This is a genomic window from Erythrobacter sp. LQ02-29 (genome assembly GCF_022576075.2).
Lineage (GTDB): Bacteria > Pseudomonadota > Alphaproteobacteria > Sphingomonadales > Sphingomonadaceae > Alteriqipengyuania.
Map to the genome: position 1 here is coordinate 1966381 of NZ_JANCNT010000001.1, position 226148 is coordinate 2192528.

The window sequence follows — 226148 nt, forward strand, 5'->3', positions numbered from 1 at the left end:
TGACGAATACGCGATGACGAGCGTCGACGAGTACTGGGCGGAAGGGGCTCAGTTCTGGTTCAATTCGAACCGGCTGGCGGTAATGGACGGGCGCAGGGTGCTGAACGCCGATGACCTGAAGGCCTACGATCCGCCGCTTTACGCTGCCCTCGGCAAGGCCTTCGGGGACAACCACCGCCTGCCCGCCGACCCGTTCTGGATGGCCGACGCGCGCGTCCCGCCCGGGCCGATCCCGGAAAATACCGCCGAGGTGTGCTAGATCACACCACGCCCGCGATCAGGCCGCGCTCCAGCGCTTCTTGGCAATCGATATACCAGTTGTCGGGTGCCTTTTCGCACACTTCCTCGAAATCGACCTCGCTGCCCTCGACCATGGCGCGAAAGCCCTCCTGCTCGATATTGATCGAATGCTCGATCTCGTGGAGCACGGCGCGCAGCTGGTCGGTGCAGCTCTGCAGGGGGCCGGAGAGGTTGATCGTGCGGGTGATCTGCCGCTCGTGCACCATCAGCCGCGTGCCCTTCGTCAGATAGCGGCTGGAGATGGGAAAACCGGCCATGAAGGTCGCGCCCGCCGAATAGACCGCGGCCTTACCCAAAAACAGCAATTCGCGCCCGGATTCGCGCAGCAAGCGCACATCGTCCGCCATGCAGCGCGCAATCTCCGGGTTGCCGCCCAGGGTGGTGATCGCGATCACCAGCGGACCTTCCTCGGGCGCGGCGTTCAACTGATCGCGGAATTCGTTGTACATCGCCTCGTTCACCCCGCCGACGAGGCGGAGTTGCGGCGAGGAAAGAAGGCGCGGGTGGTCTTTTACGGACATGATTGCTCCTGAGGTTAAGGCCTAGGAGCGATGCGCGGGTGGTTCCGTTCCGAAACTGACGATCAGCTCATCTGAAAGTACCTGTCGCACTGGCTTTCGTCGCCGCTTTGCATGCCGAGGCGCAGGGCGTCCATTCGCTGGCTGCTGCTGCCATGGGTGAAGCTTTCCGGGTTCACCTGTCGCCCCGCGTTCTGCTGCAAGGTATCGTCACCGATGGCGGCGGCGGCTTTCATGCCTTCCTCGAAATCGCCCGCATCGATCTGGTCGCGATTGAGGCTGGCCCACACGCCAGCATAGCAATCCGCCTGCAGTTCCATGCGCACCTGTAGCGAATTCGCCGCCGAGGGGTCGCGCTGCTGCAGGCTGCGCACCTGCTGGTCGAGCCCGACCAGATGCTGGATATGGTGCCCGTATTCGTGCGCGATCACGTACAGGCGGGCGAAATCCCCGGGCCCGGCGCCGAGCCGGTTGGCGAGTTCGTCGTAGAAACTGGTGTCGAGGTAGATCCCCTCGTCCGCCGGGCAATAGAACGGCCCCATGGCGCTCTGCGCCGCGCCGCAACCGGAGCGACCCGCGCGGGAGTAGAACACCAGCTTGGGCTGCTCGAACGCGATACGCGCCTTCTGGAACACGGGTTGCCAGGTGCGGTCGAGGGAGGCGAGCGCGGCGCAGCTTTCCTGGCTGTACTGGTTGACCGAGCAGCTTTCGGCCGCGGTACGACCGCCTGTATCACCTGCGCCGGTATCCGCCGGTGCGCCCTGCTGTTCGACCTCTTGTAATCCGCCGATCATCTGGCCCGGATCGACGCCGAAGATCACCGCCGCGATCAGCGCGATGACCAGCGTTCCGCAGCCGACCTTGCCCCCGCCGCCGCCGGGGAACCGCATGCCGCGCTGGTCCTCTACGCGAATATCGTTCGGATTGAACGGATTGAGCCGCATGATAACTCCCCTCGATCGGCCCCCCTGGCCGTGTTGTCTGCGCTAGGAACCGCAAACCAAGCCTGCGGGTTCCAGACCGTATATCCCTTCCAATTGGAGCTCCCCCTATGTTTCTGACCGGAAAGCGTGCCCTCGTAACGGGATCGACCTCGGGCATCGGGCTCGCGGTGGCCCGCGCGCTTCACGCCGAGGGGGCCGATATCGTGCTCAACGGCTTCGGAGAGGAGGAAGAGATCGCGGCGTTGAAGGACGAGCTGAATGCCGCTCACTTCGGCACCGACCTGACCGATCCGGACGCTATCGAGGCTATGATGTCCAAGGCGGGCGACATCGACATTCTCGTGAACAATGCAGGAATGCAGCACGTCGCCCCGATCGAGGAATTTCCGGCCGCGAAATGGGACGCGATTATGGCGCTCAACCTGTCGGCGGCGTTCCACACCGCGCGGCTGGCGGTGCCGCATATGAAGGCGAACGGCTGGGGCCGGATAATCAACACCGCCAGCGCGCATTCGAAGGTCGCATCCCCTTACAAGAGCGCGTATGTCGCGGCCAAGCACGGCCTGGCGGGCCTGACCAAGGTGCTGGCGCTGGAGCTGGCGCAGTGCGGGGTGACCGCCAATTGCATCAGCCCCGGCTACGTCTGGACGCCGCTGGTGGAAAACCAGATACCCGACACGATGAAGGCGCGCGGCCTCAGCCGCGACGAGGTGATCAACGATGTGCTGCTGGCGCCGCAGCCGACCAAGCAATTCGTCCAGCCAGAGGATATCGGCGCGCTCGCCGTATTCCTGTGCCGCGACGAGGCGGCGAACGTGAACGGAGCCAATTGGAGCATTGACGGCGGCTGGACCGCCTGAACGAAGGAAACGGGGCGACATTGCAACGGGGCATGGGGCTTTTCTCAGCTAGAGGGTTCGCGGCGCTGCTGGCGTCGGCGCTGTCGCTCGCGCTGGCGGCATGTGCGAGCGTGCCCGAGCAGGGAGGCACCCGATTGGCCCCGATCGAGCAAGCGCTCTCTCGCGACATCGCCTTCCTCGCTTCCGACGAGCTGGAGGGTCGGCAGCCGGGCACCGAAGGCGCGCGCCATGCGCAGGATTACATTGTCGAACAGCTGCGCGCCGCGGGTTATCGCCCCGGCGTACCGGTCGCCGGGGGTGGCGACGGGTGGCGGCAGCGGATCGAACTGGTCCGATTCGACCCTGGGGAGCTGCACGTCACGCTGACTTCCGCGCACGGATCGCTGGCGCTGTCGGATCGGGCGGTCCTCTCCGGTCCGCAAACGACGGTGGGCTCGATCCGCAAGGCGCCGCTCGTCGCCATGCGCTCTACCGGCGAAGTGCTGCCGGAGGGTATTCTGGAGCATCGGGCGCTGTTGCTGGCATGGGACAAGCTCGATGGGCGGCTGGCGGCTGTGCAGACCGCCGCGCCGCAGGCCGTGCTCCTGACTACGCGAACCCCCGAGGAGTTCGATCGCGCTGTGCACTTCCTGCGTGCCGACAAGTGGGCTCTGGCCTCCACAGAAACGGTGCCGGCGTGGATCCTGCTTCCGCCGAAGGACAGCGCGCGGCTGATGTCCTTCGTGGATACGGCCCGACCGGAACGCGGCGGATCGCTGCTCCCCCGGTTGGGAGCGCGGGTCGACATCGATTTCACGCGGACCCGCAAGGCGATGGAGACCGCCAACATCCTGGGTCATCTTCCCGGCACCCGCCCCGGTAGCGGGGCGGTGCTGCTGCTCGCGCATTGGGACCATCTGGGTATGTGTGGAGAGCCCGAAGATGCGCACCGCATTTGCAACGGGGCGGTCGACAACGCCAGCGGTGTCGCGGCGATGCTGGAGACCGCACGCCGCGTTGCTGCCGCCGGGCCGCTGGAGCGCGACCTCTATGTGCTGGCGACGGGCGCGGAGGAATGGGGCCTGCTGGGTGCGCGCGCCTTCACCGACGATCCGCCGGTGCCGCTGCCCACCATCGTTGCCGCTTTCAACATGGACATGCCCGCCATCTCCCCCGCCGGATCGAGCGAGACCGTAATCGGGTGGGGGCGGACCGGCCTCGACGACGGGATCGCGCAGGTGGCGGAGGCGCTGGGGCTGACGCTGGATACGCAGAACATTCGCGAGGACTATCTACGGCGGCAGGACGGCTGGGCGCTGCTCGAACGCGATCTGCCCGCGGTGATGGTGACCAGCGCCTATGGCGACCGGGAGGCGTTCGACCGGTTCATTGCCTCCGGCTATCACACCCCGAACGACCGCTGGTCGCCGGACATGGAGCTGGGCGGCGCAGCGCAGGACGTGTTGTTCCACGTCGCGCTCCTGCGCCACTTCGGAAACACGCAATCCTATCGCGTCGGGCAGGAATGATCCGCCGGGCCTAGCCGAATGGCCGAAAGCGGGTTAGGGGGCGGCGCACGATTCCTCCCGGCAGCAGAGCTGCCTCCCTCGTGCGAAAGGCGCCCCTCGTGGCTACCAAGGACATTCCCCTCGGCCTCACCTTCGATGATGTGCTGCTGCGCCCCGCGGCCAGCGACGTCGTGCCGAGCCTCGCCAATACGCGAACCCGGCTGAGCCGGGAGATCGCGCTTTCCATTCCGGTCATTTCCGCCGCGATGGACACCGTGACCGAAGCCGACATGGCGATCGCCATGGCGCAGATGGGCGGGATCGGGGTGCTCCACCGCAATCTTGAGGTGGACGAACAATGCGCCGCCGTGCGCAGCGTGAAGCGGTTCGAGAGCGGCATGGTCGTGAACCCGATCACGATCCGTCCCGATGCGACGCTGGGAGAGGCCGAGGCGCTGATGGATTCGCATCGCATCAGCGGCATCCCGGTGACGGGGCCGGACGGCAAGCTGGTAGGCATCCTGACCAATCGCGACGTCCGCTTCGCCGAGAACCCGCATCAGCCGGTGCGCGAACTGATGACGACCGAGAATCTCGCGACCGTGCCGCTGGGCACGGGACAGGACGAGGCGCGGCGGATGCTGCATCAGCGCCGGATCGAGAAGCTGCTGGTGGTGGACGACGATTATCGCTGCATCGGGCTGATCACGGTCAAGGATATCGAAAAGGCGGTCACCTATCCCGACGCGACGAAGGATGCCGCGGGCCGCCTGCGCGTCGCCGCCGCGACCACGGTGGGCGACAAGGGCTTCGCCCGCACCGAAGCGCTGATCGATGCGGAGGTGGACGTAATCATCATCGATACCGCGCATGGCCACAATGCCGACGTCGCTCGCGCGGTCGAACGGGCCAAGACGCTGAGCAATTCGGTCCAGATCATCGCCGGCAACGTCGCCACGGCCGAAGCCACCAAATCGCTGATCGATGCGGGCGCGGACGCGGTGAAGGTCGGGATCGGACCGGGGTCCATCTGCACCACGCGCGTGGTGGCGGGGGTCGGCGTGCCGCAGCTCACCGCGATCATGGATTGCGCCGAGGAAGGCGAGAAGGCCGGTATCCCCGTCATCGCCGACGGCGGCCTGCGGACCAGCGGCGACGCGGCCAAGGCGCTTGCCGCCGGTGCCTCCAGCGTGATGATCGGATCGATGCTGGCGGGGACCGCTGAGGCTCCGGGCGAGACGTTCATCTATCAGGGCCGCAGCTACAAGGCCTATCGCGGCATGGGCAGCGTGGGCGCGATGGCGCGCGGCAGCGCCGACCGCTATTTCCAGCAGGACGTTTCGGCGATGAAGCTGGTACCCGAAGGGATCGAGGGACAGGTGCCCTATAAGGGTGCGGCAAAGGACGTCGTCCACCAGCTCGTCGGCGGGATCAAGGCGGCGATGGGCTATACCGGCAGCCGCACGATCGAGGATCTGCGCACCCGTGCGCAGTTCGTGCGGATCACCAATGCCGGGTTGACCGAGAGCCACGTCCACGACGTGTCGATCACCCGGGAGGCACCGAACTATCCGACACGGTAGGAGCCTCCTCTGCCTCGCAGCGCTGCCGGTCGCCGCGGCGATGCTCGCTGCGACGGCGCAGCCGGACGCGGTGGAGGACTGGTCGACCCGCGATCTGAGCTTTATCGGCGGGGGCGAGAAATACGCGCGCACCCGCGCGATCTGTGCCGCCGTGTCCGACGCGCAACCGGCGGCCGGCGACATTCCCTCGGCCGGTGAGCGAAAAGCGCTCGAAGGATGCGATAGCGAAGCGCTCTATTTCGGGTTCGGCGTTCCGATGGACCGGGCGAAAGCGCGCCAATGCGCGATGGCCGAGCGCGGCCATACAGAACACACCCTCGCGCTGCACCATGGCGCGGGATTGCTCGCCATGGCCTATGCCAATGGGGAGGGCGGGCCGGAGAACCTCGACGTCGCGATCCACATGGCTTGCCAGATGGAGGACGCCCCGGCCGCGATGGATGCGCGGATCGAGCATCTGGACGATATCCGGAGCGGCAAGGAGGATGGGGGAAGCTTCGATACCTGCGACGACATCACCAGCGGTGCGAGCGGCGGGGTCTGCGCCCAGTTCGCCGCGAGGCGTAGCCAGCAGGATCGCCAGCCGGAGATCGTCCGACTGAAGCGTGGCTGGACCGATGCGCAGGCGGCGGCGTTCGACAGCACATTCGAGGCGTTCCGCGCTTACGCCGATGCCGAGCACGAGATGGACTGTTTCCGCGGCACGGCTCAGGCCGCATGCAACATATCGGGGCGCGAGTACGAGATCGAACGTTTCTTGGATCGGATTGCCGCGCTCAAGGACGGGGCACCTTTCGCGAAGGACGACGAACAGGAGCTCGGCATACCCAACCCGGCAATCAACCCGACCGCCTGGCGGAAAATGGTCGCCGATATGGATTCCGACACTCGCGCCTTCTACGAGCGCAACCGCGACGAAATACTGGACAAGCGCGCAACGTTCGAGCGCGCTCTGGTGCGGTTCGTCACAAGCACCTTCCCGGCCATGACCGCGCACGAAACGCGCGTGCGCTTTTCCGACCTATGACCCCGAGCGCGCGGATCGCGGCCGCCATCGACATTCTCGACAGCGTCGTCGACGCAGCACGGGGAGAAGGCGCACCCGCCGACCGGATCGTGGCCGAGTGGGCGCGCGCGCATCGTTTCGCCGGGTCGAAGGATCGCCGCGCCATTCGCGAACTCGTTTACGATGCGATTCGCCATTGTGGTCCCATTCCCGCATCCGGCCGCGCGGCGATGCTGGCGCTGGCGGAGCAACGCCCCGAACTCGCGCCGCTCTTCGACGGGTCGCAATACGGCCCGGCGGTACGCGGGGAAGGCGAACCGGTGGCGACTCCCGGCATCGCGCCCGAGTGGCTGATGGCAGAATTGGCGAATTCGGGTGTCGACGATGAAGAGGCCGCCGCCCTGATGGATCGCGCGCCGCTCGATCTGCGGGTCAATACGCTGAAGGCCGATCGCGACACTATCGAATGGCGGGAACGCGGCGAGCCGCTGGCCGCACCGCAGGGCCTGCGCTTCGCATCCGGCACGATGGTGGAGCAATGGCCCGCCTATCGCGACGGGCTGGTCGAGATTCAGGACCATGGCAGCCAGCTCGCCTGCGCCGCCGTCGCCGCACGGCCCGGCGAAACCGTGATCGACCTGTGCGCCGGTGCGGGTGGCAAGACACTCGCGCTCGCCGCGGCGATGGACAATTCGGGCACGCTGCTCGCCTGCGATACCGACAAGCGGCGGCTGGGCAATCTGTCCCCACGCGCCGCGCGGGCCGGGGCGGGGCTGATCGAGACGATGCTGCTCGATCCCGGTCGCGAACTGGAGGCCTTGCGGCCCTGGCACGCTCGGGCGGACGCGGTGCTGATCGACGCGCCCTGCTCGGGTACGGGCACATGGCGGCGCAAGCCGGAAGCGAAGTGGCGTTTGACGCCGCAGCGGCTCGCCCAGTTCGGGAACGTGCAGGATCGCCTGCTCGACATCGCGGCAAGCCTGGTGAGGCCCGGGGGGCGGCTCGTTTTCGTCACCTGCTCGCTGCTCGATGCCGAAGGGTCGGATCGATTCGCGGCGTTCCTCGAACGCAACCCCGCGTGGGTTTGCGAGCGTCCCGATCTCCCGCTCGGACGCAGCCGGGGGGAGGGCATTCGCCTCTCGCCCGCACGCGACTATACGGACGGATTTTTCATCGCACGTGCATTAATGCCGTGTTAGGTTCGTCTCGTATGCTCGATGCGCCCACCCCTGATCGCGCTCGCTGGAAGGACCTGCTCATGCGTTTTACGCCCGTCGCCGCCGCTCTTTCGCTGTTCGTGGCGGTGAGCGCCAGCGTGGTGCATGCCGATAGCGGGGAGCCCGATCCGCGTGCGGAAGTGCTGCTGGATCAGGGCAAGGCGGCGCTCGCGGCCGATCAGCCGCAGCAGGCGGTCGATGCGTTCGAGGCGGCGCTGGCGATCGATCCCGGTTACGAGGGAACCTACCTGGCGCTGGGCGAGGCGGCCCGCGCACAAGGCCTCCAGGGCAAGGCGATCCGCTATTACCGCGAAGTGCTGACCCGCAAGCCCGACGATTACGGCGCGATTTCGGGCGAGGGCATAGCGATGGTCGAGAAGGGCGCGGTCGAGAAGGCGCGGCTCAACCTGTCCCGCCTGGAATCGCTGTGCGGCGACGATTGCAGCGAGACGCAGCGCCTTGCCGCCGCGATCGCGCGCGGGCCGCAGCAACCGGTGCTGACGGCGGAGGCGGTGATGCCGGAAGCCAAGGTGTCGCAGAACAACTGACCCCGTTGCCGTGACGACCGAGGGTCGGGCCTGCCGACTCACACCAGCTCGCGAAACGCCTCAAGCACGGTGCGATAGACCCGCTTCTTGAACGGCACGATCAGTTCGGGAAGCTGCTCGGGATCGACCCATTTCCAGTCGCAGAATTCGGGCGGGTCGTGCGCTTCCAGATTGATGTCGGCATCGGTGCCGGAAAAGCGCGCGAGAAACCAGGTCTGCTCCTGCCCGCGATATTTGCCGCCCCACAGCTTCCCGATCAACTCCTCGGGAAGGTCGTAGCGCACCGGCTCTTCCATGCGCTTCAGCAGCGTAGCGTGCCGATCGGTCACGCCTGTTTCCTCACCGAGTTCGCGGAACGCCGCCGTGTCCAGATCCTCCCCCGGATCTACGCCGCCCTGCGGCATCTGCCACCAGTCGCCTTCCTTGTTGTCGATCCGGCGACCGACGAAGACGCGGCCCTCCGCATTGACCAGCATCACGCCCACGCAGGGGCGGTATCCCAGTGTGTCGTTCATTTCGCGTGTCGCTCCAGCATGGCGGCGATGGCATGGGTGAAGGCGGTCAGATCGCTCTGGCCGCTGGCGATCGCCTTGCGCAGATTGGCGAAGCCGTGGATGATTCCGGGAAATTCCATGTAGGTCACGTCGACGCCCGCCTGGATCAGGTGCGCCGCGTAGTTTCGCCCGCTATCGCGCAAGGGATCGAGGCCCGCAGTGCACAACACCGCCGGGGGCAGGTCGTGCGCCTGGCGCAGGATCGGCCAATTGCGCACATCGCCTTCTTTGGGAGCGTAGCTCCTGGTGAAGAACGACATCGCATCGCGGGTCAGCAGGTAGCCTTCCGAAAAATCCTGGAAGCTCTGATGCCCCGCGATATCGTCCGCCAGCGGGTAGATCGGTGCCTGCACCAGCACCGGGACGTCGGCAGGCTCGTCGGCGAGCGACTGCGCGGTGACGATGGTGAGGTTGCCGCCCGCGCTGTCGCCGCACAGCACCAGACCGGTGGCTTTCCGGTTCAGCTCCGTGGGATTGCTCGCCACCCAGCGCGCCGCTGCCTCCGCATCGTCGGGCGCGGCGGGGAAGGGGTGCTCGGGGGCGAGGTGATAATCGACCGAAACCACCGGGATATCGAGCGAGGCAGCGAGTTCGGTGCAAAGTGCGTCGTGGGTATCGAGGTCGCCGATCACGAACCCGCCGCCGTGGAAGAAGACCATGACCGGCCCAGCCTCGCGGCTTTCGCGCGCGTCGTAGAGGCGCAAGGGGATGTCGCCAGACGGGCCGGGGCAGGACAGGTCGCGCTTCACCGCCATCTCCTTCGCCGGCAGTTCGGCGATGTGCACGCTGGCGTGCATCCCGGCGCGCGCTTCCTCCACCGACAGCTCGCTCATCGGCGGTCTGCCGGCGCTTTCGAGAAAATCGAGAAAGGCCCGTACGTCTGCGCGCACGAAGTGGTCGGTTTGCTCGGACATCGATCCTCCTGGTCCCTCAACCAAACCAAGCCTTCGGCATTTCGATCCACCTTGTCCATGCGACTTTTGCGAGCGGGGAGAAAAACTTGATTGTGATGGCGGGCACGCGCACCTAGGTGACGCCCGCGAAAGAACGACGCCGCGCACGACGCGGCGCGACCGAAGGAATTTACGGATGGCAACAGCCGCCAGGGCCCCGCAGGAACAGGCCCGAGACCCGCAATCCCCCGACGCCGTCGTGGTCCGTTTCGCCGGAGATTCCGGCGACGGCATGCAACTGACCGGCGGGCAGTTCACGCTGTCGACCGCGCTGGCGGGCAACGATCTCGCGACCTTTCCCGACTTTCCGGCGGAGATCCGCGCGCCGCAGGGCACGCTGTTCGGCGTGTCGGCGTTCCAGATCAATTTCGGCTCCCGCGCGATCAACACTGCGGGCGACGCGCCCGACGTGCTGGTGGCGATGAACCCCGCGGCGCTGAAGGTGAACCTTGCCGCGCTCAAGCCCGGCGGGCTGGTGATCGCCGATACGGGCGAGTTCACCAAGCGCAATCTCGACAAGGCGAAATACGACAGCAACCCGATCGAGGACGGCAGCCTCGCGCCTTTCGACGTGCTGGCCTTCGACATCTCGCAGCGCACGATCGAGGCGGTGGAGCCCTTCGGTCTCGGCAAGAAGGACGCGCTGCGCTGCAAGAACATGTGGACGCTGGGCCTGGCGCTGTGGATGTTCGACCGCCCGCGCGAGCCGCTGCATGACTGGCTCAAGCAGAAATTCGCGAAGAAGCCCGAAATCGCGGAGGCGAATATCGCCGCGCTCGACGCGGGCCATGCCTATGGCGAGACCGCCGAGCTGGCGGGGCCGCTGAAGCAGGTCCACATTCCGCCGGTGCCGAGCGAGCCGGGCCTTTACCGGACCATCACCGGCGCGGAGGCGGTCAGCCTCGGCCTCGTCGCGGGGGCGCAGCTGGCCGAGCTGCCGATGTTCTTCGGCGGCTATCCGATCACGCCTGCCAGCGCGATTCTGCACCACCTCGCGCGGCTGAAGGAATACGGCGTCACCACTTTCCAGGCGGAGGACGAGATCGCCGCGATCTGCGCCGCCATCGGGGCGAGCTATGCCGGGCAGCTGGGCGTCACCAGCTCCAGCGGGCCGGGCATCGCGCTGAAGACCGAGGCGATCGGGCTGGGCATCATGGTCGAGTTGCCGCTGGTGATCGTGAATTCGCAGCGGGGCGGCCCGTCCACCGGCCTTCCGACCAAGACCGAGCAGAGCGACCTTTATCAGGCGGTCTATGGCCGCAACGGCGATGCGCCGATGCCGGTGGTGTCTACGCGCAGCCCCTCCGACGCGTTCGAATGCGCGATCGAGGCGTGCCGCATCGCGGTGGAATACATGACCCCGGTGATGCTGCTGACCGATGGCTACATCGCCAATGCCGCCGAACCCTGGAAGGTGCCGGATCCAGAGAAGTATGAACCCTTCCCGGCGAAGTTCATGGACGAGCGCGAGAATGGCGAATTGCTGCCGTACAAGCGGGATGGAAAGGGCGCGCGGCCGTGGATCAAGCCCGGCACGCCGGGCCTGATGCACCGCATCGGCGGGATCGAGAAGGATCAGCTTTCCGGCAACATCTCCTACGATCCGGCCAACCATCAGGCGATGACCGACGCGCGCAAGGGCAAGGTGGAAGGCATCGCGGTGCCAGATCAGGAAGTATCCTCGGGCGAGACGACGGGCACGCTGGCGGTGGTCGGCTGGGGCAGCACCTACGGGCCGATCCGGCAGGCGGTGCGCCGCGCCATCGCGAAGGGGTGCTCTGTCAGCCACATCCATGTGCGCCACATCTGGCCGCTACCCGCCAATATGGGCGAGCTGCTCGCAGGGTTCGACCATGTGCTGGTGCCCGAAATGAACACCGGCCAGTTCAAGACCGTGCTGCGGGACCAGTTCCTGGTCGATTGCGAGAGCCTGACCAAGACCAGCGGCCAGCCGTTCAGCATCGGCGAACTCGAAGAGGCGATCGCGGCCTATTTCGACGATGTCGACGGCAATGAAGGCGGCGCGGTCGAGGTCAACGAAACGCAACTGCCAGGGCGCGAAAGCGGCCACGACGACGGATCATATCCAGACGCACCGTTCCATGGCGCCGGAGCGACTGCTCCGGGCAAGGGTTCGGATGAGGAAGCGGTGAACCAATGAACGCCCCCGTAAAAATCGAAACCACGCTGAAGGACTGGGAAACCGACCAGGAGGTCCGCTGGTGCCCCGGCTGTGGGGACTACGCGATCCTGAAGGCGGTGCAGCGCACGCTGCCGCAGCTTGGCAGCGATCCGGCGAACACCGTATTCATCTCCGGCATCGGCTGCTCCAGCCGCTTTCCCTATTACATGGAAAGCTACGGCTTCCACACCATCCACGGCCGCGCGCCGGCGGTGGCGACGGGGGTGAAGCTCGCCAATCCGGACCTCGACGTGTGGCTGGTGACGGGCGACGGCGACGGATTGTCCATTGGCGGCAATCACTTGATGCATGTTCTTCGCCGCAACGTGAACATGCAGATCATGCTATTCAACAACGAGATCTACGGGCTGACCAAGGGGCAGTATTCGCCCACCAGCCGGGAGGGCACGCGCAGCCCCTCCACCCCGATCGGCAGCGTCGATCACCCGGCCAACCCGTGCGCCTTTGCGCTGGGGGCGGGGGCGCGCTTCGTCGGGCGCGGGATCGACGTGTCCAAGAACCTGCCCGACGTGCTGAAGGCCGCGCATGCGCACCAGGGCGCGGCATTTGTCGAAATTTTCCAGAACTGCATCGTCTACAACAAGGACGTGTTCGACGATTTCGCCGCGCCGAAGGGTGCGGAGGATCGCCAGCTGTGGCTGGAGGACGGCGAACCGATGCTGTTCGGCAGCGAGAAGACCGGCGGCGCGAAGGGCCTCTCCTTCGATGCCGACAGCCTTTCCTTCCGTGTGGTCGAGGTGGCCGACGGCGACTGGCAGGCGGCGGGCGTGCGCGTCCACGATGCGAAGAACCGCACCATGGCGCATATCCTTGCCGAGCTGCCCTTCGGCGAATTCCCGATGCCGCTGGGCGTGCTCTACGACGATCCGCGCGCGACCTTCGAAAGCGGCGTCAGCGCGGAGCGCGAGCGGGCGGTCAGCGGCAAGCAGGCGAACCTTGCCAAGCTGCTCGGGTCGGGGCAGACCTGGACCGTCGACGGCACCGCGCAGGACCCGGTCTGAGCAGGTCCTTCCCAAAAATCTCGGTTTTTCAGAACCTTTCGCGTCGCTGATCCATTGGTGAACTGCAAGCGCGCTTCGGCGCGATACATTCAGCAGATCAACGGGAAGACAGATATGAAACGCGTTCTTTTACTCGCCTCCGCTGCGGCAGCCATCTCACTGGCGGCCTGTTCGGACAATGCCGACGACACGGTCGATGCCACCGATACTGCCGTCCCCACCGCGGATACCGCGATGATGGACGACAACGCGATGCCGATGGGCGGCGATCTGACGACGCAGCAGCAGACGAACTACGACGCGATGGATCGCCAGGCGATCAGCGACGAATACGACACCAATCGCGACACGATGATGGCGCAATCCACGAGCACTCCCGGTGCCACGCCGAGCGGGACAGCCTCCAGCGGAACGAGCGATATGGCTGCCGGAAACGCCTCGTCCGGCGACATGTCTTCGGGCGACAGCATGAGTGGTTCGTCGTCGAGCAATTCGATGATGCCGCGCGGTCAGATGGATTTCGCCTATCTCGATCGCAACAACGACGGGAAGCTGTCGGTCGCCGAGTACGCGATCTGGGCGGTGCCGGCGAACCCGAACAAGCAGACGAGCATGGAAGACGCGACAAAGCCCTACATCTCGACCGAGCAAATCAACGATGCGGGCAAGACGTTCTTCTTCTTCGACAAGGACGGAAACACCTATCTCTCGCCCGACGAGTTCACGATGGCGCGCAACAGCGCGCGCGCACCGGGCGCCAGCGCGACAGGCGCGACGATGTAATTCTCGCAAGACAACACATTACCGAGAGGGGCGGCAGGCGACTGTCGCCCTTTTCCTAGTCGGCCTTTTCGTTTGACCGGGGCGGGGTGGGCGGGACACTGCGCAACCATGGACAATCTCACCCATTCGCTAGTCGGGGCGCTTCTGGGGCAGGCCAGTCTGAAGCGGCGCACCGGGCTCGCCATGCCCGCGCTGATCATCGGGGCGAACCTGCCCGATGTCGACGCGACCTGTGTGATCTACGGTACCGAGAGCCTCGCCATGCGACGCGGGCTGACCCACGGCCCGCTGGCGTTGGTGATGCTGCCGGTGGTGCTGGCCACAGTGCTCTACGCCTTCGACCGATGGCAGGCGCGGGGCGGCACACGACCCGAGGGGCGATTGCCGGTGCGGTTCGGCTGGCTGGTCGCGCTATCCTTCCTCGCCTGCCTGACGCACCCGGCGCTCGACTGGCTGAACGTCTACGGGATCAGGCTGCTCGCGCCGTTCAGCCAACGGTGGTTCCACGGCGACACGCTGTTCATCGTCGACTGGGTGCTGTGGCTGGTCATGGGGTTTGCGACATGGCTGTCGTGGCGGCGCGACCGGCACGGTTTGGCGACTTGGCGCAGGCCGGCGCGTTACGGCCTGGCCTTCCTTGGCATCTACATCGCCCTCAACGGCATACTGACGGGCATGGCCGAGCGGGTAGGGGCGGGGTTGGCCCCGGAACCCACCGTTCTCATCGCCAGCCCGGCACCCGGTCAGCCGTGGAAGCGGGACATAATCTTCGCCGACAGCACGCTACGCTGGTATCGGGTGGGCTGGACGCCGCTGGGCTTGCAGGGCCAGCCGCTGATGATGGAGCCCAATCAGTGCCCGGTCGAGGTGGCCGATCTGCCGCGCTCTCCGGCAATCGACGCATTCCTGTTCTGGTCCCGCGCGCCGCTGTTCGCGCGTGGCGACGATGGCGCGGTGACGCTCTACGACGCGCGCTTCTACGATCCGCGGGCGCGCGGGCGCTTCGCGGTCACCCTGCCCGGACTACAGTGCGAGCGCCCGCCGGCGCCATAAGCGGGATCAGCGCGGCGGCGGCAAAGGCCCAGCCTGCGCCGCCGAGCCAGCCGGCGAAGACGTCGCCCGGATAGTGCACCCCCAGCCACACCCGGCTCATGCCGATGGCGGCACCCAGCGCCAGTGCGCAGAGGAGCAGTGCGATCCGAAAAGGACGACGGGCGATCAGGGGCGCAAACGCCAGCGCGATCGCGACCCAGACGAGGGTCCCGTTGAACGCATGTCCGCTGGGAAAGCTGAACCCGCTCGCGTGCATCATGTGCGGCACGAAGTCCGGCCGGGGCCGCGCGACCACCACTTTGAGCAAGGTTCCAACCGCCCATCCGCTCAATACCGTGACCGCCAGCCACGCCGCCAGCCGCCATTGCCGCAGAGCCACGAGGAACCCGGCTGCGATGAGCGCGAACAGCAGGCGCAGCGGCACACCGCCCAGCGACGTCAGGTCGCGCACCGCCTCCGCTCCGCGCGTTGCCGCCCGATGCGGCACGAGCAGCGCATGGTCGATACCGGTGGCATAGCCTGCCGCGATGGCGATCGCGGTCGCGATGAAGCCCGCCCAGCACAGCAAGGCTCCCATGGCGGCGCGGCGCGGATCGATCCGTTCGTAGATTGCGGGAAGGGGCACAGGTCGGGAACCAGCGCGCGCACCCTCTCGTTCCGCGCCCGATGGCCGATCCCCAGATAGTATGGTTCCGGCGCGATTTGCGCCTGTCCGACCAGCCCGCCCTTGCCGCCGCAGCCGAGGCGGGTCCGATCCTGCCCGTTTTCGTCCTCGACGACGATCGACCCGGGGATCGGAAATATGGCGGGGCGCATCGCTGGTGGCTGCACCACTCCCTCGAAAGCCTGGGCAAGGGGTTCGGTCGCCATAATGGCTCGGTCGTCCTGCGGCAGGGGGACAGCGTCTCGGTATTGGTCAGTCTCGCCGACCAGATGGGGGCGGGGGCGGTCCATGCCAACCGCCATTACGAGCCATGGTGGCGCGAGGCGGAGGAGGAGTTGCGGGACGCCTTGCCGGAAGGGTGCGAACTGGTGCTGCACGACGGCAATTACCTGTTCCCGCCCGGCACCGCGACCACCGGATCGGGCGATCCCTACAAGATCTACACCCCCTTCATGAAGGCGCTGCGCGAGCACTTTCCTCCACGCGACGAAATTCCGGCTCCCGAGCACTTCGCCTTCGCCGATGCGCCGGAAAGCGACGACCTGTCGGACTGGGACCTCCTGCCGACCAAGCCCGACTGGGCGGGCGGAATGCGCGATTTCTGGAAGATTGGCGAGGACGCCGCACGTGAGCGGCTGGACTGGTGGGCGGATCACGTCGCCGATTACGAGGACGACCGGAATCTGCCTTCGATCGATGGCTCCTCCCGGCTGTCTCCGCACCTGCACTGGGGCGAAATCTCGCCGGTGCAGGTGTGGCACCGGCTCAGCGGGCGACGCGGGCAGGGGTGGGAAACTTACGAGAACGAGCTGATCTGGCGCGATTATGCTCAGAACGTGCTCTATCAGTTCCCCCGCTATCCCGAGGAAAGCTATCGCGATTACGACAGCTCGCTGTGGCGCAATCCCAATCGCGGGCATCTGATCCAGGAGGAACTGGAGGCCTGGCAGCAGGGGCGCACCGGCTACCCGATCGTCGATGCCGGGATGCGACAGCTGTGGCAGACCGGGTGGATGCACAACCGGGTGCGGATGATCGCGGCGAGCTTCCTCATCAAACATCTGCTGATCGACTGGCGGCACGGCGATCGCTGGTTCTGGGATACGCTGGTGGACGGCGACTACGCCAGCAACGGCGTCAACTGGCAATGGGTCGCGGGCACCGGGGTCGATTCGAACATGTTCGTGCGGATCATGGCTCCGCTCAGCCAGAGCGAAAAATTCGACGCGGGCGACTACATCCGCGAATATGTGCCCGAGCTGGCCGATCTAGACGACGACCAGATCCACGATCCCGACGACGAGCACCGTCCCGACGACTATCCGGAGAAGCTGATCGGTCACAAGGAAGCGCGCGAGCGGGCGCTGTCGGCCTATCGCGAGATGAAGGGCGACTGACACCCTTGCCGCACCGCCCGCCAGGAGTATGAGCGGGGCTATGGCGACGAAGGGGCACATGCGCGGAAGCAGCCTGCTGCACGGGGCACGACGGTTCGAGATCAGGCCGGGCTGGCTGGCGCGCATCTTCGCGCCCGGTTTTCACAAGGTGCTCGATCGGATCGACGCCGGACTGGCGACGGGCTCCATCACCGGGCGGCTGCCGGACGGCAGCGTGCGCGTGCTTGGCGGTCGCAATCCGGGCTTCGATGCGGATGTGACCGTCAACAGCTGGCGCGCGCTGATCCGGCTCGCCACGACCGGCTCTGTCGGATGGTATCAGGCATGGGAAGCGGGCGAGTGGGAAAGTCCCGATCCTGTGCCGCTGTTCGCGCTGTTCATGGCCAATGCGCAGACGCTGGGCGATGCAGGGCGGGCCAAACATTTCTGGCGCAAGGCGCTGCGTGCGGCCCATGCCATCAACCGCAATACGAAGAGCGGCTCGGCCCGCAATATCGAGGCGCATTACGACCTCGGCAACGATTTCTACAGCGCGTGGCTGGGGCCAACGATGGCCTATTCCAGCGCGCTCTTCTCTGACGGGGCGCGAACGCTCGAGGCGGCGCAGGCGGCGAAGATGGCGGCGATCCTCGACCGGCTCGCTCTTGCGCAGGGCAGGCGGCTACTGGAAATCGGGTGCGGCTGGGGGACGCTGGCGCAAGAGGCGCACCTGCGCGGAGCAAGTGTGGATGCGATCAGCCTGTCGGACGAGCAACTGGCCTGGGCGCGCGAGCATCAGGACGATGCGGTCGAATTCCTCCATCGCGATTACCGCGACGTGGACGGGAGATACGACGCGATCGCCAGCGTCGAAATGGTCGAGGCGCTGGGGCGCGAATACTGGCCGACCTTCCTGGACTGCGTCGCCCGCAACCTGAAGCCGGGCGGCCGCGCGGCGATCCAGTATATCTCGATGCACGAGGCGCTGTTCGAAGGTTATGCCGACAGCGCCGACTTCATTCAGGCCTACATCTTCCCCGGCGGGCTGCTGATCCGCACGAGCGAATTCCGCGCGCTGGCGGAGGAGCGCGGCCTCGTCTGGACCGATCAGACCGATTTCGGGCAGGACTATGCCCAAACGCTGCGCCTGTGGCGCGAAAGGTTCGATAGTGCGGTGAGCGAAGGGCGCCTGCCGGCCGAGTTCGACGAGCGCTTCAGGCGCCTGTGGCGATATTACCTGATGTATTGCGAAGGCGGATTCCGGGGTGGCGGGATCGACGTGCACCAGGTTACGCTGGTGAAGGGAGAGGGATGATGAAGAGACTGTTCGTTTCGCTGGGCGCGCTGGCGCTGGCTTCGTGTGCCACCATGCCGATGGCGCAGGGCCCCGCGACGCAGATGTCGCAGCCGAAATTTCCCGATGCGGCGGATTCGCGCGAGGTGCTGTTCTGGAACGACGAGACGCGCTCGGCCCGCTTCCGCGCGATGGAGGATTACTTCGCCGGGATCGAGGTGGCGGACGCCGACAATGTACGCGAACTGTCCAAGGGCGAGCCGCTCGACGCTGCGACTAGGGGAAAGGTCGACGGCTATCTCGAAGCGATGAACGCCGCCGGGATCATGGTGCTGCAGGACGGCAAGGTGCGGTACGAGGCGTACCGGCTCGGTTTCGGACCGGAGGGGCGCTGGACCAGCTTCTCGGTCGCCAAGAGCTTCACCTCCACGCTGCTGGGCGCAGCGGTGAAGGACGGCGCGATTGCGAGCCTCGATGACCCGGTAACGAAGTACGTGCCCGCGCTGTCGGGCACCGCCTATGACGGCGTAACGGTGAAGCAGGTCGCCACCATGACCTCTGGCGTAGCGTGGAACGAGGACTATACCGACCCCGACAGCGACGTGGCGAAGTTCCTGAACATCGCGCCGGTGCCCGGCGAATCGCAGGTGGTCACCTACGCCCGTACGCTCAAGCGCGAGGCCCCGGCGGGCGAGAAGTGGGTCTACAAGACGCTGGAAACCGGTCTGCTCGGCCTGATCGTGGAGAATGCCACGGGCGAGAAGCTGGCCGAATACGCCAAGCACAAGATCGTCGATCCGGCTGGCTTCGCGGGGGACATGTTCTGGATGACCGACCTGTCGGGCGGCAATATCGGCGGCTGCTGCGTGTCGCTACGCCTGTCGGATTATGCCCGCATGGGGCAGTTCGTGCTGGAAGGGGGGCAACCGTCGGTGCCGCAGGGCTGGTTCGAGGAAGCGGGATCGGCGCAGGTCGAATTCGGCGGCGGCTATGGATACGGGTATCAATGGTGGACCTTCCCCGGCGGCAATTACGGCGCGCAGGGGATCTTCGGGCAATACATCACCGTCGTGCCGGATCGGAACCTGGTGGTGGCGGTCGTCTCCAACTACCCGACCGCGACGGGTGAGGGCCTGACCAAGGCGCGGCGCGAGTTGTGGCAGAGCCTGATCGACGCGACGAAGGACTAAGCTGCAGATACGCTCGTGCTGAGCTTGTCGAAGCATCGCATTTTATCTTTTGCGTTGCGCATTAAGTAAGGACGGCCCTTCGACCGGCTCAGGGCGAGCGGGATTATGTCGGTTAGCTAGTCCACCCGCTCGCGGTGGGCGGTCTTGAAGTCTTCCTGCACCAGCGCGACGATCCGCTTCGCTACCTCTTCCGGCGGCTTGACCGTCTGCGGGTCTTCGCCAGGGAAGGCCCTGGCGCGCATCGCGGTGCGGGTGGCACCGGGGTCGAGGATCGCGACGCGGGTCTTGCTGATCTTCTCGACCTCCTGCGCGTAGCATTCGAGGAGGTTGTCGAACGCCGCCTTGCTCGATCCGTAGGCCGACCAGAAGGCGCGGGGCTTCTCGCCCACGCTGCTGGTCAGGCCGACCACGCGCGCGGCATCGGCGCGCTTCAGCATCGGATCGAAATTCGCCAGCAGCGCCTGCGTCGCCAGCACATTGATGGTCAGCGCCTGGTTGTACTGCTTCTGGTCGATCTGCGTGACGGGCGTCAGCATGGGCAGATAGGCCGCGCTGATGACGAGGTAGTCGAGCGCGTCCCACCGCCCGTGGATGGCAGTCGCCAGGCGGGCGATACCGTCTGGCTCCGCTAGGTCGACCGGCGCGATGGTCGAGCTGCCGCCCGCATCGTGGATCGCGTCCTCCGTCGCCTCCAGCGCCTTCACGTCGCGCGCCGTCAGGATCACATGCGCGCCGGCGCGGGCGAATTCGATCGCCGTCGCCGCGCCGATTCCGCGCGATGCGCCGGTGACGAGGGCAAGCTTGCCCTCGAGCGGTTTGTTGTCGGCCATGTCAGGCAACCTTGTGTGTCGGGAATGTCAGCTGGTCGGCGCCGCGGTCGCGCCGTTCGAGATCGGTCAGCGAGGTCGGATAGTCGCCGGTGAAGCAGGCATCGCAGAATTGCGGGCAGCCCGCATCGCGGGGCGCACCGCCGACCGCGCGGTAGAGGCCGTCGATCGAAACGAAGGCGAGGCTGTCGGCGCGAATGAACTCGCGCATCGGCTCGACTTCCATCCGCGCGGCGAGCAGCTTTGATCGCTCGGGCGTATCGACCCCGTAGAAGCAGCTATGCGCCGTGGGCGGGCTGGCGACCCGGAAATGGACCTCCGTCGCACCGGCATCGCGCATCATCTCGACGATCTTCATGCTGGTGGTGCCGCGCACGATCGAATCGTCGATCAGCACGATCCGCTTGCCTTCGACCAGGCTGCGATTGGCGTTGTGCTTGCGCTTCACGCCCGAATGGCGCGCGCTGTCGCTCGGCTGGATGAAGGTGCGGCCGACATAGTGGCTGCGGATGATGCCCAGTTCGAACGGCACGCCCGATTGCTGGGCATAGCCGATCGCCGCGGGCACGCCGCTGTCGGGCACCGGCACGACCAGATCGACGTCGCACGGGTTCTCGATCGCCAACTGCTCGCCGATCGCCTTGCGCGCGGCATAGACGCTGCGCCCATCGAACACCGAATCGGGGCGGCTGAAATAGACATGTTCGAAAATGCAGGGGCGCGAGCCGGCATTTCCGAAGGGGCGGTAGGACGTGACCTTGCCGTCGTGATCGACCTCGATCATCTCGCCGGGCTCCACCTGCCGCTCGAATTCCGCGCCGACCACGTCGAAGGCGACCGTCTCGGACGCGAACACGACCGCATTGCCGATGCGGCCCATCTGGAGCGGGCGAATACCGAGCGGATCGCGGCAGGCGATCATCCCGGCCGGCGTCATCACGATCAGCGCATACGCACCCTCGACCAGCCGCAGCGCGTCGACCAGCCGGTCGCGCAGGGTGGGATAGCGGCTGGTGGCGACGAGATGGATGATCACCTCTGTGTCGCTGGTCGATTGAAAGATCGCGCCTTTCTGCACCAGCTCCTGCCGCAGCGTGCCGGCGTTGGAGAAATTGCCGTTATGCGCTACCGCGAAGCCGCCGCTGGCGAGATCGGCGTAAAGCGGCTGCACGTTGCGCAGGCCCGATCCGCCGGTGGTCGAATAACGCACATGCCCGGCCGCCATTGCGCCCGGCAGCTCGGCAATCGATTCCTGGCTGGAGAAATTCTCGGCCACGTGGCCGAGGCCGCGGCGGGTGACGAACTGCGTGCCGTCGAAGGCGGTGATGCCCGCCGCCTCCTGCCCGCGATGCTGCAGGGCGTGCAGGCCGAACGCGGTCAGCGCCGCCGCATCGGACGCGTTGACCGCGCCGAAAACGCCGCATTCCTCGTGCAGCGTATCGCCGTCTTCGTCCATCCAGGGGTGGGTGGTGTCCATCAGAAAAGCCCGCGCCGATCGGTGTTTCGCCCCGCGCGCTCCCAATGGCGATGTTGCGGTATGATTACAAGGCCGGTGCGACGGGTGACACATGCAATCCTACGCCCGCGGCCAATTTCATTGCGCAGACAGGTACGGGTGCCTAATGCGGCGCAAATTTCAGCAATTTCGCGGGCCTGCCATCTCCCTGTTCCTATCTCCCTTCGAACGCATGATCGCCCGGCGCTATTTGCTGCCGGGGCGGGGCGAGGCGTTCATCGCGCTGGTCGCGAGCATTTCCATCGGCGTCGTAATGCTGTCCGTCGCCATGCTGGTGATCGTGATGAGCGTGATGAACGGCTTTCGTGCGGAGCTGATCGACAAGATCGTGGGCATCAACGGCCATGCGATCGTGCAGGCCTATGGCGGGCGGCTCGACAACTGGCAGCAGATCCTGAAGGAAGTCGAGGCGACGCCCGGCGTGACCGAGGCGAGCCCGCTGATCGAGCAGCCCCTGATGCTGACCTATAACGGCCGGGTGGAGGGCGTGCTGGTCCGTGGCGAGACCCCGAAGCAGATCGCGCAGCTGAAGGACAAGGTGGTCGGTGGCGATCTGAGCGCGCTGCGGCCCGATGCGGGCACGGTCGCGATCGGCGCGCGCCTGGCCGAGAACATCGGTGCGCGGGTCGGCGATACGATCACGATCGTCAATCCCGCCGGGCGCAGCACGCCGTTCGGAACCGTGCCGCGCCAGGTCGGCTATCAGGTCGCCGCGATCTTCGAAGTCGGGCTCTACGATTACGACAACAGCTTCGTCGTAATGCCGATGCAGGATGCGCAGACGCTGCTGCTGATCGGCGACAAGGTCCAGATGATCGAGGTGAAGACCAACGATGCCGACAATGTCGGCGAGATCATGGCTCCCGTGGCGAAGAAGCTGCAGGGTCAGGCGGTGGTCGCCGATTGGAAGTCGATCAACAGTTCGATCTTCGAAGCGCTCCAGGTCGAGCGGGTGGCGATGTTCTTCGCCCTGAGCTTCATGGTGCTGGTCGCCGCGTTCAACATTCTCTCCAGCCTCGTCATGCTGGTCCGCGCGAAAACGCGCGACATCGCGATCATGCGGACCATGGGCGCGACGCGAAAATCGCTGCTGAAGATCTTCGTCACGACCGGCTTCACCGTCGGCGCGATCGGGACGGTTGCCGGGTTGATCTTCGGCTTCGTGGTGCTCTATTTCCGCGAGAGCATCGTGCGCGTGATCGGCTTCGTGACGGGGCAGAACCTGTGGGACCCGCAAGTCCGGTTCCTGTCCACATTGCCGTCGCGGACCGATCCGTGGGAGATTTTCGGTATCGTGGCGCTGGCCCTGATCCTCAGCTTCCTCGCGACGCTTTATCCCGCCTTCAAGGCGTCGAGCACCGATCCGGTACAGGTGCTGCGCTATGAATGAGGCCGGCACCTACGTCGTCGAATTGCGCGGCCTGACGCGCAGCTTCACCCAGGGCGAAACCACGATCAAGGTGCTGCGCGGCGTGAACCTGGCCGTCCGCCCGGGCGAGATCGTCGCGCTGCTGGGGCCATCCGGTTCGGGCAAGTCGACGCTGCTACAGGCGGTCGGCCTTTTGGAAGGGGGCTTCGGCGGCCAGATCGTGCTGGCGGGCACCGCGGCGGAGAAATCGAACAGCGCCATGCGCACGCAGCTGCGGCGCGAGAATCTGGGCTTCGTGTATCAGTTCCACCATCTGCTGCCCGACTTTAATGCAGCTGAGAATATCGTCCTGCCGCAGCTCGTGGCGGGCAAGCCGCGCGACGAGGCGGAAGTGCGCGCGCGCGAACTGCTGGAGGCGCTGGGGCTGGGCCAGCGGATGGATCACCGGCCGAGCCAGCTTTCCGGCGGTGAGCAACAGCGCGTGGCCGTGGCCCGCGCGCTCGCCAACCGCCCGCGGCTGGTGCTGGCGGACGAGCCCACCGGTAATCTGGACGAGGCGACCTCCGACCGGGTGCTGGCGCAATTCCTCGAACTCGTGCGGGGCGAAGGCAGTGCCGCGTTGGTGGCGACGCATAACGAGCGACTGGCCGCACGAATGGACCGGGTCGTCCGGCTGCACGAAGGGCTTCTCGAATAACATCTCATTCGCAGTGGACCTTGAGGCGCGGTCTCGCGTTTCCGACCACGAAGGAGATTGAAGCATGAGCGACCACCCCAGTACTTTCGACGCCACGCCGGTCAATTCGGACGAAGACGCGTGGGATGATGCGGCGGCGTTGCACGAGTCCGACGACGGCCAGGGCGTACTCGATTCGGCCAAGGCGCTGCGGCGCGGCAGCTTCGCCGACATGATCCGCTACCTCACGCAATTGCCCGAGGAGGAGCGCGAGAAATACGTCATCCAGAAGGCCGGCGACCGCCAGTACACCGCCGACGAGGCGGAGGGACTGGCGGCCCGGCCCGACTTCCCGAAGAGCTGACGAGGAATTGCGGCGGGCCGGTGGAATAGCGCCGCCCGCCGCCTTGGCTAATCCACTCCGCGGTCGCATATTGGGGCCATGTCCTTTGCCCCGTTCGTACCCCTTCGTATCCTGTCGAGCTATTCGATGCTGGAGGGCGCGATCGACCCCAAGGCGATCGCGAAGCTGGCGAAGGAGCGGGGCTTCCCTGCCATCGCCATCTGCGACCGGAACGGGCTTTACGGCAGCTACGCCTTCGCCTCGGCCTGCTTCGAGCAAGGGGTCCAGCCCATCGTGGGCACCCTCCTTGGTGTCGCGCGCCGATCGTCGGAGGCGATCGATCATCTGGCGCTGTTCGCACAGGATGAGGCAGGGTGGCAGAACCTGTGCCATCTCGTCAGCCGTGCCCATCTGGAGCGGCCGCTGGAGTTGGAGCCGCATGTCGCGCTCGATGAACTGGATGGCCGGACCGAGGGCCTGATCGCGCTCACCGGGGCGAGCGAAGGCGCAATGACGCGCCTGTTCGCGGAGGGGCAGGGCAGTCATGCCCTGTCCTATGGCGAGCGGCTGGAGGCGCTGTTCCCCGGTCGGCTGTATGTCGAGCTGTCGCGGCGCGAAAACGCAGTGGAAGACGCTGCCGAAGCCGCGCTGGTCGACTGGGCCTACGACCGCGATCTGCCGCTGGTCGCGACCAATCCGGCCAATTTCGCCGATCCGCATTTCCACAAGGCGCACGACGCGATGCTGTGCATCTCGCATTCGCGCAAACTGTGGGAAGAGGACCGTCCGCGCTCCGCGCAGGAAAGCTTCGTCAAGTCGGCGACGATGATGGAAGAAGCGTTCGACGACCTGCCTGAGGCGGTCGCGAACACGCTCGTCATCGCGCAACGCTGCGCCTACGCGCCGCCCGAGCGCGCCCCCATCCTCCCCAGCCTCGCCGGTGATATCGAAGGCGAGAAGGCGATGCTGGAGAGCGAAGCGAGGCGCGGCCTCGCCAAGCGGTTGGAGCCCTATGAGGAGCTCACCGAGGACGAGCGCAAGACCTATTATGACCGGCTCGATTACGAGATCGGCATCATCAACCGGATGGGGTTCCCGGGCTACTTCCTGATCGTCGCCGACTTCATCCAGTGGGCGAAGGATCAGGGAATTCCCGTCGGGCCGGGCCGTGGCTCCGGCGCGGGCAGCCTCGTCGCCTGGGCGCTTACCATTACCGACCTCGACCCGATCCGGCTCGGTCTGCTGTTCGAACGCTTCCTCAACCCGGAACGCGTGTCGATGCCCGACTTCGATATCGACTTCTGCGAAACGCGGCGGGGCGAGGTGATCCGCTACGTCCAGAAGAAATACGGTCACGATCACGTCGCGCAGATCATCACCTTCGGCAAGCTGAAGGCGCGCGCCGTGCTGCGCGATTGCGGGCGCATTCTCGATCTCGGCTACAACCGCGTCGACCGGCTGTGCAAGATGGTGCCCAACCATCCGACCGACCCGTGGAGCCTGCCGCGCGCGCTGAACGGTGCCGCGGAGTTCAAGCGCGAATACGACAACGACAATGATGTGAAGCAGCTCGTCGATCTGGCGATGCAGTTGGAGGGGCTGCCGCGCAACTCCTCCACCCACGCGGCGGGCGTGGTGATCGGCGACCGGCCGCTGGCACAGCTGGTGCCGCTGTACCGCGATCCACGCTCCGACATGCCAGTGACGCAGTTCGACATGAAATATGTCGAGGGCGCCGGGCTGGTGAAGTTCGACTTCCTCGGGCTGAAGACGCTGTCCGTGCTGCAGCGGGCGGTCGACCTCCTCGCCAAGCGCGGGATCGAGGTCGATCTGGCGGGCCTCGCCTGGGACGATCCGGCAGTGTTCCAGCTCCTGAAGCAGGGCAACACGGTGGGCGTGTTCCAGCTGGAATCGGAAGGGATGCGCCGTACCCTGACCGCGGTGAAGCCGACCAAGTTCGAGGACATCATCGCCCTCGTTTCGCTCTATCGCCCCGGCCCGATGGACAACATCCCGCTGTTCGGCAAACGCAAGGCGGGCGAGGTCGAGATCGAGTATCCGCACCCCAAGCTGGCGGGTATCCTGGAAGAAACCTACGGCATCTTCGTCTATCAGGAACAGGTGATGCAGGCGGCGCAGATCCTGGCGGGCTATTCGCTGGGCGATGCCGACCTGCTGCGCCGCGCGATGGGCAAGAAGAAGCAGTCCGAGATGGATGCGCAGCGCCAGCGCTTCATCGCCGGCTGCGCCGAGCATTCGCAGATCGACGCGAAGCGCGCGAACGAGCTGTTCGACTTGATCGACAAGTTCGCCGGCTATGGCTTCAACAAGTCGCACGCCGCCGCCTACGCGCTGCTCGCCTATCAGACAGCGTGGCTGAAGGCGCATTATCCGGAAGAATTCTACGCCGCATCCATGTGCTTCGACATGCATCAGTCGGAAAAGCTGGCGGTGTTTGTGGACGATGCGCGGCGGTATCCGGGTAGGGAAGGCGGCGTTGCGGTCGAGCAGCCCGACATCAACCGTTCGGAGGCGGACTTCACCGTGGAGCGCACGGACGAGGGCTACGCCGTCCGCTATGCGCTGGCGGGTATCCGCAATGTCGGCGGCAAGGCGATGAAGGCGCTGTGCGAGGAGCGCGAGGCGCATGGCTGGTTCGAAAGCCTCGACGACCTGTTCGCGCGCATCCCGCAAGGCTGCATGAATTCGCGCCAGCTCGAGGCGCTGATCGCGGCGGGCGCGCTCGACCGGCTGGAGCCGAGCCGGGGGCGGCTGGCCGCGAATATCGACCTGCTGCTCGCCACCGCCGATGCCGCGCAGCGCGAGCGATCGAGCGGGCAGGAGGGGCTGTTCGGTGGCGACGACGGCCCCGGCAATACACTGCGGCTGAAGGAGGCCGACGACTGGTCGCGCGCCGACAAGATGGCGAAGGAGCGCGAGAATTTCGGCTTCTATTTCTCCAGCCACCCGGTCGAGGCCTATCGCGACGTCGCGAGCGCCAACGGAGCGCGGCCCTACGCATCGCTGATGGCGGCGGGTGCGCCGATGGGCGGCCGCTCCCGCGCGGTCATGGCGGCGATGGTGGAGAAGGTGAACAAGGGGCGCACGCGGCGCGGCGCGGATTTCGTGCGCGCCGATTTCTCCGACAGTTCGGGCCAGTTCAGCGCGGCGTGTTTCGAGGAGGCGCTGGTCGCGAATTTCGAGAAATGGGCCGAAGACGGCACCTGCGTCCTGCTGACGGTCGAGCTCGATTCCCCGTCGCCCGACGAGCCCCCGCGCGTGACGGTGCGTGGCGCGCGACCGCTGGCGGCGGTGGCGGGCAGCCAGCGCATGCTGCTGACGCTGGAAGTCGCGCACGAGGCCGCGATCGCGGAACTGGCCCTCGCTCTCCAGCCCGGCCCGCCGGGATATGGCGAGGTGGTCGCGAAGCTCGCTCTGCCTGCCGGTGAGCAGGCGATAATGCGGCTCGGATACGATTTCCGCCTCGACGGCGCGCTCGCCGAAACGCTGGGCGGGATCGAGGGGATCGCCAATGTCGCGCTGATCCCGAAAACCGGGCCGAAGCTTTTCCGCGCCGCCTGATTGCGATACCGGTTGCCCGGGAGAACGGGAAAGCGGGAGAGAATCGGATGGCAGCCCTGGGTGCGATGCAGGACTGGAAGATGCGGATCACGCATGTGATCGATCATGCCGCCCGCGAACATGCCACGCGCGAGATCGTAACCCACTGGGCCGATGGCAGCGAGACGCGCACCAACTGGGGCGAGATCCACCGCGACGCCCGCCGGATGGCGCAGGCGCTCGAAGCGATAGGGATCGAACCGGGAGAGCGCGTCGCGAGCATGGCGATGAACCACTCGCGCCACCTCGTCAGCTGGTTCGGCGTCGCGGGGATGGGCGGGGTGCTGCACACCGTGAACCCGCGCCTGTTCGAGGATCAGCTCGAATATATCGTCAATCACGCCGAGGACCGCGTGCTGTTCTACGACGCTGCGTTCCAGCCGATCGTGGACCTCATGCGCGACCGCTGGCCGACGGTCGAACACTATATCTGCTACGATCCCGCGCCGGGCTCCGACCTTCTGGCCTTCGAGGACTGGATCGGCGCGCAGGACGGCGATTACGCCTGGGTGGATGGCGATGAGCGCGATCCGTGCATGCTGTGCTATACTAGCGGCACGACGGGCCACCCCAAGGGCGTGCTGTACGAGCATCGCTCGACCATGTTCCACGCCTGGTCCGGTCTTCAGCCGAGCGCGCACAATTTCGATCCCAGCACGGTGATGCTGCCGGTGGTGCCCATGTTCCACGCCGCGAGCTGGGGCCTGCCCTATGGTGGCGCGATGGCGGGGGTGAAGTTCGTGTTCTCCGCCGTCAACGAACCGCAGGTGCTGTGCGACCTGATGGACCGGGAGGGCGTCACCACCAGCGCCGGCGTGCCGACCGTGTGGCTCGCCATGTTCCAGCACTGCGACGCTACGGGTCGCGACTTGCCCCTTCTCGACACCGCGACCATCGGCGGCTCGGCCGCGCCGCAATTCATGATCGAGCGGTTGATGAAGGCCGGGATCAAGGTCCAGCACGCCTGGGGCATGACCGAGACGAGCCCGATCGGGACGGTCGGCTCGCCCACCGCCGAGTGGGCACAAATGTCGTTCGAGGAGAAGGTCGCGAAGTCGCGCATGCAGGGCCGCCCGATCTTCGGCATCGAACTGCGCACGGTCGATCTCGACGACCGGACGAAAGAGCTCCCGCGCGACGGGGAGAGCTCGGGCGCGCTGCAGGTGCGCGGCCCATGGGTCATCAAGCGGTACTTCAAGGCGGAGGAGGACGCGGTCGATGCTGATGGCTGGTTCGATACCGGCGATGTCGGCATCCTGCATCCCGACGGCACTTTGCAGCTGACCGACCGGACCAAGGACGTGATCAAGTCGGGCGGCGAGTGGATCAGCTCGGTCGAGCTGGAGAACGCCGCCTGCGGGCATCCCGCGGTGGCCGAAGCCGCGGCGATCGGCGTGCACCACGCCCAGTGGGACGAGCGCCCGGTGCTGTTCGTCGTCCGCAAGGAGGGGCAGGATGTCGGCGCGCAGGAGGTGGTGAACTTCCTGTCCGACAAGGTCGCGAAGTGGTGGCTGCCCGATGCGGTCGAGTTCGTCGACGACATCCCCCACACCGCGACCGGCAAGATCAGCAAGAAGGACCTGCGCGATCGGTTCGCGGATTACAGGCTGGAGGTGGAGTGAACCCATGACCGAACGCTACATCAACCCTGAAGAAGCCAATTTTGCGGCCTTCAAGGATCTGCCACGCGACCGGCCGATCCACATGCTCAACCTGGTGCAGTACCGCGACGAGGCGGCCTATCCCGAGGGGCACGAGAATGCGGGCAAGGGCTGGTCCGGCGCGCGGGCGTACAAGGAATACGGCCGGACCAGCGGCCCGATCTTCGCCCGCGTCGGCGGCAAGATCGTGTGGCGCGGCGCGTTCGAGGCGGTGCTGACCGGACCGGAGGCAATGCACTGGCACGACGGCTTCATCGCGGCCTATCCCAGCGCCGCGGCCTTCTTCGAGATGATCAAGGACGCCGACTACCAGAAGGCCGTCGTCAACCGCACCGCCGCCCTCGCCGACAGCCGCCTCGTGCGCTTCGATCCGGGGGAGAAGGGGGCGGGGTTCTAACGTCGTCAGTCGCTGCCAAATCCTACAGGATGGAACACTTGGAACAGTGTTCTGGGGCGGGAAAAACCTGCTGCATGACGGTCCGGTTTCACTGGGAAAGCTGAGATACGGCGCGGTGGCAGGCATCCCGCTCTTGTCTCATCAGAGGTGCTAGTAGGAAAGCGCGACGCTGGCTTTGCGACACCAGCCGAGAACTGGTGCGGCGACTATCTCCGTTCCCGAACCTGACTTTCTATGGCAAGGAAAACCGTCGCGATCCATGCGACTCCGGAGGATCGAGTAATGCTTGTTCCCCTTGCTCTTGCCCTCGCTGCGGTACAAGTTTGCCATGTCGAAGATGCTCGCTATGCCTTACGTGACGAGCCGACAGTAACTGCAAGTTTCTATCCCGTGGATAGTGGGAACGATTGGCCGGCCCATGTCGCTCTGGCCATCAATTTCGGTGAGACCGGCCGAACTTACTGGTGGCTTCCCGCGAGTGGCGGAAGCAACAATCTGCAATACATTGTCTCGACGACAGATGTCACTCTGCCCGAATGGCTTCCGCCATCCCCGGATGGGGGTGAAAGGCCACTGGGGGAGATGGAATATATCGGGGCCGACGCCGACTATAACATCATCGACGATATCCCCCAGATGGGCGGCATTGCACCAGCGCATATGCTGCTCACCTCGCTCGGGGATCGGACATGGCACTGGAGCACCACGCAGCGCGACAGCGCGCCCAAGCAATTTTTCGATCTGATCGGGTGCGCGTCCGACAACTGAGGTACTCGTTCTCAGTCGAGCGAAATTTGCTGCGCCGCGCTAGCGATAGCCAGCTCGTGCGCTTCGCGATCCGGGTGGAGTTCTAGCCTCGTCAGTCGCTGTCAAGTCCTACAGGATGGAACTCTTGTACCAGTGTTCAGTGGTCGAAAAGTTCTTTGCCCGATCGCGCGGTTTTTGGCGGTATTGCTCGGATTACGCGCGGTGACAGTCATCCGCCGCGTTTCGTATCGTTAGGCCGAGTAGGAAAGAACGGTAGGGTATGGCACCTTGCGACCCCATTGCGGACGTTCGCTACCGACGCATGTCGGACCTCTCGCTTGGATCGGGGCCATAGGTAAGTCTTATAAAGCGCAGGTTTATCTTTGCGATCAGCGTGGCGAATACCCAGAATATGCCCCCGCCCACCGCGAAGCCTAAAAACGCCCAAACATCGCGGGGTGAAAAGCCCCAGCCAATGCTAGCGACCCAATCGATAGTCGCTGCCAATGCCAGTGCTGCGAATGCGGCGGACCACACAACCACCGCAACGTTCAGGAAGCGCCGATTGCGGCGATAGGTCCGGTGCAATGCACGGCTCTGACTGCTGAGATAAGTCGGATCATGCTTCACGCTTTTATCATAGCTGCTGCAATGGCCGCTTCCCACCCCAACACTTGCCTCACAACAACCGCAACTGCCCACCCACCTCGGGCGCCCTGAACCGCGAGCAATCCAGCTCGAACTTGCCCTTCTCCATCCCCGCGCGTTTGCAGGCGAGGCGGAAGCGGGCGCGGAAGAGGTCGGCCCAGACGCCAGTGGGGCGCAAGCGGCTGAAGAAGGCGGGATCGTTGTCGCGGCCGTTTCGGATCGATCGGACGATGCTCATCACCTTTTCGCCGCGTTCGGGGAAATGGACCGAGAGCCATTCGCGGAACAGCGGGGCGACCTCGTGCGGCAGGCGTAGCGGAATCCAGCCCGCGCTGGTCACGCCCAGTCCGGCGGCGCGGGCGACAATCCCTTCCATGAACTCTTCGGTGATCGCGGGGATGACGGGCGCGATCGAGCAATGCGCGGGGATGCCCGCCTCAACGAGTTTTCCCAACGCGGCCATGCGTTTGGCGGGCGAAGCTGCACGCGGTTCGAGTTTGCCGGACAGCACCGGGTCCAGGCTGGTGACCGAAATGGCCACCGCGACGAGGTCCATCCGCGCCATCTCCGCCAGCAGATCGAGATCGTCGAGCACCCGGTCGGACTTGGTGGTGATGGTGACCGGATGGCGCGCGTCCAGGCACACCTCCAGCACGGCACGCGTGATGCGATAACGCCGCTCGATCGGCTGGTAGGGATCGGTGTTGGTCCCCATCGCGATCGGAGCGGGGCGATAGGCGGGCTTGGCCAGCGTCTCTCGCAGCAGCCGCGCCGCGTCCGGCTTCGCGAACAGCTTCGTCTCGAAATCGAGCCCGGGCGAAAGGTCGTGATAGGCATGCGTGGGCCGCGCGAAGCAATAGACGCAGCCATGCTCGCACCCGCGATAGGCGTTGACCGAGCGATCGAAGAAGATGTCGGGCGACCTGTTGAAGCTGAGGATCGATTTGGGCCGCTCTTCCGTCACCTGCGTGCGCAGCTTCACCGGCGGGCCATCAAGCGACTCCATATGGTCGCGCCAGTCGCCATCCGCTTCACGCGTGGCGAGGCCGAAGCGCGTCGGCACCGCGTCAGACTGTGCCCCGCGGCCGTGCACGACAGGTTCGCGACTCCGTTCCATAGGTTGGAACATATAGAGAACGCAAAAGTGGCGCTAGCGAAATTACACTTCCCGTAACCGCGGCATCAGCTCCACGAAGTTGCAGGGCCGGTTGCGGCTGTCGAGCTGTTCGGCGAGGATGCTGTCCCAGCCGTCCTTCACCGCGCCGTTGGAGCCGGGGAGGGCGAAGATGTAGGTGCCGTCCGCCACCACCGCGCAGGCGCGGCTTTGCACCGTGCTGGTGCCGATCGTCTTGAAGCTGAGCCAGCGAAACAGCTCGCCGAAGCCCGGAATATCGCGGGTGGCGACGCGCGACAGCGCCTCCGGCGTGACGTCGCGACCGGTCAGGCCGGTGCCGCCGGTGCTGACCACCGCGTCCACCTCGCGGTCGGTGATCCAGGTGCGCAATTGCTGCTCGATCAGGTCCGCATCGTCGCGCACGATCGTCCGTGCGGCGAGGGTATGGCCATGGTCGGTGAGACGCTGCACCAGGATATGGCCGGAGGTGTCGTCCGCCTCCGTCCGAGTGTCCGAAACCGTCAGCACGGCGATCCGGACGGGTTTGAACTCTTTCGTCTCGTCGATCGCCATCAGTCGGCGCGGCTGAGGCGGACCGGTCCGCCGCCCGACGAGACATCCGGGAAGGTCGGCCACATGCCCTGCGCCAGCGCCTCGCGGCTGGGGGAAGGGGCAGCGGCCTGCCGCTCGTACATCCAGTAATTGCGCATCACGATCGCGACGTAGCCGCGCGTTTCCCAATAGGGAATGCTCTCCATATAGAGCAGCGGATCGTCCTCGTCGTTGACCTCGCTGTTCCAGCGGCCGACCGGGACCAGCCCGGCATTGTAGGCGGCCATCACCTTTGGCAGCAGTCCGCCGGTCGCGCCGCTGTTCTTGAGCGTTTCGAGATGGCGCTGCCCGAAGGCGAGATTGACTTCCGGGCGGTTGAGATCGCTCGGCCGCCCGGTGTAACCCAGCGCGCCCGAATGGTCTTGCGCCGCGGCGGGCATGATCTGCATCAGGCCGCGCGCACCCTTCGGGCTGACCACGGCGGCGCGGAAATTCGATTCCTGCAGCGAATGGGCGAAGGCGAGAGCGGGATCGACCTTCCAGCCGTCGACCGGCTGCCATTTGGGCGCGGGATAGCGCAGCGAGGGGTCGGCATGGCCGCCGCGCGGCACGTTGTGCGCCATCCACAGCTGAGTGGACGGCAGGCCGAGTTCGCGCGCGAGCCGGCACAGCGCGTCGAACTGGTCCGGATCGCCGATGCGGGCCTGGTGGCGCAGCACCTCGTCCGCCAGCTCGTCCCGCCCGATTTCGGACAGGGCGACCGCGACGCGCACATTGTCGACATCGCGCAGCCGCCGCCAGTCATTGGCGTCCAGATCTGCGGTCGCACCGGCTCCGGGCAGGGTCTCGCCCAATTGTTCGCGCGCCAGCATGCCGTAGAGCGTTTCGTCCATCCGCGCGGCACCGCGCAGCTCCTCCGCTGCGGCCTCTGGCTTGCGGCACCGCACCAGCGCGCGCGACGCCCAGTAATAGCCCGCCGCCGAAAGTTCCGGGTTGGCGGCCTGGCGCGCCGCGTCGCGGAACCCCTGCGCCGCCGGTTCGCAATGGCCCATCCGCCATGCGGCGAGCCCGGCGACCCAGGCCCCTTCGGCGACCCATGGGCCGCTGCCCTCGGCAACCGTCTGCGCCATGGCGAAGGCGGCCGGGTCCTGGTTCTCGATATAATAGCTCCAGGCGACGCGCTGGCGCCATTCGGCCCGCGCGGCGGAGCTGAGTGTCGCATCGATCCCGTCGAGGAGGAGCCGCGCGCCGTCCGGATCGTCGTTGACGATACGCTCGGTAATGGCGCTCGCGATGTCGGCGGGCATCGTCCCGTCCCGAATGCCGTCGGGCAGGATGCGCTTGGAGATGTAGGGCTGGCTTGTGAAGCTGTTCTGGCGCGGCAGGTAGGGCGCGCTCATCAGCCCGCGCTTCATGCCCAGATTGGTGATCTGCTCGGCCTGCGGCAGGCTGTCTCCCTTCGCCAGCCACGCCTGGATCGCGGGCAGTTCGATCCGCGGGGAATTGGCGTCGAGGTAGTATTCGGCCATCGCGACCTGCGTCAGCGGGCCGTCCGGCTTCTGCGCCAGCATCGTATCGACCTTGACCCAGTCTTGGCCGTCGATCGCGCGAAACAGGTCGGCGTAGAACGACCGCTCGTCGGAAGAGAGGAGCTGCGGCACGTTGCTGGACGTGGCGCGGGCGCGGAAATAATCGACCGCGCTGCTGTTCGCCATGGCGGGCGCGGGGAGCGCGCCCAGAGCGGCTATTCCGATCAGTGCGGCTGCGAAGCCCTTGCGTTTGGGTGCCATGATTTACCTATCCGTCCAAGCGAGCCAGTTGTGCCAGAACCGGGTTCGCGCCGCCTTGCGCTGTAGCAGGGTCGCGAAGTCGCCGGCTGGCAACAGGTCTATCCCTCCCCCGTCATGGTTAAAAATCCGTGTATTGTCAGCCTGCTGCGTCGGCTCGTGTGGAATGTGGGACAGGATGTTGCGACCGAAGCAAATAATGCGCTTCGGGCCGACCAGATCGATGTGGTGCGCCAGCAATTTCGCGTATCCGGCGCGACCGATTTCCTCCCAGTCGGGATGAAGCGTATGGCGGGGGAGGAGCGCCGCGAGGTACGCCGCGTCCGCGCCCACCGCCATGGCGCGCAGGATCGCATCGAGGAAGGCGCCCTTCGGCCCGGAAAGGAGCCGATCGTTGTCGCTCTCCTCCGGCTGTTCGACCACGACCATCAGTTCCGCGCCCGCGGCTCCGCGCGGCGCGACGCGCGGATAGGCCCCGCCGCGATCGATCGATGGATCCTCCAGCCACCACCTCCGAAACGATTCGAGATCGGTCGGCCAGTTCGCCGGATCGCCGCCCGCCTGCACGACCGGATCGGTTGCGATGCGAGAAATCGCCTCGCGTCCCTGAGGTGGGGGAGCGGGTTTGGGAACCTTGGGTGCCGCGCGCGGCTTGGTATCGGGAGAAGCGTCATCGGCAGCGCCGCCGGTTTCCGCGTCGAGCCATGCCGTAACGGCATCGCCGGTATCGATCGCGACCCCGGCATCGCGCCACCAGGCGAGCGCCGCGGCAATCTGCTCCCGAGCGGAAAGGGGTGGGGCTTCATCCGTCACGCAGGGCGGGTCTTGACCTGTCGCAAGGCACCAATCAAGGCATTTGCCGTATATTCCAAGCATTCCAATGGGGAAGGATTAGAGCGCATGAGCGAACGGGAATCGATGCCGTGCGACGTCGTGATCGTCGGGGGCGGGGTCGCCGGCCTCTCCGCCGCGATCAGGCTGAAGCAGATCAACGAAGAGCTGGAAGTCGTCGTGCTGGAGAAAGGCTCCGAGATCGGGGCGCATATTCTCTCCGGCGCGGTGGTCGATCCCAAGGCGCTCGACGAGCTGCTGCCCGACTGGCGCGAGATGGACTGCCCGATGGCGCAAACGCCGGTGACAGACAACTGGCATTGGCTGATGACGAAGGGTGGGAAGACGTCGATCCCGCACCTCGCCATGCCGCCGTTCATGTCCAACAACGGGTGCTACACCGGGTCGCTGGGCAATCTCGCCCGCTGGCTGGGCGAGCAGGCCGAGGGGCTGGGCGTAATGGTCTTCCCCGGCTTCCCCGCATCCGAAGTGCTGTTCGACGATAGCGGCGCGGTCGCGGGCGTCATCACGCAGGACATGGGCGTGGCGGCGGATGGCAGCCACAAGCCCGATTACCAGCCGGGCATGGAAATCCACGCGAAATACACCCTCTTCGCAGAGGGCGCGCGCGGCAACCTGACCAAGAAGATGAAGGCGAAGTTCGACCTGGAGGCGGATTGCCAGCCGCAGGTCTACGGCCTCGGCATCAAGGAATTGTGGGACATCCCGGCGGACAAGCATGTGCCGGGCCGCGTGATCCACACGCAAGGCTGGCCGCTGGCCGAAAGCGATACCTGGGGCGGGGGCTTTCTTTACCACCAGGCGAACGGGCAGGTCGCGCTCGGCTTCGTGACGGCGCTCGACTACAAGAACCCCTACGTCTCGCCGTTCCAGGAATTCCAGCGCTGGAAACAGCATCCGGCGATCCGCGAATATCTGGAGGGCGGCACCCGCGTCGCCTATGGCGCGCGCGCAATCAACGAAGGCGGCTGGCAAAGCGTGCCCAAGCTCGCCTTCCCCGGCGGCGCGCTGATCGGCTGCGCGGCGGGCTTCGTCAACGTGCCCCGGATCAAGGGCAGTCATACCGCGATGAAGAGCGGCATGCTCGCCGCCGAGAGCGCGGCGGCGGCCATCGCCGCAAGCCATGAAAAGACCGAGCTGGCCGATTACGACGCGAACCTGCGCGACAGCTGGATCGCCAAGGAACTGAAGCAGGTGAAGAATGCGCAGCCGCTGGTCGCCAAGTTCGGCGGCGATGTCGGCACGATCCTGGCGGGCGTCGATATGTGGATGCGCCAGCTGAAGATCGGCCTGCCACTCTCCATGAAGCATCACCGCGATTACGAGGAGTTGCAGCGCGCCGACCTGCACCAGCCGATCGCCTATCCGAAGCCCGATGGCGAGATCAGCTTCGACCGGCTGACCAGCGTCGCCTACAGCTTCACCAACCATGCCGAAGACCAGCGCAACCACTTGCTGGTGGAGGACATGGAGCTGCAGAAGCGCAGCGAGCTCGGCGTCTATGCCGGTCCCTCGACCCGCTACTGCCCCGCGGGCGTGTACGAATGGGTCGAGAACGAGGATACGGGCGAGCCCAAATTCGTGATCAACTCGCAGAACTGTGTCCACTGCAAGACCTGCGACATCAAGGACCCGAACCAGAACATCGAATGGACCACGCCCGAGGGTGGCGGCGGGCCGAACTATCCTAATATGTAGGTCCTCCCCGATCCGGGGAGGGGACCATGCGCAGCATGGTGGAGGGGCGAGCATGATCATCGATCGACGCAACAGCGTGAAGCTCGCCCGCAAACTCCGCAGCGAGATGACCCCGCCGGAGGTCGCCTTGTGGGCCGAGTTGCGGAAACGACCCGGTGGGTTCAAATTTCGTCGCCAACATCGCCTCGGTTGTGGTTCGCATCGGGCAAATCGGTCGTGAAAGAGAGTATGCGATGAGACTGCATGGTGGGTCGCCCCTCCACCAGCGTGCGGCTGGTCCCCCTCTCCGTGCCGGGGAGGATTGAGTGCGCGAGATAGCCTACGCCAAGATCAACCTTGCGCTGCATGTCCGCGCGCGGCGGGACGATGGGTATCATGCGCTCGAGACGCTCTTCGCCTTCGTGGATGCGGGCGACACGCTGACCGCTCGCCCGGCGGAGGCCGACCGGGTCGAGACCGTTGGCGAGTTTGCGGGTACGCTAAGCGATCCGTTCGACAATCTGGTTGCGCGCGCGCTGAATGAACTGCACCGGCAGGACAGTCTTACGATCAAGCTGGAGAAGAACCTCCCCGTCGCGGCGGGGCTGGGCGGGGGCTCGGCCGATGCCGGGGCGGTCTTCCGCATAGTGCGCGCGTTGCACGGCCTGCCCGACGACTGGCGGGAACGCGCCGCGAAGCTGGGGGCCGATGTGCCTGCCTGTGTCGAGAGCGTCGCCTGCATCGGGCGCGGTACGGGCACCGAGCTGGACCCGATCGAGAACGACCTGGCGGGCACGCATGTCCTGCTGGTCAATCCCCGCACGCCGCTTTCCACCGGCCCGGTCTTCGCGCATTGGGACGGGCGTGATCGCGGTGCCATGCCGGGCGGAACCGTGCGCGAGATCGCGCTGGCCGGGCGCAACGATCTGGAAGGCCCGGCAATCGCGCTATGCCCGCCGATCGCAGGCGTGCTCGCCGCGCTGGCCGAAAGCAACCCGCTGCTCGCGCGCATGTCGGGCTCCGGCGCGACCTGCTTCGCTTTGTATTCGAGCGCCGAATCCCTACATGAAGCCGCAGAAATGCTGGCCCGGGACCATGCGGGCTGGTGGCAGATGCGAGGACGATTGCGATGATGATTGACGACAAGCCCTATCGCCAGGTCGGTGAACCGGTGCCGGGGAAGATCGTCTGCGTCGCGGATCATGCATCGAATTATGTGCCCGAGGACATTCCGCTCGGCATTCCCGACCGGCTGCTCGACACGCATATCGCGGTCGATATCGGCGTGAACGGCATGGCCGAGCGACTGGCGCGGCGGCACGCCATCCCGGCGCATATTGCCACCGTCAGCCGCCTGGTGGTCGACCTCCACCGGACAGAGGACGATCCGGCGGCGATCCCGATGACCAGCGACGGGCACACCATCCCCGGCAATATCGGTGCCGACCGCGAGATGCGGCTAGACCGTTTCCACCGCCCGTATCACGAGGCGCTGGCCAAGTGGCTCGATGCCGCGCAGCCCGAGCTGATCGTGGCGCTCCATACCTTCACGGCCGACCTTGAGAGCAAGGAGGAAGAGCGGCCGTGGGAAGTGGGCCTGCTCTACAATCAGGACGATTCCGCCGCCCGCCACGCGATGCGGCTTTTCGGGGAAGAAGGCCTGACCGTGGGCGACAACCAGCCCTATTCAGGCAAGCAGCTGAATGCGACGATGGACCGCCATGCGGAGGCGCACGGGCGGCGCTATCTCACGATCGAGATCCGGCAGGACCTGGTTCAGACCGAGGCCGATCAGTCGCGCTGGGCCGCGCTGGTTGCCGATATCGCCAATCGCACAGCACTTGCGCTGAAGGGCGGGTAAAGAAAACCCGTTTCGACAGCGCCGCCGCGTTCCCCTAGGGTCGCGACCCCGACCGCCGACGACCGACAGGATTTTCGCAATGCCCGCCTACCGTTCCCGCACCTCCACCCATGGCCGCAACATGGCGGGCGCGCGCGGGCTTTGGCGCGCGACGGGGATGAAGGACGAGGATTTCGGCAAGCCGATCGTCGCCGTCGTCAATTCCTTCACCCAGTTCGTGCCGGGCCATGTCCACCTGAAGGATCTGGGCCAGATGGTCGCGCGCGAGATCGAGGCGGCGGGCGGCGTCGCCAAGGAATTCAACACCATAGCGGTCGATGACGGGATCGCGATGGGCCATGACGGCATGCTCTATTCGCTGCCGAGCCGCGATCTGATCGCCGACAGCGTCGAATACATGGTCAACGCCCACTGCGCCGATGCGATGGTGTGCATCTCCAATTGCGACAAGATCACGCCCGGCATGCTGATGGCGACCATGCGGCTCAACATCCCCACCGTGTTCGTGAGCGGCGGGCCGATGGAAGCGGGCAAGGTCGTGGTGAAGGGGCAGGAACGCGCCCTCGACCTGGTCGATGCGATGGTTGCCGCGGGCGACGAGAGCTACACCGACGAGGAAGTGGCGAGCATCGAGCGCTCCGCCTGCCCGACCTGCGGATCGTGCAGCGGCATGTTCACCGCCAATTCGATGAACTGCCTGACCGAAGCGCTGGGCCTTTCCCTGCCCGGCAACGGCTCGACATTGGCGACCCATGCCGACCGCAAGAGCCTGTTCCTGCGGGCGGGGCGGCTGGCGGTGGCGCTGTGCAAGCGGTATTACGAGGAAGACGACGAAAGCGTGCTGCCGCGCACCATCGCGGGCAAGACCGCGTTCGAGAACGCCATGAGCCTCGACATAGCGATGGGCGGCTCGACCAATACGGTGCTGCATTTGCTCGCCGCGGCGCACGAGGCGGAGGTCGATTTCACCATGGCCGACATCGACCGGCTCAGCCGCCATGTCCCATGCTTGTGCAAGGTCGCGCCCGCGAAGTCCGACGTTCACATGGAGGATGTCCATCGCGCGGGCGGGATCATGGCGATCCTGGGCGAACTGGACCGGGCGGGGTTGCTCGATACGGCGGTGCCGACGGTCCATAGCCCGACCATGGCCGACGCGCTGGACGATTGGGACGTGGTGCGCACGGGGCAGCCGACCGTGCACGATTTTTACCGCGCGGCGCCCGGCGGCGTGCCGACGCAGACCGCCTTCAGCCAGGACCGGCGCTGGGATGCGGTCGATCTCGACCGCGAAGGTGGGGTGATCCGCGCCAGGGAACACGCCTTCAGCCAGGATGGCGGGCTCGCCGTGCTCTACGGCAACCTCGCCGAGGATGGCTGCATCGTGAAGACCGCGGGCGTGGACGACAGTATCCTCACCTTTCACGGCCCCGCGCGGGTGTTCGAGAGCCAGGACGCCGCCGTCGCCGCGATCCTGACCGACCAGGTGCGCGAAGGCGATGTGGTCGTGATCCGCTACGAAGGGCCGCGCGGCGGGCCGGGCATGCAGGAAATGCTCTACCCGACCAGCTATCTGAAATCGAAGGGGCTGGGGAAGGATTGCGCGCTCATCACCGACGGGCGCTTTTCCGGCGGCACCTCGGGTCTGTCGATCGGCCACGCCTCGCCCGAAGCGGCGGAAGGCGGAACGATCGGGTTGGTGAAGGAAGGCGACCGGATCGAGATCGACATTCCCAATCGCACGATCAATCTCGCGGTGGATGCCGCGACGCTGGCGAAACGGCGCGAGGCGATGGATGCATCGGGCTGGAAACCGACTTCGCCGCGTAGCCGCAAGGTTTCGGTCGCCCTGCGCGCCTACGCCGCGATGGCGACCAGTGCGGCGAAGGGCGCGGTGCGCGACGTGACGCGGATTGAGGACGCATGAGCGGGCGGGGTCGCTTCGGTTCCATCGCGCTGGTCGCGCTTGCGCTGGCGGGCTGCGACAATTCGTCCCAGGGCGATGCCACGGGCCTTTCCGCCGCGATAGACAACGCCAACCCGCCGCTGGAATGCGCGCCGTCGGGCGCGGCCACCTTCGCGCCCGACTGTACGCTGGAGCGGGTGGGATCGAGCGACCACTGGCGGGTGACCAACCCCGATGGCAGCTTCCACCGGCTGGACAAGGGCGACAGCCCGAGCGGCTATGTCGCCGCCGCGGGTGTCGATCGTGGGTCGTCCGAGATCGCGGGCGATTACATCGTGATGACGATCGGGCGCGACCGCTATCGCTGGCCTGCTCCGAAGAGCCGCAATGCCCGCTGATCCGGTCCTCACCGCGAACGAAATGCGCCGGGCCGAACAGCGACTGGTCGAGCAGGGCATTTCCGAGCGCGAGCTGATGCAGCGTGCCGGCGAGGGCGCGGCGCATTGGGTCTGGCGTCTCGCCGCCGGTCGCGCGGTCACGGTACTGTGCGGCCCCGGCAATAATGGCGGCGACGGCTATGTGATTGCCGCCGAGCTGGCGCGGCGTGGCGGCGAAGTGCGCGTGGTCGCGCCGCTCGATCCCGCGACTGACACGGCAAAGGCGGCGCGGGACCATTGCCCGGTCGATGTCTCTTGCGATGGCGACGGCGCGAACGGCGCGGTGTTCGTCGATGCGCTGTTCGGCAGCGGACTTTCGCGCCCGCTCTCCGACGATTTGCAGGCGCTCGTCGCGACACTCCACGAAGCGCACGACCACGCCGTCGCCATCGATCTGCCGAGCGGGGTGGAGACCGATCGGGGGCGCTGCCTGAACCGGGTGCCGGAGTACGACCTGACCCTCGCGCTCGGCGCGTGGAAGATCGCGCATTTCACCGGTGAGGGCGCGCTGAAGACCGGCGAATTGCGGCTGGTCGATATCGGCGTCGAGCATATCGAAGAGGGCAGAAGGCTTACGCAGGCACCTCGCTTTCGCGCCCCCGAACCGGACGCCTACAAATACACCCGCGGCTTGCTGGCGGTGGTCGGTGGGGAGATGCCGGGCGCCGCGCTCCTCGCCTCGCATGCGGCGATGGGCGCGGGAGCGGGCTATGTGAAGCTGCTGGCGAGCCACTCCCATCCCGACGTCCCGGCGGATCTCGTGCTGGACGAGAGCGACCTGTCCGAGGCGCTGCGGGACGATCATATCCGCGCGATCCTGGCGGGGCCGGGTCTAGGGCGAAGCGAGCGATCGCGCGAGCGGCTGGCGGCGGTTCTCGGCACGGGGGCGAGAGCGGTACTGGATGCCGACGCGCTCCATCTGCTCGATCCCGACATGCTCGAAGGGGTGGACGCCACCCGCCTGCTGCTGACCCCGCACGAGGGCGAACTGGCGAAGCTGTGCGAAGCGTTCGAGGTCGATGGCGATACCAAGCTCGACCGCGCGCTGGCGCTCCATGATGCGATCGGAGCGGCGGTGCTCGCCAAGGGGCCGGACACGCTGCTGGTGGCCGAAGGCGATACGCTGTTCTTCCCGCGTGGGCCGAGCTGGTTGTCGGTCGCGGGCACCGGCGATGTGCTGGCGGGCACGATCGCGTCCCGGCTTGCCACCGGTGACAGCATTACCGACGCCGCGACGGCTGGCGTCTTCCTCCAGCACCGAGCCGCGACGCTGGCCGGTCCGGCCTTTTCCGCACGCGATCTCGCCGAGGCGGTGCAGGAGGCGTTCGCGCAGTTCCTGTGAGCGGCGGGGAGGAGATCGTCCGGATCGCCGCCAAGGGCGATGGCGTGACCGCGAGCGGTACGCATGTGGCGGGCGCGGCGCCGGGCGACCGGCTGGGCGAAGACGGGGCGATCGTGCCCGGGCCGCACCATGTCATGCCGCCCTGCCGCCACTTCGCAATCTGCGGGGGGTGCCAGTTGCAGCACGCCGACGAGCGCGCGCTGGCGCAATTCGTTACCGACCGGGTGGTCTTCGCGGCGCAGGGGCAGGGGATCGAGGCCGAGCTGGTTGCCCCGGCGCATCTTTCCCCGCCACGAAGCCGCCGCCGGGCCACGCTGCATGCGGCGCGCGCGGGCAAGCGTGTCGCGATCGGCTTTCGCGAGGCGCGCTCCAACCGGATGGTCGATATGGCCGAATGCCATGTGCTTCGGGCCGAACTCTTCGCGCTGGTCGAGCCTTTGCGCGGTCTCCTCTCGCGCTGGGATCGCCTCGCCGTCGATATCGACCTGACCGTCACCGAGCGGGGGATTGCCTGTGATATCCGCGGCATCGCGCCCGATGGACTGGCGCAGACCGAGGCTCTGCTCGATTTCGCGCGCGACTATGCACTCGCTCGCCTGACGGTGGACGATGGGGCCGGGCCGTTGCCGCAATGGGAGCCCGAACCCGCCACCGTCACGCTCGGCGGTGTGCCCGTCGCCTTGCCGGTCGGAGCCTTCCTGCAGGCGAGTCAGGATGGCGAGGCGGCGCTGGTCGCGGCGGCGCGCGACTGGTTGGGTGAAACGAAGACCGTGGCCGATCTGTTTTCCGGCCTGGGTACCTTTGCCCTCGCGCTGGCGGGACCGGCGAAGGTGCTGGCGGTCGAGGCGGCGCGCGACGCGCATCTGGCGAACCAAGCGGCGGCGCGGGCGCATGGACGGCCGGTGTTTGCGCAGCATCGCGACCTGTTCCGCAATCCGTTGTCGGCAGAGGACCTCGGAAAGTTCGACGCGGTGCTGCTCGACCCACCCCGTGCCGGGGCGCGCGAGCAGGTCGACCGGATCGCGCAAAGCACGCTGTCGCGCGTGGTCTATGTCAGCTGCAATCCGGCGAGCTGGGCGCGCGATGCACGGCGCTTGGTGGAGACGGGCTTCACGCTGAAGGAACTGCGCCCCGTCGGCCAATTCCGCTGGTCGACCCATGTCGAGCTGGCGAGCCTGTTCGTCCGCTAGGCGCGCAGCATGTCCAGCAATTGCGCCTCCAGCCAGTCGCGCGCGTGGGGCTCGACATAGGCGTGGCTTGCACGCTCGCAGCGGCGGATGCGCGAATCTTCTGCGTCCCAGGCACCCTCGAACATCTGCGCGGTGCGGTCGGCGGTGGCGAGGAGGATCGCGGTCGGCCCGTCGAAGCCGGAAAGCCCGGTCGCCATGCGCTGCGCCAACCCGCCGGGCGCGGCGGCCGCGCGCGCCGCGCGGACCAGCCCGCGCGCCAGCTTGCCCAGATCGACCCCGCCGGTGGCAAGGCGGCGCAACTCCGCCGGGTTGGTCAGCTTGGACAGGTAACGCGCGCGGATCGCGTCGGGCGGTGGCAGGGCATCCTGCTGCTGTGCCGTTTCCTCGATAGTCCACGGGTTGGACAGGATCAGCGCGTCGCACCCCGCGCCACCAGCCAGCATCAGCGCGCTCGCCGCGTCGCCATTGCCGAAGGCGACCACCCGCGAGACCTTGGGCGCGATCCCGCGAAAGGCGTCGATCGCGGCGCGAATGTCGTCCGCGCTCTTCTCGAAACCGCGATTGGCACCGCTGCTGTCGCCGACCCCCCGCCGGTCGTAGCGAAAGACGGGAAATCCCTGCGCCGCGATACGCTCGGCGAGGTGCGCCTGGCCGGAAAAGGCACCCGAGCGGACTTCGTTGCCGCCGGTCACGATCAGCAGGCCGCTCGCCTCGCGCCCGCTGTCGAGCGTTCCGGCAAGCGTCTCGCCCGCGCAGGGAAAGGTGAAATGCAGGCGGCTCACTCCGGGTTCTCCGATGACCCCGGATTCTCGGAAGAAAGCGTATGGGTGATGATGGCGACCAGCGCGTCGGCCTGGTCGGAATCGGCGTCGGGCTCAGCGCGCAGCCACAGCGGATTGCCGCAGATATCGCTCTGAGCGATCGTCTTGCGCACCGGGTCGGGCGTGTATTCCGCGCCTTCGAGTTCCGAGAACAGTGTCGGTCCGAGCTGCCACCCGGCGAGCTCGACGCCCTCCCTCCGACCGGTTTCGGCGATCGCATCGGAGCTTTCCTCGCGCCCCGCCTCCCGCGCGGCGATCGTGCGCGCACGGATCATCCCGCGCAGGATCTGGCGACCGCCGATCGGGGCGTAATCCCATCCGTGCGTCCCGGCGGGCACCAGCAGCGCTCCGGCACGCACGGCAAGGGCGTGGGTCGTGCGGAAATGCGCCGCCGCGCTCGCCATGGCGGCGCGCCAGCCGGCGAGCGATTGCTCGCCCAGCGGCGCGGTGCTCTCGTTCCAGCCGGGCAAGTCGGGCAGTACGCTGTCCACCCCGGCACGGCCGAGCCGACGCATCACCGCCGCCAGCTGCGCGCGCAGCTTGTTCGCCTCGTCGAACAGCGGCGGAATGACGAGCACGCGTTGCGCATGTCCGTCATCCTGGACGCGCGCCATTTCGCCGGCGGTCTCGCCGCCGGATCGGGGACAGGGCCATTCTACGAACATGGGCGGGGGCGTCAGCCCTCGACGACCTTCGCTTCGGCAAAGGCGAGCAGGGCGCCATAGGTCTCGAGCATTTCGCCATCGACGTCGTCGTCTTCGATCTCGATGTCGAGGCGGTCTTCGAGCTCGGTCAGCAGGCCCGCCACGGCCATCGAATCGAGTTCGGGCAGATGGCCGAAAAGGCCGGTATCGGCGTCGAATTTGGCAACCTCTTCGGCATCGAGGCCGAGGATGTCGGTCAGGATTGCGCGCAATTCGGCGTCCACCTTCGCGCGGCTGGCGCCGATATCGCTGTGGAGAGGATCTGTCGCCATCACAATTCCTGTTGCGCCCCGAAAACCGGCGCTCCCTAGCTGTGTCGCCGCGCCCGTGCAAGCGTATGCACGATGCGCCTGGCCAGTGGCGGCCAGGCGCGCGGGATGCGCGCATCGAGGCAATCGAGGCGAAAACGCGGGGGAACTTCCTCCATCCTCCGCCAGCGCGACCAGCGGCCTGGCATCGCCCCTTGCAAGACATCGACCGTGTCGTGATAGCTGACCGCGATCGCATTCACGAGGCTGCTCCGTAGTTCCATGACTCTATCGCCGGACCCGACGCCCAGACCGCTCGACCATCTCGCCGAGAGGGGAGAGGGCGATGCGCCGGCGCTGGTGCTGCGCGAGCGGACGCTTACCTACCATGACTTAAGAGGCCGTGTCGCAGCGCTTGCGGCATGGTTGCAGGCGGAGGTGGGCGAGCCCGGAGCGCGGGTCGCGAGCTGGGCGGGGAAGACCGAACTGACCTGCCTGCTGCCGCTGGCCGCGGCGCGGGCCGGGCTGGTGCACGTGCCGGTCAACCCGGTGCTGAAGCGCGCGCAGGTGGCGCATATCCTGGCGGATAGCGGGGGGGCACTGCTGATGGGGCAGGTCGCGCGGCTCAAAACTCTCGAAGATGGCGACGTGCCCGAACCCTGCCGCGTTCTGACGGAGGAAGAGGCGTGGAGCGCGGTGGAAGCTCGTGCCGGTTCGCTCGGCCCGTCCGACGCGGACACCGATGCGCTGGCCGCGATCCTCTATACCAGCGGCTCGACCGGGCGACCCAAGGGCGTGATGCTGAGCCATGCGAATATGTGGCTGGGCGCGGTCTCGGTCGCGCATTATCTCGGCATGGCGGCGGACGATGTGGTCCTGGGCGTGTTGCCACTGAGTTTCGACTACGGCCAGAACCAGCTTTTCAACGCCTGGTATGCGGGCGCGAGTGTGGTGCCGCTCGACTACCTCCTGCCGCGCGACGTGGTGAAGGCGTGCGCGAAGCATCGGGTGACGACAATTGCCGCCGTGCCGCCGCTGTGGATCCAGCTGACCGAGATCGACTGGCCTGAGGAAGCGAGCGGGCCGGTGCGGCGGCTGACCAATTCGGGTGGCGCACTGACTGTGGAACTGGTCCGCGACATGCGCCGGAGCTTCCCCGATGCGCGGCTCTATCCCATGTACGGCCTGACCGAGGCGTTCCGTTCGACCTATCTCGATCCCGCTCTGGTGGAAACGCACCCGACCTCGATGGGCCGCGCGATCCCCTTCGCCGAGATCATGGTGATCGACGACCAGGGGCGCGTGGCCGATACCGGGGCCGAGGGTGAGCTCGTGCATTGCGGGCCGCTGGTGGCGCACGGGTACTGGCAGGATGCGGAGCGGACCGCCGAACGCTTCCGGCCCGCGCCCGCGCAGTCCCGATATGGCGGCACCGCCGTCTGGTCGGGCGACCGGGTGCGGCGCGCGGACGACGGCTTGCTCTATTTCGTCGGGCGGCGCGACGCGATGATCAAGAGCGCGGGCAATCGCATCAGTCCGCAGGAGCTGGAGGATGCGGCGCGCGCCACCGGGCTCGTCGCCGAGGCGGTCGCCTTAGGGGTGAAGGACGAGCGGCTGGGGCAGGCGGTGCATCTGGTGGTACGGCCCCTCGCGGGCGCGCAGCATGCCGAGGCGCAATTGCCGAAACTGCTGGCGAAAGAGCTGCCGAATTTCATGCAGCCGCAAGTGATCCACTGGCGCGAGACGCTGCCGCTCAACCCTAACGGCAAGCTCGACCGGGCCGCCATTGCGCGGGAGATAGGGGCATGAAGACGGCGAAGCCCAAACCGCTTGGTCCGATCCCGGCGGGTTACGAGGCGATCGATGGCGAACTCGCGATCGGTGGCCGCACTGCGTCCGACCTGGTCGCCGAAGCGGGCGACACGCCGCTTTTCGTCTATTCGCGCGACCTGATCGCCGCGACGATGCAGCGCTTGCGCGCGGCGATGCCCGAACGCCTGGGCATCAACTACGCGATCAAGGCCAATCCGCACCCCGACCTGCTCGCCTTCATGCGCGATCTGGTCGACGAATACGACATCGCGTCGGCAGGCGAGTTGGCGATCGTGCAGAACGTCGGGATCGATCCCGCGATGGTCAGCTTCGCCGGGCCGGGCAAGCGCGATCGCGAGCTGGAGGCGGCGATCGCGGCGGGCGTGACGCTGAACCTCGAATCGGGGAACGAGGCGCGCCGCGCGCTGGTGATCGGCGACCGGCTGGGAACGACGCCGCGGCTTGCGATCCGCGTGAACCCCGACTTCGACATGAAGGGATCGGGCATGAAGATGGGCGGCGGGGCGAAGCCGTTCGGCATCGATGCGGCGCGCGTGCCCGCGCTTGCTCGCGATATCATTGCCGCCGGGGCCGACTGGCGCGGCCTGCATATCTACACCGGGAGCCAGGCGCTCTCCGCGGAGGCCGTGATCGAGACGCAGGCCAACGTGCTGGCGCTGGCCCATGCCATCGCGACCGATATCGGCGGTCCGTTGCCCAAGTTGAACATGGGCGGGGGGTTCGGCATTCCCTATTTCGCGGGCGACGCACCGCTCGATATCGACGCTGTCGGCTCCGCGCTGAAGGAGCGGTTCGACGCGCTGCCCGATACGCTGGCAGACACGCATCTGTGCATCGAGCTGGGGCGCTATCTCGTCGGTCTGGCGGGCGTCTATCTCACCCGGATCGTCGACCGGAAGGACAGCCATGGGGAGACCTTTCTTGTCACCGATGGCGGGCTGCATCACCAACTTGCCGCCTCGGGCAATTTCGGCACGGTGGTGCGCCGCAACTATCCCGTCGCGATTGCCAGCCGCTTCGCTGCCGAGCCCGAAGAGGTGGCGAATGTTGTCGGGTGCCTGTGCACGCCCCTCGACCGGCTGGCCGAGCGGGCACAATTGCCGGTGGCACAGGTGGGCGACCTCGTCGCCGTGTTCTGTGCCGGTGCCTATGGCGCGACCGCGTCCCCCGCGCAGTTCCTCGGGCAGGGGCCGGCGCGCGAGATCCTCGTTTAGGGGTTCCCTTCGTTAACGCTTATCGCCCGGCCGTTCAGGTGCCCGAACCCGGTCCGAACTAACCGGATATTCACCCTTTTCCCGCAGGTACCGCGTGCTTCGCGTCCGCTTGTCGCAATATATCGAGAACTCCATCGTGTCCGTTGGGGCCGGGACCAGACCACCGCCTCCGCCCTGTCGGGCCTGCGCTATGAATTCTGAAACCCGCAAGGGAGACGACGATGTTTGACGATTTCTATGGTCTGACCGGGCGCCCGTTCCAGCTCACGCCCGACCCGGCGTTCTATTTCGAGAGCGCGACGCATCGCAAGGCTCTGTCCTATCTCGGATATGGCATGGCGCAGGGCGAGGGCTTCATCGTCATCACCGGCGAGATCGGGGCGGGTAAGTCCACTCTCGTCGCGCACCTGACGAAGAAGATCGATCCCGAACAGATGACGGTCGGGCAGATCGTCACCAGCAGCCTGGATGGCGAGGAAATGGTTCATCTCGTCGCGCAAAGCTTCGGCCTGGCGGTCGAGGGGCGCGACAAGGCGAGCGCGCTGGGCGAGATCGAGGCTTTCCTGCACGAGGAAGCGCGGGCCGGGCGCCGCTGCCTGCTGGTGGTGGACGAATCGCAGAACCTGTCCAGCGAGGCGTTAGAAGAGCTGCGGATGATGTCGAACTATCAGCTCGGCTCCCACCCGCTGCTCCAACAACTCCTGCTGGGTCAGCCCGAGTTCAAGGCGATGCTCGCCGATAGCGACCGGCTGGAGCAATTGCGCCAGCGAGTCATCGCCACACATCATCTGGGCGCGATGCAGCGCGAGGAGGTGCGGCCCTATATCGAACACCGCCTCGAATGCGTCGGCTGGCAGGGCGAACCGGCGTGGGACGACGACGTGTTCGCCGGAATTTTCGCCGCGACGGGTGGTATCCCGCGCCGGATCAACCAGGTCGCGACGCGCCTCCTGCTGCTCGGCGCGGTCGAGCAGCGCACCCGCATCGACGCGGCGATGCTGCGTTCGGTTTTGGAAGAGATGGACAGCGACAACAGCCTGCCCGGCGCGGCGGAGACCATGCAGGACAATGAGCGCGATACGCCGGGCGGATCGCGCGAACCCGATCCCATCCAAGACCATGCGGAAAGTGAAGAGCCCGCCGAACCCGAAGACGACGGTATCTTTGCCGGCGGTTTCGCGCTCGATGCCGACGCCTTCGACGATTTGCAGCCTGCGACTTATCGCGGGTCGTCGCCTTCCGCCGACATTGCCCGGCCGTTCGAAAGACCATCGGGCGTGGAAGGGGACACCAGCGACGAGGAACATGACGACGATGCATCGCCCACCGAGCAGCCAGTCCCGTTCGCCGTGGTCGCGAGGACGGACTCCGAACCTGCGGCCGAACCCGATACGGGGCGCGAAGACCGCGATGCGCTGCTGAAGCGTATCGAAATGCTCGAGGCGCGGCTCGAGGAGCAGGAGCGGGGCGTCAGACACGTCATCGCGCTTCTGATCGAATGGCTGGAGGACGGCGCGCGCGAAGCCGCCTGACCTCTCCCGGTTTGTCGATGACGGCATGGCATTGCGGGAGGTCGACAATGTCCGCCGCGGGCTGCCCTATTGCGTCGCTAATGGCCTCTCGTGCAGAACTGCCGCAGGAGCGCCGCCCAGCGGTGTTCTACTTTCACTCATGGAAAGTCGATCCCTACCACCGGCACCTGCCAGTTGCGCCGCTCCGCTCGCACTTGCAGCAGCCGACCGCCTCCCCGGCGAATCACTTTAGGTTAATTTCGCACAATTTTTTTGCCTCCTTGGCCGTCGTTTGGTAACAATTGCGTGGAAGCGGTGATCCAACCGGGGGCGCAGATGGATCAAGCAGCACGTGAGTTCGATAGCCGGGTCGGCATGGATCCGGAGCAGGAAGATCCTGCAGAAGCGGGCGGACGCTCGGTCTTCGCCGGGTGGAGCGAGCCTGTTCCGGAAGGGTTGTTCGAACTTTCCGAACTCGATGTGTTCTACGAAACGGCGAGCCAGAGCCTTTGGACCTTCATGCGGCCGGATGGCCGGGCGAGTTTCACGCCCACAATGCTGCACGACTTCGAACGGTGGCAGCGCCTGATCGGCGAAGGGTTCGGGACGGACAAGGTCCCCTTGCGCTTCCTGATCCTGGGCAGCCGCGCGCCCGGCGTGTTCTGCTATGGCGGCGATCTCACGCTCTTCCGGCAACTGATCCTCGAAGGCAATCGGGCCGGGCTGGTCCGCTATGGTCATCGCTGCTGCGAGATCCTCCACCGTAATATCCACACGCTCGGCATCCCGATGCTGACCGTGGGGCTGGTGCAGGGCGCAGCGCTAGGCGGTGGGTTCGAGGCGCTGCTGTCGTTCGACTATATCATCGCCGAACGCAGCGCGACCTTCGGCCTGCCCGAAATCATGTTCGGCCTGTTCCCCGGCATGGGCGCGCACGCGCTGCTCAGCCGGATGATCGGCAGCGCGATGGCGGATCGCCTGATCGTGTCGAACGAGACCTTCACGGCGCAGCAGATGTACGATCTCGGCCTCGTCCACCACATCGCGGAGGATGGCGAGGGGGTGGAAGCGACCCGCGCCTTCGTCAGGAAGTCGGATCGGCGTCATGCCGGGCTGGTGGCGGGGCGACGTGCGATGAAGATGACCTGGCACCTCGAACTTGCCGAGCTGTGCCGGATCACGGAGCTGTGGGCGGATGCCGCCCTGCAGCTGGGCGAGCAGGACCTTCGGCTGATGGCCCGGCTCGCCGCAGCGCAGGAACGGCGCCGGATGGTCTAGCGCGCGTCGACGAGGATGACCTCGGCAGGCTCGATCGCCTCGACGGTCAGCCTGTCTTCGCCCGTGACCGCGACGCCGTCGCGGGCATTGGCCTCCTTGCCGTTGACCGTGATGCGGCCTTTCGCCGCGACCAGGTAGACATGCCGTCCCGGCTCGGTGGTCCATTTTGCGTTCTGGCCTGCCTCCAGCGTCACCGCCGCGACGCGCGCATCGGCGTTGATCGGCAGCGTTTCGTCATCGCTACCGGCCTTGGCCGCGAGAACCTCGAACCCACCCTCGCGCGTCGAGGAGGGGAATTCGCGCTGGCTCCAGCCCGGCTTCTCGCCGCGCCGGTCGGCTTCGATCCAGATCTGGAACAGCGTGGTGGCCTCGTCCTCCAGATTGAATTCGGCATGGCGGATGCCGGTACCCGCGCTCATCACCTGCACGTCGCCCGCTCCCGTTCGCCCGCGATTGCCCAGCGAATCCTCGTGCGTGATCGCACCGGTACGGACGTAGGTGACGATTTCCATGTTGTCGTGCGGATGCGGCGGGAAGCCGCTCTTGGCCGCGATCGTGTCGTCGTTCCACACCCGGATCGCGCCCCAGCCCATGCGGGCGGGGTCGTAGTAACCGGCGAAGCTGAAATGGTGATGCGCGTCGAGCCAGCCGTGATTGGCCGCGCCGAGGCTGTCGAACGGTCGTATTTCGATCATGTCGGTAGTCCCACATCGGCGGGGTTGCCTGTCCGCCGGAACGGGTGGGAGATGGGAAGCGGCGCGGCCCCCGTCAATCGCTGCCGTGGCCGAGTGCCATGTATTGCGGGCTCTGCATCTCTTCCAGCCGGCTGACGGTGCGCGCGAATTCGAAACTGCCGTCGCCATCCGGGTAGAGGTTCTCCGGCTCGACCGCGGCAGTGGCGAAGAACTTCACCTTCAGCTCGTACAGCGCGTCGACCAGCTTGGTAAACCGGATTGCCTCGTTGCGCCGGTCGGAGTCCATCTGCGGGATGCCGACGACGATCACGGTATGATAAGCACGCGCGATAGCGAGATAGTCCGCCGCGCCGCGGTTTTCACCGCATAGCCGCTTGAAGCTGAAGACCGCCACGCCCTTCAGGCTCTTGGGCACATGCAGCGTGCGACCGCCGCCGAGATCGAGATCGGCGGAGGGGACATGCGCAGCGTCTTCGGGCTTGTAATCGGTCAGGCGGAAGAACGCCTCGCGAACCTGCTCGGTCGATGCTTCACCCAGCGGCGTGTGCCAGGTGTCGAGTTCGCCCAGCCGGTCCAGCCGATAATCGGTCGGGCCGTCGAGCGCGACCACGTCCAGCTCCGCCTCGATCAGATCGATGAAGGGCAGGAATAGCGAGCGATTGAGCCCGTCCTTGTAAAGATCGGACGGCGGCCGGTTGCTGGTGGTGACGACCGTCACGCGTTCGTCGCGGATCAGAGCGGTGAACAGCCGGCTCATGATCGCTGCGTCGGCGGTGTTGTTGACGACCATTTCGTCGAAGGCGAGCAACCGCACGTCTTCCGCGATCCGCTTCGCCACCGGGGCGATGGGGTCGCCGCGTTGACCCTCGCGCTCCTCGCGGATCATCGCGTCGACTTCGAGCATAAAGGCGTGGAAGTGGACCCGGCGCTTGGCCCGCATGTCGAGCGTTTCGAAGAACAGGTCCATCAGCATCGACTTACCGCGCCCGACGCCGCCCCAGATATAGAGCCCGCGCGGCGGCTCCTCCGGGCGATGCAGCAGCCGGCCGAGCGCCGATCGCTTAACCCTTCGGTTCTCGAGTTCGGTCTGGAGCGCCTCCAGGCGCTCCGCCACCGCGCGCTGACCCGCATCGGCGCGCAACTCGTCCGCGGCGATCAGCGCCTCGTATCGGCTCAGCATGCCGCTCATCTTGGCGGCAGTTTCCTCACGATGCCGGAATAGGCGGCGACGATATCGTCGTCCTGTTCGACCGTGCCGCGCACGAACAGCAGGCGGCCGGTCTCGCGCATCACTTCGCTGACCGCATCCAGCGGGCGCTTGGGATCGCCCCCGCCGATGAACTGGGTGGAGATTTCGAGGGTGACCGATGGACCGGCGTCATCGCGGCCCAGCGTGTGGAGCGTGGCGAACAGGGCGATGTCGATCAGGCCCTGCGTGGCCGCCCCGTGGATCATGCCCTGCAGGTTCTCGTGGCGGCGCTGGGGGAACATGCGCAGGCGGCATCGTTCGTCCTCGCGCCGCACGATCATACGGCCGAGCACCGCCGTGTTGAACAGCGTCTCGTCCCGTAAATTCCACTGGTTCCAGCCCGAATGATCCGGATCGGGACCGGTTTCGAACGCGTCGTCGGCAATCGCCAATTTACATCTGCCGTTCGACCATCATTTTCTTGGTTTCGGCGATCGCCTTTGCCGGGCTCAGGCCCTTGGGGCAGGCGTTCGCGCAATTCATGATGGTGTGGCAGCGATAGAGCCGGAACGGATCCTCCAGATCGTCGAGCCGCTCGCCGGTCATCTCGTCGCGGCTGTCGGCCAGCCAGCGATAGGCCTGGAGCAGGATCGCAGGGCCGAGGAACTTGTCGGAATTCCACCAATAGCTGGGGCAGCTGGACGAGCAGCAGGCGCACAGGATGCACTCATAGAGGCCGTCGAGCTGCTCGCGCTGCTCGGGGCTCTGTAGCCGTTCCTTGCCGCTGGGCGTCGGGCTGACGGTTTGCAGCCAGGGGCGGATCGAGGCGTATTGCGCGTAGAAATGGGTGAAGTCGGGGACCAGATCCTTGACCACTTCCATGTGGGGCAGGGGGGTGATGCGGATGTCGCCCTTCAAATCCTCGATCGCGGTGGTGCAGGCGAGACCGTTCTTGCCGTTCAAATTCATCGAGCACGACCCGCAGATGCCCTCGCGGCACGAGCGGCGGAAGGTCAGCGTCGGATCGACCTCGTTCTTGATCTTGAACAGCGCGTCGAGAACCATCGGACCGCAATTGTCGAGGTCGAGCTCGAACGTGTCGTACCGGGGGTTTTCGCCGCTTTCCGGATCGTAGCGATAGATCTTGAAAGTCTTGATCCGGCCGCCGCCCTCGGCCTTGTGGACCTGCCCCTTGCCGTTGACCTTGGAATTTTTCGGAAGAGTAAGCTGCGCCATGAACAATCCTGTTTTCGCTTCGCTGCCTATCTAACGATTGTGCCGCGCTGCACAAGGCGTTCGGGGCGCGTGCGCGAGGGAACCGTGGCGCGCGTCTCCCCGTCTATTCCCGTATGGCGGGTACGAAGCACCATTTGGAAAGCGCGGCGGTGTTCGGGGCGAGCGGCGGGATCGGGCGCGCGCTGGTCGCTGCGCTAGCCGAGCGCGGGGTTCGACGTATCCACGCTGGCTCACGTAGCGGCGACGCACCGGACCTACCGGGCGTCGCACCCTTTCGCTTCGATCTGGAGAACGAGGACAGCATCGCTGCGGCGGCGCGCACGATGCGCGACGATCCGCCGCGCCTCGTGATCGTTGCCAGCGGCGTACTCACCCTGCCCAACGGGACGGGGCCGGAACGCAGTTTTCGCCAGCTCGACATGAATGCGATGGCGCGAGTGTTCCGCATCAATACCATCGGCCCCGCGCTGATCGCGAAGCATGTGCTGCCGCTTTTCCCGCGCGAGGGGCGTAGCGTGTTCGCCGCGCTGTCCGCGCGCGTGGGTTCGATCGGAGACAACCGGATCGGGGGTTGGCACAGCTACCGCGCGAGCAAGGCGGCGCTCAACATGATGATCCGCAACTTCGGCATCGAACTGGGCCGGACGCACAGCCAGGCGGTGGTCGCCGCGCTGCATCCCGGAACGGTCGATACCGCGCTGTCGGAGCCCTTCCAGTCCAACCTGCCTGACGGTCAGCTAACCGACGCGGGCCGGGCGGCGGAGAATTTGCTAGGGGTGATCGACGGTCTGACGCCGTCGGACAGCGGTGGGCATTTCGACTGGAAGGGCGAGCAGGTTCCAGCCTGAGACCTGAGAGATGAGAAGGGGGCGGGGCGCGGAAGAAAACTCCCGCGCCCCGGACCCGTCATTCGCCGAAGGTGCGCTGCCACCAACCCTTGCGGGCGGGCTTGGCAGTCTCGACCGTACCCGCGCTGCCTTCCGGCTGCTCGGTCGGCTCCGTCGGTTCGCTCGGCTTGGCAGCCTTGCGGGTCGACTTCTTCGCGGTTTTCGCGACGTCTCCCGCAGCCTGTTCCACCAGCGAGGTATCGTCCGCAGGCTGCTCCTCGGCAGGCTTGTCGTCGGCCTTTTTCGCGCGACTGCGCCGCTTGGGCTTGGCTGGCGCTTCAGCCTCTTCGGGCTTGGGTTCGGTATCGCCGTCCGCGGGCGTATCGGCCTTCTTGCGGCGGGTGCGCTTCGGCTTGGGCTTTTCCTCCGCAGCCTCTTCGGTTGCCGGCGTGTCGGCTACTTGGGTGGCGTCGCTCGTGTCGGGAGCGGCGTCCGCCTTCTTGGCGCGGCTGCGCCGCTTGGGCTTGGCCGCTTCCTTCTCCGCCGCGTGGTCCGCCATGGCTTCCGCGGTTTCATCGGCCCCGTCGGGACCGGCGACCACCGCCATGTCGTCCTGCACCTGTTCGGCGACCTTCTCCGCCGCTTTCTCGTTGGCCTCGTCGGCGCTCTCGTCATGCGAGCCGTCCTGACCGCCGCGCGAACCGCGCCCGCCCCGACGGCGACCGCCACGGCGACGCCGCTTCTTGGGCCTCCCTTCGCCTTCGTCCGAGTTATCATCGCCGTTCGACCGCGAAGTGGTGTCGTCCTCGCTATCGTCGTCGGAGCCGGAATGGTCGTCGTTGCCGGAGTTCTTGTTGCGGCCGCGGCCACCCCGGCGACGGCGACGCTTCTTGTTCGAGCAATCGCCGCGATCGCCGCGATCGTCCCGGTCGTCCTCTTCGTCGCGCTCGTCGGTGTCGCCGGTATCGTCGTCCTCCGGCTCCTCGTCATCGACGATGGGGTCGAATTTCGGTGCCTCGGTCGGGCGGGGGCCGGAGCTGCCCACCGTCATCTTGGCACCTTCGTCCTCGCCTTCGGGCACCACTTCGACACTGACGCCATAGCGCTGCTCGATTTCCTGCAGGTCGGCGCGCTTTGAATTGAGGAGATAGACCGCCGCCTCGGTACTGGCCGACAGGGTGATGACCGTGCCCTTGCCCTTGGCTGCCTCGTCCTCGATCAGGCGCAGCGCCGAAAGGCCCGCGCTGGACGCGGTGCGGACCAGGCCGGTGCCGTCGCAATGCGGGCAGGCGCGCGTGGTCGCTTCCAGCACGCCGGTGCGAAGACGCTGGCGGCTCATTTCCATCAGGCCGAAGCCGGAGATGCGGCCGACCTGGATGCGGGCCCGGTCGTTCTTCAGCGCGTCCTTCATCGCGCGCTCGACCTTCCGGACGTTGCCGTTCGATTCCATGTCGATGAAGTCGATCACGACGAGACCGGCCATGTCGCGCAGGCGCAGCTGGCGGGCGATTTCCTTCGCCGCTTCCAGATTGGTCGCGACTGCTGTCTGCTCGATCCCGTGTTCCTTGGTCGAGCGGCCCGAGTTGATGTCGATCGAGACCAGCGCCTCGGTCGGATTGATGACCAGATAGCCGCCCGATTTGAGCTGCACGACCGGATCGTACATCGCCCGCAGCTGGTCCTCCGCGCCATAGCGCTGGAACAGCGGGACGGGATCGGAATAGGCCTTCACCCGGCGCGCATGGCTGGGCATCAGCAGTTTCATGAATTGCTTGGCCAGCTTGTAGCCGTCCTCGCCCTCGACCACGACTTCCTCGATCTCGCGATTATAGATGTCGCGGATCGCGCGCTTGATCAGGTCGCTGTCCGAATGGATCAAGCTCGGCGCGCTGGAAGAGAGTGTCTTCTCGCGAATTTCGTCCCACAACCGGGCGAGATAGTCGAAATCGCGCTTGATCTCGGTCTTGGTCCGCTGGAGCCCGGCGGTGCGCACGATCAGGCCCATCGATTTCGGCAGGCTGAGATCGTTCATCACCTGCTTCAACCGCTTGCGGTCGCTGGCGGAGCTGATCTTGCGGCTGATGCCGCCGCCGTGGCTGCTGTTGGGCATCAGCACGGTGTAGCGGCCCGCGAGGCTGAGATAGGTGGTCAGAGCCGCGCCCTTGTTGCCGCGCTCTTCCTTGACGACCTGCACCAGCAGCACCTGGCGGCGATGGATGACGTCCTGGATCTTGTAGCGGCGGCGCAGCGCCTGGCGGCGTGCGCGTACTTCGTCGACCTGCTTGGCCCGGCCGCGCTGGTTGCCGCCCTTGCCCTGGCGGCGACCGCGACCACGACGGCCGCGGCGGTTCGAGCTTTCGCCGTCGTCACCCTCGTCGTCGCTGTCGTCGTCATCGTCGCCGTTGTCGACGCGGCCTTCCTCGATGGTGGAGACCCGATCCTTCTCGGAGGTGTCGATCTCCTCGACGCCGTCTTCGGCCAGGTCTTCGGCCAATGCCTCGGCGCTTTCCTCGTCCTCGGCGTCGTATTCGTCGCCGGGCAGGTTGCCGTGCTCTTCGTCCTCGGCGCGCAGGCGCGCCTCTTCCTCGGCCGCTTCCGCTTCCTCGGCCAGGAGCGCCTCGCGGTCCTCCTTGGGGATCTGGTAATAGTCGGGGTGGATTTCACCGAAGGCGAGGAAACCGTGCCGGTTGCCGCCGAAATCGACGAAGGCCGCCTGCAGCGACGGTTCGACCCTGGTTACTTTCGCGAGATAGATATTGCCCTTGATCTGCTTGTGTTCGGCAGATTCGAAATCGAATTCCTCAATCCGGTTGCCTTTGAGGACCGCCACCCGGGTTTCTTCCTGGTGGCGCGCATCGATAAGCATGCGCGTTGCCATATTGTATTCTCCATGCGCCGGGGCGCCGGGACAGGCCCGGGGCGCGGCGGCGCGAATTTTGGGAAAGGCCGCGTCCGTTCGGAAGGAACGGCGCGGAATGCGGGAACCGCCCCGGGCGCTGCGTCGCCACGGTGCGGGGGATCGTGTCTGCGCCAGCGAATGCGCACGTCGTGTGCGCCGCTTTCCCCGCACCGGTCGCCGTAATGCCTGGCATCGGCATGGCGAGGGAGGGGAAGGAACTGTTCATCTGTCGCATCAACCTGTCATTGGGTCGGGCATAGGTACCCGTCCGTGCCACGGGAACATTCGCCGGGTAGTGGACGCGGAAGCGCGCGATGTCGTCGCCGCCGCCTGCTTTTGTCCCAGCCCGTTCCTTGGGCCATCATGGGCTAGCACCCCCGCGGGTCCACGGCAACTGCGAAGCTTTCTAACATATTGCCATCTGGGCCTTACCGCCCGTATCTGCTGGCCAGCGATGTCGATGCGCGCCAAGATCCTGCTGGTCCTGTTATGTCCGCTGGCGCTGTGCGGCGGGCTGTTGGCATTGGGGCGGACCGTGCCGGTGCCCTATCTGGGCCGCGACTATGTGCTGACGCTGCGGTTGCCCGATCCGCGCGGTGCCGACGATCTACCGCAAATCCAGGGCCCGATGGACCGGTCGCGACCCCTGGTGGTCATCGATGCCGGGCACGGTGGCCGGGACCCGGGTGCCAGCGCGGGGGGGGTGGAGGAAAAGCAGCTGGTGCTGGCGCTCGCCCAGGCATTGCGCGATCGCCTGCTGGAAGAGGGCGGGGTGCGAGTGGCGATGACCCGCGACGACGACAGCTTCCGCATCCTGTCCGAGCGGCCGGAAGTCGCGCGGCGTATCGACGCCGACCTGTTCATTTCCATCCATGCGGACAGCTCTGCGGAAGATTCGCCGGTTCGGGGGGCCAGTATCTACACGCTGTCGCGCAAGGCATCGAGCGAGGCGGCGGCCCGCTTTGCCGAGCGGGAAAACGATGCCGACCGGCTCAACGGCGTCGATGTCGCCGATACCGACAGCCAGGTCAGCTCGATCCTGGTGGAACTGTCGCAACGGCGGGTGCAGGAAAAATCGGAGGAATTCGCGCGGCTGATCATGCGCGAGGGGGAAGGGCGGCTGCAATTCAATCCGCAGCCCCGCCGCTCCGCCGCGCTGGCCGTCCTGCGCGCGCCCGATGTGCCGGCCGTGCTGTACGAAGCGGGCTTCCTCACCGATCCATCTGATGCCGCGCGGCTCGTCTCGCCGGAGGGGCGGCGGCGCTTCGCCGAGACCATGGCGCGGGCGATCCGCATCTACTTCGCGCGCCAGACGCCGGTCGGCTAGGCTGGCCCGTGACGAGAGATTGGTTATGGCGCGCGACAGGATCGCCATGCTAGGGCCGCGCGCGCATCATGTCTGACGGTACCGTTCCTTTCCATTATCGCATCCGCCGAGAGGCGTCGGGGGCGTTTTCCCAGCTCACCGAGGGCTGGCATGCCCTCGTCGATGGCTTTCGCGGATGGTGGAATACCAGCGGGCTGTTCCGCTGGCTGTTCTCCCTCGGCGCGATCGGGCTGGCCCTGCTGTTGGCGCTCTACGTCTATCTCGTCTGGAGCCTCCCCGACGCGGAATCGCTGACCGATTACGAGACCCCGCTGCCGACGGTGGTGCGCGGGATCGATGGCGAGATCGTCCATTCCTATGCCCGCGAGCGGCGGGTGCAGCTGCAATATGCCGATTTCCCGAGGCCGCTGATCAACGCGTTCCTTTCGGCGGAGGACAAAACCTTCTTCACTCACGGCGGGGTGGACCTGTCGGGCACGCTCAACGCGGTGGTCGACTACGCGCGCAAATATGGGTCGGACGAGCGCGCGGTCGGCGGCTCCACCATCACCCAGCAGGTGGCGAAGAACCTGCTGTTGGGCGACGAATACTCGGTCACGCGCAAGCTGAAGGAAATGGTGCTCGCGCGCCGGATCGAAAGCGTAATGAGCAAGCCGCAGATCCTGACGCTCTATCTCAACGAGATTCCGCTGGGTCGGCGCAGCTTCGGCGTGCAGGCGGCATCGCGTGCCTATTTCGACAAGGACGTCGCCGATCTCGACCTGCACGAGGCGGCGTTCCTGGCCATCCTGCCCAAGGCACCGGAGCAATACGGCCGCGCGAAATATCACGACAAGGCGGTGGCACGGCGCAATTTCGTGCTCGACCAGATGGCGAAGAACGACTTCATTACGCCGGCCGAGGCGCGCGCCGCGGAGGCGCAGCCGCTCGGCCTCGTGACTCAGCGCACTACGCGTTCCGCCGATGCGGGCTATTTTCTGGAAGAGGTCCGGCGCGAGCTGATCGACCGCTTCGGTGAAACCGCCGAGGATGGGCGCAACAGCGTCTATGCCGGGGGGCTGTGGGTCCGTACCTCGCTGGATACGCAGTTGCAGGACGCGGCCCGCGACGCGCTGCGCTACGGCCTGTTGCGCTATCACGGCAGCCGCGGCTGGAGCGGGCCGATCGCGACGATCGATTTCGACGACGGCGATTGGCAGAGCCAGCTCGCTAGCTCCAACCTGGGCGTGAACTACAAGGACTGGCGCGTCGGCGTGATCACCGAACGCAACGGTTCGCGCGCGACGATCGGCTTCTCGGACGGCAAGACCGCGCCGCTGATCGGCCTGCCGTCGAAGCTGAAGGCGGGCGACGTGATCGCGGCCGCGCCATCCGGCTCCAACTACGCGGTTCGCACGATACCCGAGGTGTCGGGCGGCATGGTTGTGGAGGATCCGCAGACCGGCCGCGTCACCGCGATGCAGGGCGGGTTCGACTTCCGCCTCGGCAGTTTCAACCGCGCGACGCAGGCGATGCGGCAGCCGGGCTCCACCATCAAGCCGTTCGTCTATGCCACCGGGCTCGATCACGGGATGACCCCGTCGACGCAGATCGCGAACACGTCCTACTGCTTCTACCAGGGCGCGAACCTGGGCGAGAAATGCTTCAGCAATTCGGGCGGCGGCGCGGGCGGCACGCATACCCTGCGCTGGGGGCTGGAGCAGAGCCAGAACCTGATGACGGTCCGCATCGCGATGGATGCGGGGATGAAAAACGTCGTCGACACCTTCAAGCGAATGAATATCGGCGATTACAAACCGTATCCCGCCTTCGCTCTGGGAGCGGGTGAGACCACCGTGCTGCGCATGGTGAACGCCTATGCGGCGCTGGCCGATCGCGGTCGGCTGCATAATCCGACGCTGATCGATTACGTTCAGGACCGCCGGGGCAAGGTGATCTGGCGCGCCGACGACCGCCCGTGCGAAGGCTGCAACATGGCCGAATGGGACGGCAAGCCGATGCCGCGCCTCGGCCCGACGGGCAAGCAGGTGCTCGACCCGCGCACCGCGTATCAGGTCACGCATATGCTGGAAGGCGTCGTGATCCGGGGCACGGGCCGCCGCCTTTCCGGCATGGGCCTGCCGCTGTTCGGCAAGACCGGCACCACGACGGGTCCGAAGGACACGTGGTTCATGGGCGGCACGCAGCAGCGCATCGCTGGCGTCTTCATCGGGTTCGACAATCCGCGCAACATGGGCGGCTATGCCCAGGGCGCGACGGTCGCCGCGCCGGTGCTGAAGAAGTTCATCGAGGATACGCGCAAGCGGTGGGACGATTCCCCCGCGGTCGCACCGCCGGGCGTGCGGATGGTTCAGATCGACCGGGTCAGCGGCAAACGCGTGTTCGGCCAGACGGCCAGCGATGCGGTGAAGGCACCGGTGATATGGGAGGCTTTCAAGCCCGATACCGAACCGCCCCGGACCACCCGCCGCGAGCAACTGGCGGCGGAACGGCGGCGCATCCTGGCCCTTATCCGCGAGGCGGAGCGGCCCGTAACGGAACGCCGCAGCACCCAAGGCGAAGAGCGCCGGAACGACTTCGTGGAGCAGCAGGGCGGGATTTACTAGCCGCCAGATTGCGCTTGGCGGCGGCGCGTCGGAGGTTCATGATGCCCGCATGACCCGCTATGCACCCTTCGCCGCCATGGCGCTTGCCGCCGCGACCCTTGTCGCGTCGCCCACCATGGCCGAAATCCCGGTCGGCAAAGCCGCGCCAGCCTTCACCGCACGCGGGGCGATGGCGGGCAAGCCGGTGACCGTCGATTTGAAAGCCGCGTTGAGGAACGGGCCGGTGGTGCTCTATTTCTTTCCCGCTGCCTTCACCCCCGGCTGCAATGTCGAGGCGCATACCTTCGCGCAGAATATCGCCAAGTTCAAAGCCGCGGGCGCGACCGTGATCGGCATGACCGCAGGCAATACCGACCAGCTGGCCAAGTTCTCGTCTGAAAAATGCGCCGGCAAGTTCACCGTCGCCGCGGCCAGCCCGGCCTTGCTGAACAAGTACGATGTGTCGCTGAAGGGCAAGGACGGGGCGACGACCGGCTATTCCAGCCGCACGACCTATGTCATCGGACAGGACGGTAAGGTCGCCAGCGTCTATTCCGACATGAATCCGGCCGAGCATGTGAAGAACAGCCTCGCCGCCGTACACAGGCTCACCGGACGGTAGCGATTGCCTCGACCGGGGGCGGCGGCCTTTCCCCCGCGCGCGTGCTGCGCTAGGCGCGCTTTCCAGACGAATTCAGGAGTTTCCGCATATGCGTGCCGAAGGGCAGGCCCATATCGACCGTATCGACGCCGCGCTCGCGCTGGTGCGCCAGTCGCTGGACTGGGAGCGCGCGCTGCGCCGCCTCGACGAGCTCAACGCCCGCGTGCAGGACCCCACGCTGTGGGACGATCCCAAGCAGGCGCAGGCGATCACGCAGGAGCAGAAGCGGCTCGAAAACGCGGTCAACACCGTGCGCGAGATCGACTCCGAAAAGAACGACGCGATCGAATTCGTCGAGATGGGCGATGCCGAGGGCGACGACGACATCGCGAACGAAGGTCTCGCGAGCCTGGCAAAGCTCGCCGACCGGGCCGATGCCGACAAGGTGCAGGCGCTGCTGTCGGGCGAGGCGGACGCCAACGACACCTATATCGAAATCCATGCGGGCGCGGGCGGCACCGAGAGCCAGGACTGGGCCGAGATGCTGCTGCGCATGTACGCGCGCTGGGCCGAACGGCGCGGCTTCAAGGTGGAGACGGTCGAATATCAGGCGGGCGAGGCCGCGGGCATCAAGTCCGCCACGCTGCTGGTGAAGGGCGAGAACGCCTATGGCTATGCCAAGACCGAGAGCGGCGTGCATCGGCTCGTGCGGATCAGCCCCTATGACAGCTCGGCCCGGCGCCACACCTCGTTTTCCAGCGTGTGGGTCTATCCGGTGATCGACGACGATATCGAGATCGAGATCAACGAAAGCGACCTCAAGATCGATACCTACCGCGCCAGCGGCGCGGGCGGGCAGCACGTCAACACGACCGATTCCGCGGTCCGCATCACCCACCAGCCGACCGGCATCGTAGTCGCGAGCCAGAACGACCGCAGCCAGCACAAGAACCGCGCGACCGCGATGAACATGCTGAAAGCGCGCCTTTTCGAACGCGAGATGGCCGAACGCGAGGCGGCGGCCGGCAGCGAATATGCCGAGAAGACTGAGATCGGCTGGGGCCACCAGATCCGCAGCTATGTCCTCCAGCCCTACCAACAGGTGAAGGACCTGCGCACCGGCGAAATCTCAACCAGCCCCGACGACGTCCTCGACGGGGCGATCGACCCCTTCATCAGCGCCGCACTGGCCCAGCGCGTGACCGGCGAAACGGTCGATGTGGAGGACGCCGAGTAGGGATGAGGTAAGAGAGCACCTGCTCACCTCACCCATAGACTATCTCCGCTTTACAGCCGATGGGGTCGTCGGGCGAAGTCGCCCGGCCCGAGTTTCACCGTTGTAAGGCGTGGGTGAATTGCCCCTCTACGTTTGCCGATCGGGCTCTCGACAACACAGTTTCGCCCGTGCGCATGCTACGCAGCTCATCCGCCGGGATCGATCGGGTCCATCGCATGCGCCGTGCTCGCTAATTGCTCATGCCCCGAACGCGCCGTCTATGGTGTGCATGGCGCCGGTAACGAAACTCGCTTCCGGTCCGGCCAGCCACGCCGCCATGCCAGCAACCTCTTCGGGCCGGCCGTGGCGCTTGATAGCCATGAAGCTGTGCATCAGATCGTTCATCGGCCCGTCGGCGGGGTTGGCATCCGTATCGATCGGTCCGGGTTGCACGATATTGATCGTGATGCCGCGCGGCCCGAAATCGCGCGCCAGCCCGCGTGCCATTCCCTGCAGAGCGGATTTGCTCAGCGCGTAGGACGCCATGCCGGGAAGCGGCATCCGGTCGCCGTTTACCGAACCGATGACGACAATCCGGCCACCCTCGGGCATGGTTCGCGCCGCTTCCACCGATGCGTGATAGGGCGCGTGCACATTGACGCGGAACAGCCGGTCTATTTCATCGGGATCCTGTTCCAGCGCGTCGCCAAAGATCGCGAAGCCCGAGTTCACGATCAATATGTCGAGGGGGCCACTGTCGCGCACTCGCGCAATCACCGCGTCGCGATCCGCGCTGTCGGTGCGAACTGCAGTGCTCCCGGTTTCATCCGCCAGCGCTTCGGCTGCCTCCTGCGAACCGAAATAAGTGAACGTGACCTTGGTGCCGTCGTCGGCGAAACGCCTGACGATCGCGGCCCCGATGCCGCGACTGCCGCCCAGAACTAATACGGATTTGCCTTCGAATACCGCCACGACGTTCTCCTTGAGATATAACGTAAGGCGCACTACATAAATGCTCGAATGCCGCCGTCAAGGAGTTGTGTAGGAGTGGCTACAAAAATATCACGGCCGCGAGGGCGTCCACGCCGCTTCGACCTCGACGAGGCGGTCGCGACCGCGCAGGGCCTGTTCCATGCCAAGGGCTTCGACTCGGTAAGCATCGCCGACATTACAGCCGCGCTCGGCATCAATCCGCCCAGCTTCTACGCCGCCTTCGGCAGCAAGGCGGCGCTCTACGACTTGGTGCTGAAGCGCTATAACGATGCGGATGCGATCCCTCTCGATTGCTTGCTGCGGTCCGATCGACCGGTGGCGGAGTGCCTCGCGGCGGCCCTCGAGGAGGCTGCGCGCTTCTATACCGCCAACCCCAATACTGCCGGGTGCCTTGTCGTAGAAGGAACCCGCTGCACCGATCGCGATGCACGGGAAGGGGCGCTCGCATATAATCGGGCGGCTGAAGACATGATCCGCAAATATATCGCGCAGCGCCATCCCGGCCAGGCGGATAGACTGACAGATTTCACCGCCACAACGATGTTCGGTCTGTCTGCAAGAGCGCGCAATGGACACGGCCGGGACGAACTGCTTGCCAGCGCGAGAATTGCCGGCTCGGCGATAGAACGGATGCTCGCAAGCGACGGCCGATAGAGGTTGCGCCGTCCGGGCAGCGGAAGGGCGGGGTGGAGGGTTGACCCTCCAGGCCCGCAAGCCTCCAGCGAGCCCGGCAGAACGAGCCGGCCGTCCAATACCTTTTCGATTGCTAAGCGGATTCCGGAATATCCGATCCTTCAGCGTGGCAGTCTTCCGAACGCTCCAACTGGTAGTGGCAGTCGCAGCAACGGGATGCCTCTACACCCCTGCTTTCCTACTCGGACGCAGCTCGATACCAGCTGTGGGTCTTTCTCATTGTCGGCCCCCTTCGGAAGCGCGTTTCGCCTGCCGCCCACTGTCCGTCCGCTTTTCGGAGTGGTCGGTTTCTTCAAATTTAACAGGGATTTGCTTGCCGAGACCGAAAGTGACGCCCTGTAACCTTTGTCACCCCCCCTCTTGGCTCCTCATCCCGCCAGCAAACGCTCCCGCGCTTCGGCGTGCTGCGCCTCCAGGCGGTCGACGAAATCGGCGACGCTTTCGACTGCCTTGACCGCGCCGATGCCTTGGCCGGAGCCCCAGATGTCCTTCCACGCCTTGCTTTTGGAGCTGCCGCCGCTGCCGAAATTCATCTTGCTCGGGTCGCTTTCGGGCAGGTTGTCGGGGTCCATGCCCGCCGCCTCGATGCTGGAGCGCAGATAGTTGCCGTGCACGCCGGTGAAGAGATTGGAATAGACGATCCCCTCCGCGCTGCCGTCGACGATGCCCTGCTTGTAGCCGTCGACCGCGTTCGCTTCCTTCGTCGCGATGAAGGCGCTGCCGATATAGGCAAAGTCGGCGGCGAGCGCCTGCGCGGCCAGGATCGAGCGGCCATGCGCGATCGAGCCCGACAGCGCGACCAGCCCGTCGAACCATTCGCGGATTTCCTGCATCAGCGCGAAGGGCGACTGGGTGCCCGCATGCCCCCCGGCACCGGCGGCAACGGGAATGAGCCCGGTGGCGCCCTTGTCGATCGCCTTGTGCGCGAAGCGGTTGTTGATGACGTCGTGCAGGGTGATGCCGCCCCAGCTTTTTACCGCGGCGAACACCTCTTCACGCGCGCCGAGCGAGGTGATGACCAGCGGCACCTTGTACTTCTCGCACACGCCCATGTCCTCTTCGAGCCGGGCGTTGGACTTGTGGACGATCTGGTTGACGGCGAAGGGCGCGGATGGGCGATCCGGATTGGCCCGGTCGTGCGCGGCCAACTCCTCGGTAATCCGGGCCAGCCATTCGTCGAGCACGCCGCTGGGGCGCGCGTTCAGCGCCGGGAAGCTGCCGACGATGCCCGCCTTGCACTGCGCGATGACCAGTTCGGGGCCGGAAACGATGAACATCGGCGAGGCGATGACGGGTAGGCGTAGCCGGTCGAACGGGGCGGGAAGGGGCATGGGCACTGTCTCCGGACAAAGTGTTTTTGCCCGAGTATGGCGCACCGGCGCGGTTGTCGAGAGCGGGTGCGGCGGCGCCTGCTGGCCGTAGCGTCAGGCCGGGCGACGAAAGCTGCGTGCTATCCGAAGAACGCTTCGATCGCGATGCACGATGCTATCCCGACGACGATGTTCATGGGGAGCCCGATCTTCACGAAGTCCATGAAACGGTAATTCGCCGCGCCATAGACCAGCGTGTTGGTCTGATAGCCGATCGGGGTCGCGAAACTGGCGCTGGCCCCGAACATGACCGCCACGATCATCGCGCGCGGATCGACCCCCAGTGCATTGCCGAGGGTGATGACGATCGGGGTGAGAATGACCGCCACCGCGTTGTTCGTCACCGTTTCGGTCAGGAAGCTGGCGAGCGCATAGGCGGCGATCAGCAGGACGAGGGGGGAGGCGGTTCGCAGGAACGGCTCCAGCCAACCCACCACCAGCTCCACCGTGCCGCAGTTCTGCAAGCCTTCGCCGAAGGCTAGCATGCCGAAGATCAGCACGAGCGTGTTGCCGTCGATCGCGCTCCATGCCTCTTCCGGCTCGATGCAATGGGTGACCAGCACCACCGCGACACCGACCAGCGCCAGCGCGGCGATCGAGTAATCGAACACCGCGGCACCCACCACGATGGCGATCAGGGTCAGGATCGCGATCGGAGCCTTGGCCCGTTTGAAGCTGCGGGCCGGGGCCTGCGAGACCTGCGCCAGGTCGACATTGCTCTGCAGCTCCGCCGCGGAATCGGGCAGGGCGGCGATCAGCAGGCGGTCTCCGGCGCGCACCCGGACCTCGGTCAGGTCCGGACCGGCGAGATGGCGAGGCCGGGAAAGTCCCAGCACGCGGATCTTCAGACGGGAGAGAAGCGGGATCTCTGCCAGTCGACGGCCGATGACGGGATGGGTGTGGGACACCACGGCCTCTATCAGGCGCGCGTCCGCGTCGCGATCGGGGCCGGCCATGGTGATGCCGCCACCGACCCCGGTCAGCCCGACGCGGAAATCGCGCGCTTCGGCCAGCGAGGCGAGCTCCTCCGGCGAAGTGGATATCACCAGCCGGTCGCCTGCCTGCAATACGATCTGGGTCAGATCCCGGCGCCAGGTCGTGACGCCGCGTTGCACCGCGATGATGCGCACCCCTGGCCGCCGCGTAAGGGCGGTATCGCCGACCGGCCGACCGACATAATCGCTCTCGGGCACCAGCACGAGTTGCGAGAGATAGGTGGTTCGTTCGCTATCTTCCGCCAGCACGCGATCCTTGCGGTCGGGCAGCAGGGCAGGGCCGGCGAGCGCAAGGAAGGCAAAGCCCGTGATCGCGGCGCAGAGGCCGACCCCCGTGATTTCGAATATCCCGAACGCGGCCTGTCCCTGCTCACGCGCGACCCCGTCGACCAGAATGTTGGTCGATGTTCCGATCAGCGTCAGAGTGCCGCCAAGAATCGTGAGATAGGACAGGGGAATAAGGAGGCGAGTTGAATTGATGCCCAATACGCGGGCGAGCCGCTTGACGATGGGAATCATCACGATCACCACCGGCGTATTGTTCATAAATGCGGATGCGGCGAGCGTACCCGCGCCGATCTCCGCCACGGCCAGGCGCGGCCGGCGCAATGTGCGGCGGATGACCCAGCCCGACACCTCCTCCAGCGCGCCGGTGCGCAGCAGCGCGCCGCTGATGACGAACATCGCGCCGATCGTGACCGGTGCGGAATTGCCGAAAACTGCCAGCAATTCGTCCGGCTTGAGATAGCCCAGGACCAGCATGGCCATCCCGCCGACAACCGCGATGACCACCGGGGGGTAACGTTCGACCGCGAAACCGAGAAACAGCGCTATGAGAAGCGCCAGGCCGATCCAGTCACTGTGAGGGGCCAGCAACTGGCCGAAAGAAAGAAGCGCCAAGAACGGGTTCCATCCATCGAAGAGAACCCCGCCATACTGCCGCCCGGACCCCCGGTAAATTGCAAATTACGCGGTCGTCTGCACAGCTTCCGCCGTATTTACCGCGCTAAGCACCGCCCGAACGCTGGCGGTCGCCACGTCCTCGTCTATGCCGCACCCCCATACCGTGCGCCCGTCGGCGTCCCGGCATTCCAGATACGCGGCGGCGCGTGCCTCGCGTCCGGTGGAAAGCGCGTGTTCGGTGTAGTCGCACACTTCCAAGAATACGCCGAACGCGTCCTCGATCGTGCTGAGGACGGAAGAGATGAGGCCGTTGCCACGCCCGCTGACACGCTGTTCGCGCCCCTCGACAGAAATCGCGCCCGCGAAGATGCGCGTGCCGTCCGGCGCGCGCGTCTCCTCGTAATCGACCAGTTCGAACCGATTTTCACCCAATTCGAGATGATAGGCCTTGCGGAAGGCTTCCCAGATATCGGGCGCGGCGAGTTCACGGCCGAGTTCATCCGCAAGGTGCTGCACGTCGCGGCTGAAATCGGCCTGCATCTTCTTGGGCAGCTTCAGGCCGCGATCCTGCTCCAGCACCCACGCGAATCCGCCCTTGCCGGACTGCGAGTTGACCCGGATCACCGCTTCGTAATCGCGGCCGAGATCGGCAGGGTCGATCGGAAGATACGGCACGCGCCACTGTTCGTCGTTCTGAGCGGCGTGCGCTTCGAACCCCTTCTTGATTGCGTCTTGGTGGCTGCCGGAAAAAGCGGTGTAGACCAGCTCTCCGCCATAGGGATGGCGCTGGTGGACGGGCAGTTGGTTGCAGTATTCGACCGTTTCGATCACGCGGTCGATGTCGGAAAAGTCGAGGCCCGGATCGACCCCTTGCGTGTACATGTTGAGCGCCATGGTCACGAGGCAGCAATTGCCCGTGCGCTCGCCGTTTCCGAACAGGCATCCTTCGACCCGGTCCGCCCCTGCCATCAAGCCCAGTTCCGCCGCCGCGACGCCGGTGCCGCGATCGTTATGCGTATGCAGGCTGACGATCGCGCTCTCGCGATTAGGCAGGTTGCGGCAGAAATACTCGATCTGATCGGCGTAGATATTGGGTGTCGCCGCTTCCACCGTGGCGGGCAGGTTGAGAATAATCGGATGCTCCGGCGTCGGGGCCAGCACCTGCATGACCGCCTCGCAGACCTCGATGCTGAAATCGAGTTCGGCGGTCGAGAATGTCTCGGGCGAATACTCGAAATGCCAGTCGGTGTCGGGGCGCTTCGCCGCCTCGTCGCGCAGGACCTTGGCACCGGCGATCGCGATCTCGCGCACTTCGTCGCGGGTCATACGGAAGACGATGTCGCGCCAGGCGGGGCTGACGGCATTGTAGAGGTGCACGATGGCGGAGCGCGCGCCTGCCAGGCTGTCGAAGCTGGTGCGGATCAGGTCCTCGCGCGCCTGGGTCAGCACCTGCACGGTCACGTCATCGGGAACCCGTCCGGACCGCACGAGACCGCTGATGAAGTCGAACTCGGTCGCACCCGCGCTGGGGAACCCGACCTCGATCTCCTTCATCCCCACTTCCACCAGCAGGTCGAAGAACCGGTTCTTCTTCACCGCGTCCATCGGGTCGACGATCGCCTGGTTGCCGTCGCGAAGGTCAGTGCTGAGCCAGCGCGGGGGCCGCGTTATCGTCTGGCCCGGCCATGTGCGGTCGGGCAGGGGGACCTGCGGAAATGGCGCGTATTTGGCGGACGGGTCGCGAAGCATGGGCATGACATTGGCTCTGTAACGGAAGTGGGCTGGACGAGAGGCAGTTCCCTTGGGCGCTCCCGCGCGCCCTGCGGGCACGCGTCAGATCACGCCCAAGGGCGTGTAAGTCGTAGCAGCGATAGCGTTCCGTTGCGCTTCATGCGCACTTGCATTGCCGAATCCTGCCGCGATGGCAACCCGCAATGTTCGGTTGTTGCTTTGCGCTTATTGCTTTTCGAACGCTGCCGTGATGTCCAGTTCGACCGCATCGCTCACCAGCGGAATGCCGTACTCGATGCCCCAGCGCGACCGTTCGATGGTGGTGGTCGCTTCGAAACCGATCGTTTCCGTTCCGCCCATGGGGCTGGCTCCTACGCCAGTAAAATGCGTGTCCAGCACGACGGGATGCTTCTGTCCATTCATCTCCAGCGTGCCGGAAATGAGTGCCCGGGTGGAGCCGAAGCGCGTGACCTTGTCCGATACGAAATGGGCCATGCCCGGCTCGGGGCCGAAGAAGTCGGTCTTCGCCCCGTCCTTGCCCGCTCGCAACAGGTGGTCCTTCAGACCTTCGCTTGCCACGGTAACCTTCGCGATCGGGACTCGGATATCGACAGATGTCGCGTCCATGTTCGCCGGATCGAGCGTCAGCGTGCCTTGCGCATCTCCGAACAGGCCGAAATAATCGTTGAACCCGAGGTGATTGACGCGCCACCCGACTAGGGTGTGACCCGGGTCGGCATCATAGGTGCCTTTCGACACCTTGCTCACGTCCATGGTGCCACGCGCCGGCATGTCCTGCGCGACAGCCACCATGGCAACGGATGTGCCAGTGACGGCCAGAGCCGCGAGTGTCACGCCCAGTACGACGGTTCTTTTCATCGTGCTTCTCCTGATGGCTTCCTGGGAATTTCCGGGCGAAGCTAGATCGGAAACCTATCCGCACGCAACCGAGACTATCTTGCCGTCTTCCCCGAGCTCGACATTCAGCCGCTGGGGAACGGTTTCCGGTTCGGGTGTGGGATCGCCGGGCGACATCCACCGGACATTGGTGATGGGGGCGATATCGGTCAGCAGACGGCCGCGTGTCTCCGCGTCGGCTTCCCGCCCGACATAGGCAGAGGCGACCTGAGCATGGCAATCGTCGGATTCGACGGCTTCGGGCGAAGTCCCCGGATCGGGAATATCGCGATCGTAATCCGCAACCGGCGCCTTCTCGACCAGAGGTTCGCTATCCGCCTGGTTGACGGGAACGGCCTGACCGCACGCGGCGAGCAGCAGCAGAGGAAGACCGGCGGCAAGTGACGAGGGAATACGCATGGCTCACCAACCGGGGCACCGCGCGGAGGTTCCGTGCGACCGGCGTGAGCGCGCATCACCCACAGCGCAGATCGCGGATAACGCCTGTATAGTCGATCATCACATTCAGGCGATCGGTCTGGTCCTCGACCCGATCCGATGTGCCGGCAGGCAGGAACCGCAGGGTAGCGCCAGATCCGACGGCCTCGGCGATCTTGGCGCGCGTAGCGGGGGAGTCTGGTTGATTGAGAAAGGGCTTCGCAAAGGGCGCATTGCACCGTTCGGCACCTGCCGCCAGCGCCGACCCGCGCGATCCGTCGGGCATCACTTGCGGGGGTGGGGCCGCTTGCGGATCGGCCCCAGTTTGCGCGCCCTGGTGAACATTGGCTGCCGGTGTCTGGCCTCCCGCGACACGCGCGGCGTAGTCGTCTGCCGTCTCGCCCTGCTGCGAGGATTGGCCGCAGGACGCGAGAAGACAGGCGCTAGCCGCCAGGAAAGCGAAGTCGGTACGCACTCGGATCATCGGTAGACCTCCATTGATCCGCCCGCTTTGCCCGCTCAACGCGACAATCGTGTGACCGTCAGTTTCTGTCCTTGTCGACCAGCCGGTTGGCGGTGATCCACGGCATCATCGCACGCAGGCGAGCGCCGGTTTCTTCGATCGGATGCGCCTCGGCCGCCTTGCGCGCGGCCTTCAGCTCGGGCTGGCCCGCTCGGTTGTCGAGCACGAAGTTTTTCACGAACCGTCCCGACTGGATGTCGGCGAGCACGCGTTTCATCTCGGCCTTGGTCTCGTCGGTGATGATCCGCGGGCCGGTGGTGATATCGCCATATTCGGCGGTGTTGCTGATCGAATAGCGCATGTTTGCGATGCCGCCTTCGTACAGCAGATCCACGATCAGCTTGGTTTCGTGCAGGCATTCGAAATAGGCCATCTCCGGCGCATAGCCTGCCTCGACCAGCGTTTCGAACCCGGCCTGAATCAGATGCGTGATGCCACCGCACAGCACCGCCTGCTCGCCGAAGAGGTCGGTCTCACATTCTTCCTTGAAATTGGTCTCAATGATACCGCTGCGTCCGCCGCCGACGCCGCTGGCATAGGCGAGGGCGACGTCATGCGCGTTGCCGCTGGCGTCCTGGTGGATCGCGATCAGGCAGGGAACGCCGCCGCCGCGCTGATACTCGCTGCGCACGGTGTGGCCGGGGCCCTTGGGCGCGATCATGATGACGTCGATATCTTCCGGTGCCTCAATCAGACCGAAATGGACGTTGAGCCCGTGGGCGAAGGCGATCGCACTGCCGGAGCGCATGCGGCCCTTGAGATCGTCGTTCCAGATCGCCGCCTGATGCTCGTCCGGCGCGAGGATCATCAGCACGTCGGCCCATTCCGCCGCGTCGCCGTTCTCCATGACGGTGAACCCTGCGTCCTCGGCCTTCTTGGCGCTGGAGGAGCCCTTGCGCAGCGCAATGCGGACGTCCTTCACCCCGCTGTCGCGAAGGTTCTGTGCATGGGCATGACCCTGGCTGCCATAGCCGAGAACGGCGACCTTCCTGTCGGTGATAAGGTTCAGGTCGGCATCGGCGTCGTAATAGACTTTCACTCTGATATCCCCATTTCCGTCGTCATCCCCGCGAAGGCGGGGATTCAGTGTGCTCCGTCGTTAGCTGGATTCCCGCCTTTGCGGGAATGACGATATTGTTGATTGTAGTGCAGCTTATCTAAGCCCTCGCGGCCCCGCGCATCATTCCGACGACGCCGGTGCGCCCCACTTCGACCAATCCCAGCTCTCGCATCAGGGCGATGAAGCTGTCGACCTTTTCCGGTGAGCCGGTGATCTCGAAGATGAAGCTCTCGGTCGTGGTATCGACCGGGCGCGCGCGGAAGATGTCGGCGAGGCGCAGCGCTTCGACCCGCTTCTCGCCCGTGCCCGTGACCTTCACGAGTGCGAGCTCGCGTTCGACATGCGGGCCTTCCTCGGTCAGGTCGGTGACGCGGTGGACCGGTATCAGCCGCTCGAGCTGCGCCTGGATCTGGTCGATCACCTCGGGCGGTCCGCGGGTGACGATGGTAATGCGACTGATCGCGTGATCTTCCGTAATGTCGGCCACGGTCAGGCTGTCGATGTTGTAGCCCCGTGCGGTGAACAGTCCGGTGATCTTGGCGAGGATGCCCGGTTCGTTGTCGACCTGCACCGCGAGCACATGCCGCTCGCCCGCTTGTTCGGTGATCTTCATCTCACACCAGCGCCTTCGCTTCGTCGTCCATCGTACCGGCGACGGTATCGCCGTAGAGCAGCATCTCGGTATGGGCGGCGCCACTCGGGATCATGGGGAAGCAGTTCGCATCCTTGGACACTTGGCAGTCGACGATGACCGGCCCGTCGTGGGCGAGCATTGCCTCGATCCCCGCGTCCAGGCCGGCCTCATCCTCGATGCGGATGCCCTTCCACCCGTAGGCCTCGGCCAGCTTCACGAAGTCGGGCAGGCTGTCGGAATAGCTGTTGGAATAGCGGCTTTCATAGGTCAGTTCCTGCCACTGGCGGACCATCCCCATATATTCGTTGTTGAGGATGAATATCTTGACCGGCAGGCGATACTGGCTGGCGGTGCCGAGTTCCTGGATGTTCATCTGGATGCTCGCCTCGCCGGCAATGTCGATCACCAAGCTCTCCGGATTGCCCAGCTGCGCACCGATCGCGGCGGGCAAGCCGTAGCCCATCGTGCCCAGGCCGCCGCTGGTGAGCCATTTGTTCGGCCCCATGAAGCCGAAATACTGTGCCGCCCACATCTGGTGCTGACCGACCTCGGTGGTGATGATCGGGTCGCGATCGCGGGTGAGCGCGAACAGCCGCTCGACTGCGAGCTGCGGCATGATTTCGTCTTTTCGCGGAGGGTAGGCCAGGCTTTCGCGCGCTCGCCAGCCGGTGATCCGCGCCTTCCACTCGCCGCGGTCGCGCGGCTTTCGGCTGCCCCATGCCTCCACCAGCTGGCCGAGCACGGTGGCGCAGTCGCCGACGATACCGAGTTCCACCGCCACGATCTTGTTGATGCTCGCGCGGTCGATATCGATGTGAATCTTCTTCGCCTGCGGCGCGAAGGCGTCGAGCCGTCCGGTCACCCGATCATCGAACCGTGCGCCGATCGCCACGATCAGGTCGGCTCGGTTCATCGCCATGTTTGCTTCGAACGTGCCGTGCATGCCCAGCATACCCAGCCAGTCGGGATGGTCGGCAGGAAAAGCGCCGAGGCCCATCAGCGTGGAGGTGACGGGCGTATCGGTCAGCTTCTGGAGCTGGCGCAGCGCGGCGCTGGCATCCGGCCCGGCGTTGATGACGCCGCCACCGGTGTAGAACACGGGACGTTCCGCCGCGGCGAGCATGTCGACCGCTTCGGCGATCTCGTCCGCGGCAGCGACGGTGCGCGGCTGGTAGCGATGCGAGGCGAGGGCGCGCGACGGTGCCTGCGCGTCCCAGGGCGCGGTGGCGATCTGCACATCCTTTGGAATATCGACCAGCACCGGCCCCGGACGCCCGCTGGTGGCGATGCGGAACGCTTCGGAGATCGTGGCGGCCAGGTCCTCGGGATCCTTCACCAGATAGTTATGCTTGGTACAGTGGCGCGTGATGCCGACCGTGTCCGCTTCCTGGAATGCGTCGGTTCCGATCAGGCCGGTCGCGACCTGGCCCGTGATCACGACCAAGGGGATCGAGTCCATGAACGCGTCGGCGATGCCGGTAACAGCATTGGTCGCGCCGGGGCCGCTGGTGACGAGGACCACGCCGGGCCTGCCGGTAGAGCGCGCATAGCCTTCCGCCGCATGCGCAGCGCCAGCCTCGTGCCGGACGAGGATATGGCGGATGTGGTCATCGCCGAACAGCTCGTCGTAGATCGGCAGCACGGCCCCGCCGGGATAGCCGAACACGAACTCGACCTTCTCGCGCTTCAGGCATTCGAGCAGGATCGCAGCGCCGCTGCGTTCGGTCTGGCTCCTCTCGGTCATCGCATCATCTCCCGCGGTAAAAAACGGCCCGGCGCATCGCTGTGCCGGGCCCATCGGTAATGGGCGAGTGGCAGCTATAAAATATCCTGTCAAGGGCTATATAAGACATAAAGTTGCGCAAAGCTCGTTCAGGGCAGCCGAAGAAGTCTCCGTGCGCATCCAATCTTGCGGAGGCTGGCGGCGAAACCAGGTATATTGTCGTTTCGCGTAATTGCGGGTCGCTTGCTGACCGTGCTTGATCGCTTCCTCTCGCGGCCAGTCACCGCGCAGCCAACCGGCGATTTCGGGTACGCCGATCGCTCGCATGACCGGCAGGTCAGGGTCGAGCTTGCGCGCGAGCAAAGCCTCGACCTCCGCGATCGCCCCACTGGCGATCATGCGTTCAAAACGGGTGTCGCAGCGCGTGTAGAGCCATTCCCGCTCTGGAAGCAGCACCGCAGGCAGCAGCGACACCGCATCGCCGATGCCGCCTTCCTTGCGCGACTGCCAGTGCGACAGCGGGCGACCCGTGCTCCGCACAACTTCCAGCGCGCGGGCGATCCGCTGGCTGTCATTGCGAGAAAGCGCGGCATGACGCTCCGGATCGGCGTCAGCGAGTGCGGCGTAAGCTTCCTCTACCGGAAGGGCGCGGACATCGTCCCGAATGTCCGGATCGATCTCCGGGATCGGCGCGATCCCTTCCAGCAGGGTCTTGAAGTAGAGCCCTGTACCTCCAACCAGGATAGGCAGCGTGTCGTCGGCATGCGCCGCCGCGATCTCGCGCTTCGCCGCAATGGCCCAATCCGCCGCTGAGCACGCCTGCGCGCCGTCCCACGTGCCGAACAGCCGATGTTCGATCCCGCGCATCTCCGCTTCGGTCGGGCGGGCGCTCAGCACCCTCAGGTCGGCATAGACCTGCGCGCTGTCGGCGTTGATCACCACCGCCCGGCCACCCGCCGCCTGCCAGCGCAGCGCCAGTTCGACAGCGCAATCGCTCTTGCCGCTGGCGGTAGGCCCTGCGATGAGCGCCACCCGTGGCTTGCTACCGGGCTTGCCACCAACGTCCATCGGAGATCGCACCATGCTCATCGCCCGCCTGATAGCAGACCCTGCCGATCTCGAAACAAGGCTCGACGTGGCGAGCCAGGAGCTAGAGCGGCGGGGCATGCCGATCGCTGCTGCGGCCATGCTCGATTTCTGCGGCGACGTGCTCCAGATCAGCCTGCCGGAAGGCGACGCGGGCGTGCTCCGCGAAGTCTTCGACACGCATTTCGGCCCGACCGATGGCTTGATCGCGCAGGACACGATCGCGGTGCCGCACCTTTTCGTCTCCGACATGGATTCGACCATGATCGGGCAGGAATGCATCGACGAGCTGGCCGACTATGCCGGGCTGAAGGACCAGATAGCGGGGATTACCGAGCGCGCCATGCAGGGCGAGCTCGATTTCGAGGCGGCGCTGCGCGAGCGGGTCGGGCTGCTAGCCGGGCTAGATGAAACCGCGATCGAACGCTGCCTCGCGGAGCGGATCGAACCGAGCACTGGCGCGGCGACACTGGTCGCGACTCTGAAATCGAAAGGATGCCATACCGTCCTGGTGACCGGCGGCTTCCACCATTTCGCCGACCCGGTGGCCGAACGCATCGGGTTCGAACGCGTGGTCGGCAATCGCTTGGCGGTCGGTGAGGGCGCGTTGACGGGCGAACTCGCGGCAGCGGTGGTCGACAGCGAAACGAAGCTGGACACGCTGAGGGCGGAAGCCGAGCGGCTGGGGCAGGACGCGATCACCATGGCGGCCGGGGACGGGGCGAATGACATCCCGATGATCGACGCTGCCGATTACGGCTTCGCCTATCGCGCCAAGCCGAAAGCACGCACGGCCGCCAATGGCTGGATCGATCGCGGCGACCTGACCGCGATCCTGAAGCTGCTCGCCATTCCCGAGAGCGAGTGGGTTCGCGCATAGCCTGTGCGGAGGCGAGCGTACGCGGCGGACGACGACAGGCAACTGGCAACCGCCGCCCGATAGCTATCAGGCGGCGTTGACCCCAGTGCGCTAATTGCCCTTGCCGAAACCCTTGGTGTCACCCGCGGTCGCGCCGCCGATATGCTGTTCGGGCGCGGGGGCGGATTGCAGCTGAATGTAGTTCTGCAGCCCCATCTTCTCGATCATCTCCTGCTGCGTTTCGAGGTGATCGACGTGATCCTCCTCGTCGCGCAGGATTTCCTTCAGCAGATCGCGGCTGACATAATCGCGCACGCTCTCGCAATGTTCGATCGCATCGCGCAGCAGCGGGATGGCCTCTTCCTCCAGTTCGAGATCGGCCTGGATGACCTCCTCGACCGTTTCGCCGACCCGGACATTACCCAGGCGCTGGAAATTCGGGTGCCCATCGAGCAGCAGGATGCGCGCGGTCAGATGGTCGGCATGGACCATCTCCTCGATCGATTCCTTGCGCTCGTACTGGGCCAGCCACGTCATGCCCCAGTGATCGAGCATGCGGAAATGCAGCCAGTACTGATTGGTCGCAGTCAGTTCGTTGGTGAGAGCCTGATTGAGATATTGGATTACTTTCGCATCGCCCTTCATGGCCTATCTCCTTGTGTTGGGGAGGGCCTAGGCGACCCGTTGCCGGTTTGGCCAGTGAAAGCGACTCGCAGTTTTCAGCCGCGATTCCGCATGATTTTCAGGCAGCCTGCGTGTCGCAGGGAAGCATCGCGGCGCGTTCTTCCTCCACCAGTTCCTCGGCGTGATCTTCGCAATTGAAGCACTGGAACTGGCAGCCGAGCGAGCGGTAGGCCGTCTCGGCATCGGGGCAACCCCGGCGGGCGGCGGCGCGAATGTCCCTCTCCCGGAGGACGTTGCAACTGCATACGATCATGCCGCCGAGTTTATGGTAATGCGAATGGATTGCAACAGGAAATTTGCGATCCGTTCGCAAAAGCGGGCTCAGCCGCCCATCCAGTTCCGGAAGAACCTCTCATTGGCTTCGCGCAGATCGGTCAGCGACACGCCGACTACGCTATCCCCGCCGACCGTGCCGATGCGACGGATACCGATCAGTTCGCCGTCCTCGTCCTCCGGCCCCTCGGCGATGATTTTCGCGAAACCTTCGAGATCGCTCGCGGTGACGACATAGCGCGCCTGGTCCTCGCCGAACCACCATTGCGCGGGCGTATAAGCGTCGTCGCCCCCCACTTCGGCACCGACATTTCCGGCCAGCGCCATCTCGGCCAGTGCGACCGCGAGGCCGCCGTCCGACAGGTCGTGGACCGCGTTGACCAGTCCGCGCTCGATCAGGCTGCGCACGATCCGTCCCGCGCCGCGCTCCGCTTCGAGGTCGGTCGGGGGCGTGCGGCCTTCGTCGCGGCCTTTGACCACGTCGAGCCAGAGCGACTTGCCCAGATGCGAGCGGGTCGGGTCGGGCCGGGCCCAGAAATCGGGCGCGATCAGATAGATAGCGTCGCCTTCGTTCTTGAACCCCATGGTCATCATGCGATCGTAATCGTCGATGAGGCCGACGCCGCCGATGGCGGGGGTGGGCAGGATCGCGCTCCCGCCGCCCGTCGCCTTGCTCTCGTTATAGAGCGACACGTTGCCGCTCACGATCGGGAAATCGAGCGCGCGGCACGCATCGCCCATGCCTTCCAGCGCGTGGACGAACTGGCTCATGATCTCTGGACGCTGTGGATTCGCGAAGTTGAGGCAATTGGTCACCGCGAGGGGGCGCGCCCCGACTGCGCAGAGGTTGCGATAGGCTTCCCCGATCGCCTGCTTGCCGCCTTCGTACGGGTCGGCATGGACGTAGCGCGGGGTGCAATCCGTTGTAATAGCGAGCGCTTTTTTCGTCCCGTGGACCCGCACCACGCCCGCATCGCCGCCGGTCTGCAGCGTATCGGCACCGACCTGGCTATCATATTGCTCCGCGATCCAGCGCCGAGAAGCCAGCGCCGGGCTCGCCATCAAGTTCAACAAATCGGCCCCGATGTCCGAACTTTCGGGCACCATGTCCAACGGTTTCACCTGCGCCCAGGCCTTGTAGTCCTCCTGAGAGAGATAAGGCCGGTCATATTCCGGTGCATCCGCCGCGAGCGGGCCGAGCGGGATGTCGCACACCACGTCGCCATCGAATTCCAGCACCATGTGCTGCGTATCGGTCACCTCGCCAATCACCGCGAAGTCGAGCTCCCATTTGCGGAAGATCGCTGCGGCCATTTCCTCCTTGCCGGGCTTCAGCACCATGAGCATCCGCTCCTGGCTTTCGCTCAGCATCATCTCGTAGGGCGTCATCCCTTCCTCGCGGCAGGGCACGGCGTTCATGTCGAGGCGGATGCCCGCCTTGCCGTTGGTCGCCATTTCGACGCTGGAGGAGGTCAGGCCCGCCGCGCCCATGTCCTGGATCGCGACGATGGCGTCAGTCGCCATCAGTTCGAGGCAGGCCTCGATCAGCAGTTTCTCGGTAAAGGGGTCGCCGACCTGCACGGTGGGGCGCTTCGCCTCGGCATCTTCGCCGAAATCCGCGCTGGCCATGGTCGCGCCGTGGATGCCGTCGCGCCCGGTCTTGGAGCCGACATAGACGATCGGATTGCCCACGCCCGTCGCCGCCGAGTAGAAGATGCGGTCTGCATCGGCGACGCCGACGGTCATCGCGTTGACCAGGATATTGCCGTCATAGGCCGGGTGGAAGTTCGTCTCGCCCGCCACCGTCGGTACGCCGACGCAATTGCCATAGCCGCCGATGCCCGCGACCACGCCCTGCACCAGATGCTTCATCTTCGGATGGTCGGGCCGTCCGAAGCGCAGCGCGTTGGCATTGGCCACCGGGCGCGCACCCATGGTGAAGACGTCGCGCAGGATGCCCCCGACGCCCGTCGCCGCGCCCTGATAGGGTTCGATGTAGCTGGGGTGATTGTGGCTCTCCATCTTGAAGATCGCGGCCTGCCCGTCCCCGATATCGATCACCCCCGCGTTCTCGCCGGGGCCGCAGATCACCCACGGCGCCTCGGTCGGTAACTTCTTCAGGTGCAGGCGGCTCGACTTGTAGCTGCAATGCTCCGACCACATGACCGAGAAGATGCCGAGCTCGACCAGGTTCGGCTCGCGGCCCAGGGCATGAAGGACGCGGTCGTATTCCTCGGTGCTGAGGCCGTGCTGCTCGACGATTTCGGGGGTGATTTCGTTCATGGCCGCGCCTTAGCGGCGGCGGGGGCGATATTCCAGCGGGTGGAACGGCAAAATTGTGCGCCGTGCCCCGGCGCGTCCACGGTTGACCGGCGCGGGCAAGCCCGCCAATGCTCCGCCGCATGACAGAGGGGACCGCAGAAATATCGCAGATGAGCTTCGAGGATGCGCTGCGCGCTCTCGAAGATGTCGTGCGCCAGCTCGAAAGCGGGGACGTGCCGCTCGACAAGTCGATCTCTCTCTACGAACGGGGGGAGACCCTGCGCAAGCATTGCCAGGCGCGGCTCGACGCGGCGCAGGCGCGGATCGAGGCCATCGTGCAGGACGGGGCCGAAAACGGGGTGGGCCGCGCGAGCGGCACGCGGCCGTTCGATTCCGATGGCTGAGCTGCAACTCGTGCGGGGCGAGGGTGCGCTGCAACGGGCGCTCGCGGCGATCCGCGAGGACGTGGACGATTTCTTCGACCGGACACTTACGATACCGAATGACCTTCGGGCGCGACTGGTGTCCGCGATGCGTTACGCGGTGATCGGCGGCGGCAAGCGTTTGCGCCCCTTGCTGACCGTATCGACCGCGGCGCTTTACAATGTCGATCGCGCCCAGGCCGTGCGCGCTGGTTGCGCGGTGGAGGCGATCCACGTCTATTCGCTGATCCACGACGATCTCCCCTGCATGGACGACGATGCGCTGCGGCGCGGGCAGCCGACCGTGCATCTGGAATATGACGAGGCGACCGCGGTGCTGGCGGGCGATTCGCTCCATGCGCTTGCGTTCGAGCTGCTGAGCGAACCGGCGATGAGCACCGATCCCTTCCTGCGCGCCGAGCTGGTCGAGTGCCTCGCGAGGGCCAGCGGCCATGGCGGCATGGCGGGCGGCCAGATGATGGATATGGCGAGCGACTTTCCCGACACGCCGCCGTTCGACCTCCACACGATCACCCGGCTGCAACAATTGAAAACCGGCGCGCTGCTGGGCGCGGCAGTGGAAATGGGCGCGATCCTGGGCCGCATTCCGCCCGACGGGCGCAGCCATCTGCGCGCCTATGCCCGCGATATCGGGCTCGCCTTCCAGATCGCCGACGACCTGCTGGATGTGGAAGGCGACGAGGAAACCGTGGGCAAGGCGGTGGGCAAGGACAGCGCGCAGGGCAAGCAGACCTTCGTCACGCTGATGGGCGTGGACGGCGCGCGTGCGCAGGCGAATGCGCTGGTCGAGCAGGCCATCGGCCACCTGTCGAACCACGGCGATGAGGCCGAGGTGCTGCGCGCCATCGCGCGGTACATCGTCGAGAGGGACAGGTGATGAGCGAACGCGTAGGGATCTATCCGGGCACGTTCGACCCGATCACGCTTGGTCATGCCGACATCATCCGGCGCGGGGCGACGCTGGTCGACCGGCTGATCGTCAGCGTCACCACCAATCCCAGCAAGAACCCCATGTTCTCGACCGAGGAACGCCTTGCCATGGTGGAGCGCGAGATCGCGGCGATGGGCATTCCCAATGTGGAGGTGCAGGGCTTCAACGCATTGCTGGTCCGCTATGCCGAAAAGGTCGGGGCCAACGTGATTGTGCGGGGCCTGCGCGCCGTGGCGGACTTCGAATACGAATACCAGATGGCGGGGATGAACCAGCAGCTGTCCGACGATATCGAGACGGTGTTCCTGATGGCGGACGTATCGCTGCAACCCATCGCGTCGCGGCTGGTCAAGGAGATCGCACTGTTCGGGGGCGACATCGCGCCCTTCGTCAGCCCGGCGGTGAAGGACGACATTCTCGCCCGGGTCGAGAAACTGGGGCGACGCGGCGATTATTGATCGCGGGATAGCTATTCATTGCAGCGACAGCGCGGCGGCGCTAGTTCCGCCAGCCTGAATTGAGACTGTTCCGGGATTACCATGATCAAACGCCTCATCGCCGCCGGCGCCCTTGCCGCGATGGCCATTTCCCCCGCTTTCGCGCAGGACGATCCGCAGGATGACAGCGCGACCGCGACCGCGGAAGTCGCCGCGACCGCGGCGCCGCGCCCCGCGAGCGCCTATGCGAAGGTCGATTTCAATCCCGAGGACGACCGCGACAACATCCTGCTGCTCGACCTGTCGAACGGGCAGCGCGTCGCCATCCGCCTGATGCCCGACTGGGCTCCGCAGCATGTGGAGCGGATCAAGACGCTGGCCCGGCAGGGCTTCTACGACGGGGTTATCTTTCACCGCGTGATCGATGGCTTCATGGCGCAGACCGGCGATCCGACCGGGACCGGGCAGGGCGGTTCGCAGCTTCCCGACCTGCAGCAGGAATTCAATCCGATGCCGCATGTGCGCGGCACCGTGTCGATGGCGCGCGCCGCGGGCGAGGACAGCGCGAACAGCCAGTTCTTCATCGTCTTCTATCCCAAGCTGGCGCTCGACCGGAACTACACCAATTTCGGCCGGGTGATCGCCGGAATGGATGCGGTAGACGCGATCCATCGTGGGGAACCGCCGCAGGACCCGACCTATATCGTGCAGGCGTCCATCGCTTCGGACGACAAGCCGATGCCGGTCGCGTCGACCGTCCTGCCCAAGGGCGTGCAGAGCCAGGGTGCGATCACCGCCGATCTGCCGAGCGCGCCGGGCCAGCAGTGAGTTGAGCCGCGCGGGCGGGGCGTGACGTGCCCGCCCATCTGGTATAGCGGCGCGCCCACCATGCGCGCCTTTCGACCAGCCCAGGACAATCGGGATCGCCTTCCATGAAAGTCGATCTGTTCGATTTCGACCTTCCCGCAGAGCTGATCGCGCTGCGCCCCGCCGTGCCGCGCGATGCGGCGCGGATGCTGGTCGTGGATGGCGCGGACGCGCCGTTTGCGGACCGGACCGTGCTGGACTTGCCCGATCTGTTGCAGCCGGGCGATGTGCTGGTCTTCAACGATACGCGGGTCATTCCCGCCCAGCTGGAGGGGCGACGCGGTGAGGCGCGGATCGGCGCGACGCTGCACAAGCGGATCGACCTGCGGCGCTGGCAGGCCTTCGTGCGCAATGCCAAGCGGTTGCGGCCCGGCGACCGGATCGAGTTCGGGTCGGACGTGACGGCTATTGCGCAAGAGCGTGCGGCGGATGGCAGCTGGACACTGGCCTTCGAAGGGGAGGAGCCGGTGGAGGTCTTGCTGGAGCGCGCGGGCCGCGTGCCGCTGCCACCCTATATCGCCGGGAAACGCCCGGCCGATTCACGGGACCGCGAAGACTACCAGACGATCTTCGCGCGCGAGGAGGGGGCCGTCGCCGCACCCACCGCAGCGCTGCATTTTACAGACCGGCTGCTCGACCGGCTCGACACGCGCGGGATCGGGCGCGAGACGCTGACGCTGCATGTGGGTGCGGGCACGTTCCTGCCGGTCAAGGCGGAGGATACCGACGATCACGCCATGCACGCCGAATGGGGCCGGATCGAGCCGCAGACCGCCGCTCGGCTCAACGCCGCGCGCGCCGCGGGCGGCCGCCTGATCGCGGTCGGCACCACCAGCCTGCGCCTGCTCGAAAGCGCGGCGGACGATAGCGGCACGATCCAGCCCTTCGCGGGCGATACCGCGATCTTCATCACCCCGGGTTATGCCTTCCGCGCGGTGGACGGGTTAATGACCAATTTCCACCTGCCCAAATCGACGCTGATGATGCTGGTGAGTGCGCTGATGGGGCGCGAGCGCATGATGGCCGCCTATGCCCACGCGGTCGCGCACGGCTATCGCTTCTATTCCTATGGCGATTCCTCGCTGCTGCTGCCATGAAGCGCGCATGAGCGAGCCGATCCTCGAACTTGAGAACCTGACCAAGGTCTATCCGAGCGGGCTGAAAGCGCTCGACAATGTGGACCTTTCCATTCGCAAGGGCGAAATCTTCGCTCTGCTCGGGCCGAACGGCGCGGGGAAGACGACGCTGATCGGGGCCGTGTGCGGGCTGGTCAGGGTCACATCCGGAACCATCCGCGCCTTCGGGGATGATCTTCAGCACAACTGGCGCGACGCGCGTCGCCGTATTGGGCTGGTGCCGCAGGAAATCGGCGTCGACATGTTCGACACGGTCGAACGGCAAGTGAAGTATTCGCGCGGCATGTTCGGGCGCGGGCCGGACGATGCGCGCGTCGACGAGGTGCTGCGCTCGCTGAGCCTGGGCGACAAGAAGAAGGAGCAGGTGCGCAAGCTGTCGGGCGGCATGAAGCGCCGCGTGCTGATCGCGAAGGCGCTGGCGCACGATCCCGACATCCTGTTCCTGGACGAGCCGACGGCCGGCGTCGACGTTGAGCTGCGCCGCGACATGTGGCGGCAGATCGACGGGCTCCGCGCGCAGGGCGTCACCATCATCCTCACCACCCATTACATCGAGGAAGCCGAGGAGATGGCCGACCGGGTCGGCGTGATCGACAAGGGGCGCATCCTGTTAGTGGACGACAAGGACGCGATGATGAAGCGGCTCGGCCGGACCGAGGCGCATTTCACGCTGGTCCAGCCGATTACCGAGCTGCCCGAGTGGGTCGATGCGGAGGCGGTGACCTTGCAGGACGACGGCCATACGCTGGCCTATCGCGGCGGCGACGGGACGGGGAAGGGCAAGGCCGAGGTCGCCGAACTGGCGCAGGAGCTGGCCCGGCGCGGCATCGCCTATTCCGCGCTCGACCAGAAGGAATCGAGCCTGGAGGACATCTTCGTCGACCTGGTCGAACGCGACCATCACGCAACGGAGCACGCCGCATGATCGCCTGGCGCTCCGCCTATGCCATCTACCGCAACGAGCTGTCGCGGTTCCGCCGCACGACCTTCGGCTCCATCATCGGCCCGGTGCTGACCACCTCGCTCTATTTCATCGTCTTCGGTGCGGCGATCGGCGGCCGGATGCAGGCGGTGAACGGCGTGAATTACGGCGCCTTCATCGTGCCCGGCCTGCTGATGCTGACGCTTTTGTCCGAAAGCACCAGCAATGCGAGCTTTGGCATCTACATGCCCAAGTTCACGGGCGCGATCTACGAGCTGCTGTCCGCACCGGTGGGCGTGGTCGAAACGCTGCTAGGCTTCGTCGGCGCGGCCATCACCAAGAGCCTGATCCTGGCCGCGATCATCCTCGTCACCGCGACCCTGTTCGTCGATTACACCATCGCGCACCCGATCCTGGCGGTGTTCTACATCATGCTGGTCGCGGCGGCGTTCTCTCTGCTGGGCTTCATCCTGGGCCTGTGGGCCGAGGGGTTCGAGAAGCTGCAGATGGTGCCCCTGCTGATCCTGACCCCGCTGACCTTCCTGGGCGGTACGTTCTATTCGATCGATATGCTGGCCGAGCCGTGGCGGACGGTCGCCTATTTCAACCCTATCGTCTATCTCGTCAGCGGCCTGCGCTGGACGTTCTACGGCCAGGCGGACGTGAACATCTGGGTCGCCGCCGGGCTGACCGTGGCGGTGCTGGCGGTGTTCATCGCGATCATCGCCGTCATCTTCCGCACCGGGTGGCGGCTCAGGTCGTAACCGCGTCCCAGATCAGCTTGGCCGTCAGGCCGAGCGAGGCGACGATCATCAGCGGGCGGATGATGCGCGCGCCGTGGCGCATGGCGAAGCGGCTGCCCAGCGTTCCGCCCAGCATCGCGCCCGCCGCCATGGTGAGGCCCATCACCCACAAGATCTTACCGCCCAGCGCGAAGGCTAGCACCGCGGCCCAGTTGGTCGCGGCATTGAACAGCTTCGCATTGGCGGCCGCGCGGGTCAGCCCCTTGCCCCGCAGGCCGACCAGGCTGGTGGTGAAGAATTGCCCGGTGCCGGGGCCGAAGAACCCGTCGTAGAATCCGATCGCGCCCGCCACAGGCGTGTAGCCGCGACGCGACAGGCGCACATGCGCATCCTCGTCCGTCATCCGGGGGCTGAAGATGACGTAGCCCGCCATCAGCAACAGGAAGATCGGGACGATGTAGGTCAGCGTTTCGGAGGAAATGGTCTGGATCAGCGACGCCCCGGCGATCGACGCCACGAACACGACCACGACCAGCGGCGCGTAGCTGCGCCATTCGACCAGCCCGCCGCGCGCGTAATTGACGCAGGCGGTGGTGGTGCCGAAGACGGATTGGATCTTGTTCGTGCCCAGCGCCAGGTGCGGCGGCAACCCGGCGGCGATTAGCGCGGGCATCATGATCAGTCCGCCGCCGCCGGCGATGGCATCCACGAAACCGGTCAGCACGGCGACGCCAGTCATCAGTGCGATCAGCCAGGGTTCGGGTTGGAAGGCAAGCAGCAGCATGGTCGCGGTGCCATGCGGACAATCGCGGCCATTCGCAAGGTCGCGGCCCTATAACCGCTGGTCGTTTCCCGCCCTCACACCCTCTTTATCACGCGCGCGAAGCCCGCTAACCGGTCTTCGATGAAAGGTTTCGTCCTGCCCCTTGCCGCCGTTCTGGCCGCGCTTCCCTCCGCCCCGGCCCATGCCGAGCCGACTGAAGACGAGGCGGCACCAGCGGCCCCTGCGGCGTCGCTGCCCGATCCCGTGCGCGCAATGATCGATGCGGCGATCGCGACCGGCGACGAGGCGAAGGTGAAGACGGTGGTCGAGCTCGCCAAGCAGACCAATCCCGACAATGCTGAAGAGATCGCGGCGATCCACAAGCAATTCCGCGATCGGAAGGCGGAAGAGAAGCGCCTGGCCAAGGAGCAGCAGGAAGAAGCCATCCGCACCGCCGGGGTGTTCGAACGCTGGTCGGGCGAAGGGCAGATCGGCGCCTTCCAGTCTTCGGGCAACAGCGACAATGTGGGGGTGAGCGCTGGACTGAAGCTGACGCGAGAAGGGCTCGACTGGACGCACCAGCTGCGCGGTACCTTCGATTACCAGCGGTCCAACGGCACCACCACGCGCGAGAAGTATTTCGCCGCCTACGAGCCGCGCTACGACGTTCAGGACGGGTTCTTCGTCTATGGCCTGGCGCAATACGAACGCGACCGGTTCCAGGGCTTCAACGGTCGCTATGCGTTGTCGGCGGGGGCCGGATACGATCTCGTCAATCGCGACGGTCTGAAGATCTCCGTGAAGGCCGGTCCGGCCTATCGCCGGACGGAATTGCGTGACGGAACGGCGGACGACCGGCTTGCGGGCTTGATCGGGGCGGATGCCAACTGGCGCATCAGCGACTGGCTGACCTTCACCCAGTCGAGCAATGCGGTGGCCGAAACGGGTAGCAACGCCACCGTCTTCTTCGATTCCTCAAACACGACGCTGAATCTGGTATCGGGCCTGAAGGCGAAGGTGAGCAACCGGGTCAGCACACAGTTCACCTATCAGCTGCAATATGACAGCAACCCTGCGCCCGGGGCGGTGACGACCGATACGCTGTCGCGCTTCACGCTCGTCTACGGGTTCTAGCCGGATGTCCGCCCGTTTCAGCTTCACCGTCGCCGCGACGGACGGCGCGGCGCGCACCGGCACGATCGCGATGCGACGCGGCGAGATTCGCACGCCCGCCTTCATGCCGGTGGGTACGGCGGCAACGGTGAAGGCGATGAAGCCGCAGACCGTGCGCGCAACCGGCGCCGACATCCTGCTGGGCAATACCTACCATCTGATGCTGCGCCCGGGGGCCGACCGCGTCGCGCGCTTGGGCGGCCTCCACCGCTTCATGGACTGGGACCGCCCGATCCTGACCGATAGCGGCGGTTATCAGGTGATGAGCCTGTCGGACCTGCGCAAGCTGACCGAGGAAGGCGTCGAGTTCCGCAGCCATATCGACGGGTCGAAGCATATGCTCAGCCCAGAGCGCTCGATGGAAATTCAGCGCCTGCTCGGCTCCGACATCGTCATGGCGTTCGACGAATGCCCGCGCGCGGACCGGCCGCTGGCGGAGATCGAGGCGTCGATGGAATTGTCCATGCGATGGGCGCAGCGCAGCCGCGACGCCTTCGATGCGGGCGGCGCGCATGCGGAAGGGGCGGCGCTGTTCGGCATCCAGCAGGGGGCGCTCGACGAGAGTTTGCGGGCCCGCTCGGCAGAGGCCCTGCGCGCGATCGGTTTCGACGGCTACGCGATCGGCGGCCTCGCCGTGGGGGAGGGGCAGGAGGCGATGTTCGCCACGCTCGATTTCGCGCCCGCCCAGCTACCCGAGGATGCGCCGCGTTACCTGATGGGCGTCGGCAAGCCGGATGATCTGGTCGGCGCGGTGGAGCGCGGCGTCGACATGTTCGATTGCGTGCTGCCCACGCGATCGGGGCGAAACGGTCAGGCGTTCACCTGGAACGGGCCGCTGAACCTGCGCAATGCCCGTTTCGCGGAGGACCCCGAGCCGCTGGAGGAAGGGTGTCCGTGCGACGCCTGCACCCGCTTCTCGCGCGCCTATCTCCATCACCTCAACAAAGCGGGCGAGATCCTGGGCGCGATGCTGGTGACGGAACACAACCTTACCTTCTACCAGCGCCTGATGCAGGCGATGCGCGACGCGCTCGCGGCGGGGCGGTTCGCAGGCTTCGCTTCGCAATTCCGAACCGATTACCTCGGGCAGTCGCACGCATCCTAGCGCAGTTCGAGGATCGTCCCGCGATAGGGTACGAAGCTGCCCGATCCGTCGAGAAATCCCGCGCCGATCGCACTCGCCTGGCGCTGCGCATCGATCAGGTTGGCGTACCATTTACCGCGTCTGCGCGGCGTGATGTAGCGATAGTGCGGCATGACGCCGAAAAAGCGCTTCACACCGAATCCGGTTCCAGCGGAAACCAAATAAACCTTTGATAGAAAAGAAAAAGGGCGACCCGCGGGCCGCCCTTTTCGTATTCGGTATGTGGCCCGCGATCAGCGCGAGTAGAACTCGACCACCAGGTTCGGTTCCATGGTGACGGGGTAGGGCACCTCGTCCAGCTGCGGCACGCGGGTGAAGCTCACCTTGTCGTTGCCGTCGGGCGCGACGTAATCGGGAATATCGCGCTCGGGCAGGCTCTGCGCCTCGATCACCAGCGCCATGTCCTTGGCCTTGTCGCCCAGACTAATGACGTCGCCGACGTCGACGCGGCGGCTCGCGATGTTGCACTTCACGCCGTTCACGCGGATGTGCCCGTGGTTCACGATCTGGCGCGCGGCGAAGATGGTCGGCGCGAACTTGGCGCGATAGACCACCATGTCCAGCCGGCGTTCGAGCAGGCCGATCAGGTTCTGGCCGGTGTCGCCCTTCATCCGCGAGGCCTGCTGGTACGTTCCCTTGAACTGCTTCTCGGTCACGTCGCCGTAATAGCCCTTCAGCTTCTGCTTGGCGCGCAGCTGCAGGCCGAAGTCGGACGTCTTGCCCTTGCGGCGCTGGCCGTGCTGGCCGGGGCCGTAGGAACGCTTGTTCACCGGGGAGTTCGGACGACCCCAGATGTTCTCGCCCATACGGCGATCGAGCTTGTGCTTGGCGCGGGTGCGCTTCGACATGGTATTTCCTTCCAATTTGCATGAGGCGGCCCAGCGCCGCCCCGTTGAACCCGGTCCGCACCATCACGGCAATCATCCGTGATGCGGCCGCCGCTTCACCGGGATGCGGGGCCAATCGGGCGCAAGACGTGTCTCGCGGTGCCGAAGTGAAGCGCGCGCAATAGCGGGTGCGGGTGCGAAGTCAAGCGTCGCGGGCCATCGTGATCCCTCGACAAACCGCCGCGTTGCCGCCACTGCACCGCGCATGACCAATGCGATCAAATCACCCGAGAATTGCCAGACCATGCCCGAAGTGCGCACGGGCGTCGATGCCACCGATCGCGCGCTGATGACGCTGCTCGAACAGCGCTTTGGCTACATGCGCGCCGCCGCCCGGATCAAGCAGGATCGCGACAGCGTGCGTGACGAGGCGCGCAAGCGGGCGGTCATAGAAGCGGCGATGGCCGACGGCATCGAGCGCGGCCTGCCGGGCGATGTGATCGCGGAAATCTGGGACCGCCTGGTAGAGGGCTCGATCGCCTACGAGCTCGACGAGTGGGATCGCCAGCGGGCCTGATAGCTCAGTCTTCCGTGCGGTCTCCGCGGCCCAGCGAGCTGAGGACGCCGCGCAGAGTGCGGATTTCCAGGTGGTTCCAGCCGGGGCGGGTCAGGATCGTGCGCAGGGTGCGGCGGGTGGCCTCCGCGCGCGATTCCGGGAGGAAATAGCCCTTGGGCTCCAGCATCGTCTCGAGATGCGCGATCAGTCCTTCCAGCTCGGCCTGAGGCGCAGGGGGGAGGGTATCCTCTTGTGTCGGCTGCACCAGGGCCTGGCCCTGTCCCTTAGACCATTCATACGCGCACAGAATGACCGCCTGGGCGAGATTGAGCGAACCGAAGCCGGGATCGATCGGCACCGTCACGATCGCGCGGGCGAGGGCGACGTCATCGGTCTCCAGCCCCGATCGCTCGGGACCGAACAGGATCGCCGAGCGCCCGGTCGCCGCGTTGATCTCGCGCGCGGCCTCTTCCGACGTGTGGACCGGCTTCGTCACGCCGCGCTTGCGCACCGTGGTGGCATAGACATGCGCGCAATCGGCCACCGCGTCCGCCACGCTGTCGAACACCTGCGCATTGCCCAGCACGTCGTCCGCTCCCGCCGCTGCGGGGCCGGCCGCCGGGTTGGGCCAGCCGTCGCGGGGCGCGACCAGCCGCATGTCGGTGAGCCCGAAATTGCGCATCGCCCGCGCGGCCTTGCCGATGTTTTCCCCCAGTTGCGGGCGCACGAGCACGATCGCGGGTTTGGTTGCTGTGTGCGCCATCGCTTCAGCCCGCGGTCCGTTCGTCGCGCGCCGCGTCCTGCACGGTGCTGGCGAATTCCTCGAAATCGCGCGCCTCGCTGAAATCGCGATAGACACTGGCGAACCGGATATAGGCGACGCTGTCGATCTGCTTCAGACCGTCCATCACCAGCTGGCCGATATGGGACGAGGCGACCTCGCTCTCGCCCGAGGTTTCGAGCTGGCGCTGGATGCCGGACACCAGCTGGTCGATCCGCTCCTGCGCCACGTTGCGCTTGCGACAGGCGAGCATGACGGATCGTTCGAGCTTCGATCGTTCGAACGCCTCGCGCCGCGCCGCGCGCCCATCTCCGCCCGCCTTAACCACCACGACATCGCGCAGCTGGACCCGCTCGAAGGTGGTGAAGCGGCCGCCGCACGATGCGCATTGCCGTCGCCGCCGGATCGCCGCATTGTCTTCCGCAGGGCGGCTGTCTTTTACCTGGCTGTCGTCATGCGCGCAGAACGGGCAGCGCATTCAGCGGCGCATCCGGTCGTAGAGAGCAAAGCCCCCGCCGGCGATCGCGCCGATGGCAATGCTCAGGCCCGGCAGGACCGCACCGGCCAGCGCGCCGATGGCGAGACCGGTCAGGACAGGTTTTGTGGAGGGATGATCCATCCCGCCACGCGCCATGCCGGTGATTTCTTCGCGCGTATCCTCGACCCAGTCGCGCTTTTCCGGTTCACGCTCCTCCATGATGTTCCTCCTTATCGACCGGGATAGACCGGGAAACGCTGGCAGAGTTCGCTCACGCGCTGCTGCACCGCCTGCTCAACCTGGCCGTCGCCCTCGGCCCCATTGCGGGAAAGGCCATCGACGACCTGGGCGATCAGTTCGCCGATCACGGCGAACTCGTCCGGGCCGAACCCGCGGGTCGTGCCGGCCGGGGTGCCGAGCCTGATGCCGCTGGTCACGAAGGGGCTGCGCGTGTCGTAGGGAATGCCGTTCTTGTTGCAGGTCAGCCAGGCGCGATCGAGACCGGTCTCGGCGTCCTTGCCGGTCACGTCCTTGGCCGAAAGGTCGACCAGCATGGAGTGATTGTCCGTGCCGCCCGAAACGACGCGCAAACCGTTGCGCTCCAGACTGGCTGCAAGAGCGCGTGCGTTCTCAACCACTTGGGCGGCATAGCTGCGAAACTCCGGCCGCAATGCCTCGCGGAAGGCGACCGCCTTGGCGGCGACGATGTGCATCAGCGGGCCGCCCTGCAGACCGGGGAAGACCGCCATGTTGAGCGGCTTAGTCAGATCGGGATCGTTCCACAGGATCACGCCCGAACGGGGGCCGCGCAGGCTCTTGTGCGTCGTCGTCGTCACCACATGGGCATGGGGGAAGGGGGAGGGGTGCGCGCCGCCTGCGACCAGGCCGGAAATGTGACTCATGTCGACCAGCAGATAGGCCCCCACCGCGTCGGCGACCTCGCGGAAGGCGGCCCAGTCCCAGGCGCGGGAATAGGCGGTGCCACCCGCGATGATCAGCTTGGGCTTATGTTCCTTCGCCAGAGCCATGACGTCGTTCATGTCAATCCGCTCGTCGTCCTTGCGAACGCCGTAGCTGACCGGGTTGAACCACTTGCCGCTGATATTGACGGGGGATCCGTGCGTCAGGTGCCCGCCGGCGTTGAGATCGAGCCCCATGAAGGTGTCGCCCGGCTGCAGCAGGGCGAGGAAAACCGCCTGGTTCATCTGGCTGCCGCTGTTCGGCTGCACATTGGCGAAATCGCATCCGAACAATTGCTTGGCACGGTCTATTGCCAGCGTTTCGACAACGTCCGCATATTCGCAGCCGCCGTAATAGCGCTTGCCCGGATAGCCCTCGGCATACTTGTTGGTGAAGACGCTGCCCGCGGCCTCCAGCACCGCCGCACTGGCGATGTTCTCGCTCGCGATCAGTTCGATGCGATCGCGCTGCCGCTCCAGCTCGTTACCGATCGCGGCGTGGATCTCCGGGTCGGCATCGACGAGCGAATCGCTCCAGAAGCGATCGAGCCAGGGCGCGTCGGTCGCGGGGGCTTCTTTGAGGGCGCTTGCAGTCATTGGTGCGGTTCGATCCTGTCGGAGAGGAAGGGCGGAGCGCAGAGCTTGTCGACCCGGCGCTGGTGGCGGCCACCGGCGAAATCGCCGGCGAGAAAGCTTTCGAGGCAGGCGACGGCCATGTCGCGGCCGATCAGGCGCGCACCCATGGCGATCACGTTGGCATCGTTATGTTCGCGCGCGAGCGCGGCGGAAAGCGGTTCGGACACCAGCGCGCAGCGCACGGCGGCGTTGCGGTTGACGGCCATCGAGATGCCGATGCCCGATCCGCAAAGGGCGACGCCGCGTTCGGCGGTTCCTTCCGCAATCACCTCGGCAAGGCGGTAGCCGTAATCGGGATAATCGACGCTTTCCGGGCCGTCGGGACCGAGGTCGGCGACCTCGTGCCCCTCCTCGATCAGCCACTCGCGCAGGGCGGCCTTGAGTTCGATGGCGGCATGGTCGGAGGCGATGGCGATACGCATGGGGCGCACATACGCGCATGTGCCGCCATGTTCCACCCGCAAGTCCGATTCATCCGCCACCGCGCGGCGCAGACCTGTGGCTGCTCTCGGTCAGTGCCGTACGGAGGGGCTCCCGCCGCCCAAGATGGAGGAAGACGCCTCGCTCAGGGAGAAGGCGGGCAAAGGAGCCGCAGTTCCCCCGTCTCGCGAACATAGGTGATGCTGGCGCATCGGCCCAGCACGTCCCGACCGAGGTAGAGGAAATGCGCAGCTCTGGTGCGATCCGTTTCGCCCACGACCCTGATGGTGTTTTCGTCTTCCTTCTCACCGGTGTCGTAGGCGGGGAGCAGATCGTCTCCCTGGTAGTCGCGCAACCTCACCAGTACATTGTCGATCCTGAAATCCCCGACGCGAAGCGGCGTTGCGAATGCCATCGGACGCACCGGTCGGTCGATCCCGTGGACGATGGGATACATCGCGTCCGGCCCGGTCCATGTCCCACCCAACCGTTCGGCGAGAAAGGCCCCGGTGGACGTCGTGAGCACGGTCTGCGCAGATTCGAGGTCGGGCCGGACGTCGATATTCAGCTCGCCTTCGCGATGGCGATAGACCACCGCAAAGCCTCCCCGATCCTCGGTCGGCAGAGTCGACCACCGGTCGGCGTCGGTGGAGGGGCGCAGATTGAGAGTAACCGACGAGAAAGGCAGGTAGGCGATATTGATGACGCCGTCCGCGCCGGCACCCACTTCGGCATCATACCACTCGATGCGCGGAGACGAACGGACCGGTCCGATCGCGACCTCCGCCGTGGCGTAGCGGCCTGGAACCTTCTTCTTGCCCAGCCTGATAGAGGTCGGCGAACTGTCTTCGGTAATCCCGAGGCGCTCGGCGGCGGTCTCCTTCAGCTGGATGCCCCTGTCGCGCAGGGATACCAGCAGGCGGACGGGCTGTCCGTTGATAGTGGCATCGATCAGATAGCCGCCCGCAGCGTCGAGGACGAGTGGCGGGGTGGCGACTGGATCGCCTGCCTCCCCGGTCCCCGCCGCTTGAGCGCCTGCGATCTGCTCCCACTTCGCGACATTGTCGGGCAGCAAGACGATGCTGCAACCGGCCAGGAGGGTGGCCACCACCGCGACCGACGCGGCCCCGGCCACCCGGCGTCGCCACCCCTCGCGGCGCACCTACTGGTCGAGGAAGCTGCGCATCTTGCGGCTGCGGCTCGGGTGCTTGAGCTTCCTCAGCGCCTTCGCCTCGATCTGCCGGATGCGTTCGCGGGTCACCGAGAACTGCTGGCCCACTTCCTCCAGCGTGTGATCGGTGTTCATGCCGATGCCGAAGCGCATGCGCAGCACGCGCTCTTCACGTGGGGTCAGGCTCGCCAGCACGCGGGTCACGGTTTCCTTGAGGTTGGAATGGATCGCGGCATCGACGGGGATGATCGCGTTCTTGTCCTCGATGAAATCGCCCAGATGCGAATCCTCCTCGTCGCCGATCGGCGTTTCGAGGCTGATCGGCTCCTTGGCGATCTTCATCACCTTGCGCACTTTTTCGAGCGGCATGGAGAGGCGCTCGGCCATTTCCTCGGGCGTGGGCTCTCGCCCCTGCTCGTGCAGGAACTGGCGGCTGGTGCGCACCAGCTTGTTGATCGTCTCGATCATGTGGACCGGGATACGGATGGTGCGCGCCTGGTCCGCGATCGAGCGGGTGATCGCCTGCCTGATCCACCAGGTGGCGTAGGTGCTGAACTTGTAGCCGCGGCGGTATTCGAACTTGTCGACCGCCTTCATCAGGCCGATGTTGCCTTCCTGAATGAGATCAAGGAATTGCAAGCCGCGATTGGTGTATTTCTTCGCGATGGAGATCACCAGGCGCAGGTTCGCCTCGACCATCTCCTTCTTGGCGATGCGCGCCTCGCGCTCGCCCTTCTGCACCATGTTCACGATGCGGCGGAATTCGTCGAGGCTCATGCCCGTGGCGCTGGCAATATCGGCGATCTCGGTGCGGATGCGGTCGACCGCCTCGGCTTCCTTCTCGGCGAAGGCGGCCCATTTCTTATCCTTCTTCGCGTTGTCCGACAGCCAGGTTTCGTCCAGCTCGTTGCCGATATAGACGTCGAGGAAGTCCTTGCGCTTCACCTTGTGGCGTTCGGCCAGGCGCAGCATCTGGCCGCCGAGCGCGGTCAGGCGGCGGTTGAAGGCATAGAGGTTGTCGACCAGGAACTCGATCTTGGTCGCATGGAACTGCACGCTTTCGACCTCGGCGGTCAATTCCTCGCGCAGCGCCTCGTATTTCTTCTCCTTCGCAGCGGGGAAGGCATCGCCGCGACCGAGCACCTCGACCCGCTCGTTCTGCAGTTTCTCGAACTTGCCGAACGTGTCGGTGATGCGCGCGAAGCGTTCGATGGCGTCCGGCTTCAGCGCGGCTTCCATCTGGGCGAGGGACATGGTGTTGTCTTCTTCCTCGTCGTCGTCGCGGCGCTTGGAGGAGCCTTCTTCGCCATCCTCGTCTTCGCCGTCCTCGTCCTCCACCTCGTCGTCGTCGCGGATGGTGGGACCGGCGGTCTCTTCGGAAATCTCGCCGTCGTCCTCGTCCTCGGCACCTTCTTCCATCTTGTCGACGGGCGGTTCCTTGGACAGCATGGCGTCGAGATCGAGAATCTCGCGCAGCTGCATTTCCTCGGCGTTCAGCGCCTCGGACCACTGGATGATGGCGTGGAAGGTGATCGGGCTCTCGCACAGGCCCATGATCATCATGTCGCGGCCCGCCTCGATCCGCTTGGCGATGGCGATCTCGCCCTCGCGGCTGAGCAGCTCCACCGCGCCCATTTCGCGCAGATACATGCGAACGGGGTCGTCGGTGCGGCCTTCGCTGGCGGTCTTCTTGGCAGCCGCGGGAGAGGCTTTCTTGGTATCCTTCTTCGCCGGACCGTCGTCGGCGGAGATTTCCTCGACTTCCGATTCCTGGTCCGCTTCCGCTTCGGCATCCTCGTCGTTCTCGACGATGTTGACGCCCATCTCGCTGATCGCGGACATCACGTCCTCGATCTGATCGGTGCTCATCTGATCCTGCGGCAGCGCCTCGTTCAGCTCGTCCACGGTGACGTAGCCGCGCTTCTTCGCCTTCGCGATCAGTTTCTTGACGGAGGCCTCGTTGAGATCGATCAGGGGTGCGTCGTCGGTCTCAGCGGTCTTAGCTTCGGAAGCCATAAGTGGTTTCAGTCCGTTTCCTGTACGCCGCCGTCGGAAGACGCCGGCTCCAATTCCTGTTCTCGCGCCGCGCGTGCGGCCCTGCGACCCGTCATCTGGCCCAGCCGCGTCTCGAATTCCAGCTTTCGCTTCAGCAAACGCTGCTGTTCGGCGAAGGCTCCTTCGGGATCGGTCTCGAAACGGGCGGTGGCGGACGCAAGCGCGGCCTCCAGCGCCGGTCTCTCGACCAGCAGGGCGACGGCTTCGGCCAGGTCCTCGCGCGCATCATCCGGATCGTATCCTTCCGACAGGAAGGCGAAGCGGTTCTTATCCGCGTGCGGCGCAGGTCCGGTCGAATCGGATATGGGATGTTCGCCCCCCGCTTCAAGCGCTTCTATCATGTCGAGTAGCGGATTGATGGCCGCTGCGGCTTTCGGGTCACGCGCGGCAAGGTCCGCCAGCGCGCTTTCATGGCGCGCGAGTTGATCGGGAAAGCGGATCAGGCCAGCGGCGACCGCGGCGGTCAAACGGTCGCGCCCACCGCCCGCGGCGTTGCGGCGCAGTGCCTCCATCGCTCCGGGAGCGGGGGCCGGGGTAGGCTGGAATCGGCCGTTGCGGTTCTGCCAGTTGCCGCGCTGGGGTGCTTGCCGTGGCGGGCGCGGCGGAAATGCGAAGGCGGAATAGCGGTCGAGCAGTTCGCGGCGATAGAGCGATTTGATGTCCGGATGCTCGATCCGCTCGACGTGATCCATCAGCCGCGCCTTCAGCCCCGCCTTGGCTTCAGGGGAATCGAGCGGTTGCGCATCGCGCTCTGCCGCCCACAGCGTATCGAGCAGCCCGGCAGGCTCGGCCAGAAGCGCCTCCATCGCGTCTTTCCCGCGCTGGCGGATCAGGTCGTCCGGATCGAGCCCGGCGGGCAGGCGGACGATACCCAGCGAGTGGGCGGGACGAAGCAGCGGCAACGCGCGAGCGATCGCGCGCATCGCGGCGCGCTGGCCCGCTGCATCGCCGTCGAAGCACAGGATCGGGCGCTCGACGCTGCGCCACAGGATCTCGATCTGCTGCTCGGTCAGCGCGGTGCCGAGCGGAGCGACCGCTTCCCCGATCCCCGCATCGGCCAGCGCGATCACATCCATATAGCCTTCGACCACGACGATCCGGCCGGTCCTGCGCGAGGCGGGCAGGGCGCGGTGCAGGTTGTAAAGCGTGCGACCCTTGTCGAACAGCGGAGTGTCGGGAGAGTTGAGGTATTTCGGCGCCTTGGTGTCCGCCGCAAGAATACGCCCGCCGAACGCGACGACTCGTCCGCGCGTGTCCTGAATCGGCAGCATCAGCCGGTCGCGGAAACGGTCGTAGGGTTCCTTGTCCTCGACCTCGATGCGCATGCCGGCTTCGACCCGCATCGGCTCGTCGAACTGGGCGAGCGCGGATTTGAGCGCTTGCCGATCGGGCAGGGCATAGCCGAAGCCGAACTCGCGGACCGTGGCAGCGGAAAAGCCGCGACCGGCCAGATATTCACGCGCCGCTTGCCCGTCCGCCCCATCGAGATTGGCGACGAAATGCGCCTGCGCGGCGGCCGTCACATCGTGCAGGCTGGCCCGCTTTTCCGCCACGCGAGCGGCGCGCGGATCGGGGGCGGGGACCTCCATCCCGGCCTGCGCCGCCAGTTCCTTGACCGCATCCATGAACGGCAAGCCGCGCTGGTCGGTCATCCAGCGGATCACGTCGCCATGCGCCTCGCACCCGAAGCAATGGTAGAAGCCCTTCTCGTCGTTGACGTAGAAGCTGGGCGTCTTCTCGTTGTGGAACGGGCAGCACGCCTTCCATTCGCGCCCCGCGCGCTGAAGCTTGGTCGTGCGCATGACGACGCTCGACAGCGTGACCCGCGCACGCAATTCGTCCAGCCATTGGGGGGTCAGCGCCATCGCGTAAAGGTAACGCGCGCGGCGCGGCCTGCCTAGCCTGCCGGAGTCGCCGTCCCCGTCGATTTCGGCTCCGGTGCCTTTTCGGGCGGAAAGGGCCCGGTGGCGTCGCCCGCACGGTTGTTCAGTTCCAGCCGATAGGCCGAACTCGGCCCCTTGGGCGGAAGCGTCGATTGCCAGAAAAACGTGATCGGCATCCCCGGCGTCCAGCCGGAGCCCTTCGTCACGCGCCAGATCAGCTGGCCCGCATCGGTGGTAACGGTGATTGCGTCCTCGGCACCCAGTGCGGCCTTGGCCTGCTCGCGGTCGTAGCCCAGCGCGCCGTTGAAGCCGGTTGCGCGGCGGGTGGTGCGGAAGATCGAGGGCGCGGTTTCCATCCGCTGCGCACCCGATTCGGTATCGGCGGCGGGCGTCGCGCTCTCGGTCGGTGCGGCCTCGTCCTGCGTCGGCGTCACGACATGGACGTAAGTGAAAACGGTGCCTTCGGGCGCGGTTTCCGGATCGCACGCCTCGGTCATATCCTTCGGACAGGCGACGTAGCTCACCACATCGGCGATCGTCTTCCCGTCCGCTGAAATCTCGCTCTCGACCTCCGGTCCCTTCGGTCCTTCGATTTTCGCGCCGAGGCTCGCCGGATCGAAATTCGCGGCGACGAGATTGCGCGGCGCGGCCACGGTAGGGGTCGGCGTGGGTGTCGGCTCGGGTGCGCGAGCCCGGTCGCACCCGGCGGCGAGCAGCGGAAGGGGGAGGGCCAGCGCCAGCAGCGCCCGGCGGCTCACGACAGCGCTTCCTTCACCAGGCCGCTGGCGATGCTCATGTCCAGCGTCGCGCCGTGGCGCGATTTCAGCTCGGCCATGACCTTACCCATGTCCTTCATGCCCTCGGCACCGACATCGGTCTTCACCTGCGCGATCGCCGCCCTGGTCTCGCCTTCGTCCATCTGCCGGGGGAGGAATTCCTCGATCACGGACAGCTCGTGCTCTTCCTTCTCGGCCAGCTCGTCGCGCCCGCCCTCGCGGTACATGTCGATCGATTCGCGGCGCTGCTTCGCCATCTTCAGCAGCACGTCCTGCACCAGATCGTCGTCGTCGGGCACGGATTTGGCCGTGCGCTGCTCGATATCGCGGTCCTTGATCTTGGCCGAGATCAGGCGGAGCGCGGCGGTACGCGGCTTGTCCCCACCCTTCATCGCGGCGATGGTTTCTTTCTGGATATTTTCCCTGAGCATGGCTTTCCTGTGGATCGTTAGTCGCTATCTAGCGGTTCGACGCGGCGTTACACCCAATCTTCCCGCCGCGCCACGCTTGACGAATGCGAGGCCGGGGCCTAGCCGCCGTGACTTAGCACACATCGCCGGAAAACCTTTGTAACGGAGCGCCCTATGGCCCTTGCCGACATTACGCCTGCGCGACCAAAAGGCGCGACCGGGCTGCTTCTCCTTGCCGACGGCACCGCCCTGTGGGGCCATGGCTTCGGCGCGATCGGCGCCAGCGTGGGGGAGGTCTGCTTCAACACCGCGATGACCGGTTATCAGGAGGTGATGACCGATCCGAGCTACGCGGCGCAGATCGTCACCTTCACCTTCCCCCATATCGGCAATGTCGGCACCAACCACGAGGATATCGAGGCCAAGGTCGAAAGCGCGCTTGGCTGCGTCGTGCGCGAGGCGGTGACGCCCGACAGCAATTTCCGCAGCAAGCAGAAGTTCGACGAGTGGATGCGCGCGAACGGCAAGATCGGCCTGTCGGGCATCGACACGCGCGCGCTGACCCGCTTCATCCGCCTGAACGGCGCGCCCAATGCCGCGATCGCGCATGCGCCCAATGGCGAGTTCGACCTGCCCGCGCTGCTGGAGCGGGTGCGGGGCTGGGCCGGGCTGGAGGGCATGGACCTCGCCCTGCGGGTCAGCCGCGAGAAGCACGAGGGCTGGGACGGCGGCCCATGGACGCTGGGCAAGGGATACGGCCGCGCGCCGTGGATCAGGAAGCCGCATGTGGTCGCGATCGACTACGGCGCGAAGGACAACATCTTCCGCAATCTGGTGAAGGCGGGCGCGCGGGTCACCGTGGTGCCGGCGAAGACCCCGCTCGACGACATCCTGGCGCTGGAGCCCGACGGCGTGTTCCTCTCCAACGGTCCCGGCGATCCGGCGGCGACGGGCGAGTACGCCGTGCCGACGATCCGCGCGCTGCTCGATCGCGACATTCCGATCTTCGGCATCTGCCTCGGCCACCAGATGCTGGCGCTGGCCGCGGGGGCGAAGACGGCCAAGATGCACCAGGGCCACCGCGGCGCGAACCATCCCGTTCAGCGCGTCGGCGGCGGCTGGGACGCGACCGAGGGTCTGGTCGAGATCACGAGCATGAACCACGGCTTCGCGGTCGACGGCACGACCCTGCCCGAGGGCGTGGTCGAAACCCACCGCTCGCTGTTCGACGGCACCAATTGCGGGATTTCGATTACGGGCAAGAAGGCGTTCGGCGTCCAGTACCACCCCGAGGCGAGCCCGGGGCCGCAGGATAGCTTCTACCTGTTCGACAAGTTCGTGGGGATGCTGGGGTGATGGACGATTTCCCCACAATATTCCGACAATCTTTGACTAAGCGCACGACTGCGCTTTCGGACGGTCAGAAGCTTTGTGGAATTATCATGGCCGTTTGCGCCGCGCCATTGTTTAAAGCCGAAGGTTGGATAGCTTTCTGGTTGCTTTCGATCATTACCCTTGTCGGTCTGCTAACCTTCGGGCTTTGGTTCTTCAGAGCAGTGACCGGAAGAAACGAACCTACAGAAGAGCACACCGAGCAAATGGCTGCTATTGCTGTGTGGGGACAAAATCGAACCGAAGGAAAGCCATTGATGAAATCGGTGGCTCAAACAGAGCTGACCCACAATCCACAGTCGCTCGAAAACCCGGAGAGGAAGGATGACTGATATCAATTATATCCTCTCGTTCAGCCCTGTCGCTTCTAGTCCGCAATCTCAACAGACACAGATATTCGTTTCCCAGAACCGAGATATCTCCACATGGTTTCTTCCGTTTCCCGGGACATACCTGATCAAAAGCCCCCAAGCGCTAAGTACGCTGAATGCACAGTTTTTTCAGCATTTTGGCTCAACTCCGTACGTATTGTCTTTTGCCCCTTCGAGTTATGTAACGGGCTCTCTACCGCCGGGAATTTGGCAGTGGTTCAACGATGTTCGAAATCCGTTCTTACCGGGCAACTAATGATCAAGCGTGCCGATATCTTGCCCATTGATGCTACGGATAGGTTTGTTTCAGGCGGAAGTTCCTAATGACCCGCTGGGAATACCTTACCGCCGAGATCGAGAACGACATGCTTGTCGTCGAGGGCGAGCATCGCCAGTCGCTGCGCGGCGGGATGAACTATCTCGGCTCGCAAGGTTGGGAGCTCGTCTCTCACATCGATCGCATCCGCCTCGGCCACACGACTGGCCACACCCTGATCTTCAAGCGTCCGACTGAAAGCTGACATGCCCAAACGTACCGACATCTCCTCCATCCTCGTCATCGGCGCCGGACCTATCATCATCGGGCAGGCCTGCGAGTTCGATTATTCGGGCACGCAGGCGATCAAGGCGCTGCGCGAGGAGGGGTACCGGGTGATCCTGGTCAACTCCAACCCCGCCACGATCATGACCGACCCGGACATGGCGGATGCGACCTATATCGAGCCGATCACGCCCGAGATCGTCGCCAAGATCATCGCCAAGGAGAAACCGGACGCGCTGCTGCCGACAATGGGCGGGCAGACCGCGCTCAATTGCGCGCTGAAGCTCGACCAGATGGGCGTGCTGGCGGAGCACGGGGTGGAGATGATCGGGGCGCGCGCGGACGCGATCGACAAGGCGGAGAACCGCCAGCGCTTCCGCGAGGCGATGGACAAGATCGGCCTCGAAAGCGCGGCGTCCGGCGTCGCCAACACCATCGAGCAGGCGCGCGCCGTGCTGGAGCGGACCGGCCTGCCCGCGATCATCCGCCCCAGCTTCACGCTGGGTGGTACCGGCGGTGGCATCGCCTACAACACCGCCGAATTCGACCGGATCGTGCGCGAGGGCCTCGACGCCAGCCCCACAACCGAGGTGCTGATCGAGGAATCGCTGCTCGGCTGGAAGGAATTCGAGATGGAGGTCGTGCGCGACCGCGCCGACAACGCCATCATCATCTGCGCGATCGAGAACGTCGATCCGATGGGCGTGCATACCGGCGACTCCATCACCGTCGCCCCGGCACTGACGCTGACCGACAAGGAATACCAGATCATGCGCAGCGCGAGCATCGCGGTGCTGCGCGAGATCGGCGTGGAAACCGGCGGCTCGAACGTGCAGTTCGCGGTCAATCCCGAGGACGGTCGGTTGATCGTGATCGAGATGAACCCGCGCGTCTCGCGCTCCAGCGCGCTCGCATCCAAGGCCACCGGCTTTCCCATCGCGCGCGTCGCGGCGAAGCTGGCGGTAGGCTACACGCTGGACGAGATCACCAACGAGATCACCGGTGCGACGCCGGCCAGTTTCGAGCCGACGATCGACTACGTCGTCACCAAGATCCCGCGCTTCGCGTTCGAGAAGTTCAAGGGCGCCACGCCCGACCTCGCCACCGCAATGAAATCGGTGGGCGAGGTCATGGCGATCGGGCGCAATTTCCAGGAAAGCATGCAGAAGGCGCTGCGTGGCCTTGAAACCGGGCTGGACGGGTTCAACCGCGTGACCGAGCTGGAAGGCTGCGCGAAGGACGTCATCACCGCGGCCCTGTCGCGCCGCAGGCCGGACCGGCTGCTGAAGGTCGCGCAGGCTTTTCGCGAAGGGTTGACGATGGAGGAAATCCAGGCCGTCACCCATTACGACCCGTGGTTCCTGCGCCAGATCGAGGCGATCGTCTACGAAGAGCAGATGATCAGCCATAACGGCCTGCCGCGCGATGCGCAGGAGATGCGGCGGATCAAGGCGATGGGCTTCTCCGACAAGCGACTCGCCACGCTGGCGGTGCGTTCGGTCGGGGTCGCGGGCGGTCTGGGCGAAACGCAGGCACGCCGCAGCGGTCTGCTGCACGACACGCTGCGCGCGATGGCGGGCGCGACCAGCGAGGAGGAGGTGCGCAAGCTGCGCCGCAAGCTTGGCGTGGAGCCGGTGTTCAAGCGGATCGACAGCTGCGCCGCCGAGTTCGAGGCGATCACACCCTACATGTATTCGACCTACGAAGCCCCGACCTTCGGCGAGCCGGAGGACGAGGCCAACCCCAGCGACCGCAAGAAGATCGTGATCCTGGGCGGCGGGCCGAACCGGATCGGACAGGGCATCGAGTTCGACTATTGCTGCGTCCACGCCTGCTTCGCGCTGAGTGAGGCCGGGTTCGAGACGATCATGGTCAACTGCAACCCGGAAACGGTCTCGACCGATTACGACACTTCCGACCGGCTCTATTTCGAGCCCCTGACGGCGGAGGACGTGCTCGAAATCCTGCGGGTCGAGCAGCAGGCGGGCGAGCTGGTCGGCGTGATCGTGCAGTTCGGCGGGCAGACTCCGCTGAAGCTGGCGCGCGCGCTGGAGGAGGCGGGTATCCCGATCCTGGGCACCAGCCCCGACGCGATCGACCTCGCCGAGGATCGCGAGCAGTTCGCGCGGCTCGTCAACAAGCTGAACCTCAAGCAGCCCGACAACGGCATCGCGAAGAGCCGGGACGAGGCCGCCGCGGTCGCCAGCATGATCGGTTATCCCGTGCTGCTGCGCCCAAGCTACGTCCTGGGCGGGCGGGCGATGGAGATCGTCGATTCCGAGGCTCAGCTCGACGACTATATCAATACCGCGGTCAATGTGTCGGGCGACAGTCCCGTGCTGGTCGACCAGTATCTGCGCGACGCCGTCGAATGCGATGTCGATGCGCTGTGCGATGGTAGCGAGGTGCGCATCGCGGGGGTGATGCAGCATATCGAGGAAGCGGGCGTGCATTCAGGCGACAGCGCCTGCACCCTGCCGCCCTACAGCCTGCCGCGCGAAATCGTGGCGGAGATGGAACGGCAGGCCGCCGATCTCGCCATGGCGCTCAAGGTGCGCGGTTTGATGAACGTCCAGTTCGCAGTGAAGGACGGCGAGGTCTATCTGATCGAGGTCAATCCGCGCGCCAGCCGCACCGTACCCTTTGTCGCGAAGGCGGTGGGCCAACCGGTTGCCAAGATCGCCGCGCGCATCATGGCGGGCGAGCCGCTGTCGAACTTCGAAACCTGGAGCCTGGAACCGGGTCACATGGCGGTGAAGGAAGCGATCTTCCCCTTCAGCCGTTTCCCGGGCGCCGATCCGGTCCTCTCGCCGGAGATGAAATCGACCGGCGAGGTGATGGGCATCGACCGGGCTTTCCCGGAGGCGTTCCTGAAATCGCAGATGGGCGTCGGCATGGGCCTGCCCGACGGGGGAACCCTGTTCGTATCGGTAAAGGACGGCGACAAGCCGGTGATCCTGCCCGCGGTGCGCCGCCTGATCGAACACGGGTTCCGCGTGATCGCGACCGGCGGTACGCAGGCATTCCTGAAAGAGCAGGGGCTGGGGGTCGAGCTGGTCAAAAAGGTTGCCGAAGGGCAGCCGCATATCGTCGATGCGATCATCGACGGGAAGGTGGATTTGATCTTCAACACCACCGAAGGGTGGCAGTCCTTGCGCGACTCGCAATCGATCCGCGCGTCGGCGCTGGAGGCGAAGCTGCCGTATTACACCACAGCGGCCGCCTGCGTGGCCGTGGCGGAGGCGATTGCCACCGTGGATTCGGCGCGTCTTGAAGTCCGCTCGCTACAGGATTACTATAGCGATAACTGAACGAACGCTCTCCCTTTCCGAAAATTCGCCCGACGCTCCGCTCCTGCGATGAAGCGGCAAGGGCCGAATTGCCGGTTCGGGCCACACTCTGACTATTGATTGGAAAGTAGAATGGAAAAGGTTCCGATGCTCGCCGAGGGTTATGAGCGGATTACCGCCGACCTGAAAGTGCTGCGGGCCGAGCGTCCCAAGGTGGTGGATGCGATCGAGGAAGCACGCGCGCATGGCGACCTGTCCGAAAACGCGGAATATCACGCGGCGAAGGAACGGCAGGGCCAGATCGAGGCGCAGATCGCGGAACTCGAAGACCGGGTCAGCCGCGCGCAGATCATCGATCCGTCGACCCTGTCGGGCGACAAGGTGATGTTCGGCGCGACCGTCACCCTGCTCGACGAGGAAGATAAGTCCATCAAGTACCAGATCGTGGGCCAGACCGAGGCCGACGCGGCCAAGGGCCGGATTTCCTACAGCTCACCTATCGGGCGCGCGCTGATCGGCAAGAAGGTCGGTGAGGAGATCGAGGTGACCGTGCCTTCTGGCGATAAGTTCTACCTCATCGACGAAATCGAATTCGTCTGAGCTGGAGAGGGCCCGGCGAGAACAGGGCCCTCCTACAGTTTCAAGCAGACTGGTTTCCAGTCCCGGCCGGTGCAGGGACTGGAAAGACCATCACGCATCCGGCGTCAGCAGGCGGTGGATGTGCACGATGACGTAGCGCATTTCCGCATCGTCGACCGTGCGCTGTGCATTGGCGCGCCACGCCTCCTCGGCGGCTTCGTAATTGCTGAATACGCCGACGACGTGAATGCTTTCAGGGTCGGCGAACTCAACCGATCGGGGATCCTTCACACGGCCACCCATTACCAGGTGGAGCCGCTGCGGCATTTCGGTTTCTTCCATCTCGGATAAATCCTTCACTGTGCGCTATCGCCACGGCGCATAAAGAAAGCGGCGCGACAGGCAAGCCCGTCGCGCCGCTCGAAATTCTTGCTGCGTTCCGTTCAGACCGCGACGCGCGAGCGCAGGTCGCGATATTTCCGACCGGCACCGCGAGCGAACTTGCGGGCGGCAAACTGCGCCTCGTCACGGCCGTCGTAAGCGGCGCGCGATACGCGGCGACCCGCCTTGCGCGAGGAATGGGCGATGTCGTCGCTCCAGTCTTCCAGCTTCGCACCACCGTGGCGCACGGCATCGCCAGCGCTGTCGAACAGGCCGCTGGCGTAGGCGAGGCCCATCTCGGCGGCGTAATTGGCCATTGCACCGGCGCGGCGACCCGCGCGACGGCCCGGGCGCGTCATCGCGCCGATCGCGAGACCGAGAACGGCAACGCCGGCCACGGTCGCGACAGGGTGCTCTTTTACGAACGCCGTCGCCTTGTCCGTCGCATCGCGAGCATAGTCCGCGAGCGAGCGATCTGCGTTCCGCTGCTCCGCCGCCTCGATCTTGGCGCGCAGTGCATCTCTTTGTTCCTTGGTGCTCATAGGGTGTCTCCGGATGATAGTATCGGGGGTCGGTGATTACCGAACCAACGCAACGTGGCGGCCCGATGTTCCGTGATTTCAGCGATAACGCCGAGGCGGGGGCTCGTCGGCGAAGTCGTATTCTGCGCGATCGCGATCGTACCCGTCGTCCTCCTCGTCTTCGTCGTCATCGCGACCGAACAGGAGGCCGAGGATCGGGCGCCGGGCGAACCAGAGGATGATCGCCGCGACTACGGCGGAAGCGAGACCGCGATGCTGGTCGGTGACGTAGGCCGCCTCGTCCAGGACATCGATCGCGGCATCCTTCGCCTTGTCCATCGCCCGCTCGGCGGGGCTGCGCTTGGCGAGGTCCCCGCGAAGATTGGCGATATCCGCCTTGACCAGCGCGAGCGCCGAGTTTCGCAGCGCGCGATCGGCGCGCATTTGCCGCCCCCGCGCCGTCATGCGTCGTTCTCGAACGCTTCGCTGATCCGGCGGAACTGGCGCAGTGCCATCCAGCCGGCGATAGCGGTGAAAAGGAACATGAGCGCCACCATCAGGCCCATCGCGCCGAACGCGCCAAGATAGGGACGCAAGGCGATGATGAGCCCGACCACCAGCCCAAGCAGGGCGAGGTGGAGGAACGCCATCGCGCAAAGGCCATAGAAGGCGGCCGACCGGGTATGGTGAGCCGCATAGGCGAGCCGCGATTTCTGGAACGCGACTTCTGCTTCCAGATAGGTTCGACTGTCCTCGTAGAGCGATTCTATGTCGTCCCGGAGCGAGCCGTAGGGCACCTCGCGGTCGGACTCGCTTTCCATTGCCTCATCGGAAACGCCCGGCGCGAAATCCGCACCGGGCGTTTCTTCGTTTTCATTTCGCATCGTCACGCGCTGTCAGGACGATCAGCGGCGGAACATGCGGGCAACCATGTAGCCGCCAACTGCAGCTAGTCCGACGGCCAGGCCCGGGCTCTTGCGAACCCATTGACGGGCATCTTCGCCCAGTTCGTCCACACTCTTGTCGTCGAGGCGGGTGGCAGTCTCGTGAAGCGACCGCGAGGCGTTCCGCGCGTAATCGCCGTATTTCGGGCCGAAATTCTCGTCCAGCTTGGCTGCGTTGTCGGCAACATACTTGCTCAGCGCGGCGATTGCGTCGCTGGCGCGCGTCTTGCCTTCCACGGCCAGCTCGTTCGCCTTGACCTTGGCCTGGTCGGAATATTCGCCCTGCTTGCCCTTCGCCTTGGTGCGATAGACGGATGCGCGATCGCCAGCTTCGGCGCGCAACGCCGCCGCCCCTGCCTTCGCCTCGTCGAGAGCGGCGTTGAACCGGCTCTTCGCTTCGGTCCGATGGGCTGAGGCGGACGCCTTCTTGGCGCTACCCTTCGCTTCGGTGGCAATATCGGCTGTGGCGGAGCCGGTCGCTGCGCCAACCGCATCGCCAGCGGCGGCGGTTGCAGTGGCAGGCTTCCTGGTGGTCTTCTTCGGCGTCGGTGCGGTGGCCATAATTCTTATCCCCGTTCTGACTGTCGTAACTGGTGTTTGATGCCATGCATGCCGTGGCATGCACCTCGATTACCCAACGCGACTTGCTTGGCTTCGTTCCGCAGCATAGAGCGCCTGCCGAGATCGGTAGATCCGCCCTTTCTTCTTCATGGAGCCAGCATGACCGCAATTCTCGACATCCATGCCCGCCAGATCCTCGATTCCCGGGGGAATCCGACCGTCGAGGTCGACGTTCTGCTGGAGGATGGCAGTTTCGGCCGTGCGGCGGTCCCCTCGGGGGCGTCCACCGGCGCGCACGAGGCGGTCGAGTTGCGGGACGGGGATGCGGATTACTTCCTCGGCAAGGGCGTGACGAAGGCGGTGGATGGCGTGAATTCCGAGATCGCCGACACACTGCTCGGCCTGGATGCGGAAGACCAGCGCACGATCGACACCGCGCTGCTAGATCTGGATGGAACGGAGAACAAGGCGAAGCTCGGCGCGAATGCGATCCTGGGCTGCAGCCTCGCGGTTGCGAAGGCGGCTGCCAATGCGCGCGGCCTGCCGCTGTTCTCCTATGTCGGGGGCGTTTCAGCGCACGTTCTGCCGGTGCCCATGATGAACATCGTCAATGGCGGCGAGCATGCGGACAATCCGATCGATATCCAGGAATTCATGGTCATGCCGATCGGCGCGCCCTCGCTGGCGGAGGCGGTGCGCTGGGGTTCGGAAATCTTCCATACGCTGAAGAAGGGTCTGTCGGAGAAGGGGCTGTCGACCTCCGTCGGTGATGAGGGGGGATTTGCTCCCGACCTTTCGAGCACGCGCGATGCGCTCGATTTCATCATGGCGTCGATCGAGAAGGCGGGCTTCACGCCGGGCGAGGACGTGGCGCTGGCGCTCGATTGCGCGGCGACCGAATATTTCCGCGACGGCAAGTACGAGATGGCGGGCGAGGGTGCCTCGCTCGATGGATCGCAAATGGCCGATTATCTCGCCAAGCTGTGCGACGATTACCCGATCCGCTCGATCGAGGACGGCATGGCCGAGGACGATTTCGAGGGGTGGGATGCGCTGACCGAGAAGCTGGGCAATCGCATCCAGCTGGTCGGCGACGACCTGTTCGTCACCAATCCGGAGCGGTTGCGCATGGGGATCGACCGCGGCCTGGCCAATTCGCTGCTGGTGAAGGTCAACCAGATCGGCACGCTGACCGAAACGCTGGAAGCGGTCGATATCGCCCACCGCGCCGGCTACACCTGCGTGATGAGCCATCGTTCGGGGGAAACCGAGGATGCGACCATCGCCGACCTCGCGGTCGCCACAAATTGCGGGCAGATCAAGACCGGCAGCCTCGCGCGGTCCGACCGGCTTGCGAAGTACAACCAGCTGATCCGGATCGAGGAAGAGCTGGGCGACGCCGCGCATTACGCTGGCGCCGCCTGCTTCGGTCGCCTGGCGGGTTAGGCCCCGGCGCGGGTCAGCCGGTCGATCTGGTCGCGGCTCAGCTCCAGTTCGGTATAGGCCAAGAGGCCATCCATCTGCTCGAGATTGCGCGCGCTGGCGAGCGGCGCGGCGATGCCGGGCTGCGCCGCGAGCCATGCGAGCGCGATTGCCGGTAGCTCCGCACCGGTTTCCTGCGCCACGCGGTCCATCTGTGCGAGGACGGTCGGCCCGTCTTCCTTGTACTTCTCGGCCATGTCGGAGCGACGCGAGCCGCCGAAATCGTCCTTGTCCCTGTACTTGCCGGTCAGATAGCCCGCGGCGAGACTGAAATAGGGGAACATCGCGATCCCCCGCTCCAGGCAGAGGCGCTGCATATCCTGCCCATAATCATCGCGTTCGACCAGATTGAACTGGTTCTGCAGGGCGGTAAATCCGGTAATCCCCTTCGCCTCCGCATGGTCGAGCGCGGCGCGAAGGCGGCTGACGGTGAAATTGGAAGCGCCGATGCTCTTTGCGCGGCCATCATCCGTCACGGCGGCGAAGCTCTCGGCAATCGTCTCGATCGGCAGGTCTTCGTTGTCCTTGTGGCAATAGAACAGCTCGACCCGATCCGTGCGGAGCCGTTCGAGACAGCGGTCGAGCGCGTCGGACACGGCGTCGGCGCGGTAATGTTCGGATTCGCCCAGCATGCCGGTCTTCGTCGCGATCAGCATGTCGTCGCGAACGCCTCGGTCCTCCATCCATTCGCCGATGAAACGTTCGGATTCGCCACCCTCATGCCCGTCGACCCACGCGGAATAGACATCGGCGGTGTCGATCATGCGCCCGCCCGCCTCGTGCCATTTGTCGAGCACCGCGAAACCGTCATCGCGGTCCGCGGTCCAGCCGAAGACGTTGCCGCCGAGCGAGAGGGGCAGGCCCCCGATTGCAGAATGTTGGGTCATGCCCTCCGGACGCGCGGAAGGGCAGGGCGGTTCCGTCAGCCGGGCAGGAATTTGCGCTGCAACTCGAACAGCGCCAGCGTGGCCCTGGCCGCTTCGCCGCCCTTGTCCTTCTGCGCGGGGTCGGCCCGCACCAGCGCCTGGTCCTCGTTCTCGACCGTCAGGATGCCGTTGCCGATGGCGATCCCGTCCATGGTGAGCGCCATGATCCCGCGCGCGCTCTCGCCCGCGACGATCTCGAAGTGATAGGTTTCCCCCCGGATCACCACGCCGATCGCGACAAAACCGGCATAGCCGCCGCCTTCCACTGCCAGCGCGATCGCGCCCGGTATTTCCAGCGCGCCGGGCACCGTCAGCACGTCGACGTCATGCCCCGCACCCTCCAGCACGGCCCGCGCGCCGGCGATCAGCCGGTCGTTGAAAGATTCGTAGAAGCGTGCCTCAACGATGAGAAAGCGAGCCATAGCGGTTACTCCGGAATTTCGCGCTGGCCGACGATTTCGAGATCGAAACCGTCGAGCCCGACGATGTGACGGGTGGAATTGCTCAGCAGGGTCATGCGATGCACGCCGAGGTCGGTCAGGATCTGGGCACCGATGCCGTAGGTCCGCAATTCGTCGGACGATTGGCCGTTGCTTTCGCTCGCGCCCTGTCCCTCGCGCGGGCGGACGAGCAGGACGATGACGCCGCTGCCTTCGCGTCCGATTTCATCCATGGCGCGCTGGATTAGGTTCTTGTTCGGGCCAGGCTGCCCCAGCATGTCGCTGAGCAGCGACAAGGTATGGACGCGGACCAGGGTGACCTCGTCCTCGCTTGCGCGCCCTTTCTGCAAGGCGAAGGCGAGGCTGCCGTCCACATTGTTGCGGTAGGTGTAGAAATTCCACTCTCCGCCGTGATCCGATTGGAAGCGCTGTTCGGCCAATCGCTCCACAAGGTGATCGTAGCGATGGCGGTATTCGATCAGGTCGCGAATGGTGCCGATCTTCATGCCGTGTTTGCGCGCGAACACGATGAGGTCGTCGAGGCGTGCCATCTCCCCGTCCTCGCGCATGACCTCGCAAATCACGCCGGAGGGATTGAGCCCGGCCAACCGCGCGATATCGACCGCCGCCTCGGTATGGCCGGCACGCACGAGCACGCCGCCATCTCGCGCGATCAGGGGAAAGACGTGGCCGGGGGACACGATGTCTTGGCTGCCGCGCGCCGGATCGGTGGCGACCGCAACGGTGCGCGCGCGGTCGGCAGCGCTAATGCCGGTGGTTACGCCCTCGCGCGCCTCGATCGAGACGGTAAAGGCGGTTTCGTGCCGCGAGCCGTTGTTGCGGCTCATGAGGTCCAGCCCGAGCTGCTCGGTCCGCTCGCGCGTCAGCGACAGGCAGATAAGTCCGCGTCCATGCGTCGCCATGAAATTGATCGCATCGGGGGTCGCCATTTGCGCCGGGATGACGAGATCGCCCTCGTTCTCCCGATCTTCGTCGTCGACCAGCAGGAACATGCGCCCGTTGCGCGCTTCCGCGATCAGTTCCTCGATCGGAACGATGACCGGCGTATCTTCCTGCGCGTCGAGAAATCGATCGAGCTTCGCCAGAGTGTCGCTGGTTGGGTTCCAGCCATCCTCGGTACAACCGCGCAGAGTGTTGGCATGCAGCCCCGCCGCGCGAGCGAGGGATGCCTTGCTGAATGTGCCATCGGCCAGAAAGGCCCGCACGCGTTCGATCGTCGATACCATACTTACGCGCTATCACATCATAATGTGATATCAAAGGCCAATAGGCACAGGCCGCTGTAGCAGAGGTCCGTCGGAGCGCGATCTCGGGAATGGCTTTTATCTCGCCGCGGCTTACGAAAAGCTTCTTGGAGGCAGCCGAGATTTGCCTGCGAGTTTGAGGTAGTGGTGGACGCACTAGGGTTCGAACCTAGGACCCGCTGATTAAGAGTCAGCTGCTCGGCATTGTTTTCGTTGGATAACTTTCCCAACTAGAGCAAATTCGCCGCTAATGAGATCAATAGCTTAGCTCAAAAAATCCAACCGCGTGCAGCGTTCCCCGGGCGCAGCTCAAAGCGAATTAATCTGTCATAACCTGCGGCACTTCTCCTTCAACAGAACTGATCTTGCAGCATTCGGCGCTGGACCAAAATCATGCACGCACCTACCGCAATCTCAAAATCGATAGGCATGGAGGGGGCGAGATTGGGCAGACCATCGACGAAAGCGGGGAAGGGCGGCGACCTCGGGTTTGAGGCGGAACTGTTCAAGGCGGCGGACAAGATCCGCGCCAATATGGAGCCGTCCGATTACAAGCACATCGTCCTCGGCCTGATCTTCCTCAAGCATATTTCCGATGGCTTCATGGCCAAGCGCGCGGAGCTTGAAAAAGAGTATCCGGACGGCGTCGAAGATGAGGACGAATACCGGGCCAATAACGTGTTTTGGGTTCCCAAGCCTGCACGCTGGGATCACCTCCAAGCCAGCGCCAAGCAGCCGGGTATCGGCAAGCTGATCGACGAGGCGATGCTTGAGATCGAGAAGGTGAACCCCTCGCTCAAAGGCGTGCTGCCGAAGGACTACGCTCGGCCTGCACTCAACCCCGTGATGCTGGGCGAGCTGATCGACCTCATCTCCGGCATCGGGTTCAAGTCCGACGAGGGGCAGAGCCGCGATGTTCTCGGCCGAGTCTACGAATACTTCCTCGGCCAGTTCGCCGGGGCCGAAGGCAAGCGCGGCGGCGAGTTCTACACACCGCGCTCGGTCGTGCGAACGATGGTCGAGATGCTCCAGCCGCATGACGGCCGCGTATACGATCCGTGCTGCGGATCGGGCGGCATGTTCGTGCAGTCCGAAAAGTTCGTCGAGAACCACGGCGGGCGCATCGGCGACATTGCCGTCTATGGACAGGAATCGAACCACACCACCTGGCGGCTCTGCATGATGAACTTGGCGGTGCGCGGAATCGACGGCGACATTCGCTGGAACAGCGACGGCAGCTTCCACCGGAACGAACTGCCGGACCTGCGCGCTGATTACGTGCTCGCCAATCCGCCGTTCAATGTGTCGGACTGGGGCGGCAACCGGCTGCGTGAAGACGGCCGCTGGAAATTCGGCATTCCGCCTGCCAGCAATGCGAACTTTGCATGGCTGCAACACATCCTCCACCATCTGGCACCGGCGGGCACGGCGGGCGTGGTGCTGGCCAACGGGTCCATGTCCTCGACGCAGAGCGGTGAGGGCGAGATCCGGCAGGCAATGGTCGAAGGCGATGTGATCGACTGCATGATCGCCATGCCCAGCCAGCTGTTTTATTCGACGCAGATCCCGGTCTGTCTGTGGTTCCTTGCCAAGGACAAGTCGAACGGGCTGGCCGGCGATGCCAAGCTGCGCGACCGGCGCGGTGAAATCCTGTTCATCGATGCCCGCAAGCTCGGCCACATGGTCGATCGCACCCGGCGTGAATTCTCCGACGAGGACATCGCGCGGATCACCGACACTTATCACGCCTGGCGCGAGGGGAAGGGTTATGAGGACGTGCCCGGTTTCGCCTATTCGGCGAGCCACGAGGACGTGGCGAAGCATGGCTATGTGTTGACGCCAGGGCGTTATGTCGGCGCGGAAGACATCGAAAATGACGGTGTGCCGTTTGCCGAGAAGTTCGCCGCGTTGCAGGCGACGCTCGAGGAACAGTTCGACGACGGGGAAAGGCTGACAGTTGCGATACGAAGCAATCTCGAAGCGCTTCTGTCGGAGTAGAGGCCTTGAAAGAAGTTACCCTCAATGATGTTGCAACGGTTACCGGTGGGCATGCTTTCAAAAGCAGTCAATATACCCGTGAGGGCCGCTTTGTCCTGCGCACCGTCAACATAAGAGACGATTACTCAATCACGAAAGAGGGTGCGAACTTCATATCCGAGACTGATGCGCGCAACTATGAACGCTTCACGCTAGAGCCGCTTGATACATTGTTCGTGATGGTGGCAGCTACGCTCGGCAAAATCGGTTTAGTGCGGGAAGCGGACTTACCTGCGCTTCTTAATCAGAATATGTGGGTTATCCGAGCGCGGCCGGGAAAGATCGACAAACGATATCTCCACTATCTGTTTCGAGAGATTTCAAAAATTCCACTGTCATGGGTCGGTGGAAGTGCGAGAAGTTTTCTTCGCCGGGATGATGTCCGCAATTTGCAATTCCTACTGCCGCCGCTGACTGAGCAGGAGAAAATAGCGGCTATTCTGGCCGCCCTCGATGACAAGATAGAGCTGAACCGGCGGATGAACGAGACGCTGGAGGCGCAGGCGCGGGCGCTGTTCCGCGATTGGTTCGTCAACTTCGGCCCGGTGAAGGCCAAGATGGCCGGAGACACCCCCTATCTCGCGCCGGACCTCTGGTCCCTCTTCCCCAACCGCCTCGATAACGAAGGCGTGCCGCAGGGTTGGAAGCTGGGCAGCCTGAACCTCGTTTCGACGCTGAACCCTGAGAGTTGGACAGCAAAGAATGCGCCTGAAAAGATTGAGTATGTCGATCTGGCGAACACAAAGTGGGGCTATATCGAAACTGCTGTCGGTTACGAATGGGAGAAGGCCCCGAGCCGTGCCCGCCGAGTGCTGCGTCCAGGCGACACCATAGTCGGGACAGTCCGGCCGGGTAACGGCTCTTTCTCTTACATCGCAAAGTCAGGTCTGACCGGGAGCACAGGCTTTGCCGTGCTACGGCCGAAAAACGAGCATGACCGGACTCTTTCCTGGTGCGCTGCCACCGATCCTGAGAATATCGCGCGTCTTTCCCATCTTGCCGATGGCGGGGCTTACCCGGCTGTCCGACCGGACGCGGTCGTTGCGTCCCCGCTCGTTGTTCCGCCAAAAGCAGATCTCCTGCAGTATTTCGAGAAGACGGCAGGCATTCTGCTGGATCGCATTGAGAGCAACAAGGCAGAAAGTGAGACTCTCGGCCAAACCCGCGACCTCCTTCTCCCTAAGCTGATGTCCGGCGAAATCCGCATCGACAATGTGGCGAGTGAAGAGCTTTCCGCTGCATGAGCGATGATCTAGACTTGGCACTCTGGAAAGCAGCGTGGCGGTTCTCCGATACCCGCATCCAGGCTCTTACCCGCAAAGTAATCCACGGCCTGCAGCGTATGCCGTCAAGCGGCGTTTTTGGAGACGACTACCGGTTCAAGTCCGTCTGGGACGAATACTGTCGAGAGGTGCAGGACGGCCCGCATCCGACGCTGGAAGCGGCGTTCGACCAAACCGTCGATCCGATTATAGCGTGGCACATCGACCAGCTGGATCATTCCGAACGCCAGTTGTTGGAAACTGCGCTGGCCGAAGGTGCAGAAGAGTGGGGCGACATCGCAACGGCCGTCCGTAAGTCCTTGCAAGGGATTGCGATTGATCGCGATTTGAGCAAGTTCGCAAACTATCGATTACGCAGCAGGGGGTGCGCGTGAGTGAATTGAAGACCTGTTTCAAGCGCGTCGATTACGACCTTTCCAGCCTGCTGCACTTCATCGACGTCGGAGATATCGGTCTGCCCGATATCCAGCGCCCCTTCGTCTGGAAGAACGCCAAGGTTCGCGACCTGTTCGATTCCATGTATCGCGGCTTTCCGGTTGGCTACCTCCTGTTCTGGGAAAACGCGGTTGAAAGCGGCGCGAAGCAGATCGGGTTCGATGAAAAGCAGCGCGATGTGCCCGCGCGACTAATCGTGGACGGGCAGCAGCGGCTAACCTCACTCTATGCCGTATTCCGCGGGCAGAAGGTGCTCGACGAAAATTACGGCTACCGCCAGATCGAAATCGCCTTTCGCCCTAGCGATGGGAAATTCGAGGTGGCGGATGCGGCCATCCGGCGCGACCCCGAATGGATTCCCAACATCTCACAGTTGTGGTCATCGGGTGCTTCCAGCCGCAAGCTGGTCAATGGCTTCATCGAAAAGTTGGGTCAGAAGGTTGAACTGACCGACGCCGAGGAAGAGCACATCGCGCACAATCTCGACCGCTTGTTCGATCTGCAGAAATACCCGTTCACGGCGCTGGAAATCGCGCAGTCGGTCGAGGAAGAGCAGGTCGCCGACATATTCGTCCGCATCAACAGCGAAGGGGTGAAGCTCAACCAAGCCGACTTCATCCTCACCCTGTTGTCGGTGTTCTGGGAAAAGGGGCGCACCGATCTCGAGCAGTTCTGCAGGGCCGCCCGCGTCCCGGCAAAGGGTTCGGATACGTCCCCGTTCAATCACTTTCTTGAGCCCGATCCGGACCAATTGCTACGCGTGGCGGTCGCGCTGGCCTTCAATCGTGGCCGACTGAAGAGTGTGTATCAGGTTCTACGCGGCAAGGACCCGGACACCGGCGAATACGATCCGCAGCGCAGACAGGACCAGTTCGACATTTTAGCCGAGGCGCAGGAGCACGTCCTCAACCTCAACAACTGGCACCAGTATTTCAAAGCGCTGGTGGGCTCAGGTTTCCGCAGCGGCGAGCTCGTTTCATCCACCAATGCGCTGTTGTTTGGCTATGCCTTCTACCTGATCGGCAAGGTTCGTTTCGGCCTGGCCGAACATCAATTGCAGCGGGCAATCGGTCGCTGGTTTTTCTTCGCGTCCCTAACCGGTCGCTACACCAGTTCGCCCGAAACTGTGATGGATGGCGATCTCGCTCGCATTCGTGACATCGATACTGGCGAAGCCTTCCTATCGTGGCTCGACGGAGAGATCACCAGCGAGCTGACCAATGATTTCTGGCAGATCACCCTGCCATCGCAGTTCGACAGTTCGTCTGCCCGCAATCCGCAGCTGTTCGCGTTCTTCGCTGCACAGAACCGGCTGGGTGCGCCCGTGCTCTTCTCGCACAAGACCGTTTCCGATATGCTGGACCCCGCCATCAAGACGACGAAGAGGGCACTGGAGCGGCACCATCTGTTCCCCAAGGCGTGGCTTGAAGCGCAAGGTGTGAGCGACCAGCGGATGCGCAACCAGATGGCGAATTATGCCTTGGTGGAATGGCCGGACAATATCGACATCAGCGCCAAGGCGCCGCAGGAATATGTGCCGCAGATCAAGGTTCGCTTCTCCGATGAGGACTGGGCCGAAATGCATCGATCCCACGGCTTGCCGATGGGATGGGAAGCCATGCCTTACGACCAGTTCCTTGGACAAAGACGGGATCTTATGGCGGGCGTAGTGCGGCGCGGCTTTGAGAAGCTCGCCTAGTGGGCAAGTTCGTCGAGGATCACGTCGAGGATGCGGCGCTCGAATGGCTCGGTGAATTGGGCTGGACGATCACGCACGGGCCTGATGTGTCTCCGGACAGTCAGCAGCCTTTGCGCGCTGCCTACCAGGATGTGGTCTTGATCGACCGTCTGCGCGATGCGGTGGAGCGGTTGAACCCATTAATCCCCGCTGACTCGCGCGAAGAGGGCATTCGTCGCGTTCTAGCAAGCGAAACGCCATCGCTGGTGGAAGAGAACCGGCGGCTTCATCAATACCTAGTTGAGGGCGTGCCCGTCGAATTTTACGACGACGGCAATATGCGCGGCGACCGGGTTCGCCTGATCGATTTCGGCGGTAGCGACGGGTTCGATCACAATGAATGGCTGGCAGTGAATCAATTCATGGTCATTGAACAGGGACACAATCGCCGCCCAGACGTGGTGCTGTTCGTCAATGGCCTGCCTCTGGGTGTCCTGGAACTGAAAAACCCAGGCGATGAGAACGCAACCTTGTCCGGCGCCTTCAACCAACTCCAGACCTACAAGGCGCAAATACCTTCGCTGTTTCGATCTAATGCTGTCTTGGTCACGTCTGACGGCATCAAGGCGCGAGCCGGTTCTCTGACTGCGGATGAGGAGCGCTTTATGCCCTGGCGTTCGGTCGACGGCGAAACAATCGCGCCTACAAGCGATCCCCAGCTCGAAACTCTTATCAAAGGGGTATTGGACCGGGGCAACCTGCTTCGCCTGCTGCGCGATTTCACGGTTTTCGGTGATACTGGCAACGGCATCGTCAAGATCGTTGCGGCCTATCACCAGTTCTTCGCTGCCCGGAACGCACTGTCTGCAACCCTGCGAGCACTCCCCTACGCGACCGACCGTGGCGGTGGTTCGCTGCGTGAAAGTCCCCTCAGATACGGTTTGCCGAGCCAGGCGGAACAGAAACCGGGCGACAAGAAGATCGGAGTGATCTGGCACACCCAGGGCTCGGGCAAGAGCCTGCTAATGGCGTTTTATGCCGGACTGCTCGTCCGCGATCCGGCTCTCGAAAATCCAACCATCGTCGTCATCACCGATCGCAATGATCTCGATGATCAGCTGTTCGGCACATTTGCCATGTGCAGCGATCTCATTCGGCAGAAGCCAGTGCAGGCCGATAGCCGCGACGATCTGCGCACCCAGCTCGACCGGGCGGCGGGTGGTGTCATCTTCACCACGATCCAGAAATTTGCGGCGGCCGAGGGCGAGGATGAACTTGCACCTGTAAGCGAACGCCAGAACATCATCGTGATGGCGGATGAAGCGCACCGTTCGCAATACGGCTTTCGCGCGCGTATCGATCCGCGAACCGGCAAGCGGGCTTACGGCCATGCGAAATACCTGCGTGACGCGCTGCCCAGCGCTTCGTTCATCGGCTTTACCGGAACACCGATCGAAAAGGATGATGTGAACACCCCTGCGGTGTTCGGCGACTATGTCGATATCTACGATATCAGCCGCGCGGTCGAAGACGGGGCCACCGTGCCGATCTACTACGAAAGTCGATTAGCGCGCATAGAACTGCCGGAAGATCAGGTGCCGCTTATCGATGCCGAGGTGGAAGAACTGACCGAGGACGAGGCTGCTTCTGATCAGGAAAAGCTGAAGGCGCGGTGGGCCGCAGTCGAGCGTTTGGTGGGCTCAAAGGCCCGGTTGAAGCTCGTCGCAAACGATCTGGTCGAACATCTCGAACGAAGGCTGGAGGCGTTAGACGGAAAAGCCATGGCCGTTTGCATGAGCCGCCGTATCTGCGTGGCGCTCTACGATGAGATTGTCGCTCTACGTCCGGAATGGCATTCCGACGATGTGTCGCAGGGCGCGGTGAAAGTTGTGATGACCGGCAGCGCCTCGGATCCGCAGGAATGGCAGCCGCACATAGGCGGGAAGGCGCGCCGAGATGAGCTGGCTAAACGTGCCAAGGATCCGACTGACCCCCTCAAGCTGGTGCTCGTGCGCGATATGTGGCTGACCGGCTTCGATGCTCCGTCGATGCACACGATGTATATCGATAAGCCGATGCGAGGTCATGGTCTGATGCAAGCCATCGCGCGCGTGAACCGCGTTTTTCGCGATAAGGAAGCCGGGCTCGTTGTCGACTACATCGGTATCGCCCAAAACCTGAAAGCAGCGCTTGGTATCTATTCGCCATCCGACCGCGAAAAGACCGGTATCGACGAAAAGCTGGCGATCCGCGTAATGCTCGAACGCTTCGAAATCGTCAGTGCCATGTTCCATGGCTTCGATTGCGGGCCGGGAATGCACGGAACACCGAGCCAGCGGTTGAAATGTCTTGCCGCGGCGATCGAGTGGATTTTGGCTCGTCAGCAAAAAGCGGCGCAGAAGGAGGCAACCGACGAAGCAAGGAAGGCCGCACATCGACGCTTCCAGGATTCGGTCTTGGCCTTAAGCAAGGCCTTTGCCTTGGCGTCTGCGAGCGATGAAGCAAAGGCCATCCGCGACGAGATCGCTTTCTATCAGACTGTGCGGGCCGCTCTGGTCAAAAGTAGCGGCGCGTCCACATCTCGGAAGGATCGCGAACTCGCGGTTCAACAGCTTATCGACAGATCGGTCGTCTCGACGGAAATTGTCGATATCCTGCAGGCGGCGGGTATGGCCTCGCCAGACATCTCGATTCTGTCCGACGAGTTCCTGGTCGAAATGCGCGATAGCGAGCGGCCCAATCTGGCGCTCGAAGCCCTTAAGAAATTGCTCGCCGATAAGATCCGATCCAGGTCACAAACCCACGCTGTCGAAAGCCGGAAATACTCCGAACGGCTGACGGCCGCCATCGCACGCTATCACACGAATGCGGTCAGCACCGTCGAGGTGCTTCAGACGCTGATCGAACTCGCGAAAGAGATACGCGAGAAACTGGCGAGAGGCGAGGAGGAGGGGTTATCCGACGAGGAGATCGCCTTCTACGAAGCGCTGGCGGACAATGAGAGCGCGGTCGATATCATGGGCAATGACAGCCTCAAGATCATCGCTGCTGAACTGGTCGAGAACCTCAAGGCGAACGCCAGTGTCGACTGGGCGCACCGTGAATCGGCCCGCGCGAGAATGCGTGTTCTGGTGAAACGCATCCTGCGCAAATATGGTTATCCGCCGGATCTGCAGGACGCAGCCGTGCAGACCGTGATTCAACAAGCAGAATTGCTCGCAGCCGCTTGGTAGCAATCGCGTGGAACCCGCACTGGTATGCCCCCGCGGAGCTAGCTCACTACCATTCCAGTTTGAAAAGTGTGACAACTGAGGAGACGGCCGGGGGGGGTAGGAATCACCGCCCCCTGACGAAACAGCGAGTAGGAGGAGGAAGGAAGAGGGGGGTGGTGCGCAACAAAGGGTTTTTCTGTCGAGAAACCCAAATGCGCCCACCCCCCTCGAAAAAGGATCAGGAAGCCGAGCCTCGTTGTGCAACTGTCGATGCGTCAAATCAGGAGTGGGTCGCCCGAGTTGCGGGCCGCAGTTGCGGACGCTCGCAGCGCGCAGAATCTGAAGACACGCAAAGCAAATGAACGAGAAGAGGGGCTCGCTGAAAGCGCCCGTCGGCGTCGAAAACGGATTTCGGATCGCGAGGCGGAGGCCTTCATGCGCCGCCGGGTGCGAGTGCGTGCCGCATCAGAAGATCGATCCCGCGGTTCAAGCCGCACACCGCGAAAGCTAACGAACAGGAGCATCAAGGAAATTTACGTGGGGAATTGGGGGACCAGTTCTCGACGCGGTGCCGACGGAATGTCCTCGATCCATTTTGAGTTCGTGCCTCGAGGCTTTGCGTCAAAGAAAGACCGCGCTTGGCGGGCCGGGGAAGCCGAGCGCGCCAGCCTGTATATAACAGCCCATGATAGCTTGGAGGACGGCGAACTCGGATGGCGCAGCAGCGTCGCAAATGATCGGAACGAAATGCGGACCTTCTGGCGGGCGCTCGAAGCCGTAGAGAGGCATGATCGCGCCAATGCCAATGTCTATATCACCGAGGTCATTGAACTTCCATGCGAGGCATCCCCGCGCCTTCGAAGGCGGATGGTGAAGCGGATCGCCCAGCGGCTCGAGCGTAGGGGCCTAGCTTACGTCGCTGCAATCCATAAGCCGGATCGCGGCGGGGACCAGCGCAACTTTCACCTGCATCTGATGTATAGCCTGCGCCCCTCGGATCGGATCGCTCCCTACGAATGGGAATTCGGGATCAGCAAGGTCGGGGATATAAACACCAAGGACGGCATCAGAGAGCGGCGGCGCTGCGTGGTTCGCGACATCAATGCGACTTTGCACGCCGCGCATCTAGGCAAGCGCTATACCGCCTTGTCGAATGGTGCACGTGGTCTTGAGCCTTCGATGCAAACGAAGGTCGGCCAGAAGAAAACTTGGGCGAACCGGCGCCTGCTCGCTGCCGAACAGAAAGTCGATGAAATCCACCGTTTGCTCGCGATCGCGGCGGACCTTCGTGCGACCGTCGAACGTGTTCAACAGGCAGTGAAAAAAGCGAAGCTGCGTGTCGTTACCGAACTCCGCAGGAAAGCGCGCGAGATCGCCGAACGCGAAGGACAGCGTGCAGTAGCTCTGTCCGAAATAGCGGTGAAAGTCGATCAAGCCAAACTGGCCCTTCAAATGCGGGAGGATAGAGCGCGGGTTTCCGCCGCCTTCGAAGAACTGTTTGCGGAAACGATGCCGGTCGCTCCCATCGCCGAAATCCCGCGCAATTCGGAATCCACGAACGCGCGCACTGTTAGCGACGTCTCTCCCAAACCGACGCGAAGGCCGCCATTGGCTTTGACCGAGGCTATTCCGGTGACCGTCGGCTATTGGCTCGGCGTCAGTGCCTGTTATCAAACGGTTTGCGGCATCGTAGGCCCAAAATGACGAGACAAAAGAAAGGTAAGAACGGCGACCGCAATATTCGCGGTCGGGATAGCTGAAGCGGAGAAAAGCGAAGCTGGCTTGAAGATGAAAATCGGAGTCAGCCTGATCTGGTCAACAAAGGCCGGTGACCCTCCAGTGAAAGCTAATACTATATGTCTGAACAAACCTCACGGCCTTTACCGCCATGCGAACGGCTGCTCGCAATCCCTTTGATGGAACTGACCGCCTCCACAGTGGCCACGTGGAATCTACCGGGCCTTCCAAACGGGACGCTCGATGTTCCCGAATGCCGCCTCGTAATGTCCGGCACCGCCGACGCTGAGCGTAGAGATCTTGCCATGCTGAAGACAGCGGTCGATCAGGACCGCGACGTCCTGCTGCTTAGGTTGTTGGCTGGCGACCGCCCGTGCGAGGCCGACATCGTGCTCTCGTCTCCCGTGGAGCCGATGCTTATGACGCACATGCTTCCTTGCCGATTCGATCAATCGCTCTGGCTCGTTCCGCAACGGGGTGGCCATTATGTGTCCGTCGGAGAGAACGGCCTTGAGGTTCACTGGCAAGCCCCGACATCAGAAGCTGAGCTGGTGAGGGGATGTCAGCGCGCGGATGCCGAAATCGCTCGCTTCCTCAGGGGGGTGTCATTCTGATGGCCGCCAAGAAACGCAGCCCGCAAGCGAAAACGGCCAAATCTTCGCAGAAGGTCAGTGAGCAAAACCCTTTGACCTGGCTGTATACGAATCCGCAAGGGTCATCTGATGGTTTCACCTTCGGTGTTCTACGCAAGACATTTCGAGGACGAGAGAATTCCGCGCATGAATTTGGCTGGAGAAAGTGCCACGTCGGCACCCATATCGACGTCAGCGATCGATCGGTCTGGTCGCCAAATGTCGAGAAGGTAGAGGTCGTTCTTCCGGCCAAAGCGGACGACCTGCTGCGTGATCCAGACGTCCTTCTTCGGCAGGCCGATGAATTCGTGTCCCCCACCGAAGCAGGTCTCCTGACATACGTCACCTTGCCTTTGGGGGACATGGATCGCCTCCATACGGCTTGGGAGCGAGCGCGGTCTTACGCCGTATCTTTAGCCAGCTCCCGCAAAGTCGCTTCGGTGGTCGTTTTACATAGCCCTGGAGCGATCGGCGCCCCGTATCCGTTGCATGCTCATCTTTGCATCGTGCCAAAAGTGCTTACGGGCCTTGGCCTCGCCCATGGGGCGTATGATCAGGAGCTGCTCCACGACGGAGGCCAGGATATCCTTCGCGAATTATGGGAGGATCACCTCGATAAGTGCCCGTGAGGTGCCACGATTGGACAAGGAAGATCCGCCTAATCGTAATCTACATGGACCGGGTTGCCCTGGAAATCAGCGCTGAACCTCGGCGTGCGCAGAGCTCGAACTCCTAAACAGGGGCGGCAGAGATGCGGTGCAGACTTTGAAAAAAGCATGTGACGACGTTCGTTCGCACGCCGTCGCACCAGACACCATTAATTCGGAAACCCGATGGTGCAGCGGACGGCACAACTGATCAGATATCCCGCAGCACGTCCGGCCTGCGGGATATCGTTTGTGCGGCAGAAAGATTTTGGAGGTGGAAATGTCCCCGGATCGGGGGATGAAAATTCAAGGAAAATTACGATGAACTTCGAATCCGAGAACCACATCATGGCCCGCTATCTCGGCGCTATTCACCAGATGTTGCTGCGAGGGAAAGTGCTGAAGCCAGGACTTTCGCTGGCCGCGGGAGATCGACGCACTCCGGACAATCCACTGCAGGTGGCAATGGCTGCAAAAGACAGCGACGAAGACATCATTCACCTTGGGTTTGAGAGGATCGATGGCGAATATCGGTTCGTCGAATTGACCCTTTATGCGCCTCGTGACGGCGCTACTCACATTATCTCAGGCTGCCGCCTCTATATTAGTGAGGGGAATGGCCGGGCTTTGGTGCTTCCGCCGATCGGTAGGAAAGGCAGCTTCCGGGCAAAAGGTAATGAAATCGTGCATTTACGCCGAGTGCCATCGGACCGAGATCAAGGGATACAGCGTGCGGAAGAGCGGTTGCAGGCGTTGCTAAATAGTGCCTCGCGAACCTCGAACGTCAGCTAGGCGATCGCGTCACGACAAAGGGGGGAGGCCGCAACGGCCTGTCGGGGCGGCCTCCTTGAAACCATTATGGCTGCTTTGCGCCCCAATTTCGGTCATTATCATGGTTCGCCTCGCGACATGAAAGCTGCCGTTTGCTCAACACGCCGCTGTGGCGATATTGCTTGGGCTCACAAAACGGCCCTGCCCTCGCCAATGGACCTCCACAAGCGCTCATTGCGCATGGCTTTGTTATGCCGTTCCAAAGCCATTCCGTATTCGCTAGACGCGCATCGTATGACCCGAGCCGACTTCCAGCGCCTGATCGACGACAAGACCAAACCGATAGGGTCATTGGGGAGGCTCGAAAGCCTTGCAGTTCAGGCCGCTGCGATTCTTGGCGACATGACTCCGTCGAATGCTTCAGCATCGTTGACCATTTTCGCAGCCGATCATGGGATTGCCGCACAGCGCGTGTCCGCGTTCCCGCAGGAGGTTACCGGCCAAATGGTCGCCAACTTTCTAGCCGGCGGAGCCGCTGCAAATGTCATCGCGGCGCAATTCGACATACCGATGACCGTCGTTGACTGCGGAATCGCACATCCGCCGCGCCGACGCGATGCGCTTATCGATCTGTCATTAGGAGGGGGAACGGCCGACAGTTCGATAGGGCCTGCGATGTCGCCCGAGACGGCAAGGAAGGCGATTGCGCAAGGGCGACATTTCGCGTGCGGTATTGAAAGCAAGATCGTTTGTTTCGGCGAGATGGGCATCGCGAACACTTCCTCTGCGGCCCTACTTGCTCACAACCTAAGCGGCATTTCCGTGGCCGAACTCGTCGGGCGAGGGACGGGCCTCGACGATACCGGTCTCTCGCACAAGCAAGAGGTTCTCGAACGCGCAGCTGCGCGAACTGGAGCGCTTGCGCCGGTTGAAGCGCTGGCCGAGGTCGGCGGCTTCGAGATCGGCACGATGGCGGGTGCGATGGCTGGCGCCGGGACATCGAATAAACTTGTGGTGGTCGATGGCTTTATCGCGACCGCTGCCGCCGCGCTTGCGCGGGCGATCGAGCCAGACTGTGAACGGGCCTTTGTCTATGCGCATCGCTCGGCAGAACACGGCCATCGGGCGCTGCTCGACTGGCTCCAAGCCGAGCCACTGCTCGATTTCGATATGCGGCTGGGCGAAGGGACCGGCGCGTTGTTGGCCGTGCCGATCATCCGCGCCGCGCTCTCGCTTTTCGGCATGGCAAGTTTCTCGCAGGCCGGGGTGTCCGGCGCCTCCCCGATCTCATGAAGCGACCATTCGCCGCCGCTTTGGCCGCGTGGGTTTTCTTTACGCGAATTCCCTTACCTGCGGCGCAGCTGGACGAGCGCGATTTCGAGGCCGCGCCGGGCTTCTATCCGCTGGTCGGTGTGTTGATCGGCGCAATTGGCGCTGCTGCTTTCGCGCTCGGCTGGGCGATCGGCGGGGCCTACATCGCAGCGATCTTAAGCACTGCCGCTACCTTGCTGGCCACGGGTGCCTTTCACGAAGATGGCCTGGCGGACCTGTTCGACGGGCAAGGAGCGACAACGCCGGAGCGAATGATGGAGATCATGCGCGACAGCCGGCTCGGCACCTTCGGAGCCGCAGCGCTGTTCATAGTTCTGCTGCTCAAGATCGCGTCGCTGGCGCAACTCCCTTTCATGGTCGCACTCGCCGCTCTGCCCATGGCGCACGGAGCCTCGCGCCTGTCGGCGGTGATCGTGATCGCGACAAGTCGTTACGCACGGGCCGAGGGGATCGCCAAGCCGGTTGCGAAGGGGATCGGAGCAGCGCCGCTGGTGGTGGCGACGCTCACCGGGATCGCTGCGGCCGCAATCGGTGCGACCATTCTTGGGCCCGGCTCTGCACTATGCGGCTTGGCCGGCCTTGCGATAGGCCATGTTACGACGCGGCTGCTCTTCGAGCACAAGCTGGGCGGCTATACCGGCGACTGCCTCGGCGGGGTGCAGCAGATCAGCGAAGTCGGCTTCTATCTCGGCATGCTGGCATGGCTCTGACTTTGCTGCGTCACGGTGAGCCTGAGATCGCTAAGGGCACGTGCTACGGCCAGTCGGACGTGACCACCAGACCCTTAGACGACGGACGCTTCAGCGCTCTGATGAACGCATTGCCTGGAAGCTTCGCGCGGATCGACAGCAGCCCGTTGATCCGATGCACCGCGCTGGCTGAGCGGTTGGCCGTGTATTTCGACCTTCCGGTCCATGCCGACCCGAGGCTAATGGAAATCGATTTTGGGAACTGGGAAATGCTGCCGTGGGACGCCATTTCGCGCAGTGAAATCGATGCGTGGGCACAAGATGTCGAAGGTGCGCGACCCCATGGGGGGGAGAGTGTTGCACAGATGATCGAAAGAGTGCGAGCTTATCTGCGCGACGCGGCAGATTTTGGTGGTGACATCCTTGCCGTCACACATCTTGGTGTTGTCCGTTGCGTTGCCGCAGCTCTTGGCCGACCGAACCCATTTGAAATGGAACTCGGCTTCGGCCAGTCCCTCACCATTGAACCAAAAGAGGTCGTATGAGCGAGACCAACAGCGATACGCACAAGCAAAAGATGAAGGAGCTGCAGGCCGCGCAAGCGAAGCGGCGCCGGGAGCTCACGGATCCTGAGCGCGGCCTCGTGCTGGTCCACACCGGTAATGGCAAGGGCAAGTCGAGCTCGGCCTTCGGAGTGATCGCCCGCGCGCTGGGTTGGGGACAGAAAGTCGCGGTGGTGCAATTCATCAAGGGAAAGTGGAAGACGGGCGAAAAGCAGTTTTTCGCGCGCTTTCCCGATCTCGTCGATTGGCACGTCATGGGCGATGGTTTCACATGGGACACACAAGACAAGGATCGCGATATCGAAGCCGCGGAGAAAGCTCTCTCCAAGGCCGGTGAACTCATCGCAAGCGGTGACTACGCTCTAGTCGTGCTCGACGAAATTAACATTGCGCTGCGCTACGAATACCTGACGCCCGCAAAAGCGATCGAAGTGCTCGAAGGCCGGGGCGATACCCGGATCATCCTGACCGGGCGGGACGCGAAGCCCGAACTGATCGACTATGCCGACACTGTCACCGAAATGGCCGAAATCAAGCACGCCTATCATGCCGGGATCCGCGCGCAGCAGGGCATCGACCTCTAGCAGGCAAGGATTGACAGCAACGGACCAAGCGAGCATTGGCGCGAACAGACGGTGCTGCAGGTGCGAAATCACCTGAAGCTAAGAGGGAAGCCGGTGCGATACCGGCGCTGTGCCCGCAACTGTGAGCCAGAAGTCCCGAACCAACATGTCACTGGCTAAACCCTTCACTGGGTGGCGCCGGGAAGACGGTTCGAAGACGTTGATCGGCAAGCCAGGAGACCTGCCGTCGCGTCGTTCGTCCGGGGCCGGGTCCAGCCCCTTGGGACAGGAAAGTTCTTTTCCGAAGTAACGACAGTCAGGCCGGTTTCCGGAGTCGCGGCTCGGTGCGAGCCGCGGCGGGCCATCTGTCGAGTTGACCATGCGGGCACCGGGGCCTCCGCGTGGGATGGCTTTGGATATGTCAATGAAATCCGCATTCTATTTGTCCGTCGCGGCATCGGCCGTGGCACTGTGTTCGACTGGAGCCTTTGCCCAGTCGGTCGATCTTCTTGAAGACGAGGAAGTGAACTCCGAAACGATCGTGGTCACGGCCAACCGCACCGAACGTGCGATCAGCCAAGTTGGCGACTCGGTTACCGTGGTCGAGGAAGAGGAGATCGTAAACCGCCAGCCGAGTGAAGTGCTCGACATCCTGCGCACAGTCCCGGGCGTCACCTTCAACCGCAATGGCGGCATCGGAACCAACACAGGCGTCTCGATCCGTGGTGCCGAGAGCGACCAGACCGTCATGCTGATCGACGGGGTCAAGCTCAACGACCCCTCTTCGACCGGTGGCGGCTTCAACTTCGGTCCTGCCCTGACAGGCAATATCGCACGGGTCGAAGTGGTGCGTGGTTCGCAAAGCGTCCTTTACGGCAGCCAGGCTATCGGCGGCGTCGTGAACCTCATCACCCGCGAACCGACCGAGGAGCTCGGGGTGTTCGCTCGCGCGGAATATGGGGAGCGCGATACTGCGGAGCTCGTCGGCAATGTGTCGGGAAGGTTTGGTCCCGTAGGCCTTAGTGTCGGCGGCAATTACTATCGCACCGATGGCATTTCGGCATTCAGCGAAGCGCGCGGCGGCACCGAGCCGGACGGCTTTGAAAGCCTGGGTGCCAACGCCAAGCTCGATATTGCGCTGGGTGAGAATTTCTCGATCGATCTGCGAGGTTTCTATGCCGACAGCGAGGTCGAGATCGACGGCTTCACCGCTACCGGCCTGGGGGACACCAACGAGGTTTCCTATCGGGAAGATTTGGTCGGCTATGCGGGCATCAACGCAGACTTTCTGGACGGGCGTTTTCGCAATCGACTGGGTATCGCCTACACCCGGATCGACCGCAGGAATTTCAGCTTCGATACGGATTCCGAGACCTTTGATGCCTTCGGCGAGAACGTGCGCTATGAATATCAGGGCGTGTTCGACGCAGCCGAGATTGCGACGCTGGTGTTCGGTGCCGAGCGTGAGGAATCGGAATATCGCAGTTCCAGTTTCGGTGCTCCTGCGACCGGCGACGATGTGTGGATCAATTCGGTCTACGGACAGCTGAACCTGACTCCAATCGAGGGGCTCTCGCTGACAGGCGGCGTTCGCTACGACGATCACGAAACCTACGGCAACAACACGACCTTCGCTGCCAGTGGTGCTTATTCGCCCAACGGCGGCGATACCGTGTTGCGCGGTAGTTTCGGCGAAGGTTTCAAGGCGCCCGCGTTGTTCCAACTGTTCAGCGATTTCGGGGATACCGCGCTAGAACCCGAGGAGTCCGAAAGCTGGGATATCGGCATCACGCACAGCTTCCTCGATCGCCGCGCCCAGATCGGCTTCACTTACTTCGAACGCGATGCCGAGAACCTCATCGCTTTCGTCGGCTGCACCGGCAATCCCATCCCAGCGTGCCAGGATCCCGCCAATCCCCGCCCTTCCGGAACATACGACAATATCGCGCTGGCCAGCGCTGACGGCTGGGAGTTTGGCCTTGCGCTTCGTCCGGTCGACGGCTTCGATGTCGCGCTGAACTACACCACGATCGATGCCCGCAACGACATCACCGGCAATCGCCTGCCGCGCCGCGCCGAAGACACGATCAGTCTGGTCGCGGACTACCGCATTGAGAACGGCATCGGCATCGGTGCCACCGTGTTCGTGGCGGGCGACAGCTTCGACAATGCCACCAACACCACCCGCCTCGATGGCTATGTGGTGACCGATATTCGGGCGAGCTTTGGCCTTACCGAGCAGATCGAAATTTTCGGTCGGATAGAGAACCTATTCGACGAGCAGTATGAAACGATCTTCCGCTACGGCCAACCTGGTCGTGCGGTGTTCGGCGGCGTGCGCTACCGGATGTAATCGATGGTTCGGACGATCCCCGCGGCGCTGGCGTGCCTTTTGCTCTGTGCCTGTTCACAGGTGGCGGAGCGAGGAGCGGAGGCGCCGCGACGGATCGTCAGCCTCGACTATTGCGCCGACCAGTATGTCCTGAAGTTCGCGGATCGAGAGGATATCCTCGCGCTTTCGCCCGATGCGGGGAAGCGCTTCTCCTACATGCGGGCGGAGGCGGCAGGGATTCCCACGGTCCGTCCGCGCACTGCGGATGTTCTGGCGCTGCAGCCCGATCTGGTGGTGCGAACATATGGCGGTGGGCACGATATCGCCGACTTCATGCAGGAACCGGGCGTGCCGGTCGTGCAGATTGGCTTCCCCCAATCGATTGCCGAAGTGCGGGACGAAGTGCTGCGCGTGGGGACCGAACTGGGTAAGCCGAATGAGGCCGCAGCACTCGTCGCCGAGATGGATCGGCGACTGAAGGCGCTGGCCGATCGGCCCAGTCCCCCTCGCGAAGTCCTCTACATGACACCCGCTGGTGTGACGGCTGGAGAAGGAACACTCGTGCATGAACTGTTTGTCGCGGCCGGCCTCAGGAATTTTCAGGACCGTGCCGGTTGGAACCCCCTTCCGCTCGAACGCCTCGTATACGAGCGCCCCGACCTGATCGCGGCTGCCTTTTTCGAAAGCGCGACCAACCATGGCGACAACTGGAGTGCGGCGCGCCATCCGGTGGCGCGGGCGCAGTTGCGCGAACTGCCGGTCGTCCCGCTGGAGGGATCGTGGACCTCATGCGGCGGTTGGTTCTTGCTAGACGCGGTCGAAGCTTTGGCGAAAGCGGGGGAGAAGACGCGATGAATCGGCCGGTGTCCATCCTGCTGGCAAGCCTGACGGGTGCATTGGTCCTTTCGGTCGCGCTCGGATCGGTGCCCTTGCCTCTCGACCGGGTGCTCGCTGCTCTCGCATTTCAATCGAGTCAGGGTGACGAGCTGGTCGTCTGGCAAATCCGCCTGCCGCGCGCGCTCGCTGCCGCGTTCGTCGGCGCGGCACTGGGAATGAGCGGGGCAGCCCTGCAGGGCCTTCTGCGCAACCCGCTGGCCGAGCCGGGCATTCTCGGCGTGTCCGCCACTGCCGCGCTCTTCGCGACTTTCGTGCTTTATTTCGGTCTCGTGACCGCAGGCCCACTCGTCTTGCCTTTGGCTGCAGTCGCGGGTGCCCTGATCGCGACATTGCTGGTCGCGCTGGCTGCGATCCGCACCCGCTCCGTGGTCACGCTGATCCTGATTGGTGTCGGCCTCTCGAGTTTCTCGGCGGCAATCATGGCGCTGCTGATGAACCTTGCGCCCAACCCCTTCAGCCTTGCCGACATGGTCAACTGGATGCTCGGCACGGTGGACAATCGCAGCTTCGACGATCTTGTATTCGCGCTGCCCTTCATGGCGATCGGGGCGGTGGTGCTGCTCGCGTCGCGCCGGGGCCTGTCCGCACTCGCTCTGGGAGACGAGGCGGCCGAAGGAATGGGGTTGGACCTCAAGCGACAGCGGCTGGCGGTGATCATCGGTGCCGGGCTGGCGACAGGCGCCGCGGTGGCGTTGGCCGGTGCGATCGGTTTCGTCGGGATCGTCGCGCCGCATCTGGTGCGGCCCTTCCTGCGCTACGATCCGGCGCGCCTGCTGGTGCCATCGTCACTGCTTGGCGCGCTCATCCTCGTGCTGGCCGATATCGGCGTGCGGGTGCTCCCGACCGATAGCGAACTCAAGCTGGGCGTGGTCGCATCGCTCCTCGGCGCTCCGGTGTTCATCTGGATCGCCGCGCGACGGAAATTGGCATGAGCGTTCTGCAGACAAGCAATCTGAGCTATGCGGTGGACGCCATGCCGCTGGTCGTCGACGCTGGATTCTCACTGAGAACAGGAGAACTCATCGCGCTGATCGGTCCCAATGGGTCCGGTAAGACGACGCTGCTGCGCCTCGCGCTTGGGCTGTTGTCAGCCGATATGGGCGCGACGTCGATCGATGGCAAACCAATCGCTTCGCTCACGCCGGTCGAGCGTGCACGCAAGATGGCCTACCTGCCGCAGGCCCGTCCGCTGGTCTGGCCGCAACCGGTTCGCGACGTCGTTTCGCTCGGGCGGTTTGCCTATGGCGCGGCGCTGGGGCGACTGTCGGACAGCGACGAGGCGGCGGTTTCGCAGGCGATCAGCGCCTGCCATCTTGATGGTTTCGAAGAGCGGGCAGCGGATACCCTTTCGGGTGGCGAACTGGCCCGTGTGCATCTGGCGCGTGCGCTGGCTGCCGAGACACCACTCCTTATTGCCGACGAGCCGGTTGCCGCGCTCGATCCGCGCTACCAGCATCAGACGATGCGTTTGTTTGCCTCGATGGCGCGGGTCGGGCGCGGAGTGCTGACGGTAGTCCACGATCTCGATCTCACATTGCGCTATGCGACCCGAGTTCTCTGGATGCACGACGGGCGGATCGTCGCCGACGGTAGTCCGGCCGAGACATTCACGAGCGAGCGCTTGCGCAATGTGTTCGGGATCGAGGCGGAGATTGTTCGCAATGGCGCGCGTATCCGGCTCGACATCTTCGGCCCCGCCTAACGCAGGATGACTGGTCGCGCGATCATGCTTCAGGGCACTGGGTCGGATGTCGGCAAATCGCTGCTCGTGGCGGGGCTTTGCCGGATCGCACGGCGCCGGGGTGTCGATGTGGCACCTTTCAAGCCGCAGAACATGTCGAACAACGCGGCGGCCTGTCCCGGTGGAGGCGAAATCGGTCGCGCGCAAGCGCTCCAGGCACGTGCAGCGGGGCTGGAGCCGTCGACCGACATGAACCCCGTGCTCCTCAAGCCCGAAAGCGATCGGCGCGCGCAGGTCGTCCTGAATGGCAAAGCACTGCGCAGCGAGGAAGCGGCGGCGTATATGGCCAGCCGGGGAAGCCTTCTTCCCACTGTGATCGACGCGTTCGACCGGCTGAAAATGGCGCACGATCTCGTTATCGTGGAGGGTGCGGGCAGCCCGGCGGAGGTGAACCTGCGCAAGGGCGACATCGCCAATATGGGCTTCGCGCGCGCAGCCGACGTTCCCGTGGTGCTTGTTGGCGACATCGATCGCGGCGGGGTCATCGCCTCGCTGGTCGGCACCCGAGCCGTCATTGAGACCGACGATGCCGAGATGATCGCAGGCTTCGTCATCAATCGCTTCCGCGGCGACCAGGCCCTGTTTGAAGATGGCGTGCGTTTCATCGAAGACCGCACCGGCTGGCGAAGTTTCGGCATCGTGCCGTGGCTGCCCTGTGCTGCGCGGCTGCCCGCTGAAGACGCTGTGGTTCTTGGACAAGCGAAACCGAAACACGGGGCCATCCTAATCGCCGTGCCAATGCTGTCGCGGATTAGCAATTTCGATGACCTTGATCCGCTTCGTGCCGAGCCGGATGTAGAGGTCCGCTTCATTCCTCCCGGCCAGCCTTTCCCGCGCGATTCCGATGCAGTCATCCTCGCGGGCACCAAGTCGACCTTGGCCGACCTAGCAGTGCTGCGGAGTGAGGGGTGGGATCACGACATCATTGCCGCCTGGCGCACAGGCGCGCGCATCGTCGGCCTGTGCGGTGGCTTCCAGATGCTGGGCAATCGGATCGAGGACGCCGACGCCGCGGATGGATTGGCTGGGTCGGCGGATGGCCTGGGCCTGTTCGACATGAGGACGGCGATGACCCGCAAGAAAGTGGTTCGCCCCATCAGCGGGACCACAATCGCCGATCATGACGCGGTGACAGGATACGAGATTCATACCGGTCTTTCACAGGGGCCTGCGCTGGAGAATCCCTTCTCTCGCTTGGAAGACGGCGCTTTTGATGGTGCGGTCGCGGCGGGCGGACGTTTGATCGGCACCTATCTTCACGGTGTGTTTGCGAGCGATGGTTTCCGTTCGCGTTGGCTCGAGCGATTGCGCAGCGGCCGGAACAGCACGCTCGACTACGAAGACAGTGTCGAAATTGCGCTGGATGAACTGGCCGATGGGATCGAAGCGGCCCTCGACGTAGATGCATTGCTGGCGCTTGCGCGGTGACCGCGGCATGGATCATGGTGGCAGGTCTTGCGATTGAAGCCGTGGTCGGCTGGCCCGAAGCGGTGGACAAGCGGATCGGGCATCCTATCCGCTGGTTCGGCTGGCTGGTCGAACGGACAGAGCGTCTGGGCAATCGCCAATCATGGAGCAGGTCGGCGCGGATCGCGACGGGCGGTTTTGTTGCTCTGTTTCTGGTGGCGCTTGCAGGCTGGATCGGTCTGGGCATCCAGCTGTTTCTGCCAGCCGGATGGCTAGGGCTAGCCCTGATGGCCCTCATCGCCTCCAGCCTGATTGCAGCGCGCTCGCTGCACGATCACGTCGCGGATGTCTCCGAGGCGTTCGACGCTGCGGGGATCGCTACTGCGCGGTATTCGTTGAGCCGCATCGTCGGACGTGCGACCGTTGACTTGGACGAGCCCGCCATCGCCCGCGCCGCCATCGAAAGCCTCGCCGAGAACACTTCGGATGGCGTCACCGCACCCTTGTTCTGGGGCGCGCTGTTCGGCTTGCCGGGGCTGTTTGCCTACAAGGCGATCAACACGCTCGATTCGATGATCGGCCATCGCAATGCGCGCTACGAAGCGTTCGGCAAGGTAGCCGCCCGGCTCGACGATCTTGCCAACCTGATCCCTGCACGCCTGACGGGCATTCTTTTCGCGCTCTGTGCCGGTTCGGGCCGGGCTATACAGGTCATGTTTCGGGACGCCGGCAGGCACCGTTCTCCCAATGCAGGGTGGCCGGAGTCGGCGATGGCGGGAGCGCTCGGCATCAGGCTGTCGGGCCCGCGGACCTATGGCGAAACGACGAGTAACGAGCCTTGGCTAAATTCAGGAGCAAGAGACCCATCTGGAGCCGATATTCGCCACGCCTTGGAACTCTATCGGAGGGTGGTGATCGCCATAGCGTTCATCCTGGCTCTGCTGGGTTGGGCCAACCTGACATGATCGATTCGAACCTCGTGTCAGGCCATGGCGGACGGATCGACGCGATGGCACGCGCATTTCCCGGCGCACCTCTGCCATGGATAGACCTGTCGACCGGTATCAATCCGTGCCCTTATCCGTTGCCATCGATCTCATCCGATGCATGGGAGCGCTTACCGGGCGAGGCGGCGCGCGCTCTCTGCGAAAGCACCATGGCAAAGTCGTTCGGATGCCATCCGTCTTTTTGCCGCGCGGTCGCCGGAACGGAAGTCGTCATCCGCCAGCTACCCTCGATCCTACGTGCTCAGAGCGTAGCCGTGCGCGCTCGCAGCTATGCAGATCATGCGGAAAGCTGGCGACTGGCGGGGGCGAAGGTGGTCACGCATTCCGATCCCTTGGCATTGGCCGGGGAGGCTGATGTCGTAGTAATCGTGAACCCCAACAACCCCGATGGGCATCGTTGGCCCGTCGAAGCCATTGAGGCAGCGCGCGCCGAACTCGCCCGACGTGGCGGCTGGCTGATCGTCGACGAAGCTTATGCCGATCTCGATCCCATGCTCAGCGCGGCTCCCTTTGCTGGCCGGCCGGGACTTATCATCTTGCGATCATTCGGGAAGTTTTTCGGGCTCGCAGGCGTGCGCTTGGGTGCCGTTCTGGCTGCGCAAAAAATCTTGTGCAGCATCGAAGATCGCCTCGGTGGATGGGACGTCTCAGGCCCTGCGCTGGAGATCGGTGCCGCAGCCTATGCAGACCATGAGTGGCAAGCGGCCACACGCGAAAATCTTGCTCAGCGGACGCTGGAGATGCGCGCTCTTATCGCTAGCTCGGCGTTGGACGATATTGGCGGAACCGACCTGTTCCGGTTTGCCAGGGCACCGGACGCGAATGTGCTCTGGCGGCAAGTTGCAGAACAGGGAATCGCCGTGCGCCGTTTCGTCGGGGATTCGCATCACCTCCGCATTGGATTGCCGGCCGACACGATCGCGATTTCACGGCTTGCGAGAGGGCTCAACCCTTGAGACGAAAGGCCAGTCCAGCAACGACAAGGTCGACCGTGTCGGAAATCTCCGCGAGCCGCTGGTTAAGCCGTCCCTGTTCGTCGCGAAAATCGCGCGCGAGCCGATTTTCCGGGACAATGCCCGAGCCGACTTCGTTGCTAACCAGCACGACATTCGTCTTAGCCCGCGCAATACTCTCGACCAGCGCGTCAACTTCCCTGCCGGTGTCGAGTTCGGCCAGCATCACGTTCGAGAGCCACAAGGTGCAGCAATCGACGAGCACAGTGCCTTCGTTGACCGACGTAATCGCACGAGCGAGTTCGATCGGTGCCTCGATTGTGTGCCAGAAGTCGGCACGTTCCTCGCGATGCTGACGGATACGCTCGGTCATTTCATCGTCATACGCCTGCGCGGTGGCGATGAACTTGTGAGGTCCCTCCATGCCGCCGCATATCGAAAGAGCATGGCGGCTCTTGCCCGATCGAGCACCACCGAGAATCAGATGAACCGTGCTCATAGAGTGAAGCCCTCGACCCTTCGCCTCGCAGCGGCCTGTATCACGGCTCGCCTTTGGTCAGGTGACATTGCGGACCACTTCGCAATCTCATCGAGCGTCCGGCCACAGCCCGTGCAGACATTTCCGTTTGCCGACAGTCGACATATCTTCCGACATGGCGATTGCGGGTCCTCAATGGTCGTTGCAGGCATGCGAATGGCCCTAACTCGTGTTGCCCGGGCTGGCAAAAGTGAACGGAGCTTTGCGGTAAGCGGATGATGAGGCGACTTGTCAGCTACGAAGACCTTCTCTCATGCATGACGCGAGACGAGAGGGATTATCATGCCACGCTCGACTGGAAAGCGTTGCTGGACCTCTCTCCAATTCTAAAGCTACGCCGGAAGGAAGCGCGCGCTTCGCTGCGGAGATACTTGACCGGATTGCATGGTGCTAAGTGGGAGATCGATGCCGTTCATTTTCTAATCCGCAGTCAGATCGACGAACAGGCACTGAAGTCAATCACAGCCGATATTGTCGACACTTTAGAGGCGATTGCAGCGAGGGCCATGACGCCGAAAGAGGTTTGCAAGGCGCTGAATATTACCAATCAGGAACGATTGCGGTGGACCAAGAATGGTTGTCTTAAAACATCAGGGATTGTGAGTTTTAAAAAGGCCAACACCGTAAGCATATCCACTTACTCTGCTCATGTAATTAATGAGTTGACGAAAGACCATGGTCTAATTGAAGGTTGGCGAAGGAAAGACTAGGATAGCCGAAAATCCTAGCCACTAGGCTACCCCTTTTTGGTTTGCATGGGTGCAATCTGGTCAGAATCCGTGATCGAAGCATGACGCAGATTTGCACTACAACGCGGTCGGCAGCTTTCACATTTAAGGCAGTCAAAAGCGGACCGACGGCTAGCGGCCCACTTTCTGCCGGTCTGCAATGCGCCCCTAATCAGTCATTCCGCCCATCGCCGCGCAGCCCTAGAACCGGTCATCGGTTCACATGCCCCGCCCGACAATCATGAACAATCGAGATTAGGCGCGGTTTCGGCCATTTCTTAGCCGTGGTAGCATTGCTCGCCCTTCCTGCTTTGCCGCGTCGCCGACTTTATCAAAGCCCGACGGAAAAGATCGCCGCGAGCGCGACGGCGCCGAGCGTGACGAGCGAGAGCACCACTGCGGCAGTGACCGGACCACCCGCCTTGGCGACGGTGCGCACATCGACGCCGAGGCCGAGCGCGGCCATCGAGATCGCCGTCAGCAGCGTGGCGGCCGTCGCGATCGGGGCCAGCAAGGCTTCCGGGATCAGCCCGAAGGAGCGCGCGCCGGCCAGCGCGATGAAGCCGACGATGAACCACGGCACCAGCCTGTGCAGCGGCGGACGGGCAGGCTTAGCGCGGACGCCGTCGCCGTCGCGCGCGCCCTCGTCCACTTCGCGCAGGCGCGGCGCCAGCATGGCGAGGACCACGCAGACCGGGCCGAGCATCAGCACCCGCACCAGCTTCACCAGCGTGCCGATCTTGATCGCGGTCGCTCCGAACGGCGCGGCGGCGGCGATCACCTGCGGCACGGCATAAACGGTCAGGCCCGATAGCGCACCGTATTGCAGGCCGGTCAGCCCAATCGCGTAGCCCAGCAGCGGCAGGCCGAGCACCACCACCACGCCGAGAACGGCGGTAAACGCGATGGCGGCGGCGACATCGTCGCTATCGGCATCGATCACCGGGGCGACGGCGGCGATCGCGCTGTTGCCGCAGATCGAGTTGCCGCAGGCGACCAGCATCGCCATTCGCTTGGGCAGGCCGAGTGCGCGGCCGATGAGAAAGCTCGCCGGGATCACCAGCGTCACCACCACCACGACCGCGCCCAGCATGGCAGGGCCGACCGCCAGGATGGTTGCAGCGCTGACAGATGCGCCCAGCAGCACCACCGCTACCTCCAGCAGCAGATGCGCGCTGAAGTCTATCCCCGGCAGCCAGCGGGCATGCGGCGTCCAGGCGGTGCGAATCGCAGTGCCGATCAAGATCGCAAGCACCAGTGCCTCGATCCATGCCTTGCCAAACAGACCAGCTTCGAGGCTCGCGCCGCCATAGGCAAGCGCGGTCACCATGCAACACAGGAGGAAGCCCGGTAGAACGCGGCGCGGGTGGTGCAGGGCCCTCGACGCAGCGTGGGGGAAGCTGCTGCGGGGCTCGGTGGGCACGGCGGCGGTGGCAGTCGGCATGGGCTGGTTCTTTCGGGGGCTGGTCATCTGAGGAAGATGCGGTCACTAACTGTTCGATTCCAACGCAATGTTCTTATCATTCCGTTCGCTTACGCTTATGGATCAGCGAATGACCCTTGATCAGCTTCGCATCTTCGTCGCCGTGGCCGAGCGCGAACACGTCACTCGCGCGGCGAAGGCGCTGAACCTCACGCAATCCGCGGTCAGCGCTACCGTCTCAACACTGGAGGAGCGCCACGGCGTGCGCCTATTCCACCGTGTCGGACGCGGGATCGAGCTGACCGAGACGGGCCGCGCCTTCCTCGTCGAAGCGCGCGGTGTGCTCGCCCGCGCGGACGAGGCGCAGCGCATGCTGGACGATGCGGCTGGGCTGGAGCGCGGCCGACTGTCGCTCGTCGCCAGCCAGACGATCGCGGGTTACTGGCTGCCGCCAATCCTCGCGCGGTTCAAAATGCGCTATCCTGGCATCACGATTGACCTGGCAATCGGCAACAGCGTGCAGGCTGCCGATCGGGTCCGTGATGGCGATGCGGAACTGGGGTTTATCGAAAGTCCGCTCGACGATCCGGCTCTCGCGCGTTGGCAGGTCGGAGAAGATCGGCTCGCGCTGATCGGCATAGATCCTCCGGACGATCCCGATGCCGATACCTTGCGCGCGCTACCCTGGCTGATGCGCGAGGAAGGATCCGGCACACGCGCCGCGCTTGTTGCGGCCTTGCAGGATAAAGGAGTGACGCTCGATGAATTGAATGTGGTCCTGACGCTGCCATCCAATGAGGCATTGCTGTCCGCTGCCGCAACCGGCGCTGGCGTAACCGCGCTGTCCACCTTAGTCGCTGGGCCGCTGATCGCCGCCGACACAATTCACGCCGCTACCTTCGAGATCGCATTGCGCCCCTTCTTCGGGCTGCGGCACAAGGAGCGTTATCGCTCCAGGGCCGCCGATGCGTTGCTGGATTTGATGAACTGATAGACTCGACGTGATCGGCAACGACACAGCCTAAGCCTGCCGTCCCCGATAGGCATGCGAATGTCTGCTTCTCTCAATATCCAACCAGAAAGGGAAGGTCTGCTGCCGGCCCAGTTTCGACCGGTCTGCAATGCGCCTTCATGTCGGTCGTTCGGGGCAGCGCAGCGCGGCCCCGAAGGCCGTCGTTCGTTAATGCGGGGTCAGCCCGTAGGAAGGGTGGATGGCCGCCATTTCGCTTTAGGGCCCGAGCGCGGTAAGCTGCCGCTCGTTCAGGAGAGGTCACGGATCAACGGCAAGCTGACGACGCCCCTAATCGGCGAGCACAAACGGCAGACTCGCTACTCGCGTCGAAACCGCTACCATGAGATCTCGAAAAACGGGGATCGATGAATGCCTTACTGGGCCGGCCGAGCGGCAACCACGAACAACATCCGACTATTTGTCCGCGATCATGGCTGGCGATCAGCAGCAGACGAAGTTGTCGACGAAGAGGGCCAGCAGCCTAGAAGCGGAGCCGCCCGCGAGATCGGCAGCATACTGCTCAACGTGCTGAATGCCACAAACGTCGTCGTCCTCACCGGCACCGGCGCGTCTTTTGCGGCAGTCAATCCGCCCGGCCGACCGACACCGGCAGGCATGTCGGATGTCTGGGCGTTCGTCCGGGAAACTGCGGGGCCGGCCAACTTCGACGCGGTCGTGGCACGCTTCGGCGAAGCGCGCGTCGACAACAACATTGAGAAGCTACTGACACTCTGCAAGCTCTACCTGGAGCTGAACGCCGCCCCTGTAGACGATGCCGAGCACCAAGCCATGCTGGCCTTCGTCGACACGGCTGAGGCCGCTATCCTCGCACGGGTCGACTTCGTCGATCGTCAAACCGACCTAGAAGCCCATGGTGCGCTTGTTCGCAAAGTCGGCAGGCGAGGCGTGCGGAAGCCGAGAGCGAAGCTCTTCACAACCAACTACGACCTCTGCTTCGAGGAAGTCGCTCGCCGTGCCCGTTTCACCCTGATCGACGGCTTCTCCCATACGCTCGATCAGACCTACGATCGGACGAACTTCAGCGTCGATCACGTGCGCCGTGACCTTGGTCGGGACACTCCGGACTACCTTCAGAACGTGCTACAGTTCTATAAGCTGCACGGCTCAATCGACTGGCGCCGCGTCGATGGCGAGATCCTGAGGACGCGGGCGGACGTAGGCAGCCCCGTCCTCATCTACCCGCGCTCCAGCAAGTATCAGGAGAGCTTCGACGCTCCCTATCTAGACCTGCTTTCCGCGTTCCAGGCCGCGCTTCGGGAACCGGACACCGCCGTTCTCATCTCCGGATTCGGCTTCAACGACGATCACATAAGCAGCCCGATCATGTCGGCCGTGGAGTCGAACATGTCGCTTCGTCTCGTTGTCTGCGATCCGGTCTTCCTGTCGGAGGGCGACCTAGAGGCCGAGGCGTTCGAAATCGGGGCTACTCCTCCGACAAACCGTTTCCTGCTTGGCTTCAAGCGGATGGTCGACTCCGGGGACGCGCGCATCCACCTGATGAATGGTCGCTTCCAGGACCTGACCGCGGCGCTTCCGGATCTTGTGGGCGAGACCGACCGCGAGCACCACGTCCAGCGCATCCGGAGCATTCGCGATGCCGCAGAGATGATTGCGTGACGGCGATCAATCCGATCGACGCGGATCGTTACGTCGGCACGGTGACGCTCGTCACGGCCACGCACGTCAACGTGAACCTGCCCAACTCCGTGCCGGGCCGCGAGCATCGGGGCACGTCGCTTGGCGCCGTCGGCGACTTCGTCTTCGTCGACTGCGAGCGTTCGCACGTTCTCGGCCGCATCGTGGAGACCAGGCTACCGGACGGAGAGCGCCTGACCGTGGAACCAAGGGTGGGGGATGCCGGACCGGTGAACCCGATCGGTCGCGTCCAGCTCCTAGCCACGGTTGACCAGCAGTCGAACGTGCTCAAACGCGGCCTGGTGCAGTTTCCGCAAATCGGGGACGGCGTATACCTCGCCGAGCCGCGTCTGCTAGCGACGCTCATACGCAACGCGGTCAGCGACAAGGGCGATCTCACCCTCAGCATCGGCCGGATCGACGCCGCAGATGGGGTCGACATCTGCCTGCCGCCGGACCGTCTCTTCGGGCGGCACTGCGGCGTGTTCGGCGCGACAGGGGGCGGCAAGAGCTGGACCGTCGCCACGCTCGTCGAGCAGGTCCAGGCGGCCGGTGGAAAAGCGATCGTCCTCGATCCCACCGGCGAGTTCGCCGGCATGTCATGCGTCGACACCGTGTTCACGTTCGACGCTCCCAAAGGCACTCAACGGCAGGTGCACTTTCCATATCGGCAAATGACCGAAGACGACCTCTTCTCCCTGTTTAGGCCATCCGGTCAGAGCCAAGGACCGAAACTTCGTGAAGCTATAAGAAGCCTGAAGTTAGTGACCGCTATGGGTGACGCGGTTCATGATGGTGTGACCGTTACCGACGGCCTTATCGTCAAGCTGAACAAGCGCCGACGCCCCTTCCTGGAGGCAGTGCGCGCGCATTCCGACCGGCTGCACTCACCCGGCTGCGACTTCTCGATCGCGCACCTTCCAGCCCAGATCAGGCAGGAGTGCGTGTTTGCAACGGGAAACGAAGGCCACTTCGGCGGAGTCGACAACAATGGGGTCGCCTATTGCGAGACCCTGACCTCGCGGATCAACACGCTGGTGACGTCGGAGGAGCTGAGATGCGTGTTTGGCCAGCACGGTGCCTCCTTGGTCGACGAGCTGCGATCCTTCGTGGTCGATGATCGTCGTGACGTCGCCATCATCTCGTTCAAGGACGTGCGCTTCGAGCATGGCACGCGCGAGATCCTGCTGAACGTCATCGGCCGTTTCCTGCTCGGCGAGGCGAGAAAGGGGACCTTTGTCGCGGCCCCGATCGTCATCTTTCTAGACGAGGCGCACCAGTTCCTCGGTCGATCCGTCGGTGACGAGTATTCCTCCGTGAAGCTCGACTCTTTCGGCATCATCGCAAAGGAAGGCCGTAAATACGGACTGACCTGCGTCCTTGCGACCCAGCGTCCGAGAGACGTTCCTCAGGACGTGCTCAGCCAGCTCGGAACGCTCGTCGTTCACCGCCTCACCAACGATCAGGATCGGGAAACAGTCGAGCGAGCATGCGGCGATCTTGATCGCGGCGCGGCGCAGTTCGTTCCGATGCTGGCGCCGGGCGAGGCGATCGTGATCGGACCGGAACTGCCCGCGCCAGTGCCGGTCTTCATCCGACGTCCTGTCTCACCGCCCGACTCAAAAGGTCCTCAGTTCCAAAAGGCATGGACGGAACGTCGACAGCGGGTTGCAGACGCCGCCGCAGCCGACGCAGCATATGCAGACGTTGTTGGCTAACTACTACTTCACGGCTGATAAAGGGTAACATCCAGCATGGCGGCCCGGCATTCCCATAGGCGAGCAACCCAATTGTAAGCCATTCAGCGCCTGCATCCTGCCCTGCCGCGTTCGAACTCGGCGTCGTCGAGCGCAATCTGCAAGCCAGATACTTCTTGGATAATCTCGTTCGGCACTTGGCTCACGGTGAACTCCTGGACTCCATCCGCAAAGCCGGCCTCGCCGGAGCGAATGCGGTCAAGCAGAGATAAAGCGAGGGCTGAGCTTTCCGGGTCGAGATCGTCGACTTTCGCCACCAGTAGGTCTCGCATCGAGGCAAACTCATCCTCAAGCTTGTCGCGTGTTTCCAGTTCGACACGAGCGCGACCGGCTATGCCGAGATTGAGGCGGTCCATCGACTGTAAGGCCGATGCCTTCGCCACCGCCAAGTTCAGGATCGGCGAGATTTCCGCGCGGAATGCGGGGAGGTCGAGTTGCTCGATCCAGATGTCGGCCTCTTCGGGGAGAGGTAGCAGCGTCTCATAGCCGCTGACGCCACGCGTCAGCAGCAGCCGTCCGTCGATGCTCGGAATCACGGTGAGCCTGATGCCGTTTGGGACGGCTTGACGGGCGGCTAGGGTTGCGTTCGCGTGGCTCTCGATCTCCATCTGCGAGACCAGTGGGATCACGATGAGCACCTTGCTGGGTGGCCATGGTAGATTTCCATCGGGATCCTCCACGACATGCACCAGTGCCTCGACGCCGTCGTCCTCAAGTTGGGACCGGATCGACGCTGCCACCTCGTTCCGCGCCGCCGTCATCCTCTTATCGACCACCGAGGCAACAAGGCGGAGCGCGTTATTAGGTTTTGCCTTGCCGAGGAGCGTGGCGAAACTCACGCCCGGGTGAACAGTTCCTCCAGCAGCATCGCCCGCGATGATCCTAACGCGACCAAGGATATTTCGGATCTTGTCGAGACTGGCAGGCACGCCGCCGACAAGATCCCACGGTTCTTGCGTCTCGGCTTCATCGGCGCTCTTTATCAGGTCGGCAGTCCAGGCGATGAAGGCGCCGGCGCCCTCTGGAAGCTGATGGAAACGCCTACAGACGTCGGCACTGCCCGCAAAGAGCAGGTTCTGCAGCTTCGTAATGTTGGCGTTGAACTCCCCTGATGCCTCGCCGGTCGCGACCGAGGACGCGATTGCAGGCGGGGTCAGCTCGCGGGCGGCTTCGTGGACGCAGTTCATGGCGGTCAACTGCGCATCGGAGACGCTCTTACCGCGGATGATGAGATTAAGGACGCGGTCCAGTGCAGGTGCGAGGCGGTCGAGAAGCTCCACGGCCTGCGCGAGGTATCCACTATAGGTCGGCGCAGCGACGCGGATCGCGATTGCGTCGCGCCAGCGGCGGTTCCATTCCGGCAGTGCTGCCGACGGCAGGTTCGCGCGCGGTATCTGCTTCTCCGCGAGGGGCATGCCACCGAACTGGACGACCTCTCCGTTCGGTGCTCTGGCGGCAGAAGCGGCGACGTCCGATCGTGGGGAGAGCGCGAGCGCCACCTCGCAAATCCGCACCACCTTGTCATGGGTGTCGTCCTCACCGGGAATGCCGATCTCGTTGTAGTCGCAGCGTATCACTCGGCCATCGGCAGACTCTTCGAACGTCGGTTCCGTCGCCCACGCGATCTGGTGGGGCATCCGGCCGACAAGCTCTTGCTCCCCGACATCGTCAACCCATGCGATCGCCTCATTCCGGTCGAGGAGAGCGAGTGTCCCAAGCAGGCGCACAACGTCGTCGATCGGCGCCGCGAGCAGGTCGACCGGTCTTGTCGCGAATGCTGAGCGGACGGTCGGGTGCACCGGCACGCCGTTCAGTGACGACAGGAACTGGTCAAGCTCTACCGGGCCCGCAGCGGCCGAGATCATCTCGTTGAGCAAGGGAGCTGGCAGAGCTTCAAGGAGTGCGTGTCTAGGATCGCCGGTGATGTTCGCACGCATCTGAGCGAGTTCTGCAGCTGCGGCCATCGCTGTTCCGAGCGTCTCGTTGATCGCCGGGAACGTGGTCTCCGCCAACCCAAATATTGCTGCGGTGCCGACTTGCGTCGCAGGGAGGGCTTGCACGTTGTCCGTCGCCACCCAGGCATCGACGGCGTTCGCGATCCACGCCGTCGCAAGGCCACGAAGTGTCGCCGAGAGCGTCTCGAGGTTTGGGTCCCTCTGGATCCTCGCGCTGAGCGCCGCGATGGCGGCATCCTGGCTGACACCGCGGTTGCGCATGCCGTCGGCGGTCAGTGGCTCGAGATCGCTCGACGAAACTGTGCCGACCGCCCGGGCGAACGTGGTCGCGATCGTTGGCGGCGGGACCGCGTGTGTCAGGCGCACCAGTTCGGCGGATCGCAACTGGTGAAGACCGGCTAGCCCGCCGCCTACATCCACGCGGACGAGATGCTCGTCAACCAGACGGCGTAGGCCGCGGCCGACCTCCTCTTCTGGCAACGAAAGCACAGCGGGAAGCCGATCGGCGTTGGCGCTGGCACCTGCCGCGCCGGTCAGCGCTACGACCCGCAGGATGGACAGCTCGGGTCCTCTTGCCGGGTCGCTCTGCCTGGCGTCCACCTGTCCAGAGAGCGTCTCTTCGAACCTCCGTCCGGCGGTGAGCACGTGGACATATTCAAGCACCAAGCCCCGGCTTCTATTCCACGGCTCCTGCCAACCGGCCCATTCAGTCCTGCCAGTGTCCTTCAGTTCCTCGAAGATGCGGCGGGCGAGGTCCTTATCTGGCTCGGCGCGCACCTCCGCTGCGCGCGAACGGCCTTGAAGAAGGAAAAGATCCTCCTCGCGGATAGAGCCTAGGAGAACGACGCCCGGCACGGCCGCGAACTCGAGCGTCAGAGCATCCCAACCCTCAGCGCCACGCCGCCCGATGTCGTCGACTACGAAGCCAACGGGACTGTCGGGGTTTGCTAGAAGGGTGCGGACGAGCTGCCGGAGGGCGGGCAGGTCGTTTTGGTCCACGCGAAGTAGATGATACCATCGGATTGTGTGGCGCAGTGAATAGGCGGTGTCCCACATGATCGCAGACTTGCCAGCGCCCGATGGCCCGGCGACGAGCGCGGCGCCGCGGCTCTCAAGGCCGCGGGCCAGTGCATCGCGGGGCTGCAATCGGGGAACGACCAGCCCGGCAGCGACATGTCCGGGCTGGACGTCGACACCAAGGTAGAATTCGGATTCGTCGAGCGGCGTCAGGAAGTTCGCTGGTTCACACGCTCCGTTACGAAGTGCCTCCTGGATCGCCTCGACGTCTATAGCCGCCAGCGTGTGGGTAACGATGCGGTCGGTATCGCTCGTTGAGAGGCCACGATAGGTGTCCGGCTTAAGGCGCCCGTTGTCGTCCGCGAGCGTCCCGACTTCGTGCAGGAGCTGAGCGACGCTGAGTGCAGCGGCGATCGGTGCGCAGCCGGTGCGTTCGATGATAATCGCAATAGAGTGGGCGTTTGGAGACGACACCTGCCGAACGTCAGTCTTGGCCAGCAACGCCTTGGCCCGCGCATTGCCTGGAAGCTGAGAGGCCAGCCTCGCACTCGGCACGATGCCGCCATCCGCCGAGCTTTCGTGGTCGACGATCCCTCGTTCGAGGATCAGCTCAAGCCGAGCCGGGCGCGGCGTGAACCTGTCGTGCCGGTCCCAGAGTTCGGTGATGTAGTTCTTGGCGCTCGCCAGCGGCAGCTCACCGAGGTCCCCGCGCCGGCTCTTAACCTGGACGAGCGCGCTGCCGGCGGCTGATCGCCGTTCGATGTCGTCATTGCCTTCGGGCACGATGGTGGCGACCGGATCGAGGTTGGCCCAGATTCGGAGAGCCAGCATGACAGCCACGGCGTCCTGGTAGCGGAAACCGCGACCGGCGTGGGATCCATGGCGGTCGTGGGTGGCCTTCCTAGTCATCGTCAATTCGATACTCGCTTAAGCGCCAGCTTTCGAGCCCAGCTCACTATTCCCCGTTGACTACTTAGCCAAACGAGAGCGGCCCTCCGACTCCTATAAGCGGAGCGCGGCGAGCGAACTGGCTCGATGACAAGTCAGGTCAGAAGTCGCCGGATGTTGGTGTTGCGGTATGAGCTTCTGCAACATCGGAGGCGACCGACCGAAACTGTGTTAAAGCAACAGCAGCTTTCTCGACTTCGAAGCCCAAAACCCGCCAGTCTGCTTACGGCCTAGTTTCTGCCGAAAATTTGATGCCTATTAGGATGGCACTCTGGCCCAGGGGAATGGCCGCTACTGGGTGGGAAGCGGACTAGCGGGTTTTGAAGAGCGCCGATCCGTAGCTGTCGTTGCTGTTGCAAGGCGCCCTTGACATTACGCCAGATAAATTGGGAAGTTTTCCAGCATGGGGTTAAGTCGCAAACCTTTTTATTTCATTCGGCATGGCCAAACGGATTGGAATGTCGAGCAGCGTTGTGTTGGTCAAACTGATGTTCGTCTAAATGACTTTGGTATCGCTCAAGCTGAGGGGGCGGCTGCAACCGTCAGGTCGCTTCGACCCGGTGAGGTTTTTTACTCTCCTCTCGACCGCGCCCGCCAAACAGCTTTTATTGTTTCTGCCGGTTCAACTTGGCCGCTATCCGCTAAGATAGGTCTTCAAGAAGTTTGCCTAGGCTTGAAAGAAGGTTTGATCGAAAACGATCCCTTCGATGATTTCATCTCATCATGGAAGGGCGGATTGTTCATTGAAGGAGCAGAAACATTCACGTCTTTTCGTGATCGTGTGGCGGCAGCGGTGAACGATTGCCTGTTGAAGAATACGAGAAATCCACCGCTCATCGTAGCCCATTCCGGAGTATTCATGGCACTCGCTTCAGCTTGCAATTTAGATTGTGAGGAAATCGATCATTGCCGCCCATATCGCTTTTCGCCCACTGAGTGGGGATGGTCGATACGAGAAGCTGTATGACCGCTATCGAGACCCTGCGTTGCGTTGCCGCACGAACGTAATGGGCGCGGAAGCCGAACGTCTGCTTCAGCCAGTGCCCTTCCAGAACCGGACAGGCAGGAACCGGCCCAATGCCCGCCACCGACATGAAATATAGAATTCCTATCCCGGCAAACCTCGAAAGGTGAGAAGTCACGGGGGGGGGGGGTAGGTGACAGCCATTGCGGCTCTGCGTGTGCGATGCGGATAGGATGGATTACGCCCTATTTCCTGAGCTTCTTGAAAAACTGGCTAAAATTGAGGCGCTAGGAAGATCCGCGCTGACACCTGCCAGTGAAAACCTGGCTGAACTGAAGCGGCAGGCAGCGGCGGCCGGAAAGCGCCGCGCGCGTGATGAAAAGCGTTACGAATTGGGTGGTCTACTTCTGACGATCGGTTTCGAGAACATCGATTACTACGCGCTTTATGGTCTTATGGCCCATCCCGATCACCTGCTGAAATGGTCCATCGAAGCCCGTCAGAGAGGCGAAACGCAGGACTTGGCCCATCTTATCGAAAAAATTCTCGATGATGACAGGCGCGCTGAAAAATGTGCGGAGTGGGGCAGGTATCTGTCTTGGGCACGTATGCGCGCTTTGTATAATGACGAGGTTACATCCTTCATCAACTCTGGAAAGGCGGGAGAAAAACAGCGTTGGAGGCGCGATCCCGTTTCGTCCAGGCAGCTTTATCTGATCGCGCAGATCTGCAAGCTGGAGGGTATTGCAAACCCGAACATCGCGAAGAAGGGATGCGCTTTCGATTGGCTGTATGAAAGAGATGGCAATCCGCGATATTTCAAACGTCCCGTTCCACTACCGCTGGAGCTATCATGACCGCCAAACCCGACCACCTCGAAGCAGCGATGGCGATGCTCCACGTTAAAGAGAGCGAGTTCGAGCAAGCAATCAAAGCGGTGGAAGGTGCGTTGGCTCACGGGAGAACAGGCGAGCACGAGTTGAGCGCCATGAACGAGCTTGCAAAGGATCTCGCCGAACTTGCGAAAAAATTCTCAAATCAAATCCAGGAAAAACTAGAATCTTTGTAGGCCCCGGACGCAATTACTAGAATCTATGTTCACCCTGCGACGGCGAGATACCAAGTAAAGCTGGAACATCAGAGGACAAAAACCCGATGGCCAAGAAGGAAATTCGCAGGACTAAGGCCGACCTGGCGCGGGAAAGGCACTACCACAACCGGGCGGCCGCAGCGGACAAAAAGAATCCCGTCAAACCGCGATCGGAAAAAGAGAAAGCCACAAAAAAAGCGAGCTCAAAAAAATCGCGAAAGAACGCTGTTTTTTTGGCGATCGATCATAGCCTTCTTAGCTCAGGTCTGCAGATACCGAGGGATGTTTCGCAAACGATCGCTAACCTTGTCGATAAATTCACCCGCGGATCGCAAAATACGTCGAGCCACTGTTCTTCGCTCTTTGATCGATCGACAACATCGCTACGTAAGCTACCTATCGGCCTTCTTGGAGAGAAAGAATGCACTCTTCCGGATGAACTTCTCCCGACAGGAGAGGTTGAGATTTTGGCTCACTGTCGTTGGATGATTTCCGCCCAGGGGTCAGACGACTACATAAATTTCGTTGTTTCTGGCTGGCCGTCGACGGTCGTCAAAAGACACGAAGTTCGAAAACGCTTCGGAGCCGATCCCAACGCAGGTTCTTCCCATCTTCAAGAGCATGCCTCTAGTTTGGCGCGATTGGAAGAAACGGATTTCGACCTTTATAGAGCGATCATTTCCGGTCGACACCGGAGCGCGATGCAAATTCTACAAAAAGCCGAAGTGGGGCCAAAAGTGGCAGCGGAGGCTAGGCGCCTCCTGATCGCTGAGCACGGTCTTCTTTGGTGCGCGCGCGATGTTCAGTTGATCACAGCGCGGTCCGCGAAAGCAGAGCAAAACCCTCTAGAAGCGTTAGCCAGCACGAGCATGACTCAATTGAAGCCGGAGAATATTGCTAACCAAGCCCGTCGGCTTTTTGTGATCCTCAAAAAGGTCGTCGCCGACTACGCAACTTCCCTAGAGCATACCGGTGGTAAGCCTCTGGCAACGATCGACAATGTGCCAGAAACCATGCGTCCGCTGTATCGGCAGATTGAAGCTGTAGCGAAATTCTACGGGATCAATCTGACAAATTCTATCGGTCAACTCGACCAGCTGATTGAATACATCCGTATAACGCCAATCCCGGGAAACGTAGCTTGGCGTCAAATGCTCGACAGCTCGGTTAGCGAGAATGGCCTCCCAAGCAGTTTCAATGCCCTATGGTTCTCTGAACTCTCGATGACACAAGCGGTTTCCGTTTCAATTCTTCGATATCTACAAAGCGAACGGGAAATCTTGAATCTTCTTGATGAGCGTGATGGAGGCCATTCCCGAAGGCTAAGGAAGGATACCGCAATGTCTCCTTTCAATGCAGAAGAATTGGGCGCGAACTGGTTTACTGCGGCAAAGGATATGCTGTTCATGCTGCGGCGTGACATCTTGCAAGATAAGGATTTCAAGGACGAAGGATATGATTACCCGGACCGTGAGCCAACTGCAGGCCGGAATCCGATCCAAAATGCGAAAGCTTTCGTAACCGAGAGAGGCCAACGCGCCATGACCGACCACGAGAGCGAGTTCGGAGATCCCAGGCGCACATTTTATCTGTTGGACGTCATCCCGGAACACCGGCTGGCTCTCTAGTTAGCTCCCTACCTCGTAAGAAATTTTGGGAAGACCGAATGCCGCAAGGGGGTAGGTGACGCCTGCATTCCTTGGACACCGTCTAGCGCCGTCAGAATGAGACAGCGTCCTTTTGACAAGCAAAAAGCAGTTCGACGATCATTTGGCCAAGCGATCGACGCTGATCCTGCTTTTTCTTGTTCTCCTGAATTCGGCCGAAGCTGAAATGACAAAAACCAGCTCGACAATTCGTCAAGCCAACCTGGCACGCGCTATTCGCGCAGTTCAAGCTTGCGGGCTTGAGATACAACGAGTCGAAGTTAGCTCGAATGGCTCAGTCAGCCTCATAACCGATCAAAATACTCTGGCGGAAATTTCTCCTTTTGATGAATGGAAGGAGAAGAAAAATGCGCGTTCGTCTTAAAGGTATTAACCGCGTCAAAAAGCGATTAGCCGATGGATCACAAGTCGTATACTACTACGCGTGGAAGGGAGGGCCGAGACTAAAAGGGACTCCGGGATCGCCTGAATTCATCGACAGTTATAATTCGGCTCTGGAAAATCGCCGCGTCAAACCCGATGGACTGCTTCAGAGCGTATTGAGTAAATATCTTGCGTCTCCGGTTTTTCTCGGATTAGCTGATAAAACACGGAGGGATTACAGTCGTCACATACGCGCCATTGAAGATGATTTTGGTGACTTTCCGCTTGCCGCGCTGAGCGATGACCAGGCCCGAGGCGAGTTTCTTGAGTGGCGCGACAAGATTGGTTTGAAAAATCCTCGTCAGGCAGACTATCGTTTCAGCGTTCTGGCGCGTATTCTCTCTTGGGCCGTCGATCGCGGGGATGCCCCGGCAAACCCATGTAAGAATCCGGGCCGTCTATATCACTCAGAGCGCGTAGATAGCGTCTGGACACCCCAAGACGAAGCGGCTTTCTACGAGCGAGCTCCTGAGCACCTTCATCTGGCCCTCATGTTGGCGCTTTGGACCGGGCAGCGGCAAGGGGATTTACTCGCCCTAACATGGGCGAGTTATGATGGGAGGCGCATTCGCCTCAGGCAGAAGAAAACAAACAGGCGCGTAGTCATCCCAGTTGGCGCCCCACTTCGGCGTGCACTGGATGCTCTGAAATTGAAGGTGAGCAGCCACATCAATGACGCTTCAGATTTGAGTTCATCGACAGTCCTAAGGACGCAAAAGGGACAGGCCTGGACTGAGGATGGTTTCAGAACGTCTTGGAGCAAAGCATGCGTTAAGGCTGGCGTCGCTGATGTAACCTTCCATGATCTTAGAGGCACTGCGGTCACCAGGCTCGCATTGGCAGGATGCACGTCTCCAGAGATCGCCACAGTCACTGGCCATTCGCTCAAGGACGTGAACGCCATCCTGGATGCACACTATCTGAGCCGCGATTCGCAGCTCGCTGAAAGTGCCATCAGGAAACTGGAGAAAAGGGCGAAAACTCCCAACTGAGCTCCCAACCGGCGAACTGGCTCCAACCGGAGAATGAATATGTTCTAGGAAAAACAATGGTGGACGCACTAGGGTTCGAACCTAGGACCCGCTGATTAAGAGTCAGCTGCTCTACCAACTGAGCTATGCGTCCATTCGCAGCGTCTGCGAGGGGCCCGTTTCCGGGGAGCGCCGCATTTAGCGAGTCTGGGCGGCGATGCAAGACTCGATTTGCGGGAATTGCATTCAGGTCGCTTCGAGCGCGCCGCGCCGGCCCGAGGTGCTCCAACTGCGCACCATCATCAGTGTGCCGAGACAGATCATGTTGGTCATCATCGACGACCCCCCATGGCTCATGAAGGGAAGGGGGATGCCCACCACCGGTGCCAAGCCCATCACCATCATCAAATTGATGGCGGCGTAGAAGAACATCGTCGCGACCATGCCCGCCGCCAGCAAGCGGTCGAACCGCTGCTCAGCATTGCGCGCGACGCTCAACCCCCACCACAGGATCGCCGCAAAGCAGAACAGCACGAACAATCCGCCCAGAAATCCCCACTCCTCCGCCATCGTCGCGAAGACGAAATCGGTGTGGGGTTCCGGCAGGTAGTTGAGATGGCTCTGCGAGCCTTCGTTGAAGCCCTTGCCGGAAAAACCGCCGGATCCGATCGCGATCTTCGACTGGGTGATGTGATAGCCCGTGCCGAGCGGATCGCTCTCGGGATCGAGAAAGGTGGTGACCCGCTTCTGTTGATAGGGCTTGAGCGCAAAGAGATAGGCGAGCGGCACCGCGATCGCCCCGGCGATACCGGCGCCAGCAAACCATAGCATCGGCAGGCCGGCTAGAAACATGATGACCACGCCGCCGAACCCGATCGCGAGCGCGGTGCCGAGGTCCGGCTGCGCCAGCACCAGCAGCATCGGCATGCCGATCAGGCCCGCAGCGGGGAGCAAAGCGCGCCAGCCGTTGATCATCCCGGTCGGCAACGTGTCGTAGAAGCGGGCGAGGGCGAGCACGATCACCGGCTTCATCAGTTCGGACGGCTGCAGCACCAGCGGGCCGATATTGAGCCAGCGCTGACTGCCCCCGCCGATCGCGCCCACGGTCTCCACCGCCAGCAGCAGTAGCAGCACCCCGCCATAAGCGGGATAGGCCATCATCCGAACGAAATCGCGGTTGAACAGCGTCATCCCCGCCGCGACGACGAACAATATGCCAAAGCGCAGCAGGTGCGAACTGGCATAGGGAGAGAAATGTCCCCCGCCCGCGGAATAGAGCACTGCCGCGCCGAACAGGGTCAGTGCGACCAGCGGAAACAGCATGCGCCATGGCAGGCGTGCGATGGGGGTGGGGACGATGGAGTTCATCGCGGCTCGGCTCCGCCGTCGTCCTCGATCGTCTCGGGCCGGGTCTGCGCCGCGTCCTGCGCCAGCTTCTCGCTATTGCGCGCGGCGGCGCGTGCCTCGGCGTCGACGCGCTTGGCGATATCGTCGTCGTGCGGGACCGGCGGCGGAATGTCGGCCCCGATATTGGAGGCGTAGCTTGCGTAATTGCGCGCGTAGCGCTCCGCCGCAGTGCCGCCCCACTGTTTCTCCAGCGCGTGGAGCGCCTCGAGCGCCTTGCCGGGATCGAACAGGAACGTCATCACGTCGCGCGCTACCGGATAGGCCGCGCCCGACCCTCCGCCATGCTCGATCGTCACCGCGCAGGCGTAGCGCGGATTGTCGAAGGGCGCGAAACAGATGAAGTGACCATGGTCGCGATATTTCCATGGGCCCGACTTGCCGTCCGAGATGTTGAGCGAAACCACCTGTGCCGTGCCGGTCTTGCCCGCCAGTTTCACCCCCTCGATCGGCAACGCGGCGCGGCCCGCCGTGCCCGGCCCGTTGACGACGTCGCTCATCGCCTGCCGCACGAATTTTACATGCTCGGGCGCGAAATCGGCCGGTGCGAAGGGCACTTTCTTGCCGTTATTGATGAGGCGCGGCTCGATATGGTGGCCCGACGCGAGGCGCGCGGTGTAAACCGCCAGCTGCAGCGGATTGAACAGCATATAGCCCTGACCGATGGTCGCGTTGACCGTGTCGTAGGTCTGCCATTCCTTCCCGTATTTCTTCATCTTCCAGGCGGGATCGGGGACGGTGCCATAGAACTGGCTGGTCACCGGCAGGTCGAATTCCTGGCCGAGACCGACCCGGCGGGCCATCGCCGCGATCGGGTTCATCCCGATCTGCTGGGCGAAGTGATAGAAATACACGTCGCAAGACTGGTAGATGCCCTTCGCCATGTCGACCCGGCCATGGCCGCCGCGTTTCCAGCAGTGGAACACGCGATTGCCGACGCGCAGACCGCCGCTGCAGGTGGTGGCCCTCTCCGGTTCGAGCCCCTCGCGCAGGAAACTCATTGCCACCATCGGCTTTACCGTGGAGCCGGGCGGGTAGAGCCCCTTGAGCACCTTGTTGCGCAAGGGGACGCGCTGGTCCTCGCGCAGCATGGCGTATTCGACGCTGCCGATCCCTTCGGAGAAGCTGTTGGGATCGAAGCTGGGCATGGAGGCCATGCACAGGATATCCCCGGTATGCGTGTCGATCACGACGACCGAGCCGGATTCGAGGCCGATCCGGCGTGCGGCGTAATCCTGCAGCGGGCCGTCGATGGTCAGGCGGACCGGATCGCCCTGGACATCGGGACGGGACGACAGATCGCGGATGATGCGCCCCGATGCCGTCACTTCGACCCGCCGCGCTCCGGGTTCACCGCGCAGATCCTGCTCGAATTCCTTCTCCAGCTCGGCCTTGCCGATCTTGTATCCCGGCGTGATCAGAATCGGATTCTTGTCCGCCTCGTACTCCTCGGCATTGGCCGGGCCGACATATCCCAGCAAATGGCCGACGGAGAGGCCGGTTGGGTAATAGCGCGAGAAGCCACGCTGCGGCACGACGCCGGGCAGCTCGGGCTGGCGCAGCACGACCGATGCGAACTGGTCGTAGGTGATACCGCTCGCCACCTCGATCGGAGCGTAGCCGCGCGCGTTTTCGAGATCATGGCGCAGGTCGCGCAGCTTGCTTTCGGGCAGCGCGAGCAACTGGCCGAGTTCACGGACCGTCCGCTCCTTGTCGTGGATCCGTTCGGGGATCAGGTCGACGCGGAAGTCGGCGCGGTTGGATGCCAGCGGGGCGCCGTTGCGATCGAGGAACCAGCCGCGCCGCGGGGGGATCAGCGTCAGGTTGACGCGGTTGCTCTCGCTCTCGGTCGCGTATTTGTCGTTCTCCGCGATCGATAGATAGGCCATCCGCCCGGCAAGCAGCAGGCCCACGCTCGCGCCGCCCATGCCCAACACGAAGCTGCGCCGGTCGAAACTCGTCCTAAGCGTAGTGGGGCTGACGAAGCGCGTCCCCTTGAACAGGGACATCAATCTTCCACCCTGAACCGGACGAGGCGGATCCTGTCGAAAATGGCGACCATGCGCGCGATAATGGGATAGCTCAGGATGGACAGCAAGGCCTGCGGCCACAGATAGGTGATCGTCACCGCGTCGATCCGCGCACCCGACAGGATCAGGCTGAGGAACAGGTACGCGGCGGAAAGGACGCTGGCGAGCAACCAGTCCTGCAGGAAGCTGCGCCATGGGAAGCGCGCCTCCAGCGCCTCTATCCCGAGAAGGATGAGCGAGTAGAGCAGGATTGCCGAACCGAACGGCTGCCCGCTGAACAGATCGTCCCATAGCCCCAGCGGAAAACCGGCCCATACGGGCACCACGCCAGGACGGATGAAACGCCATGCGAGCAACAGCAAGAGCGCCAGGGGCGGCATCAGCGGAATGGCAGAGACGACCGGCAGCGCGGTGACCAGCGATCCGAGCATGATGGTGAGCCACGGCACGACCGAGGCGAAAAAGGGCGAATGGGCGCGATTGATGCGGCTGCCATAGACATCGCGGCGGGCGCGGGGATTGAGCCGCTCCATCACTCGGCGGATGGGGCGTCGCCGCCCTCTTCGCCTGTTTGCGATCCGGGCAGGGGCTGATCGACGGGAGTGCGCGCTGCCTTGGTCAGCACGGGCTGGTAGAGCGGTTCGACCGCCACGAAATCGGCGGCGGCGGGATCGCTCACGATACGCGCGATCGCGCCATCGTCCGTCAGCTGTTCGACCAGTGCGACGGGCAGGCTGGGCTGGAAGAAGCCGCCCGCGCCGCTGGTCACGAACATATCCCCGCGTTTGAGTGGGTTGAGGCCGAGGTTGATCAGACGAATGTCGATGCGTCCGTCGCCGCGCCCTTGCGCGAAAGCGATGACGTCGCGGTCGGCGAGGCGAACGGGCAGCACGCTCTGGCTGTCGGTCAGGAGCAGGACGCGCGACGTTGTGAACGAGGTTTCGAGCACGCGGCCGACCACGCCGCGCGCAGTGCGCACGGGCATACCCGGCGTCACCCCGCGATCGCGGCCCGCGCCGATATAGCCGAAGCGGCGTGCACTCGACCCGGACGAACCGAGCATGTGGGTGATCGCAACCGGCTCAACCTCGCTGTTGCCGAGGCCGAGCAGTCCCTTCAGCCGGGCGTTTTCCTGCTTGAGCGACTGCGCCGCGGCGAGCCGGATGCGGGCAAGTTCCACTTCCCGCTTCAGCGCGGCGTTCTGGCTGCCCGCGCGCAAATAGCCGCGCACGGTTTCGATCAGCCCCTGGCTGCCTTCGCGGGCCCGGGCCGTGGTGCGAGACACGGGGCTGGTCACGTCGATCGAAACGCCGCGCAGACCGCCGAAGGCCGCGGGTTCCAACAGCGAAATGGCGAGCAGCGCCGCGCCGATCAGCGCGCCGATGCCCGCGATGACGTAACCCGTAAAAAGGCCGTATTGCGCCTTGCGCGAATGCCCCGGGCGCCGGCTCGGAGGCGCCATGTGCCTATCTCCTTACGCGTCAGGCGTTCATGAGGACGCCGCGATAGATCGGGTCCTCCATCGCTCGCCCGGTTCCGATCGCGACGCAGGACAGCGGATCTTCCGCGATGCTGACGGGCAGGCCCGTTTCTTCGCGCAGATAGGAATCAAGGCCGGAAATCAGCGCCCCGCCACCGGTGAGCACGATGCCCTGATCGACGATGTCCGCCGCCAGTTCGGGGGCGGTGTTTTCCAGCGCGATCCGTACGCCTTCCACGATGGCCCCGATCGGCTCGTTCAGAGCCTCGGCGATGTGCCCCTGGTTGATCGTGATTTCCTTGGGCACGCCGTTGACGAGGTCGCGCCCCTTGATCGTCACCGTCTGGCCGATGCCGTCTTCGGGAGCGACCGCGATGCCGTAATCCTTCTTGATCCGCTCCGCGGTGGCTTCGCCGATCAGCAGGTTGTGGTGGCGACGGACGTAAGAGACGATCGCCTCGTCCATCTTGTCGCCGCCGGTGCGCACCGATGTGGTGTAGGCGAGGCCACGCAGCGACAGGACCGCGACTTCCGTCGTGCCGCCACCGATATCGACTACCATGGAGCCGACCGGCTCCGTCACCGGCATGTCGGCGCCGATCGCGGCCGCCATCGGCTCCAGGATCAGCATGACCTGGCTGGCGCCCGCATTGCTCGCCGCGTCGCGGATCGCGCGGCGTTCGACCGAGGTCGAGCCCGACGGCACGCAGATCACGATCTCGGGCGGGCTGAACATGCTGGTCCGCTTGCCGTTCACCTTGCGGATGAAGTGCTTGATCATCTCTTCGGCGATTTCGATGTCGGCGATCACACCGTCGCGCAGAGGGCGGATGGCCTCGATCGAATCCGGCGTCTTGCCCATCATCATCTTCGCATCGTCGCCCACGGCCTTCACCCGCTTGATCCCGGCGATGGTCTCGATCGCGACCACGGACGGTTCGTTCAGGATGATGCCCTGATCGGCGACATAGACCAGCGTGTTCGCGGTCCCGAGGTCGATCGCCAGGTTCTGCGAACCGAATTTGAAGAGTTTGTTGAAAAAGCCCATTTCTGTACGCGTTCCGTAGTCTTTGCCGGATGATGGGAGGCAATGGATTGAATTGATCGCCCGATCCCGCGGGCATGCGACCGAGCGACCCCTTAACGAACGAGTCGCGAAAAGGCCAAAATTTTATCGCAAAATGCGGGATAAAACCGGCGGTTCATCTCGAAATGGCGGCATATCGTCGCTAGCGTTTGCGAGATGGCCGATATTCGCCGCCTGCCCGAAGCACTGGTCAACCGCATCGCCGCGGGGGAAGTGGTAGAGCGCCCAGCCGCCGCGCTCAAGGAACTGCTCGAAAATGCCGTCGACGCGGGGGCCACCCGCATCGCGATCGCGCTGACCGATGGGGGTCTGACCCGCATCGAGGTGACCGACGATGGCTGTGGGATGGCCCCTGCGCAGATGGCGCTCGCGCTGGAGCGGCATGCCACCTCGAAGCTGCCCGACAGCCTGATCGGGGAAGGGCAGGCGATCGAGCGGGTCGCGACGCTCGGCTTTCGGGGGGAGGCCTTGCCCTCCATCGCCAGCGTATCCCGCTTCACGCTGGAAAGCCGCCCGCACGACGCGCCGCAGGGGTGGCGCACGGTGGTCGACCATGGGGAGCGGGTGGAGGACGGGCCCGCCGCGCTGCCACCCGGCACCCGCACCCGGGTGGAGCAGGTTTTCGCCAAGGTGCCCGCGCGGCGCAAGTTCCTGCGCACCCCGCGCAGCGAATCCGCCGCATGCCTTGACGTCGTCCGCCGCTTGGCGATGGCGCGGCCGGAGATCGGCTTCACGCTCGACCATGGCGAGCGACGCGTGCTGGCGTTGCAACCGGAGCAGGGCCTGGCGGACCGCGTGGCCCAGGTCGTCGCGCGCGAGCTGCGCGAGAACGGCGTGCTGATCGACATGGAGCGCGGGGCGATGCGCCTCACCGGCGTAGCGGGCCTGCCGACCTACAATCGCGGGGTGGCGGACCACCAGTATCTGTTCGTCAACGGCCGTCCGGTGAAGGACCGCCTGCTGGTCGGCGCGGTACGCGGGGCCTATTCCGACATGCTCGCGCGCGACCGGCACGCGGTGCTGGCCTTGTTCCTCGACCTTCCGGCCGAGGATGTGGATGTGAACGTCCACCCGGCCAAGACCGAGGTTCGCTTCCGCGATGCGCAGGCCGTGCGCGGGTTCATCGTATCGGGATTACGGCAGGCGCTCTCCTCCGGCGATCGCCGCAGTGCGCAGGCGCCCGACGCCGCCGCGATGGGCCGGTGGCAGCGCGAGGGGGAGGGAGAGCCCGCACCCGCGCTGCGCTCCATTTTCCAGAACCGCGACTGGAGCGCGCCCGACGCCTCGCGCGTGGCCGAGCCCGCGGCACCATGGCGGGGCCAGGAAACGGGTGTGATGGACCAGCCGCGCGTGGATGCGCCGATGGGTCGCGCCATCGAGGCGGGGCAGCAGGTCGAAGCGGAAAACGACTACCCCCTCGGCATTGCGCGCGGTCAGGTGGCGAACACCTATATTGTCGCAGAGGCGGCGGACGGTCTCGTCCTGGTGGACCAGCACGCCGCGCATGAACGCCTGGTGCTGGAGCGGTTACGCGCGGCGGGGGCGGGCGACGCCGTCGCGCGCAGCCAGGCGCTGCTGATCCCCGACGTGGTCGAGCTGGACGAGGTCGATTGCGACCGGTTGGAGGAAGCCGCCGACCGCCTCGAAGGGCTGGGTCTCTCGATCGAGCGCTTCGGGCCCGGGGCGATGCTAGTGCGCAGCGTGCCCCATGCGCTGGCGGGATCGAACCCGCAGAAATTGCTGCGCGACATCGCGGACGATCTGGCGCATCACGGCGTCGATGGCGAGCGCGGCGCACTGCTGCTGGGCGAGAAGCTCGATCTGGTGCTGGCCACCATGGCCTGCCACGGATCGGTCCGGGCGGGCCGTGTGCTGCGGGTCGACGAGATGAACGCGCTGCTGCGCGAGATGGAGCGTACCCCGCGCTCCGGCCAGTGCAATCACGGTCGTCCGACCTGGGTGAAGCTGTCGATGGACGATGTAGAGAAACTTTTCGGGAGGCACTGATGCGCTGGATTTTCCCTTTGCTCGCCATCGCGGGTCTGGCTGCGTGCAGCGAAGAGCCAAGCGAGGAGGACAACGCCGCGAAGGTGGCGGCGGTGGAGGCGAACCAGATCCCCGCTGTCATACCCGCCACGCCCCAGCCGCTCGAGGAAGCGGTGGTGCAGAGCCACCCCGAAGGCTGTAGCTTCATAAATGCCAAAACCGGCGCGGTGATCGCCTTCGCCGGTTCGCAGTATGGGTTCATGAAGCTCGATGGATCGATGGATCGCTTCGCTCCCGATGTCGGTTCGCCGCAGACCGACGTGGGGCTGCCGAGCAACTACGACGGTGCGAATGCCTCGTTCACCTTGCACATGCAGAGCCGCGAGGAGCGGGCGGGAATGCCGGTCGGGCTGTTGACGGTGACCGACGGGTACGACCGCGTGATCTATCAAAAGGAAGGTACGGTGGATTGTCGCGGGGTGGGGCCGGGCGCGAACTAGCCTTCCATCGGTGCCGCCGGATCGCGCATCTTGATAAGCCCGTTCGACACCATTTCCAGAACCGCTTCATCGTGCTGGTTGAACGTCTTCAGCCGTGACTTAAACAGGCCCATCTCGGGCCGAGACCGGCTGCGCCGCTTTTCCAGCACCTCGCTCTCGCAGCGCAGCGTGTCGCCGGGATAGACGGGCCGCAACCAGCGCAGTTCGTCGATCCCCGGCGAGCCGAGGCTGGCGGTGGCGTTCTCGCCCATGTTGTCGACCATCATACGCATGGTCATGGCGCAGGTGTGCCAGCCGCTGGCCGAAAGCCGCCCGAAATATGTCTGCGCGGCGGCTTCCTCGTCGAGGTGGAACGGCTGCGGATCGTAACGCGAGGCGAAGTCGATCACTTCCTCGCGCGTGACTTCGTAGCTGCCGAAGGCGGCACGTGCCCCGATCTCGATATCCTCGAAATAGGTCACACCCGCTCTCCCGCCCATTTCTTCGTCAGGCGCGGAACGCCGGTACGCGGCCGTTCTCGCCCAGTTCGGGAATGATGCGATAGCGGGTCAGGATGAGGCTGAAGAGGCCGAACAGCAACAGGCCCACCGCCGTCAGCTTGAACAGGACGCCGGTGCTCGCAAGCGCGGCAACCGCATCGGCCAGGGTCTTGATCTGGTCGGCCCCCCCGGAGAAGAACCCAGCCTTCACCAGCGACAGGCCGATCACGGCATAGACGACCCCGCGCGCGCAATAGCCCGCACCGCCCAGCCAGCGGGTGAAATCGGGGGCGGAGGCGGAAATGCGGTTCATGAACTCGCCGGTCAGCCCCTTCTTGAACTGGAACAGGCTCGTGGCGAAGAAGGCGAGCCCCAAGAGGCCGAGGACGATCCCGCCGAATTCGAAGGACAGTACGCTGGACGCGGCCTGTTCCGCCCCGCCACCGCCGCTTTCGCCGCCACTTCCGGAGGTGTCGTTGGACGCGAGCTGGAACGCCGCCCATGCCAGCGTCAGGTGGCCGATGCCGCTGCCGGCATGTCCGATCCGTTCGGCCCAGCCCTTCGCGTCGGAGCCCGTGTTCTCGATATCGAACAGGGGCGAGCAGAACCGGAACAGCGCATAGGCGAGCAGGCCGACCGCCATAATCCACAGCATCGCCTCACCCGCGGGATATTCCTCGATCGCCTGGAACAACCCATCGGTGCCTTGCGCGATCCGGTTCGCATTGGTCAGCGCGAGGAACCCGAGCATGATGTAGAAGATCGCGCGGCTGAAATAGCCCACGCGCACCAACCAGCTGAACTTCTCCGACTTATCGACCATGAAAATCTCCCCTGCGTTGCGGCCTCAACGGTCGGGGGCTCCGATCGTGCCCATGATCAAACGATGGAAAGGTTCGCCGGTCCTGCCGCGATCTCGGCGCTGGCCCTGCGGCTGAGCGTACCGCCGCGGGTCGATACCTGGTCCAGCACCATGAAGTCCGTCCGCCAGCTGTCCGGCGTTACGGAGCAAACGCCATAGCCGCGCTGGTCGTTGATGAAGCGGAGCTGCGGGTTCTCAGCGAGAATGCGGTCGCTTCCGGGCCGCTGGTCCTGTCCGTCGCCGCCGCTGCTGACCGAGGTGACGACGCATTCGACGCCGACCGGTTTCTCGCCGGACATCAGCAGCCCGGCGTAGTTCTGATGCTCATCGCCGGTGAGGACGACGGCGTTGTCGACTTTCGAAAGGCGCGCCATCAGCCGTTCGCGCGGTGCCGCGTAACCCGCCCAGCTATCCAGATTGTACATCAGTTCGGGCTGGTCGTCGTCGGTACGTCGGTTGAGCGGCATCATCATGATCTGCTGCGCGATGCAGTTCCAGCGCGCGTCCTTGCGCCCGAGGTTGTCGTCGAGCCACTTCTCCTGCGCCGCGCCCAGAACCTGCGCGTTCTTGTCGAACACGGCTTCGCACGGCTCCACGCCCCATTTGTCGTCGCAGGGCTGGTTGGTGCGGAAGCTGCGCGTGTCGAGCAGGTTGATCGCCGCCAGATCGCCGAAGGCGATGCGGCGGTTGGCCAGGATCAGTTCGCCGTGCGGGATCATCGAACGGCGCACGGGCATGTTCTCGTACCATGCCTGCATCGCGGCCTGGCGGCGCAGCGCGAAGACCTCCGGCGGGATCGAGGGATCCTGCGCGAAATCGTCGACCCAGTTGTTCTGGACCTCGTGGTCGTCGAACGTCGACAGGAACACCTGCGAACTGCGCGCCGCCTGCAGGTCCAGATCGAGCAGGTACTGCGCATAATGCTGGCGGTAATCGGTTAGAGAGATGACTTCGCGCAGCCGGTGCTCGCGCACCTTGGGCACCGGCAGCCGGTCGGGCCCGTAATTGTAGTCGTACGCATATTCGTACATGAAATCGCCATAGTGGAAGACGAAAGCGAGATCGTCCTCCGCAATGTCGCGATAGGCGGTATAGAAACCGCTTTCGTAATGCTGGCACCCGCACACGCCGAAGCGCAGCTGGCCGACCGGCGTGCCGGCGACGGGCAGCGTCCGCGCGCGGCCGGTGAGCGACCGGTCCGAACCGACGGTGAAGCGGTACCAATAGGGGCGGTCGGGCTTCAGTCCGGAAACTTCGACATGAACGCTGTGGCCCAGTTCCGGCCGGGCAAGCTCGGTCCCCTTCGCCGCGATGGTGCGAAAACGGTCGTCTTCGGCCACTTCCCAGTCTACCGGCAGGGCCGACATCGGCACGCCCGCATGCTGGCCGAACGGATCGGGCGCGAGGCGCGTCCACAGCACGAAACCATCGCTGGCCGGATCGCCCGACGCGACGCCGAGCTTGAACGGATACTCCGCGAACCAGCTTTGCGCGGAAAGGATCGCGGGAGCGGAGAGGGTCGCCGCGGCGGCGCCGACGGCGGTGGTGCGGATAAGCGAGCGGCGTGTAATCATGTTCAGGCCCCTACGACGCGGTCGTGACGGTTGCGTGGCAAGGTCAGACGTTGAACTTGAACAGCATGATGTCGCCGTCCTGCACCAGGTACTCCTTCCCCTCCTGCCGCAGTTTGCCCGCCTCGCGTGCGCCCGCTTCGCCGTTCAGGGCGATGTAGTCGTCATAGGCGATGGTCTCGGCCCGGATGAAGCCCTTCTCGAAATCGGTATGGATCTCGCCCGCAGCCTGCGGTGCCTTCGCCCCGGCGGGAAAGGTCCAGGCGCGCGTTTCCTTCGGCCCCGCGGTAAAGAACGTGTTGAGCGAGAGGAGCTTGTAGCCCGCACGGATCACGCGCGAGAGGCCGCTTTCCGTCAGGCCCAGCTCGGCGAGGTATTCGGCGCGGTCGCCCGGGTCCATCGCCACCAGCTCGGCCTCGATCGCAGCGGAGACCACCACCGCCTCGGCACCTTCGCGCTCCGCCTTGGCGAAGACTTCGGCGGAGAAGGCGTTGCCTTCGGCGGCGTCTTCCTCACCCACATTGCAGACATAGAGCACCGGCTTGGCGGTCAGGAGCTGCGCCTGTCGGAACAACCGCGCCTCCTCCTCGTCGTTGGGCTGCGTCAGTCGGGCGGGCTTGCCGTCGCGCAGCAGGTCGAGCGCCTGGCCCAGCACGCTGGCCATGATCTTCGCTTCCTTGTCGCCGCCGGTCGCGCGCTTGGCCGCGGCGGGCACGCGCTTCTCCAGGCTTTCGAGGTCGGAGAGCATCAGCTCGGTCTCCACCACCTCGGCATCGGCGATCGGATCGACCTTGTTCGACACATGCTGAATATCGTCGTCCTCGAAGCAGCGCAGGACGTGGACGATCGCGTCGACCTCGCGGATATTGCCGAGGAACTGGTTGCCTAGCCCTTCGCCCTGACTGGCCCCTTTGACCAGTCCGGCGATGTCGACGAAGGCGAGCTGGGTCGGCAGGACCTTCGCGCTGCCCGCGATCTTGGCGATCTTCTCCAGCCGCTCGTCCGGCACGGAGACCTGCCCGACATTGGGCTCGATCGTGCAGAAGGGGTAGTTCGCCGCCTGCGCGGCCTGCGTTTCGGTCAAGGCATTGAACAGCGTGGACTTGCCGACATTGGGCAGGCCCACGATCCCGCATCGAAAACCCATCGTCGGCTCCGGTAGATCGTGAAATTGAAAGGTCGGGCGCGCCTTAGCGGGGCGGGGCGGGCAGGGCTAGTCCCGCACGCGCGGGCGGCTTTCGCTTGTCACGATCGCCAAGTCCGGCATAGTCGCGCGCGATGTACCGGATCGCCATCCCGCTCGCTGCGCTCGCCCTGCTGGCGGGTTGCAAGACCACCGACAGCGACGAGTGGAATGGCGGGCAGACGACGCCGTTCAACCAGGCGAAGAACTCCTGCTTCGATCAGGCGGACAACCATGCACAGGAAGGAAAGCAGACCGCGTTCTTCATCGGCTGCATGGGCGCGCTGGGGTGGGAGCCGAAGAACCCCAACATGAGCATAGACGGGCTCGACGACTAATCCTGCTGGCGCATGGCGACGTCGCTCATGAAGCGCTCGTCCTCGCCCGCGGCAAGCCGGTCGGCCTCCGCGCCGATCGCGGCGAGCATGTCAGCCAGCGGGTCCATCTCCGCCTTCGCGTAGTTGCCCAGAACGTGCCCGGTCACGCGGTCCTTGTGCCCCGGGTGCCCGATACCGATCCGCACGCGGCGAAAGTCCGGCCCGATATGCTGGTCGATGCTGCGCAGGCCGTTATGCCCGGCGAGCCCGCCGCCGGTGCGCACCTTTACCTTCATCGGCGCAAGGTCGAGTTCGTCGTGGAATACGGTGAGCGCTTCAGGCCCCAGTTTGTAGAACCGCAGCGCCTCGCCCACGGCGCGCCCGCTCTCGTTCATGAAGGTCGCAGGCTTCAGCAGCAGCACCTTCTCGGTACCGATCCGCCCCTCCTGCACCCAGCCGGAGAACTTCTTCTGCACGCTGCCGAAATCGTGCATCTCCGCGACCACGTCGCACACCATGAAGCCGACATTGTGCCGGTGGAGCGCATATTGCGGTCCGGGATTTCCGAGGCCTGTCCAGATTTGCATGGCCGCCGCCTAGCGCGTCTCGCGGGCGGGGGGAAGGTGATGGGGGCTTGGTGGCGTGTGAGGGAGCGGAGCGATGATGACGAAGGGCAGCTTTCCGGGCATTGGTGGGCACGCTTCGATGTCTGGAATGGGTGGGAAGCGGCCATTCGACAAAGAGGATGCGATAGTCGCTACTCGCTCGCCGTACAGGGAAGATCTGCGGCGTAGATACGCCATCCTGCGACAGTTGCGGCGCGTTGGCGATCCGAACCGCCGTTCACGATGTCTCCGAAGCTCTTGCCGGTAATCTGATTGAGCACTGCGTCGAGGCCATCCACAACTTGTTCCGGGCCATAGTGGCGAATTCCTTCGAAAGCGTCCGGAGCACGATTCACGAGAGATATTGCCTGCGTGCGCAACGCGCGTCGATCATCCATCTGGGCGATGATGGCGGGCACCGCTGCTTCGCCAAGTTCCTCAAGTCGGTCAAACACCCGCTGCTGCTGAACGCCTCTGACTCGACCAAGCCGGGCGATGAGTGCGCGGACTTTTGCGTATTGCGGTAGAGTGGTGTCGCCTTGCCAGGATTCTAGTATTCGCGCTTGCCGGACCGCCTCGGCACGCACTGTCGCCAAGGTTAGGTCGGTTGCCGGCTTTAGCGCGTCCGGGGTGTAGCCCGCGAAATACACACCGACCGAACCGTCATCCACGCGCGTAAGAAAAAGAATTGCCGGCTCACCCGCAAGGCCGAGCACCGCCTCATTTGAGGGCTTATAGGCAGCGTCCCGCGGATAGAAGCGGACGGTCGTACTGCTCAAACTCTCGCCCTTTACTACAACCTCTACCCGAGTCGGAATGTCCAAGTACTCTGGCGATGGTTTGCGCGCTTCGTAAACGAGGCGCTCTTTTGGGACATCCATCCTTCCGATGAGAACGAGATCAGAGGCAGCGAGCAAGTTAGCAAGCTTGGTGTCAGTGGGACATGCGCGCGACAAAACGGGTGTGGCAGGAACAACACTCCATCCAAGAACGAGCGCGAGGAGAATGGATTGCAGCATGACTTTGTCAGCTATGCCAGCTGTGGAGCATGTCCGCTATGGGGTCGTTAGCCCACAGGCCGCTTCCTTTCGAAAAATCGCTCCAAGCCGACAGTTCTACTGTCCGCAAAAAAGCAAAACGCCGGCCTTCCGCGTAGGGAAAGCCGGCGCTGCTGTTCGTTTCCGAAGAAAACGGTATCGGGTGGCTTACTCGCCCTCGACCACGTGGTCGTCTTCGCCCTCGACCGTCTCGGCGTGCTGCTCGATGACTTCGGTCTCGGTGACCTCGTCGCCTTCCTCGCCCTCGGCGCGCTTGAGCGCGGACGGGGCGACCAGCGTGGCGATGGTGAAGTCGCGATCGGTGATGGCGCTCTCGGCACCCTCGGGCAGCTTGACCTCGCTGATGTGGATCGAATCGCCGACATCCTTGCCGGTGACGTCGATCTCGATCTCGGCGGGGATGTCCTCGCCGTCGCAGATCAGCTCCAGCTCGTGGCGCACGACGTTCAGCACGCCGCCCTTCTTGAGGCCGGGGCTCGCTTCTTCGTTGAGGAACACGACAGGCACGTTCACCTCGATCTTCGCGCCCTTGACCAGGCGATAGAAGTCGACATGCAGCGGCCGGTCGGTAACCGGGTGGAATGCGACGTCCTTGGGAATGGTGCGCACACCCTTGCCGCTGCCGGTCTCGATCGTGACGACCGAGTTCATGAAGTGGCCCGTGCCGAGCTGGCGCATGAGCAGCCGTTCCTCGACATGGATGGGGGTGGGTTCTTCCTTGCCGCCATAGATCACGGCGGGGACACGGCCTTCGCGACGCAGTGCCCGGGAGGCTCCCTTGCCTGCCCGGTCGCGCGTCTCGGCCGGCAAAGTCAGAGCGTCGCTCATCGGATTACCTTTCGAAATGCGGTTGGTTGGTTCATCGGTGCCACGCCTCCAGGGATGACCATGGCTGCCGAAGGGCGCGCGCATACGTTGCGCGCGCCCCGTTGGCAAGAATTAACGCGGAACGCGCACGGTTACTGGACCCGGGCCGTCTCGATTCCCTCGGCGGCCAGATCGGCCTGGACGCTCTTGTCACCCGCCAGATGCCCCGCACCCACGGCGATGAAGACCGTGCCGGGCTGGTCGAGCCGTTGCTCGATCCAATCCGCCCAATTGGCATTGCGATCGTACAGCAGGCGTTGCGCCAATACCGGATCCTCTTCCAGCGTGTCGTTCAGCAGATCGGCCAGTTCGTCAACGTTGCCCGCTGCCCAGGTGTCGGTCATCTGCTGAAGCATCGGCCCGAAGGTTTCGAACTCGTCGACCGTTTCCAGCAGATATTCGACCTGCACGTCCTGCGGTAGCGAATCGAAGATGCCGAGCTGGTATTCCGCGGTTTCCAACGCATTGTGCTTGGTATCGGCAGGCAACGCCTTCTCCAGGTTCAGCTCGACCCCGTCCTGCGGGCTCATGCCCGACTTCATGAAAGCGGCGTTGGCCACCTGCAGCGCGGCGAACCACGGCTTGAACGGATCGAGCGCGCCCGCCGGAACGCCGATCTTGGCGAGGCCCGCCTCGTACGCGGCCTTCTGGTCCGCATCCATCAGGCTGCGCAGCGTGGTGCCTTCGGGCAGCATCGCCATGGTCGAGATCAACTGACCCATCTTCGCCATCGCGGCGGGGCTCATATCGATTTCGGTGACCAGTTCGTCCGTCGTGCCGAGGGCGGTCTTCACCGCGCCGGAATTCCAATCCATCCCGGCGGGCAGGATGTGAATGGTGCCGAACAGATAGATCGTGGTGTCCTCGTCCGCGACCTTCCACAGCGCGGGGATGGCGGGCGTCTTCGGTTCGGCAGCAGGGGCGGCGGTAGCCGCTGCCGGTGCGGGCGGCTGCGCAGGTGCCTCCTGCGCATGGGCCGGCGCGACGAGGGCCAGCGCAATGGCGGAAGCGAAGCAGGTCAGTCTGGCAATCATGGTCTTTTCTCCAGTGGTGAATTGAACAGTTTGGCGAATGGGTGAAGCGGAGGTCTATCCCCGCGCACGTTTCCAGAGGATGGCAATGTTGGCGACGGCAAGGGCGGCGAGAAACAGGACCATCGCGTCAGGCCGGGGCAGCAGCCCGCCGCGCCAAGCGAGCCACCACGTCGGGGTGGCGAACGCGATGAGCTGCATGCCCATCATCATCCCGAAATCATGTGCCTGCCGGCCAAAATCGTCGAGATTGCGAAGGCTGAATACGAATAGCGGCGGCAACAGGACGACCCAGATAAGCAGAAGAGGCCAGATGAGCGTCTTGGGCAGGGGTGCGTTGCTGAACAGGATGTAGGGTTTATCCGGACCGGCAACCATCGCCGTCGCCATGCCAACCGCTACGCTTACCGCGACGATGCCCGCCATGGCCCAGCGCATTCTGTTGCCGCGCGGCGTGTGCGGTTCCCCCATGGTGAAATCGGGGCGGTAGCGCCACGAAAGCCAACCGAACAGGGCCAGTAAGATCACGCCAGCCAACACCCATGGCAAGCCTTCCCCTACTTCTCCCCGCAGCATGGTCCGGCCACCGGCATAGGCCGCGACACCGCCGATCAGCGCAAAGCTGAACAGCAAGCTCCACCCCATCACGCGGGCGAAATGGCGGCCCATGTGATAGGGGCGTTCGTCTGCAAGTTCAGGCTTCGTCATCGAAAATCTCCTCGATCGGCAGTTCGAACAGCCGGGCGATACGGAAGGCGAGGGGGAGGGATGGGTCGTGCTTGCCCGTCTCGATCGCATTGACCGCCTGGCGGCTGACGTCGAGCTGCTGCGCCAGCTCCGCCTGGCTCCAGTCGCGCATGGCGCGCAGCACCTTCAGCTGGTTCTTCATTGAGAGCGCCATCGCTTCAGGCAGAACCCGGCGAAATAGGCCACCATGACTGCGCACACTGTCGTCATCTGGTCGGTCAGGAATACAGGCGGCCCGTAAGGCTTCTCCAGCGTGAACAGCGATATCAGCCCCACGATCGTGACCCATGTGCCCAGCAGCCCAAGGGCGCACCGCGCACCGGCAAGGATAAGGGCATCGAGATATTCGTCCCTGGCGCGATAGTTCAGGGACTGTGTGAAGAGCAGGCTGCCCGCCATCAGTGTGAGAAGCCAGGTGAACGAGCCGTCGAAACCCAGCAGCCGACAGGCTAGCGCAAGCAGCGCATCGGCCAGCCCGAACCATCCGAGATAGGGCAACGTAGCCCGCTCGTTCTCAGTGACGGGATTTTCGGAATAGCTCATCGCTCAGCCCCTCCCACGCAGCCAGGCATAGGCGAAGCCGCCGTAGAACGCGGTCGCGGTCAAGGACGCGAGCAGGAACGCGCGATTGAACCAGTCCGGCAGGCGAAATCTGATATCGCCCGGATCGACCGGCGAACCCGCAGCCGAATGGCCGAGCCCGTAGGCCCCATAGAAAATCGCCAGCAGGCCCTGCGCCAGAAACCACAGGGCGACGACCACGATGCCGCAGGCGAAACCGAAGGAGGCGAGCGAACGGAAGTGTTCGTCGAAACGGTTGTATGTTGCGAAGGTCACGAGGTGGCAGCCGACGATGACAGGCCCGGCCCCCTCCAGGATCGCTCCGACGGGGCCCAGCGAGAAGAAATTGCACGCCACCAGTGCCAGACTGATCGGCAGGCCGACCCACACCATATTGTATGATCGCGATTTCTGGTCTTCGGACAGGGCATAGGGATCGTAGGGCACGTAGGAAGTCCTCGAATTATCGCGCGCTGCGCAGCCAGGCGATGTGGAAGCCGGCATAGAAAGCCAGGATCGCCCCGATGCCGACGTACTTGCCGTTGAAATCGGGCGGGGCGGCGTTGGCGGTGTCGTTGAAACCGTCGATCAGGCCGTGGGCGAAGCCCAGCAGCACCGGGCCGAAGATGGCAAGGATGACCACGGCAATGAAGGCGGCCGATGTGCCGGCCTGCCAAAGCCCTTGCGTGTATTCGTCGCGCAGCTTGCGCCGCAGGATCATCGCGAGGCTGACGAGGATGATCCCGGTGAACAGTCCGAGCGCGAAGTCGGGCCAGCCGAAGATACTGGTCGCGGCCAGCCCCAGCGTAGCGATCGCGCCCATTATTGCGGAAACGAAATAGATGCGGGCTTTCTTGTCCGGGGTCATTCGGGTCTCGTGATGGAAAAGGTGGGCAATCGGACTGGCTGTCGGTTCGGTGCGCGGAAGGGTACGGTACCGCGCACCGATACCGTAGGCTTCATGCTCCGGTGTTCTCGACGCGGCTCTGCGCAAGGCGCTCGGCGGAGAGTTTCGCCATGGCGATCGCGCGTTCCTTCTCCGCGCTGGCGCTGGCGAGCGCGGTTTCGCGGCATTCGGCGCGCGCGCGGATCGCGTTGAGGTCGCGGCCGGAAACCTTGCACACGGCCCGCGTGGCGGCGCTGATCCTGCGGTCGAGTGTGCGCTGGCCGGCTTCGCTGGTGAGATCGAGCTCGTTGGTCTGGACGGTAACCTGCGGTGCCTCCTGCGCAGAGACGGTCGCGGGCAGTGCCATCATGGAACCGAGGGCGGCGAGGACGATGAACTTGGTCATGGAGAAGTCCTTTTCTACTGTGCGTTGTGTCGCGTCAACCTCACGGAATGTCAGGTCTGCATGACTATATGTCGCGATTCGCTGACTATGTCAACACTACCTGACATGATGTCGTGAGAACCTGTCTTTCGGCACTCGCGCGGGCCGCGCCATTGACGCGTTTTCGCACCTGCGCCATGGCCGCCCGCAAGATGGACCGTTCACCGCAAACCAGTTTTCAGGACATGATCCTCGCGCTCCACGATTTCTGGAGCGCGCATGGCTGCCTGATCCTCCAGCCCTACGACATGCGGATGGGAGCGGGGACGTTCCACACCGCGACCACGCTGCGCGCGCTGGGGCCAGAGAGGTGGAACGCCGCCTTCGTCCAGCCTTGCCGCCGCCCGACCGATGGGCGCTATGGCGAGAACCCCAACCGGCTCCAGCATTACTATCAGTACCAGGTCATCCTGAAGCCGAGCCCGCCCGACATTCAGGAGCTCTATCTGGAAAGCCTGCGCGTGATCGGGATCGATCCGCTGAAGCACGACATCCGCTTCGTGGAGGACGACTGGGAATCGCCTACGCTGGGCGCATGGGGACTGGGCTGGGAAGTCTGGTGCGACGGCATGGAGGTCACCCAGTTCACCTATTTCCAGCAGATGGGCGGCTTCGACTGCAAGCCGGTGGCGGGCGAGTTGACCTACGGGCTTGAACGGCTGGCGATGTATATCCAGGGCGTCGACAACGTGTACGACCTCGATTTCGACGGGCGCGGGACGAGCTACGGCCACGTCTTCCTCGAGAACGAGAAGCAGATGTCGAAGTGGAACTTCGAAGTCGCCGAAACGGACGCGCTCTTCGACCTGTTCGCCAAGGCGGAAAAGGAGTGCGAAAACGCGCTTGCCAACGACGTGCCCATCGCCGCTTACGAGCAGGCGGTGGAGGCGAGCCACATCTTCAACCTCCTCCAGGCGCGCGGCGTGATCAGCGTGCAGGAACGCGCCAGCTACATGGGCCGGGTCCGCGACCTCGCCCGCGGTAGCTGCGAGAAATACGCCGAGCTGAAAGCGCCCGAATGGGCCGAGAAATATCCGGAGTGGTCGCTGTGAGTGATTTCCTCCTTGAACTGCGCTCTGAAGAAATCCCCGCGCGGATGCAGGCGGGGGCGCGGGCCGAGCTGGAAAAGCTGTTCCGGCGCGAGATGGACGCTACGGGCGTCGGCATTGGGCAAGTCACTGTCTGGTCGACCCCCCGACGCCTCGCTCTCATTGCCCGGAATTTGCCCGAGGTAACGCAGGCGACACGAGAGGAACTTAAAGGACCTCCGGTAGGCGCACCAGACCAAGCCATCGATGGTTTTTGTCGTAAGAACAATATCAGGCGCGATGACCTCGAAGTACATGACGTCAAAGGTCGTGCTACTTACTTTTGGATCCGCGAAACCGAAGGAAAGCGGACAATCGACATTCTTAGTGTCGCGATCCGTTGGATAATCGAAGAGTTTTCATGGCCCAAGTCGATGCGCTGGGGCGCGGCCTCGATCTCCACCGAGTCCATGCGCTGGGTGCGCCCGCTGTCGGGCATCGTCGCGCTGCTGGGCGACGAGGTGGTCGAGTGCGAGGTGCACGGCGTCACCAGCGGCGCGGTTACGCTGGGGCACCGCTTCCACCATGCGGGCGACATCACCATCGGCGATGCGGGCGACTACGCGATGAAGCTGCGCGCGGGCCATGTCATCGTCGACCACGAGGAACGCGCCGCGCTGATCCGTAAGGGCGCTGCACAGGTCGCGTCCGAGGCCGGCTTGTCGCTGGTCGAGGACGAGGGGCTGGTGGTCGAGAACGCCGGACTGACCGAATGGCCCGTCCCGCTGCTCGGCCGGTTCGAGGAGGATTTCCTCGACGTCCCGCCCGAGGTGATCCAGCTGACCGCGCGGGTGAACCAGAAATATTTCGTCTGCGAAACTCCCCTCCCGCCTGCGGGAGGGGCCGGGGGTGGGTCTGGCGAAGACCAGGCCGCGCCCACCCCTAACCCCTCCCGCGAGCGGGAGGGGAACACGCTCGCCAACGCCTTCGTGTGCACCGCCAACATCGAGGCGGCGGACGGCGGGGCGGCGATCGTTGACGGCAACCGCAAGGTTCTCGCCGCGCGGCTCTCCGACGCGCGCTTCTTCTGGGAGCAGGATCGCAAGACCCCGCTCGCCGAACATGCCAAGCGGCTGGAGCGGATCACCTTCCACGAAAAGCTCGGCACCGTCGCCGACAAGGTCGACCGCGTGGCCAAGCTGGCGCGGTGGCTGGTGGAAGAGGGGATCGTTGGTTCGAATGCAACTCGGGGAGCCGCCTCCACCTCCGCTCGCCCTGAGCCTGTCGAAGGGCCGCACTCCACTTCTGGCGAAGCGCCGGAAGAAAAGGACGGTGCTTCGACAAGCTCAGCACGAGCGGGTGGGGAGGTGTACGACACTGCTCAACTCGCGGATTGGGCCGAACAGGCCGCGCGGCTCGCCAAAGCCGATCTCGTCACCGAGATGGTCGGGGAGTTCCCCGAATTGCAGGGCCTGATGGGCGGCTACTACGCCCGCGCCGAGGGTCTCCCCGACGCCGTTGCCGACGCGATCCGCGATCACTACAAGCCGGTCGGGCAGGGCGACGAAGTCCCCACCGCGCCGGTGACGGTGGCGGTGAGCTTAGCGGACAAGCTGGATACGTTGGCTGGGTTCTTCGCTATTGATGAGAAGCCGACGGGCTCAAAGGACCCCTTTGCCCTTCGGCGTGCCGGGCTCGCAATCTTGGCTTTGTTCAATCGAAACCAATTACGCGCAGATTGGCGAGGTCTTTCCGAGGCCGCCTTTCACGAAGTCCGCATCTCGCAGGCGAAAGCCCACGACACTTCTGATCGGCCGATACATCGGAAGGACTTCGTAGATATTTTTGAATTCCTCATCGACCGCCTCAAGGTCCAGCAGCGCGAAGCCGGGGTCCGCCACGACCTGATCGACGCCGTTTTCGCGCTCGGGAACGAAGACGACCTCGTGCGGCTTCTCAATCGTGTGAAAGCCTTGCAGAACTTCGTCGCCACGCCGGACGGGCAGAACCTGCTCGCCGCCTACAAGCGCGCAGCCAATATCCTGAAGAAGGAGGGCTGGGACCCCGATCGCGACGGCTCCGACCGTATCGCCCGCACGGGTGAGGAGGACCCGCTGGCGCTGGTCGACGATCCCGACATGGCGGCAGTGGTCGATGCCCGCATGGCCGAGAAAAAGAAAATCTCTGTGTCCTACGCGCCCGAGCCGGCCGAAAGGGCGTTGATCGAGGCGCTCGATACCGCCGAACCGCGCGCGGTCGCGGCGGTGGAGGAGGAGCGGTTCGAGGATGCGATGGGGGCACTCGCCACGCTTCGCGCGCCGATCGATGCGTTCTTCGAGGAGGTGACGGTCAATGCGGAGGAGGAGGACAAGCGCGCCGCACGGCTCGGCCTGCTCGCGCGTTTCCGCGACGCGGTCGACCGGGTGGCCGATTTCTCACGGATCGAGGGGTAAGCGGAAGTTGACGATCGCAGGCGTCTGGGGACGGGAATAACACTTATTTACAAACGGATGGCGCGCCGCCGCTGTTTTGCAAAACGGCCCGGTCGGTGTTCCACGACAGGGGTAGTTCAATGACGAAAACGGTCTACACATTCGGCGGCGACGCGAATCATTCGGACGCGCGGCAGAAGGACAAGACCGTCACCGGCGGCAAGGGTGCGAACCTGGCGGAGATGGCCAGCATCGGCCTGCCCGTACCGCCGGGCTTCACCATCACGACCGAGGAATGCCTGCGCTACCTCCAGGAAGGCGCCGATTTCTCCCAGGAGCTTCGGCAGGCGGTTACCGATGCGGTCGGCCATATCGAGCGCACCGTCGGCAAGAAACTGGGCGACGCGGCCGATCCGTTGCTGGTCTCGGTCCGCTCGGGCGGCGCGATTTCCATGCCCGGGATGATGGACACCGTCCTCAATCTCGGCCTCAACGACGAGACGGTGAAGGGCCTCGCCCAGACCAGCGGCGACGAACGCTTCGCCTGGGACAGCTACCGCCGCTTCATCCAGATGTATTCCGATGTCGTCCTTGGCCTCGACCACGGATTGTTCGAGGAAGCGCTGGAAATCGCGAAGGAAGATCGCGGCTACTACAATGACACCGAGATGGAGGCGCAGGACTGGCAGGCGCTGGTCGAGGAGTATCTCTCCATCGCACAGCGCGACCTCGGCCACCCGTTCCCGCAGGACGTGAACGAGCAGCTGTGGGGCGCGATCGCCGCCGTGTTCGACAGCTGGGATACGGAGCGCGCGAAGATCTATCGCCGCCTCAACGACATCCCGCACGACATGGGCACGGCGGTGAACGTGCAGGCGATGGTGTTCGGCAATATGGGCGACACCAGCGCGACCGGGGTCGCCTTCACCCGCGATCCCTCGACCGGGGAGAAGGCCTATTACGGCGAGTGGCTGGTCAACGCGCAAGGGGAGGACGTGGTCGCGGGCATCCGCACGCCGCAATATCTGACCAAAGCCCGGCGTGAGGATTCCGGGGCGGACAAGCCCAGCATGGAAGAGGCCATGCCCGATGCCTATGGCGAGCTGGCCCGCGTGTTCGAGCTGCTCGAAGGGCACTACAAGGACATGCAGGACATCGAGTTCACGGTTGAACGCGGCAAACTGTTCCTGCTCCAGACCCGCAATGGTAAGCGCACCGCGAAAGCGGCGCTGAAGATGGCGGTCGAGATGGAAGGCGAGGGGCTGATCGACCGCAAGACGGCGGTGAAGCGGATCGACCCGATGGCGCTCGACCAGCTGCTGCACCCCACGCTCGATCCCGACGCTCAGCGCGACGTGATGACCACGGGCCTCCCGGCGTCACCCGGCGCGGCGAGCGGCAAGATCGCGATCGACGCCGACACCGCTGAGCAATGGGCGGAGCGCGGCGACAAGGTGATCCTGGTCCGGATCGAGACCAGCCCGGAGGATATTCACGGGATGCACGCGGCGCAGGGTATCCTGACCGCCCGCGGCGGCATGACCAGCCACGCGGCCGTGGTCGCGCGCGGCATGGGCCGCCCCTGCGTGTCGGGTGCCTCGGCGGTCTCGATCGACCGCGCCGCCCGCACCCTGCGGATCGGCAATCGCGAACTGAAGGAAGGCGACGTCATCACCATCGACGGCGGCAACGGGCAGGTCATGGCGGGCGAGGTCCCGACCATCGAGCCCGAGCTCGCCGGCGATTTCGCCAAGGTGATGGAGTGGGCGGACGAGCATCGGCGGATGGGCGTGCGCACCAATGCCGAAACGCCCGCCGACTGCCGCATGGCGCGCCAGTTCGGGGCCGAGGGCATCGGGCTGTGCCGGACCGAGCACATGTTCTTCGACGCCGGACGGATCAGCGCGGTGCGCGAGATGATCCTGGCCGACGACGAGAAGGGACGGCGCAAGGCGCTCGACAAGCTGCTGCCCGAACAGCGCGACGACTTCGCCCAGATATTCGAGGCGATGGCGGGCTTGCCGTGCACGATCCGCCTGCTCGACCCGCCGCTGCACGAGTTCCTGCCGACGGAGGACGCCGATTTCGCCGATCTGGCGGAGATCACCGGGCTGGGCGTCGATCACCTGAAGCGGCGTGCGAACGAACTGCACGAATTCAACCCGATGCTGGGCCATCGGGGCTGCCGCCTCGGCATTACCTATCCCGAAATCTACGAGATGCAGGCGCGGGCCATCTTCGAAGCGGCGTGCGACGTGGCCGCGAGCAGCGGCGATGCCCCGGTCCCCGAAGTGATGATCCCGCTGGTGGCGACCAGGCGCGAGCTCGAAATCCTGCGCGCTCTGGTCGACCGGGTGGCGCAGGCGGTCTTCGCCGAGAAGGGCCGCACGCTCGACTATCTCGTCGGCACGATGATCGAGCTGCCGCGCGCCGCTCTGATGGCGGGCGAGATCGCGGAGGAAGCGCGCTTCTTCAGCTTCGGCACCAACGATCTGACGCAGACGACGCTGGGCGTCAGCCGCGACGATGCGGGCCGGTTCCTCAGCACCTATGTCGACAAGGGCATTTTTGCGCGCGATCCCTTCGTCAGCCTTGATGTGGACGGTGTGGGTCAGCTGGTCGAGCTGGCGGCGGAGCGGGGACGCAAGACCCGGCCCGAGATAAAGCTCGGCATCTGCGGCGAACATGGCGGCGATCCCGCCAGCATCGGTTTCTGCGAACGCGTCGGGCTCGATTACGTCAGCGCCTCGCCCTACCGCGTGCCGATTGCGCGGCTGGCGGCGGCGCAGGCGGCGCTGGGTAAATAGGCGCTATTTCCAGCCGGTCAGGGTCAGGATCTCGAACGTTTCGGTGACCCTGCCGGTGTCGTCGGCCTGAGCGGCGAACGCCTCCTTCGCCCGGTCGAGCGAGGCGCGGGTGAGGGGCGGGGGAGTATCGGCCAGCACGCCGTTCATCCCCTGCGCGCGCAGGTCGGCGACGAGGCGCTCGAACGCGCGGTAGGACACGGTGAGCGTGCGCGAATCGACCACCTGCCGGGAAAAGCCGGCGCGTTGCATCAGCGCGCTGGCACCCTGTGTGTCGATCTGCGGATGCAGCCGCGCCGCGGTCCGCTCGCCATCCGCCGCCGCGAGGATCCGGCGCAACTGGGGCAGGCTACCAGCGCCCGTGAAGCTGGCAAAGAACAGCCCGCCCTCGGGCAGCGCGCGCCGCACATGCAGCAACGCGCCCGGCAGGTCGTTGACCGTATCGAGCAAGCCCATGCTGACCAGAATGTCGAACGCGGGCGCGGGGAAGGGTTGCTCCTCGTCGATCGTGTCGGGACCGGCGGTGCACACTGTGAAGCCGCGCTCCTCCAGCGACTGCCGGAGGAGGTTCGGCCGGTCTCCCAGAAGCAGCACCCGCTTTGGCTCGACCTGCATGAAGGCAAGCCGCTCCAGAATGTCCTCAGCCATGTCGGCACGCAGGAACTGCGCCGAGTGATCGGGGGCAGCATGTGCGTGCCGCGCGTCGCGGGCAATCCGGCGGGTGGGCGAAAAGATGCGGGGCGGTGCGGGGGCGGACATGCCGCTTGCCTACCCGGCGAAGCCCGCGCAGCATAGACCGATGCCGCTCGTTTCGACACTCCGCCAGACTTTCGCGCCGGTGGTGGACTTCGTCTATCCGCCGCGCTGCCCGGTGTGTGGCACCGCGATCGGCAACCAGGCGGGACTATGCCTCGATTGCTGGAGCGAGCTGGCCATCCCGGGCGAGCCCGCATGCGCCACTTGCCAGCGCCCTCTGCCGGTCGAGACGGTAGGTGCCGAAGCGAGGTGCGCGCCGTGCCTCGCCGCTCCGCCACGGCACGCGGGTATCCACGCCGCGACGATCTACGGAGCCATCTCGCGTAAGATCATCCTCGCCTTCAAGCACGGCGGGCGAATCGCCCATGCCGGTATGATGGCGAGGCTGATCGCGGCGCGGCTACCTGTGATGGAGGGAGAGCATACCGTGATCGTGCCGGTCCCGCTGCATCGCTGGCGGCTGTGGCGGCGCGGTTACAACCAGGCCGCGCTTTTGGCAGCGGAGCTGGCGAAAGCCGGGCGAGGAACGCTGATGGTCGACGCGCTAGTCCGGACGCGTGGCACGCCTTCGTTGGGGGGGCTGGGACGCAACGCGCGGACGCGCGCTTTGCTCGGCGCGATTGCGGTGCACCCGCGCCGCCGTTCGGCACTCGCCGGTAAGTCGGTCATCCTCGTCGACGATGTCGTGACCAGCGGCGCAACGTCGGACGCTTGCGTACGGGCGCTCTTGCAAGCGGGAGCGTCCAGCGTCCGCATCGCATGCTTCGCGCGCGTTATCGATGAAGGATCGCCGAAAGGAGTGTCCAAGGAACAAGCGCCCGGAACCGCGAAGGCTCCGGGCGCTGCGTGACGATACCGTCATCGAAGCGGGCGACCATCCCCCCGGATCGCGCACCGCCCTGTTCTCCAGCGAACGCACGAACCCTCATGTGCGATCGCCAACCCCCCGAACCCTGGCGCTCTTGCGGCACCGCCGTTCGGCTGAGGCGATAAGTTCCACGGGAGCGTCCAAGAGCAAAGGGCCATTGCGCGACCCATCCGATTTTGCGACGACCCTGTTGTTCGAGTGCAACATAAGCAGCGTCCCGACGAGGGGAACTAGATCATGACGACGAAACCAGGCCAGCTTATGCGGGAAACCGGCGCGAACTTCATGCCCAAGTTCGACGATCGCGGGCTGCTGACCGCGGTCGTTACCGATCAGAAGGATGGCACCGTTCTGATGGTGGCGGCCATGAATGCCGAAGCGCTGGAAATGACCCGCCGGACCGGCTTTGCCCACTTCTGGTCCCGATCGCGGGAGCGACTGTGGATGAAGGGAGAGACCTCAGGCAACCGCCTCGCGGTAAAGCGCATGCTGGTCGATTGCGACCAAGACGCATTGGTGCTGATCGCAGAACCCGCCGGTCCGACATGCCATACCGGCGCGCGCAGCTGCTTTTACCGTGAACTCGCTGGAGAGGAACTTGCGCCCGTCGGGGAGTGAGGATTGACCCTTACGTAAAGGTCAGGTAGATGATGCCGACCATGTCGGAAACCGCACTTGATCGCAGCAAGCCCCATGCCGGGGCGCATCTCGAACGGCCGGACGCGCTGAAGCGGGACCGCTTCAGTATCTCCGATCTGACCTCTGAATTCGACTGTACCGCGCGAGCATTGCGATTCTACGAGGACGAAGGGTTGATCGCGCCGCGCCGGGTAGGTCTGACGCGGATTTACTCGCAGCGCGATCGCGCCCGCCTGGCGTGGATCATGCGGGCCAAGAATGTCGGGTTCAGCCTGTCCGAAATTCGCGAGATGATCGATCTCTACGATCTCGACGACGGGCGGAGCGAGCAACGCCGCGTCACTATCGAACGCTGCCTGGCCCATGTCGCCAAATTGAAGCGCCAGCGTGATGACATCAATTCTTCGATCGACGAACTGACCGCCTTCATCGCCCAGGTCGAGAACGCGATCTACAACGAAGACGAGTGAGTTCGAGCCATTGGCCTGAACACCTTACACCAAACCCCGAAGGACACCCATGCCGACCTATACTGCTCCCACCCGCGACGCGCGCTTCGTCATCAACGAGGTGCTCGATCTCGCCAGCTATGGAAATCTTCCGGGGTTCGAAAGCGCGACCCCGGATCTGGTCGACACCATCCTGTCCGAAGCGGGCAAGTTCACCGCCGAGGTGCTCGCGCCCCTCAACCGGTCGGGTGACGAGCAGGGCTGCACGCGCCATCTCGATGGTTCGGTGAGCACCCCCGACGGGTTCAAGGAAGCCTACGCGCAGTTCGTGGAGGCCGGTTGGGGCACACTGACTGCGCCCGAGGAGTTCGGCGGGCAGGGCCTGCCGCATGTCGTCGGTTTCGCGATGGAGGAGTTCATTTCTTCGTCCAACCAGGCGTTCGGCATGTATCCCGGGCTCGCGAACGGCGCGGTTTCGGCGATCATCGCAGCGGGCTCGCAGGAGCAGAAGGAAAAGTACCTTCCCAGGATGATCGCGGGCGAATGGCTGGGCACGATGAACCTGACCGAGCCCCAGTGCGGCACCGATCTGGGTCTTATCCGGACCAAGGCGGAGCCGCTGGACGATGGCAGCTATGCGATCACCGGCACCAAGATCTTCATCTCGGCGGGTGAGCACGATCTTACCGAGAACATCATTCACCTGGTTCTGGCGAAGACTCCGGGTGCGCCCGACAGCTCCAAGGGCATCAGCCTGTTCATCGTGCCCAAGGTGCTGGTGAACGACGACGGCTCGCTCGGCGAGCGCAACGGTGTCGTCTGTGGCTCGATCGAGGAGAAGATGGGTATCCACGGCAACTCGACCTGTCTGCTGAACTACGACGGAGCGAAGGGCTGGCTCGTCGGCGAGGAGAACAAGGGGCTCGCCGCGATGTTCGTGATGATGAACGCGGCGCGCCTCGGCGTGGGCATTCAGGGGCTCTCGCAGGCCGAGGTCGCCTATCAGAACGGCGTCACCTACGCGCTCGACCGGCGGCAGGGCCGCGCCCTGACAGGTCCGGCGGAGCCTGGGGAAAAGGCCGATCCGATCTTCGTCCACCCCGACGTGCGGCGGATGCTGATGGATGCGAAAGCCTTCACCGAAGGGATGCGGGCACTCGCCCTCTGGACCGCGCTGGAGGTCGATATGACCCACCGTGCGGCGGACGAGAAAGACCGCAAGACGGCGGATCAGCTCGTCGGTCTGCTGACCCCCGTCATCAAGGGCTACGGTACCGACAAGGGCTACGAGATCGCGACCAATATGCAGCAGGTCTATGGCGGCCACGGCTACATTCGCGAATGGGGCATGGAGCAGTTCGTGCGCGATGCGCGTATCGCGCAGATTTACGAAGGCACGAACGGCGTGCAGGCGATGGATCTGTGCGGCCGCAAGCTGCCATCGAAGGGTGGGGCGGCGATCCAGGCGTTCTTCAAGCTCGTCGGCGAGGATGTGGGCGCCGCGAAGGACGACGAAGCGCTCGCTCCGCTGGCCGATAAGTTGGAGAAGGCGCTGGGTGAACAGCAGGCCGCGACCATGTGGTTTATGCAGAACGCAATGCAGAACCCCAACAACCTAGGCGCGGGTGCCCATCACTACATGCACCTGATGGGTATCGTCTGCCTCGGGCTGATGTGGCTTCGCATGGCGAAGGTGGCGCAGGAGAAGCTGGCGGGTTCGCCGGAGGACAAGGCGTTCTACGAGGCGAAGTTGAAGACCGCGCGCTATTTCTTCGATCGCTACGTACCCGATGCGGGCGCGCTGCGGCGCAAGATCGAAAGCGGGAGCGAGAGCATGATGGCGCTGGAAGAAGCGGACTTCGCCACCGCCGCCTGATCCAGCCGGATACGAAAAAGGGCCGGACCGCGAAATGGTCGCGATCCGGCCCTTCTCGATCAGGCACTGCGATTATTCGGGCAGGAAGTCCGCCACCGAGAGGTAGCGTTCGCCCGTATCGTAGTTGAAACCGAGGATGCGGGTTCCGCTGTCCAGCTCGGAAAGCTTCTTGTCGATTGCAGCGAGCGTCGCTCCGCTCGATATCCCGACCAGCAAACCTTCCTCGGCCGCGCAGCGGCGCGCCATTTCCTTGGCCTTGTCCGCATTCACGGCGATCGCACCGTCGATGCTGCCGGTATGCAGATTGTCGGGAATGAAACCGGCGCCGATTCCCTGAATCGGGTGTGGGCCGGGCTGGCCTCCGCCGATCACCGGCGAACCCTCTGGCTCCACGGCATAGGCCTTCATGGAGCTCCAGTGCTTCTTGAGCTCCTCCGCACAACCGGTGATGTGGCCCCCCGTACCCACGCCGGTGATCATGACATCGATCGGATCGTCGGCGAAATCGTCGAGGATTTCCTTCGCGGTGGTCCGCACGTGAACCTTGTAGTTCGATTCGTTGTCGAACTGGCTCGGCATCCAAGCCCCATCGGTCTGTTGGACCAGTTCGGTAGCGCGTTCGATCGCGCCCTTCATCCCGCCTTCCTTGGGCGTGAGGTCGAATTTGGCACCGTACGCCAGCATCAGGCGTCGCCGCTCAATGCTCATGCTTTCGGGCATGCACAGGATCAGTTCGTAGCCTTTAACCGCGGCGACCATGGCAAGGCCGATGCCGGTATTGCCGCTGGTCGGTTCGATGATGGTGCCGCCGGGTTTCAGCGTGCCGGCCTTCTCCGCATCTTCCACCATGGCTAGGGCGATGCGGTCCTTGATCGAACCGCCGGGATTGGCGCGTTCGGATTTCACCCAGACTTCGTGATCGGGAAACATCCGCGAAAGGCGAATGTGCGGGGTGTTTCCGATGGTGGCTAGAACGCTGTCGGCTTTCATGAGATATGCTCCTGCAATTGCTCTTCGGGGCTTTCTTCATCCAACGCAGGCGGCGGGTCGAAGGTCCGGGTGGTCCGCAGAACCGGAAAGATACGGCTCCACAGGATCACGGTCGATATGGCGCCCGCACCACCGGCGACAAGGGCGGCCACGGGGCCGATGAGGAAGGCAAGGCTGCCAGAGAAGAAGTCGCCGAATTCGTTGGAGGCGCTGATCGTCAGCAGGCTGACGGCGGAAACGCGGCCCCGCTTGTCATCCGGCGTGTGTAGCTGGATCAGAGACTGGCGGATATAGACCGAGAACATGTCGGCCGCGCCCACAATGAACAGCATCGCGAGGCTGAGCGGCATCCAGGTCGACAGGCCGAACCCGATGGTCGCGCCGCCGAATACCGCCACCGCGCCCAGCATTTTCGGCCCGACATTGGTCTTGAGCGGGCGGATGGAAAACCATGCCGCGGTCAGCGCCGCGCCGATGGCCGGTGCCATGGCGAGTTGCGCCAGACCGGTTTCCCCCACCTGCAACACATCGCGGGCAAAGACGGGCAGCAGCGCGTTGGCTCCGGCGAGAAACACCGCCAGCAGGTCGAGCGTGATCGAACCGAGCACCATCTTATTATGGACGACATAGCGCAGCCCCTCCACGATCCGCCCGATCGGACGCTGAGCCCCGGCGATGGGGGTACGCGGAACCTCTCCGATGAAGCCGAGCGAGACGATAGCGACCAGGAACAACGCACCCGCGACAGCATAGGGAAGCGCCGGCTGGATCGCGTAGAGATACCCGCCCAGTCCCGGGCCCGCGATCATCCCGACCTGCCACGCGATGGAAGACAGCGCGATGGCGTTCGGCAGGATCGCCTTAGGTACCAGATTGGGGGCGAGGGCGGACAGCGCAGGGCCGTTGAATGCGCGAACGATGCCCAGCACCACGGCGATGCCGAACAGCCAGTGAAGCTCCAGCAACCCCTGCCCGGTCAACAAGGCGAGCGCGATGGCGCAGCCCAGTTGCAGGACCACGGTAGATCTCGCGACCGTGCGACGATTGAACCGGTCGGCCACGAGGCCGGAAAACGGGGTGAGGAGGAATAGCGGAACGAACTGGAACAGCCCGATCAGCGCCAACTGGCCCGACGCTTCCGCAACGTTATGCCCGGCATCGCGCGCGATGTTGTAGGTTTGCCAGCCGATGATCAGCATCATCGCGTACTGGCCCAGCGTCATGGTCAGCCGGGCGAACCAGTAGGCGCGAAAATTGGCAATGCGGAAGGGGTGGGTGGGTTCGCTCACCCCCGCGCCTTGGCATTCGCCGCGATCGAATACCAGCGCTTAAGACTGGCTCAGCGCATCCGCTTGAGACGTGGATTGGGCTGCAACTGTTCGATAATCGCCATCAGGTCGTCGGTCCGCAGAACGCGCTCGAACTGGAATCCGGCGCGTGTGTCGCGTGCCCAGATCGTGTGTGCCTCGATCCGGCCGATGATTGGCAGACGCACGATCACGCGCTCGCCACGCTCGATCCCTTCCGCGTTGTCGATCATGAAACCGTTTGCGGAGATATTGCTGATGTGAAACGCGATATCGCCGCGTTCGCTATGTTCCGCCAGGGTAGGGTAATCGACCGGATGGCGCGAAGCGCGCCGCTGATCGGTTACAGACAACTGTGCTCCCACGGCCATGGTTTCACCGGTCCCTTCTTCGCCAACTTCGTGAAGGGAGACAATTGCCGGGTAATCGCTGACATCTGGTTAAGAGCGGACTGTCCCGTTTCGACACAAGATAAAGGAAATCAGTCGCTTAACCCCTCAGGAGGCCGTGCTTCTTCTTGCCGAGACTGATGCGGATGTCCGATCCGGGCGAAGGGGAGAGCTCCAGCGCGAGGTCGTCCACCACCTCGCCGTCGACCCGGATCGCACCCTCTTTGATCTTGCGCTTGGCCTCGCCATTCGACTGCACGAAGCCGAGCGCGTTGAGCACGGTGACCAGGGGAACCGGGCCGGAATCGGGGACATGAACGGGTAGATCGGCCCCGGCTCCGCTGCCTGCGAACGTGTCGCGCGCGGTCGCCGCGGCTGAAGCCGCCGCCTCTTCGCCGCGGACGAGTGCGGTCACTTCGTTGGCAAGAACTTCCTTCGCTGCATTGATCTCGCTCCCTTCGAGCGATTCGAGCCGTGCGATCTCGTCCAGCGGCAGATCGGTGAACAGACGCAGGAAGCGGCCGACGTCACGGTCGTCCGTATTGCGCCAGTATTGCCAGAAGTCGTAGGCGGGCAACTGGTCTTCGTTGAGCCAGACAGCGCCGTTGACCGATTTGCCCATCTTGGACCCGTCGGCCGTGGTCAGCAGCGGGGTAGTGACACCGAATACCTCCTGCCCATCCATGCGACGCGTCAGCTCGATCCCGTTGACGATATTGCCCCATTGATCGCTGCCGCCCATCTGCAGCCGGCACGCGTACCGCTGCGACAGCTCTCGGAAATCGTACGCCTGCAGGATCATGTAATTGAATTCGAGAAAGCTGAGCGACTGCTCACGATCGAGCCGCAGCTTGACCGAATCGAAGCTGAGCATGCGATTGACCGAGAAATGCTGGCCCACCTCCCGCAGGAAGGGGATGTATTCGAGTCGGTCTAGCCATTCCGCATTGTCCAGCATCACCGCGTCGGTCGGCCCGTCGCCAAAGGTCAGGAACCGTTCGAACACCGTGCGGATCGACGCCACGTTGGCGGCGATCCTGTCGTCGGTCATCAGGCTGCGCGCATCGTCCTTGAAGCTGGGATCGCCGATCTTGCCGGTGCCCCCGCCCATCAGCACGATGGGTTTGTGGCCCGTCTGCTGCAAGCGGCGCAACAACATGATCTGCACCATCGATCCGACATGCAGGCTTGGCGCGGTGGGATCGAAGCCGATATAGGCCGGCACGATCTGCTTTGCCGCCAGCGCGTCCAGCGCCGCCGCGTCGGTAATCTGATGAAGATAACCGCGCTCTTCGAGCAGGCGCAGGAGGTCGGATGAATAGGTGCTCATGGTGGGCGCCCGCTAGCACGGGGGAGGGCCGATGAAAACGCATGAACTGGTGCCGCACATCGCCTTTCCGCCGCGGCGGGTAAGCGCGGTGACGGTCTATGTCGCACAGCACCCCGGCTGGCTGTGGCTGCGTTGGCGCATCGACACCGCCCGGCGTCTCGTGGCGCCGCCTTTCGCGGGGGCAGGGCGCGCGGATGGGTTGTGGCAGACGACCTGTTTCGAGCTGTTCCTGCGGCCCGAGGCCGGGGAGGGTTATTGCGAGTTCAACTTCTCCCCATCCGATCGCTGGAACGCCTACGATTTCGACCGTTATCGCGACGGCGTGCGCGAGCGGCCGGGCGAGGCCGCACCGGTTTGCACCATGCGAACCGGACGCGTCTTTGCGCTGTTCGAGGCAGCGATCCCGCTATCCCTGCTACCCGATGCCCCTTGCGCGATGGGCTTGAGCGCGGTCATCGAGGAGGAAGGCGAAGAGAAGAGCTTCTGGGCGCTAGCGCAACCCGCCGGCCATCGCCCCGATTTCCACGATCCCGCTTGCTTCGCCGCGACGCTTCATCCACGCGGAGCGGTATGAAAACCGGACTGGACCGCCTGCTCGCCGACCCCACCTTGCGCAAACCGCTGGAGGGTAAGCGCGTCGCGCTGGTCGCCCATCCGGCTTCGGTCGCGTCGGACCTGACCCACAGCCTCGACGCCCTGATTGCGGCGGGTCTCACCGTGACCAGCGCGCTCGGCCCTCAGCACGGGCTGAAGGGGGACAAGCAAGACAATATGGTGGAGACGGCGGACGAAACCGATCCGCAATACGGCATCCCGGTCTTCAGCCTCTATGGCGAGGTGCGTCGGCCTACGGGGCAGATGATGTCTACCGCCGATGTTTTCCTGTTCGATCTGCAGGACCTCGGCTGCCGCATCTACACCTTCGTCACGACGCTGCTCTATCTGCTTCAGGAAGCGGAGAAGCACGGCAAGAGCGTCTGGGTGCTAGACCGCCCCAACCCGGCGGGCCGTCCGGTGGAAGGCACGTTGTTGGTGCCGGGACAGGAAAGCTTCGTCGGTGCCGCTCCCATGCCGATGCGGCATGGGTTGACCATGGGCGAGATGGGGCGATGGTTCGTCGAGCATTTCGACCTCGACGTCGAATACCGGGTCGTGACGATGGAAGGGTGGGAGCCGGACGGCCCCGGTCATGGCTGGCCGCAAGATCGCATCTGGATCAACCCGAGCCCCAATGCCGCCAATGTGAACATGGCGCGCGCCTATGCGGGCACGGTGATGCTGGAAGGCGCGACGCTGAGCGAGGGGCGTGGCACCACGCGTCCGCTGGAAGTGCTGTTCGGAGCACCGGATATCGACGCGAAGGGGGTGCTGGCAGAAATGGAACGGCTCGCGCCCGAATGGCTGGCGGGATGCGCTCTACGCGAATGCTGGTTCGAGCCGACCTTCCACAAGCACGCAGGAACCCTCTGCAACGCGTTGATGGTTCACGCCGAAGGGCCGTTCTACCGGCACGATGCATTCCGGCCGTGGAGGCTGCAGGCCCTGGCTTTCAAGGCCATTCGCGCCCTCTATCCGGATTACGACATGTGGCGCGACTTTCCCTACGAATACGAGAGGGAGCGGTTGGCGATCGACGTTATCAACGGTGGGCCGAGCTTGCGCGAATGGGTCGACGATTCCGCCGCTACGCCGCACGATCTCGACAACATAGCCGCCTCGGATGAGGCGAGCTGGGTAGAGGCCGTGCGCGGTCATCTGCTCTACTGAACGGGAATGTGACGATGGATCGGCGGCAATTCACAAAGCTCGTGGGAATGGGTGGGGCTGTCGCGCTTTGGTCGCCTTCCTCGAAAGCCGGCGATACTGGGGCGACGGGCGCATTGCCCAACCTTGCAGCCGCTGCCAAACCGATATCGGTCGAAGAACGGCGGATGCGGGTGGCGAAAGCTGCCGCGCTGATGCGCGCGAGCAACATCGACGCCGTGCTGGTCGAAGCGGGGTCGAGCCTGGTATATTTCACCGGCATTCGCTGGTGGCGCAGCGAGCGACTGACCGGCGCGATTATCACCCGCGAGGGCGAAATCTCGGTCGTCACCCCCTTCTTTGAGGAACCGTCCGTCCGCGAGACGCTGGCGCTCGATGCGGAGGTGCTGACTTGGAACGAGGATGAGGATCCTCTGGGTCTCCTCGGCGGCTGGCTTCGGAGCCGAGGCCTGTCGAAGGGCATGATCGGGGTCGAGGAAACCGTACGATATTTCGCGGTGGACGGCCTGCAGGCCGCTCTGCCGGATGCGAGAATCGTCAGTGCCAACCCGATCGTCCGCGGGTGCCGGATGATCAAGTCTCCGGCCGAGCTCGCATTGATGCAGGTCGCGAACGACATCACGCTGAACGCTTACCGGCGTATGTATCGCAATATCGAAGCCGGGATGACCCCGGCGGACGTCGGTGCGCTGATCAACGATGCGACGGCGGCAATGGGCGGCTCGCCCGAATTCGCGCTGGTCCTGCTGGGCGAGGCAAGTGCGTATCCGCACGGAACCGGGAAACCGCAGGAGGTACGCGAAGGCGAAGTCGTGCTGCTCGACTGCGGCTGCAACGTGCACGGCTATCAGAGCGATATCTCGCGCAGCTTCGTGTTCGGCGAGCCAAATGCAAGGCAGCGCCTCGTCTGGAATCAGATGCGCAAAGGACAGCAGGTGGCATTCGAGGCGGCGCAAATCGGAACGCAGGCGGGCAAGGTCGACGATGCGGTACGCGCCTATTACCGCACGCTGGGTTACGGTCCCGGCTACAAGCTACCGGGTACGTCCCACCGGACCGGCCATGGCATTGGGCTCGACGGTCACGAGCCCGTTAATCTGGTCCATGGAGAAACGACGCGGCTCGCGTCGGGCATGTGTTTTTCGGACGAGCCCGGCATCTACATCCCCGGCGAATTCGGCATTCGCTTGGAAGACTGTTTCCATATGACAGAAAGTGGGCCGCGCTGGTTCACCCAGCCACCAGCATCGATCGACGATCCGATCAGTTAGATGCCAGGCCAGGCGATTCAGCGTGCGGGAATGAATTCGGCGCGGCGAGGGTCGCTTTCCGGAACCGGACGGATGTCACCTTCCGGGCTTTTCATGACGAGGACCGTGCAGCCATCGATGCGATGATCTACCGCCGAATAGAGCAAGGGCTTGTCCGAGCTGGAAGCGCGGCGATCGAGCTTGAGCAGGCCACGATCTTCCCGCACCGTCATGACCGTGTCCCGGCACCGCTCGTCGGAGCGCGTGCTCGTTGCCCGCGTCTCGGCAAGGTTCATCGGGTCCTGCGGTTCGGCCTGCGCGGATATGAGCGGCGCGGCGGCGACAAGTGCAAACAAAGCTTTCATCGGCATTCTCCGTTCAGGCGAAACCTATCCTATCCCTGCTTGCGGCTCAACTCGCGCATCGCGTCGTCCAAACCGTCAAGCGTGAGGGGATACATGCGATCGTTCATCAGTTCGCGCATCATGCGGGTGCTTTGCGAATAGCCCCACTGCTTCTCGGGCACGGGATTGAGCCAGACGGTCGCCGGATAAGTATTGGTCATCCGGCGCATCCAGGTCGCGCCCGCCTCCTCGTTCATATGCTCCACGCTGCCGCCGGGATGGCTGATTTCGTAGGGGCTCATCGCTGCATCGCCGACGAAGACCACCTTGTAGTCGTGACCGAACTTGTGGAGCACGTCCCACGTCTTGGTCCGCTCCTGCCAGCGGCGGCGGTTGTCCTTCCACACGCCTTCGTACAGGCAGTTGTGAAAGTAGAAGAACTCGAGGTTCTTGAATTCAGTGGTTGCGGCGCTGAACAGCTCCTCCGTCACCTTGATAAAGGGGTCCATCGACCCTCCGACGTCGAGGAAGAGCAGCAGTTTAACCGCATTGTGCCGTTCGGGGCGCATGCGGATGTCGAGCCAGCCCTGCTTGGCCGTGCCGCGAATGGTTCCTTCGAGATCAAGCTCATCCGCCGCACCCTCGCGCGCGAAGCGCCGCAGGCGGCGCAGTGCCATCTTGATGTTGCGGGTGCCGAGTTCCTTCGTGTTGTCGAGGTTCTTGAACTCGCGCTTCTCCCACACCTTGATCGCGCGCTTGTGCTTGCTCTCACCGCCGATCCGAACGCCTTCGGGATTGTAGCCCGAATGGCCGAAGGGCGATGTGCCGCCGGTGCCGATCCACTTGTTGCCGCCGTGGTGCTCCTCGTTCTGCTCCTCGAGCCGCTTCTTCAGCGTCTCCATGATCTCGTCCCAGTCGCCCAGCGACTCGATCTCGGCCATTTCCTCCGGGGTCAGGAATTTTTCGGCAACGGCTTTCAGCCACTCCTCCGGAATATCGACCGGGTTCTGGCCGTAATCGGTCAGCACACCCTTGAAGACCTTCTGGAACACCTGGTCGAAGCGGTCGATCAGCCCCTCGTCCTTCACGAACGTCGCGCGTGAGAGGTAATAGAACGCCTCGGGCGTCTGGGCGATGACGTTGCGATCGAGCGCCTCGAGCAGCGTTAGGTGCTCCTTGAAGCTGGCGGGGATACCCGCCTCGCGCAATTCGTCGACGAATTTGAAGAACATCAGCTTTCCAGTGCCGGTTTTTCGATTGTGGGTTTCGCAGCGAGGGAGGGCGCGCGGATGCGTGCGACCGCGCTGACCAGCACGAAGCTGATATACATGAGCATATACCACGCGCCCAGCTTCATCGGTGAAACCATGGTCCAGCCAGTCGCCTGGTCGGGATAGCTCCATGCGCGGGCGAAGGTGCCGAGATTCTCGGCGAACCAGATGAACAGCGCGACGAGGAACCAGCCGAGTAGCAGCGGCAACCAGCGCGGCGTGCGCCAGACCGTGAACCATACGCGGGTCCGGGCAAACAGGATGAGCAGCGCGGCGAACAGCGCCAGCCGGATGTCCGGCAGCCAGTGATGGGCAAAGAAGTTTACGTAGATCGCGACCGCGAGCCCCCAGCTTGCCCAGCGGGGCGGATAGCCGGTGTAACGAAAGTCGAAGATGCGCCAGACACGGGCGATATAGCTACCGACGGCGGCATACATGAAGCCCGAGAACAGCGGCACATCGCCGATCCGCAGCACGCTGGTCTCGGGATAGAGCCACGATCCGTGCGCTGTCTTGAACAGCTCCATCACCGTGCCGACGACGTGAAAGGCAAGGATAACCTTCGCCTCCTCCCACGTTTCCAGCCGAAATCCGAGCATACCGAGCTGGATCGCCAGCGCGGCGAGAGTCAGGAAATCGTACCGCGCCAACGTTGCGTCGTCGGGGTAGAAAAGGTGCGTCGCAACGAGCAGGACCAGCATCAATGCGCCGAACAGGCACGCCCAGCCTTGCTTGAAACCGAACAGCGCGAACTCGTAAATCCACGCATGCCATCCGGGTCGCGGCTCGAACGATTCGAGCCGCGCGCGGATAGCCGCGAAGCGCGTGGTTTGCGGCTTGCCCAGCGGGTCAGCCGCCCGGATTGCGCCGGCTCATGAAAGCGAGCCGTTCGAACAGCATGACGTCCTGTTCGTTCTTCAGCAGCGCACCGTGGAGCGGCGGGATCGCTTTGTTCGGGTTGCTGTCCTGCAGCACCTCCAGCGGCATGTCCTCGTTCATCAGCAGCTTAAGCCAGTCGAGCAGTTCGCTGGTCGAGGGCTTCTTCTTCAGGCCCGGCACTTCGCGCAATTCGTAGAACACGTCCATCGCCTGCTTCACCAGCCGCGCCTGGATGCCGGGAAAGTGCACGTCGATGATCGCCTGCATCGTGTCGCGATCGGGGAACTTGATGTAGTGGAAGAAGCAGCGGCGCAGAAACGCGTCGGGCAACTCCTTCTCGTTGTTGGAGGTGATGACGACGATCGGGCGTTCCTTCGCCTCGATCCGCTCCTGCGTCTCGTAGACGTCGAAGCTCATGCGATCGAGTTCCTGCAGCAGGTCGTTGGGGAACTCGATGTCCGCCTTGTCGATCTCGTCGATCAGCAGCACGGGTAGCTCGGGCGCAGTGAACGCTTCCCACAGCTTGCCCTTCTTGATGTAGTTCGCAATGTCGTGGACCCGCTCGTCGCCCAGCTGGCCGTCGCGCAAGCGGGCGACCGCGTCGTACTCGTAAAGCCCCTGCTGCGCCTTGGTGCTCGACTTGACGTTCCATTCGATCAGGGGGGCATCGATCGCCTTGGCGATCTCGTGGGCCAGCACCGTCTTGCCGGTGCCGGGCTCACCCTTGACCAGCAGGGGGCGCCGCAAGGTGACAGCGGCGTTGACGGCCACCTTCAGGTCTTCGGTCGCGATGTAGGAACTGGTGCCTTCGAATTGTGCGGTCATACTGCTCCATCCGGATTGCTTTACGTAAGCGTTAGGGAAGCGGGCGGGCGCGGGCAAGGCCGCTGGCACCGCACCGATCCATCGCCTAGGGCGTGGCCGCCAATATCGGATAATCGAGAGAAACAGCATGCCGACCGAGACCGTGACCATCGAAAATGCGGAAGGCATTGAGCTCTCCGGGTCGATCGAGATGCCCGCCGGGGCTGTTCGCGGTGCTGCGCTGTTCGCGCACTGCTTTACCTGCACGAAGCAAAGCATCGCCGCGGTGCATGTCTCGCGCGCGCTGGCGCGTCATGGTATCGCGACGCTACGGTTCGATTTCACTGGTTTGGGGGGTAGCGAGGGCGAGTTCGGCCACCAGGGGTTCTCGGGCGATGTCGACGATCTCGTCGCGAGCGCGGGCTTTCTCGAACAGCGCTTCGGCGGACCGATCCTGCTGGTCGGCCACAGCCTGGGCGGCGCGGCCGTCTTGGCGGGAGCGGAGCGGCTCCAGAATGTAGCGGGCGTCGTCACCATCGGCGCACCGGCCAGCGTGCCGCATGCGCTGAAGCAGGTCTCCGGTAATCTCGGCGCGATCGAGCAGGATGGCGAAGGGCCGGTTGATATCGGCGGTCGCCCCTTCACGGTCAGCCGGACCTTCATCGAACAGATGCGTTCGGCCGACCTCCTGTCCTGCGTCACAAAGCTGCGCATGCCGCTGATGGTCATGCATTCGCCGACCGACGACACGGTCGGGATCGAGAACGCCGCCAAGTTGTTCGAGAAGGCCCATCACCCGAAGAGCTTCGTAAGCCTCGAAGATGCGAACCATCTGCTCACGCGATCCGCGGACGCCACATTCGTGGCCGAAATGACCGCCGGATGGGCGCATAAGCGGTTTCCCGAATTGGAAACGCAATTGCCGGACGAAGGCATTCGGGTCTCCACCGGCCACGGGCGCTTCGCGAGCATCGTCGAGAGCCGGAGCCACCATTTCGTCGCCGACGAGCCGCGCTCGGTCGGAGGGGACGGTACCGGCCCGACGCCCTACGACCTGCTGCTGGCGGCGCTCGGCACGTGCACCGCGATGACGATGAAGATGTACGCCGATCGCAAGGGCTGGCCGTTAGCCGGGACACGCATCGAGCTGCGCCACGAGCGCGATCACCAGCAGGAATGCGACCACGTCACCGCCATGGAAGAGGGCAAGCAGATTCAGGCCCTTTACCGGGAAATCGCTCTCCTCGGAGATGAACTCACGACCGAACAGCGCGCGAAGCTGATCGAGATCGCGGACAGGTGCCCGGTGCATCGCACGCTGGATGGGCATCTCCACATTCATACCGAGACTGCCGAAGACTGAGCCTCAGGCGTCGATCAGGTCGCGGTCGAGCTCGCCTGCGCGGTTCTGGATGAAGTTGAACCGGTGTTCGGGATTGCGGCCCATCAGGCGATCGACCAGTTCCTTCACCGCGTGGCGCTGCTCGTGCTCGGGGGGGAGGGTGATCCGGATCAGGCCGCGGCTCTCGGGTGCCATGGTGGTTTCACGCAATTGCTGGGGGTTCATTTCGCCGAGGCCCTTGAACCGCGCGACCTCCACCTTCTTGCCCTTGAAGACCGTTGCCTCCAGCTCGGCACGATGCGCGTCGTCGCGAGCGTAGGCACTCTCCTTGCCCGCCGTCAGCCGATAGAGCGGCGGTTGTGCGAGAAATAGGTGCCCGCGCTTCACCACCTCAGGCATTTCCTGGAAGAAGAACGTCATCAGCAGCGTTGCGATGTGTGCGCCGTCGACATCGGCATCGGTCATTATGATGATCCGGTCGTAGCGCATGTTCTCCGGATCGCAGTCCTTGCGCGTGCCGCAACCCAGCGCGAGGACCAGGTCGGCGATTTCCGAATTGGCCCGAATCTTGTCTGCGGTGGCGCTGGCGACGTTCAGGATCTTGCCACGGATCGGTAGAATCGCCTGGGTCTTGCGGTTGCGCGCCTGCTTGGCGCTGCCGCCCGCGCTGTCGCCCTCGACGATGAACAGCTCGGTCTCGCCGTCGCCTTCGCCGCTGCAGTCGGTCAGCTTGCCGGGCAGGCGCAGCTTCTTTGCGTTCGTCGCGGTCTTGCGCTTGACCTCGCGCTCGGCCTTCCGGCGCAGCCGCTCGTCCATCCGCTCCATCACGCTGCCGAGCAGCGCGCGGCCACGATCCATGTTCTCGGACAGGAAATGGTCGAAGTGATCGCGCACCGCATTCTCGACCAGCCGCGCAGCCTCGGGACTGGTCAGGCGGTCCTTCGTCTGGCTCTGGAATTGCGGATCGCGGATGAAGACGCTGAGCATGATCTCGGCGCCCGTCATCACGTCGTCGGCGGTGATGTCCTTGGCCTTCTTCTGCCCGGTAAGGTCGCCGAATGCGCGCAGTCCCTTTGTCAAAGCAGCACGCAGGCCCTGCTCGTGCGTGCCGCCATCGGGCGTGGGTACGGTGTTGCAGTACCAGCTGGTCGAACCATCGGAATACAGGGGCCAGGCGATCGCCCACTCGACGCGGCCCTGTGTCGTGCCGTCCTGCTCGGGAAAGTCCTGCGAGCCGGCGAAGGGCGTAGCAGTGACGCATTCACGCTCGCCGATCTGCTCGGCGAGGTGGTCCGCCAGCCCACCGGGAAAATTGAAGGTCGCCTCCGTCGGGACGTCTTCACTCGCCAGCGTCTCGTCGCATTTCCAGCGGATCTCGACCCCGGCGAACAGGTAGGCCTTCGACCGGGCGAGCTTGAACAACCGCTTCGGATTGAATTGCCGATCCCCGAAAATCTCTGGGTCGGGGGTGAACGTCACCGTGGTTCCGCGCCGGTTCGGTGTCGGACCCAGCTCCTCGATCGGGCCGAGCGTCTGCCCCTTGCTGAATTCCTGCGCATAGAGCTGGCGGTCGCGCGCAACCTCGACCCGCGTATGCGCCGACAGCGCGTTCACAACTGACACGCCCACGCCGTGCAGACCGCCGCTGGTGGCATAGGCCTTGCCCGAGAACTTGCCGCCCGAATGGAGCGTCGAGAGGATCACTTCCAGCGTCGACTTGCCGGGGAATTTGGGATGCTCGTCCACCGGCATGCCGCGACCGTTATCGGTCACGGTGACGCGGTTGCCCGCCTCCAGCTTGACCTCGATCCGGCTGGCGTGCCCCGCCACCGCCTCGTCCATCGAATTGTCGAGCACTTCGGCCACGAGATGGTGGAGGGCGCGATCGTCGGTGCCGCCGATATACATGCCCGGGCGGCGGCGGACCGGCTCCAGCCCCTCCAGCACCTCGATCGAGGAGCTATCGTAATCGCCGCTGGAAGCGGGCGTGTTCTCAAAAAGATCGTCGGCCATGTGCCTGCTATAAGGCGCGGTTTCGCCTAGCTACAAGCGGGGCCTTCGGCTTTTCGGCATTCGTGCGCTCAGTTGCCGAAGCGGGAAGGGGCCTGGTCCACGATCACGACTTCGCCGTCGCGCACCTCGCGCACCTCCATCGCGCGCTCGACCAGTCCGGTCTTTTCGAAGCGGAAAGCGCCGTCGAGGCCAAGGAAACCGCCTTGGTCCAGCAGCTTGCGCGTGGGGAAGGGGGTGCCGGGTTTCCAGTCCGTCGCCACCCGCAGCGCCAGCAGCACGCTGTCGTAACCCAGCGTGGAGATACGGAAGGGCTGCCCACCGAAGCGAGTCTTGTAGCTGTCGGAGAACTTGCGGAAGCGCGCGTCGGAAACGGCGGCAAACTGCGCCCCGCGCATCGCAGCGTTGCGCGTCAGGGCAGCTTCCCCGCTCCACAATTCGGTGCCGATGATGCGGCCCGGTCCGCTGCCGCCGGGGTGGAGGACCTTGGCTGCTTCGATCGCCCGATCGGCCCCGTCGGCTACCAGCACGGCATCGAACCCGCCGTTCTGGCGTAGACGCTGCGCCGCGCTGACGATCGAGGTGTTGCTGCGGCTATAGCTCTCGATCCGGGTGACGGTGCCGCCGACGCGGGCGACCGCTTCCTTCAGCGCCTGTTCGGCGCGGCTTCCGTATTCGCCATCGGGGATGAGGGCGGCAAAGCGGCGCGCGCCCTTCGCCCCGGCGTAGCGCACAGTCCGTTCGATCGATTCGCTGGGAATATGGCCCATGACGAAGACATCGGCCCGGGCGACCTGCGCGTCGTTCGAGAAGGAGATCAGCGGGACGTCGGCGGGCCGCGCCTCGGCCAGGACGTCCCCCACATCGTTCGACATGAGAGGCCCCAGGATAAGGCGGTTGCCGTCAGCGATTGCCTGCCGCGCGGCGGTGCGCGCACCGCTCGCGGTGTCGTAGGTGGTGATACGAAGGTTCTCCGCACCGGTATCGAGCAGGGCCATCGTGGTGGCGTTCGCTATCGACTGACCCACCGCGCCATTGCTGCCGCTCAGGGGAACGAGCAGGGCGACGCGATGCCGCGTTTCATCGCTGGGCAGGGTGGATGTGCTGGGTCCCGCGGTCGGTTCGGGTGCCGGGCCGGGGGTCGAGGTCTGCGGCGCCTTCGGGATGATCTGACACCCCGCGAGCAGCGCAGCCGCCACGACCAGAATGGAGCGGCGGTTCAGCCTCGAAAAACTCATTGTTGCGATTCCCTCTTGTCCCGGTGCATGGGCGTTGGCGTGGAAAGCGAAGCGACCCGCCAACCCCTGTCTGCCGGACTGTATATAGTCGCCACGCCCATTGGCAATCTCGGCGACATCACCCTGCGCGCGATCGACATCCTCGCTCGCTGCGACGGAGTGGCGTGCGAGGACACGCGCGTGACCGGCAAGCTCATGAAGCATCTCGGGCTGTCCAAGCCGCTATGGCGTTACGACGATCATTCGGGAGAACGCGACAGGGCGCGCCTGGTCGAGAGCATGGCCACGCGCGCGGTGGCGCTGGTAAGCGATGCGGGAACGCCGCTGGTTTCCGACCCCGGCTTCCGTCTGGTGGCGGCAGCGCGCGAGGCGGCGGTTCCGATCACCACGATACCCGGAGCATGCGCGGCGATCGCGGGTCTGACGCTTTCCGGCCTGCCCAACGACCGCTTCCTGTTCGCCGGTTTCCTGCCGGTGAAGGACAAGGCGAGAGGCGATGTGCTCTCTGGTCTAGCGGCGATCGACGCGACGTTGATCTTCTACGAAACCGGGCCGCGCCTGACGAAGAGCCTCTCAGCTATCGAACGGACATTGCCTGGCCGGGCCGTCTCGGTGGCTCGCGAGCTGACCAAGCTGCACGAGGAGTGCCGTACAGGGTCGGCGGAAGAACTGATCGCACATTACGAGGCGCATCCCCCGAAGGGCGAAATCGTACTGCTGGTCGGACCGCCGGGCGAGAGCGAACCGGGGGATTTCGACATCGATGCCCTGCTGCGTGATGCGCTCGAAACCGAAAAGCCTTCTCAGGCCGCGGCGCGGGTGGCGAAGGCCACGGGGCAGGATCGCAAGACGCTTTACGCCCGCGCGCTGGAGCTCCGCCGATGAAGCGCCAGCGCGCCGAGAGCGCTGGTCGCGAAGGGGAGCGGCAAGCGGCGCTGTACCTCCAACTGAAAGGCTGGCGCATTCTCGACCGCCGCCGCAAGACCCCGCTGGGCGAGATCGACCTGGTGGCGCGACGGGGGAATCTCGTCGCTTTTATAGAGGTCAAATGGCGACGCAAAGCGAGCGATCTCGATACCGCGATAGACGAATTCCGGCTGCGCCGTGTCGCGGCCGCTGTCGGAGCGGTCGCACATGAATATGCGACGCAGGGTGAGGATATTCGTATCGATGTCCTGCTGATGGCGCCGCGCAGCATGCCGCGCCATATCGTCAACGCCTGGATGCCCTGATTTGACCGGAGAAAACACATGCCGCTGAACGCCGCCTTCCAGATGGACCCCATGGAAAGCATCAAGATCGCAGGCGATTCCAGCTTCGCGCTGATGCTTTCCGCGCAGGCGCGCGGGCATCGCGTGTGGCATTACGACGTTGCGACGCTGGCCTACGAAGACGGGCGCATCACCGCGCATGCTGCGCCGGTGACGGTGCAACGGGTCGAGGGCGATCATTTCACCATGGGGGAGCGGCGGCGGATCGATCTCGGCAGCGAGATCGACGTGGTGCTGATGCGGCAGGACCCGCCGTTTCACCTCGGCTACATCACCGCCGCATTTCTGCTCGATCGGCTTAAGGGCACCACCCTGGTGGTGAACGATCCGCGCGAGGTGGTAAACGCGCCGGAAAAGATGTTCGTACTCGACTACGCGCGCTTCATGCCGCCGACGCTGATCGCGCGGCATGCCGACGATGTGCGCGCCTTCCAGGAGAAGCATGGTTCGGTCGTGGTGAAGCCGCTGCACGGAAACGGCGGCAAGGCGATCTTCCGCCTGGGCGAGGACCGGATGAACACCTCCGCCCTATTCGAGGTTTTCAACCAGACTTGGCCCGAACCCCACATGGTCCAGCCCTTCCTCCCTTCCGTAAGCGAAGGCGACAAGCGCATCGTGCTGATCGACGGCGAATTCGCGGGCGCAATCAACCGCTTGCCGGGCGAGGGCGAGTTCCGCTCCAACCTTGCGCAAGGGGGTCGTGCCGAGGCGGCGACGCTGACCGCGCGAGAGGAAGAAATCTGCGCGGCGATGGGGCCGGAGCTCAAGCGCCGGGGACTGGTCTTCGTCGGGATCGACGTGATCGGCGGCGAATGGCTGACCGAGATCAACGTCACCAGCCCCACCGGAATCGTCGCGATCGACAGGTTCAACGGCACCGATAGCGGCGCGGCGATCTGGGACGCGATCGAGGCGCGCCACGCCGCGATGTAGCGAATGCGCGAACCTTCGCCGCCCTCGCGCATTGAGGGGGGCATGGATTCGGTCATCGTCGATATCGTCCAGCAACTCGGCCTTGCCGGCATCGCCATCCTGATGGCGCTCGAAAACATTTTTCCGCCAATGCCGTCGGAAGCGATCATGGGCGCGGCGGGCCTCGCCGTTCACCATGGTCGCATGAACCTGTGGGCGGTGGTCGTCGCCGGGACTCTTGGCACCCTGGTCGGCAATTACTTCTGGTTCTGGATCGGCGACAAATGGGGCTACGAGCGCCTCGGCCCGTTCATCGATCGCTGGGGACGGTGGCTGACGATGGAGTGGGAGGACGTCGAGAACGCCAGCCGCTTCTTCCGCAAGCATGGCCACTGGGTCGTGTTCCTGTTGCGCACCACACCGATCATGCGGACGATGATTAGCCTGCCCGCCGGCCTTGCCCATATGAACTGGATCAAGTTCAGCATCTTCACCGCAGCGGGTGCGGCGCTGTGGAATATCCTGCTGGTGGTCGGGACAGGGTGGCTCGTCAGCGCGTTTCCCGGAGCGACCTCGATCTTCGCTGGCGTGCTCATCGCGATCGCCGCGCTATCGATCCTCGCCTATATCTGGCGGCTCGTCACATGGAAGCCGCGTAGCCGCCGTGACTAGTCCTCGCGCTCGCGCGGATGCGCCGCGCGATAGGTATCGAGCATCGTTGCGGCATCGACCTTGGTGTAGATCTGCGTCGAGCCCAAGCTCGCGTGGCCGAGCAATTCCTGCAGGCTGCGAAGGTCGGTCCCGTTGCCCAGCAGATGCGTTGCGAAGCTGTGCCGCAGGGCGTGGGGTGTTGCGCTTGCCGGAAGCCCCAACGAGCGGCGCGCGCGGGCGGTCGCCTTTTGGATGAGCCCCGGCGAAAGCGGCCCACCCTTGGCACCGCGGAACAGTGGTTCGGCAGGCGCCAGCGGCCACGGGCAGGTGGCGGTATAGCGCGCGACGGCTTCGGCCACCTTCGGCAGTATCGGCACCAGACGCTGCTTGCCGCCCTTGCCGGTCACCAGCAGTCGATCGCCCAACGGCGCATCCCGCCCGGCAAGCGACAGCGCCTCCGCGATGCGCAGGCCAGCCCCGTAAAGCAGGTACAGCACCGCCCGGTCGCGCGCGCCGATCCAGCCTTCCACCGCGTCGCTCTCGACCCGTTCGGCGAGGTTCACCGCATCGTCCGGTGTGACAGGGCGGGGAAGGCCCTTCTTCGTTCGCGGACCGCGCATCCGGGGCGCGGCGGGCTCGACCTCTCCCGCTTCGCGGCGGGCAAACGCAATGAACCCTTTCAGCGCCGACAGCTCGCGCGCGGCGGAGGCGTTTGACAAACCCTCCGCCCGGCGGGACGCCATATGGCGACGCAAGGCCGCGTGGTCGATGGCGGCCACTTGCGGCCAGTCGTCGTGGGACTGTGCAAGCAACAACCGCCGTGCCGCGGCTTCGTAAGCGCGAACCGTGTGAGGCGAACGCCGCCGATCCTGCGCCAGATAGGCGCTCCACTGCGCCAGCAGCGCGGCTTCGCTCACGACGTCACCAGCCCATCGTCCACCAGCTCTCCGAGCAGGGCATCGAGCAGTGGCATACCCGCCGGGGATATAGCGATGCGCGCCCCCTCTGTGCGCACGAAGCCGAGATCGGTGTAGAGCGCGAGCCGGTCGGTTCGGAGCAGCCGGTCGGGTTCGAGCCCGAAGCGGCGACCCAGTTCGACCCGGTCGATCCCCTCACGCAGCCGCAGGCCCATCAGCAGCGCTTCGCTCGCCTGTTCGCGAACCGAAAGCTCGCGCGTTTCGGCGATACCCGAGCCCTCAGCATCGATCGCCGCCAGCCAGTTCTCAGGCTTCCGGTGCCGCGTGGTGGCCAGCCCGCTGCGGCGCCCGTGTGCGCCCGGTCCGATCCCGACATAGTCGCGATAGCGCCAATAGGTCAGATTGTGCGCGCTTTCCTTACCCGATGTCGCATGATTGCTGATCTCGTATGCTGGCAAGCCTGCGCTTTCGGTCAGTTCGCGGGTCACCGCGAACAGATCGGCCGCCGCGTCGTCGTCCAGCGGAGCGAAATCTCCGCGCCGCACGTCTGTCGCGAAACGCGTGCCGGGTTCTATTGTGAGCTGGTAGAGTGACAAATGCCGGGTGGCGAAGGATAGACCGTGCCGCAGCTCCCGCTCCCATTCCTCTGGCGACTGGTTCGGTCGGGCGTAAATCAGATCGAACGTCACCCGGTCGAAGATCGACTGCGCTGCCTCCAACGCGGCGGTCGCCTCGCCCACCGAATGCTCGCGACCGAGGAACCGCAGCGCTTCGGGCTCGAAACTCTGGACGCCGAGGGAGACGCGATTGACCCCGGCGGCGGCGAAGTCCCGAAACCGCGCCGCCTCGAACGAAGTCGGGTTCGCCTCGCAGGTGATCTCGATATCGGGTGCGAAACCCCACAGCCGCTCCGCTTCTTCCAACAGTCCTGCGACGGTGCGCGCTTCCATCAGCGAAGGCGTGCCGCCACCGAAGAAGATTGAGGTCAGCGTTTCGTTGCCGGCCAACGCGGCCTCGGCCTGCATGTCGGCCTTCATCGCGGTGAGCCACGGCGCCTGGTCCACGTCCTCGCGGACGTGGCTGTTGAAGTCGCAATAGGGGCACTTCTTCAGGCAGAAGGGCCAGTGGATGTAGAGAGCGCGGGCCACGCGGGCGATCCTAGCTGTCGAATTGCTCCACGACCAGCTTGGCGAAGGCATCGGCGCGGTGGCTTATCGCATGTTTCTCGTCCGGATCGATCTCGGCGAAGGTCATGTCGCGGCCTTCGGGGACGAAGACGGGGTCGTAGCCGAAGCCCATTTCGCCGCGGGGCGGCCAGGTAAGTGAACCGGCACAGGTACCTTCGTAAACCGCATGCTCGCCGTCTGGCCATGCAATGGCGAGGACGCAGTGGAAGGCCGCGCTGCGATCGATACCCGCGCCGCGCTCGCGCAGCATCCCCTCCACCTTGCCCATCGCCATGTACCAGTCCCGGCCCGGTTCGCCTTCGAACCACTGCCGCTCGGCCCAGTCGGCGGTATACACACCGGGGCGGCCATCGAGTGCTGCGACCGAGAGACCACTGTCGTCGGCGAGCGAGACGATCCCCGATCCTTCCGCCGCCGCGCGCGCCTTGAGAAGCGCGTTCTCGATGAAGGTGGTGCCCGTCTCCGCCGGCTCTGGCAGGCCCAGCGAGCCTGCACTCAGGCATTCGACGCCATAGGGCGCGAGGAGAGGCGAAATCTCTTTCAGTTTTCCCGCATTGTGCGTCGCGATGACGAGCTTGCCCGAGCCGATGCGCCGCGTCACCGGACCGCCGCATCCTGTGCCTTGAAGATCTCGTCGCAACCGGTACGCGCAAGTCGCAGCAGGCGCAGGAGGCCTTCCTCGTCATAGGTCGCGCCCTCCGCTGTGGCCTGCACCTCCGCTATCTGGCCACCCTCGATCAGCACGAAATTGGCGTCCGCATCGGCGCTGGAATCCTCGTCGTAATCGAGGTCGAGCACCGGCGTACCCTTGTAGATGCCGCAGGACACCGCCGCGATCTTGGCCGAAATCGGATCGTTCACGATCAGGCCTTGCTTCATCAGCCCGTTCACCGCGAGCCGCAGCGCGACCCACGCGCCGGAGATCGAGGCGGTGCGGGTGCCGCCATCGGCCTGGATCACGTCGCAATCGAGGGTGATCTGCCGCTCGCCCAGCTTCTTCATGTCAACCACGGCGCGCAAGGAGCGACCGATCAGCCGCTGGATTTCCTGGGTGCGCCCTCCTTGCTTGCCGCGCGCCGCCTCGCGTTGACCGCGGGTGTGGGTCGCGCGCGGCAGCATCGAATATTCGCCGGTGACCCAGCCTTCGCCCTTGCCGCGCAGCCATGGCGGAATGCGTTCTTCGATGCTCGCAGTGCACAACACCTTCGTGTCGCCGAAGGAAATCAGGCACGACCCCTCTGCATGCTTGGTGTAGCCGGTTTCGATGGTGATGGGGCGCATCTCGTCGGGCGCACGGCCGGAAGGTCGCATTGGGTAATCTCCTGTTCTCTCGCACGCGCGCTAGAGGAGATTGGGGGGGCGCGGCAAGCGCAGGCGGTTCTAAATTTGCGTGTAGCCGAACGCGCGCTAGATGATGGGGCATGGCTTCACCCCCGATCAGCGAAATGACAGAGCGGATGCGTGCGATCTTCCGCCTCGTGGTGGAGGGCTATCTCGACAGCGGTCAGCCGGTCGGGTCGAAGACCTTGGCGCAGGGCGGGGCGCTCGACCTATCGCCCGCCTCGATCCGCTCCGTGCTGGCCGATCTCGAAAGCCTGGGCCTGCTCGCCGCGCCGCACACCAGCGCGGGCCGGATGCCGACCGATAGTGGGCTGCGCCTGTTCGTCGACGGGATGATGCAGGTGGCCGAACCGACAGCCGAAGAACGCCGCGCGGTGAAGGAGCGGCTGGGCGAGGGCGGGCCGATCGAGGAAGCGCTGGAGCGCACCAGTGCGCTCCTTTCCGATATCTCGGGCGCTGCGGGTATGGTCATGGTGCCTACCCGGGAGCAGCGCCTGTCGCAATTCAGCCTGGTCGATCTCGGGCAGGGCCGCGCCCTCGCGGTGGTGGTCGCCGAGGATGGTGGGATCGAGAACCGTGTAGTGGAACTGGGGGCGGGGCTTGCGCCGACCGCGCTGGAGCAGGCGGCTAATTATATCAGCGCACGCCTTTCGGGACGTACTCTCGCCGAAGCGTCCGCCGCAATGCGCGCCGAACTGGCATCGGGTCGCACCGAACTGGACGAGGCGAGCCGCAACCTCGTGCAACGGGGCCTGGCCGTGTGGAGCGAGGACGCGGCGCAGCGCCCGGTACTGATCGTGCGCGGGCAATCGAAACTGCTCGACGAGGCTGCGCTGACCGATCTCGACCGGGTGCGCTCGCTTCTGGACGACCTGGAAAACAAGCAGTCTGTCGCCGATTTGCTGGAACGTGCCCGCGATGCCGAGGCGGCGCGGATATTCATCGGAAGCGAGAACCGGTTGTTCGCGCTATCCGGCTCTTCTGTGGTCGCTTCTCCCTATCGCGATCGCGAGGGAAGGGTGGTCGGCGTACTGGGTGTGATAGGGCCGACGCGGTTGAATTACGCGCGCGTCGTTCCCATGGTGGATTTCACCGCCCGATCCCTGGGCAAACTCTTCGGATAGAAACAGAAAGAAAAGCGCGAAACGATGAGCGATAGCGATACGGCGAAGAACGAGAAGCAGGTCGAGCCCGAGGTAGAGAAGGAACTGAAGGGTGTGCCCGAGAGCATGCTCGACGATGCTGACGAGGATACGGCGGACGCCGGTGAAGGCGATATCTCCGACGCGTTGTCCGCGCTGAAGAACGATCTCGAGGCGTCGAAGCAGGAAGTCCTGTATGCTCGCGCGGAAACGCAGAACGTGCGCCGCCGGCTGGAGAAGGATGTCGCCGATGCGCGCGCCTACGCGGCCACCGGTTTTGCCCGCGACATCCTGTCGGTGTCGGACAACCTCGCCCGTGCGGTCGACTCGATCCCCGAGGAACTGCGCGAGGACGATAAGTTCAAGGGCCTTGTCGCCGGGATCGAAGCGACCCGGCGCGAGCTCGACAAGGTTTTCGGCCAGCATGGTGTCACGCGGATTGCGGCCATGGGCCTGCCGCTCGACCCCAATCTCCATCAGGCCATGCTGGAGATTCCGTCGGACGATGCGGAACCCGGCACGGTCGTGCAGGAAATGCAGGCTGGCTACACCATCCGCGACCGTCTGCTCCGCCCTGCGCTGGTCGGTGTGGCTAAGAAACCGGGCTGATCGCCGCACGGGCGGGAACGTTTCTCCTCAGACATCGCTGAGATGCGCAGGTGGATAAGACATGAGGAGCATACAAATGAAATCCCGACTTCTAATCGCGCCGGTCGCCCTTCTTTCCGCGGTTTCGCTGAGCGCTTGCGCCGAAAACTATGCGGCGGAAGGTGCAGCGGGCGGCGGCGCGCTGGGTGCGGCCGTGGCGGCGGTGACGGGCGGCGATATCGTCAAATATGCGCTCGCGGGCGCGGCGGCAGGCGGACTGGCCGGGTATTTCGTCGACAAGAACGACGGCTGCGACGGTTACGACCGCAACGGTTATCTCGATGACGATTGCTTCGGCACGCGCGGCTATCCGGCCGATCCGCGCCGCTGATCGGAATCTGCGACTATCTGGGAAGGGCCGTCTCGAAAGAGGCGGCCCTTTCTGCGTTCGAGCTCAGGCGATCACGTACAATATCAGGTAACGCGCGATCAGTGCCACCAGCAGCACTGCTTGCACGCTACGACGGCGCAGGATCATCGCGGCGCACATCAATCCCACGAACAGGGCCGTCATGGAAACGCTGACGGGCGTAATCAGGTTGGCGCGGATCGTGGGGATGCTCAGCAGGTAGATCCACTGCGCGACCACGAGCGCTAGGAGAATGCCGAAAATCAGCCGACTGACGCGGAAATAATGCGTATCGAGCTGCGCGAAGCGTGCCGGGTCGCTCGGAAAGACCATGCGCGCTGCGAGGTAATAGGCGCTGGCGAACAGCACCACCGCCAACAGCGCATGGGTCGACACCTCGATATGATCGCGCGCGACCCAGGCGAAGGCCCAGAACGACATGAGGTCGAGCAAGACGAACACTGCCAGCAGCGGGGTGAGCCAACCGATCGAGAAACCCGCTTCCTCACCCGCGGCATCGCGCGAGAATTCGTATTCCAGCGCGCGTCCCAGCCCGCCGAGCAGTTCCACCAGCGACAGCCCGAGCAGCAGGGAATAAAGCGCAAAGATAAACTCGAAATCGGTCATCCGCTCGCTCCCTTGAACCGAACAAGCACATCATAGGCCGCGGCGCTCTCCACCCCCGCGAGTTTCATTCCGCGGCGCAGCCAGAAGGCGTGCTTCACGATCTCCGCCTGCTGCTCGATGCCATAGCGCTCCAGCGCCCAGCCGGGCTTGAGTGCGTAATCGTAGCGGCACCACGGGTGGCGATGCAGCGGCAGATACCAGCTGCCGTGCTCTTGGCTTTGCCACACATGCGTCAACTCGTGAATGAAGAGGCCCTGCGAACGCCAGTCGCCGGCGGCGAAGTCGTCGCAATAGACGTGCCCGCGCGGGTGGAAATGCAGGTGGCCGCGCGGGGCCATGGTGATCTCGCGCGGCTGGAAGGGGAACCACTTGCGCCGCCGGATGGTGACCGGGCGGTAATCAATCGCATCGCCGAAAATCGTGCGGGCGAGCGCGATTTCGCCCTCGGTGAGGGACCGCTCCCCGCCCACGGGGCAGGCGGGCGCATCGCTCGATACCCCCGCCACGCCGCCATCCCCGGTCAATCCTAGCGATCCTCGCCCGCGGCCTGGATCGCCACGGGTACCACCTCTTCCTTTCCGCCGGAGAAGTGCAGCGTCATTTCGGTCGATCCGCCTGCCTTGAGTTCGGGCGACGGGTTCATCGCCATGACGTGGAGGCCGCCGGGCTCGAACTTCACCGTCTCCCCCTTGTTCAGGGTCATGCGGCTCGCCTCGACCATCTGCTCCTGCTCGTTCCACATGCCGTATTTATGAATGACCGCGCTTTCGGCGCCCTTCACCGACGCGCGGCTGAGCGCGAGCGGTCGGTCGCTGTCGTAGGAGAGATCGAAATAGATCGCGGCCGGATTGCCCGCCACCGGTGCCAGCACCATGCGGGCGTTGCTGACCGTGACGCCGGGCACACCGGCTTCCTCGGTCGGCGCATCGCCCCCGCAGGCGGCCAGGGTCGGAACGGCCAGAACCAGCGCGGCGGCGGCGAAAATCTGTCTGCTCATATCGGAAATGTCCTCCTCGTCCTGCGGCGGATTTCTAGCGATCCTCTTCCCTTGTGCCAAGCGCAACCGCACCTATATCGCCGGAGTCAATCGAGCTGCCGAGTGCCTTTTGCCGCTAGCGGGAAAGCGAATGCGCAGCGTCCAAACAACTGAAACAGGATAGGGAAATAATGGCCAAAGTAATCGGTATCGACCTCGGCACGACGAACTCCTGCGTCGCCGTCATGGATGGGGGCAAGCCCAAGGTCATCGAAAATTCGGAAGGCGCGCGCACGACGCCGTCGATCACCGCATTCACCAAGGATGGCGAGCGCCTCATCGGCCAGCCGGCGAAGCGCCAGGCAGTGACCAATCCCGACAACACGCTGTTCGCGATCAAGCGCCTGATCGGTCGTCGCTACGACGATCCGCTGACCCAGAAGGATCAGAAGCTGGTCCCCTATGACATCGTCAAGGGCAAGAACGGCGATGCCTGGGTCGAAGCGGGTGGCGAGGAATACTCCCCCAGCCAGATTTCGGCCTTCATCCTGCAGAAGATGAAGGAAACCGCCGAGAGCTATCTCGGTGAGACCGTGGCGCAGGCCGTGATTACCGTTCCCGCGTACTTCAACGACGCGCAGCGCCAGGCGACCAAGGACGCCGGTCAGATCGCCGGTCTCGAAGTGCTGCGCATCATCAACGAGCCGACCGCGGCCGCGCTCGCCTACGGCCTCGACAAGGACGACGGCAAGACCATCGCGGTCTACGACCTTGGCGGCGGTACCTTCGACATCTCCGTGCTGGAAATCGGCGACGGCGTGTTCGAGGTGAAGTCGACCAATGGCGACACCTTCCTGGGCGGCGAGGATTTCGACAGCGCGATCGTCGAATATCTCGCGGACGAGTTCAAGAAGAAGGAGAACATGGATCTCCGGACCGACAAGCTCGCGCTGCAGCGCCTGAAGGAAGCGGCCGAGAAGGCGAAGATCGAGCTTTCCAGCGCCGCGCAGACCGAAGTCAACCTGCCCTTCATCACCGCCCGCATGGAAGGCGGGTCGAGCACCCCGCTGCACCTGGTCGAGACGATCACCCGCTCCAAGCTGGAGCAGCTGGTCGGCGACCTGATCAAGCGCACGCTCGAACCCTGCAAGAAGGCGCTGGCCGATGCCGGTGTCGACAAGGGCGGCATCGACGAGGTGATCCTGGTCGGCGGCATGACCCGCATGCCCAAGGTGCGCGAAGTGGTCGAGGAGTTCTTCGGCAAGAAGCCGCACACTGGCGTCAACCCCGATGAGGTCGTGGCCATGGGCGCGGCGATCCAGGCGGGCGTTCTGCAGGGCGACGTCAAGGACGTGCTGCTGCTCGACGTGACCCCGCTGTCGCTGGGTATCGAGACGCTGGGCGGTGTCTTCACCCGGATGATCGATCGCAACACGACGATCCCGACCAAGAAGAGCCAGACCTACTCGACCGCGGAAGATAACCAGAATGCGGTGACGATCCGCGTCTTCCAGGGCGAGCGCGAGATGGCGGCGGACAACAAGCTGCTGGGCAATTTCGACCTCGTCGGCATTCCCCCCGCACCGCGCGGCGTGCCGCAGATCGAGGTGACCTTCGACATCGACGCGAACGGCATCGTCAATGTGTCCGCGAAGGACAAGGGCACGGGCAAGGAGCAGACGATCAAGATCCAGGCCTCGGGCGGTCTCTCCGACACCGACATCGACCAGATGGTACAGGACGCGGAGAAGTTCGCCGAGGAGGACAAGAAGCGTCGTGCCTCTGCCGAAGCCCGCAACCAGGCCGACAGCCTGGTCCACGCGACGCAGAAGCAGATCGACGAGCATGGCGACAAGATCGACGCCGGGCTGAAGTCCGACGTCGAGGCCAAGATCGCCGAGGTGAAGACTGCGCTTGAAGGTGACGACGCGGAAGCGATCAACGCCAAGGCTCAGGAACTGACCGAAGTCGCCATGAAGATGGGTCAGCAGATCTACGAGCAGGAGCAGTCGAACGCTTCCGCCGATGCACCGACTGACGGGGCGGCCGCAGGTAGCGAAGGCGGTACCGACGAAGATGTCGTCGACGCCGAGTTCTCCGAAGTCAACGACGAAAACAAGGGCTGACAGTTCCGGTGAGAACCATCGCCGCTGCCGGTGCCCGCTGCCTGAAAAGGTAGGGCATCGGTGGCGGTCAGGTTTTTGACGGACGGGAAGGCACCATGTCGGCAACCGAATACGATTTCTACGAATTGCTGGGCGTCACGCGCGATGCGGACGGCGGCACGATAAAATCCGCGTATCGCAAGATGGCGATGAAGTATCATCCGGATCGTAATCCGGGCGATGCCGAGGCGGAGGCGCAGTTCAAGGCGTGCAGCGCCGCGTACGAGGTACTGAAGGACCCGCAGAAGCGCGCGGCTTACGACCAGTATGGCCATGCGGCCTTCCAGCAGGGCGGACCCGGTGGCGGCTTCGGCGGCGGTCGCGCCGGCGCAGACTTCGCCGATATCGGCGACATTTTCGAAACCATCTTCGGCAGCGCGTTCGGAGGTGGCGGTGGGCGGCAGCAGCCACGTCGCGGTGCGGACCTGCGCTACGATATGGAAATCACGCTCGAAGAGGCGTTCCACGGGAAGGATACGCAGATCGAGATCGAGGTGTCGCAGACCTGCGAGACCTGTGACGGATCGGGTGCGGCACCGGGCACCGGCACGCGCGGCTGCAATCTGTGCAAGGGTTTCGGCAAGGTGCGCGCGCAGCAGGGGCTGTTCGTGGTCGAGCGGCCCTGTCCCAATTGCAACGGTCGCGGCGAAGTGCTTGAGGAACCTTGCCACGACTGCCGGGGCGAGGGCCGTGTGGATCGCGAGCAGGCTATCACGGTCGAGGTCCCGCCGGGCGTCGATACCGGCACGCGCATCCGCTTGTCGGGCAAGGGCGAGGCCGGGCCTCGCGGCGCGCCGCCAGGCGATCTCTACATTTTCATCCACGTGCGCGCGCACGGCGTGTTCCAGCGTGAAGGGACGAACCTGCTCGCCCGCGTGCCGGTCAGCTTCACCACGGCGGCCCTTGGCGGAACGGTGACGATCCCCGATCTGGACGGATCGACCAACGAGATTTCCATTCCCGCCGGCATTCAATCGGGTCGCCAGCTGCGCAAGCGCGGGGCGGGGATGCCGGTTCTGCAAGGGCGTGGGCGGGGCGATCTGGTAGCCGAGATCGTCGTGGAGACTCCGACCAAGCTCACCCGCGAGCAGAAGGACATATTGCAGCAGTTCGCGGAGACCGAGACCGGCGAGGAATGCCCGGAAACGCGTGGCTTCTTCGACAAGCTGAAGGGCGCGTTCGGCGCCTGACGCGCGCTAGGCCGGGCCGAGGCGTGCCTCGATCTCGGCTTCGATCGTGGAAATCAGCCGTGGATTGGCTCTCAGACGACCGCGTTCCTCGTCCAGGATGGCAAGGAAAGCGCGGCGTTTCCACGCTTTGCTATCCACCTTCACCTTGTCGGTCTCCATCGTCGACAACACGATGTCGATCAGCCGCTCCGCCCCGTGCAGGCGACCCCAGAGGTAGTCGTTCTCCCGATAGGCCCGGCTGAAGAATGCACCGAAATTGTAGAATTCGATGCCACGGAGCGTCGAACGGGTTCCGCCGGGCCTGATCGAGCGCGCGTCGTCCGGGCTGATCCGGTCGACCTTTACCGGATTGAGCTCGCGCTGCCCGTCGCCCCCGATAAGCGTCAGCGTGGCGACGTCGTAAAAGGGGAATCCGAGATAGGTCAGCAGCGTCCGGCGGCGCAGATTGGTCGGCATCGCCTGCAACGCCTCGGCCAGCAGCGCCTCAGCCTGTTCGTCCACCGATGGCAGCAGATGGCGCTGCTCCAGGCGTTCCAGCACAGCCCCCGGCTCCGTGAATACGGCCTGGGCCAATGCCGGGAAATCCTCCCCCAGATGGGCGGTGCCCTCGCGGTCGAAATAGAGCGCGAGGATGTCGTAAATACTCTCCCGTGCATGGTCGAGCGCGGCATCGTCGATCTCTGGATCGGCTTCCCATTCGCGTGACAGGCGCCGCGCGATCGTGCGCAGGCGCCGCACGCGGAAATCGAGGTCGTGCTGGCGGAAAAATGCGATCGCGGCATCGTTGGCACCGCCACCCGGCGCGGCCAGCGTATCGAGACCCTGGGCCTGGAGCGCGATGCGAAGCCGCGCGCCCACCAGCACCGGATCGAGTGCATCGGCCCCGTCCGCCGCATCGCAGATCAGCCGCGCCAGCCGCTCTACGATCCCATCGAACTTAGCTTGGGCATAGGCCTGAAAGGCATAGCCCGCCCGCTCCGCCGCCGCCTGTTGCGCGCGATTTCGCCAGTTTCGCAGGCGGCGCGGATTGGGGTTATCGAGGAACAGCGTACGCCCGAACAATCGCTCGATCGCCGCCTCAACTTCCGGACGCAGGCCGCGCGTGATCCGGGCGAGCCGCTCCGCCTCGCGCGATTGCTCGGCCAGAGCCTCCAGATTGTCGCGGATAGGCTGCTCGCGCGGGATGGTGGACAGCGAGCCGAAAATCGCACCGAAGAAGCCCACCGGCTTCGTGTGATCGTCGCGCAGCGAACCGACCCGGTCGGGGCGCGGATCGATATAGACGAAGCGGCGATCCACCTCCCGGTGGGCCGGGCGGCCGCGCTGCGCCTCGATCGCGCCCTCGAACGGGCGATTGACCAGCACCGAGCCATCGATCAGCGACACGCTTTCGGCCACCCCGGCCGCAGAATGCGTCGGCATGATCCGGTGCAGGAACGCGTCCCGCCCTTGCCACGACGCGCCTTCCGATTTCGCCAATGCGTCGATCTCCGGGACCCGGAGAGGCGGGAAAGCGCCGGGAAAGCTGGAGGTGGCGCGCGCTGCGAAGGTGAGTTCGAGCGGATCGGCGAAGGCCATCCCTGGAATCGCGGGCGTATCCGCGGTGAAGGAAATTGGCAGACGATGCTCGCTTTCCTGAACCACCGGCGGGCTGTTGAGCCGTAGTTCGGCGAGATAGCCGCGAAAATCCGTCGTCGTCACATAGAGGTCGAGCGGATGGCCGGGCGGGAGGAGGGGCGGGCCCGCGTCTGCCTGCGCCATGGCTTGCAATGCATCCCAGATCAGCAGCGACATGCCCGCGCCTGAGAAAGGCGGCGCGAACCAGCGACCGCGGATCAGGCGCGAGACCTTCTCGCGCACTTCGGAACGGGTTTCCGGCGCGACGCTTTCCGACACCGCATTGCCGGGACGGCGCAGGACGTATTCCGCCAGCGGCTGCGCCCAGAACTTGGCGAAGCGCCAGCCGGGGCGTGCCTCTTCCGCGAACAGCCGGTCCACGTCGGCCGATTCGAGCCAGAGTTCGGTCAGCGGGTCGAGCGAATATCCGGCGAAGATCGCCTGGGACAGAAACACCGCATTGATGCCGCCCGCGCTCGCGCCGCTCAGGATGTCGGGCAGGATGCGCAGGCGCAAGCCGCTCTGTTCTTCGCAATGGCGGATCAGGTCGCGATAGACCCCCGTAATGCCGCCGCCTGCGTCCGAACCTGAATGGTGGTCGCGGCTCGCCTGCGCGAGATGCCAGACCTCCTTGGTGACGCCGTGCATGTAAACGGCGAGGCTGACCCCGCCATAGCACACGAGCGCAATGCGAAGTTCCTTTTGCCGCATGCAGGCAATGATGGCGGGAGAAAGCGCCCTTTGCAATTGCGTTCCCGAATTGTTCTCGATAGAGGGCGCAAATGGCGAAGCCGAAGAAGCGTTATGTCTGCCAGGCCTGCGGGGCCTTATCGCACCGTTGGCAGGGTCAGTGCGGCGATTGCGCCGAATGGAACACGCTGGTCGAGGATGTGCCCGCGACCGTTTTCTCGCAGAAACACGATTTGTCGAGCGGCGGGCGGGCCTTCGCGCTGGAGGCGCTCGACGCGCCTGGCCAGGCACTGCAACGCCGCCCGACCGGCATTGCCGAATTCGACCGCGCTCTGGGGGGCGGCCTCGTCCCCGGCTCCGCGATCCTGATGGGGGGCGATCCCGGGATCGGGAAGTCCACGCTGTTGCTGCAAGCCGGGGCGAGTATCGCGCGCGGCGGCGGACAGGTGGTCTATATCAGCGGTGAGGAAGCGGCGGGACAGGTCCGCTTGCGCGCCTCGCGCCTCGGTCTCGCCGATGCGCCGGTCCAGCTCGCGTCCGCGACATCGGTGCGCGATATCCTGACCACGCTTGGTGGGCGGGAGTTTCAGGATCGGCCCCCGGCGCTGCTGGTGATCGATTCGATCCAGACGATGCATTCCGACACCATCGAAGGTGCACCCGGGACCGTCAGCCAGGTGCGCGGCTGCGCGTTCGAGCTCATCCGCTACGCCAAGGAGAACGGGGTCGCGCTCGTCCTGGTCGGCCATGTCACCAAGGACGGCAGTATCGCCGGCCCGCGCGTGCTCGAACATATGGTCGACGTGGTGATGAGCTTCGAAGGCGAGCGCAGCCACCAGTTCCGCATCCTGCGCGCGCTCAAGAATCGCTTCGGCGCGGTGGACGAGATCGGCGTGTTCGCGATGGCTGGGCAAGGGCTGGAGGAGGTCGCAAACCCCTCCACGCTGTTCCTGTCGGGCCGGGACGAGCCGCTGGCGGGCAGCGCGGTGTTCCCCGCGCTGGAGGGTACGCGGCCGGTGCTGGTCGAGGTTCAGGCGCTGATCGTGCGGTTGCAATCGGGCGCGACGCCGCGCCGCGCGGTCGTGGGCTGGGACAATGGCCGGTTGGCGATGTTGCTCGCCGTGCTCGAATCGCGCTGCGGCCTGAGCTTCTCCAATGCGGAGGTCTATCTGAACGTCGCGGGCGGATACCGCCTGACCGACCCCGCCGCCGATCTCGCTGTCGCCGCCGCGCTGGTCTCCGCGCTTGCCGACCGGCCATTGCCCGATCGTTCGGTGTGGTTCGGGGAAGTGTCGCTCGCAGGCGAAATTCGTCCGGTCGCGCGCGGCGCGCCAAGGCTGCGCGAGGCGGCGAAGCTCGGCTTCGATCGCGGTTACGGACCGCGCCCATCCGGTAAATCGGACGAGGACAAGGTGGAGGGACTGCAGCGGATCGCGCTCGACCGGCTCGCCAACCTCGTTGACCGGGTGATGGGCAACGCATAATCGGCGGAATAAATGACCGCTTTCGATATCATCGTTCTCGTGATCGTCGGTTTCGGCGCTGTCGGCGGCTTTGCGCGCGGCTTCGTGCAGGAGGTGCTGTCGCTTCTCGCCTGGGTCGCGGCGATCGTAGCGATCCGCTATTTCCACGAACCGCTGCTTGCCTGGCTCGCTCCGAAATTCGATTCCGAGACCACGGCGGCGGTGGTGGCGTTTCTCCTCTTGCTGGGCGTTTCCTACGGCCTCATGCGCCTGATCGCGACGCGCGCGGGGAAGACCTCTCGCAATTCCATGCTGGGTCCGGTCGATCGCGCCCTCGGCTTCGGCTTCGGCGCGCTGAAGGGGGCGGTGATCGTGATGATCGCCTTCTCCATCGTGGTGCTGGGATACGATACCATCTGGGGCGAGGAGGGGCGACCGGACTGGATCACACAGGCGCGAACCTATCCTGTCGTCAACGCGGCGACCGACGCGACGGTCACCTACATTCAGGAGAGGCGCACCGCGCAATCCGGCACTACCGATGAGGACGAGGAACCGGCAGCCGAATGAGCGCGGCGAAGCTCTACACCCCGCAAATTCTGGCATTGGCGGTGGAGCTGCACGCGTATCCGCTGACCGACGATCTGCCCTTGCGCGGCGCGGCGCGCTCTCCCGCATGCGGGAGTACGCTGTCGCTGGGGCTCAGGCTGTCCGGCGACGAGATCGCCGCGATCGGCCTGCGGCTGTCGGCGTGCGCCATCGGCCAGGCGTCCGCCGCGATCTTCGCCCGCCATGTGGTCGGCAGGACGCGGGAGCAATTGCTTGGCTCGGCCAGGGCGATGGAAGACTGGCTCACCGAGAACGCAGATCGCCCCGACTGGCCCGACCTTGCGCTGCTCGAGCCCGCGCGGGCCTATCCCGGTCGCCATGGCGCGATGCTCCTGCCGTGGAGGGCCGCGATCGACGCGCTTTCCAATTCCCAGGCCCCTGAGTAAACCGCTTTCCATAAGGGGGAGAGGGATAGCCATGGCCGAGAGCGTCGATACCGCATTGCAACGCGAACCCACCGCGCAGGAAATCCGGCTCGTTATCGCCGCATCATCCGCCGGCACGATCTTCGAATGGTACGACTTCTTTATCTACGGCACGCTCGCCGGCCTGATCGGCGCCGCCTTCTTTCCGGGCGGAAACCCGACATTGCAGTTGCTGCTGGTCTGGGCGGGCTTCGCGATCGGCTTCGGCTTCCGTCCGCTCGGCGCGATCCTGTTCGGCTTTCTCGGCGACCGGTTGGGCCGCAAATATACCTTTCTCGTCACGGTTACGCTGATGGGAATTGCGACCGCTGGCGTCGGGCTCGTCCCCGATGCGACCAGTATCGGGATCGTCGCGCCCATCATCGTGATCGGCCTGCGCATCCTGCAGGGATTGGCGCTGGGCGGCGAATATGGCGGCGCGGCGATTTACGTCGCTGAGCATGCTCCACCGGAGAAGCGCGGGTTCTACACCAGCTTCATCCAGGCGAGCGTCGTGGGCGGTTTCGTCCTGTCCATCGCGGTGGTCGTGCTGTGTCGCTGGATCATTCCCGAAGACACTTTCGCCGCGTGGGGCTGGCGCGTGCCGTTCCTGCTGTCCCTGCTGCTCCTCGCCATATCGCTGTGGATGCGCCTCAAACTGTCCGAGAGTCCGGTATTCCAGGCGATGAAGAACGCGGGCGAGACGAGCGGCAATCCCTTCGTCGAAAGCTTCACCTATCCCGGTAACAAGGGGCGGATCTTCGTCGCGCTGTTCGGCGTTGCCGGCACGCTGACGGTGATCTGGTACACCGCCTTCTTTTCCAGCCTGAATTTCCTGCGCGGACCGATGCGGGTGGAAGAAAAGACGGTCGAATACATACTGTTTTGCGCCGGGCTGGCGGCCATGCCGCTCTACGTCATCGTCGGACGCTGGTCCGACCGGATCGGTCGCAAGAAGCCGATCGTCGTCGGGGCTCTGCTGACGTTGGTGCTGGTCTTCCCAATTTTCTGGGGCATGGGACACCTCGCTAATCCTGCGCTGGCCGATGCGGCGGAGCGCTATCCGGTTGTGGTGGCGGGGCGCGATTGCGCGACCGACCCCTTCGCCGAGCTCACCGGGCGCGAGCAGAGTCCGTGCGGCAAGGTGCTCGAGACACTGACGGCGAGCGGTGTCGCCTATCGCGTGCGCGAGGCACCGGCCCTTTCCATGTCGATTGCAGACCAAGCCTTCGCCATTCCCTCGGGTTGGCTGACCGACAGCGACGCGCGCCGCGACTGTTTGCAGGAGATGCTCGGCCGCGCGGGTTTCGACTTCGCACGCCAGCAGCCCGGCGCAGTCGCCCTTGCGGGCATCTTCGCGCTGTTGCTGGCGATGGGCATGCTCTCGGCGCTCACCTACGGATCGGTCGCCGCGCTGCTGACGGAGATGTTCCCGGCCAAGATCCGCTACAGCTCGATGTCGATTCCCTACCACCTCGGCGCAGGCATCCTCGGCGGGTTCCTGCCGCTCATTTCAAGCTACATCGTGGCGCGCACCGGGGATGTCTATTCGGGCCTCTGGTACACCTGGGCCCTCACGGCATTCGGTGCGATCGTTGCGATCTGGGGTATTCGCGGCGGCCCGCCGCGGGAGTTCGAGAACACATGACCAACCTGCCCGAGCCTCCTCCGCGTTCCCTCGAACTGCGCATCGATCGCGAGGCGCTGGCCGCGAACTGGCGCGCTCTCGATCGCCTGTCGGGAAAGGCGCGCGCGGGTGCGGCGGCCAAGGCGAATTGCTACGGCCTCGGCGTAGATATGTGCGTGCCGGTGCTGCGCGATGCGGGTGCGCGCAACTTTTTCGTCGCGCACTGGAGCGAGGTTGCCGGCGTGGTCGGGCACGTGCCGCCCGAGCAGGTGAGCGTCCTCCATGGCGCGAACAGCACGGACGAGGTGGCCTATGCGCGGGCTGTTGGCGCGGTTCCTGTGGTGAACTCGCTGCATCAGGCGCGGCTTTGGACCGAGGGGGGTGGGGGCCCGTGCGACCTGATGGTCGACACGGGAATCAACCGGCTCGGCGTTCCCGTATCAGCGCTGTCGGAGCCAGCGATTGCCGCGCTCGATGTTCGCGTTTTGCTGACCCATCTTTCCAGCGCGGACGAAGACGATCCGGCCAATGCGCGCCAGCTCGCGGCGTTCCGGGAGGCGCGCGCCCGCCTTCGCCATCGCGAGGCGAGCATCGCCAACAGCGCAGGTATCGCGTTGGGGGAGGGCTACCATGCCGACTTAACACGGCCGGGTTTGGCGCTCTATGGCGGCATCCCGCGCGGCGAGCTATCCGGCACGATCCGGCAAGTCGCCTTTCCCCGCGCCGCGATCATCCAGACCCGCGATATCGGCGCAGGCGACGCGGTCGGCTACAACCGTGAGTTTGTGGCGAAGGCACCCATGCGGGTCGCGACGGTCTCGCTCGGCTATGCCGATGGGTTCCTGCGCGCGCGCGGCGGATCGCATCTGGTCAGCGAGGGTCGCGAGCTGGCTCTGCTGGGCAAGGTATCGATGGACATGGTGATCGCCGACATTACCGCCGCGCCCGACCTTCGCGCGGGCGAGTGGCTCGACATACCTTTCGACCTGCCCGAAATCTCCGCCCAAAGCGGGCTGTCGCAATACGAATTGTTGACCACGATCGGAACACGTTTCCGCCGCTGATGCGGCTCATGTTGCACTGCACATATTGCAGGTGGTAAGCTGCAGCAAAACTGCACAAAGCCCGGAGCCGAAGATGGCCAACAAAACCACCAAGCCGGATGGCGACGATACCGTCGTCATCAAGAAATACGCCAACCGGCGGCTCTACAACACTGCCTCGTCGAGCTACATCACGCTCGACGATCTCGCCCGGATGACCCGCGAAGGCGTGGAGTTCAAGGTGATCGACGCGAAGACCGGCGACGATCTAACCCGCACGATCATGACGCAGATCATCATGGAGGCGGAAACGAACGGCGCGGAAATGCTGCCGATCAGCTTCCTGCGCCAGATCATCTCGCTCTACGGTCATTCGATGCAGCCGGTGATGCCACACTTCCTGGAGGCGGCGATGGAGAACTTCTCCACCCACCGGCCCGAATGGCAAAAGGCGATGGAGTCGGGCTGGAAGGATCATCCCTTCGCCAGGATCGCAGAGAACAACATGGAGATGATGCGCGCTGCGACCGAGGCGTTCATGGGTGGGGGCCGGAAGGATAAGCCCGCACCTGCCACCACCGACGAAGCGCCCGCTGCGAAGGGCGACGACCTCGCCGAAATGCGCGCGCAGATGGCAGCGATGCAAAAGCGACTGGACGAACTGGGCAAATAGCGCGAGGGGGGCGCCCTTCCGCCCCTTGCCAGCCAAACACCAGGATCTGCCCGTGCCCGAAATCCGCCACGCCCTCTCGATCAAGCGCGCGGACGACTTCGCGCAATGGTATCAGGCGGTCGTTTCCGAGGCGCAGTTGGCCGAGGAATCGGGCGTCCGCGGCTGTATGGTGATCAAGCCGTGGGGCTACGGCATCTGGGAACGCATCCAGCGCCTGCTCGACGACCGGATCAAGGCGAAGGGGCACGAGAACTGCTATTTCCCGCTGCTGATCCCGCTCGCCAATTTCGAGCGCGAGGCGGAGCATGTCGAAGGCTTCGCCAAGGAAATGGCAGTCGTCACGCATCATCGCCTGATCGCCGATGGCAAAGGCGGGCTGATCCCCGATCCCGAGGCGAAGCTGGAAGAGCCGCTGGTGATCCGGCCGACCTCAGAAACGATTATCGGCGATGCCATGGCGCGCTGGATCCAGAGCTGGCGCGACCTGCCGCTGCTGACCAACCAGTGGGCCAACGTCATGCGCTGGGAGATGCGCACCCGCATGTTCCTGCGCACCAGCGAATTCCTGTGGCAGGAAGGGCATACCGCGCATGAGACCGCCGAGCAGGCCAAGGCGCACACCATGACGATGCTGGAGGTCTATCGCACCTGTGCCGAGGAAGATCTCGCGCTGCCGGTGATCGCTGGCGAGAAGCCGGAGAACGAGCGTTTTCCCGGCGCGGTCGAGACCTGGTCGATCGAGGCGATGATGCAGGACGGCAAGGCGCTGCAGGCCGGTACCAGCCATTATCTCGGCACCAATTTCGCGAAGGCGAGCGGTATCCAGTTCCAGGACCGCGAGGGTTCGCAGCAGTTCTGCCACACGACCAGCTGGGGCGTCTCCACCCGCATGATCGGCGGCGTCATCATGACCCATGGCGACGACGACGGGCTGCGCGTGCCGCCGCGCATCGCGCCGTGGCAGGTCGTGATCCTGCCGATGTTGCGCGACAAACCGGAGGATGCGGAACTGCTCGACTATTGCGAGGGGCTGCGCGCCACGATCGCCGGGCGGCACGCGCTGGGCGAGCCTGTGCGCGTGCTGCTCGACACCAAGCCGGGCAAGGCCGCGGCCAAGCGCTGGGACTGGGTGCGCAAGGGCGCGCCGGTGATCATCGAGGTCGGCGCGCGCGACATGGAAAACGGCGTCGTCAGCCTGCTGCGCCGCGATGCGCTGTGGGATGTCGAAACCGGCAAACCCGCCTTCCAGTCCCCGACGCGCGAGGTCGCCGGCCAGACGATTGGCGGCTTGCTGGGTGATATCCAACACGCGCTGTTCACCGAGGCGACGGAGCGGCGCGATGCGAATATCGTGCGCGATATTTCCGATATGGATGGCCTGCGCGCCTTCTATTCGGGCGATGCGCAGTTCCCCGGCTGGGTCGAGGTGCAATGGTCGAAGCCGACCGGTGCGGCGCTGGATAAGGTGGTCGAACAGCTCAAGGAGCTGAAGCTGACGATCCGCAACGTCCCGATGGACGGTCCGGCCGCCGACGGCCCCTGCATCTTCACCGGCGATCCGGCGGTGGAGCGGATCTACGTCGCGAAGGCGTATTGACGGAGTTGTAATCGCGAGCATTCGCGGCGACAGTGCCGCGCATGAAGAAGCCCCTGCTCGCATCCGCCGCTATCGCTCTACTCGCGACACCTCTCGCCGCACAGGACGATCCGGCGAGCGCCGTGTCCGCCGAACGCCTGAAGCAGACGGTGGAGAAGCTGGTGTCGTTCGGCACGCGGCATACGCTTTCCAGCCAGACCGATCCGAAGCGCGGCATCGGCGCGGCGGTCGATTGGGGCGCGGACGAATTTCGATCGATCTCGAACAAGTGCGGCGGCTGTCTCGAGGTCGTGCTGCCCGAAACGCAGGTGCAGGGCGGGCGCATTCCCGATCCGGTGCGGTTGCGCGATGTAGTCGCGATCCAGCGCGGGACCGAGCGCCCGAACGAGGTCGTGATCGTGCAGGGCCATATCGACAGCCGCGTCAGCGATGTGATGAACGCGACCGCCGACGCGCCCGGCGCGAACGACGACGGCAGCGGCACCGCCCTAGCGATAGAGGCAGCGCGGGTCCTGTCCAAACACCGATATCCGACCACGATCGTCTACGCGCTGCTCTCGGGCGAGGAGCAGGGGCTCTACGGGGGCCAGTTGCTGGCGGATTACGCGCAGCAGCAGGGCTGGACGGTCAAGGCTGTGCTGAACAACGACATCGTGGGCAACAGCTGCGGTTCCGATGGCTATTGCGACGCCGAGCACGTCCGCGTCTTTTCCGAAGGGACGCGCGCCGATGTGACCGACCGGGCGCTGTCCGCGCAGGCGCGCGACGGCGGTGAGAACGACAGCCCGAGCCGCAATCTGTCGCGCTTCGTCGATGACATCGCGGAGAAGAGCGAGGGCGAACTGGCGGTTCGTCAGATATGGCGGACGGACCGGATGGGGCGGGGTGGCGACCAGCTTCCGTTTCTGGATAAAGGTTATCCCGCAATCCGCTTCTCCGTTGCGGTCGAGAACTACGACCAGCAGCATCAGGACCTGAGGACCGAAGACGGAGTCGAATACGGCGACACCATCGACAAGATGGACTTCCCCTACCTCGCCAAGGTCACACAGCTGAACGTGCGTACGCTGGCGGAGCTGGCCCAGGCTCCGATGCCACCCGCCCCGGTCGCGAAAGCAGCGGTGAGCACCGATACCGAAATCAGCTGGAAGCCGGTTGTCGGCGCGCATTCCTATCGCCTCTATCGGCGACGGACGGATCAACCCTACTGGCCGAGTGAGCCGTTCGATACCATCGACGTGCCCGATGCGGTGAGGCAGGCCAACGAAGGGGTTGTCGTATCCGTTCGCGAACCACGCGGACAACGCAATGGAGCAGCTGTCTCTCGTACCGAGATTTCGACCACGCTGGCGCATATCCGGGGCGACGACTGGTTCTTCGGCGTCTCATCCTGCTCCGCCGACGGCGCGTGCAGCCCCGTCGCCAGCGCGGTTCCCGGCGGTGCTTTCGCGCCGATCGCGCAAGGGGAGGGTGACAGCGAGTAGGGCGATCCCCATATTGGTGGGCGAATGACACAACAGAAAAACGCAAAGCACTCGCACGGCAAGCCCCAGGGCCTGCCGACGCGCGAGCAGATACTCGAATTCATCCAGACCTCCGACACCCCGGCGGGTAAGCGCGAGATCGCGAAGGCCTTCGGTCTGAAGGGGCAGGAAAAGATCGCGCTCAAGAAGCGGCTCAAGGATATGGCCGAAGAAGGCCTGATCGACGGCAAGAAGACCGCCTATCACCGCATGGGCGGCGTGCCGAAGGTTACCGTGCTCACGGTCGTCGAAATCGACGATGGCGATATCTTCGCCGAGCCCGAGAACTGGAACCTGGACGACGGCGCGAAGCCGCCGCGCCTGCTGGTGGTCGAAGACAAGGGCGGTCGCGGCAAGGGCCAGAAGAAGACCGGGGGCATGCCCGCCCTCAAGCGGGGCGACCGCATCCTTGCGCGCAATGAGGAAACCGATCGCGGCTGGCGCGCCCACCCGATGAAGAAGCTGCCCGCCCGTACCGAAGGAATGATGGGTGTGGTCGAGATCGACGGCAGCGGAAAAGCATGGCTCGCACCGATCGACAAGAAGGTGCGCAATGCCTCCCCGATCCGCGATATCGGCGGGGCGGAGGAAGGTCAGCTGGTCCTGGCCGAACCCGCCGGGCGCGGAGCGCGCGCGGGGGTGAACGTCACCGAGGTGGTGGGCGATCCGCTCGAGCCGAAAAGCTTCAGCCTGATCGCGATCGCCAAGCACGGCATCCGCCACGTCTTTTCCGAGGAGGTGCTGGAAGAGGCCGAGCGCGCAGCCAAACTGGCGCTGCACGCCGACAAGCGCGAGGACCTGCGCAACGTGCCGATCGTCGCGATCGACCCCGCCGACGCGCGCGACCACGACGATGCCATCTGGGCGGAGCCCGACGGCAATGGTGGCTTCAACGCCATCGTCGCCATCGCCGATGTCAGCTATTACGTGCGGCCCGGCGGCCAGATCGACCGTGAGGCGAGGAAGCGCGGCAACTCGGTCTATTTCCCCGACCGCGTGGTACCGATGCTGCCCGAAGTGCTGAGCGCCGACGTGTGTTCGTTGAAGGCGGATCAGGACCGTGCGGCGATGGCGTGCCACCTGCATATCTCGCCGGACGGCAAGATCACCAAGTGGCGCTTCACCCGCGCGATCGTGCGGCTGGCGCACAATATCGCCTACGAGGACGCGCAGGCCGCGATCGACGACGGCTCGGCGTCGGACGAGCTCAAGAGCCTGTGGGCGGCGTGGAAGGCGCTGTTCGCGGCCCGTGAGGCGCGCGATCCGCTCGATCTGGACTTGCCGGAGCGCCGGGTGGTGCTCGACGACAAGGGCAAGATCGCCGAGATCGCGGTGCGCGAGCGGCTCGATGCCCACCGACTCGTCGAAGATTTCATGATCGCGGCCAATGTCGCCGCGGCCAAGGCGCTGGAGGCGAAGACCGCTCCCGTGGTCTATCGCATCCACGAACCGCCGAGCCGCGAGAAACTGATCGCCCTGCGCGATTATCTCGCCACGCAGGACAAGAAGCTGGCGCTGGGCCAGGTCATCACGCCGACGCTGTTCAACCGCTTCCTGAAGGACGTGACGGACGAAGCTGAGAAGGCGCTGCTCATGGAGGCGGTGCTCCGCAGTCAGACGCAGGCGTATTACGGGCCGCAGAACGCGGGCCACTTCGGCCTGTCGCTCGGCAGCTATGCGCATTTCACCTCGCCGATCCGCCGCTATGCCGACCTGCTGGTCCACCGCGCGCTGGTCGATGCCTACGGGCTGGAGCAACCGGCGCCTCCGGGCTCGCTGCCCGATACCAGCGGGCTGTCGGAGCGCGATCGCACGAAGCTGAACGAGATCACCGACGCAATCAGCCAAGCGGAGCGCCGCGCGATGGAGGCGGAGCGCGATACCATCGACCGCTACGTTGCCGCCTATCTCGCCGAGAAGGTCGGCCAGGAATTCGACACGCGCATCACGGGCGTGCAGGGTTTCGGGTTCTTCGCCACCATCCTGGGATTCGGTGGGGACGGGCTGGTGCCGGTCTCCACGTTGGGTCGCGAATATTTCCATTACGACGAGGCCGCGCAGGCGCTGATCGGCTCGGACAGCGGCACGCGCTACGAGGTGGGGCAGCGGCTGCGGCTGAAGCTCGCCGAATCGAACCCGCTGACCGGCGCGCTCAAATTCGACGTGCCCGACAGCGATGGCGGCAAGATCGAACCGCGCGGCGATCGCCCACCTCCTCGCAAGAAGGGTGGTCCACCCAAAGGCAAAGGGACGGGCAGGAGGGATGGCAGGGGCCCGCCAAAGCACGCGCAGGGCAAGCGCGGTCGCCCCGGCAATATCCGGCACCAGGGGCGCAAGAAGAAGTAGGGCGGAACGGGACCCGTCCGGGACCGGTTGGTGAATAAAAGGAGACACCGACCATGCTCATCCCCGGCGAGAAGACCCCCGACATCCAGCTGCCGCTTACGATCGAGGCGCAGTTCGAACTCTCGAAACAGTCGCCCGACGCCTTCACGATGCTCGTGTTCTACCGCGGCAGTCACTGCCCGATATGCAAGAACTATCTGGAGGAACTCGGCGGCGAGCTCGACCGGTTCACCAGACGCGGCCTGAACGTTTTCGCCCTCTCCATGGATAGCAAGGAACGGGCGATGAAGGTCGACGGCGAATGGGACACCGGCGATCTGCCGCTCGTCTACGATCTGAGTGAGGAGGATGCCCGGAAGTGGGGGCTCTATATCTCCGAGAAGCGCGAAGGCAGCGAAGAGCCGGACCGGTTTTCCGAACCCGGCCTGTTCCTGATCCGGCCCGATGGCAAACTCTACATGGCGCAGGTGCAAAGTGCGCCCTTCACGCGGCCCGACCTCGACGATCTGCTGGAAAACCTCGATTTCATCGCCGAGGAGGACTATCCCCCGCGCGGAACCGCCACATGACATCCGATAGCGCCACTACTCTGAGATGCGGTCGATTTCCTCGAAGCTGAGTCGGCCGGGCAGGAACACCACCGGACACGACAGCGCGCCGACGATCTGCGAGAAGTG

At 64.4% G+C, this 226148-nt stretch carries 218 protein-coding genes, 1 tRNA gene, 1 pseudogene and 1 riboswitch (2 of these 221 only partly in view); of the genes and pseudogenes, 120 read left to right on the top strand and 100 right to left on the bottom strand.

Features of this window, described 5'->3' with window-relative positions; all coding sequences use genetic code 11:
• On the top strand, positions 1-259 hold the 3' portion of the coding sequence (locus tag MKP08_RS09730) for a glycoside hydrolase (protein WP_241553645.1). It extends 605 nt beyond the left edge of the window; 259 of the gene's 864 nt are visible here — the last part of the coding sequence; its start codon lies beyond the left edge, outside the window; it ends in the stop codon at positions 257-259.
• Position 260: 1 nt separating this feature from the next.
• On the opposite strand, the gene MKP08_RS09735 is transcribed toward MKP08_RS09730, so the two are convergent.
• Positions 261-821: an ATP-dependent Clp protease proteolytic subunit gene (locus MKP08_RS09735; protein WP_241553646.1), complete on the bottom strand. Its 561-nt coding sequence runs from the start codon at positions 819-821 to the stop codon at positions 261-263.
• A gap of 62 nt (positions 822-883) precedes the next feature.
• Positions 884-1762 carry a neutral zinc metallopeptidase gene (locus tag MKP08_RS09740; RefSeq protein ID WP_241553647.1) on the bottom strand — a complete coding sequence of 293 codons (879 nt, stop codon included), beginning with the start codon at positions 1760-1762 and terminating at the stop codon, positions 884-886.
• 107 nt (positions 1763-1869) lie between these two features.
• On the opposite strand from MKP08_RS09740, the gene MKP08_RS09745 reads away from it, so the two are divergent.
• From MKP08_RS09745 to MKP08_RS09770, 6 genes are all read left to right on the top strand, one after another.
• Positions 1870-2622, top strand: a complete 753-nt coding sequence (locus tag MKP08_RS09745) for a 3-hydroxybutyrate dehydrogenase (protein ID WP_241553648.1) — start codon at positions 1870-1872, stop codon at positions 2620-2622.
• A gap of 32 nt (positions 2623-2654) precedes the next feature.
• Positions 2655-4130, top strand: a complete 1476-nt coding sequence (locus MKP08_RS09750) for a M20/M25/M40 family metallo-hydrolase (protein ID WP_241553649.1) — start codon at positions 2655-2657, stop codon at positions 4128-4130.
• 98 nt (positions 4131-4228) lie between these two features.
• Entirely contained in the window at positions 4229-5692 is a 1464-nt protein-coding gene (guaB, locus tag MKP08_RS09755; RefSeq protein ID WP_241553650.1) for an IMP dehydrogenase, read from the top strand.
• 40 nt (positions 5693-5732) lie between these two features.
• Positions 5733-6719, top strand: a complete 987-nt coding sequence (locus MKP08_RS09760; protein WP_241553651.1) for a hypothetical protein — start codon at positions 5733-5735, stop codon at positions 6717-6719.
• Positions 6716-7897 carry an RsmB/NOP family class I SAM-dependent RNA methyltransferase gene (locus tag MKP08_RS09765; RefSeq protein ID WP_241553652.1) on the top strand — a complete coding sequence of 394 codons (1182 nt, stop codon included), beginning with the start codon at positions 6716-6718 and terminating at the stop codon, positions 7895-7897. The genes MKP08_RS09760 and MKP08_RS09765 overlap by 4 nt, the downstream gene beginning before the upstream one ends.
• Positions 7898-7956: 59 nt before the next feature.
• Positions 7957-8463 (top strand): tetratricopeptide repeat protein, encoded by a 507-nt coding sequence (locus MKP08_RS09770; RefSeq protein ID WP_241553653.1) that lies wholly within the window; start codon positions 7957-7959, stop codon positions 8461-8463.
• A gap of 38 nt (positions 8464-8501) precedes the next feature.
• Here the strand turns inward: MKP08_RS09770 and MKP08_RS09775 are convergent, their stop codons facing one another.
• Positions 8502-8978 carry an RNA pyrophosphohydrolase gene (locus MKP08_RS09775; protein WP_241553654.1) on the bottom strand — a complete coding sequence of 159 codons (477 nt, stop codon included), beginning with the start codon at positions 8976-8978 and terminating at the stop codon, positions 8502-8504.
• Positions 8975-9931: an alpha/beta hydrolase gene (locus tag MKP08_RS09780; RefSeq protein WP_241553655.1), complete on the bottom strand. Its 957-nt coding sequence runs from the start codon at positions 9929-9931 to the stop codon at positions 8975-8977. The genes MKP08_RS09775 and MKP08_RS09780 overlap by 4 nt, the downstream gene beginning before the upstream one ends.
• Positions 9932-10106: 175 nt before the next feature.
• Between MKP08_RS09780 and MKP08_RS09785 the strand changes: the two genes are divergently transcribed.
• The 4 genes from MKP08_RS09785 to MKP08_RS09800 all read left to right on the top strand — a co-directional run bounded on the left by MKP08_RS09785 (position 10107) and on the right by MKP08_RS09800 (position 15010).
• Positions 10107-12131, top strand: coding sequence for a 2-oxoacid:acceptor oxidoreductase subunit alpha (locus MKP08_RS09785; protein ID WP_241553656.1), 2025 nt, complete (start codon positions 10107-10109; stop codon positions 12129-12131).
• Positions 12128-13174, top strand: a complete 1047-nt coding sequence (locus MKP08_RS09790) for a 2-oxoacid:ferredoxin oxidoreductase subunit beta (protein WP_241553657.1) — start codon at positions 12128-12130, stop codon at positions 13172-13174. The genes MKP08_RS09785 and MKP08_RS09790 overlap by 4 nt, the downstream gene beginning before the upstream one ends.
• 114 nt (positions 13175-13288) lie before the next feature.
• Positions 13289-13957, top strand: coding sequence for a hypothetical protein (locus tag MKP08_RS09795; protein ID WP_241553658.1), 669 nt, complete (start codon positions 13289-13291; stop codon positions 13955-13957).
• Positions 13958-14065: 108 nt separating this feature from the next.
• A complete protein-coding gene (locus tag MKP08_RS09800; RefSeq protein WP_241553659.1) occupies positions 14066-15010 on the top strand; it encodes a metal-dependent hydrolase in 945 nt (314 codons plus the stop codon).
• On the opposite strand, the gene MKP08_RS09805 is transcribed toward MKP08_RS09800, so the two are convergent.
• Complete coding sequence (locus MKP08_RS09805; protein WP_241553660.1) at positions 14967-15635, bottom strand: phosphatase PAP2 family protein; 669 nt, start codon at positions 15633-15635, stop codon at positions 14967-14969. The two genes, MKP08_RS09800 and MKP08_RS09805, sit on opposite strands and share 44 nt — an antisense overlap.
• 41 nt (positions 15636-15676) lie before the next feature.
• Here MKP08_RS09805 and MKP08_RS09810 point away from each other — a divergent pair, with 41 nt between their 5' ends.
• The 3 genes from MKP08_RS09810 to MKP08_RS09820 are packed head-to-tail and all read left to right on the top strand — an operon-like array spanning position 15677 to position 19534.
• Entirely contained in the window at positions 15677-17071 is a 1395-nt protein-coding gene (locus MKP08_RS09810) for a deoxyribodipyrimidine photo-lyase (protein WP_241553661.1), read from the top strand.
• Between the two features lie 58 nt (positions 17072-17129).
• Complete coding sequence (locus MKP08_RS09815) at positions 17130-18365, top strand: cyclopropane-fatty-acyl-phospholipid synthase family protein (protein WP_241553662.1); 1236 nt, start codon at positions 17130-17132, stop codon at positions 18363-18365.
• The gene (locus tag MKP08_RS09820) at positions 18362-19534 is read left to right on the top strand and encodes a serine hydrolase (RefSeq protein WP_306300142.1); all 1173 of its coding nucleotides are present in this window, start codon (positions 18362-18364) and stop codon (positions 19532-19534) included. The genes MKP08_RS09815 and MKP08_RS09820 overlap by 4 nt, the downstream gene beginning before the upstream one ends.
• 116 nt (positions 19535-19650) lie before the next feature.
• Here the strand turns inward: MKP08_RS09820 and MKP08_RS09825 are convergent, their stop codons facing one another.
• Both MKP08_RS09825 and purF read right to left on the bottom strand, forming a co-directional pair.
• Complete coding sequence (locus tag MKP08_RS09825; RefSeq protein ID WP_241553663.1) at positions 19651-20364, bottom strand: SDR family NAD(P)-dependent oxidoreductase; 714 nt, start codon at positions 20362-20364, stop codon at positions 19651-19653.
• Between the two features lies 1 nt (position 20365).
• Positions 20366-21838, bottom strand: a complete 1473-nt coding sequence (purF, locus tag MKP08_RS09830) for an amidophosphoribosyltransferase (RefSeq protein ID WP_241553664.1) — start codon at positions 21836-21838, stop codon at positions 20366-20368.
• A 187-nt stretch (positions 21839-22025) separates the two neighbouring features.
• On the opposite strand from purF, the gene MKP08_RS09835 reads away from it, so the two are divergent.
• The 7 genes from MKP08_RS09835 to MKP08_RS09865 all read left to right on the top strand — a co-directional run bounded on the left by MKP08_RS09835 (position 22026) and on the right by MKP08_RS09865 (position 30712).
• The gene (locus tag MKP08_RS09835; protein ID WP_241555584.1) at positions 22026-23267 is read left to right on the top strand and encodes a lipoprotein-releasing ABC transporter permease subunit; all 1242 of its coding nucleotides are present in this window, start codon (positions 22026-22028) and stop codon (positions 23265-23267) included.
• Entirely contained in the window at positions 23260-23943 is a 684-nt protein-coding gene (locus MKP08_RS09840; protein WP_241553665.1) for an ABC transporter ATP-binding protein, read from the top strand. Before MKP08_RS09835 ends, MKP08_RS09840 begins: the two co-directional genes overlap by 8 nt.
• A gap of 64 nt (positions 23944-24007) precedes the next feature.
• A complete protein-coding gene (locus tag MKP08_RS09845; protein WP_241553666.1) occupies positions 24008-24286 on the top strand; it encodes a hypothetical protein in 279 nt (92 codons plus the stop codon).
• 78 nt (positions 24287-24364) lie between these two features.
• Positions 24365-27847 carry a DNA polymerase III subunit alpha gene (gene dnaE, locus MKP08_RS09850; RefSeq protein WP_241553667.1) on the top strand — a complete coding sequence of 1161 codons (3483 nt, stop codon included), beginning with the start codon at positions 24365-24367 and terminating at the stop codon, positions 27845-27847.
• Between the two features lie 47 nt (positions 27848-27894).
• Positions 27895-29508 carry a long-chain fatty acid--CoA ligase gene (locus MKP08_RS09855; protein WP_241553668.1) on the top strand — a complete coding sequence of 538 codons (1614 nt, stop codon included), beginning with the start codon at positions 27895-27897 and terminating at the stop codon, positions 29506-29508.
• A 4-nt stretch (positions 29509-29512) separates the two neighbouring features.
• A complete protein-coding gene (locus MKP08_RS09860; protein WP_241553669.1) occupies positions 29513-29944 on the top strand; it encodes a DUF1330 domain-containing protein in 432 nt (143 codons plus the stop codon).
• A 282-nt stretch (positions 29945-30226) separates the two neighbouring features.
• Positions 30227-30712: a hypothetical protein gene (locus MKP08_RS09865; protein WP_241553670.1), complete on the top strand. Its 486-nt coding sequence runs from the start codon at positions 30227-30229 to the stop codon at positions 30710-30712.
• Between the two features lie 291 nt (positions 30713-31003).
• On the opposite strand, the gene MKP08_RS09870 is transcribed toward MKP08_RS09865, so the two are convergent.
• From MKP08_RS09870 to MKP08_RS09890, 5 genes are read right to left on the bottom strand one after another with little or no spacing between them, the layout of a single operon-like run.
• A complete protein-coding gene (locus MKP08_RS09870; protein WP_241553671.1) occupies positions 31004-31321 on the bottom strand; it encodes a hypothetical protein in 318 nt (105 codons plus the stop codon).
• Positions 31322-31370: 49 nt separating this feature from the next.
• Entirely contained in the window at positions 31371-32456 is a 1086-nt protein-coding gene (locus MKP08_RS09875) for a PA0069 family radical SAM protein (RefSeq protein ID WP_241553672.1), read from the bottom strand.
• A gap of 42 nt (positions 32457-32498) precedes the next feature.
• Positions 32499-33026 (bottom strand): molybdenum cofactor biosynthesis protein B, encoded by a 528-nt coding sequence (gene moaB / locus MKP08_RS09880; RefSeq protein WP_241553673.1) that lies wholly within the window; start codon positions 33024-33026, stop codon positions 32499-32501.
• Positions 33026-34795, bottom strand: a complete 1770-nt coding sequence (locus MKP08_RS09885; RefSeq protein WP_241553674.1) for a lytic transglycosylase domain-containing protein — start codon at positions 34793-34795, stop codon at positions 33026-33028. The genes moaB and MKP08_RS09885 overlap by 1 nt, the downstream gene beginning before the upstream one ends.
• A 3-nt stretch (positions 34796-34798) precedes the next feature.
• Complete coding sequence (locus MKP08_RS09890; protein ID WP_241553675.1) at positions 34799-35605, bottom strand: uracil-DNA glycosylase family protein; 807 nt, start codon at positions 35603-35605, stop codon at positions 34799-34801.
• A 105-nt stretch (positions 35606-35710) separates the two neighbouring features.
• On the opposite strand from MKP08_RS09890, the pseudogene MKP08_RS14425 reads away from it, so the two are divergent.
• From MKP08_RS14425 to MKP08_RS09930, 9 genes and pseudogenes are all read left to right on the top strand, one after another.
• Positions 35711-35797 (top strand): annotated as a pseudogene (locus tag MKP08_RS14425) (FAD-binding protein); the annotation flags it as partial.
• Positions 35798-36271: 474 nt separating this feature from the next.
• Positions 36272-37342 carry an electron transfer flavoprotein-ubiquinone oxidoreductase gene (locus MKP08_RS14430; protein ID WP_373418102.1) on the top strand — a complete coding sequence of 357 codons (1071 nt, stop codon included), beginning with the start codon at positions 36272-36274 and terminating at the stop codon, positions 37340-37342.
• Between the two features lie 52 nt (positions 37343-37394).
• Complete coding sequence (locus tag MKP08_RS09900; RefSeq protein WP_255750126.1) at positions 37395-37562, top strand: DUF559 domain-containing protein; 168 nt, start codon at positions 37395-37397, stop codon at positions 37560-37562.
• An 85-nt stretch (positions 37563-37647) separates the two neighbouring features.
• The gene (locus tag MKP08_RS09905; protein WP_241553677.1) at positions 37648-38454 is read left to right on the top strand and encodes a 4-(cytidine 5'-diphospho)-2-C-methyl-D-erythritol kinase; all 807 of its coding nucleotides are present in this window, start codon (positions 37648-37650) and stop codon (positions 38452-38454) included.
• Positions 38451-39182 carry an N-formylglutamate amidohydrolase gene (locus tag MKP08_RS09910; protein WP_373418085.1) on the top strand — a complete coding sequence of 244 codons (732 nt, stop codon included), beginning with the start codon at positions 38451-38453 and terminating at the stop codon, positions 39180-39182. The genes MKP08_RS09905 and MKP08_RS09910 overlap by 4 nt, the downstream gene beginning before the upstream one ends.
• A gap of 79 nt (positions 39183-39261) precedes the next feature.
• Positions 39262-41109 carry a dihydroxy-acid dehydratase gene (gene ilvD / locus MKP08_RS09915; RefSeq protein WP_241553678.1) on the top strand — a complete coding sequence of 616 codons (1848 nt, stop codon included), beginning with the start codon at positions 39262-39264 and terminating at the stop codon, positions 41107-41109.
• Complete coding sequence (locus tag MKP08_RS09920; protein WP_241553679.1) at positions 41106-41486, top strand: hypothetical protein; 381 nt, start codon at positions 41106-41108, stop codon at positions 41484-41486. The genes ilvD and MKP08_RS09920 overlap by 4 nt, the downstream gene beginning before the upstream one ends.
• On the top strand, positions 41476-42867 hold the full coding sequence (locus MKP08_RS09925; protein ID WP_241553680.1) for an NAD(P)H-hydrate epimerase: 1392 nt from the start codon (positions 41476-41478) through the stop codon (positions 42865-42867). The genes MKP08_RS09920 and MKP08_RS09925 overlap by 11 nt, the downstream gene beginning before the upstream one ends.
• On the top strand, positions 42864-44057 hold the full coding sequence (locus MKP08_RS09930) for a class I SAM-dependent RNA methyltransferase (RefSeq protein ID WP_241553681.1): 1194 nt from the start codon (positions 42864-42866) through the stop codon (positions 44055-44057). Before MKP08_RS09925 ends, MKP08_RS09930 begins: the two co-directional genes overlap by 4 nt.
• Here MKP08_RS09930 and MKP08_RS09935 read toward each other — a convergent pair.
• Genes MKP08_RS09935 through MKP08_RS09950 form a run of 4 tightly spaced genes read right to left on the bottom strand, consistent with a single transcriptional unit; the run spans position 44054 to position 46114 of the window.
• On the bottom strand, positions 44054-44839 hold the full coding sequence (locus MKP08_RS09935) for a hydrolase 1, exosortase A system-associated (protein ID WP_241553682.1): 786 nt from the start codon (positions 44837-44839) through the stop codon (positions 44054-44056). The genes MKP08_RS09930 and MKP08_RS09935 overlap by 4 nt on opposite strands.
• Positions 44836-45543: a hypothetical protein gene (locus MKP08_RS09940; protein ID WP_241553683.1), complete on the bottom strand. Its 708-nt coding sequence runs from the start codon at positions 45541-45543 to the stop codon at positions 44836-44838. Before MKP08_RS09940 ends, MKP08_RS09935 begins: the two co-directional genes overlap by 4 nt.
• Positions 45544-45554: 11 nt before the next feature.
• Complete coding sequence (locus MKP08_RS09945) at positions 45555-45854, bottom strand: phosphopantetheine-binding protein (RefSeq protein ID WP_241553684.1); 300 nt, start codon at positions 45852-45854, stop codon at positions 45555-45557.
• A 35-nt stretch (positions 45855-45889) separates the two neighbouring features.
• Complete coding sequence (locus tag MKP08_RS09950; protein WP_241553685.1) at positions 45890-46114, bottom strand: hypothetical protein; 225 nt, start codon at positions 46112-46114, stop codon at positions 45890-45892.
• On the opposite strand from MKP08_RS09950, the gene MKP08_RS09955 reads away from it, so the two are divergent.
• The 4 genes from MKP08_RS09955 to MKP08_RS09970 all read left to right on the top strand — a co-directional run bounded on the left by MKP08_RS09955 (position 46113) and on the right by MKP08_RS09970 (position 51666).
• Positions 46113-47639, top strand: coding sequence for an acyl-CoA ligase (AMP-forming), exosortase A system-associated (locus MKP08_RS09955; protein ID WP_241553686.1), 1527 nt, complete (start codon positions 46113-46115; stop codon positions 47637-47639). The genes MKP08_RS09950 and MKP08_RS09955 overlap by 2 nt on opposite strands.
• Positions 47636-48877, top strand: a complete 1242-nt coding sequence (locus MKP08_RS09960; protein WP_241553687.1) for a pyridoxal-dependent decarboxylase, exosortase A system-associated — start codon at positions 47636-47638, stop codon at positions 48875-48877. The genes MKP08_RS09955 and MKP08_RS09960 overlap by 4 nt, the downstream gene beginning before the upstream one ends.
• A 221-nt stretch (positions 48878-49098) precedes the next feature.
• A complete protein-coding gene (locus tag MKP08_RS09965) occupies positions 49099-50409 on the top strand; it encodes an XrtA/PEP-CTERM system-associated ATPase (protein ID WP_241553688.1) in 1311 nt (436 codons plus the stop codon).
• Between the two features lie 315 nt (positions 50410-50724).
• A complete protein-coding gene (locus MKP08_RS09970; RefSeq protein ID WP_241553689.1) occupies positions 50725-51666 on the top strand; it encodes a crotonase/enoyl-CoA hydratase family protein in 942 nt (313 codons plus the stop codon).
• Here the strand turns inward: MKP08_RS09970 and MKP08_RS09975 are convergent.
• The 4 genes from MKP08_RS09975 to MKP08_RS09990 form a co-directional block, all read right to left on the bottom strand.
• Positions 51663-52361 carry a pirin family protein gene (locus tag MKP08_RS09975; RefSeq protein WP_241553690.1) on the bottom strand — a complete coding sequence of 233 codons (699 nt, stop codon included), beginning with the start codon at positions 52359-52361 and terminating at the stop codon, positions 51663-51665. The genes MKP08_RS09970 and MKP08_RS09975 overlap by 4 nt on opposite strands.
• Before the next feature lie 73 nt (positions 52362-52434).
• Positions 52435-53550 carry a cell division protein ZapE gene (gene zapE / locus MKP08_RS09980; protein ID WP_241553691.1) on the bottom strand — a complete coding sequence of 372 codons (1116 nt, stop codon included), beginning with the start codon at positions 53548-53550 and terminating at the stop codon, positions 52435-52437.
• Positions 53547-54002 carry a PaaI family thioesterase gene (locus tag MKP08_RS09985; RefSeq protein ID WP_241553692.1) on the bottom strand — a complete coding sequence of 152 codons (456 nt, stop codon included), beginning with the start codon at positions 54000-54002 and terminating at the stop codon, positions 53547-53549. Before MKP08_RS09985 ends, zapE begins: the two co-directional genes overlap by 4 nt.
• A 1-nt stretch (position 54003) precedes the next feature.
• The gene (locus tag MKP08_RS09990; RefSeq protein ID WP_215228321.1) at positions 54004-54786 is read right to left on the bottom strand and encodes a succinate dehydrogenase iron-sulfur subunit; all 783 of its coding nucleotides are present in this window, start codon (positions 54784-54786) and stop codon (positions 54004-54006) included.
• Positions 54787-54899: 113 nt separating this feature from the next.
• Here MKP08_RS09990 and MKP08_RS09995 point away from each other — a divergent pair, with 113 nt between their 5' ends.
• The gene (locus MKP08_RS09995; protein WP_241553693.1) at positions 54900-55634 is read left to right on the top strand and encodes an SDR family NAD(P)-dependent oxidoreductase; all 735 of its coding nucleotides are present in this window, start codon (positions 54900-54902) and stop codon (positions 55632-55634) included.
• Between the two features lie 58 nt (positions 55635-55692).
• Here the strand turns inward: MKP08_RS09995 and MKP08_RS10000 are convergent, their stop codons facing one another.
• Positions 55693-58491, bottom strand: a complete 2799-nt coding sequence (locus MKP08_RS10000) for a ribonuclease E/G (protein WP_241553694.1) — start codon at positions 58489-58491, stop codon at positions 55693-55695.
• A gap of 481 nt (positions 58492-58972) precedes the next feature.
• Between MKP08_RS10000 and MKP08_RS10005 the strand changes: the two genes are divergently transcribed.
• From MKP08_RS10005 to prfB, 4 genes are all read left to right on the top strand, one after another.
• On the top strand, positions 58973-59839 hold the full coding sequence (locus MKP08_RS10005) for an N-acetylmuramoyl-L-alanine amidase (RefSeq protein WP_306300143.1): 867 nt from the start codon (positions 58973-58975) through the stop codon (positions 59837-59839).
• 68 nt (positions 59840-59907) lie between these two features.
• Positions 59908-62445, top strand: coding sequence for a penicillin-binding protein 1A (locus MKP08_RS10010; RefSeq protein WP_241553696.1), 2538 nt, complete (start codon positions 59908-59910; stop codon positions 62443-62445).
• A gap of 49 nt (positions 62446-62494) precedes the next feature.
• On the top strand, positions 62495-63046 hold the full coding sequence (locus MKP08_RS10015) for a peroxiredoxin (RefSeq protein ID WP_241553697.1): 552 nt from the start codon (positions 62495-62497) through the stop codon (positions 63044-63046).
• A gap of 88 nt (positions 63047-63134) precedes the next feature.
• On the top strand, positions 63135-64262 hold the full coding sequence (prfB, locus tag MKP08_RS10020) for a peptide chain release factor 2 (protein ID WP_241553698.1): 1128 nt from the start codon (positions 63135-63137) through the stop codon (positions 64260-64262).
• Positions 64263-64499: 237 nt separating this feature from the next.
• On the opposite strand, the gene bdcA is transcribed toward prfB, so the two are convergent.
• Complete coding sequence (gene bdcA, locus MKP08_RS10025) at positions 64500-65213, bottom strand: SDR family oxidoreductase (protein ID WP_241553699.1); 714 nt, start codon at positions 65211-65213, stop codon at positions 64500-64502.
• Positions 65214-65288: 75 nt separating this feature from the next.
• On the opposite strand from bdcA, the gene MKP08_RS10030 reads away from it, so the two are divergent.
• Positions 65289-65888, top strand: coding sequence for a TetR/AcrR family transcriptional regulator (locus MKP08_RS10030; RefSeq protein WP_241553700.1), 600 nt, complete (start codon positions 65289-65291; stop codon positions 65886-65888).
• A gap of 407 nt (positions 65889-66295) precedes the next feature.
• On the opposite strand, the gene MKP08_RS10035 is transcribed toward MKP08_RS10030, so the two are convergent.
• The 10 genes from MKP08_RS10035 to miaA form a co-directional block, all read right to left on the bottom strand.
• Positions 66296-67258, bottom strand: a complete 963-nt coding sequence (locus tag MKP08_RS10035) for a nitronate monooxygenase family protein (protein WP_241553701.1) — start codon at positions 67256-67258, stop codon at positions 66296-66298.
• Between the two features lie 119 nt (positions 67259-67377).
• On the bottom strand, positions 67378-69192 hold the full coding sequence (locus MKP08_RS10040) for an SLC13 family permease (RefSeq protein ID WP_241553702.1): 1815 nt from the start codon (positions 69190-69192) through the stop codon (positions 67378-67380).
• Between the two features lie 66 nt (positions 69193-69258).
• Positions 69259-70950: a 2-isopropylmalate synthase gene (leuA, locus tag MKP08_RS10045; RefSeq protein ID WP_241553703.1), complete on the bottom strand. Its 1692-nt coding sequence runs from the start codon at positions 70948-70950 to the stop codon at positions 69259-69261.
• Positions 70951-71151: 201 nt separating this feature from the next.
• Positions 71152-71805: a YceI family protein gene (locus tag MKP08_RS10050; RefSeq protein WP_241553704.1), complete on the bottom strand. Its 654-nt coding sequence runs from the start codon at positions 71803-71805 to the stop codon at positions 71152-71154.
• Positions 71806-71859: 54 nt separating this feature from the next.
• Positions 71860-72243, bottom strand: coding sequence for an I78 family peptidase inhibitor (locus MKP08_RS10055; protein WP_215228308.1), 384 nt, complete (start codon positions 72241-72243; stop codon positions 71860-71862).
• 55 nt (positions 72244-72298) lie between these two features.
• Positions 72299-72745, bottom strand: a complete 447-nt coding sequence (locus MKP08_RS10060) for a hypothetical protein (protein ID WP_241553705.1) — start codon at positions 72743-72745, stop codon at positions 72299-72301.
• A gap of 58 nt (positions 72746-72803) precedes the next feature.
• Positions 72804-73823, bottom strand: coding sequence for a ketol-acid reductoisomerase (ilvC, locus tag MKP08_RS10065; RefSeq protein WP_241553706.1), 1020 nt, complete (start codon positions 73821-73823; stop codon positions 72804-72806).
• Between the two features lie 118 nt (positions 73824-73941).
• Complete coding sequence (gene ilvN / locus MKP08_RS10070; RefSeq protein ID WP_241553707.1) at positions 73942-74457, bottom strand: acetolactate synthase small subunit; 516 nt, start codon at positions 74455-74457, stop codon at positions 73942-73944.
• Between the two features lies 1 nt (position 74458).
• A complete protein-coding gene (gene ilvB, locus MKP08_RS10075; RefSeq protein ID WP_241553708.1) occupies positions 74459-76222 on the bottom strand; it encodes a biosynthetic-type acetolactate synthase large subunit in 1764 nt (587 codons plus the stop codon).
• A gap of 96 nt (positions 76223-76318) precedes the next feature.
• Positions 76319-77290: a tRNA (adenosine(37)-N6)-dimethylallyltransferase MiaA gene (gene miaA / locus MKP08_RS10080; RefSeq protein ID WP_241553709.1), complete on the bottom strand. Its 972-nt coding sequence runs from the start codon at positions 77288-77290 to the stop codon at positions 76319-76321.
• Here miaA and serB point away from each other — a divergent pair.
• Entirely contained in the window at positions 77283-78167 is an 885-nt protein-coding gene (gene serB / locus MKP08_RS10085) for a phosphoserine phosphatase SerB (protein WP_241553710.1), read from the top strand. The genes miaA and serB overlap by 8 nt on opposite strands.
• 90 nt (positions 78168-78257) lie before the next feature.
• Here serB and bfr read toward each other — a convergent pair whose 3' ends face one another.
• From bfr to purL, 3 genes are all read right to left on the bottom strand, one after another.
• A complete protein-coding gene (bfr, locus tag MKP08_RS10090) occupies positions 78258-78791 on the bottom strand; it encodes a bacterioferritin (protein WP_241553711.1) in 534 nt (177 codons plus the stop codon).
• Positions 78792-78888: 97 nt separating this feature from the next.
• Complete coding sequence (locus tag MKP08_RS10095; RefSeq protein WP_215228301.1) at positions 78889-79083, bottom strand: bacterioferritin-associated ferredoxin; 195 nt, start codon at positions 79081-79083, stop codon at positions 78889-78891.
• Positions 79084-79151: 68 nt separating this feature from the next.
• Positions 79152-81386 carry a phosphoribosylformylglycinamidine synthase subunit PurL gene (gene purL / locus MKP08_RS10100; protein ID WP_241553712.1) on the bottom strand — a complete coding sequence of 745 codons (2235 nt, stop codon included), beginning with the start codon at positions 81384-81386 and terminating at the stop codon, positions 79152-79154.
• Positions 81387-81505: 119 nt separating this feature from the next.
• Between purL and MKP08_RS10105 the strand changes: the two genes are divergently transcribed.
• From MKP08_RS10105 to MKP08_RS10135, 7 genes are all read left to right on the top strand, one after another.
• Entirely contained in the window at positions 81506-81769 is a 264-nt protein-coding gene (locus MKP08_RS10105) for an exodeoxyribonuclease VII small subunit (RefSeq protein ID WP_215228299.1), read from the top strand.
• Positions 81762-82685, top strand: a complete 924-nt coding sequence (locus tag MKP08_RS10110) for a polyprenyl synthetase family protein (RefSeq protein ID WP_241553713.1) — start codon at positions 81762-81764, stop codon at positions 82683-82685. Before MKP08_RS10105 ends, MKP08_RS10110 begins: the two co-directional genes overlap by 8 nt.
• On the top strand, positions 82685-83197 hold the full coding sequence (gene coaD, locus MKP08_RS10115) for a pantetheine-phosphate adenylyltransferase (protein WP_241553714.1): 513 nt from the start codon (positions 82685-82687) through the stop codon (positions 83195-83197). Before MKP08_RS10110 ends, coaD begins: the two co-directional genes overlap by 1 nt.
• A gap of 81 nt (positions 83198-83278) precedes the next feature.
• Entirely contained in the window at positions 83279-84004 is a 726-nt protein-coding gene (locus MKP08_RS10120; RefSeq protein ID WP_241553715.1) for a peptidylprolyl isomerase, read from the top strand.
• A gap of 104 nt (positions 84005-84108) precedes the next feature.
• On the top strand, positions 84109-85140 hold the full coding sequence (gene queA / locus MKP08_RS10125; protein WP_241553716.1) for a tRNA preQ1(34) S-adenosylmethionine ribosyltransferase-isomerase QueA: 1032 nt from the start codon (positions 84109-84111) through the stop codon (positions 85138-85140).
• Between the two features lie 7 nt (positions 85141-85147).
• The gene (locus MKP08_RS10130) at positions 85148-86104 is read left to right on the top strand and encodes an ABC transporter ATP-binding protein (RefSeq protein ID WP_241553717.1); all 957 of its coding nucleotides are present in this window, start codon (positions 85148-85150) and stop codon (positions 86102-86104) included.
• Positions 86101-86865, top strand: a complete 765-nt coding sequence (locus MKP08_RS10135; protein WP_241553718.1) for an ABC transporter permease — start codon at positions 86101-86103, stop codon at positions 86863-86865. Before MKP08_RS10130 ends, MKP08_RS10135 begins: the two co-directional genes overlap by 4 nt.
• Here MKP08_RS10135 and MKP08_RS10140 read toward each other — a convergent pair.
• Positions 86855-87628 carry a TSUP family transporter gene (locus tag MKP08_RS10140; protein ID WP_241553719.1) on the bottom strand — a complete coding sequence of 258 codons (774 nt, stop codon included), beginning with the start codon at positions 87626-87628 and terminating at the stop codon, positions 86855-86857. The genes MKP08_RS10135 and MKP08_RS10140 overlap by 11 nt on opposite strands.
• 120 nt (positions 87629-87748) lie before the next feature.
• Between MKP08_RS10140 and MKP08_RS10145 the strand changes: the two genes are divergently transcribed.
• Both MKP08_RS10145 and tgt read left to right on the top strand, forming a co-directional pair.
• Positions 87749-88741 (top strand): YdiY family protein, encoded by a 993-nt coding sequence (locus MKP08_RS10145; protein WP_241553720.1) that lies wholly within the window; start codon positions 87749-87751, stop codon positions 88739-88741.
• Between the two features lie 4 nt (positions 88742-88745).
• Positions 88746-89885 carry a tRNA guanosine(34) transglycosylase Tgt gene (gene tgt / locus MKP08_RS10150; RefSeq protein ID WP_241553721.1) on the top strand — a complete coding sequence of 380 codons (1140 nt, stop codon included), beginning with the start codon at positions 88746-88748 and terminating at the stop codon, positions 89883-89885.
• Here the strand turns inward: tgt and MKP08_RS10155 are convergent.
• Both MKP08_RS10155 and rpsD read right to left on the bottom strand, forming a co-directional pair.
• A complete protein-coding gene (locus MKP08_RS10155) occupies positions 89882-90058 on the bottom strand; it encodes a hypothetical protein (protein ID WP_241553722.1) in 177 nt (58 codons plus the stop codon). The genes tgt and MKP08_RS10155 overlap by 4 nt on opposite strands.
• Before the next feature lie 99 nt (positions 90059-90157).
• Positions 90158-90772: a 30S ribosomal protein S4 gene (rpsD, locus tag MKP08_RS10160; RefSeq protein ID WP_215228289.1), complete on the bottom strand. Its 615-nt coding sequence runs from the start codon at positions 90770-90772 to the stop codon at positions 90158-90160.
• A 244-nt stretch (positions 90773-91016) separates the two neighbouring features.
• Here rpsD and MKP08_RS10165 point away from each other — a divergent pair, with 244 nt between their 5' ends.
• Positions 91017-91328, top strand: a complete 312-nt coding sequence (locus tag MKP08_RS10165; RefSeq protein WP_241553723.1) for a chorismate mutase — start codon at positions 91017-91019, stop codon at positions 91326-91328.
• A gap of 4 nt (positions 91329-91332) precedes the next feature.
• Here MKP08_RS10165 and MKP08_RS10170 read toward each other — a convergent pair whose 3' ends face one another.
• The 10 genes from MKP08_RS10170 to MKP08_RS10215 all read right to left on the bottom strand — a co-directional run bounded on the left by MKP08_RS10170 (position 91333) and on the right by MKP08_RS10215 (position 100897).
• Positions 91333-92070, bottom strand: coding sequence for an RNA methyltransferase (locus MKP08_RS10170; RefSeq protein ID WP_241553724.1), 738 nt, complete (start codon positions 92068-92070; stop codon positions 91333-91335).
• Between the two features lie 4 nt (positions 92071-92074).
• On the bottom strand, positions 92075-92566 hold the full coding sequence (gene nrdR / locus MKP08_RS10175) for a transcriptional regulator NrdR (RefSeq protein WP_215228286.1): 492 nt from the start codon (positions 92564-92566) through the stop codon (positions 92075-92077).
• The gene (locus tag MKP08_RS10180) at positions 92567-92785 is read right to left on the bottom strand and encodes a hypothetical protein (RefSeq protein ID WP_241553725.1); all 219 of its coding nucleotides are present in this window, start codon (positions 92783-92785) and stop codon (positions 92567-92569) included.
• Between the two features lie 11 nt (positions 92786-92796).
• A complete protein-coding gene (gene glyA / locus MKP08_RS10185) occupies positions 92797-94122 on the bottom strand; it encodes a serine hydroxymethyltransferase (protein WP_241553726.1) in 1326 nt (441 codons plus the stop codon).
• Positions 94119-94583, bottom strand: coding sequence for a ribose 5-phosphate isomerase B (rpiB, locus tag MKP08_RS10190; protein ID WP_241553727.1), 465 nt, complete (start codon positions 94581-94583; stop codon positions 94119-94121). Before rpiB ends, glyA begins: the two co-directional genes overlap by 4 nt.
• 143 nt (positions 94584-94726) lie before the next feature.
• On the bottom strand, positions 94727-95716 hold the full coding sequence (locus tag MKP08_RS10195; protein WP_241553728.1) for a retropepsin-like domain-containing protein: 990 nt from the start codon (positions 95714-95716) through the stop codon (positions 94727-94729).
• A gap of 27 nt (positions 95717-95743) precedes the next feature.
• Positions 95744-97768, bottom strand: coding sequence for an RNA polymerase sigma factor RpoD (rpoD, locus tag MKP08_RS10200; RefSeq protein ID WP_241553729.1), 2025 nt, complete (start codon positions 97766-97768; stop codon positions 95744-95746).
• Positions 97769-97776: 8 nt separating this feature from the next.
• Positions 97777-99672 carry a DNA primase gene (dnaG, locus tag MKP08_RS10205; RefSeq protein ID WP_241553730.1) on the bottom strand — a complete coding sequence of 632 codons (1896 nt, stop codon included), beginning with the start codon at positions 99670-99672 and terminating at the stop codon, positions 97777-97779.
• A gap of 32 nt (positions 99673-99704) precedes the next feature.
• On the bottom strand, positions 99705-100448 hold the full coding sequence (locus tag MKP08_RS10210; protein WP_241553731.1) for a hypothetical protein: 744 nt from the start codon (positions 100446-100448) through the stop codon (positions 99705-99707).
• Positions 100445-100897 carry a GatB/YqeY domain-containing protein gene (locus MKP08_RS10215; protein WP_241553732.1) on the bottom strand — a complete coding sequence of 151 codons (453 nt, stop codon included), beginning with the start codon at positions 100895-100897 and terminating at the stop codon, positions 100445-100447. Before MKP08_RS10215 ends, MKP08_RS10210 begins: the two co-directional genes overlap by 4 nt.
• A 153-nt stretch (positions 100898-101050) precedes the next feature.
• Here MKP08_RS10215 and carA point away from each other — a divergent pair, with 153 nt between their 5' ends.
• The 5 genes from carA (at position 101051) to greA (ending at position 107070) form a co-directional block, all read left to right on the top strand.
• Positions 101051-102232: a glutamine-hydrolyzing carbamoyl-phosphate synthase small subunit gene (gene carA, locus MKP08_RS10220; protein WP_241553733.1), complete on the top strand. Its 1182-nt coding sequence runs from the start codon at positions 101051-101053 to the stop codon at positions 102230-102232.
• On the top strand, positions 102232-102600 hold the full coding sequence (locus tag MKP08_RS10225) for a hypothetical protein (protein WP_241553734.1): 369 nt from the start codon (positions 102232-102234) through the stop codon (positions 102598-102600). Before carA ends, MKP08_RS10225 begins: the two co-directional genes overlap by 1 nt.
• Before the next feature lie 362 nt (positions 102601-102962).
• Entirely contained in the window at positions 102963-103160 is a 198-nt protein-coding gene (locus MKP08_RS10230; RefSeq protein WP_241553735.1) for a DUF4177 domain-containing protein, read from the top strand.
• A 1-nt stretch (position 103161) separates the two neighbouring features.
• On the top strand, positions 103162-106491 hold the full coding sequence (gene carB, locus MKP08_RS10235) for a carbamoyl-phosphate synthase large subunit (RefSeq protein ID WP_241553736.1): 3330 nt from the start codon (positions 103162-103164) through the stop codon (positions 106489-106491).
• Positions 106492-106602: 111 nt separating this feature from the next.
• Positions 106603-107070, top strand: a complete 468-nt coding sequence (greA, locus tag MKP08_RS10240; protein WP_241553737.1) for a transcription elongation factor GreA — start codon at positions 106603-106605, stop codon at positions 107068-107070.
• A gap of 90 nt (positions 107071-107160) precedes the next feature.
• Here the strand turns inward: greA and MKP08_RS10245 are convergent, their stop codons facing one another.
• The 5 genes from MKP08_RS10245 to MKP08_RS10265 form a co-directional block, all read right to left on the bottom strand.
• The gene (locus MKP08_RS10245) at positions 107161-107391 is read right to left on the bottom strand and encodes a DUF4170 domain-containing protein (protein WP_215228273.1); all 231 of its coding nucleotides are present in this window, start codon (positions 107389-107391) and stop codon (positions 107161-107163) included.
• A gap of 101 nt (positions 107392-107492) precedes the next feature.
• A complete protein-coding gene (locus tag MKP08_RS10250) occupies positions 107493-107972 on the bottom strand; it encodes a hypothetical protein (RefSeq protein ID WP_215228272.1) in 480 nt (159 codons plus the stop codon).
• A gap of 78 nt (positions 107973-108050) precedes the next feature.
• Positions 108051-108395: a hypothetical protein gene (locus MKP08_RS10255; protein WP_241553738.1), complete on the bottom strand. Its 345-nt coding sequence runs from the start codon at positions 108393-108395 to the stop codon at positions 108051-108053.
• Between the two features lie 17 nt (positions 108396-108412).
• A complete protein-coding gene (locus MKP08_RS10260; RefSeq protein WP_241553739.1) occupies positions 108413-108835 on the bottom strand; it encodes a phage holin family protein in 423 nt (140 codons plus the stop codon).
• Between the two features lie 21 nt (positions 108836-108856).
• Complete coding sequence (locus MKP08_RS10265; RefSeq protein WP_241553740.1) at positions 108857-109456, bottom strand: hypothetical protein; 600 nt, start codon at positions 109454-109456, stop codon at positions 108857-108859.
• A 159-nt stretch (positions 109457-109615) separates the two neighbouring features.
• Between MKP08_RS10265 and eno the strand changes: the two genes are divergently transcribed.
• Positions 109616-110902: a phosphopyruvate hydratase gene (eno, locus tag MKP08_RS10270; RefSeq protein ID WP_241553741.1), complete on the top strand. Its 1287-nt coding sequence runs from the start codon at positions 109616-109618 to the stop codon at positions 110900-110902.
• Here eno and MKP08_RS10275 read toward each other — a convergent pair.
• From MKP08_RS10275 to ribB, 3 genes are read right to left on the bottom strand one after another with little or no spacing between them, the layout of a single operon-like run.
• A complete protein-coding gene (locus MKP08_RS10275) occupies positions 110899-111825 on the bottom strand; it encodes an aldo/keto reductase (protein ID WP_241553742.1) in 927 nt (308 codons plus the stop codon). The genes eno and MKP08_RS10275 overlap by 4 nt on opposite strands.
• Before the next feature lie 35 nt (positions 111826-111860).
• Entirely contained in the window at positions 111861-112286 is a 426-nt protein-coding gene (gene ribH, locus MKP08_RS10280; RefSeq protein ID WP_241553743.1) for a 6,7-dimethyl-8-ribityllumazine synthase, read from the bottom strand.
• Between the two features lie 5 nt (positions 112287-112291).
• Positions 112292-113551, bottom strand: coding sequence for a 3,4-dihydroxy-2-butanone-4-phosphate synthase (ribB, locus tag MKP08_RS10285; RefSeq protein ID WP_241553744.1), 1260 nt, complete (start codon positions 113549-113551; stop codon positions 112292-112294).
• Between the two features lie 462 nt (positions 113552-114013).
• Here ribB and MKP08_RS10290 point away from each other — a divergent pair, with 462 nt between their 5' ends.
• The 20 genes from MKP08_RS10290 to cobD all read left to right on the top strand — a co-directional run bounded on the left by MKP08_RS10290 (position 114014) and on the right by cobD (position 137488).
• Complete coding sequence (locus MKP08_RS10290) at positions 114014-115567, top strand: class I SAM-dependent DNA methyltransferase (protein WP_241553745.1); 1554 nt, start codon at positions 114014-114016, stop codon at positions 115565-115567.
• Between the two features lie 5 nt (positions 115568-115572).
• Complete coding sequence (locus tag MKP08_RS10295; protein WP_241553746.1) at positions 115573-116850, top strand: restriction endonuclease subunit S; 1278 nt, start codon at positions 115573-115575, stop codon at positions 116848-116850.
• Positions 116847-117263, top strand: coding sequence for a hypothetical protein (locus MKP08_RS10300; protein WP_241553747.1), 417 nt, complete (start codon positions 116847-116849; stop codon positions 117261-117263). Before MKP08_RS10295 ends, MKP08_RS10300 begins: the two co-directional genes overlap by 4 nt.
• On the top strand, positions 117260-119023 hold the full coding sequence (locus MKP08_RS10305) for a DUF262 domain-containing protein (protein ID WP_241553748.1): 1764 nt from the start codon (positions 117260-117262) through the stop codon (positions 119021-119023). The genes MKP08_RS10300 and MKP08_RS10305 overlap by 4 nt, the downstream gene beginning before the upstream one ends.
• Positions 119023-122235, top strand: coding sequence for a type I restriction endonuclease subunit R (locus MKP08_RS10310; RefSeq protein WP_241553749.1), 3213 nt, complete (start codon positions 119023-119025; stop codon positions 122233-122235). The genes MKP08_RS10305 and MKP08_RS10310 overlap by 1 nt, the downstream gene beginning before the upstream one ends.
• A 558-nt stretch (positions 122236-122793) precedes the next feature.
• Entirely contained in the window at positions 122794-123918 is a 1125-nt protein-coding gene (locus MKP08_RS10315) for a MobA/MobL family protein (protein WP_241553750.1), read from the top strand.
• A gap of 212 nt (positions 123919-124130) precedes the next feature.
• Positions 124131-124565: a hypothetical protein gene (locus MKP08_RS10320; protein WP_256970088.1), complete on the top strand. Its 435-nt coding sequence runs from the start codon at positions 124131-124133 to the stop codon at positions 124563-124565.
• Positions 124565-125212 (top strand): hypothetical protein, encoded by a 648-nt coding sequence (locus MKP08_RS10325; protein ID WP_241553752.1) that lies wholly within the window; start codon positions 124565-124567, stop codon positions 125210-125212. Before MKP08_RS10320 ends, MKP08_RS10325 begins: the two co-directional genes overlap by 1 nt.
• A gap of 339 nt (positions 125213-125551) precedes the next feature.
• Positions 125552-126022, top strand: a complete 471-nt coding sequence (locus tag MKP08_RS10330) for a hypothetical protein (protein WP_241553753.1) — start codon at positions 125552-125554, stop codon at positions 126020-126022.
• Between the two features lie 273 nt (positions 126023-126295).
• Positions 126296-127294, top strand: a complete 999-nt coding sequence (cobT, locus tag MKP08_RS10335; protein WP_170003094.1) for a nicotinate-nucleotide--dimethylbenzimidazole phosphoribosyltransferase — start codon at positions 126296-126298, stop codon at positions 127292-127294.
• A complete protein-coding gene (gene cobS / locus MKP08_RS10340) occupies positions 127291-128043 on the top strand; it encodes an adenosylcobinamide-GDP ribazoletransferase (RefSeq protein ID WP_239807406.1) in 753 nt (250 codons plus the stop codon). The genes cobT and cobS overlap by 4 nt, the downstream gene beginning before the upstream one ends.
• Positions 128034-128567, top strand: coding sequence for an alpha-ribazole phosphatase family protein (gene cobC, locus MKP08_RS10345; protein ID WP_170003060.1), 534 nt, complete (start codon positions 128034-128036; stop codon positions 128565-128567). Before cobS ends, cobC begins: the two co-directional genes overlap by 10 nt.
• On the top strand, positions 128564-129169 hold the full coding sequence (gene cobO, locus MKP08_RS10350; RefSeq protein ID WP_241553754.1) for a cob(I)yrinic acid a,c-diamide adenosyltransferase: 606 nt from the start codon (positions 128564-128566) through the stop codon (positions 129167-129169). The genes cobC and cobO overlap by 4 nt, the downstream gene beginning before the upstream one ends.
• Before the next feature lie 32 nt (positions 129170-129201).
• Positions 129202-129412: riboswitch (cobalamin riboswitch) on the top strand.
• Between the two features lie 160 nt (positions 129413-129572).
• On the top strand, positions 129573-131501 hold the full coding sequence (locus MKP08_RS10355; protein WP_241553755.1) for a TonB-dependent siderophore receptor: 1929 nt from the start codon (positions 129573-129575) through the stop codon (positions 131499-131501).
• Between the two features lie 3 nt (positions 131502-131504).
• Positions 131505-132335 (top strand): ABC transporter substrate-binding protein, encoded by an 831-nt coding sequence (locus MKP08_RS10360; RefSeq protein ID WP_241553756.1) that lies wholly within the window; start codon positions 131505-131507, stop codon positions 132333-132335.
• Positions 132332-133309, top strand: a complete 978-nt coding sequence (locus MKP08_RS10365) for an iron ABC transporter permease (RefSeq protein ID WP_241553757.1) — start codon at positions 132332-132334, stop codon at positions 133307-133309. Before MKP08_RS10360 ends, MKP08_RS10365 begins: the two co-directional genes overlap by 4 nt.
• Before the next feature lie 41 nt (positions 133310-133350).
• Positions 133351-134079 (top strand): ABC transporter ATP-binding protein, encoded by a 729-nt coding sequence (locus MKP08_RS10370; protein ID WP_241553758.1) that lies wholly within the window; start codon positions 133351-133353, stop codon positions 134077-134079.
• Positions 134080-134085: 6 nt separating this feature from the next.
• Positions 134086-135546, top strand: a complete 1461-nt coding sequence (locus MKP08_RS10375) for a cobyric acid synthase (protein WP_241553759.1) — start codon at positions 134086-134088, stop codon at positions 135544-135546.
• Complete coding sequence (gene cbiB / locus MKP08_RS10380) at positions 135543-136490, top strand: adenosylcobinamide-phosphate synthase CbiB (protein ID WP_241553760.1); 948 nt, start codon at positions 135543-135545, stop codon at positions 136488-136490. The genes MKP08_RS10375 and cbiB overlap by 4 nt, the downstream gene beginning before the upstream one ends.
• Positions 136487-137488 carry a threonine-phosphate decarboxylase CobD gene (gene cobD, locus MKP08_RS10385; protein ID WP_241553761.1) on the top strand — a complete coding sequence of 334 codons (1002 nt, stop codon included), beginning with the start codon at positions 136487-136489 and terminating at the stop codon, positions 137486-137488. The genes cbiB and cobD overlap by 4 nt, the downstream gene beginning before the upstream one ends.
• Here the strand turns inward: cobD and cobU are convergent.
• Positions 137478-137984, bottom strand: coding sequence for a bifunctional adenosylcobinamide kinase/adenosylcobinamide-phosphate guanylyltransferase (gene cobU, locus MKP08_RS10390; RefSeq protein ID WP_241553762.1), 507 nt, complete (start codon positions 137982-137984; stop codon positions 137478-137480). The genes cobD and cobU overlap by 11 nt on opposite strands.
• Positions 137981-138175: a DUF1289 domain-containing protein gene (locus MKP08_RS10395; protein ID WP_170003080.1), complete on the bottom strand. Its 195-nt coding sequence runs from the start codon at positions 138173-138175 to the stop codon at positions 137981-137983. Before MKP08_RS10395 ends, cobU begins: the two co-directional genes overlap by 4 nt.
• 105 nt (positions 138176-138280) lie before the next feature.
• On the opposite strand from MKP08_RS10395, the gene MKP08_RS10400 reads away from it, so the two are divergent.
• Entirely contained in the window at positions 138281-138733 is a 453-nt protein-coding gene (locus tag MKP08_RS10400) for a hypothetical protein (RefSeq protein WP_241553763.1), read from the top strand.
• A 349-nt stretch (positions 138734-139082) separates the two neighbouring features.
• Here MKP08_RS10400 and MKP08_RS10405 read toward each other — a convergent pair whose 3' ends face one another.
• Positions 139083-140195: a YeiH family protein gene (locus tag MKP08_RS10405; RefSeq protein WP_241553764.1), complete on the bottom strand. Its 1113-nt coding sequence runs from the start codon at positions 140193-140195 to the stop codon at positions 139083-139085.
• A gap of 109 nt (positions 140196-140304) precedes the next feature.
• Between MKP08_RS10405 and MKP08_RS10410 the strand changes: the two genes are divergently transcribed.
• The 3 genes from MKP08_RS10410 to MKP08_RS10420 all read left to right on the top strand — a co-directional run bounded on the left by MKP08_RS10410 (position 140305) and on the right by MKP08_RS10420 (position 144560).
• Complete coding sequence (locus MKP08_RS10410; protein WP_241553765.1) at positions 140305-141165, top strand: LysR substrate-binding domain-containing protein; 861 nt, start codon at positions 140305-140307, stop codon at positions 141163-141165.
• 390 nt (positions 141166-141555) lie between these two features.
• The gene (locus MKP08_RS10415; protein ID WP_241553766.1) at positions 141556-142824 is read left to right on the top strand and encodes an SIR2 family protein; all 1269 of its coding nucleotides are present in this window, start codon (positions 141556-141558) and stop codon (positions 142822-142824) included.
• On the top strand, positions 142821-144560 hold the full coding sequence (locus tag MKP08_RS10420) for an ATP-binding protein (RefSeq protein ID WP_241553767.1): 1740 nt from the start codon (positions 142821-142823) through the stop codon (positions 144558-144560). The genes MKP08_RS10415 and MKP08_RS10420 overlap by 4 nt, the downstream gene beginning before the upstream one ends.
• 83 nt (positions 144561-144643) lie before the next feature.
• On the opposite strand, the gene MKP08_RS10425 is transcribed toward MKP08_RS10420, so the two are convergent.
• Positions 144644-148480, bottom strand: a complete 3837-nt coding sequence (locus MKP08_RS10425; protein WP_241553768.1) for a DUF4297 domain-containing protein — start codon at positions 148478-148480, stop codon at positions 144644-144646.
• 442 nt (positions 148481-148922) lie between these two features.
• Here MKP08_RS10425 and MKP08_RS10430 point away from each other — a divergent pair, with 442 nt between their 5' ends.
• From MKP08_RS10430 to MKP08_RS10455, 6 genes are all read left to right on the top strand, one after another.
• Positions 148923-149486 (top strand): histidine phosphatase family protein, encoded by a 564-nt coding sequence (locus MKP08_RS10430; RefSeq protein WP_241553769.1) that lies wholly within the window; start codon positions 148923-148925, stop codon positions 149484-149486.
• Positions 149487-149716: 230 nt separating this feature from the next.
• Positions 149717-150340, top strand: coding sequence for a hypothetical protein (locus tag MKP08_RS10435; RefSeq protein ID WP_241553770.1), 624 nt, complete (start codon positions 149717-149719; stop codon positions 150338-150340).
• Positions 150337-150552 carry a hypothetical protein gene (locus tag MKP08_RS10440; protein ID WP_241553771.1) on the top strand — a complete coding sequence of 72 codons (216 nt, stop codon included), beginning with the start codon at positions 150337-150339 and terminating at the stop codon, positions 150550-150552. Before MKP08_RS10435 ends, MKP08_RS10440 begins: the two co-directional genes overlap by 4 nt.
• Before the next feature lie 86 nt (positions 150553-150638).
• A complete protein-coding gene (locus MKP08_RS10445; RefSeq protein ID WP_241553772.1) occupies positions 150639-152201 on the top strand; it encodes a hypothetical protein in 1563 nt (520 codons plus the stop codon).
• A 112-nt stretch (positions 152202-152313) separates the two neighbouring features.
• Positions 152314-152604 carry a hypothetical protein gene (locus tag MKP08_RS10450; RefSeq protein WP_241553773.1) on the top strand — a complete coding sequence of 97 codons (291 nt, stop codon included), beginning with the start codon at positions 152314-152316 and terminating at the stop codon, positions 152602-152604.
• A complete protein-coding gene (locus MKP08_RS10455) occupies positions 152588-153655 on the top strand; it encodes a tyrosine-type recombinase/integrase (RefSeq protein WP_241553774.1) in 1068 nt (355 codons plus the stop codon). Before MKP08_RS10450 ends, MKP08_RS10455 begins: the two co-directional genes overlap by 17 nt.
• A gap of 57 nt (positions 153656-153712) precedes the next feature.
• On the opposite strand, the gene MKP08_RS10460 is transcribed toward MKP08_RS10455, so the two are convergent.
• From MKP08_RS10460 to MKP08_RS10485, 6 genes are all read right to left on the bottom strand, one after another.
• Positions 153713-153788 (bottom strand) — tRNA-Lys (locus MKP08_RS10460).
• A gap of 92 nt (positions 153789-153880) precedes the next feature.
• Positions 153881-155002 (bottom strand): rod shape-determining protein RodA, encoded by a 1122-nt coding sequence (rodA, locus tag MKP08_RS10465; protein ID WP_241553775.1) that lies wholly within the window; start codon positions 155000-155002, stop codon positions 153881-153883.
• Entirely contained in the window at positions 154999-157047 is a 2049-nt protein-coding gene (gene mrdA, locus MKP08_RS10470) for a penicillin-binding protein 2 (protein ID WP_241553776.1), read from the bottom strand. The genes rodA and mrdA overlap by 4 nt, the downstream gene beginning before the upstream one ends.
• Complete coding sequence (gene mreD, locus MKP08_RS10475) at positions 157047-157601, bottom strand: rod shape-determining protein MreD (RefSeq protein ID WP_241553777.1); 555 nt, start codon at positions 157599-157601, stop codon at positions 157047-157049. Before mreD ends, mrdA begins: the two co-directional genes overlap by 1 nt.
• Positions 157601-158530, bottom strand: coding sequence for a rod shape-determining protein MreC (gene mreC / locus MKP08_RS10480; protein WP_241553778.1), 930 nt, complete (start codon positions 158528-158530; stop codon positions 157601-157603). Before mreC ends, mreD begins: the two co-directional genes overlap by 1 nt.
• Before the next feature lie 19 nt (positions 158531-158549).
• On the bottom strand, positions 158550-159596 hold the full coding sequence (locus MKP08_RS10485; RefSeq protein WP_241553779.1) for a rod shape-determining protein: 1047 nt from the start codon (positions 159594-159596) through the stop codon (positions 158550-158552).
• A 195-nt stretch (positions 159597-159791) separates the two neighbouring features.
• Here MKP08_RS10485 and mutL point away from each other — a divergent pair, with 195 nt between their 5' ends.
• Both mutL and MKP08_RS10495 read left to right on the top strand, forming a co-directional pair.
• Positions 159792-161642 (top strand): DNA mismatch repair endonuclease MutL, encoded by a 1851-nt coding sequence (gene mutL / locus MKP08_RS10490; protein WP_241553780.1) that lies wholly within the window; start codon positions 159792-159794, stop codon positions 161640-161642.
• Positions 161642-162121, top strand: coding sequence for a hypothetical protein (locus MKP08_RS10495; protein ID WP_241553781.1), 480 nt, complete (start codon positions 161642-161644; stop codon positions 162119-162121). Before mutL ends, MKP08_RS10495 begins: the two co-directional genes overlap by 1 nt.
• Here the strand turns inward: MKP08_RS10495 and MKP08_RS10500 are convergent.
• The 4 genes from MKP08_RS10500 to ychF are packed head-to-tail and all read right to left on the bottom strand — an operon-like array spanning position 162118 to position 166180.
• Complete coding sequence (locus MKP08_RS10500; RefSeq protein WP_241553782.1) at positions 162118-162582, bottom strand: MaoC family dehydratase; 465 nt, start codon at positions 162580-162582, stop codon at positions 162118-162120. The genes MKP08_RS10495 and MKP08_RS10500 overlap by 4 nt on opposite strands.
• Before the next feature lie 25 nt (positions 162583-162607).
• Positions 162608-163423: a DUF1206 domain-containing protein gene (locus MKP08_RS10505; protein WP_241553783.1), complete on the bottom strand. Its 816-nt coding sequence runs from the start codon at positions 163421-163423 to the stop codon at positions 162608-162610.
• A 56-nt stretch (positions 163424-163479) separates the two neighbouring features.
• Entirely contained in the window at positions 163480-165036 is a 1557-nt protein-coding gene (locus tag MKP08_RS10510) for an alkaline phosphatase (protein ID WP_241553784.1), read from the bottom strand.
• A gap of 43 nt (positions 165037-165079) precedes the next feature.
• Complete coding sequence (ychF, locus tag MKP08_RS10515; RefSeq protein ID WP_241553785.1) at positions 165080-166180, bottom strand: redox-regulated ATPase YchF; 1101 nt, start codon at positions 166178-166180, stop codon at positions 165080-165082.
• 131 nt (positions 166181-166311) lie between these two features.
• Between ychF and MKP08_RS10520 the strand changes: the two genes are divergently transcribed.
• A complete protein-coding gene (locus MKP08_RS10520) occupies positions 166312-166554 on the top strand; it encodes a hypothetical protein (protein WP_241553786.1) in 243 nt (80 codons plus the stop codon).
• On the opposite strand, the gene pth is transcribed toward MKP08_RS10520, so the two are convergent.
• From pth to MKP08_RS10570, 10 genes are all read right to left on the bottom strand, one after another.
• Positions 166551-167120: an aminoacyl-tRNA hydrolase gene (gene pth, locus MKP08_RS10525; RefSeq protein WP_241553787.1), complete on the bottom strand. Its 570-nt coding sequence runs from the start codon at positions 167118-167120 to the stop codon at positions 166551-166553. The genes MKP08_RS10520 and pth overlap by 4 nt on opposite strands.
• Positions 167121-167290: 170 nt before the next feature.
• Positions 167291-167917, bottom strand: coding sequence for a hypothetical protein (locus MKP08_RS10530; RefSeq protein ID WP_241553788.1), 627 nt, complete (start codon positions 167915-167917; stop codon positions 167291-167293).
• A gap of 426 nt (positions 167918-168343) precedes the next feature.
• Positions 168344-169024, bottom strand: coding sequence for a 50S ribosomal protein L25/general stress protein Ctc (locus MKP08_RS10535; protein WP_215228250.1), 681 nt, complete (start codon positions 169022-169024; stop codon positions 168344-168346).
• Positions 169025-169155: 131 nt separating this feature from the next.
• On the bottom strand, positions 169156-170097 hold the full coding sequence (locus MKP08_RS10540; protein WP_241553789.1) for a TraB/GumN family protein: 942 nt from the start codon (positions 170095-170097) through the stop codon (positions 169156-169158).
• A gap of 54 nt (positions 170098-170151) precedes the next feature.
• Entirely contained in the window at positions 170152-170802 is a 651-nt protein-coding gene (locus tag MKP08_RS10545; RefSeq protein ID WP_241553790.1) for a hypothetical protein, read from the bottom strand.
• Complete coding sequence (locus tag MKP08_RS10550; protein WP_215228246.1) at positions 170789-170983, bottom strand: helix-turn-helix transcriptional regulator; 195 nt, start codon at positions 170981-170983, stop codon at positions 170789-170791. The genes MKP08_RS10545 and MKP08_RS10550 overlap by 14 nt, the downstream gene beginning before the upstream one ends.
• On the bottom strand, positions 170980-171384 hold the full coding sequence (locus MKP08_RS10555; RefSeq protein ID WP_241553791.1) for a hypothetical protein: 405 nt from the start codon (positions 171382-171384) through the stop codon (positions 170980-170982). The genes MKP08_RS10550 and MKP08_RS10555 overlap by 4 nt, the downstream gene beginning before the upstream one ends.
• A gap of 3 nt (positions 171385-171387) precedes the next feature.
• Entirely contained in the window at positions 171388-171849 is a 462-nt protein-coding gene (locus MKP08_RS10560) for a hypothetical protein (RefSeq protein WP_241553792.1), read from the bottom strand.
• 16 nt (positions 171850-171865) lie between these two features.
• Complete coding sequence (locus tag MKP08_RS10565; RefSeq protein ID WP_241553793.1) at positions 171866-172270, bottom strand: hypothetical protein; 405 nt, start codon at positions 172268-172270, stop codon at positions 171866-171868.
• A gap of 91 nt (positions 172271-172361) precedes the next feature.
• Entirely contained in the window at positions 172362-172694 is a 333-nt protein-coding gene (locus tag MKP08_RS10570) for a UrcA family protein (RefSeq protein WP_241553794.1), read from the bottom strand.
• A 191-nt stretch (positions 172695-172885) separates the two neighbouring features.
• On the opposite strand from MKP08_RS10570, the gene MKP08_RS10575 reads away from it, so the two are divergent.
• From MKP08_RS10575 to ppdK, 3 genes are all read left to right on the top strand, one after another.
• Complete coding sequence (locus MKP08_RS10575) at positions 172886-173785, top strand: glycine--tRNA ligase subunit alpha (protein ID WP_241555587.1); 900 nt, start codon at positions 172886-172888, stop codon at positions 173783-173785.
• Positions 173782-176214 carry a glycine--tRNA ligase subunit beta gene (glyS, locus tag MKP08_RS10580; protein ID WP_241553795.1) on the top strand — a complete coding sequence of 811 codons (2433 nt, stop codon included), beginning with the start codon at positions 173782-173784 and terminating at the stop codon, positions 176212-176214. Before MKP08_RS10575 ends, glyS begins: the two co-directional genes overlap by 4 nt.
• A 119-nt stretch (positions 176215-176333) precedes the next feature.
• Positions 176334-179000, top strand: a complete 2667-nt coding sequence (gene ppdK / locus MKP08_RS10585) for a pyruvate, phosphate dikinase (protein ID WP_241553796.1) — start codon at positions 176334-176336, stop codon at positions 178998-179000.
• Positions 179001-179003: 3 nt separating this feature from the next.
• Here the strand turns inward: ppdK and MKP08_RS10590 are convergent, their stop codons facing one another.
• Positions 179004-179756 (bottom strand): methyltransferase domain-containing protein, encoded by a 753-nt coding sequence (locus tag MKP08_RS10590; RefSeq protein WP_241553797.1) that lies wholly within the window; start codon positions 179754-179756, stop codon positions 179004-179006.
• Positions 179757-179796: 40 nt separating this feature from the next.
• On the opposite strand from MKP08_RS10590, the gene MKP08_RS10595 reads away from it, so the two are divergent.
• The 4 genes from MKP08_RS10595 (at position 179797) to MKP08_RS10610 (ending at position 183585) form a co-directional block, all read left to right on the top strand.
• Positions 179797-180603: a ComF family protein gene (locus MKP08_RS10595; RefSeq protein WP_241553798.1), complete on the top strand. Its 807-nt coding sequence runs from the start codon at positions 179797-179799 to the stop codon at positions 180601-180603.
• Between the two features lie 255 nt (positions 180604-180858).
• Entirely contained in the window at positions 180859-181239 is a 381-nt protein-coding gene (gene hisI / locus MKP08_RS10600; protein WP_241553799.1) for a phosphoribosyl-AMP cyclohydrolase, read from the top strand.
• Between the two features lie 41 nt (positions 181240-181280).
• Complete coding sequence (locus MKP08_RS10605) at positions 181281-181730, top strand: MerR family DNA-binding transcriptional regulator (RefSeq protein ID WP_256970095.1); 450 nt, start codon at positions 181281-181283, stop codon at positions 181728-181730.
• Between the two features lie 49 nt (positions 181731-181779).
• On the top strand, positions 181780-183585 hold the full coding sequence (locus tag MKP08_RS10610) for an acyl-CoA dehydrogenase C-terminal domain-containing protein (RefSeq protein ID WP_241553800.1): 1806 nt from the start codon (positions 181780-181782) through the stop codon (positions 183583-183585).
• Between the two features lie 72 nt (positions 183586-183657).
• Here MKP08_RS10610 and cysK read toward each other — a convergent pair whose 3' ends face one another.
• The 4 genes from cysK to tyrS all read right to left on the bottom strand — a co-directional run bounded on the left by cysK (position 183658) and on the right by tyrS (position 187601).
• The gene (gene cysK, locus MKP08_RS10615) at positions 183658-184575 is read right to left on the bottom strand and encodes a cysteine synthase A (protein ID WP_241553801.1); all 918 of its coding nucleotides are present in this window, start codon (positions 184573-184575) and stop codon (positions 183658-183660) included.
• A complete protein-coding gene (locus tag MKP08_RS10620) occupies positions 184572-185864 on the bottom strand; it encodes an MFS transporter (protein ID WP_241553802.1) in 1293 nt (430 codons plus the stop codon). Before MKP08_RS10620 ends, cysK begins: the two co-directional genes overlap by 4 nt.
• 50 nt (positions 185865-185914) lie before the next feature.
• Entirely contained in the window at positions 185915-186253 is a 339-nt protein-coding gene (locus MKP08_RS10625) for a PilZ domain-containing protein (protein WP_241553803.1), read from the bottom strand.
• Positions 186254-186371: 118 nt separating this feature from the next.
• Entirely contained in the window at positions 186372-187601 is a 1230-nt protein-coding gene (gene tyrS / locus MKP08_RS10630; protein ID WP_241553804.1) for a tyrosine--tRNA ligase, read from the bottom strand.
• A gap of 31 nt (positions 187602-187632) precedes the next feature.
• On the opposite strand from tyrS, the gene MKP08_RS10635 reads away from it, so the two are divergent.
• The 3 genes from MKP08_RS10635 to MKP08_RS10645 are packed head-to-tail and all read left to right on the top strand — an operon-like array spanning position 187633 to position 190636.
• Complete coding sequence (locus MKP08_RS10635; RefSeq protein ID WP_241553805.1) at positions 187633-188175, top strand: DOMON-like domain-containing protein; 543 nt, start codon at positions 187633-187635, stop codon at positions 188173-188175.
• Complete coding sequence (locus MKP08_RS10640; RefSeq protein ID WP_241553806.1) at positions 188172-189368, top strand: exo-beta-N-acetylmuramidase NamZ domain-containing protein; 1197 nt, start codon at positions 188172-188174, stop codon at positions 189366-189368. Before MKP08_RS10635 ends, MKP08_RS10640 begins: the two co-directional genes overlap by 4 nt.
• A gap of 47 nt (positions 189369-189415) precedes the next feature.
• Positions 189416-190636 carry a Xaa-Pro peptidase family protein gene (locus MKP08_RS10645; RefSeq protein WP_241553807.1) on the top strand — a complete coding sequence of 407 codons (1221 nt, stop codon included), beginning with the start codon at positions 189416-189418 and terminating at the stop codon, positions 190634-190636.
• A gap of 17 nt (positions 190637-190653) precedes the next feature.
• Here the strand turns inward: MKP08_RS10645 and MKP08_RS10650 are convergent, their stop codons facing one another.
• The 4 genes from MKP08_RS10650 to MKP08_RS10665 are packed head-to-tail and all read right to left on the bottom strand — an operon-like array spanning position 190654 to position 193934.
• Entirely contained in the window at positions 190654-190980 is a 327-nt protein-coding gene (locus MKP08_RS10650) for a hypothetical protein (RefSeq protein ID WP_241553808.1), read from the bottom strand.
• Positions 190981-191009: 29 nt separating this feature from the next.
• Positions 191010-192191 (bottom strand): VWA domain-containing protein, encoded by a 1182-nt coding sequence (locus MKP08_RS10655; RefSeq protein ID WP_241553809.1) that lies wholly within the window; start codon positions 192189-192191, stop codon positions 191010-191012.
• The gene (locus MKP08_RS10660) at positions 192191-193093 is read right to left on the bottom strand and encodes a DUF817 domain-containing protein (RefSeq protein WP_373418103.1); all 903 of its coding nucleotides are present in this window, start codon (positions 193091-193093) and stop codon (positions 192191-192193) included. Before MKP08_RS10660 ends, MKP08_RS10655 begins: the two co-directional genes overlap by 1 nt.
• Positions 193080-193934 carry a MoxR family ATPase gene (locus tag MKP08_RS10665; RefSeq protein ID WP_215228227.1) on the bottom strand — a complete coding sequence of 285 codons (855 nt, stop codon included), beginning with the start codon at positions 193932-193934 and terminating at the stop codon, positions 193080-193082. The genes MKP08_RS10660 and MKP08_RS10665 overlap by 14 nt, the downstream gene beginning before the upstream one ends.
• Before the next feature lie 127 nt (positions 193935-194061).
• On the opposite strand from MKP08_RS10665, the gene MKP08_RS10670 reads away from it, so the two are divergent.
• Entirely contained in the window at positions 194062-195276 is a 1215-nt protein-coding gene (locus MKP08_RS10670; RefSeq protein WP_241553810.1) for a bifunctional alpha/beta hydrolase/OsmC family protein, read from the top strand.
• A 3-nt stretch (positions 195277-195279) separates the two neighbouring features.
• Here the strand turns inward: MKP08_RS10670 and parE are convergent, their stop codons facing one another.
• Both parE and MKP08_RS10680 read right to left on the bottom strand, forming a co-directional pair.
• Positions 195280-197268, bottom strand: coding sequence for a DNA topoisomerase IV subunit B (gene parE, locus MKP08_RS10675; RefSeq protein ID WP_241553811.1), 1989 nt, complete (start codon positions 197266-197268; stop codon positions 195280-195282).
• A gap of 68 nt (positions 197269-197336) precedes the next feature.
• Entirely contained in the window at positions 197337-198503 is a 1167-nt protein-coding gene (locus MKP08_RS10680) for a penicillin-binding protein activator (RefSeq protein ID WP_215228224.1), read from the bottom strand.
• 39 nt (positions 198504-198542) lie between these two features.
• Here MKP08_RS10680 and rsmI point away from each other — a divergent pair, with 39 nt between their 5' ends.
• Genes rsmI through MKP08_RS10700 form a run of 4 tightly spaced genes read left to right on the top strand, consistent with a single transcriptional unit; the run spans position 198543 to position 201358 of the window.
• Positions 198543-199388 carry a 16S rRNA (cytidine(1402)-2'-O)-methyltransferase gene (rsmI, locus tag MKP08_RS10685; protein WP_241553812.1) on the top strand — a complete coding sequence of 282 codons (846 nt, stop codon included), beginning with the start codon at positions 198543-198545 and terminating at the stop codon, positions 199386-199388.
• Positions 199385-199735 carry a YraN family protein gene (locus tag MKP08_RS10690; protein WP_215228222.1) on the top strand — a complete coding sequence of 117 codons (351 nt, stop codon included), beginning with the start codon at positions 199385-199387 and terminating at the stop codon, positions 199733-199735. Before rsmI ends, MKP08_RS10690 begins: the two co-directional genes overlap by 4 nt.
• 18 nt (positions 199736-199753) lie before the next feature.
• Positions 199754-200707, top strand: coding sequence for a glutathione synthase (gshB, locus tag MKP08_RS10695; protein WP_215228221.1), 954 nt, complete (start codon positions 199754-199756; stop codon positions 200705-200707).
• Between the two features lie 42 nt (positions 200708-200749).
• On the top strand, positions 200750-201358 hold the full coding sequence (locus MKP08_RS10700) for a DedA family protein (RefSeq protein WP_241553813.1): 609 nt from the start codon (positions 200750-200752) through the stop codon (positions 201356-201358).
• Here the strand turns inward: MKP08_RS10700 and MKP08_RS10705 are convergent.
• From MKP08_RS10705 to rph, 4 genes are read right to left on the bottom strand one after another with little or no spacing between them, the layout of a single operon-like run.
• Entirely contained in the window at positions 201355-202254 is a 900-nt protein-coding gene (locus tag MKP08_RS10705) for a tyrosine recombinase XerC (RefSeq protein ID WP_241553814.1), read from the bottom strand. The genes MKP08_RS10700 and MKP08_RS10705 overlap by 4 nt on opposite strands.
• Positions 202251-203402 (bottom strand): radical SAM family heme chaperone HemW, encoded by a 1152-nt coding sequence (gene hemW, locus MKP08_RS10710; protein WP_241553815.1) that lies wholly within the window; start codon positions 203400-203402, stop codon positions 202251-202253. Before hemW ends, MKP08_RS10705 begins: the two co-directional genes overlap by 4 nt.
• Positions 203403-203412: 10 nt before the next feature.
• Complete coding sequence (rdgB, locus tag MKP08_RS10715; protein WP_241553816.1) at positions 203413-204042, bottom strand: RdgB/HAM1 family non-canonical purine NTP pyrophosphatase; 630 nt, start codon at positions 204040-204042, stop codon at positions 203413-203415.
• Positions 204039-204752 (bottom strand): ribonuclease PH, encoded by a 714-nt coding sequence (gene rph, locus MKP08_RS10720; RefSeq protein WP_241553817.1) that lies wholly within the window; start codon positions 204750-204752, stop codon positions 204039-204041. The genes rdgB and rph overlap by 4 nt, the downstream gene beginning before the upstream one ends.
• 110 nt (positions 204753-204862) lie before the next feature.
• On the opposite strand from rph, the gene hrcA reads away from it, so the two are divergent.
• From hrcA to MKP08_RS10735, 3 genes are all read left to right on the top strand, one after another.
• A complete protein-coding gene (gene hrcA / locus MKP08_RS10725; RefSeq protein WP_241553818.1) occupies positions 204863-205906 on the top strand; it encodes a heat-inducible transcriptional repressor HrcA in 1044 nt (347 codons plus the stop codon).
• 24 nt (positions 205907-205930) lie between these two features.
• Positions 205931-206533 (top strand): nucleotide exchange factor GrpE, encoded by a 603-nt coding sequence (locus MKP08_RS10730; RefSeq protein ID WP_241553819.1) that lies wholly within the window; start codon positions 205931-205933, stop codon positions 206531-206533.
• Positions 206534-206609: 76 nt separating this feature from the next.
• Positions 206610-206903 carry a glycine zipper domain-containing protein gene (locus tag MKP08_RS10735; protein WP_241553820.1) on the top strand — a complete coding sequence of 98 codons (294 nt, stop codon included), beginning with the start codon at positions 206610-206612 and terminating at the stop codon, positions 206901-206903.
• Between the two features lie 63 nt (positions 206904-206966).
• Here MKP08_RS10735 and MKP08_RS10740 read toward each other — a convergent pair whose 3' ends face one another.
• Genes MKP08_RS10740 through MKP08_RS10750 form a run of 3 tightly spaced genes read right to left on the bottom strand, consistent with a single transcriptional unit; the run spans position 206967 to position 208545 of the window.
• On the bottom strand, positions 206967-207548 hold the full coding sequence (locus MKP08_RS10740) for a hypothetical protein (protein ID WP_241553821.1): 582 nt from the start codon (positions 207546-207548) through the stop codon (positions 206967-206969).
• Positions 207545-208018, bottom strand: coding sequence for a vgr related protein (locus tag MKP08_RS10745; protein ID WP_241555589.1), 474 nt, complete (start codon positions 208016-208018; stop codon positions 207545-207547). Before MKP08_RS10745 ends, MKP08_RS10740 begins: the two co-directional genes overlap by 4 nt.
• A 56-nt stretch (positions 208019-208074) precedes the next feature.
• Positions 208075-208545, bottom strand: a complete 471-nt coding sequence (locus MKP08_RS10750; RefSeq protein WP_241553822.1) for a copper chaperone PCu(A)C — start codon at positions 208543-208545, stop codon at positions 208075-208077.
• A gap of 170 nt (positions 208546-208715) precedes the next feature.
• Between MKP08_RS10750 and dnaK the strand changes: the two genes are divergently transcribed.
• Positions 208716-210650 carry a molecular chaperone DnaK gene (gene dnaK, locus MKP08_RS10755; RefSeq protein WP_241553823.1) on the top strand — a complete coding sequence of 645 codons (1935 nt, stop codon included), beginning with the start codon at positions 208716-208718 and terminating at the stop codon, positions 210648-210650.
• 95 nt (positions 210651-210745) lie between these two features.
• Positions 210746-211879 carry a molecular chaperone DnaJ gene (gene dnaJ, locus MKP08_RS10760; RefSeq protein ID WP_215228210.1) on the top strand — a complete coding sequence of 378 codons (1134 nt, stop codon included), beginning with the start codon at positions 210746-210748 and terminating at the stop codon, positions 211877-211879.
• A 6-nt stretch (positions 211880-211885) separates the two neighbouring features.
• Here the strand turns inward: dnaJ and MKP08_RS10765 are convergent, their stop codons facing one another.
• Positions 211886-214207, bottom strand: a complete 2322-nt coding sequence (locus tag MKP08_RS10765; protein WP_241553824.1) for a patatin-like protein — start codon at positions 214205-214207, stop codon at positions 211886-211888.
• 71 nt (positions 214208-214278) lie between these two features.
• Here MKP08_RS10765 and radA point away from each other — a divergent pair, with 71 nt between their 5' ends.
• The 10 genes from radA to MKP08_RS10815 all read left to right on the top strand — a co-directional run bounded on the left by radA (position 214279) and on the right by MKP08_RS10815 (position 226040).
• Entirely contained in the window at positions 214279-215670 is a 1392-nt protein-coding gene (radA, locus tag MKP08_RS10770) for a DNA repair protein RadA (protein ID WP_241553825.1), read from the top strand.
• A 12-nt stretch (positions 215671-215682) separates the two neighbouring features.
• Positions 215683-216219 (top strand): CvpA family protein, encoded by a 537-nt coding sequence (locus MKP08_RS10775; RefSeq protein ID WP_215228207.1) that lies wholly within the window; start codon positions 215683-215685, stop codon positions 216217-216219.
• Positions 216216-216644, top strand: coding sequence for an iron-sulfur cluster assembly scaffold protein (locus tag MKP08_RS10780; RefSeq protein ID WP_241553826.1), 429 nt, complete (start codon positions 216216-216218; stop codon positions 216642-216644). The genes MKP08_RS10775 and MKP08_RS10780 overlap by 4 nt, the downstream gene beginning before the upstream one ends.
• Positions 216645-216675: 31 nt before the next feature.
• Positions 216676-218310: an MFS transporter gene (locus tag MKP08_RS10785; RefSeq protein ID WP_241553827.1), complete on the top strand. Its 1635-nt coding sequence runs from the start codon at positions 216676-216678 to the stop codon at positions 218308-218310.
• Positions 218307-219353: an alanine racemase gene (locus MKP08_RS10790; protein WP_241553828.1), complete on the top strand. Its 1047-nt coding sequence runs from the start codon at positions 218307-218309 to the stop codon at positions 219351-219353. The genes MKP08_RS10785 and MKP08_RS10790 overlap by 4 nt, the downstream gene beginning before the upstream one ends.
• Positions 219354-219426: 73 nt before the next feature.
• Positions 219427-220005 (top strand): polyhydroxyalkanoate synthesis repressor PhaR, encoded by a 579-nt coding sequence (phaR, locus tag MKP08_RS10795; RefSeq protein ID WP_241553829.1) that lies wholly within the window; start codon positions 219427-219429, stop codon positions 220003-220005.
• 52 nt (positions 220006-220057) lie between these two features.
• On the top strand, positions 220058-221602 hold the full coding sequence (locus MKP08_RS10800) for an aminoacyl--tRNA ligase-related protein (protein WP_241553830.1): 1545 nt from the start codon (positions 220058-220060) through the stop codon (positions 221600-221602).
• A gap of 41 nt (positions 221603-221643) precedes the next feature.
• Entirely contained in the window at positions 221644-223086 is a 1443-nt protein-coding gene (locus MKP08_RS10805) for a M28 family peptidase (protein WP_241553831.1), read from the top strand.
• 24 nt (positions 223087-223110) lie between these two features.
• Positions 223111-225471 carry a ribonuclease R gene (gene rnr / locus MKP08_RS10810; RefSeq protein ID WP_241553832.1) on the top strand — a complete coding sequence of 787 codons (2361 nt, stop codon included), beginning with the start codon at positions 223111-223113 and terminating at the stop codon, positions 225469-225471.
• Positions 225472-225524: 53 nt separating this feature from the next.
• Positions 225525-226040 (top strand): peroxiredoxin-like family protein, encoded by a 516-nt coding sequence (locus MKP08_RS10815; RefSeq protein ID WP_241553833.1) that lies wholly within the window; start codon positions 225525-225527, stop codon positions 226038-226040.
• A 15-nt stretch (positions 226041-226055) separates the two neighbouring features.
• On the opposite strand, the gene MKP08_RS10820 is transcribed toward MKP08_RS10815, so the two are convergent.
• Positions 226056-226148: the 3' portion of a universal stress protein gene (locus MKP08_RS10820; RefSeq protein ID WP_241553834.1), read on the bottom strand. It continues 363 nt past the right edge of the window; the window shows 93 of its 456 coding nt (coding positions 364-456); its start codon lies beyond the right edge, outside the window; it ends in the stop codon at positions 226056-226058.

Bases quoted from the DNA above. Each gene is read 5' to 3' on its own strand.
- MKP08_RS09735 (WP_241553646.1), bottom strand. From the start codon at position 821: ATGTCCGTAAAAGACCACCCGCGCCTTCTTTCCTCGCCGCAACTCCGC.
- MKP08_RS09740 (WP_241553647.1), bottom strand. From the start codon at position 1,762: ATGCGGCTCAATCCGTTCAATCCGAACGATATTCGCGTAGAGGACCAG.
- MKP08_RS09745 (WP_241553648.1), top strand. From the start codon at position 1,870: ATGTTTCTGACCGGAAAGCGTGCCCTCGTAACGGGATCGACCTCGGGC.
- MKP08_RS09750 (WP_241553649.1), top strand. From the start codon at position 2,655: ATGGGGCTTTTCTCAGCTAGAGGGTTCGCGGCGCTGCTGGCGTCGGCG.
- MKP08_RS09760 (WP_241553651.1), top strand. From the start codon at position 5,733: ATGCTCGCTGCGACGGCGCAGCCGGACGCGGTGGAGGACTGGTCGACC.
- MKP08_RS09765 (WP_241553652.1), top strand. From the start codon at position 6,716: ATGACCCCGAGCGCGCGGATCGCGGCCGCCATCGACATTCTCGACAGC.
- MKP08_RS09770 (WP_241553653.1), top strand. From the start codon at position 7,957: ATGCGTTTTACGCCCGTCGCCGCCGCTCTTTCGCTGTTCGTGGCGGTG.
- MKP08_RS09775 (WP_241553654.1), bottom strand. From the start codon at position 8,978: ATGAACGACACACTGGGATACCGCCCCTGCGTGGGCGTGATGCTGGTC.
- MKP08_RS09780 (WP_241553655.1), bottom strand. From the start codon at position 9,931: ATGTCCGAGCAAACCGACCACTTCGTGCGCGCAGACGTACGGGCCTTT.
- MKP08_RS09785 (WP_241553656.1), top strand. From the start codon at position 10,107: ATGGCAACAGCCGCCAGGGCCCCGCAGGAACAGGCCCGAGACCCGCAA.
- MKP08_RS09790 (WP_241553657.1), top strand. From the start codon at position 12,128: ATGAACGCCCCCGTAAAAATCGAAACCACGCTGAAGGACTGGGAAACC.
- MKP08_RS09795 (WP_241553658.1), top strand. From the start codon at position 13,289: ATGAAACGCGTTCTTTTACTCGCCTCCGCTGCGGCAGCCATCTCACTG.
- MKP08_RS09800 (WP_241553659.1), top strand. From the start codon at position 14,066: ATGGACAATCTCACCCATTCGCTAGTCGGGGCGCTTCTGGGGCAGGCC.
- MKP08_RS09810 (WP_241553661.1), top strand. From the start codon at position 15,677: ATGGCCGATCCCCAGATAGTATGGTTCCGGCGCGATTTGCGCCTGTCC.
- MKP08_RS09815 (WP_241553662.1), top strand. From the start codon at position 17,130: ATGCGCGGAAGCAGCCTGCTGCACGGGGCACGACGGTTCGAGATCAGG.
- MKP08_RS09820 (WP_306300142.1), top strand. From the start codon at position 18,362: ATGATGAAGAGACTGTTCGTTTCGCTGGGCGCGCTGGCGCTGGCTTCG.
- MKP08_RS09825 (WP_241553663.1), bottom strand. From the start codon at position 20,364: ATGGCCGACAACAAACCGCTCGAGGGCAAGCTTGCCCTCGTCACCGGC.
- purF (WP_241553664.1), bottom strand. From the start codon at position 21,838: ATGGACACCACCCACCCCTGGATGGACGAAGACGGCGATACGCTGCAC.
- MKP08_RS09840 (WP_241553665.1), top strand. From the start codon at position 23,260: ATGAATGAGGCCGGCACCTACGTCGTCGAATTGCGCGGCCTGACGCGC.
- MKP08_RS09845 (WP_241553666.1), top strand. From the start codon at position 24,008: ATGAGCGACCACCCCAGTACTTTCGACGCCACGCCGGTCAATTCGGAC.
- dnaE (WP_241553667.1), top strand. From the start codon at position 24,365: ATGTCCTTTGCCCCGTTCGTACCCCTTCGTATCCTGTCGAGCTATTCG.
- MKP08_RS09855 (WP_241553668.1), top strand. From the start codon at position 27,895: ATGGCAGCCCTGGGTGCGATGCAGGACTGGAAGATGCGGATCACGCAT.
- MKP08_RS09860 (WP_241553669.1), top strand. From the start codon at position 29,513: ATGACCGAACGCTACATCAACCCTGAAGAAGCCAATTTTGCGGCCTTC.
- MKP08_RS09865 (WP_241553670.1), top strand. From the start codon at position 30,227: ATGCTTGTTCCCCTTGCTCTTGCCCTCGCTGCGGTACAAGTTTGCCAT.
- MKP08_RS09875 (WP_241553672.1), bottom strand. From the start codon at position 32,456: ATGGAACGGAGTCGCGAACCTGTCGTGCACGGCCGCGGGGCACAGTCT.
- moaB (WP_241553673.1), bottom strand. From the start codon at position 33,026: ATGGCGATCGACGAGACGAAAGAGTTCAAACCCGTCCGGATCGCCGTG.
- MKP08_RS09885 (WP_241553674.1), bottom strand. From the start codon at position 34,795: ATGGCACCCAAACGCAAGGGCTTCGCAGCCGCACTGATCGGAATAGCC.
- MKP08_RS14430 (WP_373418102.1), top strand. From the start codon at position 36,272: ATGAAGGCGAAGTTCGACCTGGAGGCGGATTGCCAGCCGCAGGTCTAC.
- MKP08_RS09900 (WP_255750126.1), top strand. From the start codon at position 37,395: ATGATCATCGATCGACGCAACAGCGTGAAGCTCGCCCGCAAACTCCGC.
- MKP08_RS09910 (WP_373418085.1), top strand. From the start codon at position 38,451: ATGATGATTGACGACAAGCCCTATCGCCAGGTCGGTGAACCGGTGCCG.
- ilvD (WP_241553678.1), top strand. From the start codon at position 39,262: ATGCCCGCCTACCGTTCCCGCACCTCCACCCATGGCCGCAACATGGCG.
- MKP08_RS09920 (WP_241553679.1), top strand. From the start codon at position 41,106: ATGAGCGGGCGGGGTCGCTTCGGTTCCATCGCGCTGGTCGCGCTTGCG.
- MKP08_RS09925 (WP_241553680.1), top strand. From the start codon at position 41,476: ATGCCCGCTGATCCGGTCCTCACCGCGAACGAAATGCGCCGGGCCGAA.
- MKP08_RS09940 (WP_241553683.1), bottom strand. From the start codon at position 45,543: ATGTTCGTAGAATGGCCCTGTCCCCGATCCGGCGGCGAGACCGCCGGC.
- MKP08_RS09945 (WP_241553684.1), bottom strand. From the start codon at position 45,854: ATGGCGACAGATCCTCTCCACAGCGATATCGGCGCCAGCCGCGCGAAG.
- MKP08_RS09955 (WP_241553686.1), top strand. From the start codon at position 46,113: ATGACTCTATCGCCGGACCCGACGCCCAGACCGCTCGACCATCTCGCC.
- MKP08_RS09950 (WP_241553685.1), bottom strand. From the start codon at position 46,114: ATGGAACTACGGAGCAGCCTCGTGAATGCGATCGCGGTCAGCTATCAC.
- MKP08_RS09960 (WP_241553687.1), top strand. From the start codon at position 47,636: ATGAAGACGGCGAAGCCCAAACCGCTTGGTCCGATCCCGGCGGGTTAC.
- MKP08_RS09965 (WP_241553688.1), top strand. From the start codon at position 49,099: ATGTTTGACGATTTCTATGGTCTGACCGGGCGCCCGTTCCAGCTCACG.
- MKP08_RS09970 (WP_241553689.1), top strand. From the start codon at position 50,725: ATGGATCAAGCAGCACGTGAGTTCGATAGCCGGGTCGGCATGGATCCG.
- MKP08_RS09975 (WP_241553690.1), bottom strand. From the start codon at position 52,361: ATGATCGAAATACGACCGTTCGACAGCCTCGGCGCGGCCAATCACGGC.
- zapE (WP_241553691.1), bottom strand. From the start codon at position 53,550: ATGAGCGGCATGCTGAGCCGATACGAGGCGCTGATCGCCGCGGACGAG.
- MKP08_RS09990 (WP_215228321.1), bottom strand. From the start codon at position 54,786: ATGGCGCAGCTTACTCTTCCGAAAAATTCCAAGGTCAACGGCAAGGGG.
- MKP08_RS09995 (WP_241553693.1), top strand. From the start codon at position 54,900: ATGGCGGGTACGAAGCACCATTTGGAAAGCGCGGCGGTGTTCGGGGCG.
- MKP08_RS10000 (WP_241553694.1), bottom strand. From the start codon at position 58,491: ATGGCAACGCGCATGCTTATCGATGCGCGCCACCAGGAAGAAACCCGG.
- MKP08_RS10005 (WP_306300143.1), top strand. From the start codon at position 58,973: ATGCGCGCCAAGATCCTGCTGGTCCTGTTATGTCCGCTGGCGCTGTGC.
- MKP08_RS10010 (WP_241553696.1), top strand. From the start codon at position 59,908: ATGTCTGACGGTACCGTTCCTTTCCATTATCGCATCCGCCGAGAGGCG.
- MKP08_RS10015 (WP_241553697.1), top strand. From the start codon at position 62,495: ATGACCCGCTATGCACCCTTCGCCGCCATGGCGCTTGCCGCCGCGACC.
- prfB (WP_241553698.1), top strand. From the start codon at position 63,135: ATGCGTGCCGAAGGGCAGGCCCATATCGACCGTATCGACGCCGCGCTC.
- MKP08_RS10035 (WP_241553701.1), bottom strand. From the start codon at position 67,258: ATGCCCCTTCCCGCCCCGTTCGACCGGCTACGCCTACCCGTCATCGCC.
- leuA (WP_241553703.1), bottom strand. From the start codon at position 70,950: ATGCCCATGCTTCGCGACCCGTCCGCCAAATACGCGCCATTTCCGCAG.
- MKP08_RS10050 (WP_241553704.1), bottom strand. From the start codon at position 71,805: ATGAAAAGAACCGTCGTACTGGGCGTGACACTCGCGGCTCTGGCCGTC.
- MKP08_RS10055 (WP_215228308.1), bottom strand. From the start codon at position 72,243: ATGCGTATTCCCTCGTCACTTGCCGCCGGTCTTCCTCTGCTGCTGCTC.
- MKP08_RS10060 (WP_241553705.1), bottom strand. From the start codon at position 72,745: ATGATCCGAGTGCGTACCGACTTCGCTTTCCTGGCGGCTAGCGCCTGT.
- ilvN (WP_241553707.1), bottom strand. From the start codon at position 74,457: ATGAAGATCACCGAACAAGCGGGCGAGCGGCATGTGCTCGCGGTGCAG.
- ilvB (WP_241553708.1), bottom strand. From the start codon at position 76,222: ATGACCGAGAGGAGCCAGACCGAACGCAGCGGCGCTGCGATCCTGCTC.
- serB (WP_241553710.1), top strand. From the start codon at position 77,283: ATGCTCATCGCCCGCCTGATAGCAGACCCTGCCGATCTCGAAACAAGG.
- miaA (WP_241553709.1), bottom strand. From the start codon at position 77,290: ATGAGCATGGTGCGATCTCCGATGGACGTTGGTGGCAAGCCCGGTAGC.
- bfr (WP_241553711.1), bottom strand. From the start codon at position 78,791: ATGAAGGGCGATGCGAAAGTAATCCAATATCTCAATCAGGCTCTCACC.
- MKP08_RS10095 (WP_215228301.1), bottom strand. From the start codon at position 79,083: ATGATCGTATGCAGTTGCAACGTCCTCCGGGAGAGGGACATTCGCGCC.
- purL (WP_241553712.1), bottom strand. From the start codon at position 81,386: ATGAACGAAATCACCCCCGAAATCGTCGAGCAGCACGGCCTCAGCACC.
- MKP08_RS10105 (WP_215228299.1), top strand. From the start codon at position 81,506: ATGACAGAGGGGACCGCAGAAATATCGCAGATGAGCTTCGAGGATGCG.
- MKP08_RS10110 (WP_241553713.1), top strand. From the start codon at position 81,762: ATGGCTGAGCTGCAACTCGTGCGGGGCGAGGGTGCGCTGCAACGGGCG.
- coaD (WP_241553714.1), top strand. From the start codon at position 82,685: ATGAGCGAACGCGTAGGGATCTATCCGGGCACGTTCGACCCGATCACG.
- MKP08_RS10120 (WP_241553715.1), top strand. From the start codon at position 83,279: ATGATCAAACGCCTCATCGCCGCCGGCGCCCTTGCCGCGATGGCCATT.
- queA (WP_241553716.1), top strand. From the start codon at position 84,109: ATGAAAGTCGATCTGTTCGATTTCGACCTTCCCGCAGAGCTGATCGCG.
- MKP08_RS10130 (WP_241553717.1), top strand. From the start codon at position 85,148: ATGAGCGAGCCGATCCTCGAACTTGAGAACCTGACCAAGGTCTATCCG.
- MKP08_RS10135 (WP_241553718.1), top strand. From the start codon at position 86,101: ATGATCGCCTGGCGCTCCGCCTATGCCATCTACCGCAACGAGCTGTCG.
- MKP08_RS10140 (WP_241553719.1), bottom strand. From the start codon at position 87,628: ATGCTGCTGCTTGCCTTCCAACCCGAACCCTGGCTGATCGCACTGATG.
- MKP08_RS10145 (WP_241553720.1), top strand. From the start codon at position 87,749: ATGAAAGGTTTCGTCCTGCCCCTTGCCGCCGTTCTGGCCGCGCTTCCC.
- tgt (WP_241553721.1), top strand. From the start codon at position 88,746: ATGTCCGCCCGTTTCAGCTTCACCGTCGCCGCGACGGACGGCGCGGCG.
- rpsD (WP_215228289.1), bottom strand. From the start codon at position 90,772: ATGTCGAAGCGCACCCGCGCCAAGCACAAGCTCGATCGCCGTATGGGC.
- MKP08_RS10165 (WP_241553723.1), top strand. From the start codon at position 91,017: ATGACCAATGCGATCAAATCACCCGAGAATTGCCAGACCATGCCCGAA.
- MKP08_RS10170 (WP_241553724.1), bottom strand. From the start codon at position 92,070: ATGGCGCACACAGCAACCAAACCCGCGATCGTGCTCGTGCGCCCGCAA.
- nrdR (WP_215228286.1), bottom strand. From the start codon at position 92,566: ATGCGCTGCCCGTTCTGCGCGCATGACGACAGCCAGGTAAAAGACAGC.
- MKP08_RS10180 (WP_241553725.1), bottom strand. From the start codon at position 92,785: ATGGAGGAGCGTGAACCGGAAAAGCGCGACTGGGTCGAGGATACGCGC.
- glyA (WP_241553726.1), bottom strand. From the start codon at position 94,122: ATGACTGCAAGCGCCCTCAAAGAAGCCCCCGCGACCGACGCGCCCTGG.
- rpiB (WP_241553727.1), bottom strand. From the start codon at position 94,583: ATGCGTATCGCCATCGCCTCCGACCATGCCGCCATCGAACTCAAGGCC.
- rpoD (WP_241553729.1), bottom strand. From the start codon at position 97,768: ATGGCTTCCGAAGCTAAGACCGCTGAGACCGACGACGCACCCCTGATC.
- dnaG (WP_241553730.1), bottom strand. From the start codon at position 99,672: ATGGCGCTGACCCCCCAATGGCTGGACGAATTGCGTGCGCGGGTCACG.
- MKP08_RS10215 (WP_241553732.1), bottom strand. From the start codon at position 100,897: ATGCTCAGGGAAAATATCCAGAAAGAAACCATCGCCGCGATGAAGGGT.
- carA (WP_241553733.1), top strand. From the start codon at position 101,051: ATGGCCCTTGCCGACATTACGCCTGCGCGACCAAAAGGCGCGACCGGG.
- MKP08_RS10225 (WP_241553734.1), top strand. From the start codon at position 102,232: ATGGACGATTTCCCCACAATATTCCGACAATCTTTGACTAAGCGCACG.
- MKP08_RS10230 (WP_241553735.1), top strand. From the start codon at position 102,963: ATGACCCGCTGGGAATACCTTACCGCCGAGATCGAGAACGACATGCTT.
- carB (WP_241553736.1), top strand. From the start codon at position 103,162: ATGCCCAAACGTACCGACATCTCCTCCATCCTCGTCATCGGCGCCGGA.
- greA (WP_241553737.1), top strand. From the start codon at position 106,603: ATGGAAAAGGTTCCGATGCTCGCCGAGGGTTATGAGCGGATTACCGCC.
- MKP08_RS10245 (WP_215228273.1), bottom strand. From the start codon at position 107,391: ATGGAAGAAACCGAAATGCCGCAGCGGCTCCACCTGGTAATGGGTGGC.
- MKP08_RS10250 (WP_215228272.1), bottom strand. From the start codon at position 107,972: ATGAGCACCAAGGAACAAAGAGATGCACTGCGCGCCAAGATCGAGGCG.
- MKP08_RS10255 (WP_241553738.1), bottom strand. From the start codon at position 108,395: ATGCGCGCCGATCGCGCGCTGCGAAACTCGGCGCTCGCGCTGGTCAAG.
- MKP08_RS10260 (WP_241553739.1), bottom strand. From the start codon at position 108,835: ATGCGAAATGAAAACGAAGAAACGCCCGGTGCGGATTTCGCGCCGGGC.
- MKP08_RS10265 (WP_241553740.1), bottom strand. From the start codon at position 109,456: ATGGCCACCGCACCGACGCCGAAGAAGACCACCAGGAAGCCTGCCACT.
- eno (WP_241553741.1), top strand. From the start codon at position 109,616: ATGACCGCAATTCTCGACATCCATGCCCGCCAGATCCTCGATTCCCGG.
- MKP08_RS10275 (WP_241553742.1), bottom strand. From the start codon at position 111,825: ATGACCCAACATTCTGCAATCGGGGGCCTGCCCCTCTCGCTCGGCGGC.
- ribH (WP_241553743.1), bottom strand. From the start codon at position 112,286: ATGGCTCGCTTTCTCATCGTTGAGGCACGCTTCTACGAATCTTTCAAC.
- ribB (WP_241553744.1), bottom strand. From the start codon at position 113,551: ATGGTATCGACGATCGAACGCGTGCGGGCCTTTCTGGCCGATGGCACA.
- MKP08_RS10300 (WP_241553747.1), top strand. From the start codon at position 116,847: ATGAGCGATGATCTAGACTTGGCACTCTGGAAAGCAGCGTGGCGGTTC.
- MKP08_RS10315 (WP_241553750.1), top strand. From the start codon at position 122,794: ATGTCCTCGATCCATTTTGAGTTCGTGCCTCGAGGCTTTGCGTCAAAG.
- MKP08_RS10320 (WP_256970088.1), top strand. From the start codon at position 124,131: ATGGAACTGACCGCCTCCACAGTGGCCACGTGGAATCTACCGGGCCTT.
- MKP08_RS10325 (WP_241553752.1), top strand. From the start codon at position 124,565: ATGGCCGCCAAGAAACGCAGCCCGCAAGCGAAAACGGCCAAATCTTCG.
- MKP08_RS10330 (WP_241553753.1), top strand. From the start codon at position 125,552: ATGAACTTCGAATCCGAGAACCACATCATGGCCCGCTATCTCGGCGCT.
- cobT (WP_170003094.1), top strand. From the start codon at position 126,296: ATGACCCGAGCCGACTTCCAGCGCCTGATCGACGACAAGACCAAACCG.
- cobS (WP_239807406.1), top strand. From the start codon at position 127,291: ATGAAGCGACCATTCGCCGCCGCTTTGGCCGCGTGGGTTTTCTTTACG.
- cobC (WP_170003060.1), top strand. From the start codon at position 128,034: ATGGCTCTGACTTTGCTGCGTCACGGTGAGCCTGAGATCGCTAAGGGC.
- cobO (WP_241553754.1), top strand. From the start codon at position 128,564: ATGAGCGAGACCAACAGCGATACGCACAAGCAAAAGATGAAGGAGCTG.
- MKP08_RS10355 (WP_241553755.1), top strand. From the start codon at position 129,573: ATGAAATCCGCATTCTATTTGTCCGTCGCGGCATCGGCCGTGGCACTG.
- MKP08_RS10360 (WP_241553756.1), top strand. From the start codon at position 131,505: ATGGTTCGGACGATCCCCGCGGCGCTGGCGTGCCTTTTGCTCTGTGCC.
- MKP08_RS10365 (WP_241553757.1), top strand. From the start codon at position 132,332: ATGAATCGGCCGGTGTCCATCCTGCTGGCAAGCCTGACGGGTGCATTG.
- MKP08_RS10370 (WP_241553758.1), top strand. From the start codon at position 133,351: ATGCCGCTGGTCGTCGACGCTGGATTCTCACTGAGAACAGGAGAACTC.
- MKP08_RS10375 (WP_241553759.1), top strand. From the start codon at position 134,086: ATGACTGGTCGCGCGATCATGCTTCAGGGCACTGGGTCGGATGTCGGC.
- cobD (WP_241553761.1), top strand. From the start codon at position 136,487: ATGATCGATTCGAACCTCGTGTCAGGCCATGGCGGACGGATCGACGCG.
- cobU (WP_241553762.1), bottom strand. From the start codon at position 137,984: ATGAGCACGGTTCATCTGATTCTCGGTGGTGCTCGATCGGGCAAGAGC.
- MKP08_RS10395 (WP_170003080.1), bottom strand. From the start codon at position 138,175: ATGCCTGCAACGACCATTGAGGACCCGCAATCGCCATGTCGGAAGATA.
- MKP08_RS10400 (WP_241553763.1), top strand. From the start codon at position 138,281: ATGACGCGAGACGAGAGGGATTATCATGCCACGCTCGACTGGAAAGCG.
- MKP08_RS10405 (WP_241553764.1), bottom strand. From the start codon at position 140,195: ATGCCGACTGCCACCGCCGCCGTGCCCACCGAGCCCCGCAGCAGCTTC.
- MKP08_RS10410 (WP_241553765.1), top strand. From the start codon at position 140,305: ATGACCCTTGATCAGCTTCGCATCTTCGTCGCCGTGGCCGAGCGCGAA.
- MKP08_RS10415 (WP_241553766.1), top strand. From the start codon at position 141,556: ATGCCTTACTGGGCCGGCCGAGCGGCAACCACGAACAACATCCGACTA.
- MKP08_RS10425 (WP_241553768.1), bottom strand. From the start codon at position 148,480: ATGACTAGGAAGGCCACCCACGACCGCCATGGATCCCACGCCGGTCGC.
- MKP08_RS10430 (WP_241553769.1), top strand. From the start codon at position 148,923: ATGGGGTTAAGTCGCAAACCTTTTTATTTCATTCGGCATGGCCAAACG.
- MKP08_RS10435 (WP_241553770.1), top strand. From the start codon at position 149,717: ATGGATTACGCCCTATTTCCTGAGCTTCTTGAAAAACTGGCTAAAATT.
- MKP08_RS10440 (WP_241553771.1), top strand. From the start codon at position 150,337: ATGACCGCCAAACCCGACCACCTCGAAGCAGCGATGGCGATGCTCCAC.
- MKP08_RS10445 (WP_241553772.1), top strand. From the start codon at position 150,639: ATGGCCAAGAAGGAAATTCGCAGGACTAAGGCCGACCTGGCGCGGGAA.
- MKP08_RS10455 (WP_241553774.1), top strand. From the start codon at position 152,588: ATGCGCGTTCGTCTTAAAGGTATTAACCGCGTCAAAAAGCGATTAGCC.
- rodA (WP_241553775.1), bottom strand. From the start codon at position 155,002: ATGAACTCCATCGTCCCCACCCCCATCGCACGCCTGCCATGGCGCATG.
- mrdA (WP_241553776.1), bottom strand. From the start codon at position 157,047: ATGTCCCTGTTCAAGGGGACGCGCTTCGTCAGCCCCACTACGCTTAGG.
- mreD (WP_241553777.1), bottom strand. From the start codon at position 157,601: ATGGAGCGGCTCAATCCCCGCGCCCGCCGCGATGTCTATGGCAGCCGC.
- mreC (WP_241553778.1), bottom strand. From the start codon at position 158,530: ATGGCGCCTCCGAGCCGGCGCCCGGGGCATTCGCGCAAGGCGCAATAC.
- MKP08_RS10485 (WP_241553779.1), bottom strand. From the start codon at position 159,596: ATGGGCTTTTTCAACAAACTCTTCAAATTCGGTTCGCAGAACCTGGCG.
- mutL (WP_241553780.1), top strand. From the start codon at position 159,792: ATGGCCGATATTCGCCGCCTGCCCGAAGCACTGGTCAACCGCATCGCC.
- MKP08_RS10495 (WP_241553781.1), top strand. From the start codon at position 161,642: ATGCGCTGGATTTTCCCTTTGCTCGCCATCGCGGGTCTGGCTGCGTGC.
- MKP08_RS10505 (WP_241553783.1), bottom strand. From the start codon at position 163,423: ATGGTCGATAAGTCGGAGAAGTTCAGCTGGTTGGTGCGCGTGGGCTAT.
- MKP08_RS10510 (WP_241553784.1), bottom strand. From the start codon at position 165,036: ATGATTACACGCCGCTCGCTTATCCGCACCACCGCCGTCGGCGCCGCC.
- ychF (WP_241553785.1), bottom strand. From the start codon at position 166,180: ATGGGTTTTCGATGCGGGATCGTGGGCCTGCCCAATGTCGGCAAGTCC.
- MKP08_RS10520 (WP_241553786.1), top strand. From the start codon at position 166,312: ATGTACCGGATCGCCATCCCGCTCGCTGCGCTCGCCCTGCTGGCGGGT.
- pth (WP_241553787.1), bottom strand. From the start codon at position 167,120: ATGCAAATCTGGACAGGCCTCGGAAATCCCGGACCGCAATATGCGCTC.
- MKP08_RS10535 (WP_215228250.1), bottom strand. From the start codon at position 169,024: ATGAGCGACGCTCTGACTTTGCCGGCCGAGACGCGCGACCGGGCAGGC.
- MKP08_RS10540 (WP_241553789.1), bottom strand. From the start codon at position 170,097: ATGATTGCCAGACTGACCTGCTTCGCTTCCGCCATTGCGCTGGCCCTC.
- MKP08_RS10545 (WP_241553790.1), bottom strand. From the start codon at position 170,802: ATGACGAAGCCTGAACTTGCAGACGAACGCCCCTATCACATGGGCCGC.
- MKP08_RS10550 (WP_215228246.1), bottom strand. From the start codon at position 170,983: ATGAAGAACCAGCTGAAGGTGCTGCGCGCCATGCGCGACTGGAGCCAG.
- MKP08_RS10555 (WP_241553791.1), bottom strand. From the start codon at position 171,384: ATGAGCTATTCCGAAAATCCCGTCACTGAGAACGAGCGGGCTACGTTG.
- MKP08_RS10565 (WP_241553793.1), bottom strand. From the start codon at position 172,270: ATGACCCCGGACAAGAAAGCCCGCATCTATTTCGTTTCCGCAATAATG.
- MKP08_RS10570 (WP_241553794.1), bottom strand. From the start codon at position 172,694: ATGACCAAGTTCATCGTCCTCGCCGCCCTCGGTTCCATGATGGCACTG.
- MKP08_RS10575 (WP_241555587.1), top strand. From the start codon at position 172,886: ATGGACCGTTCACCGCAAACCAGTTTTCAGGACATGATCCTCGCGCTC.
- ppdK (WP_241553796.1), top strand. From the start codon at position 176,334: ATGACGAAAACGGTCTACACATTCGGCGGCGACGCGAATCATTCGGAC.
- MKP08_RS10590 (WP_241553797.1), bottom strand. From the start codon at position 179,756: ATGTCCGCCCCCGCACCGCCCCGCATCTTTTCGCCCACCCGCCGGATT.
- MKP08_RS10595 (WP_241553798.1), top strand. From the start codon at position 179,797: ATGCCGCTCGTTTCGACACTCCGCCAGACTTTCGCGCCGGTGGTGGAC.
- hisI (WP_241553799.1), top strand. From the start codon at position 180,859: ATGACGACGAAACCAGGCCAGCTTATGCGGGAAACCGGCGCGAACTTC.
- MKP08_RS10605 (WP_256970095.1), top strand. From the start codon at position 181,281: ATGTCGGAAACCGCACTTGATCGCAGCAAGCCCCATGCCGGGGCGCAT.
- MKP08_RS10610 (WP_241553800.1), top strand. From the start codon at position 181,780: ATGCCGACCTATACTGCTCCCACCCGCGACGCGCGCTTCGTCATCAAC.
- cysK (WP_241553801.1), bottom strand. From the start codon at position 184,575: ATGAAAGCCGACAGCGTTCTAGCCACCATCGGAAACACCCCGCACATT.
- MKP08_RS10625 (WP_241553803.1), bottom strand. From the start codon at position 186,253: ATGGCCGTGGGAGCACAGTTGTCTGTAACCGATCAGCGGCGCGCTTCG.
- tyrS (WP_241553804.1), bottom strand. From the start codon at position 187,601: ATGAGCACCTATTCATCCGACCTCCTGCGCCTGCTCGAAGAGCGCGGT.
- MKP08_RS10635 (WP_241553805.1), top strand. From the start codon at position 187,633: ATGAAAACGCATGAACTGGTGCCGCACATCGCCTTTCCGCCGCGGCGG.
- MKP08_RS10640 (WP_241553806.1), top strand. From the start codon at position 188,172: ATGAAAACCGGACTGGACCGCCTGCTCGCCGACCCCACCTTGCGCAAA.
- MKP08_RS10645 (WP_241553807.1), top strand. From the start codon at position 189,416: ATGGGTGGGGCTGTCGCGCTTTGGTCGCCTTCCTCGAAAGCCGGCGAT.
- MKP08_RS10650 (WP_241553808.1), bottom strand. From the start codon at position 190,980: ATGAAAGCTTTGTTTGCACTTGTCGCCGCCGCGCCGCTCATATCCGCG.
- MKP08_RS10655 (WP_241553809.1), bottom strand. From the start codon at position 192,191: ATGTTCTTCAAATTCGTCGACGAATTGCGCGAGGCGGGTATCCCCGCC.
- MKP08_RS10665 (WP_215228227.1), bottom strand. From the start codon at position 193,934: ATGACCGCACAATTCGAAGGCACCAGTTCCTACATCGCGACCGAAGAC.
- MKP08_RS10670 (WP_241553810.1), top strand. From the start codon at position 194,062: ATGCCGACCGAGACCGTGACCATCGAAAATGCGGAAGGCATTGAGCTC.
- parE (WP_241553811.1), bottom strand. From the start codon at position 197,268: ATGGCCGACGATCTTTTTGAGAACACGCCCGCTTCCAGCGGCGATTAC.
- MKP08_RS10680 (WP_215228224.1), bottom strand. From the start codon at position 198,503: ATGAGTTTTTCGAGGCTGAACCGCCGCTCCATTCTGGTCGTGGCGGCT.
- MKP08_RS10690 (WP_215228222.1), top strand. From the start codon at position 199,385: ATGAAGCGCCAGCGCGCCGAGAGCGCTGGTCGCGAAGGGGAGCGGCAA.
- gshB (WP_215228221.1), top strand. From the start codon at position 199,754: ATGCCGCTGAACGCCGCCTTCCAGATGGACCCCATGGAAAGCATCAAG.
- MKP08_RS10700 (WP_241553813.1), top strand. From the start codon at position 200,750: ATGGATTCGGTCATCGTCGATATCGTCCAGCAACTCGGCCTTGCCGGC.
- rph (WP_241553817.1), bottom strand. From the start codon at position 204,752: ATGCGACCTTCCGGCCGTGCGCCCGACGAGATGCGCCCCATCACCATC.
- hrcA (WP_241553818.1), top strand. From the start codon at position 204,863: ATGGCTTCACCCCCGATCAGCGAAATGACAGAGCGGATGCGTGCGATC.
- MKP08_RS10730 (WP_241553819.1), top strand. From the start codon at position 205,931: ATGAGCGATAGCGATACGGCGAAGAACGAGAAGCAGGTCGAGCCCGAG.
- MKP08_RS10735 (WP_241553820.1), top strand. From the start codon at position 206,610: ATGAAATCCCGACTTCTAATCGCGCCGGTCGCCCTTCTTTCCGCGGTT.
- MKP08_RS10740 (WP_241553821.1), bottom strand. From the start codon at position 207,548: ATGACCGATTTCGAGTTTATCTTTGCGCTTTATTCCCTGCTGCTCGGG.
- MKP08_RS10750 (WP_241553822.1), bottom strand. From the start codon at position 208,545: ATGAGCAGACAGATTTTCGCCGCCGCCGCGCTGGTTCTGGCCGTTCCG.
- dnaK (WP_241553823.1), top strand. From the start codon at position 208,716: ATGGCCAAAGTAATCGGTATCGACCTCGGCACGACGAACTCCTGCGTC.
- dnaJ (WP_215228210.1), top strand. From the start codon at position 210,746: ATGTCGGCAACCGAATACGATTTCTACGAATTGCTGGGCGTCACGCGC.
- MKP08_RS10765 (WP_241553824.1), bottom strand. From the start codon at position 214,207: ATGCGGCAAAAGGAACTTCGCATTGCGCTCGTGTGCTATGGCGGGGTC.
- radA (WP_241553825.1), top strand. From the start codon at position 214,279: ATGGCGAAGCCGAAGAAGCGTTATGTCTGCCAGGCCTGCGGGGCCTTA.
- MKP08_RS10775 (WP_215228207.1), top strand. From the start codon at position 215,683: ATGACCGCTTTCGATATCATCGTTCTCGTGATCGTCGGTTTCGGCGCT.
- MKP08_RS10780 (WP_241553826.1), top strand. From the start codon at position 216,216: ATGAGCGCGGCGAAGCTCTACACCCCGCAAATTCTGGCATTGGCGGTG.
- MKP08_RS10785 (WP_241553827.1), top strand. From the start codon at position 216,676: ATGGCCGAGAGCGTCGATACCGCATTGCAACGCGAACCCACCGCGCAG.
- MKP08_RS10790 (WP_241553828.1), top strand. From the start codon at position 218,307: ATGACCAACCTGCCCGAGCCTCCTCCGCGTTCCCTCGAACTGCGCATC.
- phaR (WP_241553829.1), top strand. From the start codon at position 219,427: ATGGCCAACAAAACCACCAAGCCGGATGGCGACGATACCGTCGTCATC.
- MKP08_RS10805 (WP_241553831.1), top strand. From the start codon at position 221,644: ATGAAGAAGCCCCTGCTCGCATCCGCCGCTATCGCTCTACTCGCGACA.
- rnr (WP_241553832.1), top strand. From the start codon at position 223,111: ATGACACAACAGAAAAACGCAAAGCACTCGCACGGCAAGCCCCAGGGC.
- MKP08_RS10815 (WP_241553833.1), top strand. From the start codon at position 225,525: ATGCTCATCCCCGGCGAGAAGACCCCCGACATCCAGCTGCCGCTTACG.